Here is a 230686-nt window from a genome sequence, read left to right as displayed (position 1 = left end):
CCCGCGCCGAAGAAGGAGACCGCCGCCCCGCCGAAGGCGACAGCCGCGGCAGACACGAAGAAGGCGCCCGTCGCACCGTCCGGACACGCCCTGGTCAGCGCCCAGTCGGGCAAGTGTCTGAGTGCGGGCACCGGCAAGGACGGCACCCAGCTGCGGCTGTGGACCTGCGACGGATCGTCCGCCCAGCGCTGGGACTTCAGGGCGGACAGCACCGTGCGGGCGATGGGCATGTGCATGGACGTGGCGTGGGCGTCGACGGACGATCTCACCGCGATCCAGGTCGCCCACTGCAGTGGCAACGCGGCCCAGCAGTTCTACCTCAACTCCACGCAGGACCTGGTGGCACGGATCGCGACGAAGTGCGTGGACATCCACGGCGCGGCCACCGCGAACGGCACTCCGGCCGTGCTCTTCCCCTGCTCCGGCGGCCCCAACCAGACCTGGTCCAAGGCCTGACCCGGGCGCGGTCTCAGCGGCCCGCGTGCTCCGCCGGCTCGGACTCGTCCTCGCTCACGAACCTGCCGCACGCGGGGTTCCGGCATGGGCCGGGCCCCCACACCGGGACGAAGATGCCGAGGGTCTTGTGCCGCGCCAACACGGTCGCGACGGTGTGCTTGCAGGCCGGACACGCGTACTCCGCCTGCCGTTGGGTCTGACGCTCGGTACTGGCCATGTATTTACGGTAGCCCAAAAGGGTGCAGAACGAGACTTTTATCATTCTTTACCCGGACCCCAGGAAAGGCGCCCGCCGCCGGAACCTGGTGCCATGGAACGGGGGACACCCGACGAAGGACGAAGGGACCACCCGCTCATGGCAGCCGTACTGTCTCCTGCCGCGTGCCTGCGCTCCGTGCGCGCCGTGGTCTTCGACACGGACGGGGTGATCACCGACTCCGCGCCGGTGCACGCCGCTGCCTGGAAGAAGGCGTTCGACGCCTGCCTGTCGTCGCACGAGGGGCAGCGCCCCTTCGACGAGGAGGACGACTACCGGCGTCATGTCGACGGCCGGTCGAGGAAGGACGGCGCGGCGGCCTTCCTCGCGTCACGCGGGCTGGACCTCCCCGAAGGAAGCCCCGACGACCCGCCGGGCACGGCGACGGTGTGCGCGGTCGCCGCACGCAAGGACGAGGCGTTCACGGAGAGCCTGCGCGCCGCCCCGGTCGCCGTCTGGCCGGGCACGGTCCGCCTCCTGCACGTGCTGAAGGAGCGGCGGGTGCCCTGCGCCGCGGCCTCCGCCTCCCGGCACGCGAAGGAACTGCTGTCCGGGGCCGGTCTCCTGGACCTGTTCGAGACCGTGGTCGACGGAAACGAGGCGCACCGGCTCGGACTGCCCGGCAAGCCGGAGCCCGCCCTGTTCGTGGAGGCGGCCCGGCGGCTGCGCACTCCTGTCGAGGACACCGCCGTCGTGGAGGACGCCCTCGCGGGAGTGGAGGCGGGCCGCCGAGGCGGCTTCGGGCTGGTCGTCGGCGTCGACCGTACGCACACCCCCGCCGGAGCCGCCGACCTGCGCCACCACGGCGCCGACGTCGTGGTCCCCGATCCCGGGGACCTGCTGATCGGCGGGGACGACTGATGGCGCGGGCCTGGACATGGTCGTACGAGGGGTACGACCCGGCCAAAGAACGCCTGCGCGAGGCGCTGTGCACCCTGGGCAACGGCTACTTCGCCACCCGGGGAGCCGCACCGGAGGTCCCCGCGGGCGGGCCGCACTACCCGGGCACCTATGTGGCGGGCTGCTACAACCGCCTGACCTCCTCCGTCCAGGACCGGCAGGTCGAGAACGAGGACATGGTCAACCTCCCCGACTGGCTGCCGCTGCGCTACCGCATCCACCCGGCGGGAGCGCCCCCCGGGCCCTGGCTGTCCCCCGACCATCCGCACCTGGTGAACCACCGTCAGTCGCTCGACCTGCGCGGCGGGACCCTGACCCGCCGGTCCGTGTACGAGGACGGGGCCGGCCGCAGGCTGACCGTGGAGCAGAGCCGCCTGGTGCACATGGGCGAGCCCCATCTCGCCGTGCTGCACACGGAGTTCACCGCCGAAGGCTGGGCGGGCGAGGTGGAGGTGGAGTCCGCGATCGACGGCGACGTACACAACACCGGGGTCGCGCGCTACCGGGACCTCGCGAACCGCCATCTGACCGGCTGGGAGACCGGCACGGAACGGGGCTCCACGGTCTGGCTGCGCTGCCGCACGGTGGAATCCGGCATCACCGTCGCCCTCGCCGCCCGCACCGTGGCCGCGAGCGGACCCGGGGCGAACGGTTCCGCGAAGGGTGGCCCACCTGCGAACGGTCCGGTTGTCAACGGCGGTCCGGCGGGGAACGGTCCGGCTGCCAACGGCGGTCCGGCGGCCGGGAGGAACCACCGGGCACGGCCCCGGCAGATGCCGCGCTCCGTCCTCCAGACCCTCGTGCTGCCGCTGGGACCGGACGCCGGTGCCGCCGTCGACAAGACGATCGCGCTGTACACCTCCCGCGACCCGGCGATCGGCAGCCCCCGGCAGGCCGCCGTGTCCGCGGTCCGCCGCGCCCCGGCCTACCCGGGACTGCTCGCCTCGCACCGCCGGGCCTGGGCCAACCTGTGGCAGCAGGCCAGGCTGGAGGTACCGGGGGAGCCGGGCCGCACCCTGCGGCTGCACCTCTTCCACGTACTGCAGACCCTCTCCCCGCACACCGCCGAGCTCGATGTCGGGGTACCGGCCAGAGGGCTGCACGGTGAGGCGTACCGGGGCCACGTCTTCTGGGACGAGCTCTTCGTCCTGCCGTTCCTGAACCTCCATCTCCCCGAGATCTCCCGGGGGTTGCTCGACTACCGCTACCGGCGGCTGCCCGCGGCCTGTCGTGCGGCGCGCGAGGCGGGCAGGGCCGGGGCGATGTACCCGTGGCAGAGCGCCTCGGAGGGCCGTGAGGAGACCCAGGAGATCCACCTCAACCCGCGCTCGGGCCGCTGGCTGGCCGACCGTTCGCGGCTGCAGCACCACGTCGGCTCGGCGGTCGCGTACAACGTGTGGCAGTACTGCCAGGCCACCGGCGACACGGAGTACCTGTACTCCAAGGGTGCCGAGATGATGCTGCAGATCGCCCGCTTCTGGGCCGACAGCGCCACCTGGGACGACGGCCTGGGCCGGTACCGCATCCGGGGGGTCGTCGGACCCGACGAATACCACGACGCCTACCCGGACGCCATGGTCGCGGGGCTCGACGACAACACCTACACCAACGTGACGGCGGCCTGGGTCCTGGCACGGGCGGGCGAAGTCTGCCGTGACCTGCCCGACAGCAGGTTCCGTCAGCTCCTGGACCGGATCGGGCTCGACCCCGCCGAGCTGCCCCGCTGGGACGAGATCTCCCACCGGCTGCACGTGCCGTACCACCGGGGCATCATCAGCCAGTTCACCGGCTACGGCGACCTGGCCGAACTCGACTGGGAGGGCTACCGGAAGAAGTACGGGGACATCCGGCGGCTCGACCGGATCATGGAGGCGGAGGACGACACCGTCAACCGCTACCAAGCGTCCAAGCAGGCCGACGTCCTGATGCTCGGCTACCTCTTCTCCCCCCAGGAACTCGCCGCGCTGTTCCGGCGGCTCGGCCACGAACTCGACGACGACACCTGGCGTGCCACGGTCGACTACTACGTGGCCCGTACGAGCCACGGCTCCACCCTCAGCTCCCTCGTCCACGCCTGGGTGCTCGCCAGGGTGCACCGCGACGACGCGTGGACGTACTGCGAGGAGGCGCTCACCGGTGACGTGGCCGACATCCAGGACGGTACGACGGAGGAGGGCATCCACCTGGGGGCGATGGCCGGCACCCTCGACTTCGTCCAGCGCGGCATGACGGGCCTGGAGACCCGGGAGGACGCGCTGTGGCTGAGCCCGGCCACGCTTCCCCAGCTCTCGAAGTTCGGGGTGCGCCTCCGCTTCCGCCGGCACTGGGACGTGGACCTGCGCATCCGCGCCGAGCGCCTCAGGATCGCCGTGCCCGACGACGGCAGGCCGGGCGTGCGGGTCGTGCTGGGCGGCCACACCTATGTGATCGCTCCCGGCACGGCCCGGTGGCTCGACCTGCCCGAGGAGTGACCGGCAGGTCCGGGTCAGGAGGAGCGACCCGGCAGGTCCGGGTCAGGAGGGCCGCGAGGACACCAGCACGCCGATCTTGTCGATGCGGTGCTCCGGATTGTTGTTGCTGTCCCGCCAGTAGTTCCCGGCGGCGTTGTCCTCCGGCGTCGCACACGTGGAGAGGGTGATCATCGCCCGGGTCGGCTTCTCGCCCGGCTCGCCAGGGACCTCCGCCCGCTGCTCGGCCAGGGACTGCTCGGACCGGAACGAGGTCTCCCGCGTCCCGGTGATCTCGTACTCGTACACCGTGCCGCCCGCCGTGACGAGGACGCTGTCGCCCTCGTCCAGGGACGGGAGGTCGCGCAGCGGCCCACCCGCGGAGAGCCGGTGGGCCGTCACCAGGTAGTTCCCGATCTCGCCGGGACCCACGCCGCCCTCCTCGCCGTACGGACTCGCGGCGACACCGCGGTCCTGGACAAGGGTCCCCGCCCGGTCGTCCGTCGTCCCCTCGTACGGGACGACGCGCAGGTCCGTGAGGCCGATCGACGGGATCGTCAGCCGCGCCGTCTCGGTGCGCGGGTCGGTCCGGTCGGCCGGGGGCCGCACGGGCGGGGCGGCGGGTGCCGGGCCGGCGGCACCGCCTGCGGGGGCCGGTGCGGCGACTGCGGCCGAGGCTGCGGCGACGGGGGTTTCGGCCGGGGGTGTCTCGGCCGCCACCGCCGCACAGCCGGCCGCGAGGACGACGGCTGCCGCGCCCGCGACCGCCCGGGGAGCTCTGCGGAGTCCGTGGAGAGAATGCATGAGGGACCCGGATTCGGTAGCCGGTATGTGCCGGGGGAGACGGGCCGGGAGGTGCTGCGGGCCCGCTTCCTTCCAGTACAACACCGACGGCCCTCACACGCCCGGGTCCGGGGCGTCGAGCAGCTCGCGCACCTCCTCGGCGGTGGTCTCCCGCAGCTCCTCCCCGACGAGCAGCCAGCGGGTGATGCCGACCGACTCCAGGAACGCCAGATCGTGGCCGGCGATCATGAGCGCGCCCTCGTAGGCGTCGAGCGCACCCGCCAGCTGCCGGACACCGGCCAGGTCCAGGCTGTTGGTCGGCTCGTCCATCATCAGGAGCTGCGGGGCCGGTGAGGCGAGCATCGTCGCCGCGAGGGCCGCCCGGAAACGCTCACCGCCCGAGAGGGTGCCCGCGAGCTGTTCGGCACGCGCCCCCTTGAACAGGAACCGGGCGAGCTGGGAGCGGATGTGGTTGTCGGTGACCCCCGGTGCCGTGCGGGCCACGTTCGCCGCGACACTCAGCCCCTCGTCCAGCACATCCAGCCGCTGCGGCAGGAAGCGCAGCGGTACGAAGGTCCTGGCCTCGCCGGACAGCGGCGCGAGCTCCCCCGTGAGGGTGCGCAGCAGCGTCGTCTTGCCGGCGCCGTTGCGCCCGACCAGCGCGATGCGTTCCGGCCCCCGGACGTCGAGCTCCCCGTCGCGGAGCGTTCCGAAGCGGGGCCGCAGCCCGCGCACACTCAGGACGGTGCGGCCCGCGGGTACGGCGCTGTGCGGGAGGTCCACCCGGATCTCGGCGTCGTCACGGATCGTGTCCGAGGCCTCGTCGAGCCGCTCCCGTGCCTCCTGGAGCCGGTCCTCGTGCAGCCTGCGGAGCTTGCCCGCCGCCTCCTGGGACGACCTCTTGTGCGCGCCCGCCACGATCCTCGGAGCACGCCGCTGGGTGTCCATCTTCTTGTTGTGCCGCTGCCGCCGGTCCACCTTGACCCGGGTCTCCTCCAGCTCGCGCTTCTGACGCCGTACGTCGGACTCGGCGGCCCGCAGCATGCGCCCCGCCGCCTCCTGCTGGGTGGCCAGCGCCTCCTCGTACGCCGACCAGCCGCCGCCGTACCAGCTCACCGACCCGGAGCGCAGCTCGGCGATACGGTCGACCCGTTCCAGCAGGTCACGGTCGTGGCTGACCACGACGAGCACACCGGAGCGCCAGGACTCGACGGCCTCGTACAGCCGGCGGCGCGCGAACACGTCGAGGTTGTTCGTCGGCTCGTCGAGCAGCAGTACGTCCGGGCGTTCCAGCAGCAGTGCGGCCAGTCGCAGCAGGACGGTCTCACCGCCGGACAGCTGTCCGACGGTGCGGTCCAGGCCGACGCCGCCGAGGCCGAGCGACCCCAGGGTCGCCAGGGCCCGCTCCTCGACGTCCCAGTCGTCACCGATCGTCTCGAAGTGCTCATCGGCGACGTCCCCGGACTCGACGGCGCGCAGCGCCGCACGCCGCCCGGCGATGCCGAGAGCCGCCTCGACGCGGAGTTCCGTGTCGAGGGTGAGGTTCTGCGGGAGGTAGGCGAGGCTGCCGCCGACGGTCACCGACCCGTGGGAGGGCCGCAGCCGGCCCGCGAGCAGGCGCATCAGCGTGGACTTGCCGGACCCGTTGGTGCCGACGAGGCCCGTGCGGCCCCGGCCGACGGCGAGCGAGAGCCCGTCGAAGACCTCGGTGCCGTCCGGCCACCGGAAGGTCAGGGCGGAGCAGGTGAGGGAGGCCGTGGGCGTGAGGGGGTGGGACATGGTGATCCTCGCAGTCGCAAGCGTGTGAACAGGGGCTTCGTATGCGAGCACCACGCGGCGACCCGGGCCGGGAAGGAAAAGGGGTGCGGTCCTCCGGAGGGCGGGGGACGGCTCATGCACCGAGGTCGCATGTACGCGGGGTCACGGGCGGCAGGAAGGCCGACAGGGCGTGACGGGTTACGGCAGGGCCGTACCGCGCGATGATCGCGGACCTCAGATGCGCAACGTCCACCTCTGTCGGAGACAACAGGACTCGAAAACTCTACCCCGGACGGTCGCCGGACGTCCGGGGATTTACGCCGGGCCGGCGGTGCGGGCGGGCCCGGCATCCCCGGTCCGGGCCCGCTGTGGTCAAGGCCTCCCGAGGTGTCCTCGCCCCCCGAGCGGGACCGTCATTCCAGGGCGGCCGTGATCCGTTCGGGGACGTCCGTGTAGCGGGACCGTCTGCCGGGGCGGGCGCGGCCGGCCGCGTGCCGCAGGGAGGGGACGGCCGGTGCGCCCACCCCGACGAGTCCTTCGGTCGCGGCCGCCCCGCGCCCGGCAGCTGAACGGCAGCTGAACGGCAGCTGAAGGGCGGCTGACCGCCCCGCCCCCGCCTCCGACCTGCCCGGTCAGGCGTTCCCCGTGCGGAGAGAACGGGGAGAGAACGCGCCCTCAGGGTCCACCCGAGAGTCCGTCTGGTTCCGATCGCGGTCGACGCCGCAGGTCAGACGCACTGTTCCCCCTCAGCTGCATCTCAGCCGCACGCGCACGAGAGGAAGTCCGGGCATGGCCGGCGACAAGGTTCTGGAGGCCCAGAAGTGGGTCAACTCCACCTACGGAGCAGTGAGCGGATATGTCCGCTGCCCAGAGAACGGCCAGACGGGCTGGTCCACCATGTACGCCCTGGTGATCGCGTCACGCGCCCGCTGGCTGTACGACAACAGCTACCGCCTCGTCGGCCGGTACCTGTACGACCCGCCGGGCTCGACCCTCGACAAGGAGATCAAGCCGGGCGAGCTGCAGACCATCTTCGACCAGCTCCGCGACGGCGACGTCCGCGGGCACCGTACCTCCCGGGGCGTCGGGCAGGCCTACGAGTCGAACTACCTCTCCGGCACGGCGATCGAGATCAGGGCACGGGCCTACCCCCTGGGCGCCCGGGACGGTCTCTACGCGCCGGAGCTCGTCGTGGTCCGCGACATCCTGGCCGAGCTGGACGGTGCGGTGGAGTGGGGAGGCGACTTCTCCGTACCCAAGGAGTCCCACTTCGAGATCGCACTCAAGCCGGGCCACCCCAAGGTGAAGGGCGTCGCCCGGAAGATCGCCTCCTGGAACGCCGGCCCCGGCGCCCAGGGTGCCGGCACGGTCGACGCGTACGAGGCCGGGCGCCGCGCGCACGCCCGCACCTTCGCCCGCCGCACCGCGCCCGCGGGGGCGCCCGGCCGCTGACGGACGGCAGTCGAGCGGAGCCGACCGGCGGGAGCTGCGGGCCTCTTGACCGGCCGGGTCCCCGAACCGTCCGGGGCCGGTTCGGCCAGGCACCGTGTGGCCGAGCCGCGTCAGCTCCGCCCGGCCCGGGTAGTCGGGGGACGGGGAACGGCGGTCAGAGGATCGGCGGGCGGCCCAGCCGGGTCATGCGCCAGACCGTGAGCCACCTCATCGGCCTGCGAGGCCCGCACGGGGTCCGCACGCCTTCGGCGAAGCCGCCCCACCACGCCCTCAGACCGGTCAGGGACCGCATCCGCATCATGGTGAGAAGGATCCACACGCCGAGGTAGACGGGGACCAGGGGCACCGGCAGCCGGCGGCGGGCGAGCCAGACACGGTTCCGGGCGGTGTACCGGTAGTGGCCGGCGTGCCGGGCGGGGGACGTCTTCGGGTGCTGGAGGACGAGCTCGGGCTCGTAGAGGATCTTCCAGCCCGCGTCGAGCGCCCGCCAGCCCAGATCGGACTCCTCATGTCCGAAGAAGAACTCCGCGGGCCACAGGCCGATCTGCCGGAGCATCGGCATCGAGAAGGCGTGGCCGCCGCCGAGGAAGGCGGTCACCGGGCCGCGGCGCATCGGATCGTCCGCGCGCAGCCGGGGTACCCAGCGCCGCTCCGTGTGCCCGTGTTCGTCGGCGACCCTGAAACCGATGATCCCGAGTGCCGGGTCCTCCGTGAACAGCCGCTGGACCGTGCGGAACACGTCGTCGGCGATGAGCAGGCCGTCGTCGTCCAGCTCGACGACGACATCGACCTCGCCCGAGTCGAGCAGAGTCCGCAGACCGACGTTGCGCCCGCCCGGACATCCCAGATTCTCCTGAAGCGGGATCTTGACCGCATCCGTCGCGACCCCGGTGAGTGGTGTCGCGTTGCCCACCAGCACCACACGCGCGGCGGGAACGTCCTGCTTCTCCACCGAAGCGAGCAGAGCCCCCAGCTCCCGCGGGCGCGTGCCCATGGTCACGATGACGACTCCGATGCGCGGCAAGGACATGGTGGTGAGCTCCGGTGGTCGGCGGACTGCCGATGCTAGCGCCGCGCGACATCCCCACCTCGCCGCCTCACGCGCATGTCCGCGACGTGCCGTCCATGTCGATCGGCGCACCCAGGGATCCGAGAGGGCTCCGGGGCACGCGGACCAGGGAGGACCGACGCGCCGTGCACGGGGGTGCGCATGCGCGGCCGACTCACGTGACACCACTTGATGCCGCGCGGAGACAAATTGGCGCGACATGGCACCACGTCGTCTGACCTGCGGTAATGAAGAATTGGTGACGATAGCGCCCTGTCGTGTGCCATGAATGACACCTTCGGGGTTGCGTGTGGCGCCATAGTGATGCCACTATTGCGTCATGGACCTCACGCCGTACGTCGAAACACTCCGCAGGGAACTGGCCGCGGCCGTCGAAGCCGGCGGTGACGAAGCCCGTGATCTCGCCGAGCGGCTGACCGTGCCGCTGGAGTCGGCCACCCGGCTGGCACTGCTGGACGTGCTGTCCGCGGCCATGGACGAGATCACCCGTGAAATCGCCCCCGGCTCGGTCGACGTACGACTGCGCGGCCTCGAACCCGACTTCGTGGTGGTGCTGCCGCGGTACGAGGACCGGATCGAACCGCTCGGCGCACCTGCGTCCGCACCGGCCCCGCTTCCCGCCGGTGCGGACGAGGGGGGCGCCGCCCGCGTGAACCTGCGCCTGCCCGCCCGCCTCAAGGCCCGTGCCGAGGAAGCGGCGGGCGGTGACGGCCTGTCGGTCAACGCCTGGCTCGTAGGCGTTGTCTCGGCCGCGGTCGACACGGACGGGGCCGCCACCCGCCGCACGCCCGAGAGGGCCGTGAGCGCCGGCGGGAGCTTCACGGGCTGGGTGCGCTAGCCGGCCCTGCGGAACCACCTCACACGCACCACGTCCCGCCGGTCGGGACGCCACTGACATCGCAGGACGACCCAAGAGGACGGGACAGCCATGCCTTCTTTCGACACCCCCAACCCGATTTCGGTCAACGCACACGTGGACGCGGGAGCCATCCGGTTCGCCGCGGCCGACCGCGCCGACACCGTCGTGGACGTAGCCCCCCGCGACCCGAAGAAGGACCAGGACGTGCGGGCCGCCGGGCAGGCCGAAGTCACCTACTCGGGAGGCAGGTTGCGGATCAGGACGCCGAAGCCAGGCGTCTTCGGACGTGTCGGCACCGTCGACATCACCGTCGGACTGCCGGCCGGCTCCCAGGTGGAGGCGACCGGGGGGTGGGCCGAGGTCCGCGGAGAAGGGCGCCTCGGCGAGGTCCGCGTGAAGACCTCGTCGGGTGATGTCCGCTTCGGCACGACCGGCCCGCTGCACCTGACCGCGTCCCACGGGGCCATCACCGTGGACCGTGTCGAGGGCCCGGCCGAGATCACCACCAGCTCCGGCAGCATCCGCGTCGGTACGGTCGCGGGCTTCGCCGTACTCAAGAACTCACACGGCACCACCAGTGTCGGCGACGTCACCGGCGACCTGCGGGTCAGCGGCGCCAATGGTGACGTCATCATCGACCGCGCCCACGCCTCCGTCGAGGCCAGAACCGCGAACGGCACGCTACGGGTCGCCGAAGTCGCCTGCGGAACCGTCCAGTTGGAGACCTCCTACGGGGCCATCGACGTGGGCGTACGCGAGGGCACCGCGGCCTGGCTCGACGTCAGCTCCGGCTTCGGGGCCGTGCACAACTCGCTGAGCGGGTCCGGCGGTCCGGAGAAGTCCGAGGACACCGTCGAGGTCCGCGCCCGTACGCGCCACGGAAACATCGACGTCCGCCGCGCCCGCGCCTGAGAAACCACCTTCCACCCCACTCCAGCCTTCGATCGGTAGGGCCCCATGCCTTCATCTGTCATGCCCACATCCAAGAGCGGTATCGCCCAGGAACCGCCCGCCGCAGTCTCCGCCGTCGGCCTCCGCAAGTCGTACGGGGACAAGCTCGTCCTCGACGGGATCGATCTGCGCATCCCGGCCGGGTCCGTGTTCGCCCTGCTCGGCCCGAACGGTGCCGGCAAGACCACCGCCGTGAAGATCCTGTCCACACTCATCGGCGCCGACGGCGGACAGGCCCAGGTCGCCGGCCACGACATCGCCACCGACCCGCAGGCCGTACGGGCCGCGATCGGGGTCACCGGGCAGTTCTCCGCCGTCGACGGGCTGATCACCGGCGAGGAGAACATGCTCCTCATGGCGGACCTGCACCACCTGTCCCGTAGCGAGGGCCGGCGGGCCGCCGCCGACCTGCTGGAGCGCTTCGACCTGGTGGACGCCGCGAAGAAGCCCGCCTCCACCTACTCCGGCGGCATGAAACGCCGCCTGGACATCGCCATGACCCTGGTCGGCAGCCCGCGGATCATCTTCCTCGACGAGCCGACCACCGGCCTCGACCCCCGCTCCCGTCACACCATGTGGGGCATCATCCGCGAACTCGTCACCGGTGGCGTCACCGTCCTCCTCACCACCCAGTACCTGGAGGAGGCCGACGAACTCGCCGACCGCATCGCCGTCCTCAACGACGGAAAGATCGCCGCGGAGGGCACCGCGGACGAGCTGAAGCGGATCGTCCCCGGCGGACACGTCCGGCTCCGCTTCGCCGACCCCGCCGCCTACCGGTCCGCCGCCGCCACCCTGGGCGAGATCACCCTGAACGACGAGGCCCTGTCCCTGCAGATCCCCAGCGACGGCAGCCAGCGCGAGCTCCGCACCATCCTCGACCGGCTCGACTCCGCCGGCATCGAGGCGGACGAACTCACCGTGCACACCCCCGACCTCGACGACGTGTTCTTCGCCCTGACCGGCGGCACCGGCGTCCCCCACCAGACCAAGGAGAACGCCCGATGAGTTCCCTCCCGCTCGCCGTACGCGACTCGTCCACGATGCTGCGCCGCAACCTCCTGCACGTGCGCCGCTACCCGTCCCTCACCCTGAACCTGCTGCTCACCCCGGTCATGCTGCTGCTGCTCTTCGTCTACGTCTTCGGCGACGTGATGAGCGCGGGCATCGGCGGCGGCGGCGCGGACCGCTCCGCGTACATCGCCTACATCGTCCCGGGCATCCTGCTCATGACCATCGGCGGCACCACGATCGGGACCGCCGTCTCCGTCTCCAACGACATGACCGAGGGCATCATCGCCCGCTTCCGCACCATGGCGATCCACCGCGGCTCGGTGATCGTCGGCCACGTCGTCGGCAGCGTGCTGCAGTGCGTCGCCAGCGTCGTGCTCGTCGGAGCCGTCGGCGTGGCCATCGGCTTCAGGTCCACGGATGCCACCGCTCCGGAGTGGCTGGCGGCGTTCGGGCTGCTCGTGCTCTTCTCCATGGCGCTCACCTGGATCGCGGTCGGTATGGGGCTGGTCAGCCCCAACGTCGAGGCCGCCAGCAACAACGCGACGCCGTTGATCCTGCTGCCGCTCCTGTCCAGCGCCTTCATCCCGGTCGACACGATGCCCGGCTGGTTCCAGCCGATCGCCGAGTACCAGCCCTTCACCCCGGCCATCGAGACGCTGCGCGGCCTGCTGCTCGGCACCGAGATCGGCCACAACGGCTGGCTCGCCGTCGCCTGGTGCGTGGGACTCACGGTGCTCGGCTACTTCTGGTCGACCTCGAAGTTCAACAGCGACCCGGCATAGTCGCCGTCAGCAAATCGGCCCCCGGCCGCGCAAGCACCTCAAGTCCCGAACCGACGGAGCCCCGGGCCAGTGGCCTGGGGCTCCGCTGCTGCCTCGTAGTGGGCCTGGACGCCCACCGGGGCCCGCTACGAATCGGCGCTGTCCGGCCGCCGCGTGTCCCACCCCGGCGAAGGGTTCGGTGAAGGTGTCGTTCTCCTCCTTCCCGACCGAGGTGGACGTGTCCGCGCTGTACGCCCCGGTCCACGTCCAGGGCGATGGCGATGGGGATGCCGCCGTTGTACGGCTTGCCGTTGTCGCTGGTCGGATACCCCTGGGAGGGGTCGGTCACGTCCGTGACGTTGGTGAACTGCCACATCAGGTAGAGGTTCTCGTCGTCCCACGCGGCGGACAGCGAGTACAGGTCGTGGACCGGTCCCTCGGCCACGGCCGGCACATCGGATGACGTCACGTCACATCCGGCGGCCGGATTCGTGGCGGCATGGTGCGGCTCCTTCGGCATCGGCCACAGCTGTGCCCAGGGAGGCAGTGACTGCCGGCCTGTCAGGCCGGCAGCGCAGATCCCCTCGTACGGGCGCCTTGACGGCTGCCCGGTGTCGCTGCGGACTCGCGCCCTCAGGGATGCCGGACAGAGCCTCCGCCACGGCATCGACACCGCGAACGACCGGGCGCGCACCGGAGTTCGCCGGGGGCCGGAGCGAATCCGCGGGCGGGCGTGTCCGCGGCCATGTGGTGTTCCTCACAGCGAAAACACAGGTAGTGAAAGCAACTGCACCCTTTCGTCTTTTCTGTCTGTCATCACGTCGCGGTGCGGGCCGGAACAGGTGAAGAAATGGTGTGGGCCGATCGTTGCCCCGGCCATACGATCACCCGAAGTCGCATCTGCGTGTCCCATTCCGCTGCGACTTCTCCTATTCGGACCCGAAGGGCTCTTGTGAAGATTCGCCGGATTCTTGCCACGGCTGTTGCCGCCGCAGTGACCACGCCCGTACTCCTGCTGTCGGTTACCCCCGCGTTCGCCGATGACAAGCCGGCAGCGCAGGCGCAGGAGAAGAAGCAGTCCATCGCGGAACTGGAGAAGGCCGCCGCCGCGGCCCAGGCGGTGTACGACGACGCCGTAGCCGCCGAGAGTGCCGCCATGGCGGCCCTGATAGCGACCGGCTCGGACACCTTCCCCCTGACCGTTGCTGCCAAGGCGGCCGAGGTCGTGGCGGCCGAGGCCGCCACCGCCAAGACCGCTGCCGACCAGGCGGTCGTCGATGCCAAGGCGGTCGTCGACGGCCTTCCGGACACGGCCACCGAGGAGGAGAAGACCGCCGCGGCGACGGCTCTCACCGAGGCTGAAGCCGCCGCCGTGACCGCCGACGAGGCCAAGACCGCCGCCGATGCCGCGGTCGTGACGGCCTGGGACGCGCGGGACGACGCGCGGGTCGACGCAGCCCGGTCACTGGGCCAGGCGAAGGAGGCCACGAAGGCCGCGCTCGCCGACAAGACCGCCGCCGACGAGGCGCTGGCCGAGGCGAAGGAGGAGGCCGAGGAAGGGGGTGAGGACTGCGTCCCCGAGGCCAAGCTCACCACGGTCGTCACGGGCCTGCCGTCCACCGTCGTCGCCGGCACGAAGGTCAACTTCAAGCTCCGGGTGACCAACGGCACCGACAGGACGATGGACGAGGTGCTTCCCTTCGCCTACGTCCACGCGACCGACAGGAGCGGGCTCGACGACCTCGACGACCTGGTGAAGCTGCAGTGGCTGTCCGGCTCTTCCTCCAAGTGGAAGAACGTCGACAACGAGCACTACATGGACGCCATCAGCCCGCTGAAGGCCGGCGCCCACGCCGACATCAAGATGCGCCTCGCGATCGACGCCTCGGCCCCCGCGGGCAACGGCATCACCTTCGTCGCCGGTGACTACTTCAACGACAACGGCACCTGCGGCGGCAGCCCCGACCTCGAGGGCTACGAGTTCCTGATCGCCGCCGCGGGCAGCAAGCCCGGCAAGGTCGACGACGCCAAGCCCGGTGCGACCAAGCCGAGCACCTCGGACCTCAAGCCGCAGAGCGGCACGTCGGCCGGTCCCGTGAACGGCAGCCTCGCCGCCACGGGCTCGTCCCCCGCGACGTCCCAGCTCGCCCTCGCGAGCGGTGCGGCCCTGGCGATCGGCGCGGGCGCGGTGTTCGTCGTACGCCGCCGCAAGGCCGGTTCCCACGCCTGACGCAGGACACGGGGCGCCGCCACGCACCCCGTACGAGGCCGGGCGCCGCCCAGGCACCCGGACTCACGCGCTGAATGCCCGACGGGCCCGACACCGACCGGTGCCGGGCCCGTCGCGGTTGCACAGCCGCCCCGGTGCCAGCCTGAACCCGGCGGCTACTCGGGCGGGTTGAGCTTGCGGAAGTACGTCCAGCCGGTCTCGTTCGGCTCGCTCCACCGGGCGAACTCCGGGTGGTGGTCGGCGATGCGGGCCCGGGTGCGCTCGGGTACGTCGTCGTACGAGCCGGGCTTGCGGCCCCGGCAGTGGAAGGTGAGGCCGCCGGGCGCCTGGCCCCGGGCCATCCACGGGAGTCACGGGGACATCCGGGTCCACGACATGGTGGCCGGGACACCAGGAGCGGGGCCGGCCGGATCGGCGCGGCCGGCGAAGAACTGGAACAGATCCAGGGCCTTGTACGTGTCGCCGGCCGAGTGGACGGGACAGTCGGCCACCGGCAGTGGCGAGGGGCAGGCCAGCGGGATCTCCAGGCTGAAGCAGACCTGGCCGCCGAGCTCGGTCGTCGGGACCGGGAAGGGGCGCCACTTCTGGTTCGCCGGATCGTTCCAGACATGCACCACCGGCAGGTCCTGCCACGTCTCCAGGATCTCGCGGGTGCCGGGGTCCAGGGAGCAGGCGGCCTCGCGGGTGAGCAGCCGGTAGGCGTCCGGGCCGGCTCCGGCGTCCTGGACCAGCCGGGCGACGTTGAGCCCCTCGAAGCCGAAGACGCGCTGATAGGGCTCGTCAGGCGCCCGGGAATACACCTCGCCTGACCACCAGTACGTGACCTGCTCGCCGTCCAGCGAGGCGCGGGTGCGGGCGAAGGACCGGAGCGGCTCTGCGGGTGTCGTCATACGGACCACTCTGCGCGGCCGCTGTCCCGGCCGGACGGGAAAGACCGCACCCGGGACGGAACAGGCGGGAAGAATCCGCTGCCGCGTCCTGACCGCTTCGCGGCCTCTTCGGTGGCCGCTGTCCACAGCCCGGACGGAGTCGTGCGGAAACAATCCACCCGCTTTTGATTCGGTGGGAGCTTTCGCTCGGTACGGAGCACTATGAATGCGCATTTTGCTCGCGTTCCTCCCGTCTCGCGCCGATCCGCAATCGTATTCTCTGCGCATGCTGCGTTTCGCGGATGATGCGGAGTGGATCGCCCTCCGCTCTCCCGGTTGTAATTGCTTGGAGGTTGATCGTTGTCACCGCGAACATGAGGCCATGTGTAATGGAAAGTGGGTGATCATTTTCGTGGTAGAGTATTAATGAATTCACAGGACGCCGCGATCAAAAGGGGAATGGCGTGAATACCGAGAAGGTTACGGCTCGACGTCTTACGGCCGATGAGGTTTCAGGCTTGGGTCTTCAGGACGGCATCTTCGTCTCGGCGGGAGTGGATGACCTCTCTCTCGACTGCTATGCGCCGGCTTTCCTTACGGAACCGGGCAAGAATTTCGAGGGAGGGGCCTTCGTCGCGAGGACCGTCTTCGGCGAGGAGGTTCACGTACTCCCGGACAACGCCGAAGAGGGCGGGATCTGGATCGCCGACAAGGACGGGCAGGAAATCGAGGTCCTCCAGAGCGCCGGCGTCCTCCTGAACCTCGCCCTCTTCGTACCCGCAGGGAACAGGGATTCCCTGGATTCGCTCTACTCCGCCGCGCGGGACGCATTCGGTGCGGGGGTTGTTCAGCGCTGGAGCGAGGAAGTCGTCGCGGTGCCGGACGTCAAGGTCGACCTGTACGAGGAGCCGGCCCGGGGCCGGAAGAACACGAACAGCCAGAACCGCGACCGCCGCGCCCTGGACATCTACCCGACCCGCGTGCGGTTCCTGGAGCCCAGCGAAGGCTGGAAGTTCATTGTCGAGCCGCACAAGGAAATCGTCGACGACACACCGACGATCTGACCTGACGGCATTCTGGAAGCCCCGCCGGAGGCCTGAGCCCCTTTCCGGTGACGAATTCAGGAGGGCACGGCGACCAACCGCTCCGGCGGCTGTTGTCAGCAGTTCGACCAGACGCCCGGCCGGAGTCCCCCGGCCGGGCGTCTGCGTGTGCGAACAGAACCCGCGCTCCGCGGAGATCGGCCACCGCACCCCCCGGCGGGCCAGGTCCTCGCGTCCCCGGCGGTCGCAAAACCCCGGTGTGTGTCGCCGACCTACTGCGGATTCGTCCGTGATCGGTAACAGAGGGAGCCTGGGGGGATGTTCGTACGTCTCCATGGGCGCACGGCATCGGCGGAGACGACAAAGGGGCGGGCTGACATGGCGAAGCACAAGGGAAGGGGATGGAACAGCCGGCTTCTCGCGGCAGCCCTCGGGGTGACGACGCTGGCCGCTGCCGCCTCGGTGTGGACCGCGCAGGCCGACCCCCTCGGCGGACGGCAGCCGCAGGCGCGTGTCCCGGCGCCGGAAGTGACCAAGGTGGCGGCGGACATCGCGCACGCGTCGGACCGTGGCGCACGGGGTGTCAACATCACCATCGACGACGGCCCGGACCCGGTCTGGACTCCGCAGGTGCTCCAACTGCTGAAGGACAGCGGTGTGAAGGCCACGTTCTGCATGGTGGGCACGCAGGCCCAGATGTATCCCGACCTGGTCAAGGCGGTCGTGGCGCACGGGCACCGGCTGTGCAACCACACGGTCTCCCACGACACCACCATGGACACCAAGTCCGAGGAGTACCAGGCCCAGCAGATCCTGGATGCCGAACGCATGATCATCAAGGCGTCCGGAGGCGTACGGTCGCAGTACTACCGGGCCCCGGGCGGCGCCTTCACCCCGTACAGCCGAAAGCTCGCCGCGTCCCATGGCATGCGGCCGCTGGGCTGGAACGTCGACTCCAGGGACTTCGAGCGTCCCGGCGCGGACGCCATGGTCGCCACCGTCAAGAACGAGATCTCCGGCGGGCCGACCGTCCTCTTCCACGACGCGGGAGGTGACCGCTCCCAGACCGTGGCAGCCCTGCGCGAGGTGCTGCCCTGGCTGAAGGAGGAAGAGTACGTCTTCGGCTTCCCCGTGCGATGAACGAGGCACCTGAGGGGCTCCGCGGTGCGGAACTCCCGGCCACGGAACGCCTGTACGCGGCCGTCATGCACGCAGGGTCCAGCAGCATGACGTCATAGAGGTCCGGGCCCTACCACGGGCGCGCCTCGCCGATCTTGCGACAGCAGCCCGCGCACGTCCGTCCTCCCCGGCAGGCCAAGCATCATGAACGTCGAACCGAGGACGATCCCCGCAGGGCTCGTGGTACTTGTCGGACCGCCGGCCTCGGGCAGGACCGCCTTCGTCCGTGAGCCGGTCGCGCAGGGGAGTCCCGACCCGGAAGCCGGCGTCTCCAGTGACGAGATCCGTACGGGGTTCTTCGGAGGTGAGGGGGCGGATGCCGTCCCTGACACGGCTGATGCGCGTATCTTCGACGAGCGCGACCGCCGGATCACCGACCGGCTGGCTACGGGCCGGATCGCCGTCGCCGAATCGACGAACGTCACACCGCAGGCGCGCCGCACGCCTCATGACCCTCGCCGGACGATTCGCTGCGCCAGTGACGGTGCTGCGCTTCCCCCAGAGCGAAGCGGACCTGCTCGGACAGAACGAGGAGCGGACGAGGAACGACGTCTCTGCCGCGGACGTCAGCGCTTACGCCGCCGTCACGAGGCGCGAGGTGAACGGTGCCCGGCTGCGTGACGAAGGCGCCGCCTTCGTCTACGACGTCCCCGGACGGGGGCAAGGAGTCACACCCGCGGAAGCCGCCCGTCGATTCACCTTCCACCGGGCCTGAGCTGCTCATCCCTCCTCAGGTGCAGCAGGCGCATCCGGGGCGGCACCCGCACGCGTCTTCCGCCGTTGCCGGGACGGCTGTGGCGGGTGCGCAGCAGCCCTTGCCCTGCCAGGCGTCGCGGCCTTCCTTCACCGCGACGACGGCGATCACCAGCGCGGTGGTCGGCTCTGCCCACGACCAACCCCAGGGTGGCGTTCAGGAACAGGCCGACCAGGAGCACGGCGGACAGGCAGGTGCACAACAGGGTCTGCTTGGTCCAGTGTTCAGCGGCCACTAGAGTGCGATGCTTGTTCGATTCGCCGTCAGGCGGAGGGGGAGGGGCAGAGGTGGGCGCACAACTGCGTGGCACCGCCGAGGAGTTGGCGGGCATATTGTGGCGGGAACACACCGTGTACCGGGAGCGGTCCGGCGGTGTGGTCATCCGGGGTGAGCATGTACGACGGTGGATCAGCCTCGCTCCCGCGGGCGGCCGGGACGAAGTCCTTGTACGCGTGGGGCGCATTCTGGACGGCGGGACCACCGCTCCGGCGCGTTCGGAGGCAGTGGTGCCCCTCTCCGCCGGTACCGGCGTGCTCGCCGCGACCTGTAGGCGCCTGCTCTCCGAAGCGGCGGCCGATGTGGCGCCGGTCGCTCCGGGACGGGCAGCGCCCAAGCGTTCCAAGCAGTCCAAGCGTTCCAAGCAGTCCAAGCGGTCCAAGCGTTCCCAGCGGTCCGGGAAGGCCACGCGGCCCAGAGGCAGGGGGAAGCACACCGGCTTCGGCTCATGGGCGGTCCTCGTCTGCGTCGCTGGTGTGATCGCCCTGTACGTCTACAGCACAGCGATGCGCGGCTGACTTCGGGGAACCGGCAAGGGACGTGAAGATTGCGCTCGGCGGCGCGCGAGGTGCCGGTGACCTCCCAGTGACACATGTCCACCGCTCAGCGCTCCTCTACCGGGAGGTCGAATCGGCCGCCCGATTAGAGGAGGCTTTGTTCACTTGCGCATCCACAAACGCACCGCCGTCGCGTTGACAACAGCACTCATCGGCTCGCTGTCCCTGATCGGGGCGGGAGCGGGGACGGCCACGGCCGAGGAGACGAGTGTGGCGCTGCCCAGCGCCTCGTTCCGTGACATCGTCGTCGACGGAGTGCACGATCGGGTGTTCGTCAGCGATCCGGCCGGGGGCAGCATCGTCGTCACCGACTACACGGGCGCGGTTGTCCAGCAGATCACCGCCGAGGACGGGGCCGCGGGCCTCGTGCTCTCGGCGGACTCCACCAAGCTGTACGTGGCCCTGTCGACGGCCGGAGCGATCGCCGAGATCGACACCGTCACCCTCACCGAGACCGGCCGCTACCCGACCGGTGCGGACACCGCGCCCCAGAGCCTGGCGATGGCGGGCGGCAAGCTGTGGTTCGGCTACACGGTCGCCAGCACCGGCGGCATCGGCTCGCTCGACGTGGCCTCCCCGGCACCGGCGGCGACGCTCGTCCCGAGCGGCCGGTACTGGTACTACGCCCCGGCCCTGGCATCGTCCCCCGCCGACCCGGACGTCCTGGTGGCAGGCGAGGAGGGCGTCAGCCCCGCCTCGCTTGCGGTCTACGACACGGCGGACGGCACCCTGCAGAAGCGCACCGAGCGCTCCTTCATCTCGGCACCGTCGATCTCGTACCTCAACGACTTCGCGGTGACGGCGGACGGCCAGAACATCGTCGTCGCGGCGAACAACCCGTCCGAGCACCAGGTCGTCCGCCTGTCGGACCTGTCGTCGAACGGCTTCCATTCGAGCTGGCAGTTCCCGAACGCCGTGGCCGTGGCGACCGACGGAACGGTGGCGACGGGCGCGGTCGGCGACTTCGTGAAGACCTACCGCCCGGGCACCACCTGGCCGGCGTTCCGTGAGTACGTCGTGAACGACCTCCAGCGTGACGGCTTGGCCTGGGCACCGGACGAGAACCGCCTCTTCGCGATCACCGGCTTCTCCTACGGCAGCGCCCCCACGCTCCACGTCCTCCCGGACGCCGGCAAGCTGGACACCACCCTCAGCCTCCAGGCCCCCGCAACTGCCCGCAAGGGCAGGGACCTGACCGTCACCGGACAACTGTCGGCGGCGGAGCCCTTCGCCACCGGCACCACGGTGGAAGTGACGCGCACGGACGCGGAACACCCGACCGGCACACCGGTCGGTACCTTCCCCGTCTCCACGACGACGGGCGAGTTCACGATCACGGAGCGCCCGCGCGAGGCGGGCGACATCACCTACACCGCCACCTACAAGGGCGACGGCCTGCACACACCCGCGACGACGCAGACGACGGTGACGATCACCAGGTAGCCACCCCGAGCACCCCGCCAAAGGCCCCCGGACCAGCCAGGTCCGAGGGCCTTTGACCTCAGGGGCCGTGCCCCGTGACGCCCGGGGCCGAGGCGCGTGGGGTGCGGGACCCCCAGCCGGCCGCGAGGCAGCGCTCTCGGTCTTCTCGCCGTGCCGCCGCCTCCTGCGGGTACGCGGAGATCATGGCGAGGTCATCGGCAATGTCCAGCACACCGTTGACATCGGTTGTCGGGCTGGAGACGCCGTTCACGCCGGCGAAGAAGACGCCGAAGCGGCCGTCGCCCTTGTCCAGGCAGCCGGCGGTCGTGATGGCACCGACGGACAGGCGGTTGTTGGGTGCGTCCAGCCCGACGGCGGCGCCGGCCTTCGCGAACAACAGCTTGGCGTTGGTGTCGGTGTCGGTGTCGGGGATCCCGCCGGTGAACCGCAGCGGGCCGATCCTGGTCTCGACGAGGCGGGCGTCGATACCGACGAAGGGGGTCCGTCGAGATCGGTCATGTTTCTCATGCTGCGGGCAGGACCGGGTCTTCGCATCCGGTCGCCAGACATCCGGCGCGGGCGCGGGCTGTACTTCTATGAGCCTTCGGCTTCGATCTCCGCCTCCGCGACGGCGATGGCGACGCCGAGGGCCACGGCTATGTTCCCGGCCGCCGTCATGACGCGGGCCGTGCCCACGATCGGGGCGATGGCGACCAGGACGTCCTGGAGCCGTTCGGCGGTCAGGTCCGCCTGCATGGCCGGTGCGATGTGGGCGGCGTAGGAGATGGGCGGTGCGTCAGAGGCGGCGAGCGCGGCGATGCGGGTGAGGATGAGCATGTCCGCCGGCAGCCCGCACCGTTCGATCGAGTCGACGGTCATGGCGGCGAGGGTGTCCAGGACGGGGGTTTCAGAGGCAGTGGCCATGGCGATGTGCCTTTCCGATGTCGCGGGGTAGCTGACGCGGGGCAGGGGCGGACCGCAATGGATCCGCAGGTGCCGAGCGCCCTACCGCTCCACCGTAGGAGATCTCCGCGTGAACCGCGCTGCGAGCCGGCCGGGGCCCTCCGCGCGATCGGCGTGCCGGCGGTGTCCTGGGTGGTCGTGCCACCGCTGTCGGGGTGCCGGTTGCGGTGTTGCCGACCCGTCCGGTCGCCGCCAGCAGTGCGAGGACAGCCACTACCACGAGGAGGATGAGCACCAGCAGGAGGACGGTCAGCACCGCCGGGTGGTTCCAGATCGCGAATGCGAGGGCCGGCACCAGCAGTACGCCCGGGATCAGCCGGCGTCGATGGGCGTCCGTCCACGTGCCGACCCGTCCGCTGCGCACCTCGTGCGTGTCGCCCCGCTGTGCGGCTGAGTCGGCTGTGCGGTCGGCCCACCCTCGGAGGGCACGCGGCATCCGGCCGGCGCCGGACAGGTAGGCGCCGGTCGCCACGACCACACCCAGGGCGATGGCCGTGCGCAGGCTGACGCGCAGGAAGCGCAGCAGCGTGTCGAAGATCGTGGCGGCAGCGTCCTCGGACTGCACCCCCGCGGGCAGACGGTCGGGGTAGTACCGGCGGGCGATCACGAGGCCCATGGCCACGAACGGACAGGCGAAGGCCGCGCAGAGCATCGTGGTCACCAGGGCCCGGCGGCGGCGCCGGGCAGCGACGTCCGAGGTGATCTCCGCGCCGTCGACCCGGGTGTCCAGCACGATGTCGTGCACCCAGACGGTCAGCAGGGAGCGGCACCATGACACGGAAGGTGACGGCGATGGCGCGTTGGGTTGCTCCGACTGGGCTGTCGGAGCCTCTCCCGGTGTCCGGAAAGCCGCAGCCAGGCGCCGTTCAGTACCGCAACGCGTTGCGGACCTCGGCGGTCACCGTGCCGGTCAGGTCCCGGTGACTTCGCGCGGTGGCACTGGCCTTGCCGGCGGCGGCCACCTCGGGGATCTCGAGGGTGACCACGTCGAGCGCGTTGCCCGACTGATCCTTGAAGTCGACCACGATGGTGTAGCGCCGGGGCTTCGCGTCATTGTTGGTGACATTCACCGGGACCTCTGCCGGACCGTTGGAGGCGGTCGCGACGCTGCCGAGGGCGACGTCTGCCGTGGCGTCCAGCCCGCCCTTCACCTTCGCCAGAGCGGCGTCTGCTTCTGCCTCCGCCGAAGCGACTGCGGACGCCGCTACGGACGCGGCCGCGCTGCTGGCTGCGGACGCACGTTCGGACACCCCCGACTTCACTGCGGAGGCCGCCGAGGAGGCTGCGGGGCTGGAGGGCTCGTCCGAGGAGCAACCCGCCAGTGCGGCCAGGCCGAGCGTGACGGTCACCGAAGCGGTGGAGCATCGGCTGAGGTGGCGTTTCATGGCTCTCTCCGGCTCAATGGCGATTTTGGTCCAGCTTCGATTGCGCCGACCCGCCCCGCCAGCTGTGGATGGCGCCCGGGTGATGCTGACGGATGAGCTCCACCTCCGGCTACTTCTTCCACCTCTGCCTGCGCGTCGGCGGCACCCTCCTGCTGCCGATGCTCGTCCACGGCCTGTGGGACTTCAGCCTCGTCTCCAACGCCGTCGGCCTGGACCCGAAGGCATCCCCGGGCATCGTCCTGCCGATCGTCCGCCAGGCCGTCCAGGCCGTCCAGGCCGTCCAGGCCGTCCTGGTCGTCCTGGTCGTCCTCGTGATCGTCAAGCACCGCTCGACCGAACCCGCGAACCGCGCCGAGAGCGCCGACCTCCGGCCCCGGCCACGCGGCCAACGCCGACTGCTGATGGGCCGTATGGCTCGCGAATGGCTTGTGGGCCCCGAGAGGTGCGAGGACGTCGCCGTAGCGCTTGGTCAGTCCGTCGACTTCGATCACGTGGCCACGGGTGCCGCGCGTCAGGCGCGGCCCTCGCGCTGCTGCTGCCCGGCATGCCGCTCTGCGGGATGTGCCCTGTCCCCACGCGCCGACGGTGGCACCGCTGCGGAGGGCGGAGAGCCACGGCTCAGGCGTGAAGGTTCGCGTACTCGCGCAGGAACAGTGCCTCGACGAGGGCCATACGCTCGATCTCTGTCGGGTCCACGCTCTCGTTCGGCGCGTGGATCAGGCACCGTGGCTCCTCGACCCCCATGAGGATGATCTCGGCGCGGGGGAACGTTTCGGCCAGTACGTTGCAGAGTGGGATGGAGCCGCCCTGCCCCAAGAACTCCATGGGGCGGTCGTACGCCCTGTCCATCGCCACGCCGAGCGCCGCATAGGCGGGGCCGTCGGTGGCAGCGTGGAACGGCGAGCCGGTGGCCTCCGCCTCAACCGAGACCTGCGCACCCCATGGGGCCGCGGTCTCCAGATGCGCGGTGAGCGCCGCGCGTGCGGCCTCGGGGTCCGTTCCGGGCGGCACCCGCAGGCTGACCCGGGCGCGCGCCTCGGCCGGCACGGCGGCGGCCGACCCGACGACGGGTGCGCAGTCGACCCCGAGCACGGTGACCGCCGGCCGGGCCCACACCCGGTCGGCGACAGACCCTGAACCCGTGAGTCGTACGCCGTCCAGAACACCGGCGTCAGCCCTGAATTGCGCCGCGTCGTACGGGACTCCGGTCCAGGTCCCTTCACAGTCCAGGCCCTTGATCCGGGTACCGCCATCGGGGTCCCGCAGCGAGGCGAGCATCACGATGAGCGCCGCGAGGGCGTCGGGGGCGGGTCCGCCGAACATCCCGGAGTGGACATCGCCGCGCAGTGTGGAGACGGTGACGACGACATTGGCGAGCCCTCTCAGCGAGGACGTGGCCGTCGGCCGGCCCACGGCGGCGTTGCCCGTGTCGCAGATCAGCAGCGCTTGCGCGTCGAACTCCTCGGGATGCTGGACCACATAGCGCTCCAGGCCGCCCGTTCCCTGCTCCTCGGAGCCCTCCGCGACGAACTTCAGCCCGACGGGAAGGTCGGCGCCGAGCGCACGCAGCGCCGTGAGATGCATGACGATATTGCCCTTGCAGTCCGCCGTGCCTCGCCCGTACCAACGACCGTCGCGCTCGGTGAGGGCGAACGGCGGCGAGGTCCATGCGTCGTCGTCGAGAGGGGGCTGCACGTCGTAGTGGCAGTAGAGCAGGACCGTAGGCGCACCCGGCGGCGGCGGCCGGTGCCCGAGCACGGCGTGGCTGCCGTCCGGGGTCTCGGCGAGACGGACATCCGAGAGTCCGGCCTCGCTGAAGGCGTCGGCGACCCACTGGGCCGCCCTGCGGCACTCCTCCGGCGGCTGCTGCCGAGGATCGGCGACGGAGGGAATGGCGACCAGTTCGGCGAGATCGGCCTTGGCGCGAGGCATCAGCGCCGCGATCGCGTCCGCGAGTCCGTCGGAGTGCCGGCCTCGGGAGTCATGCGCAGCGTCAGCCATTGCTCTCACCCTCAACCGTGTCGTCGGTCTTCAGCTCGTCGAGTCTGTCCCGGATCTTCTCCAGCTTGTCCGGGCAGTAGACCCCAAGGATGATCGCGCCCGCTTCCACGGCTCTGCGGTCCACGATGACCGGGCGCTGCCCAGGTCCGGTCGCGCCGTTGGAGAGGTTGATCTTCCACAGGGCGGTCTTGAGGGCGGACGCCGGGTCTTCGCAGACGTGGCCGCCGTCGGTGCCGAGCGTGCGGGCCGCCTGGTCGATGTCGGGCCGTGGGTAGCCCGCCTGTGCCAGTTCGTCAGCGAGCTGATTGGCTTTTCTCGTGGACTGGTTGGTGGCGCGCAGGTTTCCGTAGGTGATGAGCCCGATCACCACCAGCGCCACGAGGACCACAATCGCCCCGATGTAGATCCATCGGTTTTCCGAGGCCTTCCATCCGGCACTCATGACAGGTCTCCCGTCGTGCTCTCGGCGGTCGCGTGCGAACGCCAGCTGGGCTTGCGGAAGTGAAGGAACAGCCAGGGGATGACGAAGCCGAGGAGCAGCAGTCCGGCTGCGATGAAGCCGACGTACGCCCAGACACTCCCGCCGCCGAACTGGGAGGAGGGGATGAACCCGATGACGAGGGCAGCTGCCGAGGCCGTGAAGCCTACGACGCAGACCAGGGTGAGAGCCGGGGCGCGGTAGCCGCGGGGGTGGTCCGGCTGGGTCTTACGGAGGCGGACGGCGGCTGCGAACATCAGCAGGTACATGATCAGGTACACCTGCGTGGTGATCACAGAGAAGATCCAGTACACACTTGAGACGTTCGGGATCAGGGCGTACATCAGAGCGATCACCGAGGTGACGACGCCCTGCGTGACCAGGATGTTCTGCTGGACGCCACGACCGTTGAGCTTCTGGAGGTACGGCGGCAGGTAGCCCTCCTGCCGGGAGATCAGGAGCAGGCCCTTGGACGGCCCGGCGAGCCAGGTGAGCATGCCGCCCAGCGACGCGGAGACCAGGGCGACGGCCGCGATGGGGGTCAGCCAGCCGATGTCGAAGTACGCGAAGAACGCGTCGAACGCCTGCATGACACCTGCGGTCAGGGAGAGCTGGTCGGCCGGCACGACCCAGCTGATGGCGAGCGCGGGAAGGATGAAGATCAGCAGCACCATCCCCATCGCCAGGAACATCGTCTTCGGGAACTCACGGGGCGGGTCCTTGAGCGACGAGACATGGACGGCGTTCATCTCCATGCCCGAATAGCTGAGGAAGTTGTTGACGATCAGCACCAGGCTGGCAATTCCCACCCAGGGCGGGAGAATGTGGCCCGCGTCCATGGGCGCCGCTGAGGGGTTGCCCTGGCCGAGGAAGACCATGCCGAGGACCACCAGAAGCGTGCCCGGAATGAGGGTGCCGATGACCAGGCCCCAGGATGCGAGGCCGGCGAGTGCCTTGGTGCCGCGGGAGGAGATCCAGACGCCCGTCCAGTACAGAACCATGATGACGATGGCCGTGTAGACGCCGTTGGAAGCCAGGGCCGGGTTGATGACGTAGGCGAGCGTGCTCGCGACGAAGGCCAGCAGGCTCGGGTAGTAGAAGATCGTCATCGCGAACTGGCACCAGACGGCGAGGAAACCGAGCGGCTTCGACAGGCCCTCGCTGACCCAGCGATAGACACCGCCGGACCAGCCGGACGCCAGCTCCGCCGACACCAGCGAGGTGGGCAGCAGGAAGCAGATGGCTGGGATGAGGTACAGGAACACACAGGCGAGTCCGTACACCGCCATGGTCGGCGCGGCCCGCAGGCTGGCCACCGAAGCGGTCGTCATCATCGCCAGAGTCACCCAGCCCAGCAGAGGCGTGCCCGCTCTCGCCGCTGGTGTTGCCGCTGTCTTCGCTCCGGATGGGGCCTCTTCGGGAAAGTCCATCGCGCTCACATGCGCCTCCTGGGTCGGTATGCCCGCTCGGCTCACCTTCCGGCGCTGTGGCGGCTCAGGCGCGGCGAACGGGTCGTTCGAGTGACGGGAGCCTGATGCCGGGTCTGCCCGGATGTCCTGGGTCGATGGCAGACGGGATGGGAGTTCCCCGCCTCGGAACCCCACGGCCTGCACCGCACGTTGTGGCACGGCCGCCCGCACTGCCAGCCTGAGCTGTGCGGCGTGACATCGAGGGGCTGGCCGGAGAGGTGCTCGGCGAGGTAGCCGAGGATGAGGGCGGCCCGGTCGGTGTACCCGACGGTTTCGCCGGGCGGTCGGTTGAGGGTTTCGTGCAGGACTCCGCGGCGGATGCCGGCGGGGTCGGTGCCGTAGAGGTTCTTCAGCTGGGCCCGGAGGTGGAGGCCCGCGGTGTGGGTCAGGAGCTGCCGGGCAGTCACGGTGCCGAGGGGCCGGTGACCTCGTCCCAGAAGGTGCCGAGCGGGGCGTGGTGGCGCGACCGTTCACCCGCTGGTGCCGCGCCCGCCCGGACCCTCCGCCTCACGGGCTGTGCTGCGTTGACCGCGCAGGAGCAGACGCGCTGACCTGCCACCCGCGCTGCTCCAAGCCGATGCGCACGGCAGTCGCAATGTCCTCCATGCGCTCGGGGTTCTCGGTCGCGACGTCGAGGTCCTGGCTGATCCGGTCGACCAGGCCGTGCGCCTGGACCGCGTAGCCACCGGTAAGCGCCAGAGGGTATGCACCGCCTACGGCAAGCACGTCTGCAAGCAGGCGAGGGCATCGAAGAGGGCGTAACGGCGCAGGTCGGAGGGGGTGTCCTCGGCCGGAATGGTCTGCCCGCGCCGCTTCGGCGGTCGAGGTCGACTATCTCTCTGCCCGGCACATGGAAATCTATGGCGGCCGTAGTAGACATTGGATGGTGTGGTGGTTATGGTTTCTCTCGTAGCCGAGATCGAGCAAGGCCCGGCAGAGATGAACTGCCGGGCAGCAGTACACGCAGTTGCAGTGCGCAGGACGGTGCGGTGGTGGAGTTCTGAAGCCAGGGTTGTTGCAGGACGGCGACGGGACTGACGACCGGACCGGGTGGCCCGCAGTGATCAGGGGCTGCCATGAGCAGGACCGCAGTTCACGCTGCGGCAGTTCGGTAAGTGCAGTTCGCAGTACCAGCAGTGCGGTTGTCAGTGGTTCCTCGGTAAAGGCGTCGGCTGCGGGCGCGCGTGCCGGGAGGTTCGGCAGTGGGGTTCCAAGCCGGAGCAGGTGCAGGACGGGCGACGGGGCTGGCTGCCGGAGAGTGGCGCTTTTCGAGGCCACGAGCAGTTCGTAATAAACAGGAGTACGTAGGTCCTGTTCGGTAAGCAGTTGATCAAGAGGAAGAACGGAGGAGCGCGCCATCAGGATCGCCCGGGCGGAATGACTGGGCCCGGGTACCGCAGGACATCGATAGTGAGGTGGTCTCCGGTCAAGCAACCGCGATCCCCGTACCCCCGACAGTCTTCAGGTCGGGTCTGCGGAAACAGAGCGCCGGCGCATTATCAGGGCCGGCAGATGGTGTAGCAGTTCCTTCGGGGCCCTGGTGCCAATGGCACCAGGGCCCCTCCAGGCGTTCCATAGAGAGGTGCAAGTGACAGCAGATGATTCGTTCGGCCGTCTCGATGACGACGACTACCCCGCGTACACCATGGGGCGGGCTGCCGAGATGCTCGGCACCACCCAGGGATTCCTCCGCGCCATCGGCGAAGCCCGCCTGATCACCCCGCTGCGTTCCGCAGGCGGACACCGCCGCTACTCCCGCTACCAGCTGCGCATCGCGGCCCGCGCCCGGGAACTCGTCGACCAGGGGACCCCCATCGAGGCTGCCTGCCGCATCGTCATCCTCGAAGACCAGCTCGAAGAAGCCCAGCGCATCAACGCCGAACACCGCCGCACCGCCGAAGCGGTGGAGTCACCGTCTGCCGAGTGAAGTGGTGTGCGCCTGCCGGGTACTGGCAGATGCGCACACCCGTCCGGGGACGAGTGGCGTATGACTCGTTCCCTCTCGTATCAGGGGTGCGGGCGTGTGGCGTCAGTGTCACCTGCCACGGCTGCAGGTCCGGCCGAGAGCGGCTGAGATGAGGCCACACCGATCGAACCCGGGTTTCTACGGTCCGAGGCTTCGTCTGCCAGCTTCCTTCGTACCGGAGGTTTCCACGACTAGCCTCCGCAGCATGCTGCGTATCGCCGACGCCCGCACGGGCCACCTCGTGGAAATTCCCTCCGCGCACCGCCACCTCATGCGCATCTGTGTCCATCTGCCGGTCATCGACAACGGAATCGGCGCGGTGCACCTGCGCGTGCTGCTGCTCGGCGACGTACTGGCGCGCACCGCTGAGCTGCACAGCCTGCAGACCCTCACGGTGCTCACCGCCCCGGACCTGCCGCAGGAGCAAGTGCGGGCGCTCGACCGGGTCATGGCCGTACTCGGCATCCACCCGCCCGCCACCGTCCGTGCTCACGATCCGAGTCGGACACCGAGCGTTCCTGCAGAGGTGCATGTGCTCGCGCACGGCGCCGACCAGCAAGACAGCTTCGGCGGGGTGCGGATCGACGTGGGCCAGGCCGGCACAGAAACCCCGGACGAGGGCGGCCCAGGTTCCCCGGACGCAGCCGTCCTGGAGGGAACCGATCCGCTGGCTGTCAGGATGCTGTTGCTCGGCCATACCTACCGCACGCCCGTCCTGGTCACCGGCGCCGCGCTCGCCCAGGCCCGGCGGACACTGCGGCACTGGCGGCAACTGGTTGCCGACTGGGCGCAGGAGCCGTCCAGGCCGATCCCTGCCGACCTGTTGCGACAGGCTCATGCCGCACTCGCCGACAATCTCGGCGTCCCGGCCGTCCTGGACATGCTGCGCAGCGTGGAGGGGAACGCCGACGTGCCTGCCGGCGCCAAGTTCGAGACCTTCGCACATCTCGACCGCGTCCTCGGGCTGGACCTCGCGCGCGATGTCGGCCACCAGCACCAGGAGACTCCGTGACCGCGGGCGACTCCCGGCGCCTGGTCGTGCTGCGGCACGCCAAATCGGCCTGGCCCGGGGACGGGGCCGACCATGAGCGGCCTCTCGCCCCGCGCGGCCGCCGCAACGCCCCGGCCGCCGGCCGCTGGCTGCGCGAGGCCGACTGCGTTCCCGACCTCGTCGTGTGCTCCACCGCCCGGCGCACCCGCCAGACATGGGACCTCGTCTCGGACGAGCTCGAAGCCGGCCCGCCGGTGACCCACGACGCACGCCTCTACCGGGCGAGCGCAGGGGAGTTGCTCGGCGTCGTACGGGATATCCCGGCGCGCGTACGGACGCTGATACTGGTCGGACACAATCCCGGCGTGCAGGACCTGGTCCTGATGCTCACCGGTGAGGCGGACGGCTACGCCCTGGAGCAGACGCGCACGAAGTTCCCGACGTCCGCGATCGCCGTGCTGTGCCTGCCAGGGCCCTGGTCGGGTCTGGAACCGGGTGCTGCCCGGCTGACCGACATGGTCGTGCCCCGCGGCGCGAAGCCATGACGGGACGGCGCCCAGAGGTGCGTACGCCGCTCGCCCTGACCGGCTGCACAGGCCGCTGGACCCAGCCCGGGCACACGACCCCTCGTGCCACGCCCGGCATCGGTCAACTGGCAGCGAGGCGACGCCAGATGGTATGACCGGGCGCCGCGAACGTCAGTGGTCCGGGTGACGCCGACCTTCTCCTCCGGCGCGTGGTGCCCTGCGTCCCGGAGCACGTCGAGCCGGGCATTCGGATACCCCTGCATCCAGGTGCTCCGCATGGCCTCGGGGCCGAGCGCGGGGTCGTGCGCACCAGCGTGGCACGTCATGGTGATGTGTGGCGATCCGGGTGGCAGGACAATCCTGGCAGTCGGAGGTCACGTACGTGTAGCGGAACTGGCCGTTGGCGGCCGAGGCGGAGCGTGGGGTGGCGAGGAGCAGCGGGAGGGCGCCGGCCGATGCGGCCATGGCGGAGCAAAGACGCAGGGGGTGTTCACCTTTTCGTGGGCGTACGGGGATCACGGCAAGCGATGCCGGGACTGCGTGAGAGGTAAGCGGCGCCTCGCCCGCCCGAGGTGTGAGGAATCGTTCTTCCCGCGTATTCGGTTCTATCGGGCCCCGGTTCCCCTGTGCGCCCACGCGCGACCTTGCTCCTCCGCGAAGGTGCCGGCCGCCCCGGACGGCACCCTCCTGGCAGCCACACGCACCGTACCTCCGGGAAAAGCGGCCGATCGAGGGCAGCGGGCGGCCGGACACCGGGATACGCCACACACCGCGGTCACTGATGTCCACTCGGAACCGCGTGTGCGGCCGCGTGACACACTGTCGCAACGCGCTTGGCAGTCAGGGGATTCGGGGGCGACGGATGCTGGGGCAACTGCGTGGGACGTCACCGCGCGCCGTCGGACCGTATGTGACGCTCGCCCGGCTGGGCGCGGGAGGCATGGGCGAGGTCTTTCTGGCCCGCCCGGAGCGTCTTGGCGCCGGATACGGCCCGGCGGACCTCGTGGCCATGAAGGTGATCCGCAACGAGGTGGCCCGGGACGAGGAATATCTGCGGCGCTTCGCGCGGGAGGCAGCGGTCGCGGCATCAGTGACCAGCCCCTACGTGGCGCGTCTTACGGACAGCGACCTGACAGAGGAACTGCCGTGGCTGACCACCGAGTTCGTGGTCGGGCCGACCCTGGCCCAGGCAGTGGGGCGGCACGGCCAGCTGCCGTGCGGAGCGCTGGCCCGGCTCGGCGAGGGCATGGCCCGCGCACTGGTGGCAGTGCACGCTGCCGGCGCGACGCACCGCGACCTGAAGCCGGCGAACGTGCTGCTTGCAGCGGACGGGCCGCGGCTGATCGACTTCGGCGTGGCCCGCAGCCGCACCGCCACGACCTTGACGTCGACAGGGCACATGCTCGGCACGCCCGCCTACATGTCGCCGGAGCACATAGCCGGTGGGCGGCACGTGGTGGCGGCCTCCGATGTGTTCTGCCTGGCCTCAGTCCTGGCGTACGCGGCCACGGGCCGGGATCTGTTCGGGAACGGGCCGCTCGCGGCGGTGCTCTACCGCGTGGCGGAAGCCGACGCCCCGCTCGACGGACTTCCCGCCGAGCTGGTGCCACTGGTCACGGCGTCCCTGGCGAAGAACCCGGCGGCGCGGCCGACCGCGGACGAGCTCGTGGAGCGGTTCGCCGCACTGCGCGCGGCGCACGGCGAGGAAGGGAGCGGCTCCGGAGCGGGCTGGCCGGCCCCGGTGGCCCGGGACATCGAGGACGAGCGGCGCGAGGTGGCAGCGCTGTGTGCGACGGGGTCTCCGCTGCTGCCGCTGCCGAATCCCCTCACCGCCCAGGAGCCGTACGCCGGAAGCCCGCTCGGCGCGGGCACCCTGGCGCCGCACCAGTTCCCGACCATGGGCCCCACACCGCCGGCGCCCGCCCCACACCCGGCGCCCCGCCTCCGCGGGCGGTTCCGGGCGCTTGCCGTGGTCGCGGCAGTGGCTGTCGCCGGGGCGGGTGTGGGCGCGTACCTGGCCCTGCGCGGCGCGGACGACGGGAACGGGTCCAAGGCCGGCGGAGCCGTACCCGGCCCGACGACGACCCTGACCCCCGCCCAGCTTGTGGCCCAGGCGGGGGTCGACGAAGCGGGCACCGTCGATCGCAGTGGCTACGTACCGCAGTTCGCCGCACAGCGGGCCCCCGGCTGGAAGCCCTGGCAGGGCCGGCTGAGCAGGGCACGCATGAGCTGCTCCGCGGACACCCGGGCCCTCGTGTGCCTGCTGACCAACGGCACGTACGAGGCGCTGTCCACAGTCGACGGGCATCGGCTGTGGACGGCCAGCGGCCCGTCCGTCGCCGAGGACGGCACCGGCGAGGCCTATTTCGGGCCCGGCAGCGGCACCTTGTTCATGCCGGGCGACTCGCTTGCTCCCCAGGTGAGGGGCGGGCACGCCCTGATCGCATCGGACGGTGAGCTGCAACTGCGCGACTCGCGAACCGGTGACGTGCGTTGGCGGGCCCAGCCTCCCTCAGGGCGAGGGGAGTTCAGTGCACAGCCCCTGCTGGCAGATGACACCGTCATCGCCACCGTGGAAGGGAATTTGTTCAGCGAGGTGCCGAACGGTGCCTCGCTGCGCGCCTACGATGTCACCGATGGCAGCACCCGGTGGGACCTGACGCTCGACGAGGGCGACGGTCCGAGCCAGGCCGAGGAGGGCCGGTACGCGGCCCGGGTTCTGATCGACGGCGTGGTGTACGCGCACACGCCCGACGGAATCGTCGCGGTCGATGCCCGGAAAGGGGTCGTCCTTGGCCGCGCGCCAACCACGACGGACACCGGCTGCCGCAGTGTTTCCTCCGGCGGCGGCACGATCCAATGCGACAGCAGGGTGACCGAGGACCAGCCGAGCCCGGACGGGGGGAAGGCCGAGATCCGGGTGGACCGCTACGGAGCTCGCACCCTCAAGCCTGTGGGCCACTACTCGTACCTGCTCGATGAGAAGACCACGCGTGCCGATGTCACCGTGACGGCGAACGACGGTACGTATTCTCTCGCCCGACGCAGTGACGACGGCAACGACACCGGCCTCATCGTTCTGACGGATCTGCGCACCGGCAAGCAGACACAGACTATGGAGTCCCCCGTGAACGGGCCGAGTGTCTCCGCACCGCTCCTGGCCGACGGACAGGCGGTGTTCGCCGACAACCACTCGCTCTACGTGACGCCCCTGGACAGGAGGAGCGGACGCCTCGGCAAGCCGCGGGTCATCCCGCTGCCCGGTGCACCCGGTGACCGCAGCGAGGTCCCGGACGACGGGAACGGAACCGTCGTCCGGGACCAGATCCGGCCGCCGCAGGTCCTGATGCTGGGGGGTGTGGTCCACGTGGTCTTCGACCGCGGCACGATCTCGTCGGTGAAACTGCCGTGAGCGATGCGCGCACTCCGCACGAGGACTTGGCGTGCTGACCCCTTGGCAGGGGCCGATCCGACGCATCGGCCCGTACCGGCTCATCGGCCGCATCGGCGCGGGCGGAATGGGCGAGGTGTTCCTGGCACGCCGGGAGGTCGCGGGCGGAGTGGTGGCCGGGCCGCTCGTCGCTGTGAAGACCTTGAAGGCGCCGGCCGACGAGACCGACACCGGCATCGACTTCCGGAAACGCTTCCGCCGCGAGATCTACGCGGCACGTGCGGTCACGGGGCCGTACACCGCCGCACTTCTCGACGGCGACGCCGACGCCCAGGTCCCCTGGTTGGCAACGGAGTACGTCGCCGGGCCCGCGCTGGGCGATGCGGTGGCCCGATGCGGCCCACTGCCGGTCCCCGCCGTACGAACCCTGGGCGCGGGGCTCGCCCGGGCGCTCGACGCGGTGCACACCGCACGTCTCCTGCACCGTGACCTCAAACCCGGCAATGTGCTGCTCACCACCGACGGGCCGCGCCTGATCGACTTCGGCATCGCGCAGGCCTTCGATGCGACGGCCCTCACCGCGACCGGCCTGCTGATCGGCACACCGGGCTACATGTCCCCTGAGCTTCTGACCAGTGGCAACGGACAGGTGCCCGCCTCGGATGTGTTCTGCCTGGGCGCGATCCTGTGCTTTGCGTCGACGGGCCGTGGCCCCTTCGACGACGAGGAACCGGCGTCGGTGCTGTACCGCATCGCGTCCGGTGCGGCAGACCTGTCGGCGCTGCCCCCGCTGCTGCGCGATGTGGTCACCCAGTGTCTCCGGCCGGACCCGGCGGCACGCCCCACGGCTGCGGAACTGGCGACGGAACTGTCCCTCACCGCCCGCGGCGAGCTGCTCTGGCCCGCACCCTACCTGTCCCTTTTCGCCGCCCATCGCGAAGCCGTGGAACGCTGCGAACAGGCTGCGGGAACTGTCCCGTTGGAGCGAGCGGCAACCTCCGCCGCAACTCCTGCGCCATCCCTCGTCCCGCCGCCCTCGCCGACAGCGGTCTCCGGGCGTCCGGTACCGCCGCCTCCGGCGCCACCCACCAGGCCCAGCCGCCGGCCGTTGATCGCGGGGGTCGCGGCTCTGGTCACCGCGCTCGCTGTCACGCTGGCCGTGGTGCTGCCCGACGACACACGCCCCCCGGCTTCCGCGGCGGACGACAGGCGGGAGCAGGCCGGCCCGTTCGCCGTTCCGGACGCCGACGCCGCGCACAGTGGCGAGTTCACCGCCGCCGCACTCGACAGAGGGCGACGTCCCGACGCCTGGCGCCCGTGGGCCCGAAGTGTCAAGGGCACGGGAAAGACCGGCGGTTGTGCTGCCGGTGCCGGGCTGCTCGTCTGCGGCGACGGTCACGGCGCAGCCCGCGCCCTCGATCTGGCCACCGGCAAGGAGAAGTGGCGTACGGAGGGTTTCGACGAGAGCAGGACGGACGACGACAACTTCCCGCAGACACCGCCGGGCGATCCTGCCATCGCCCCCGTCACGGACGGAACCCTCTTCTTCGTGCCGGCGCAGGCCGGGGTCAGCGCGGTGGACGCGGCCACGGGCCTGGTCAAGTGGCGGTACCAGCGGATGAGTTATTCGGGCATGCGCGCACTCACCTACGCGGCCGGCCGACTGTATGTGGCGCACATCGACGACCAAGCGACCTCCGATGCCGAACTCATCGAAGTGCAGGCCCTGCGCACAAGGGACGGCGCCCAGGAATGGACGGGCCGTCTCCCGGACGCGAACGGCCCCTTGGTCGTCCACGACGAGCAGGTCTATCTGTCACTGGCCGACGGATCGGTGGCCGCTCTGGACACCACGGAAGCCGTGCCGGAGCCGCGGATCCGCGACGACGTCGACTGCTCCGGCCTGCTCGCGCACGACGACATACTGCTGTGCTGGTCGACCCGGCGCCGTGGCGTCATCCTCCTGTCCCCGGGCACGCTCTCGACCCGGCGGACTCTGGCCCCGTCGGTCACTCCCGCCGCCGCGCCGGTGGCAGGTGACCGCGACATATTGGTCCTACGAGATACGAGCGGACGCCTGAACGGTTTCGACTTGCCTACGGGTAAGCCTCTTTGGAGCCGCCCCGCACCGACGGCGACCGGTGGCCTCGCGCTCGCCGACGACCGCGTTCTCGCTGTGGGACGCCGAGAGGTACGGACCCTGGACATCGCCGACGGCTCCACCTCCGGGACCGTACGCCTTCCCACCCCCGCGGGCCTGCGTCTGGACCTCGGCCCGCTCGCCGAGCCGCTCTGCCTGGGCGGGGTCCTCTACCTCACGACACAGAGCGGATTCACCGGATCGGTCGCTGCACCGGGCGCTCCGGAGTCCAAGGGGTAGCACCCCAGCTCTCCTCACCCTTCACGTGGTGGTAGTTGTGCGTTCGCCATCCAAGGATGATGTCACCCAGCGAGGTAGGGCGGGTTGGCGCCTGACCTGCAGGATGCCGACTTCTGCGGCTACTGGCCGGTGTCCCCACCAGCAGCCGTAGTTTCCCCTGATTTCCCGTCTGATCTGGCGCGGTTGTGGCACGAGCACGCACAACTCACTGCTCAGACTCACCCAGCCAGCCCTTGGGAAAGAGCGGCGCGGGGATCAGCGCGGCGAAAGCGACCTGCGCCATGAACTGGAACACCAGCGGTTCGGCTGCGCTGCTTGCCAGGAGGGGCCATGCGCAGAGGAGCAGTGGGATCGCGAGCAGTACGCGGAACCGGACCACGTCCATACGTTTGTGTACCGAGGCAGCGATAACGGCGATGAGCAGGGTGGGTATGCCGGTGATCAGCAGCAGGAGCATCCCCAGCGTCATGATTTCCAGAAAGGTCTCCTCCCACCAGACCGTCTGCGCGGTGGCTACCCATGCTGCGGTGTGAAGGACCAGGTACGTCAGCACGCATCGCCCGATCCGTCCCAGCACTCGCCCAACTCTGTGAGCTGCTACCTGCTCCGTCGACATCTCAGCCCCGCGACTCTCGTTTCGGAATTTGAACGCGTTCAACATAGCCCACAGGTGTTCACGCGGCGAGAGGGCTGTCATGAGGCGAGCGATCGCGGCCACTCAGTACGCCACTCACCCCAGCTCCCATCCCGTCCGCCTTCGACCCACACGCAGCGTGAGGTGGCGGCCGGCCTCGACCAGCTCGTACAGGCTCGGCGCGAGGCCGCTGATGACCAGGCATCTGGCATGGGACTCTTGAACCGGTCCAGGCAACGAAGAAGCCCCGGGCCAATGGCCTGGGGCTTCTTCGTGGAGCGGGTGACGAGAATCGAACTCGCGCTCTGAGCTTGGGAATCAACGGTTCTTGGGCCACCTAAGAGGTGCTGAGCTGAGCTTTTGCGTAGGCCGGTGTGGATGGTCACGGTCTATGGAAGCCGTACCTGACCGTTGCTGTCCGCTCCGAAGGGCACAGATGGGGCACGTCGACGGCAGTCCATCAGTCTGAGGTTCTGTGCTGGAGCGGGTGACGGGAAACGGAACGGAAGCCGCCCGTGGTACGACGCTGCGGTGGCGCAGACGTCAGGCCCAGAAGGCTTCGGTGACGACGATCTGCGGGTCGGCGTGGCGGCGCATGAAGGTGTAGATGAGCCAGCCGCGTCCGCCGGCCAGGTCCACGATGTGGGGGCCGCCGGGGCTCGTGGAAGCCAGCGGTCGGACGGTCATCCAGTGCGGGAGCGAGGCATCGGCATCGATTCCCCGGAGGTACGGGTCTTCGGCAGTGATCAGTTCCGCACGGGCACTCATGACCAGGTCACTGCCTTCGGCGGGCATGTTCTGGAAGTCGTGCTGCGCCTGCTTCGTCCAGTCCATTTGCCAAGGCGGCCCGAGTGGTTCGTCGATCACTCTCCGGGCTTCCTCTCAGCGGCTTCGTGCCGGAGGCGGCTGTACTCCTCCAGAAGCCGGATGGACTCCTCGGGGTCCTCTGACTTGGCGGCTCTGGCTTCGAGGTCGCGAAGGTGCGAGTCGAGGACGGGATTCCGAGCGATGGCGTACTGCGTCCACCACAGGCGCATGAAGGCCGGCATGGGGGTGATGTTGAAGGCGTCGCCGATGACGCGCTTCCAGTGCGCCTCAAAGTCCGGGAGAAGGTGCGGAGTGTGTTCCTGAATCGCCAACCGAAGTGCCTGAGGCGTGTGTTCGGGCATGGGCGGCAACCGGAGGGGTTTCCCCTCGTACCCATCGAAGTGGAGTGCGTGGGCGGGCATGGTTCGGGCTCCTTGGTGTGGAGGGTGGGTCAGGCTGCCTCGTGTCGGTCCTCGTGCGACTGGTGCCGACGGGCCATCTGCTCGAACCACTCGGCCGGTACCAGGTAGGCGACCGTCTTCCCCTTGCGGGTGATGGCGGCGGCCTCACCGGCGATCCGGGTCCGGTCCAGGATCTCGCCCATCCCCTTGCGCAGGTCGATGGTTGTGTACGTCTTCGTCTCCATGCGCTCAAGCGTATAACAACTATCATAATTGGCATACGTGCTCGTGGGGTGCGAGCGACCGGAGAAGCCGACGGGCACGTTGGGTGCAGAGCGGGCGCGGGGCACTTGATCGGGCTTGTAGCAACAAAGAAGCCCCCGGCCGGCCTGGGGCTTCTTGAAAGAGCGGGTGACGAGAATCGAACTCGCGCTCTGAGCTTGGGAATCACGCGGCACTTGAGAGGTCAACATGCCTCTGAACTGCGGTGACGCCCTCGATGGCAACGGAGTGGTCGCTACCGTCGAGGGCTTGTGTTGGCCGCTGTTTACCATCCTGAATGGCACACAGTGGCACGGAGCCGCCGGATGTCGCGGGGGCGGGTCTGCCGCTGATCTGTTCGTACGCTCCGGTGACGCCCGACCGCTACGTGACGCCCGGAGTGGATGGGCTGCCTCATATCATGATGCAGCCGTTCTGCAGGACGATCATCGTCCCTATTACTACGGCGGTCAAGCTAACGAGGGTGATGGCCGCCAGGATATTGCGCACGTGCGAGGTTCCTTCCGCGTTGATCAACGAGCCGGAAGGGTATCAAAGTATCGAACAAACGACACATTGGCATATGCGAATTCGAAATGCCGCACTATTCGTCGCGTGCCACGGAACGGGCATCCGATCTGCTATCATATATGTGTTCGATTTCGGCCAGGCGGTGGCTGATTCTACGCGCATCAACATTGTCTCGATGTCGGACTAATTCGAATGCCTGGCGCAATGTCATGCGCGCTTCATCGACATCTCCCGCCGCGAGTCGCACCTCCGCCAGCAGTGTCCGCGCGGCGGTCTCCTCATCGACGTCATGCGTGCGGGTGGCGACGGCCGCCGCTGCTCGCAGCCGGTCCGTCGCGACGGCCAGGCGGCCGTCGGCCAAGTCCGCGCGCCCGAGGCGGCGCAGGGCCTGGACCTCCTGGTGGGCCGTTCCTATGTCCTGTGCGATCTCCAGTGCTTCGAGGAGATGCCGGCTGGATTCCTCGGCATTCCCCAGCCGCCAGTATGCCTCGCCGATCCCGACCAGGGCCTCGGCCTGGCTCTTCCGGTCGCCGAGCGACCGGAATTCCGAAAGTACTTCGTCGAACAAGACAAGAGCCGCTGCGGACTCATTCGACTCCGTGAGGGCTTCGGCTAGATTTCTGCTTACGGTTGCACGGTCGTATCGACTTCCGCCGACTTTCAGGAGAGATAGAGATTTCTCGAACGAGCGACGGGCCGACATCAATTCGCCCGCCTGCATTTGCAATTCTCCCATATTGTTGAGGGTCTGGGCGGATGCGATTTTATCACCCGCTTCTCGGAAACCTGCGAGAGCATCGCGAAAATGTGCGAGCGCCCGACCGTGTTCCCCGAGGAATAGCATGGTCACCGCTATATTGTTTCGGCTGCGCGCTTTGTCCCAGATGTCACCCGATAGCGACTTGATGGCGAAAGATTTCTGGAGCAGGACGAGAGCCTTGCGGTTCTCGCCGAGATGCCAGTTCAGCGTGCCAAGGACTCGCAGCGCCTCGGCCTCGACAGGCCCGTCGCCCAGTACACGCGCGAGCTCCAGCGCTCGTTCCCCCGCCGCCGCGGCCTCCGAGTAGTCCCCGATGCTAGCGTCCGCCGCGCAAAGGTCGATCAGGGCTCGGCAGAGCGCCGACTGGTTGTCGTTCGTCAGGTCCCAGTGGACGACGGCATGCCGCAGGAGCTTCTTGGCGTCCTGCCAGTAGCACTCCGACTGCAGAAACCCCGCCAGGGTGCAGGCGAGTCGGGCAGCCGGTTCGGGGGCACCATTGCGCCGGGCGTGGTCTTCGACAGCGAGAAGGTTGCCGCGTTCCGAGGCCAGCCAGGACCGCGCGGCGGCGGAATCCGGCAAAGGCGGCGGAGGCGTCGGGAGGAGCGGCGTCGGTGAGTCCAGCCGTACGCGCCGGGAATATGCCATTCGATCCGCGAGGTCGGCTGTCGTGACGTAGAAGTTCGTCAGGCGGGCGACGGCCTGACGACGTTCCTGCTCACTGTTCTCCGAACTGGCTAGACCGAAGGCATATTCGCGAAGCAGATCGTGGTAGCGATAGCGGTCCGGTGCGGGCTCCCTGAGCAGGTGACACGCCAGCAGACCTTCGAGTAATCGTTCCGTCGTATCCTGCGGCAGGCCCAGCAGGGCGGCTGCCGCGTCAGCGGTGAAATCGGGTCCGGGATGCAGCCCAAGACAGCGAAACGCAGTCCGTTGCTGCGCGGTGAGAGTCCGATAGGAGAGAGCGAACGCCCGCGTCATCTCCTGTTCCTGATCCGCGCTGCGAATCTCCGCCAGCCGCCCGGGGCTTCGGTTGAGACGCTCGGCGAGGACGCCCAGCGTCCAGGACGTACGGGCCCGGAACCTATGTGCCACCAATTCGATCGCCAGGGGGAGATACCCGCACATACTCACGATCCGCGCGGTCTCCGCGATGTCGAGGGTGCGTTCCTCTCCCGCGAAGCTCCGAAAGAGCGTGATGGCGTCCTCCTCCGACAGGACGTCGAGCGGGACTGACAGCGCCTGAGGGATACCCGTCAGATGTCGACGACTGGCGATGATCGTCAGGGACGGTGACCCACTTGACAGCAGAGGGGCGACTTGTTCGGGTCCGGTCGCATCGTCCAGGATGATGACCAATCGGCGCTCGGCCAGCATGGTCCGCCACAGGGCCGTCCGCCCTTCCAGTTCCTCCGGAATGGAGAAGGCCGGCGCACCGAGCAGCCTCAGCAGAGTCGCCAGCGCCGCCCTCGCGGAAAGCGGTTCCTGGGCGGGTGAATGCCCGCGTAAATCAATATACAGCTGACCATCTGGGTACCTCTCGGTGAGCAGGTGGGCGGTGGCGATAGCCAAGGCCGTCTTGCCGACCCCAGCCATGCCGCTCACCGCTTCCACGGTGACGACCGATCCGCCGTGCGCGCCCTTGTCAGCGATCATCGAGGTCAGAGCCTTCAATTCCGACCGGCGCCCCACGAGCGACGGTTGATGGGGCAGATTTCGGTGTGGCGGCACATCGGGCGGGAGGCCGGCAGGCACGGGCGTTGGTGGAGCACCGGCAACAGTCGTGAGTGAACCGGCCGTCTGCCCCGAACCACCCCCGTGCGCTAGTTCACGTGCCGGTACGCGGGCCAGCACACCCTGGTGGATCATGTTCAACTCGACGCCGGGGAGAGCTGCGTACTCCGCCATCAGCGACTGCCGGGCCCGTTGGTAGACCCGGAGCGCGTCTGCGTACCGTCCGCTGCCGTAGTACGCAAGCATCAACTGCCCGAGCAGAGTCTCGTCCCCGGTGTGTTGCTCGACCAAGGCGAAGATTTCGCCGACCTGTTCGGCGAAGCGCCCCAGCCTCAGCCCCGCTGCGATGCGTGATGTGCTGGCGCTCAGTCGCGTCTCCGCGAGCGTCTGCCGTACGGTCGCCGCCCAGAACCCGGGCAGACCCGCCAGTGCCTCGCCTTCCCACAACTCCTCTGCGAAAGAAAGTAGTTCCACCACCCGCGCGTCACTGTCACTGGTGAACGCCGCATCGACGAAGTGCTGGAAGCGCTGCCGGTCCACGGAGTCACGCACGGTCCGCAGGGTGTAGGTGTGCGCGCTCCTGACGATGGTGGGTGCGCCCGACCCCGTACCGGCCGCCCGCAGCCTTCGGCGGATACGCGAGACATAGGTGTGCGCGTTTTCGCGAGCGCGTGCGGGAGGGTCGCCGTCCCAGAGACGTTCCATCAACTCGCTGATCGCGACAGGACGGCCCACATCAAGAGCGAGCGCGGCCAGTAACAGCCGTTCTTTGTCCGATCCGAGCGTCAGCCAGTGCCCGTTCAGCCTCAGCCCCACTGGTCCGAGAATCTGGAATTCCACCAGCGCCCCCGCTGGTCCGTTGGATGGCTCACGAGCATGTCATCACGCGGCGAATACCGCCATACACGGTTGCCATACGTGGCGCGATCCGTCTTATTCCTGACGGTCATCCCACGTCGCGCCAGGGTAGAACGCGAATGGGTTCGTGCGTGTGGCAATCGATCTCCTGGGGTGGATGGATGAGTGATTCGAGTACGGCCTCGCAAGGGCCTCATGGGAATGAGATCAGTGGCGAGGCGAGACTCTACGGTCCCACCGTCCAGGCCCGTGAGGTGCACGGAGGCATTCATCTCCACCCCGCGCCGGCGGCGCCCGCGCGGCCCGCGCCTCCGCGTCAACTGCTGCCCATACCAGCCAACTTCACGGACCGGGAGAGCGATCTCAAGTCGCTGAACGATCTCCGCGGCACGGGATTGCCGCTGATCGTCGTCAGTGGTCCGGCCGGAATCGGCAAGACAACCTTGGTATCCAAATGGCTGCGTTCGCTGAGCACTGAGTTCCCCGACGGGCAGCTGTACGCGGACCTGCGCGGGCACTCGGCGGGTGAGCCGGTGGGGCCTGCGGAGATCCTTGGCCAGTTCCTCCGGGCACTGGGCGCCGGGCCGCCGTCCACGGACGCGGTCGAACTGGCCTCCTTGTGGCGGTCTCTCACCGCCGACCGACGGATCGCGATCATGCTGGACAACTCGTTCACGGCCGCCCAGATCAGGCCGTTGCTGCTCGGTGGGCCGGGCGGCCTCGTGGTCGTCACCAGCCGCCGCAGACTGACCGGCCTGCGCATGCAGGGAGCGGGATTTCATCAGCTCGATGCGCTCGGTCCGGCCGCCGGTGTCGAACTGCTCACCCGCGGGATCGGCGCGGACCGCGTCGCGGGGGAACTCTCGTCGGTCCAACGCCTGGTGGCCCTCTGCGCGGGCCTTCCGCTCGCGGTCTGCCTGGCATCTGCTCGGCTCGCTACACGGCCGAGACAGTCGGTCGGGGCGCTTGCGGACGCCCTCGCACGGAATGCGGGCGGTGGCCGGCTGGCCGCGCTCGAAGTGGAAGGGGAGACTTCGGTGCGCAAGGCCCTGGACGCGTCGTACGCGGTGCTGAGCAGCGGGACCGCGCGTCTGTACAGGACGCTTGGTCTGCTCCCTGTGCGTACCTTCGACGCGATGATCGCCGCGGCCTCCTGCGGTGAGTCGCAGGATTGGGCGGAGCGCCGACTGGACGAGCTGGTCGAGGCGAATCTCGTAGAGGATGTCGGCCCGGAGAGCTGCCGCTTCCATGACCTCTTACGGATCCACGCGCACGACCGTGCCATGGAGGACGACACGAGCGCCGCCCGTGAGGAGGCGCTGCGCCGATTCTGCGACTGGTGCCTGTACACCGCGACGGCAGCTCAGGAGCAGCTGACACCGGTGCAGTTCACGCTCCCCAGGATCTACGTTCACCGGCCAGATCTTCCGCTGCCGTTCGCCGACGACATCGCGGCGCTCGGCTGGCTCGACTCCCATCGGACGCAACTGCTGGGTGCCGTGCGGCTCGCGGCGAGCAGCGGCTGGTATGACACGAGTTGGATGCTCGTGGACGCCCTGTGGCCCCTTTTCTTACGATTGCGCCACTACGCGGAGTGGATCGAGGCCCACGAGATCGGCCTGGAGGCTGCTCGACAGGCCGGGAACAGGGAGGCCGAGCGTCAGATGCTCAACTCCGGGGCCATCGGCCTCGGTGCCGCAGGCCGCACCGACGAGGCCGCCGCCTGGTATCGGGACTCCCTCCAGGCCGCGCACGAAGCCGGTGACCTACGGGACGAGGGCCAGGCGCTGCTTGGCCTCGGCGCGTGCCATCGCGAGGCCGGGCGGCTTGCCGATGCCGTGACATACCTGAACCGGGCGATCTCCGTATGGGAGGGCTGCGGTTACCCGCGAGGCGCGGCTCTCGCCCGTACCACTCTCGGTGAGATCGCACTCGCGACGGGCGCCCCGGAAGAGGCGGTCGACTGCTTCGCCCGGGCCCATGCCGCGATGGTGGCGGTGAACGACCCGCACGACGCCGCCCGGGCCCTCGTCTTCCTGGGGCGTGCCGGTGTCCGTGCCGGGGCGTATGCGGAGGGTATGGCGAGGATGAACGAGGCTCTGGTGGTCTTCACCGGGTCCGGCGCGGCCTTCTGGCAGGCGCGCACCCTGGAGATGCTGGGTGAGAGCGCCGCGGAGCATGGCGACCAGTCGGCCGCGAAGGATTTCCTCGTGCGGGCCCTCGCTCTGTTCGAGACCACGAGCCCCGCCGACGCGCGTCGGCTCGGCGGGGGCGGGTGATTCGGCAAGGGGGACCGGGCCGTGGCCGATGGCTCGGTCCCGGTGTGTGATCGGGACTTGTGCGGCTCAGCCGGACGGTGCGTCGTGGGCGCACGGCCATTCCCGCAGCGAGCGCCCCGCCACCAGCCAGGCGTGCAGGCACGACGGCAGCAACGACTGATCTGCGGAGGCCGTATACGGCCGGTAGGGGCCGTACGGTACGAGGACCACAGACCGGTCGGAGCCGCCGGCCAGGGCCCAGCCGCTCGCGCCTCCGGCACCGGCTAGCGGCACCGCGGCGATGCCGCAAGCCGGGTGGGCCGAAGTGAGCTCCGCCAGCCAGTGCAGTGCGCTGGTGACCGAGTGCGCCCGGCTTCCCTGGAGTACATCCGCGCAGTCCAGCAGGGAGCCGTCCCGGCAGGTATCGACATCTACGACGAGGTGCTCATCGATGACCGATGTGCTGTGGGGGCGGTCCGCAGGGCTCAGCCGCACGCGGAACGACGCGTCGGCGCAACGGGCGTGCAGCACATCCGGAAAGGGGCTCGCCTCGACCACGACGAAGCGTTTCACGCCGACGCCTCCCCGCGCCCCGGCGTCCACGCGTCCAGCGGCAGCGGCTCCGGCAGCGGGATGGTCACCGGCTCGTGCGCGGGCTGGCCCATCCCCAGGAGCTCGTACATCAGACTGCGCATGTTCCGGTTGAACCGGCCGGGCTCCGACGTGATGCGCGACCTGATCGCGGCATACTCCTCGTGCCTGTACTCCCTTGCCACATAGTTGAGTTGCTCCAGCAGCGGGTGGGTGGGAGACAGCGTTGGTGCGTGGGCGGCGAGAGTCGCGGCCGGCGACGAGGGATTGATCTCCCGTTCCGGCGAGGTGGCCAGCAGCATCGGGGCCCCGGTGAGCGTCCCGTAGAGAGTGACCGAGCCGTGATCACCGATGATCCAGTCCGCCGCGATCAGGATGCTGCGCCAGTCCGCTTCAGGCGGCACGATCCCGATTCCCAGTTGACCGCACCGTGCCAGCCACGACCTGACTTGATAGGCGCCGTGTCCGGCCCACACATTGGGGTGGACGAGCAGTGCCGTGCGGTAGCGTGCCGTCGGCAGCTCGCCGATCAGTCGCGGCAGCAGCGCGTCGAACCGGCCGAAGGACGAGTGGGCTCCCCAAGTCGAGACCGCGGCAACGAGTTTCTGTCCTTCGGCGAGCCCGAGCGCGCGGCGGTACGCGGCGCGCAGCGGCAGGCTGGCGGTGATCCGGTCGTGCACGGGATCGCCGATTACGTGGGCCAGCGAGAGCACCTCCGGGCAGTCGCGCGCCAGCTCGCGCAGCTCGGCGTAGTGCGGCACGCCCACGGCGGCCGGCAGCCGCCCACCAGGCAGGAGATCCTGTCTGCGCAGCCCTGCCACGCCCGCGTTCGCACCACCGATCACCCTCTTCAGGTAGTTGGCCCCGTGCGGCAACGTGATCAGCGGCGCGTCTATGTACTGCACGCCGCGCGGCCCGGCGGCGAGGGCGAGATCGAAGGTCATGCGGGTCGCCTGGTCCCACGGCAGCACCGCGCTTCCCAGCCTCGCGAGGAAGGCGGGCACATCGTCGCCGAAGGCGTGCGGCGGTGCCGTGAAGACGACCTGGAGCCGGAAGTCGGCTTCCAGTAGGGAAAGGACGTCGAGCAGTCGTTTCCCGAACGTCACTGTGTGGATCACCGCGAGTACCGTCTTGCGCCCTACCAGGGTCAGCCACTGCCGTGAGTCGGCAACGTTTGCGTCGACGGTGCCCGCTTCGAACCTGCTCGCCTCGGTCGTACTCGATCCGGTCATACTCAACGCCGGCATGGCGTCCCCCTGTTGACTTCTCTCCGAGTGCCACGGACTGCTTCTGTTGACGGGATGCCCGGCAGGGGGAACGGAAGGCTCGACGGACCCTTGCGAGAACCTTGCAGCCTTCTGCTGGGCAGCCGACAGCGCTGTGGTCGCTAGTTGATGAAGCCGGTCCAGTGCGGCTCCTCGGCGAGGATGTCCGTATTCTTGGCCATGCGAGGCACGGTGAATACGATGCCGAGACCGTCGCTCTTGGCCGGCGCGTAGTCGACGGCGAAGTGAGGCGGAACGCTGACTTGGGGCTTTCTGGCGGAACGTCACTCACCTGCGAGAACACTCCACCCCAGAGCCTCCTGGGCGAGCCCGACCCGTAACCCGTTGTGCCGCCACCTCATGCGACACCCTCGGGATGACTTCGCACGGGACGCCGCCTGGATTGCTGACCGGTCCGACCTTGTGGGAGGTGTAGCCACGCTGCTCGTCCTGGTCGGCTTCCTGACCAGGTGGCGCCCTCCTTGCCCAGGTGTTCGCGCTCCTCTACGTGTTCCCTCTGGCTCCTCGCCCGCGAAGCCCCTAGCTAGTGCGCTTGCGCGCTATACGGGCTGCTCCAGTCCGGCGCGTACTGCAGCAGCGATGTCATGGGTACGTTCGAGGTTCTCGGTTGCGGCATTGAGGTCCTGGCTGAGCCGGTCGGCCAGTCCGTGCGCCCCCAACAGTCCTCCCATCGAAGGCATCCGCAACCTCCCAGGGAGCGACTGCCGACAGGCCACTACTTCCACGGGACCTCCGGCCCTACGATCGACCAGCGGAAACACAGGCCTCAAGTCCGGAAGGGCAAGAGCTTCACACGCCTGTCCAGCAGCGGGCACCACACGGCCTTTCTTCCCCTTACGGAAGCCAGCTTCCCTGCGAGACGGATTGAGTCGCTGTTCCGAGCGGCAACTCGGACGTCCCCTTCGGCGCGGAAAAGGAAGGTGCTGAGCCCAAGTAGAGATGTATCTTCTCCAGGTCTCGTGCCCCATCGCGTGCGCCGCATTCACCCAATTCGATTTCAAGGTGGACTAATTGGCAACATTCCGTACGGCTCTGACCGTGGCCGCGGCGGCTGCCCTGTGCTTCGTGGGCATACCATCCGCCCATGCATCGGACCAGCTGACCGTTTCCTACGCGGGCAGTGTCAATGACGACCTCGGCACCCTGCAGGTCAGTGCACGCTCCGGCAGCGACATAACCGAACTCACCGCACACGTCTTTTCTCCAGTCACCCAGCAAGAGGTCGCTGTTCTCGAACCCGACGACTTCGCTCTGGACTCCGGTACTGCACAGGACGGCATCTGGCGAAGCAAGGCGCCCCTACAGCTGGCGGAGCTTGGCAGCTACCGGGTGGACATCGAGGCGACGGACGCAGACGGTGACCACATCTCAGTAACCGACGCCGGCACCCTGGCCTACTACGCGGTGACTCAGTTTCCGGAGTTCACCGCCGACCGCACCGCCATCGGTGTCGGCGAACGGGACGTGGCCGTTGAGGGAGTTCTCAAGGGGAAGCTCCCTGGCGGCAGCGAGCCGGTCGTGCTGCCGGGCCGCAAGGTAGACATCGACGTCGACTACTGGACCGTCACGACCGTCATTACTGATGACGACGGCCACTTCACGGCGACGGTCCACCTGGACAACGCCGCGCCCATCCAAGCGGTCTACCGCCATGATGGCGACCACCCGGGGTACCTCTACGGTGAGTCGACGATGCTCCAGATCGGCATCGACAGGGCACCCACCCGCTACGCCCTCCAAACCAGCACGCAGCGCATCGATAAGGGGCAGTCGGTCACGCTCACGGGGCGGCTGGAGAAGGAGACGGAGAACGGCTGGGAGCCGCTGAGCGGGGTCTCAGGCGGAATCCTGTTCGGGCCGACGACCGACTACAACGACGTGGTCGGAGGGTTCACCACGAACGCCGACGGCACCTTCAGTGCCCAGTACACGCCGTGGGAGACGGGATTCTTCCAGGTCGCCCATCAGTCCGACGACCCATTCGTCTCCGACGGTAACGCGCACAGTTCGAATGTGGTGGTGCTGCAGCCGGCGCAATTCCTCGACTTCGCTGCCCTCCGGACTGACTTCCGTACGGTTCATGCCGAAGGCCACATCCAATTCGAAAACATCTCACCGGCCACCATCAAAGTCGCCGTCCAGTACTCGCCGGACGGCACGTCCTGGACCACGCTAAGGACGGTAGAGGCGACGTGGGACGGCACAGGGGGCTACGGATTTGCCGCCGACCTCGCTACGAAACGCCCGGGCCACTTCCGGGCCTACTTCGACGGTGGTGACGCCTTCCGGACAGTCACATCAGCCAGCGTGAATGTGGGACGCTGAGCGCCGCCGCCCCGTGCCTGAGGACACCACCCTTGCGCTCCACTTCTGCGTGGCGTTCGCCAAGCACTCGAGGCCGAGGCAACGCTGAAAGACACGATGGCTCGAACAGGACGGTCGTCCGAGAAAGCCGCGCTGATCAATCAGCACTCGGATCGCGAGCAGCAGAAAGAGGTGGCGAGTGGGCTGGACAAGATGTCCGGGCCGCTCGGGGGCAGGGCGCTCAACAGCGGAAAGACGGTCAAGGTGGTGCGGAGGTGGTGCGCGACGCTTAGACCGGTCTAGACAACAAGAAAGCCCCCGGCCGTTGGCCTGGGGCTTTTTCATGGAGCGGGTGACGCGAATCGAACTCGCGCTCTGAGCTTGGGAATCAACGGTTCTTGCGCGGCCGAAATGCCTCTGGCCTGCATGTTTTGCCCGGAGCTACGAGGCCGACGTGGCCTCTGGGGGCTGTGCTTGACCGCTATTGTCCGCTCCTAAGGGCACGGATGGGGCACGGTCGCTGAGGGCTGAGGGCTGAGCAGCCTGAGGTGCATCCTGCCGAGCTCGTCCGGTCTGTGTGCGGCGTTCAGTCTTCGTCCGGAACCTCCAGCTCCTGGAGTCGTTCGCCGATGTCGCCGGCCCATGTCTGTGCCCATTGCCGCAGCCTGGTGATTGCTTGCTCGTCGAGTCCGTAGGCGGCGAATTCCGTGTCGTCGATCCAGTCGGCTCCGCCCAGTCGAGCTTGCAGCTCGCTCAGGTCGAAGGAGTCGCGGGCATGGCGTCGTCCGAGCTCTTCGAGTTCGACGTGACTCCAGTGGTTCGCTGCGGCCTGAACGTCGATCAGGTCTCTGGCGAGCCCGCGGTCGGACAGCGCGCGGACCTTGGTTCCGACGACATCTTCGAGTGACAGCACCAAGCCGTGCTCGGTGTGCACAGGCGGTCGCCAGAGGGCTTCCTTGAGGATGTCGACTTCGCACTCTTCACGGCTGGTGGGATCGGTGACGATCAGGCGCGCGGACAGCGGGTCTGTTTCCAGAGCGCTGACCTGCCACCCGCGCTGCTCCAAGCCGATGCGCACGGCAGTCGCAATGTCCTCCATGCGCTCGGGGTTCTCGGTCGCGACGTCGAGGTCCTGGCTGATCCGGTCGACCAGGCCGTGCGCCTGGACCGCGTAGCCACCGGTAAGCGCCAGAGGGTATGCACCGCCTACGGCAAGCACGTCTGCAAGCAAGCGACGGTGCAGGTCGGTGAGGTTCACGCCGCGGCCTGGGCGCTGTGAGCCAACTCGTCGAAGGAGCGTTCCCAGACATCACGGACATCACGGCTGATCAGCGTGCGCAGTGTGGGCCACAGGCTGATGAGAAGGCCGCGATTGAGGTACCGGATCAGATCGTCATGCTGGCCCTCGGCCAGGACGATGCGGTAGTAGCTCATCCGCAACCGGGGCTGATCGAGGTTGAAAGTGGTCAGTCCCGACCACGCCAGGTGGAGTGGCAGGCTCACTGTGCCGTGCTCGGGGCCGGCGAGCTCGGAGAGCGCTGCGGGCGCGCGCCGGGCGAACTTGGCACGGCGGAGATCGGAAAGACTGGGCTGTGATGCCATACCCCGATTATCCAGGGAGAGGCCGCTGGGGGCCGACCGGAAGGTGACAAGGTGCTGCATACAAAGAAGCCCCCGGCCGCTGGTCCGGGCTTTTTCATGGAGCGGGTGACGAGAATCGAACTCGCGCTCTGAGCTTGGGAATCAACGGTTCTTGAGAAGGCGAAGCCGCTCTGGCCTGCATGTTTGGCGGGTGCGGGCAAGGGCGGTGCGGCCTCTGGGAGCCGTACTTGTCCGCTGCTGTCCGCTCCGAAGGGCACGGATGGGGCACGAACGCGGTTACTGCCGGGGAGCGGCCCTTGGTGTGTCACGCCCAAGCGGTGATGAGGTCGTCGGGGGTGAGGTTGAGGATGCCGTTGGCGCTGCTTCCGCTGCGGGCGACGGCGAGCAAGGGGGTGGAGTCCTCGGTGCCGGGCAGTTGTGAGCGGTGGGTGACGAGACGGGCGAGGTCGCGGTTGTCGAAGGGCTTGTTCTCCAGCCACTTGATGGATCCGACGAGGGTGATCTTCTTGGCGATGGGGGAGCGGTCGGCGCCGACGAGGTCGATTTCGGGGTCGTTGGTGCGGGTCCAGTAGCCGCCGATCACGTTTGTGGCCTCAGGCAGCCGGTCGTCGGTCAGACGCCACAGGGCCTCGCGGATCACAGGTTCGACGGCTCGGCCCCGCCAGGACGTCCAACTGGTGCGGATCGACTCGAGTACACGGTCTCCACGCCCGCGCTCGATCATGGGGATGCCGGGCCCGATGAAGGAGAGCCAGAAGCGCAGGTACGGATCGGCGACGCGGTAGCGGCTCTCACGGCTCGGCCTGGTGGACAGGGGAAGGTCGGCCGCCACCATGCGTCGGCTGGTGAGGAGTTCCAGGGATCGTTTCACGGAGCCTGGATTGAGGTCGCCGGCTGCCCGGCCGATGAGGGTGAAGGTGCGTTCCCCGTGTCCGATGGCGCTCAGTACGGTGCGGGCCTGTGCCTCGGTGGGGAATTCGGCGGCCAGAGTGCGTTCGCCACTGACGAGGAGGGCGGATGTCGGACGGACCAGTGCCTGTTCCAAGTAGTCCCAGAGGGTGGCACCTGGAGGCCATTCTTCAAGGATGAGCGGGAGGCCGCCGGAGACGAGAAAGGCGTCGAACGCCTCAGCCGGTGGGAGGTCGAGCATGGCGGCGACCTCGGCCGGATTGAGCGGAGGTACGACCATCTCGGTGCCGCGCTGGTAGAAGGGACGACCGTAGGTGTTCAGCTGCTCCATCATTGCGATGTCCGAGCCGATGAGGACGAGTAGCACGGGGAGCTTGGACAACGTCCGGTCGAATGCCTTCTGTAGCGCGCCCTCGAAAGTGGGGTCCTCGCGTACGAGGTAGGGCATCTCGTCGAGCACGACCACGCTGGGTGTGTCTTGAGGCAGGACGCTGGCGAGCAGGCTCAAAGCCGCGTCCCAGGTCTGCGCGGTGGCGAAGTCCGCGACCCGGCCGGCGTCGGGGAGCGGAGAGGCGGCGAGCTCGGCGGCGAAGCCTGCCAGATCCTCGGCCTTCGAGCCGCCCACTGCGGTGAAGAAGACATGAGGAAGCCCGGAGCGTTCCAGGAACTCCTCCACGAGCCGGGACTTGCCGACGCGCCGCCGCCCTCGGATCAGTACGGCGCGCCCGGGCCGCCCGCTGCGTCCGCCGGTCCGTACAGGGGCCAGGAGGTCATCCAGAAGGCCGAGCTCTGTACGACGCCCAACGAATCCGTTCACAGGTTCCACCTCGCCGATCGTTCATTCCCTGCCGACAGATTACTTACTTGAATGAAAGTTGCGCGAATGCAATGCTTCCTCCGTGGCTGGTGCCGATGTCCGGTGAGACTAGGAGAAGAGGAAGGCTGGCTAGGCGTACCTCCCGGCGCGGGGCCCACCCCGAAAGGCCCGGCTCGGCGGGCAGGCGGATGCCGTCCTGGGCCGGGAGCGGACCCGGCGGGCAGTTAGAGCCCTACGTCGACAGCTCGCGACTGCTGTTGTCGATCAGGAGATGGTCGTTCTCCGTCCCCAGCCACTCCTGGCCTCCGAAGATGCCGGGGAGCAACTGCTCGAACCCCGCCCGGTCGGTGAACTCATCTACGACCCCACCTATGGGATGTCGTGGCGAGGCGGGGCATGGAGGCGAGTGGGGTGTCCGTCACCGCGGCGCGAAGGCAGTTCATCGCTTAGGCCCTCTTCATGCTCATGGAGCCTGTGGCGGGGATGTCGTGGGCTCTGGGACACGCCAGACGATTCGTACCTGTTCGTCGAGGGGGAGCGAGGGGCCACCCACGTAGATGCATTGGATGAGATAGAGGATGGCCAGCCGGTAGGCGTCCGGTTCGATGTCATCCACCGTCTCCACTGTTGCCCGGCTGAGTTTGTGCACCTGTCGGGCGGCGCGTGGCTCGGTTTCGAGGGAGCCGAGTTCGGCCACGATGTTCGGTTCCAGATCGATTTCCTCTCGCATCGCTCGGATCGAGCGCTGCACGAGGTCGGGCTCGGCATCGATGCGGTCGAGTATGCGGTCGAACACGTAGGCATGGATGACGTCCGCCTCGATACTGCCGTGTTCCTCGGGCTCCTCCCCGGTGCAACTTGGGTATCCCTCGCACTCGACGAGTTCGTCCTCCGGACCTTCGTCGGCCTGCCGGGTGGAGGCGAAGCACGCAGCCACCCACATGAGCTCGGTTCGGTTCAGCCCCAGGTCCTCGGCGGTCCACAGATCGACGTTCGGGACCCCGAGGCCGTCCGAGGGTTCCGGCAGCGGAAGCTCGGATCGCATCAGCGACTCCAGAGTGACCCAAGCCGGTTCCCATTCCTGGGTGCTGAGCAACAGCGTCGCCACTGCGTCGCCCGGGCGCTTCCAGAAGATGAGGTCATCGTCGTCACCGTTGACGAAGTGCAGAACGTGATCTGCAGGGTCGAATTCCGCTCCGGACATCTCCTCGAGATGAGTGAGGACGGCCTGCCGGCCCCGATAGCGGCCGACATAGCGGCGTGCCTGGGCGACGAAGGAACCCATGGTGGTGTCGTCCAGCACCGCATTGGGGCTGATCCCGATGAAGTGTGGTGCATGGGAGGAACCGAAGCGGCGCAGTTGTTGGGTGGCGTTGGCCCAGTACAGCTTCTTGCTATCCGGGTCGTACACCACGCAGTAGACCGGGATGTTGCCCTCTGACCAGGTATCACGATGCCGGTCGACGGGCACGACGTAGCCGTTGCCCCGACGCCAGCTGCCCCCTCCCTTGACCTGGACCTTGATCGTGTCGCTGGTGACATCACCTTCGTCGGTGAAGGTGACGTAGAAATCCTCACCGAAGTCGTTCTGCCCGGATATCTCCTGCGCGATGTGGTCGTGCTCTTCAAGCAGCGTGCGCAGCGCGTTCACCGCGGCCTGGCCCACCCGCCGCCCTTTGGGGATCTTCGGCATGTCACTTTCTCCACAGGTTCCTCGTCTACTCAGGCGAACCGTGACAGCCCCGCCCCCGGCCACTTTGCACCAGGCGTCTGACATCGCCTCTGTGGAGTGACCGGATGACCAGGCGCAGACCAGGAGCGCACCGAGCCGCCGGTGCATCTAGGAGCGGCGTCCGCGAGATGGGCGCAGCAGGCGTAAAGGCGGTGCGGGACGTTTCGATCGGTCCGGACAACAAACAAGGCCCGGGTCGCTGACCTGGGCCTTCGTCAAAGAGCGGGTGACGAGAATCGAACTCGCGCTCTGAGCTTGGGAATCAACGGTTCTTGAACGGCTGCGTCGGCTCTGACCTGCATATTTGGTCGAGACGTGCGCGGCCGGAGCGGTCCCCGGGCACCGTACATGACCGCTGCTGTCCGCTCCGCTGGGCATGGATGGGGCACGAGTGGCGGCAGCCGCAACAGAATCTGCCGAGGCCAATGCTCCGGGCGGGCCGGCGGGTCAGAGGGGGATGACGCGGACCTGGTTGCCGCAGAGCTTGGCCATGTCGTCGCTGTCGGACGTCAGCAGGGCGACGGGTTCCGGTTGGCGGAGCGCGACCTCGGCGATCGTGGCGTCGATGGCGTACTTGTGTCCGTGCAGTCCAGCGCCTTTGAGGAGCGCCGCCGCAGCCTTGGCCGCCTGTTCGGTGACCGGTTCCACCTTGACCCGGGACAGGGCCCAGTTCAAGCGAGGGATGTTGATACGGGAGTGGCTGACTTCCACGATGGTGTTCGCCCCGATCACGAGGTCGGCTCCCATGTCGTGGAAGACCTGCAACATCGCGAGGAACTTGCGGTCCTGCGCGACCCAGGCGGACAGTCCTTCCGAGTCCAGGACGACGGTCTCGATGCGCTCGCTCACGCGGCGTCCGCGTCCTTGGAAGAGCCGGCGGAGCCGAAGATCCTCGCGCGGGCCTCGGCGAGCTCCTCGTCACTGAAGCCTCCATGCTCGTCCTCGTGGCGGCGAAGGTCGTCGCCCAGGAGCTGGTGCCGGATCTGGCGGGCCACGGCTTCCGCCACATAGCCGGAGACGTTGTCCGTGAGCTTGCGGAGCTCCGCCACCTGATCGCTGGGGAGCGTGACGGTGATGCGAGTCGTGGAGGACATAAGTCAAAGCATACTGGAGTATGCACATGCTGGCTCGGGTCTCAGGACCCCAGCCTTGACGCCCGCGTCGCATGCTCCGGATGGAGACATGGGGGCGGTCGCTCCGTAGCGAGTGAGGCTCCGGGCCGGTGCCGTTGGACGGCAAGCAAAAGGCCCCAGTCATTGACCAGGGCCTTAATCAAAGAGCGGGTGACGAGAATCGAACTCGCGCTCTGAGCTTGGGAAGCAGGCGGCACCCATCCCCGTGTATCGCACCTGACCTGCGGGAACGTGCACCGGTGGCATCGTCCCGGCTGCTCCGTCAGCCCCCTTGGTGACCGCTGCTTACCGCCCCTTCTGGCACGTGTGGCAGAGGCTCCCGTACGGGCAACTGCTCGGACGGGGCTGCCCGGTCCGGGCAGCGTGGCCGATGGTGATCGCCGGGTGGTGTGCAGCCGGGGCCGGGGCCGGGGTCAGGCGGGTGGGGTGTCGGGGCGGGCGTCGTACGCGGCGCGGGCGGCGTCGATGTGCGTCAGGTGGGTGATGCTCCACTCCAACAGGGGCGCGGTGGCTTCGCGGAGGGTCCTGCCCATCGGAGTGAGTTCGTAACTGACGTGCGGTGGCATGACATTGCGGACGGTCCGTGTGAGGATCCCATCGCGTTCCAGGCCGCGAAGGGTGACGGTGAGCATGCGCTGGCTGATCCCGTCGACGGCCCGCTTGAGTTCGGTGAAGCGGCGTGGCCCCTGGCTGAGGTTGCGCACGATCAGCAGCGACCACTTGTCGCCGACGATGCCGAGCACTTCACGGGCCTGGCACGGGTCCTCCGTCCGTGCCGCCCATGACTCGCCGCCCGCTGTGCCGTTCATGGTTACCTCCAGAGAACCAGGGCACGTAAATGTGCCTTATTGATCGGGGTGTGGCAGGTGCAGCACGATGATTACGGTTCCCGAAGAGTACCGAGGCACAAACAGGAACCATGATGTCCCCGTGCCGTCACGCCCCGAAGAGGAAGAGAAATCCCCTCATGGCAACTTTTCTGCTGGTACACGGCGCCTGGCACAGCGGCCGGTGCTGGGTGCGGGTGGTCCCACTGCTGGAGTCGGCCGGACACCGCGTGTTCGCGCCCTCGCTGACCGGCTACGGCGACAAGGCACACCTGCTCGGCCCCGAGGTGGGGCTCGACACGCACGTCCAGGACGTCGTGGAGCTGATCCACGAGGAGGACCTGAGGGAGGTGGTGCTCGTGGGGCACAGCTACGCGGGGCTGGTCGTCTCGTCCGTGGCCAACGAGGTGCCGGAACGGATCGCGCATCTGGTGTACCTGGACGCGATGGTCCCGGAGCACGGCGAGACCGCCGTCGACGTGCAGCCCATCACCCAGAACCTGATCGACCTGGCCGCCAAGTCCGACAACGACTGGCGCATCCCGCCGCTGCCCGAGATGCCTCCGCCCCTCGGGCTGTTCGGGGTCACCGACCCGGCGGACATCGCATGGCTGCGTGCGACGCTCTCCGACCAGCCAGTGCGGTGCCTGCGGCAACCGGTCCGGCTGGACAACCCCGCCTTGGACTCGGTTCCGCGTACGCACATCCACTGTGTCGGCGCCGAGCCGGAAGGCATCGTGCGGCGGCCTGTCCCCGCGACACAGCCCAACGGCTCCCCGGCACGGATACGGGAACTGCCGACCGGACACGACTGCATGATCACCATGCCGTCGGACCTGAGCGAACTGTTGCTTGAATCCACTCTTCGTCAGCAGCCTTCTGGTGCGGATCTGGTGCGGGCCCCCTGAACGATCCAGACAACAAAGAAGCCCCCGGCCGTTGGCCTGGGGCTCTTTCATGGAGCGGGTGACGAGAATCGAACTCGCGCTCTGAGCTTGGGAAGCTCATGTTCTACCATTAAACTACACCCGCGAGGCACGCCGATGATCGGCTGTGCATCGTCGCACACTCTACCCCATGGCAGGCCCCCGGCGCGTTCGCCGCAGGGTCTGTGCGGCGTTTCGGAGAGTGGACGTGGGTGCGGTGGCGGGGAGTTGGGGGCGTAGCGTGGGTGGGCGGAGTGCCGCGTGGAGTGGCGTCCTCTTCATCCCCTAATGTGGCGGTCTCGTCCAAGGCTTGGTTGGGGAAGGGACTTGATGGAGTCGATGGAGCGCACCGTCGTCCGCTGTGCCGAAGGGCACGTTTTTGCTACCTCGTCGTTCCCGATGCAGCAGCTCGGGTCCGACCGGATCGGTCCCGGGCGGCTTCTTCGCTGTCCGCGCTGTGCCCGGTTGCGGCAGGCCGTTCCGGTAGGGGGCGAGCGGCGGTAGCAGGTGGCAGGGCAGGCGCGCGGGGCGGTCCGGTTGGGGCGGGCTCGCGCGTTCTGCGTATCCTCGGTGCGTGCTTCTCTCAGATAAGGACCTCCGGGCCGAGATCGACGCCGGGCGGGTTCGCATTGACCCCTTCGACGCTTCGATGGTGCAGCCCTCGAGCATCGATGTGCGGCTCGACCGCTACTTCCGGGTGTTCGAGAACCACCGCTATCCGCATATCGATCCCGCGGTCGAGCAGGTGGACCTGACCCGCACGGTCGAACCGGAGGGCGACGAGGCGTTCATCCTCCACCCCGGCGAGTTCGTGCTGGCGTCGACGTACGAGGTCATCTCGCTCCCCGACGACCTCGCCTCGCGGCTGGAGGGGAAGAGCTCGCTGGGCCGGCTCGGGCTGGTGACGCACTCGACGGCCGGGTTCATCGACCCCGGGTTCTCGGGCCACGTGACGCTGGAACTGTCGAATCTTGCGACGCTGCCGATAAAGCTCTGGCCGGGTATGAAGATCGGCCAGCTGTGCATGTTCCGGCTGACCTCGCCGTCGGAGTTCCCGTACGGCTCCGAGCGCTACGGGTCCCGCTACCAGGGGCAGCGGGGCCCGACCGCCTCGCGTTCGTACATGAACTTCCACCGGACCCAGGTGTGATGCGGCATGACCGGTGAGGCGCGGGAGAATCTGACGTACGAGGCCTTCGGGCTCGCCGTGCGGGAGCTTGCCCAGGCGGTCGCCGACGACGGGTACGAGCCCGATGTCGTGCTGAGCATCGCGCGGGGCGGGGTCTTCGTCGCGGGCGGTCTGGCGTACGCGCTCGACTGCAAGAACATCCACCTCGTGAACGTCGAGTTCTACACCGGGGTCGGGACCACGCTGGACATGCCCGTCATGCTGGCGCCGGTGCCGAAGGCGATCGACTTCACGCGGAAGAAGGTCCTCATCGCCGACGACGTGGCGGACACCGGCAAGACGCTGAAGCTGGTGCGGGACTTCTGCGTCGACCACGTCGCCGAGGTGCGCAGCGCGGTCATCTACGAGAAGCCGCAGTCGCTCGTGAAATGCGAGTACGTGTGGAAGAAGACCGATCAGTGGATCAACTTCCCCTGGAGCGTCGAGAAGCCCGTCGTGCGGCGTACGGGGCAGGTCCTCGACTCGTAGGAGGCCCCGGATCGCGACGGGCCAGGGCGGATGAGGACACAGGAAGGGCCCGGCGCCGGGCCCTTCCTGGTGTCCGGTCGGGTCAGATCGTGCCGAGCTTGATGATCGAGAGCAGCGCGATCAGCTGGATCGCGGAGGCGCCCAGCGCCTTCGGCCAGGGCAGGTCGTGCGACTTGCTCACCATGGACGTGAACAGCGCTCCGGCGGCCAGCCAGGTGATCCAGCCGAGGATCTGCACCAGGGAGTTCTCGCCGCCCAGGAACAGGGCGAAGACCAGGCGGGGGGCGTCCGTGATCGACATGATCAGCATGGACAGGCCCACGGTCGGCTGCCAGGAGCCCGTGCCGCCCAGCTGGCGGGCCAGGGTGTGGGTGACAGCGCCGAGGACCAGGCCGCCGAGGACGAAGCCGATGCCCGTGATGATCACGTACGGGGCGGCCGTGGAGACCTCCGCGTGGATCGCCTCGTCACGGGCCTGGTCGAAGCCGAAGAGCGCGAGCAGCCCGTAGACGAACGTGACGACGAGCGCGGGGCCCCAGACGGGGTAGTCGCGCATCTGCCAGAACGTCGGCCCGGGGCGCAGCACGACGCCGCTCAGCAGCTGCTTCCAGTGCAGCCGCGGGCCGGCGGGCTGGGCGGGTGCCTGGCCCGCCTGGTAGGTGTTCCCGTCGCCGTACGGGTCCTCGTTGATGCTGAACGCCTGGGTGTGACCCGGGGCGTTGGCATAGGGGTCCTGTTGCGGGGGCTGGTGGTACGGATCGCCGAAGTACTCCGGCTCACCGTGCCCGCCCCCGTGTCCGTTCCCTCCGTGTCCCTGTCCGTTGCCGCCCTGCCCGCCGCCGTACGGGGCGCCCTGGGGGCCTCCGTACGGTGCGCCGCTGCCGCCCGGGGGCGGCCACGACGGCCCGCCGTACGGCGGCGGTGATGCCTGCGTGCCGTACGGCTGTTGCTGCTGCGGGTGTTGCTGCGGTGTGCGGTTGTCCCGGCCGCGTCCGATCCTGAATCCAGCCACGCATCGAACGTACCTGGTCCGTGTGGGTGCGGTGTGAGCGCCGGGGGAACACGGGCGCCTTTGCGGCCTAGCTGTGACATCCACCAGGGGAACCCCGAGGGGTCTGCCGGGGGTCCGGGCGGGGGCAACCACACCCCGCCGCGCATGCGGGACGGCCGGACGGACGGAAGCGGCCGGTCCTGCCCCCGAGGCAGGTCCGGCCGCTTCCGTCCGTGGGAGCGCGTGTTACTTCACGGGCTCGGGTTCGGGCTGGTCCGCCGTCTCCGCGTCGTCCGCGGGGTCGGCGGGCGTCTTCACGGACTCCAGGAGGAGCTGCGAGACGTCGACCACCTGGATCGACTCCTTGGCCTGGCCGTCGTTCTTCTTGCCGTTGACCGAGTCGGTCAGCATGACGAGGCAGAACGGGCAGGCGGTGGAGACGATGTCGGGGTTGAGGGAGAGGGCTTCGTCGACGCGTTCGTTGTTGATGCGCTTGCCGATCCGCTCCTCCATCCACATCCGGGCACCGCCGGCGCCGCAGCAGAAGCCGCGCTCCTTGTGGCGGTGCATCTCCTCGTTCCGCAGACCCGGGACCTTCGCGATGATCTCGCGCGGGGGCGTGTAGATCTTGTTGTGACGGCCCAGGTAGCAGGGGTCGTGGTAGGTGATCAGACCCTCGACCGGCGTCACCGGGATCAGCTTGCCCTCGTCCACCAGGTGCTGGAGCAGCTGCGTGTGGTGGATGACCTCGTACTCGCCGCCGAGCTGCGGGTACTCGTTCGCGATGGTGTTGAAGCAGTGCGGGCAGGTCGCGACGATCTTCTTCGTCGCCTTGGCCTTCTTCGTCGAGTCGTCGTCGTCATCCTCGCCGAACGCCATGTTCAGCATCGCGACGTTCTCCTGGCCGAGCTGCTGGAACAGCGGCTCGTTGCCGAGGCGGCGGGCGGAGTCACCCGTGCACTTCTCGTCGCCGCCCATGATCGCGAACTTCACGCCCGCGATGTGCAGGAGCTCCGCGAAGGCCTTCGTCGTCTTCTTCGCCCGGTCCTCCAGGGCGCCCGCGCAGCCGACCCAGTACAGGTAGTCGATCTCGCTGAGGTCCTCGACGTCCTTGCCGACGATCGGGACCTCGAAGTCGACCTCCTTGGTCCACTCCACCCGCTGCTTCTTGGCAAGGCCCCAGGGGTTGCCCTTCTTCTCCAGGTTCTTGAGCATCGTGCCCGCCTCGGACGGGAACGCGGACTCGATCATCACCTGGTAGCGGCGCATGTCGACGATGTGGTCGATGTGCTCGATGTCGACCGGGCACTGCTCCACACACGCACCGCAGGTCGTGCAGGACCACAGGACGTCCGGGTCGATGACACCGTTCTCCTCGGCAGTGCCGACGAGAGGCCGCTCGGCCTCCGCGAGAGCGGCCGCGGGAACGTCCTTGAGCTGCTCCTCGGTGGCCTGCTCGTTGCCCTCCATGTCCTTGCCGCCGCCGGCCAGGAGGTAGGGGGCCTTGGCGTGCGCGTGCTCGCGCAGGGACATGATCAGGAGCTTGGGGGAGAGCGGCTTGCCGGTGTTCCAGGCGGGGCACTGCGACTGGCAGCGCCCGCACTCGGTGCAGGTGGAGAAGTCGAGGATGCCCTTCCAGGAGAACTGCTCGACCTGGGACACACCGAACACGGCGTCCTCGGCCGGGTCCTCCCAGTCGATCTCCTGCCCGCCGCTGGTCATCGGCTGGAGCGCGCCGAGCGCGACCTCGCCGTCGGCGTTCCGCTTGAACCAGATGTTCGGGAAGCCGAGGAAGCGGTGCCAGGCGACACCCATGTTGGTGTTGAGCGAGACCGTGATCATCCAGATCAGCGAGGTGCCGATCTTGATCATCGCGGTGAAGTAGATGAGGTTCTGCAGCGAACCGACGCCCAGTCCCTTGAAGGCGAGCACCAGGGGATACGAGACGAAGTACGAGGCCTCGTAACCGTCGACATGGTGGATCGCGCCTTCGAGACCACGCAGGGCCAGGATGGCCAGGCCGATGATCAGGATGATGTATTCGACGAAGTACGCCTGCCAGGCGATCGAGCCGGCGAAGCGCGACTTGCGGCCGGCCCGCGAGGGCAGGTTCAGCAGCCGGATGGCCATCAGCGTGACGATACCGAGCACGGTCATGATGCCGATGAACTCGATGTACATCTCGAACGGCAGCCAGCCGCCGACGATCGGCAGCACCCAGTCGGCCTGGAAGAGCTGTCCGTACGCCTGGAGCAGCGTCGGCGGCAGTGTCAGGAAGCCGATCGCGACGAACCAGTGGGCGAAGCCGACGATTCCCCACCGGTTCATCCGGGTGTGGCCGAGGAACTCCTTGGCCAGGGTGATCGTGCGCTGCTTGGGGTTGTCGGTGCGGCTGCCTGCCGGGACCGGCTGTCCGATACGGACGAACCGGTAGATCTGCGCGACGGCTCGGGCGATGAGCGCAACGCCGACGACGGTCAGCACCAGCGACACGATGATCGCGGCGAGTTGCATTTGGGGGCTCCTCGGGCCTGCGAGGGTGGGATCCAGCACGTACAAGCAATTACTAAGCAGTAACTTAATCAGTCTGTGCTGACACTATCCACTTATTCCGTCACGCTGTAGCCGGGCAAGCGGTGATCTGTGTCGCTCAGGTGAGCCTTTCCCGGGCGGACAAGTCCGAGCACGGCCGTACGCAGTGGGATGTGTACGGATCGCGCAAGGATCGCCAGGTCGAGACCCGTCCCATGATGCTCCGCGTAGTGCGCGTCGAGCAGCGCGGGTTCGTCCCACGGCATTGCGGAGCGGGCGCGCACCTGCGCCAGACCGGTCAGACCGGGGCGCAGCTCCCGCCGCCAGCGGCCGGCGCCGGGCCCGCAGACCTCCGGATCGTCGGGCGCCAGCGGGGCCGGCCCGACCAGTGAGAGCTCCCCCCGTACGACGTGCGGCAGCCGGGACAGCAGGTCGAGCCGCAGCCGCCGGGTGCGCAGCGTGCGCAGCTCGAAGGTGCGACCGCCGAGGCCTGTCCGGAGCTCCCGGCTCAGTACGCCTCCGGGGCGGCGGCCCGCCCGGAGCGCCAGGGCCAGCGCGGCGAGGGCGAGTGCGGGGGCGGCCAGGAGCAGCAGGGCCGAGCCGAGTGCCAGGTCCAGGCTCCGCTTGACCGTCGTGGCGGCCAGTCGCGCCGTGATCACGCGGGCGGCGCGTGACGCCGCCTGTGATGCCGTTCGTGACGCCGCCCGTGCCGCCGTGGCCGTGGCGGGGCGCGTCGTCCTACGTACCGCGGTCCGCTTCGCGTTCTGCATCGCACCTGCCCGGGATCGGTCGGGATCTGTGACGTGCCGTTATGACCGGCTCGCTGCCTTTTGTGACAGAACGATCCCACGGTGCGATGGTGGGTCGGGGGTGCGTGGCGCGACGGGAGTGCGGGGTGTCGCTGGTGTTGCGTCCGCGCGGCGCCGCTCCATTCGCGTAGGAGCCATATAAAGGACCAGGCCAGCCCAGGTGTGAGCACCTTAGTTGAGTCGAGGTGGCTCAGGTCCTTTGACTCCGGGACTGGTGTCATGCATCCTTGAGTCAGATCCACTCAAGTAGTCAGTTGGAGGAATCGAAATGGCACGTGCGGTCGGCATCGACCTGGGCACGACTAACTCCGTCGTCAGCGTTCTCGAAGGCGGCGAGCCCACCGTCATCACCAACGCCGAAGGCGCCAGGACCACGCCGTCCGTCGTCGCCTTCGCCAAGAACGGCGAGGTGCTCGTCGGCGAGGTCGCCAAGCGCCAGGCAGTGACGAACGTCGACAGGACGATCCGTTCGGTCAAGCGCCACATGGGCACCGACTGGAAGATCGAGCTCGACGGCAAGAACTTCAACCCGCAGCAGATGAGCGCCTTCATCCTGCAGAAGCTGAAGCGCGACGCCGAGGCGTACCTGGGCGAGAAGGTCGCCGACGCGGTGATCACCGTTCCGGCGTACTTCAACGACTCCGAGCGTCAGGCGACGAAGGAGGCCGGTGAGATCGCGGGCCTCAACGTCCTGCGCATCGTCAACGAGCCGACGGCCGCCGCGCTGGCGTACGGGCTCGACAAGGACGACCAGACGATCCTCGTCTTCGACCTCGGTGGCGGCACCTTCGACGTGTCCCTCCTGGAGATCGGCGACGGCGTCGTCGAGGTGAAGGCCACCAACGGTGACAACCACCTCGGTGGTGACGACTGGGACCAGCGCGTCGTCGACTACCTGGTGAAGCAGTTCGCCAACGGGCACGGCGTGGACCTGTCCAAGGACAAGATGGCTCTCCAGCGTCTCCGCGAGGCCGCGGAGAAGGCGAAGATCGAGCTCTCGTCCTCGACCGAGACCACGATCAACCTCCCGTACATCACGGCGTCGGCCGAGGGCCCGCTGCACCTGGACGAGAAGCTCACGCGCTCGCAGTTCCAGCAGCTGACCGCCGACCTGCTGGAGCGCTGCAAGACGCCGTTCCACAACGTCGTCAAGGACGCGGGCATCCAGCTCTCCGAGATCGACCACGTCGTTCTCGTCGGTGGCTCGACCCGCATGCCGGCCGTCGCCGAGCTCGTCAAGGAGCTCACGGGCGGCCAGGACGCCAACAAGGGTGTGAACCCGGACGAGGTCGTCGCCATCGGCGCCTCGCTCCAGGCCGGTGTCCTCAAGGGCGAGGTCAAGGACGTCCTGCTCCTCGACGTGACCCCGCTGTCTCTCGGTATCGAGACCAAGGGAGGGATCATGACCAAGCTCATCGAGCGCAACACCACGATCCCGACCAAGCGTTCCGAGATCTTCACGACGGCCGAGGACAACCAGCCGTCCGTGCAGATCCAGGTCTACCAGGGCGAGCGCGAGATCGCGGCGTACAACAAGAAGCTCGGGATGTTCGAGCTCACGGGTCTGCCGCCGGCCCCGCGTGGTGTGCCGCAGATCGAGGTCGCGTTCGACATCGACGCCAACGGCATCATGCACGTCGCCGCCAAGGACCTCGGCACCGGCAAGGAGCAGAAGATGACCGTCACCGGTGGCTCCTCGCTGCCGAAGGACGAGGTCAACCGGATGCGTGAAGAGGCCGAGCAGTACGCGGACGAGGACCACCGCCGCCGCGAGGCCGCCGAGTCGCGCAACCAGGGCGAGCAGCTCGTCTACCAGACGGAGAAGTTCCTCAAGGACAACGAGGACAAGGTCCCCGGCGACGTGAAGGCGGAGGTGGAGACCGCGCTCACCGAGCTGAAGGAGAAGCTCAAGGGCGAGGACACCGCCGAGATCCGTACCGCCACCGAGAAGGTCGCGGCCGTCTCCCAGAAGCTGGGCCAGGCGATGTACGCCAACGCCCAGTCCGACGGTGCGACGCCGGGCGCGGACGCCCCGGGCGACGCCGGCGCGAAGGCCGACGACGATGTCGTCGACGCCGAGATCGTCGACGACGAGAAGGACACCAAGGGCGGTGCGGCGTGACCGAGGAGACTCCGGGCTTCGACGAGAAGCCTGACGTCCCCTCCGGCGCCAACTCCGACGAAGTCGAGCCGAAGGCCGCCACCCCCTCCGAGGAGGAGGCGGCGGCCCCGGCCGGGGACGTACAGCAGACAGTGGCTCTGACGGCTCAGCTGGACCAGGTCCGTACGGCGCTCGGTGAGCGCACGGCAGACCTCCAGCGGCTCCAGGCCGAATACCAGAACTACCGGCGTCGTGTGGAGCGGGACCGGGTCGCCGTCAAGGAGCTCGCTGTCGCGGGCCTCCTGACCGACCTCCTGCCCGTGCTCGACGACATCGGCCGCGCACGGGAGCACGACGAGCTCGTCGGCGGCTTCAAGTCGGTCGGCGAATCGCTGGAGACGGTGGCCGCCAAGCTGGGCCTCCAGCAGTTCGGCAAGGAGGGCGAGCCCTTCGACCCGACGATCCACGAGGCCCTGATGCACTCGTACGCGCCGGACGTCACCGAGACGACCTGCGTGGCGATCCTGCAGCCTGGGTACCGCATCGGGGAGCGCACCATCCGCCCCGCGCGGGTGGCCGTGGCGGAGCCGCAGCCGGGGGCGACGCCCGCGGCCGCGAAGGAAGAGAAGGCTGACGACGAGGAGAGCGGTGGCACCGAAGAGGTCTGACGTCGAGTCCGACCACTGCGGTGAACACCGACGGGGCGTGCGGCCGGCCACAGGGCCGGCCGCACGGCCTATCGTCCGGAAGGAGGGACGTCGATGAGCACGAAGGACTTCGTCGAGAAGGACTACTACAAGGTCCTCGGCGTCCCCAAGGACGCCACCGACGCCGAGGTCAAGAAGGCGTACCGGAAGCTCGCACGCGAGTTCCACCCGGACGCCAACAAGGGTGACGCGAAGGCGGAGGAGCGCTTCAAGGAGATCTCCGAGGCGAACGACATCCTCGGCGACCCCAAGAAGCGCAAGGAGTACGACGAGGCGCGCGCCCTCTTCGGCAACGGAGGCTTCCGGGCGGGTCCCGGCGGCGCGGGCGGCAACTTCAACTTCGACCTGGGCGACCTCTTCGGAGGCGCCCCGGGTGGCGGCCAGGGCGGCGGAGCCGGTGGCTTCGGCGCCGGTGGCGGCGGCCTGGGCGACGTCTTCGGAGGACTGTTCAACCGGGGCGGTGCGGGCACCCGTGTCCAGCCGCGCCGCGGACAGGACATCGAGTCCGAGGTCACGCTCAGCTTCACCGAGGCGGTCGACGGCGCCACCGTCCCGCTGCGGATGTCCAGCCAGGCGCCATGCAAGGCCTGTTCGGGCACCGGCGACAGGAACGGCACCCCGAGGGTCTGCCCGACCTGCGTCGGCACCGGTCAGGTGTCGCGCGGCAGCGGCGGCGGATTCTCGCTCACCGACCCGTGCGTGGACTGCAAGGGCCGGGGCCTGATCGCCCAGGACCCCTGCGAGGTCTGCAAGGGCAGCGGCCGGGCGAAGTCGGCCCGCACGATGCAGGTCCGGATCCCCGCCGGGGTGCTGGACGGCCAGCGGATCCGGCTGCGCGGCAAGGGCAGCCCGGGCGAGCGCGGCGGTCCGGCCGGCGACCTGTACGTCGTCGTCCACGTCGACGCCCACCCGGTGTTCGGCCGCAAGGGCGACAACCTCACGGTCACCGTGCCCGTCACCTTCACGGAGGCGGCGCTCGGCGGCGAGGTGAAGGTCCCCACGCTCGGCGGACCTCCGGTCACCCTGAAACTCCCGGCAGGCACGCCGAACGGGCGTACGATGCGGGCTCGCGGAAAGGGCGCCGTACGCAAGGACGGCACCCGGGGCGACCTCCTCGTGACCGTCGAGGTCGCCGTGCCCAAGGAACTCGGCGCGGACGCCCAGGAAGCGCTGGAGGCCTACCGGAAGGCGACCGCGGGGGAGGACCCGCGGGCGGAGCTGTTCCAGGCTGCGAAGGGAGCTTGAGATGGACGGCCGTCGACGCAATCCGTACCAGCTGACGGATGAATCACCGGTGTACGTGATCTCCATCGCGGCCCAGCTCTCGGGCCTGCACCCGCAGACGCTGCGCCAGTACGACCGCCTCGGTCTGGTCTCGCCCGACCGCACGGCCGGGCGTGGCAGGCGCTATTCGGCCCGCGACATCGAACTGCTCCGCACGGTGCAGCAGTTGTCGCAGGACGAGGGCATCAACCTGGCGGGCATCAAGCGCATCATCGAGCTGGAGAACCAGGTCGCCGCGCTCCAGCAGCGTGTCGCCGAGCTCTCGGCGGCGGTGGACGGCGCGGCCGTGGCCATGCAGCAGCGCGAAGCCCAGGTGCACGCCTCCTACCGGCGGGACCTGGTGCCGTACCAGGACGTGCAGCAGACCAGTGCCCTGGTCGTGTGGCGGCCCAAGAGGCCGACGGACTGAGCGCCCGGCGGGCAGAGCGCTTCCGGAGGGCAGGATCACCGTTCGCGGGGGTCCTGCCTTCTGCCGTGTCCAGGCAGGTGCGCGGGACGTCGGCGCCCCGGTCCCGAGGGCCGTTCGTCAGGCCTCCAGGCCCGGGTGACCGCCCGGCGGCGCGGTGCGCCGTCCGGTTCCGCGATGCCCGACCGGACGATGAGCGCCCCCAGCCGGGTGCGGCTGTGCGCGTCGAGGGTCTGCATCAGCTTGGAGATGTGCGAGCGGCAGGTGCGGACGCCGATCCCGAGTTCACGGGCGACCACGTCGTCGACGTGGCCCTCGGCCAGGAGCCGGGCGATGGTCTGCTGGACGGTCGTGACAAGGGCTCCGGGGGTGGCGGAGGGCAGGTGCTCGCTGTTGGGCGTGGCCTGGGCCCAGCGGACCTCGTGGACCCGGGTGAGGTAGCGGACGAGCGCCGGGTGCCGGACCTCCAGGGCGACCTCGTCACCGGGTGCGGCGGGTACGTACGCCACCGTGCGGTCGAAGATGATGAGGCGGTCGACGGTCTGCTCGATGGTCCTCACCTGGAGCCGGCCGCTGGGCATCTGTCCCCGGTAGTCCCTGAGCCGCGGGCTGTGGCGCGCGGGGTGCTGGTACAGGTGCCGGAGCCGGGCGCCTCCGGCGATCGCGGTACGGCCGTTGTGCAGGGCCTGCTGCATGTGGTGCTCCAGGCGGTTGCCGCCCGGCTGCACGGTCAGCACCTCGTCCCCGGCCCACGCGGACGCCTCCCGGAGGGCCGAGATGATCAGCGGCCGTCCCTCCAGCACGGTGATGGCGAGATCGGGGTCCTCGCCGGCGACCGTCGCCAGGGGCGCCAGGGCTCCGGCGAGCGCGGCGGTCAGCCGTATCCGCTCGTCCATCTCGCGGGTGATGGGCTGCAGCAGATGGGCCGGCGCGGCCGACGGCGGGACGGGGCGCACACAGGTGTCGTCCGCCGGGTCGGACGGACGAGGGCCATGCCGAGCAGGCACGGGGCGGCGGGCAGCCGGGTTCGAGGGATACGTCCCGCACGCAGCGCCTCCTCGTAGAGGCGTACGGCCGGTTCGCAGAGCTCTCGGTTCCCGTGCGAATGAGACCGCTCTGCCTCATCGGTGACGATTTGTGGACCCCCCGCTTTCCGCACCGCAACAAGATGACGGTGGCGGAAAGCCAGCCGCGGGGGGAGGCTGGTCGTACCGGTCGAGCGGCCTCACCCGAGGGGGGTCAGGTGTCCTGGTCCAGGATTCCCGACCGGGCGATCAGATAGCCGAGTTGGGCGCGGCTGTTGCTTCCCAGGGCTGTCGCGATCTTCGCCACATGGGCTCGGCAGGTCCGGACATTCATACCGAGGCGCCGGGCGATGGAGTCGTCGACATGGCCGTCCACGAGGAGTTGTGCAATGGAGCGCTGAACGCCGCTGATACCCAGGGGCGTCGGTGTGTACTTCACTTCTTCCAGAAGCGGCTCGGCACGTGTCCAGAGCTGCTCGAATACCTTGGCGAGATACTCGACCAGGCCCGGATGGCGGAGTTCCAGGGCGACTTGGCGGTCATCCTGGGCGGGTATGAATGCGACCGTGCGGTCGAAGATGATAAGCCGCTCGATGAGTTCTTCGAGCGTCCTGATCTCCACATGATTGCTCGCGATGCGTTCGGCATATGCGAGCGTGCTGGGGCTGTGGCGCACGGTGTGCTGGTACAGGGTGCGGATGCTCACGCCCCGGTGCACCACGGACAGGCCGCGTTCGAGCGATTTGCCCAGACGGTCCTCGCTCCTGCCGCCGCCGGGCTGGACCGTGAGGACTTCGGTGCGGCACTCTGCCGTGGCGAGGTCGAGCGCGGCGTTGATCCGGGTCTCGCCCTCCAGCACCGTGATGGCGTGCGTGGTCGGAGGTCCCTGGGCGCTGATGTCCATGAACGGTTCGAAGCACTCGGTCAGTTCCACCGAGTGCCGCCGTCGCTCCTGGATCTCGCGCTCGATGGGGTGGAGGTGCTGTGCGAGTGCGGCCGAAGGCGGAACGGGACGGAGCCACTCCGCGTCGTCCGGATCGGGATGCAGGAGCGCGAACTCCATCAGGCACGGCGCCGGAGCCACTTCGGCGCGAGCGATACGGCCGAGACGCAGTGCGCTGGCGTAAAGGAGCCCTCCGGCCTCGCACAGTTCGGTGATCCCGTGAGGATGTGTCGGCTTTGTGTTGCTTGTGGTCATATCTCCACCCCCCAGGTTCCTGAACATACAGGAACATGATGCATCGACTCAGTGGTGTTCGAGTGCCCGGGTGAGACATCGTCTTAAGTGCGGGGGAGAAGAATCCACAAGTGAGGACGAAGCCGACTATGTATAAGCGAATGCTTCGCTCGGTGCTTGCCGCCTCGTTCGTCGCGGCCCTGGGGCTGGGGTTGAGCGGAGGCGACATCGGCTGGAGCAGTGAAGCCGCTGCGTCGGGTGACATCGGCTGGAACGCGCCCGCCGGCGTCACGGGTGACATCGGCTGGGCCGCTCCGCTCGACGACATCGGCTGGCGCGCACAGTCGGGTGACATCGGTTGGAACACGCAGGCTGGTGACATCGGCTGGAACACGCAGGCCGGTGACATCGGCTGGTCCGCTCCGACCAGCACGGTCGCATGACCACCCCTCCGGACGACCGAACCTTCCGGCGGGAGATGGCCACGGCCTACAGGTCAGGGTGGCACTTCATCGATCTGCTCACGGCACTGACCCGCCAGGGCGATTCGTTGATGGTCACCCTGTTCGGAGAGCCGATAGTCGTCGTGATGGAGACGGACGACGACGTCCGCGCCTATCGCTGTCTTCGCCGGCCCCGAGGGGCCCCGCAGCCGGTCCGCTGTGCTGTCCGGTACGGCATGATTTTCGTCAATCTCGATCAGCGGGACCACGAGCTGTTCGAGCAAGAAGCCATTTCCGCCACCCCCCGCAGTGCCTGAACGGTTCCCCCGTCGTTCCAGATCGTTCAGGCACTTCCCCCACACAACGGCGTCATCGTGACCTGAACACGATGGCGCCGTTGTGCTGCCCGGACGCGGGTCAGCCCCTGCCGAGCGCCCGGTCCACGGCGATCTCGATGACGACCCTCTCGGGGTTGTGCGCCGGAGTGCGTTCGTACCGCTCCGCGTAGCGGCGTACCGCGTCCGCCACCTGGTCCGCCTCCGTACGCACGGCCGCGCGGCCTTCCAGGGTCGCCCAGCGGCGCCCCTGCATCTGGCAGACCGCGACCCGTGCGCCCTCCGGGCCGGCCGCCAGGACGTGGGCGACCTTCCTGCTCCTGCCGCTGGTGATGACGCGGGCGAGCCGGGTCTCCGGGTCGTACGTCACGCCGACCGGCACCACGTGCGGAGTGCCGTCCGGGCGGAGCGTGGTCAGGGTGCACACATGGCGCTCCCGCCAGAAGGCGAGGTACTCGGGGCCGGGGTCGCGTACGTCAGGCATGGGATCAGCCTAGATGCGGGGCTCGCGCCGCGTGTGCGGAGGTGCCCGTTCAAGCTTGAGTGGAATAGACTCAACTTTGTACCCGTTGTTCGAGTCATAGTTCCGTGAAGCACCAGCACGAGGAGGAGACAGCGCCCGTGGACGCCGAGCTGACCAACAGGAGCCGGGACGCCCTCAACGCGGCCACCAGCAGGGCCGTCAAGGACGGACACCCCGATCTGACCCCGGGGCATCTGCTGCTCGCACTGCTCGAGGGTGAGGACAACGCGAACATCATCGACCTGCTGGCCGCGGTCGACGCCGACCAGGCGGCCGTGCGCGCGGGGACCGAACGGCTCCTCGGCACGCTGCCCAGCGTCACCGGATCGACCGTCGCACCGCCCCAGCCCGACCGTGAGCTGCTCGCCGTCGTCTCCGACGCCGCACAGCGGGCGAAGGAACTCGGCGACGACTACCTCTCCACCGAGCACCTGCTGATCGCCCTCGCGGCGAAGGGCGGCCGTGCCGGTGAGATCCTCGACGGGCAGGGAGCCGGCGCGAAGAAGCTGCTGGACGCATTCGAGAAGAGCAGGGGAGGGCGCCGGGTGACCACTCCCGACCCCGAGGGCCAGTACAAGGCCCTGGAGAAGTTCGGCACCGACTTCACGGCCGCCGCGCGCGAGGGCAAGCTGGACCCGGTGATCGGCCGCGACCAGGAGATCCGCCGCGTCGTCCAGGTGCTGTCACGCCGTACGAAGAACAACCCCGTGCTCATCGGTGAGCCCGGCGTCGGCAAGACGGCCGTCGTCGAAGGGCTCGCCCAGCGCATCGTCAAGGGCGACGTCCCGGAGTCCCTGAGGAACAAGCGGCTCGTCTCCCTGGACCTCGGCGCGATGGTCGCGGGCGCCAAGTACCGCGGTGAGTTCGAGGAGCGCCTCAAGACCGTCCTCTCCGAGATCAAGGAGAGCGGCGGCCAGATCATCACCTTCATCGACGAGCTGCACACGGTCGTCGGCGCGGGCGCCGGCGGCGACTCCGCGATGGACGCGGGCAACATGCTCAAGCCGATGCTCGCCCGCGGTGAGCTGCGCATGGTCGGCGCCACCACCCTGGACGAGTACCGCGAGCGCATCGAGAAGGACCCCGCGCTGGAGCGCCGTTTCCAGCAGGTCCTGGTCGCCGAACCGTCCGTCGAGGACACCATCGCGATCCTGCGCGGACTCAAGGGCCGCTACGAGGCCCACCACAAGGTCCAGATCGCCGACTCCTCGCTGGTGGCCGCCGCGACCCTCTCCGACCGCTACATCACCTCCCGCTTCCTCCCCGACAAGGCCATCGACCTGGTCGACGAGGCGGCCTCCCGGCTCCGCATGGAGATCGACTCCTCCCCCCTGGAGATCGACGAGCTCCAGCGCGCCGTGGACCGGCTGCACATGGAGGAGCTGGCCCTCAGGAACGAGACGGACGAGGGCTCCAAGCAGCGTCTGGAGAAGATCCGCCGCGACCTCGCCGACAAGGAGGAGGAGCTGCGCGGCCTCACCGCCCGCTGGGAGAAGGAGAAGCAGGGCCTCAACCGCGTCGGTGAGCTCAAGGAGCGCCTCGACGAGCTGCGCGGCCAGGCCGAACGCGCCCAGCGCGACGGTGACTTCGACACCGCGTCCAAGCTGCTGTACGGGGAGATCCCCGGCCTGGAACGCGAGCTGGCCGAAGCGGCCGAGGCCGAGCAGGAGGCCGCCGGGGACACCATGGTCAAGGAGGAGGTCGGCCCGGACGACATCGCCGACGTCGTCGGCGCGTGGACCGGCATCCCGGCCGGACGTCTCCTGGAGGGCGAGACCCAGAAGCTCCTGCGCATGGAGTCCGAGCTGGGCAGGCGCCTGATCGGCCAGTCCGAGGCCGTGCGCGCCGTGTCCGACGCGGTGCGCCGCACCCGCGCGGGAATCGCCGACCCCGACCGCCCCACCGGCTCGTTCCTCTTCCTCGGCCCGACCGGTGTCGGCAAGACCGAGCTGGCCAAGGCCCTCGCGGACTTCCTGTTCGACGACGAGCGGGCCATGATCCGCATCGACATGAGCGAGTACGGCGAGAAGCACAGCGTCGCCCGCCTCGTCGGTGCGCCGCCCGGCTACGTCGGCTACGAGGAGGGCGGCCAGCTCACGGAGGCGGTCCGCCGCCGCCCGTACAGCGTCGTCCTGCTGGACGAGGTCGAGAAGGCCCACCCCGAGGTCTTCGACGTCCTGCTCCAGGTGCTCGACGACGGCCGGCTCACCGACGGGCAGGGCCGGACGGTCGACTTCCGCAACACCATCCTGATCCTCACGTCGAACCTGGGCAGCCAGTTCCTGGTCGACCCCCTCATCGAGCCCGAGGCCAAGAAGGAGCAGGTGCTGAACACCGTACGGGCGTCGTTCAAGCCGGAGTTCCTCAACCGGCTCGACGACCTGGTCGTCTTCTCCGCCCTGTCCGGCGGCGAGCTCGCCCACATCGCGGGCCTCCAGGTGGGCCGGCTGGCCGACCGGCTGGCCGACCGGCGGATCAGCCTCGACGTGACCCCGGAGGCCCTGGCCTGGCTGGCCGAGGAGGGCAACGACCCGGCATACGGTGCCCGGCCGCTGCGCCGGCTGATCCAGACCGCGATCGGCGACCGGCTCGCGAAGGAGATCCTCGCGGGCGACGTCAAGGACGGCGACACGGTCCGGGTGGACCGCGCCGGGGACGGTCTCCTCGTCGGGAAGGCGTCCCCCGCCAAGACCCTGTAGACCGTCCGTGTGCCCCCGGCCGTGACCGAGATCGTCCCGGCCGGGGGCACACGCGTGCCGGAAGTCGTCGCATTGATGGATGCATTCGGCATCCATCGACTGCGAGGACATTCGACCCGTCTCCACGAGGCCGCCCACAAAATTGAGCCGAAAATTTACATTCCATGGCTGAATGGCAGATGCCGGGCGGTCTGTGCGTTGTTATTTGTATCTGGACGGTACATATCGTCACCCTCGACCGCAGCGGATCAACTGCGATGTGGATGCCGAAGTTTCCGCGCAATACCGGGACACTACGGACCGTCTTTGCTGACCCGCGAGTGAGGTCTGGGGGAATTCGTCAGCCGGTATGGTACGCGCATGACGGAACGTAAGCCTGGCGAGATAAGCGCGGAGTCGAATGATTGCAAAAGCGACAGTCTAATTCGCCTCAGCGAATTTCGTACTCTGTGGGCCGCTTTCGCGCAGTCGGTCCTGGGGGACCAGCTGGCGCGGGTGGCGCTGTCGCTGCTGGTCTTCGAACGCACCGAGTCGGCCGGCTGGACCGCGGCGACCTATGCCCTGACGAGCCTGCCCGCCCTGCTGTCCGGGGTGCTCCTGACCGGGCTGGCGGACCGTTTCCCCCGTCGCACGGTCATGATCGGCTGCGACCTGGTGCGTGCCGTCCTCGTCGGGCTGATGGCTCTGCCCGGCACACCGTTGCCGCTGCTGGCCGGACTGCTGGTCCTCGCGCAGCTCGCCGAGGCCCCGTTCGGCGCCTCGCAGGGGGCCCTGATGCCGGCCGTACTGGGTGAGCGCCTGTACGAGCGCGGGCAGCGGGTCATCATGATCACGCACCAGGCCGGACAGCTGGTCGGCTTCGCCCTCGGGGGTGTCCTCGTCGTATGGCTCGGCAGTCACGTCTCCCTGGGACTGAACGCCGTGACGTTCCTGATCTCCGCCGTCCTGATCCGCCTGGGCGTGAAGGCGCGTCCCGTGGACACGAGCGCCGACGCGCGGCCGAAGCGGATGCATACCCAGATCAAGAGCGCGGCGGCACTGATCTGGGCGGACCCACGGCTGCGTTCGCTGGTCGCGCTCGGCTGGCTGGCGGGGTTCATCGTGCTGCCCGAAGGTCTTGCCGCCCCCTTCGCGGAGGAGGTCGGCGCGAGCGCCGCCTCGGTGGGGCTCCTGCTCGCCGCGCATCCCGCGGGCATGGTCCTGGGCGCCGCGATCCTGGGGCGGGCGTCCGTCGGCGACGAGCGGCGCCGTCGGCTGCTCGGGCCGCTGGCGGTGGGGGCGAACGTTCCGCTGCTCGTCTACTGGGCGGGCCCCGGGGTGGGGGTCGCCCTGCTGGTGCTCCTGGTGTCGGGCATCTGCTCGGCCTACCAGATCACCGCCGGAGCCACCTTCGTGCTGCTCACCCCGGCCGACCAGCGCGGTCAGGCGCTGGGACTGGCCCGGTCGGGACTGACCGCCATGCAGGGGATCGGTGTCGCGGCGGGCGGTCTCGCCGCCCAGCTGTCCGGGTCCTCGGCCCTGACGATCGGCGGGGCCGGGCTCGTCGGGACACTCTGCGCGATCATGGTCGCGGTTTCCTGGGCGCGGGCCAGGCAGACGGGTGCCGGGACGATTCCCCTGAGGGCGTAGGACTACTGGCCGCCGATCGCGGCTAGGGTCGATGGCAGGAAACCACGAGCGATCCACAGGAGTACCCAGCGATGTCTATCGACCCGTCCTCGATTCCCAACTTCGGGGGCCAGCCCGAGCCGCAGGCGGCAGGACCCGAGGGACCGGTTGTCCCTGACCAGGACCTCGTCAAGCAGCTTCTCGAGCAGATGGAGCTGAAGTACGTCGTCGACGACGAGGGCGACCTCGCCGCGCCGTGGGAAGAGTTCCGCACGTACTTCATGTTCCGCGGCGAGGAGGAGCAGCAGGTCTTCTCGGTGCGTACGTTCTACGACCGCCCGCACGCCGTGGACCAGCGCGCCGTTCTCCTCGACGCGATCGACGACTGGAACCGCCGCACCCTGTGGCCGAAGGTCTACACGCACGCCCACGAGGGCGAGGAGGGCGCTGCCGCCTCCGTCCGGCTGATCGGTGAGGCGCAGATGCTCATCGGCACCGGCGTCAGCCTGGAGCACTTCGTCTCCTCGACGGTCAGCTGGGTGCGCGCCTCCATCGAGTTCGACAAGTGGCTCGTGGAGCGCCTGGGCCTGGAGACCGAGGAGAAGGCCGAGGGCGACGAGCCCACGGAGACCTCCCCCGAGGCCTGATCCGGCCCACGGAACGGCGGCCCGGCCCCGGGACGGCGGTCATCGCGACCACCGTCCGGGCCGGGCTTTCGCGCGTCCCGGACGGCCTCACCGCACCGTGAGGCCCTTCAGCCGGTCGACCGCCTCGGTCAGCACCTCCGTGCGCTTGCAGAACGCGAAGCGCACGAAGGGCGCGCCCTGGTCGCGGTGGTCGTAGAACACCGCGTTCGGGATGGCGACGACCCCGCACCGCTCGGGCAGCGCCCGGCAGAACGCGAAGCCGTCCCGCTCACCGCCCAGCGGGCGGATGTCGGTGGTGACGAAGTACGTCCCGGCGGGCCTGTAGACCTCGAAGCCGGCCTCGGCGAGGCCGCCGCTCAGCAGGTCCCGCTTGGCGCGCAGGTCCGCGCGCAGCTCGTCGAAGTAGCTGTCGGGCAGGCGCAGCGCCTCGGCGACCGCGTACTGGAAAGGCCCTCCGGAGACGTACGTCAGGAACTGCTTGGCGGAGCGGACCGCGGTGACCAGCTCCGGGCTCGCGGTGATCCAGCCGATCTTCCAGCCGGTGAACGAGAAGGTCTTGCCGGCGCTGCTGATGGTGACCGTGCGCTCGCGCATGCCGGGGAAGGAGGCGAGCGGGATGTGCTCGCCCTCGAAGACCAGGTGCTCGTAGACCTCGTCGGTGACGACGAGGAGGCCGCGCTCGCACGCGAGTGCGGCGACGGCGGCCAGTTCCTCGCGGGTCAGCACGGTGCCGGTGGGGTTGTGCGGGGTGTTCAGGAGGATCAGGCGGGTGCGGGGGGTGACGGCGGCGCGGAGCTCGTCCAGGTCGAGCCGGTAGGCGCCGTCGTGCGGGTGGAGCGTGACGGGGACCCTGGTGCCGCCCGCCATGGCGATGCAGGCGGCGTACGAGTCGTAGTACGGCTCCAGGGCGACCACCTCGTCGCCGGGCTCCAGGAGGGCCAGCAGGGCGGCCGCGACGGCCTCCGTGGCCCCCGCGGTGACCAGGACCTCGGTGTCGGGGTCGTACGTCAGCCCGTAGCGCCGCTGCTGGTGCTCCGCGATCGCGGTGCGCAGCTCGGGTACGCCCGGGCCCGGCGGGTACTGGTTGCCGTGGCCGGCGCGAAGGGCCCGGACCGCGGCCTCGCGGACCTCCTCGGGGCCGTCGGTGTCGGGGAAGCCCTGGCCGAGGTTGATCGATCCGGTCCGTACGGCCAGCGCCGACATCTCCGCGAAGATCGTCGTACCGAACTCGGCGAGGCGGCGGTTGAGCAGCGGTCGTCCCTGTGTCATGGGCGCCATCCTGTGCCGAAGCTCTGGAGTTGCTCAAGTCTGCTTTGGCCCCCGCACGGCGCGGGAATCCCCCCGTCAAGAAAGAAGCGGGGACCTCGCTTCGGGGGAAGAGAAGGATGTGAGGTCGGTGGAGCTGTTCATCTTCATCGTGTTCATCGTGCTCGTGTGCACGGGGGCGGCAGCCCTGATGTCGGGATCGGGAGGCAGGAAGAACCCGCTGGCGGGACGCAAGGGACGCAAGGGACGCAAGGGACGCAAGGGGCGCGGCGGGCGACGGGGCTCGGACAGCGGCGGCTCCGGTTCCGACGGCGGCAGCTGGTGGGCCGGTGACAGCGGGTCCGGTCACTCCGGCGGCCACTCGTGCGGCGGGAGCAGCGGCTCGTCCTGCGGTGGCGGCGGTGGCTGTGGCGGCGGTGGCGGCGGCGACTGACGGTACGCACGCCGGTCGCGGCCGGTGGAAGGGGCCTGCGCCCGTGAGGTGTCCGACGGGCCGAACTCCCGCCGGGCACCTTTTTGTTGAGCGGCACAGGGAACAGGTGAACCGTGCTGCCCCCGAGGGGATGGAAACCACGTCAAGTTGGGCAAAAACGCTGTGAGTGCGGCGTAGTTCATGATTCCCTCGCTCTAGAGAACATTCAGTCCTCGGACCCGAGTTGGGACGGATCGGGCGTTTCCCTCCCCCAGGCGCATCGCGCCGGGACGCCCCCTGTCCAGGTGTCCATGTGTGTTTGCGGAGCCGACCCATGCTCACGACCCTCCAGACCGCCTATTCCGATACCCGTGCCGCCGATCTGGCCTGGGCGCTGGGGCGGGAACCCCTGCCCGCCCTCGCCGTACTCGACCTCCAACTGGACGGCGCCAAGCTGCAGATGAGGCTCCTCGGCGCCTCCCACCAGGTCCTTCTGGAAGAGGAGCGCGGTACGTGCTCCGAGACCGTCGCCTGTATCCCCGGCAGCAGTACGCCACTGCCCCTCGGAGTCGCCAAGCGCCTGGGCGACTGGGAGTACGAGTTCGCCGCCCGCGTCGAGACGCTCTCCGAGGGCTCGTTCGCGGGGCGCGCGCAGGAACTCCTCGCACTGGTGACCGACCATCCGCACGGACTCGCGGGGACGTTCCCCGGCAGCCCGTACGCCTTCACCGCGATGCTGGCCCAGCAGACGGAGGGCCAGGTGCGCTGGCGGACCTGGCACGCCTACCCGCAGGAGGGGCAGTTGGTGGTGACCCGGACACGGGTGGGTGTGGCCGCACCGGTTCCGTGAGCGGGGGAGCCCTCCGCTCGCGGCACGGAGCGTGGCCGGAATGCGTCCGGCGTGCGTCCGACAGATGTCCGGGGTACGCCACTTACACCCTTGTGGGTGACAAGCGGCGACCCCTTCGTGACGTAGCGTTCCCATCATGATCGACCAGCAGGTGTCGCTGCGAGGGGGCGCGGCGCGGCTTCCCGTACGGCCGAGGACCGGCCGGTTCCTCGTGCTGGCCGTGGTCTTCATCTGCGCCGCGTGCGGCCTGGTGTACGAGCTCGAACTGGTGGCGCTCGCCTCGTACCTGATCGGCGACTCGGTCACGCAGGCCTCCGTCGTGCTCTCCGTGATGGTGTTCGCGATGGGCCTCGGGTCGCTTCTCGCGAAACGTTTACGCAGCCGTGCCGCTGTCGGGTTCGGGCTCATCGAGGCGGCCCTCGCACTGGTCGGCGGCACCTCGGCGCTCGTCCTGTACGCGTCGTTCGCCTGGCTCGGCGAGTCGCGCTACGCGCTGGTCGGGTTCTCGCTCGCGATCGGGGTCCTGATCGGTGCGGAGATCCCGCTGCTGATGACGCTGATCCAGCGGGTCGACCGGCAGGACGCGGGCGGGGCCGTCGCGGACCTCTTCGCCGCCGACTACGTGGGCGCGCTGGTCGGCGGGCTGGCCTTCCCGTTCCTGCTGCTGCCGATGATGGGCCAGCTCACCGGGGCGCTGTTCACCGGGGCGGTCAACGCGGTGGCGGGCGGCGCGCTGGTGCTGTGGGTGTTCCGGCGGGACCTCGCCCCCCGGTCGCGGATGCTCCTGATCGCCGTCAACGTCACGGTGATCGCGCTGCTGGCCACGGCCACGGTCCTGGTCGACGACTTCGAGCGGGCGGCGCGGCGCGCGGTGTACGGGGACCAGGTGCGGGTGGCCGTGCAGACGGAGGTGCAGGAGGTCGTCCTCACGGGAGAGGGCCGCGGCTCCCTCGACCTCTACCTGGACGGCCGGCTGCGGGTCAGCGCCCGCGACGAGTACCGCTACCACGAGGCGCTGGTGCATCCCGCGATGGAGGGGCGCCGTGCGCGGGTGCTGATCCTGGGCGGAGGTGACGGACTGGCCGCCCGCGAGGTGCTGCGCTATCCGGACGTCGAGTCCGTCGTGGTGGTCGAGCTCGATCCGGCCGTCACCCGGTTGGCCCGTACGGACCCGGCGCTCTCCGCGCTGAACGGGCACGCGTACGACGATCCGCGCATGACGGCGGTCTCCGGGGACGCGTTCAACTGGCTGCGGGTCACCCGCGACCGCTACGACGTGGTGGTCTCGGACCTGCCCGATCCCGGGATCACGGCCAGCACGAAGCTCTACTCGGCGGAGTTCTACGGGCTGGTCACGGAGGTCCTGGGGCCGGGCGGGCGGATCGTGGTGCACGCCGGGCCGCTGGGCAGCAGACCGGAGATGTTCTGGACGGTGGAGGCGTCGATGGGGGCGGGCGGCCTGGACACCCGCCCGTACCGCGTCGAGGGCCGTCTCACGGGCTTCGCCGCAGGTCCGGACCGCGCCACGGACGCGTCGGAGGCGCCGCACGACTGGGGGTTCGTGCTGGGTGCCCCGCACGCTGTGGGTCGGCTCGGTATCGCCCGCCGGGCACCGGCACTGCGGTCGCTGGGGGCGCGCGAACTGCTTGCGGCCGGGCGTTCGGCCGAGCGCGTACGGCTGCGGGGGGTGCCGCCCTCGACGCTGGTGCACCCGCGGTACCGGGAGGAACCGTGAGCACGCCGGGGCGGTGCGGTCCCCACGGTGTGCGGGGTGTGGAAGCGCTGACGGGACGGCCGGGGCTGAGTAGGCTCGGGAGGTATGGAGCATGAGGTGTTCGTTCCGGTTCCGGTCGCGTCCCTTCGTCGGGCGCTGGGTGATCCCGCGCGTGTCGCACGCTGTGTACCGGGACTCCAGCAGGACGCCGACGCGTCGGCGGGACCGCTGGCCGGCCGGCTGAAGATCCGCATCGACGGCCACACGATCACGTACCGCGGGGCGCTGACGCTCGCCGACCGTGGCGGTGACGCGTTCTCCGTCACCGGGGAGGGCGTGGAGGCCAGGGGCGCGGGGGCGGTGGAGCTGGCCCTGACCGTCGGGCTCACGCAGACGGACGGCGGGACGACGATCGCGTACACCGGGTCGGCGAGCGGTGACGGCCGCATCGTGGAACTGGACGAGGAGGCGGCGTTCGCCGCGGCACGCCGGCTGCTGGACCGCTTCACGCAGCAGCTGGTGACGGAGTCGCTGGCGGCGCGGGACGGGGAGGAGCCCGCTTCCGGGCCGGCGCCCGATGCCGCCGCCGAGCCCACCCGTGGTCCTGTGCCGGACGCGGCCGAGCCCACCCCTGGTCCTGTGCCGGACGCCAGCCCCGATCCGGCCTCTGGTCCTGTGCCGGACGCGGCCGCCGAGCCCACCCGTGGTCCTGTGCCGGACGCGGCCCCCGATCCTGCCCCCGATGCCGCCTCGGACGAGGCGCCGGCCGTCGGCAAGGAGTCGGTGTTCGACGCCCCCGTGCCGCCCCCGTCGCTCGACCCGTCCGCGGAGCTGGAGTTCACCGTGCCGGACGTTCCGCCCGCGGAGGCCGCGCATGCCCGACGCACGATGATCGGCCGCAGCACGGAGGAGGTCGACCACGCCCCGCCGCGCGGCCGGTACTCGCCCGTGCCCTCTCCCGAGGCGGGCGCCGCGGGCATCGCGCTGCGCTGGGCGGCCCCGGCCGCGGCCCTGGTGATCGCCTCCGCCGTGGTGGTGGGCCGCGCCCTGCGGCGCCGGAGGTGAGCGGGTCCCCGCGCCAGTAGTGTCGTGGGGTGAGCAGAGTTGCGAAGAACGTCCGGCTGACCGCCGGCGACGCCGAGTTGACCGTCGACCCCGTCCATGGCTGCCGTATCGGCAGTCTGCGCATCGGAGGGACCGAACTGCTGCGCCAGGGAGAGCGGTACGGCTGCTTCCCGATGGTGCCGTGGTGCGGCCGTACCGGGAACGGCCAGTTCCGCAACGGCGGCGAGCTGCACCGGCTGCCGCTGAACTCCCCGCCGCACGCCATCCACGGCACCGGCCGCGACACCGCCTGGCAGCTCGCCCGGCAGGACGGCGCGGAGGCGGCCTTCTTCTACGACCTGGCCGAGCCGTGGCCTTACGAGGGCCGGGTGACGCAGTCCTTCGAGCTGACCGAGGACTCGCTGACGCTCCGTCTCGGCGTCGAGACGTACGGGAACTCGTTCCCGGCGCAGGCCGGGTGGCACCCCTGGTTCCTGCGCAACACCGGGGGCCAGGACGTACGGCTCGACTTCGAAGCCGCCTGGCAGGAGGAGCGCGGTGACGACCACCTGCCGACCGGCCGCCGGATCGACCCCCTCCCCGGTCCCTGGGACGACTGCTTCGGGATGCCCGAGGGTGTCGACGTGAAGCTCACCTGGCCGGAGCAGCTGGAACTGACGGTGAAGAGCCGGGACGAGTGGGTCGTGATCTACGACGAGCAGGCGGAGGCGGTCTGTGTGGAGCCCCAGTCGGGCCCGCCGAACGGTCTGAACACCGCGCCCCGGCTGGTCACCCCGATCGAGCCGCTGGAGATCACGACGACGTGGAACTGGGTGCGCCTCTGACCGGCGGCACCGGCGCGGTGGTGGCAGCGCTTACCCTCGTGGACATGACTGACGTACGTGCTGAGCTGCTCCAGCAGATCAAGGACAAGGCCGTGGTGCACGGCAAGGTGACCCTCTCCTCGGGTCTGGAAGCCGACTGGTACATCGACCTGCGCCGGATCACGCTGGACGGCACCGCCGCGCCGCTGGTCGGCCAGGTGATGCTCGACGCCACCGCCGAGCTGGACTACGACTGCGTCGGCGGTCTGACGCTGGGCGCCGACCCGGTCGCCACGTCGATGCTGCACGCCTCCGCGGCGCGTGGGAAGAGCCTGGACGCGTTCGTCGTCCGCAAGGCGCAGAAGGCCCACGGGATGCAGCGCCGGATCGAGGGGACGGACGTCAAGGGCCGTCGCTGCCTCGTCGTCGAGGACACGTCGACCACGGGCGGCTCCCCGCTGACCGCGGTCGAGGCGGTGCGTGAGGCGGGCGGCGAGGTCGTGGCCGTGGCCGTGATCGTGGAGCGCGGCGCCGCCCCGGCGATCGCCGAGGCCGGACTGCCGTATGTGAACGTGTACGGGGTCGCGGACCTCGACCTGTCCTGACCTGCGACTTTTCCGAGGGGCGGCCGGTTTCACGTGAAACCGGCCGCCCCTCGCGTCTGCCGCCACGCATCTCGACGGATGGGCAGGGTGGAGCCGGAGCGAGAGTCTGGGAAGATGGGGGCGACGATGACGTCGCCCCCAGGTCAGGGACCAGCACTGCACACCCGCACATCCCAAGGAGCGGACAGATGCCCATCGCAACCCCCGAGGTCTACGCCGAGATGCTCGACCGGGCGAAGGCAGGCAAGTTCGCCTACCCGGCCATCAACGTGACGTCGACCCAGACCCTGCACGCTGCACTGCGCGGCTTCGCGGAGGCGGAGAGCGACGGCATCGTCCAGATCTCCACCGGTGGTGCCGAATTCCTGGGCGGCCAGCACAACAAGGACATGGTGACGGGCGCCGTTGCCCTGGCCGAGTTCGCGCACATCGTCGCCGCCAAGTACGACGTCACCGTGGCCCTGCACACGGACCACTGCCCCAAGGACAAGCTGGACGGGTACGTCCGCCCGCTCCTCGACGTCTCCGCCGAGCGCGTCGCCAAGGGTCTGAACCCGCTGTTCCAGTCCCACATGTGGGACGGTTCGGCCGAGACCCTCGCCGACAACCTGGCCATCGGCCAGGAACTGCTCGCCAAGGCCGCCGCCGCCAAGATCATCCTTGAGGTCGAGATCACCCCGACCGGTGGCGAGGAGGACGGCGTCACGCACGAGATCAACGACGAGCTGTACACGACCGTCGACGACGCGCTGCGTACGGCCGAGGCGCTCGGCCTGGGCGAGAAGGGCCGCTACCTGCTGGCCGCGTCCTTCGGCAACGTCCACGGCGTCTACAAGCCGGGCAACGTCGTCCTGCGTCCCGAGCTCCTCAAGGACCTCCAGGAGGGTGTCGCCGCCAAGTACGCCCAGGCGTCCCCGTTCGACTTCGTCTTCCACGGCGGCTCCGGCTCCACGGCCGAGGAGATCGCCACCGCGCTGGAGAACGGCGTCGTGAAGATGAACCTCGACACCGACACCCAGTACGCCTTCACCCGCCCGATCGTGGACCACATGTTCCGCAACTACGACGGTGTGCTGAAGGTCGACGGCGAGGTCGGCAACAAGAAGTTCTACGACCCGCGCAGCTGGGGCAAGTCCGCCGAGGCGGGCATGGCCGCGCGCGTCACGCAGGCCTGTGCCGACCTGCGTTCCACGGGCACCAAGCTGAAGTAGGCACTTCCGCACGGACGTCCTGGGCCCGGTCCCCCTTCAGGGGTGCCGGGCCCGTTCCGTGCCCGACCGATCCCTGAGGAATCCGCTGTGAGTACGCCTGCGCGCTACGACTTCGACACCGTCATCGACCGCCGGGGCACCTGGTGTGTCCAGTGGGACGGGGTCGCCGACCGTTTCGGGGTGGACGGGCTGCTGCCGTTCACCATCTCCGACATGGACTTCGAGACCGCGCCCGAGGTCCTGACCGCGCTCCGGGCCCGGCTCGACCACGGGGTGCTCGGCTACACGACCTGGCAGCAGGACGACTTCCGGTCGGCGGTCGCGCACTGGTTCGCGACCCGGTACGACACCGAGATCGACACCGGGCGGCTGGTCTACGGGCCGTCCGTGCTCAGCCAGCTCTCGCAACTGCTGCAGATGTGGACGGCCGAGGGGGAGGGCGTGGTCGTCCACACCCCCACGTACGACGGCTTCCGGAAGGCGATCACCGGGCTCGGACGTGAGCTGCGGGGCGTACCGGTGGGGGATACCGGGGCGCTGGAGCGGGAGCTGGCGCGGGCCGACGCGAAGGTGCTCGTGCTGTGTTCCCCGCACAACCCGACGGGGCGGGTGTGGACGGAGCCCGAGCTGCGGGAGATGGCCTCGCTCGCCCGGCGTCACGGGGTCGCGGTGATCAGCGACGAGATCCACGCGGACTTCGTGCACGACGGGTTCCGGCACGTGCCGTGGACGCGGGTCGGCGGTGACGGGCGCTGGGCACTGATCAGCTCCGGTTCGAAGTCGTTCAACTTCCCGGCGCTGACCGGTTCGTACGGGATCATCGGCGATCCGGCGGACCGGGCGGAGTTCCTGCGCCGGATGGAGACGGCGGAGGGGCTGGCCTCGCCGGCGGTGCTGTCGCTGACCGCGCACATCGCGGCGTACCGGGAGGGCGCGCCGTGGCTGGACGCGGTCCGGGAGTACGTCGCGGGGAACCTGGCGCTGATCGCGGAGCGGCTGGACGGGGCGTTCCCGGAGCTGGCGTGGGAGCCGCCGCAGGCGGGCTACCTGGCGTGGCTGGACCTGCGTCCGCTGGGTGTGGACGACGAGGCGTTGCAGCGGGTGCTGATGGAGCGGGAGAAGGTCGCGGTGATGCCGGGGGCGGTGTACGGGGCGCCGGGCTTCCTCCGCCTGAACGCGGGGTGCCCGCGGAGCAAGGTGGAGGCGGGGGTGGGGGCGGTGGTGCGGGGGGTGTCGGCGGTGCGGTAGGGGTGGGCGGGGGTGTGGGGGCTTCGCGGGGCGTTGCCCCGGGGCCCTTTTTGCCCTCGATCGCCGGGCGGGCTTGGTTCGGCGCTCGGGTGGGCTTGGTCTGTGCTCGGGTGGGCTGAATCGTGTTCCCGGCTGTTTCCGGGGCGGGGGCGGGCGATGCTGGCTCGTATGAACGACGATGCGGGTGGCGGTGGGATTCGGGTTGCCTCGGCGGCCGGGCGATGGGTCGTTCTGACCACTGTGCTCGGGTCGAGCATGGTCCTGCTCGACTCCACGGTGATCAACGTCGCCCTCCCCCGCATCGGCCAGGACCTCGGTACCGACCTGGCAGCCCTCCAGTGGACCGTCAACGCGTACATGCTCACGCTGGCCGGGCTGATCCTGCTCGGTGGTGCGCTCGGGGACCGGTACGGGCGGCGGCGGGTGTTCGTCGTGGGGGTGGTCTGGTTCGCCGTGGCCTCCCTGCTCTGCGGGCTGGCCCCGAACGCCGGAGTCCTCGTCGTGGCCCGTGCCCTCCAGGGTGTCGGCGGGGCCCTGCTCACGCCCGGTTCCCTCGCGCTGATCCAGGCGAGCTTCCACCCGGACGACCGGGCCCGCGCCGTGGGGCTCTGGTCGGGGCTCGGCGGGGTCGGGGCCGCGATCGGGCCGTTCGTCGGCGGCTGGCTCGTCGACGGGCCCGGCTGGCGCTGGGTGTTCCTGCTCAACCTCCCGCTCGCCGCCGTCTGCCTGCCCGTAGCCCTGCGGCACGTGCCGGAGTCCCGGGACCCGGACGCGCACGGCCGCTTCGACGTGCTCGGGGCGGTGCTCGCCGCGCTCGCGCTCGCGCTGGTCACGTACGCCCTGATCGAGCTGCCGGAGCAGGGCGCGTCCGTGCCGGTCGTCGGGGCGGCGCTCGGCGGTGTGCTGCTCGGCGTGGCCTTCGTGCAGGTGGAGCGGCGCCGGGCCGACCCCATGGTGCCGCCGTCGATCTTCGCGTCCCGGCAGTTCACCGTCGTCAACATCGTCACGTTCTGCGTGTACGCGGCCCTCGGCGGCTTCTTCTTCCTCTCCGCGATCCAGCTCCAGGTCGTCGCCGGTTACTCGGCCCTCGGCGCGGGCACCGCGCTCCTGCCGACCACGGTGCTCATGCTGCTCTTCTCCGCGTCCGCCGGTGACCTCGGCCGGCGCATCGGGCCGCGCATCCCGCTGACCGTGGGCCCGCTGCTGGCCGCCGCCGGGATGCTGCTGATGCTGCGGGTCGGCCCGGACGCCTCGTACGTACGGGACGTGCTGCCCGCCGTCCTGGTGCTGGGCCTGGGCATGGTCACCTTCGTGGCGCCGCTCACCGCGACGGTCCTGGCCGCCGTCGACACCGGGCGGGCCGGGCTCGCCAGCGGCATCAACAACGCGGCGGCGCGGGCCGCCGGTCTGCTCGCGGTGGCCGCGCTGCCGCTGCTGGCCGGGATGGGGCCGGAGGCCTACCGCGACGCCGGGGAATTCGCCTCGACGTTCCGCCGGGCGATGCCGATGTGCGCCGGGCTGCTGGTGGCGGGCGCGGTGATCGCCTGGTGGGCGGTGCGGAAGCCCGCGGAGCCCGGACCCGAGCCGCAGCCCGAGTGCGCGATGCACTGCGGGGTCACGGCCCCGCCCTTGGAGCCGGAGCCCGGACCCAGGCACACTTGAGCCATGTCCATCCACGAGAACCTTCTCGGGGGCCCTGCCCCGACGCACCTGCCCGACGACCCGGAGCCGCGCGAACTGCTCGCCGGCGGTACGCCGCCCGCCGATGTCGCGGCCAAGTACCCCACGTCCTCGCTGGCCTGGGCGCAGCTCGCCGACGAGGCCTACGAGGGCGGTCGCGTCATCGAGTCGTACGCGTACGCGCGCACCGGCTACCACCGCGGCCTCGACGCCCTGCGCCGGGCGGGCTGGAAGGGCCACGGCCCCGTCCCCTTCGAGCACGAGCCGAACCGCGGCTTCCTGCGCGCCCTGCACGCCCTCGCACGCGCCGCGCAGTCGATCGGTGAGGAGGAGGAGTACGAGCGCTGCTCGTCCTTCCTGCGCGACTCCTCGCAGACCGCCGCCGACACCCTGGGCTGAACCGCCCCACCCGCTTTCCCGGGCCCCGCAGGCACGCACCACCGCCTGCGGGGCCCGAGGCGTCCCACGCGGCTCCGGTCTAGGATGCGGGCAGGGGACCGGAGCTCCACCACCTCAGAGGAAGGGGCGGACCGCTACCCGGAAGCTCATGTCGAGGAGACAGCGATGTCGACGATCCACCCCGACCCCGAAGCCACCGGTGCGGACACCCCGCACCTGGACTTCGCGGGAACGACTCCGTACGAGGACTATGTCCAGGCGGATGTCCTGACCCACCTCCAGCACCTGCGCTCGGACGATCCCGGCGAGATGGTCTTCCTGGTCACCACCCAGGTCATGGAGCTGTGGTTCACGGTCATCGTCCATGAGTGGGAGACGGCGGCGCACGCCCTGCGCGAGGACCGCATACCGGTCGCCCGTGACGCCCTGAAGCGCTCGCTGCGGGAGCTGGAGGCACTGAACGCCTCCTGGAAGCCGCTGGCCGGCCTCACCCCCGCCCAGTTCAACTCCTACCGGGGCTCGCTCGGCGAGGGCTCCGGTTTCCAGTCGGCGATGTACCGGCGGATGGAGTTCCTCCTCGGTGACAAGTCCGCCTCCATGCTCGTGCCGCACCGCGGTGCCCCCAGGGTCCACGCCGAGCTGGAGAAGGCGCTCCAGGAGCCCGGCCTGTACGACGAGACGCTCGCCCTGCTCGCCCGGCGCGGTCACGCCGTGCCGCAGTCGGTCCTCGGCCGGGACCTGTCGCAGAAGTACGAGCCGTCCCCGCAGGTCGAGGCCGTGTGGGCGGAGATCTACGCGAACCCGGACCAGAACGACGAACTCGTGCGGCTCGGCGAGGTGCTGACCGATGTCGGCGAGCTCGTGTGGCGCTGGCGCAACGACCACCTCACCGCCACCCGGCGGGCCATGGGCTCGAAGACCGGCACCGGCGGGTCGGCCGGGGTCGCCTGGCTGGAGAAGCGGGCCACCAAGAGCGTGTTCCCCGAGCTGTGGACGGCGCGCAGCCATGTCTGACCTCCAGGAGCGCGCGAAGGCGCTCGACACCGCCGACGGCCTGGCCGGACTCCGCGACCTGTTCGTCCTCGACGGCACCGTCTACCTCGACGGGAACTCGCTGGGTGCGCTGCCCCGCCACGTCCCCGCCCGCATGCAGGAGGTCATCACCCGGGAGTGGGGCGCCCTGCGCATCCGCTCCTGGGACGAGAGCGGCTGGTGGACCGCGCCCGAGCGGATCGGCGACCGGATCGCCCCGCTGGTCGGGGCCGCCGCCGGACAGATCGTGGTGGGCGACTCCACCAGCGTGAACGTCTTCAAGGCCGTGGTCGCCGCGACCCGGCTGGCGGCCGACGGGCGCGACGAGATCCTGGTCGACGCCACGACGTTCCCCACGGACGGCTACCTCGCAGAGTCCGCGGCCCGGATGACCGGCCACCGTCTCGTCCCGGTCGCCCCCGCCGACGTACCGGCAGCCCTCGGGCCCCGTACGGCGGCCGTCCTCCTCAACCACGTCGACTTCCGCACCGGCAGGCTCCACGACCTGCCCGGCCTCACCGCCGCCGTCCACGCGGCGGGCGCCCTCGCGGTCTGGGACCTGTGCCACAGCGCGGGAGCCCTGCCCGTCGGCCTCGACGCGCACGGGGTGGACCTGGCCGTCGGATGCACGTACAAGTACCTCAACGGCGGCCCCGGTTCGCCCGCCTACCTGTACGTCGCCGAGCGCCACCAAGCGGGCTTCGACTCGCCCCTGCCCGGCTGGACGTCACACGCGGACCCGTTCGGGATGACCCCCGGATACGTGCCCGCGGACGGCTCCGTACGCGGCCGGGTCGGCACCCCGGACATCCTGTCCATGCTGGCCCTGGAAGCGTCGCTGGACGTGTGGGAGGGCGTCGCGGTGGAGGCCGTGCGCGCCAAGTCCCTGGCGCTGACGGACTTCTTCCTGGAGTGCGTCGCCGCGTACGTCCCCGAGGGCCGGGTCACCCCGGTCACCCCGGCCGCCCACGCGGAGCGCGGAAGCCAGGTCTCGCTGCGGTGCGAGAACGCGGACGAGACGGAACCGGTGATGCGCGCGCTCATCGGACGCGGAGTGGTCGGCGACCTGCGCCGCCCGGACGTGCTCCGCTTCGGCTTCACCCCGCTGTACGTCGGGTTCGCCGACGCGGAACGGGCCGCAGGCGTCCTCGCCGAGGTGCTGGCGGTGTAACCGCACCCGACGGGCCCGGTTTCCGGACCGGGCCCGTCCGGTGCGGCCCGATCGGTGACGGTCCGTCGGATGACGGTGCGCGGTACTGATACCGTCCCCGCAGGTCAGTCCAGTTGGGCATATGCGTAGGACGGTTGGAGCAGCATGTCGGATTCTGCCGCGCGTGATCGTGACGCCGCCGAGACCGAGTCGGCGTTCGCACATCCGCCGGTCGCCCCCGATCGGTCCGCGGCCTATGGCAGCCATCCCGACCAGGTGATCGACTTCTTCGGTCCGCGTGACGGCCGGGACGGTGCGCCGCTCGTGGTCGTCCTGCACGGCGGGGCCTGGCGGGCACCGTACGACCGGCAGCACGTGTCGCCGTTCGCGGACTTCCTGGCCCGGCGCGGATTCGCCGTGGCCAGCGTCGAGTACCGGCGCGGCGGCGGGATCCCGCAGCAGGGCGGGGCCGGACCCGTGGCGGGACGCTGGCCCGAGACGTTCGACGACGTGGCCGCCGCGATGGACGCCCTGCCGGAGCTGGTCGCGCGTGAGCTGCCGCGGGCCGATGTGCGCAAGACCGTGGTCACCGGGCACTCGGCGGGCGGGCAGCTGGCGCTGTGGGCCGCCGCCCGGCATGTGCTCCCGCTCGGTTCGCCGTGGCGGCTGCCCGCGCCGCCGCCCCTGCGCGGAGTGGTCGCGCTGGCGCCGATCGGTGACTTCACGAGCGCCGTCGACTTGGACGTCTGCTCCGGTGCCGTGCGCCAACTCCTCGGTATGGAAGCGGACTTCGAGGAACGCAGGTTGCACGCCGATCCGGCCGAGCTGCTCCCGACCGGGATCGCGACCGCCGTCGTGCAGGGCGTCGACGACCTCACCGTCCCGCAGGCGGTCACGGAGGCGTTCGTGGACGCCGCGGCGAAGGCGGGGGAGATGGTCGGGCTGACGCTGCTGGACGCGGTCGGGCACTTTCCGCTGATCGACCCGTCGGCCGACGCGTGCGCGGTGGTGGCGGAGGAGATCGCCCAGCTGGCCTGGTAGTACTTGCGACGGACGGCCCGGGATCCGTATCACTGCTGACGACGCCGGCCGCGGTGGCGCCTACCTTGGGGGCGTGACCGAGACGAAGACCAGAAGCCCCGAGCTCCGGCTGGCCGCAGGGGCGATAGACGGCCTGCGGCAGGACCTCTTCCACGACGTTTTCGACTACCGTCCGCTGGACCCGCTGGGCACCGGCGGTCCGGTGATCAAGAGGCTGCCCGGGGCGATCCGGAAGCGGGCGGTCTGGACGCCGCACGCGGTGGTCGGCGTGGTCGCGCTGATCTCGCTGCTGGCCGGAATGCTCCTGTTCGGGGCCAACACCTACTCGGTGTTCGGGATAGCGACGCTCATCGCCGGTGTGGTGCCGTCCGCCGCCCTGCTGATGACGCTGGTCCGCCCCGTTCTCGCGTTCTGGGTGTCGCTCGCGGTCACCCCGCTGGTGGCTGTCGCGGGCAACGGGGACTGGCCGTGGGGGCCGAACGCCTTCATCTGCCACCTGAGTGTGCTGATCGTCGTCGCGGCGAGGACCCGGCCGCGTACGGCCGCATGGATGTGGCTGATCACCCTGGTCGCCGGTTCCTTCCTGGAGAACTTCGGAAGCGGTTACTCCCCCACCACCGGGCCCATGGCCGTCGCCTCCGCCTTCGCCCTGCTGCTGGTCACCGTGGTGCAGGTACGCCGTGACGCCGAGCGCGAGGTGACCGTGCAGCGCACCGTCACCGCCGTCGAGCGCGACCGGCGCACGCTCCTGGAGGAGCGCACCACCATCGCCCGTGAACTGCACGACGTCGTCGCCCACCACATGTCCGTCGTCGCGATCCAGGCCGAGGCCGCCCCCTACCGGGTGGAGAATCCGCCGCCCGAGCTGGAGCAGGCGTTCGTCACCATCCGGGAGAACGCCGTCGCCGCGCTCACCGAGCTGCGCCGCGTCCTCGGCGTCGTACGGGCGGAGGACTACGAGGCGCCGGACGCCCCGCAGCCCACCCTCGCCGAGATCGACCGGCTGCTGGACAACGTCAGGGAGACGGGTCTGGAGACGGAGAAGACGGTCACCGGGGCGGTGCGGGAGCTCCCGCAGGGCGTCGAGCTGTCGGCGTACCGGATCGTCCAGGAGGCGCTCAGCAACACGCTCCGGCACGCGCCCGGCGCGTCCGCGAAGGTGGAGATCGGATACGTGCTCGGCGGACTGGGGCTGCGCGTCGTCAACGGGCCCGCGCGAGGGCTCGTCAAGCCCTCGCCGGGGGCCGGCCACGGGATCACCGGGATGAGGGAGCGGGTCCAGATGCTGAACGGCGAGATGACGGCCGGGACGACGGAGGACGGCGGCTACGAGGTCGCGGTGTTCCTGCCCGTGCCGGCGGCACACGACACGGCGGAGGAGACGGCGTGAGCGAGTCCACCCCGTCGTCCAGCATCCGGGTGCTGATCGTCGACGACCAGATGATGGTCCGCGAAGGGTTCTCCGTACTGCTCAACGCGATGCCGGGCATCGAGGTGGTCGGCGAGGCCGTCGACGGCCGGCAGGCCGTGTCGCAGGTCGCCGTCCTGCGGCCCGACGTGGTGCTGATGGACATCCGGATGCCGGAGCTCAACGGCATCGAGGCCACCCGTGAGATCGTCGCCGCCGACGCGGACGCCAAGGTGCTCGTCCTGACCACCTTCGACCTCGACGAGTACGTGTACCAGGCGCTGCGGGCCGGGGCCTCCGGCTTCCTGCTGAAGGACGCGTCCGCGCGCCAGCTCGCCGACGGGGTACGGGTGGTGGCGTCCGGGGAGGCGCTGCTCGCCCCGACCGTGACCCGAAGGCTGATCACCGAGTTCTCGAAGCTCGCCGAGGCGCCCCGGCCGCCCGCGATGGCCCGGATCGGCGACCTCACCGAGCGTGAGACGGAGGTGCTCGTGCTGATCGCCCAGGGGCTGTCGAACCTGGAGATCGCCTCCCACCTCGTCGTCGCCGAGTCCACCATCAAGACGCACGTGAGCCGCATCCTGGTGAAGCTCGGGCTGCGCGACCGGACCCAGGCGGCCGTGTTCGCGTACGAGGCGAGGCTGGTCACGCCCGGGTAGCGTCGGCCCATGCACGTGTCTTTCGACCCCTGGTCCCCGGCGTTCGTCGCCGACCCGTACCCCGCCTACGCCGCGCTGCGCGCCACCGGCAGGGCGCACTACTTCGAACCGACCCGGCAGTGGCTGATCCCGCACTACGCCGAGGTGTCCGGGCTGCTGCGCGACCGGCGGCTGGGCCGGACGTATCTGCACCGTTTCAGCCACGACGAGTTCGGCGTGACCGCCCCGCCCGCCGCCCACGAGCCGTTCCACACGCTCAACGGGCAGGGGATCCTCGATCTGGAGGCCCCCGACCACACCCGGATCAGGCGGCTGGTAGCCAAGGCCTTCACCCCGCGGACGGTCGAGACGCTCGCGCCCACCGTGGAGCGGCTGGCCGCCGGGCTCGTCGATGACTTCGTAGCGGCGGGCGGCGGCGACCTCCTCGGCGCGGTCGCCGAGCCGCTGCCCGTCGCGGTCATCGCCGAGATGCTCGGCATCCCGGAGTCCGACCGGCCGCTGCTGCGGCCCTGGTCGGCCGCGATCTGCGGGATGTTCGAGCTGAACCCGCCGGAGGAGACGGCGCGGGCCGCCGTCCGGGCGTCGGTCGAATTCTCCGCGTACCTCCACGGGCTGATCGAAGCCCGCCGGGCGGACCCCGGCACGGACCTGATCTCCGCGCTCATCACCGCCCACGACGACGGCGACCGGCTGACCGAGCAGGAAATGGTCTCCACGTGCGTCCTCCTGCTGAACGCCGGCCACGAGGCGACGGTCAACGCCACCGTCAACGGCTGGTGGACGCTCTTCCGGCACCCGGAGCAGCTGGCGTCCCTGCGCGCCGACCACGAACTGCTGCCGACCGCGGTGGAGGAGCTGCTGCGGTACGACACCCCCGTGCCGATGTTCGCGCGCTGGGTCCTGGACGACATCGAGGTCGACGGCACCGTCATCCCGCGCGGCTCGCAGGTCGCCCTGCTCTTCGGGTCGGCCAACCGGGATCCGGAGCGCTTCGCCGACGCCGGGACGCTGGACCTGTCCCGTGAGGACAACCCGCACATCTCGTTCGGAGCGGGCATCCACTACTGCCTGGGAGCGCCGCTGGCCCGCCTCGAACTGGCGGCCTCGTTCGGCGAACTGCTGCGCAGGGCACCCGGGATGCGGCCGGTCGCGGAACCGGAGTGGAATCCCGGGTACGTGATCCGGGGGCTGCGGGGGCTACAGGTGGAGATCTGAACCGACGGTCCCGGGGAGCACCATGAGGTCCGGCCCCGGGGCCGGACCGGCCCAGGAGTGCAGCCCCCACGCGGACAGTACGAGCACCCCGGCCGCGCACACCACCGCGACCAGGACCCGGGTCCGGGCCGGTCCGCGGCCGTTCGGCAGACGCAGCGTCAGGAGCCGGACGGCCGACGGGAGGAGGGCGCCCGCGAGGGGGACGAGGGGCAGCGCAGCTCCGTCCACAGGACGGAGAAGTCCTGGCCCGCACCCTCGAAGGCGCCGCCCAGGTGCCGGTCGGTGCGCCGGGAGGTGCTCCGGACGAACAGTGCCGTGACCGCCCCCGCCGGTGCCGGCCCGCACTCGCCGTACCCCGCCGTGTCCCGTTGATCCAAACGACCAGGACGCCGCCCCGGGCCGGCCCGGTTCCGCTACCTCGTCTCCAGGTCCCGTCGCCGGAACCCCTCCAGCCCGAGCCGCAGGAGGCCGGCCGCGATCAGGGTCAGGACCACCATCGGCGTCCAGTCCATCCCGGCGGCGGGCAGCCGCGGCACCTGCCCGAACGGCGACACGTCGTTCACCCACCCCGGGAATCCCAGGAGTTCGCCGAGGTAGCCGGTGACGAACGCGTACACCGGGACGATCCACACCGCCGGTGCCGCCCGGGGCAGCCACCCGAAGAGCACGGCGGCGACCCCGGCGGTCACCCACAGCGCCGGTGCGTACGCGAGTGCCGCACCCAGCAGCGCGGGCAGCATCGCGGGGTCCCCGGTCGATGCCGCCCCCGCGACACCGATGCCGAGCCCGCCCAGCAGCAGCACGGCCGTACCGCCACCGAGGGCGACGGCCAGATGACTGCCCGCCCAGCGGGTGCGGGACAGACCGGTCGCGAGCAGGGACTCCACACGGCCCGCGGTCTCCTCGCTCCGGGCCCGCAGGGCCGCCGTCACGACGTACACGGAGGCGACGACGGCGAGGACGACCGTGACCATCGACGCGAACGACTCGGCCGTCGTCGCCCCGCCGGCCCTCCGGAGCGCCTCCTGGATCCCGTCGATGTCCTTCAGCATCTCGTCGGCCTGACCGAGGACCGACCCGTACATCACGCCCATCAGGAACAGCCCGGCCCCGAAACCGGCCAGTACGGAACGGTGCAGCCGCAGGGCGAAGCCCAGTGGGTGGGTCAGCGCGGCCGACGCCACCGCCCTGCCCGGCCTCGTGGCGCGGAGTCCCGCGCCGACGTCGCGCCGGGCCGACAGGGCGAATCCGGTACCGGCGCAGAGCACGGTGAGTGCCAGGCAGAGCAGCAGCGGCCACCAGCGGTCGTCCACGTAGACGTAGGTGCGCTGGGCCCAGCCGATGGGGGAGAGCCAGGACAGGGCGGCGGTGCCGCCCGCGTCACCGGCGGCCCGCAGCACGTAGGCGAGGCCGATGACGGCCAGCGCCGCGCCGGTCGCGCCCCGGGTGTGGGCCGTGATCTGCGTGGTGATCGCGGCGACGGAGGCGAAGACGATGCCCACGGCCGCGTACGCGAGGCCGAGGAGCAGCGAGCCGGCGGCGCCGTCGGGGGCGAGGTCCATGCTTCCGAGGCCGGCGGCCAGCAGCAGGGCGAGTACGAGGTTGGCGAGCACCGCGACCGAGAGCGCGGCGGCCAGGTGCGCGTGCCGTCCGACGACCGTGGAGCGGACCAGCTCGGCACGGCCGGTCTCCTCCTCGGCACGGGTGTGGCGGGTGATGACCAGGACGCTCATGAGGCCGGTCAGGACGGTCATGAAGCCGAGCAGCTGGTGGCCCGCCATCGCGCCGAAGGTGTAGTCGGTCAGATAGTGCCGGGGTCCCGTCATGGCGAGTCCGGCCGGGCTGTCCATGGTCGCGGCGACGGAGGCGCGGGCCTCCGGGTCGGCGTACAGCGTCGTGTAGTTGCGCGCGGTGGACACCGAGCCGAGGACCAGCGCCAGGATCCACACGGGGAGCCGGACACGGTCCCGGCGCAGGGCGAACCGGATGAGGGTGCCGGTCCCCGCGAGCGGTCCGGTGCCCGTGCGGGCCTCGGTGGACGGGGCCGCCCGGGTGGCTGTCGCGGCGGTCATCGCGCGTCCTCGTGGCGGTGGGCGGCGAGCTCGTCGCCGTAGTGGCGGAGCATCAGCTCCTCCAGGGTCGGCGGGTGGCTGACCAGACTGCGCACGCCGAACCCGGCGAGCCGGCCGATCGCTTCCTCCAGATGTCCGCCGTCCACGGCGAACCGCACCCGGGCCGCACCCCCGTCCTCCCCGGGGACGAGCTCCACGGCGTGCACGCCGGGCAGTTCGCCGAGCCCGGTGGCAGGGCGGGCCGTCTCGGCCTCCACCGTCGTGCGCGTCAGGTGCCGCATCTCGCTCAGCGACCCGGACTGCACGGTCCTGCCGGACCGGATGATGCTGACCCGGTCGGCCAGCTTCTCGACCTGCGCCAGGATGTGGCTGGACAGCAGCACGGTCCGGCCGGCGGTCTTCGCCTCCAGGATCACGTCCTGGAAGACCACTTCCATGAGCGGATCGAGCCCGGAGGTCGGTTCGTCGAGCAGCAGCAGCTCCGCGTCGGAAGCCAGCGCGGCGATGATCGCGACCTTCTGGCGGTTGCCCTTGGAGTAGGCCCTGCCCTTCTTCGTCGGGTCGAGGCCGAAGCGTTCGACGAGCTCGTCGCGCCGCCGCCCGTCACCCCCGCCGCGCAGCCGTGAGAGCAGACCGATGGCCTCGCCGCCGGTCAGATTGGGCCACAGCTCCACGTCGCCCGGTACGTAGGCCAGGCGCCGGTGCAGGTCGACGGCGTCGTGCCAGGGATCCCGCCCGAGCAGTTGGGCCACGCCCGAGTCGGCGCGCAGCAGCCCCAGCAGGACCCGGACGGTGGTGGACTTCCCGGCGCCGTTGGGCCCCAGGAAGCCGTGGACCTCGCCGGTCTCGACGGTGAGGTCGAGGCCGTCCAGCGCCTGTGCCCGACCGAACGACTTGTGCAGTCCGGCCACGGTGATTGCCTTCGTCATGTTTCTGAACGTACGTTAACTTCACAATCTTGTGAAGTTAAAGAAGCGTATAAAGTCGACTCCATGATCGGAGCGGCGGAGGCGGCGGAGCGATGACCAGCGGGACCGGAGAGGACGCCGGGCGGGACGATGAGGCCGTGGCGCGGTTCGTCGAGCGCTTCGCGGCGGAGATGACGGAGGCGGGGATGCAGCGGACGGCCTCACGCGTCTTCGCGGCGCTCCTCGCGGACGACGACGGCTCCATGACCTCGGCCGAGCTCGGCGAGCAGCTGCGGATCAGCCCGGCGGCGGTCTCCGGCGCGATCAGCTATCTGACCCAGGTCAGCATGGTCGGGCGGGAGCGCGACCCGGGCTCGCGCCGGGACCGCTACCGGCTGCACAAAGACGTCTGGTACGGCACCTTCACCGACCGGGACCGGCTGCTGACGCGCTGGGAGCGCACGCTCCGGGAGGGCGCGCGGTCCCTGGGCGAGGACACGCCGGCCGGGGCGCGGATCGAGGAGAGCGCGGAGTTCCTGGAGTTCCTGCAGAAGGAGCTGGCGGGTGCGATGGAGCGGTGGCGGGAGAGCCGGGGAACGAAGAGCGGGGGCTGAGCCTCGCCGGCTCGGCCCCGGCGGCCCGTCCTCCGGCTACTGCCGGTTCGGCGGCCGCCGGTTCCGCCCGCCTGCCGGGAGGCCCGTCGGTTCGGACGCCCGCCGGTTGGGAGGCCTGCCGGTTCAGCGGCCCGTCGGTTCAGGCGTCCGCCCGTCGGGAGGCTTGCCGGTTCAGACGCCCGCCTGCCGGGAGGCCCGTCGGCTCGGAGGCCCGTCGGCTCGGACGCCCGCCGGTTGGGAGGCCTGCCGGTTCGGACGCCCGTCGGTTCAGCGGCCCGTTGGCTCGGAGGCCCGTCGGCTCGGAGGCCCGCCGGTTGGGAGGCCTGCCGGTTCAGACGCCCGCCGGTTCAGACGCCCGTCGGCTCGGACGCCCGCCGGTTGGGAGGCCTGCCGGTTCAGACGCCCGCCGGTTCAGACGCCCGTCGGTTCAGACGCCGCCGTCGGGAGTATCAGCCCCCACGCCCCCGCACGTACCGTCCAGGTCCGGGTCCTGACCGGCCCCGCTACCTGTATGTCCGCGCGGTAGCGGAAGTCCGGGCCGGACACCGTGATCGCCTTGCTCTCCGCCGTCACCGTCTCGCCGGACGAGGTGTGGATCACCACGTCCGCCAGGCCCCCGTCGCCCTGTGTGGTCACCGAGACGCCCTCGACCGGCCGGTCCAGGTCGTTCAGCAGGACCCCGTCCGCCTCCACCCGCAGCCGGTGCGCGCGCGGCGGGCCGGAGGGCGAGGCCGGGGCCGGCCGGACCAGGGCGGCCATCAGGGTGCGGCAGGTGTCCCAGACCGCAGTGACACCCGAGTGGTGTGTGCCCGCGCCCTGCGCCGAGGTGAGGGCGGGGATGCGCAGGTCGCCCAGCACGACGCCGTCGCTGTCGTCGACCAGCAGGTCCAGCCGGCGCGCGGTCCCGTCGAGCGCCGTGCGCGCCGCCGCCACCGCACCCCGGGGCACACCGAGCGCGTGGGCGAGCTCCAGGGTGTGCGCCGCGCCGACCGGAATCAGCGAGAGCACGCCCTCGGCGAGCTCCCGCTCCCGGTGGAGCTGGGCCACGGCACGCAGCAGCGCACGGTCGTCACCGACGACCACCGGCCGCCGGCCGCCCCGCCGGGAAAGGGCCCGGGCGAACTCCTCCGGGCCGTCCGGAAGACAGATTTTCGTGTGCGCACCCGCGCTCAGCACGTCCTTCGCGATACGGACGGATTCGCCGTCGGTCCTGCGGGCAAGGGGGTCGATGAGCACAAGTAGCTGGTGGTCGCCGTCGCCGGGGGGCTCTGCAGCCGACACCTCGGTCCTTCCTCGGGTAGCATCTTGGTGCAAGAGCCCCTTGCGCTATTGCGCCAGGGGCTTCGTCTATTCCGGGGCACCCGGTTCGACGGCTCAGGCTTTGCCGTACATCGTCGTACGGCAGGTACGACCTTTACGTACGCCCCCTGACCTTGGACATGCCCCGCCCGGAAGGGGTGTACGCCTGTGCCCGCACTTGTGCTGCTCGGTGCTCAGTGGGGTGACGAGGGCAAGGGGAAGGCCACCGACCTCCTCGGTGGATCCGTTGACTATGTGGTGCGTTACCAGGGCGGCAACAATGCCGGCCACACGGTTGTCGTAGGCGACCAGAAGTACGCACTGCATCTCCTCCCCTCCGGAATCCTGTCGCCGGGGTGTACCCCGGTCATCGGTAACGGTGTCGTGGTCGACCCGGCAGTCCTGCTCTCCGAGCTGAGCGGTCTGAACGAGCGGGGCGTCGATACGTCCAAGCTCCTGATCAGCGGCAACGCTCATTTGATCACCCCGTACAACGTCACCGTCGACAAGGTGACGGAACGCTTCCTCGGCAAGCGCAAGATCGGGACGACCGGGCGCGGTATCGGCCCGACGTACGCCGACAAGATCAACCGCGTGGGCATCCGCGTCCAGGACCTCTACGACGAGTCGATCCTGGAGCAGAAGGTCGAAGCGGCGCTGGAGCAGAAGAACCAGCTCCTGGCCAAGGTCTTCAACCGGCGCGCGATCGAGGCCGGGAAGATCGTCGAGGAGATGCTCCAGTACGCGGAGCAGATCAAGCCGTACGTCGCCGACACGACGCTGATCCTGAACAACGCCATCGACGAGGGCAAGGTCGTGCTCTTCGAGGGCGGTCAGGGCACCCTGCTGGACGTCGATCACGGCACGTACCCCTTCGTCACCTCGTCGAACCCGACCGCGGGCGGTGCCTGCACCGGATCCGGAGTGGGCCCGACGAAGATCAGCCGGGTCATCGGCATCCTCAAGGCGTACACCACGCGCGTCGGTGCCGGACCCTTCCCGACCGAACTTCTCGACGCGGACGGCGAGGCGCTGCGCCGGATCGGCGGCGAGCGCGGGGTCACCACCGGCCGTGACCGTCGCTGCGGCTGGTTCGACGCCCCGATCGCGCGGTACGCGACCCGGGTCAACGGCCTCACCGACTTCTTCCTCACCAAGCTGGACGTGCTGACCGGCTGGGAGCAGATCCCGGTGTGTGTGGCGTACGAGATCGACGGCAGGCGCGTCGAGGAGCTCCCGTACAACCAGAGCGACTTCCACCACGCGAAGCCGATCTACGAGAACCTCCCCGGCTGGTCCGAGGACATCACGAAGGCCAAGACCTTCGACGACCTTCCGAAGAACGCGAAGGCGTACGTGAAGGCGCTGGAGGAGATGTCCGGCGCCCCGATCTCCGCGATCGGTGTCGGCCCCGGCCGCACCGAGACCATCGAGATCAACTCCTTCCTGTAGGAGTCACGCGGGAGGCCCCCGGCAGTCGCTGCCGGGGGCCTCACGCGTGTCCGCCGGGCGCGGGGCCCGTGTCCGGCCGCGGGTTCAGTCCCTGGCGCACAGCCGCATCCCCTTCGGGGTGGCGCACGGCAGGTGGCCGTGGTCGAGCATGATGTCCTGCCCGCCGCCGCGGCTCAGGTAGCCCAGGAAGCCCGCGGCGGGCGATCCGGCCGACGGACGCCCGTAGGTGTAGGCGTACTCGGTCTCGCGGAACGGGTACGGGGACGACTCGATGTCCTCGATGGACGGGACCGGTGCGCCGTCGATGGCCAGCTGGTGCAGCCCCTTCGTCTCCGTGCCCTTGCGCAGCTCGCTGTAGCCGATCGCCCCTTCGACCTTCGCGACCGTGGACAGGACCTCGTCCGTGTCGTCGAGCTCGCAGCGGATGTAGGGGACGTCCGGGGCGCTCCTGGTGGTGCAGTCGCGGGAGGAGAAGGTGGGTTCGCTGCTGCCCAGCACCCGGCGTCCGAACACCTCGCGGGTGCCGGAGCCGGCGTCCCTGCTGATCAGCTTGATCGTCAGATCGGGGCCGCCGGCCTCCTTCCAGTTGAGGATCTCGCCGCGGTAGATCTTCCGGATGGTGCCGAGGTCGAGATCCCGCACCCCGACGTGGTCGTTGACGACCAGGTGGAAGAGCGAGATGCCGACGGGGGTCTCGCCCAGCTCCGTGTACGCCCCGGGTTTCACGCCGTCGGAGAGTGCGACGGTGGTGTCGGCGGTCCCCGGCTTCGCTCCCCCGCCGGCGAGGGCGCGCAGGCCTTCGGCGCTGCCGTTGGCCCTGACCTCGATACGGACGCTGTCGCACTTGCGCTCCAGCTCCCGCTTCGCTGCTTCCAGGACCGGGGCGAACGCCGTGGAACCGGTGACCGTCAGGCTGCCCGGTGCGCATTCCATCGGCGGCGGGGGAGCGTTCCGTACGAGGATGATCGAGGCGAGCGCGACGACGCAGACCGTCAGGGCGACGGTGATGATCCTGGCCGAGCGGCTGAACACGGGTGGCTTCTCGTCCGGCCGCAGCGCCTTGTTCGGGGACACCTCGCCGTCCCGGATGCCTCCCGTCACCCTGATCGGACTGCCCACGTTCGCGCCGGTGAGCAGGACCAGGAGCTTGAAGTGCTCGTTGCGGTTGAGCGGGACGCGCGGCAGCCGGATGAGCGCACCCGTGTGCCGCAGTCCGGCCGCCGGGGTGAAGTGGTCCATCAGATGGTCGGCGCCCGGGGAGTGGGTCACGGCGACACCGCGGACGGTACGGCCGGTGAACTCCGCGGTGAGGCCGTGCAGTTGTTCGCCGCGCCCGGTGTAGTCGTCATTGGCGATCGACTGCGATCCGTCGTTCTCCACCCGGAGCAGGACGAGCGTGGCGTCGGCCATGTCGGGGGTCTCGCTGAAGAGTCCGAGCCGTACGTTGGCGCGGCCCTGGCTGACACCGCTGCCTATCGGGGTGTCCATCTGGACGCGGTAGCCGATGCGTTTGCGGCGGGGGACGCGGCGTTCGTACCAGAGCACGCCCGCCGACGTCGCCACGCCGAGGGCCGCGGTGAGGACGGCGATGACGTTCTCGGGCTCGAACCACGCCATGGATGCTCGCGCTCCCTCAGGGGTGCGGGGTACCGGTCGCGTCACCGTACGGCGCTCCGGCCAGGGGTGGGCGGGTCGTCGGATTCCTTACGGTGAAGTTCGCCCGGCGTTCAACAAGCCCGTGTGCGAGGGCAGTTGGAAGCGGAGGACGAGATGCCGGATTCTGGTCTAGACCTTGACAGGTCCAGACCATCGACGCTTGAGTGGCCGTACCCCCATGGCGGCGCACGCTCACGCGGTCGCCGCGTCGAAGGAGTGATCACGTGGTCAAACGTGTCATGAGCCTGATCACCGCGCTGGGCGCGGTCGTCGCGATGCTCGTCTTTCTCCCCGCCACCACCGCCTCGGCCGCCGCGTGCGCCCCGGCCTGGAGCTCCTCCGCCGTCTACTGGGGCGGCGGTGCGGCCTCGTACAACGGGCACAACTGGTCCGCGAAGTGGTGGACGCAGAACGAGGCCCCGGGCTCGGCCGACGTCTGGGCCGACCAGGGCAGCTGCGGTTCCGGCGGCACGGACCCGGGCGAGCCGAACCCCTCGGGCTTCGTCGTCAGCGAGTCCCAGTTCAACCAGATGTTCCCGAACCGGAATTCGTTCTACACCTACAGCGGTCTCACCGCGGCCCTGAGCGCCTACCCGGGCTTCGCCAACACCGGCAGCGACACGGTCAAGAAGCAGGAGGCGGCGGCGTTCCTCGCCAACGTCAACCACGAGACCGGTGGTCTGGTCCACATCGTGGAGCAGAACACCGCCAACTACCCGCACTACTGCGACAGCAGCCAGTCCTACGGCTGCCCGGCCGGCCAGGCCGCCTACTACGGCCGCGGTCCGATCCAGCTCAGCTGGAACTTCAACTACAAGGCCGCCGGTGACGCGCTCGGCATCGACCTGCTGGGCAACCCCTGGCAGGTGGAGCAGAACGCGTCCGTGGCCTGGAAGACCGGGCTCTGGTACTGGAACACCCAGTCCGGCCCCGGCACCATGACGCCCCACAACGCCATGGTCAACGGCGCCGGATTCGGCGAGACGATCCGCTCGATCAACGGCAGCATCGAGTGCAACGGCGGCAACCCCGCCCAGGTCCAGAGCCGCATCGACAAGTACAAGGCCTTCGTCCAGATCCTCGGCACCACGCCCGGCTCGAACCTGAGCTGCTGAACTCGGCCCCACCCCGAGGGACGGGGGGCGTGCCCGGCTCCGGCCCGGTACGCCCCCCGATTCGTCGTCCGGGAAGGGTGGTTGGCAGGATCACCCTCATGACCACCGACAACAGCGGCGCACCGCCCGCCGGCACCGAGGACGGGCTCGCCCGGATCGACGGCCTCCTCGCCCTGCCCTTCCCCGCCGGGGAGGAGAGCGAGGACAACGGCGTACACAGCAGTGGCCCCGGACACCATCTGCTGATCCTGCGGGCGAGCCAGGACTTCTGGGACGACCGGTCCCCGGAGCGTGTCGAACCGGCCGAGCAGGAGATCGAGGACGAATTCAGTGCCCTGGCAACCGCGTTGACCGAGCGCTGGGGCGAGCCCGGGACCGTCGACCTCTGGCCGTACCTGGAGGAGAGCCAGGAGGGCGCACCCGCCCCCGAACCGATGGGCCAGCTCTGCAACCTGGCGGGCAGCATGCAGGTCTGGCGCCCGTCGCCGGGTGGGCCGGACGCGCCTCACGTGCGGGAGTCCCGGACCGGTGGCCGGTGGATCGGGCTGGCCGTGGGGCAGGCGGACCCCGAATTCCCCATCTGGCTGCTCGCCGCCGTCGGGGAGACGGCGATCCTGCCCGGATAAGGCGTGCCGGGGCGGGCGTCCCCCGGGCTCCGTCAGAGCAGCGCCGGCTTCACGGACATCAGCAGGTGCTGGTGCGCGGGGGTGTCCGTATCCTCCCCGCCCGTGATCATGGCGCGTTGGCCCGGCCCCATCAGGCTCATCCGGACCGTCGGATCCTCGAAGGAGGACAGGGCGTCCATGAGGTACGCGGGGTTGAACGCCACCGTCATCTGCTCGGCTCCCTCCCACACGGCCGGCAGCCGCTGGGACGCGATGTCGTCCTCGTAGCCCGCCTGCAGCAGCACCGAGGCGTCCGGGCCGGGGGAGAAGGCCAGCTGCAGCGGACTGCCGCCGTCCGCGACCACGGAGACACGCTTGACGGCTTCCACCAGCCGGGCCCTGTCCAGCACCGCGACCGTGGGACCCGCCAGCGCGAACAGCTTGTCGTGGCGCGGCAGCCGGCCGTCCAGGAGACGCACCGTCGTACGCGTCCCGGCGTGCTCGAAGCCTGCCGAGCCCGCGTCCAGGGCGACACTGACCGCACCCGAGCTACCCAACGAGCGGGCGATCCCGGCCAGTCGGCGGGCCGGCACCACGACATCGGCCGTCGCGTCGGGCACCGCCGCCCGCCAGGGCAGGGAGCGCACCGCGAAGCGGTAGCGGTCGGTGGCCGCCAGCGTCATCGTGGAGCCGTCGAGCGCGATCCGGATCCCGGTGAGCGCCGGCAGGGTGTCGTCCCGCCCCGCGGCCACCGTGACATGGGCGACCGCCGCAGCGAACTCCGCGGCGTCCACCAGCCCGCGGACCTCCGGCAGCGGCGGCAGCGCGGGGTAGTCGTCGAGCGGGAGCACCGAGAGCCCGAACCGGGCGCCGTCCCCGGACACCGTGAACCGGGAGCCCTCCACCGCGCACTCCACGGGCCCGTCGGGCAGCACCTTGCAGATGTCGAGCAGTCGGCGCCCCATGACGAGCACCTTCCCGGACCGCACGGTGTGCGCCTCCACCTCGACCCGGGCCGAGGCCTCGAAGTCCAGCCCGGACACGCGCAGTCGCCCGTCGGCCGCGTCGAGCAGCAACCCGCCCAGTACGGGAACGGGGGACCTGGCGGGCAGCACCCGCGCGGCCCGGGCCACGGCGTCGGTCAGTGCGCCACGCTCCATACGGAATTCCACGGTGGGGCCTCTCTCGTCCGGCGTACGACACGGTCGGGACGAGACGCTATGCGGCACCACTGACAGTCACCGGCGGCCGACGGCAGCGACCACCCCCGTGGGCCGCTGCCGTCGCACCCTCCCGACGTCCCCCGACGCCCTCCGACGTGCCCCGGAACCGGACCTCCCTGACGTCCCCCGACGTCGCCCGGTGTTCCAGGAACACCCTGGGGACTCTAGGGGGACGGGGCGGCGGACGGGGAGATTCAATTCGCACCGCGAGGCGTTCCCGGGGTATCGAACCGCACAGCCGGACCGGTACCCTGCACTCCGGTTTTCGGCCAGGAAGGGGGACGGGTGCGCGCGGGGGAACGGGCGGACGACGTACTGCAGATGTACCGGCTGGCGCGGACCGGCGGTTCGCTCGACGTACTGCGCCGGCTCGCCCGGCGGGCCGAGGGCTGGGCCGGGATCGTCGACGAGGACGGCACGGTGCTCCAGGCGGCGGCCGACACCGGCCACCCGCCGGGGCGGGACGCTGCCGGGATCGCCGCCGAGGGTGCGCGGGAGCTGGTGGCCCGGGGCGTCGGTGCCTTCTCCCTCGACCGGGACGGGTACACCGCGCTGGTCCTCCCCCTCGACAGCGCGTCGGGCCCACGCGGCACGGTGCTCGCCGTCGTCGCGCCCCGGCCGCTGCCCGGCGGACTGGCCACGCTGCTCGCCGACGCGATGATGCCCCTGGCCCTGGCCTGGTCGTCGGAGAACGTCGAACGCAAACGGCGCCGGGTCGACCTCGCGGAGTCGAGGGGCCGTGAGGCGGTGCTGCACCTGCTGATGACAGGTCAGCTCTCCATCGCCCACCAGGTGGCCGGTGCGCTGCGCCCGAAACTTCCCGACCCGGTACGCGTCTGCGTCGTCGAGTGCGCGGGCGGACAGCGCGACGAGGTGGCCCGGATCTGCGCGGACGCCTCCGGCGGCAGGACCTGGATCGTGCGCTGCCCGGTGTACGCCCGCCATCTCATCCTGATCACGCCGGCCGAGGACGGGGCGGAGCCGGAACGCCCGGCGGGCGGCAGCCCGCTCGGTGTGACCGTCGCGGGCCTGGTGGACGACTGCGTCGTGGGCGTCAGCGAGGAGGTGCCGCTGTCCGACACGGTGACCGCCTACCGGCAGGCCTTCCACGCCCTCGCCGTGGCCCGCGGACTTCCCGGCCGTCACGCGGGGTTCGGCTCCTCGCCGGAACCCGCCCTGGTCGTCGGCGCCGCCGGGGCACGGTGGGCCGACGCGCTGCTCGCACCGCTCCTCGCCCACCTCCCGCGCCGCTCGCAGGACCCGGGCAGCCAGGAACTCGCGGCGACTCTCGCGTCCTGGCTGGCGTTCTCCTCCCACGCCACCCAGCACCTGAAGATCCACCGCAACACCCTGGCCGCGCGGCTGAGGACGATCGGCGAACTGCTCGGTCTGGACCTCGACCGGATCGCGGACCAGGCGGCGCTCGACCTGGCCATCTCCATCAGGTCCACGCCCGCCCTGCACCGCCCCGGCGGCCCGGACCACGGCACACCGGCGGACCTCGACACGATCCTGCGCGGCCCCAGCATCCAGGAGTGGGCGGCCCAGCAGCTGCGCCTCCTCGCCCAGGCAGGGCCGACCGCCCAGGAGACCCTGCGCACCTGGCTGCGGTGCGAGACCCAACTGGGCCCGACCGCCGTCGAGCTGGGCATCTCCGTGCCCGGCGTACGCAAACGCCTCGTCCGGCTGGAGTCCGCGCTCCGCCGCTCACTGCTCCGGACGCCGAGCGCGCGCTACGACCTGTGGCTCGCCTTCAGGGCGGCGGACCTCACGACTCCGTGAACACCCCGGGCTGCGGTACGGGCCAAGGGCTGTCGTACGGGTCAGCCCGTCTTCGTGTACGTCAGACTCTCGCCGGTGTCCGCGATCTCGCGGCGCAGCGTGCCGTCGGACAGCAGGGTCAGGACGGTGGGCCTGCCCGGGGTGCACGACGTCATCGGTTCGCCGACGGTGACCTCGGAGGAACCGATGCGGACCGAGGAACCGGGGGACGGCTCGGCCTCCAACGGCGCCTGGAACACGCAGTGGTACGAGTCCCCGGTGTCGAGCGGGCCGTCCGCCGTGAGGGACAGGACCGTGTCGCCCACCTCGCCCTGCTGGATGACGAGCCGTCGGGTGGAGTGTCCGCCGCCGCCCTCGACGGCCCCCGACCAGGTGCCCAGATAGCCGTCGGGGATGACGCCCGTACCGCTCTTCCCGTCGGTGGAGGTCCCGGAGCCCGGACCGGAGGGGGAACGGGACCCGCTCGGGGCCGGCGAGGTCGTGGTGCGTCCGTCGCCGTCCCCCATGAACGTGTAGACCGACCAGCCCGCCCCGATCGCGACGAGCACGGCGACCGCGACCAGCAGCACGGCCGAGCCCGCCGAGCGGCGGCGCCGCGGCGCGGGAGGAGGGACGGGGGCGGCGAACCGGGGCGGGCCGTACGGCGTGGTGAACCCGTTGCCGTACCCCGGGGCGGGCTGCTGCTGCGGGTAGCCGTAGGACGGCGGTGGGGACGGCGGTGGGCCAGCCGCGGTGGGCCGCGCGTGCGGGGTGCCCGGCGGCTGCTGGGGCGGCCTCGGGGCGGGCGGGGCTGCCGGGGTCCGCGGGGCGGCGGGGGTGTGCGCGGGAGCCGGGGACTGTCCGGACGGGGGCCGGTGCCCGCTCTCCTCCGGGTCCTCGGAATCCAGCAGCTCCACCGCGTGCCGGCCGAGCTGGGCGATCAGCGCACCGGGCAGCCAGGGCTCCGCCGACGCCGTCTCGCCCAGCCGTTCCAGGACGGCGTCCGTGGAGGGCCGCGCCTCCGGGTCCTTGGCCAGGCAGTCCCGGATCAGCTCGACCAGGTCCACGGGTACGCCGGTCAGATCCGGGTCCTCCTGCGCGATCCGGTACATCAGCGCGTGCACCCCGGTGTCCGCCACGCCGAACGGAAGCCGGCCGGTGGCCGCGTACGCCAGGACGGAGCCGAGGCAGAACACGTCGCACGCCGTCGTCACCCGCTCCCCGCGCACCTGCTCGGGTGCCATGAAGCCGGGCGAGCCGATGAGCGCCCCGGTACGGGTGAGACCGCCGTCGGCGACCGTCTCCAGCGCCCGGGCTATGCCGAAGTCGATGACCCGCGGCCCGTCGATCGTCATCAGGACGTTGGACGGCTTCAGATCACGGTGGATCAGTCCGGCCCGGTGGATGTCCTGGAGGGCGCCCGCGAGCCCGGCCGCCAGGATGCGCACGGAGCGCTCCGGGAGCGGACCGTACGCCCCCGACTCGGACACCGGGACGCCGGGACGGCCCGAGACGATCCGCTGGAGCGCCGGTCCGGCGACGTATCCCGTGGCCACCCACGGCACCGTGGCCTCCGTGTCGGCGTCGAGCACCGGCGCGGTCCAGACACCCCCGACCCGGCGGGCCGCCCCCACCTCCGCACGGAAGCGGTCGCGGAACTGCTGCTCCGCCGCGAGCTCGGGACGGACCAGCTTGATGGCGACGGTACGGCCGCGGTCGGAGCGGGCCAGGAACACCCTGCCCATCCCGCCCGCGCCGAGACGGCCCAGCAGGCGGTAGCTGCCGATGCGTCGCGGATCGCCGGAACCCAGCTGCTCCATGGTGTGCTTCCTCCCCCGTACGGTCGTGGCAGACCGTGCACGAGAATAGCGGCGGGCTCCCGGGGCGGACCGAGGACCGGACGCGAGCCGAGTCCCCGGGCGCCCCGTCGATGGAGCGGGCGTCCGCCCGGCGGTGGCCGGACAGGCGATTCGTTATTCATTCGTGAGACCGCGAGCGCCCGCGCGCGTATTCCTTGCCGCCCCGAAGTTTTGCGCACGCCGAAGAGCCGCGGTGATTATCCGCGGGAGGTGAGCATTACTCACAAGTAGTAAAGGGATTCGCCGGGCGAATCCTTGTTGTCCGCGTGGGGAACGCGGCATTGCGAACAGGGGGACGTATATCGGAATATCGGGTGGGGATTGTCGGTATTGTTCGAGCGGGTTCAGTGTTGACGAAGGCTGTTCACACCTATGGAGACGCTGTGTGGCAGTGCCACGGTTGCAGTCCAGCCCGTCGGCAACGGCAGATCGCGCACGGCCCAGGCGTCCGGAGTGCCCGGGATGCCCGCCGTGACCCTGGCCGGGTCCGGGTGGTCAGGGTGGGTCTCGATGCCCGTCAGGTCCGCGGCCAGGCCGATGCCGATCGCTTTGAGCACCGCCTCCTTACGCGTCCAGCAGCGCAGGAACGCCCTGCTCCGCTCGATGCCCGGCGGGGCGTTGCGGACGTGCAGGTGCTCGGCGGCGGTGAGCGCGACCCGCGCCATCGAGTCGGTGTCCACGGCGCGTATCCGCTCGACGTCCACGCCGACCGGGACCCGGGCGACCGCCAGAAGGAAGCATCCGGAGGAGTGGGAGATGCTGATCCGGAAAGGGCCCGGCGGGCGGACGACGGCAGGTGGTCCATGCCTTTGGTCCCCGCAGCCGGGACAGGGCAGCCTCCCCAGCCCGATCTCCGCCGGATCGACGTCGAGGAGATCCGAGAGCGCGCGCCGGGTGCCCGCGCGGCTGACGATGAACTCGGTTGCGAGACGGGGGTGTTCGATGCGGCTCAGTCGGTCGCGCTCGCCGGCGTCCAGGAGGGCCAGATCGGCCGGATCGGGATTCTCTCCGGTCGACAGCCACCACCGGACGGCCGCATCGGTCGCCGCGGGGGCGTGGAATTCGGTCATTGACGGAGGGTAGGCGGGGCCGTCGCGTTGCAGAGGCGGATGGCCTCTACCGGACAGCTTCGACTCCGCTGGGTGATCATGCGACCACGTACGGCAGGGTAAGTGGAATGTGAAGGGCTCGAATAGGTGGCCCGGATGCAGCTTGGTGACAAATTCGCTCCGCCGGATGGGGTTGGGACCGGCTTGAGGGGAAATCGCGGACCCGATCCGTCCGCTTGTGCCGGTCGGCCGTTGACTGGTTCACGTCCGAGATCTAATGTCTGGGAAAGTTGGGCGTTGGCGCGTTAGTGCCCAAGGGATACGTAATCGATTTATCTATCAACCTCTTTCGGCTCCGTGGCCCTTTGAGGAATGAACCCAGCGCGGGTGATTGTTTCCCGGGCCGGTCGAATTGGTACATGAGGGAGCGGAATGGGTTCGGGGGTGACGGATGCGCCAGATGGTGTGCGTGGTGCCGATTCCGTGGAGCGCGCGCTCCTGGAGGCGCGGGCACTGATCGAGTCCTCGGTGTCGATGCATCGCAGCCGGCCGGGCGGCGCGTCGCTGCTGGTGCGGGCGGACGACGGCTCGGTGGACAACGCCGTGAAGCGGGTCATGGCGGGTGCGAAGTACTCGGCCCATCTCGCGGTCAGCGGCAACTGGAAGCACTCGGCCGTGGTGATCAAGACGGTGGCCGGTGCTGTGGCGCCGTCGACGACGCCGAGGAGGCGGGGCCAGCTCGCGGTGCGGCTGCTCGCGGCGGGCCGGGCGCTCGAACTGTCCGCAGACTGCCAGCAGGGGTTCGCCGATACCTCGCTCGAAGTGCGTATGGCGAACGGTGAGCTGCGTGAGGCGCTGATCGTCGACGGCCGGACCGCGCTGGTCCAGTCCGGCGACGGATCGGGTGGCCGGCACGCGGCGGTCATCACCGACCCTGCGGCGGTCGGGGCGCTCGATCTGCTCTTCGCCGGTGCCTGGGCCGTCGCCCGCCCGGTCGCCGACGAGCTCCTGCTGGACCGCAGTCTGCGCAACGAACTGGCGTGCCGGATCCTCGAACAGCTTCGTGCGGGGCGTACCGACGACGTGGCCGCGCGGGAGATCGACGTGTCTCTGCGGACCTATCGGCGCCATGTCGCCGCGATCATGCGCGTACTCGGGGCGAACTCCCGTTTTCAGGCAGGGGTTCGCGCGGTGGAGCTGGGGTTGCTGGACCGGTGCTGACCCGTCAGCCCGTGCAGTGACACCCACCGTTGATCAACGGGGGCAACAGGAAGATGACAAGGACGACATCTGCGACGGGCCCGGATGCGGGCGGCGGCGATCCGCGGAGGCCGAAGGGGGCCGGGGAGGAAGCGGCCGGACCGTCGGCCCGCGGTGGCGAAGGGCCGGACGAGGGACAGGACGCCATCGAGCAGGCACTGCTCCAGGTCCGCGCCCTGATCGAATCGACGGTGGAGCGGCATCGCAACAGGGTCTCGTGGGACCACCAGATCATCGCCGTGGACGGCCAGCGGGGGGAGGTGCTGAGCGAGGCCCGCAAGCTGGTGCTGCAGGCCCGGTCGAGCATTGACGTGGTGCTCGCCTCGGGGCCGAGCTGCGGCGCCGAGGCGAAGGGGCCCTTACGCGAACTGACCTACATGGTGCCCGAGAGCGTCCGGCTGCGGCTGTTGTGCTCCCCTGCCATGATCGACGAGGACTTCGTGCGTGAGCAGCTCGCGCTGGGCTCACCCATCGAGATCCGGGTGGCCCGCGTCCCACCCCTGCAGGCCGTGATCGTCGACGGATCGGTGGCGCTGGTCTCGGCCGAGTCGTCGACCGGCCGCCGCGCGTCGCTCATCAAGGTGCCCGACGTCATCAGCACGCTCCGCACCCTCTACGAGGGGGTGTGGCGCAACGCGGTGCCCGCCGCCGCACGCATCACGTTCGGTGACCACTGCCGCACGGATCTCGCCAGGCAGATACTCGGGGCCCTGCGTGCCGGGGTCACGGACGAGGTGGCCGCACGGGAACTCATCGTGTCCGTACGCACCTACCGGCGGTACGTCGCGGAGGTCATGACGCTGCTCGACGCCAACTCGCGCTTCCAGGCGGGCGTACGGGCCGCGGAGCTCGGCCTGCTCGGCGGGATCGAGAGTCCCGGGCAGCCGCCGGCGCCTCCCGCCGCGGAGGCCTGACGGGCAGGCGGCGGAGGTCCGTACTGGCAGCTTCCTGAAGTTGCCGTTGTCGGGCCGGGAAGCGGGCGGCTACAACTGGCTGCGTCGACCGGGTCCGCCTGCGCGCCCCGGCGCAGTACCGCCGAGAAGTACCGCCGACGCGAGGTGCGAACAGAATGAAGGCCGGCACGGGCGGCGGACGGTTCCGCCGCCGCAGGGCTGCGACCCGCCGGGGCGTGGCCCGGAAGGCCCTTCACCGCTTCGCCCCCCGCCCCTCGCGTACGGACGACGAGACGCTGATCGCCGAGGTCGCCGGCACGGACAGGACCACTCCGGAGACCCCGGACGTGACGACTGCTGTGGCGCCCCCGCTCCACGCAGGCCCCGGGAGCGTGGGCGCCCGCCGTCGGCGGAGCGCCCGCCCGGCCCGCTGCCGCACCGGTGAACACGATTCCCGGGTGGCCGGTGCGGGCCCGGCGGTGCGGGCCGACTTCGCTCCCGCCGGACCTGCCCGACGGGCCTTCGCCGGCGGCCACTTCTACCTCATCGCCCGGCGTGCCGAACCGACCGGTGTGCCGGCCGAGTCCCTGGAGGGTGTTCGATGACCACCTTGCCCTACCCCGACCTTGCTCCTCTTCCCCACGACAGCGGGGTCGGCGTGCTCAACAAGGCGTCGCTGCTGCTGAGTGTGCTGGAGGACGGCCCGGCCTCGCTGTCCCGGATCGTCGTGGTCTCGGGGCTGACACGTCCCACCGCCCACAGGCTGGCCCAGGCGCTGGAGCGGCTCCGCCTCGTCACCCGTGACTCCAGGGGACGGTTCCAACTGGGGCCACGGCTGGGGGAGATGGCGGTCGTCGTGCACGGTGACCGCATGCTGGCCCTGGCCGGGACCGTGCTGGCGGACCTGCGCGACCGGACCGGCGGCGGTGCCCGCCTGCACCGCCGCTGCGACGGCGGGCAGCTGTGCGTGGCCGGTGCGGAGGTCTCCACGGCGGAGAAGGACGCGGTGGCGGTGGGAACCGCCTTCACCCTGCGGTCCGGTGCGGTGGCCCAGGTGCTGCTCGCCTGGGAGGACCCCGAAGTGCTGTACGCGGGCGTCGCCCGGGCACGTTTCACCGCCGCCACGCTGACACAGGTGCGCCGCCGCGGCTGGGCGCAGAGCCTCGGCATCTGGGACACCGATGTCGTCACACTGGCCGCTCCCGTGCGGGGGCCCGGCGGCCGGGTGGTCGCGGCGCTCTCCCTGTCGGGTCCGGCCTCGGTGCTGACCAGGGAGCCCGCGCGGGAGTTCGGCGGTGCCGTGATCGACGCGGCGCTGCGACTGGGCGAAGCGTCCGGCGGATGAGCTCCCCCCACCAGGGCGTGGGGCGGCCCGTACTGACGCGGCAGCAGGAATCCGTACCGCAGATGGAGTTCAGGATCCTCGGACCGACGGAGATCTGGGCCCGCGGAGTCCGTATCCCGCTCACCGCCGCCAAGCAGCGCACCGTGCTCGCGGCCCTCCTCATCTCCCCCGGACGGTTCGTCTCCGATCTGTGGCTCGCCGAACTGCTGTGGGGACCCACACCGCCCGCGACGAAGTCCGCGCAGCTCTACACCTACATCTCCCGGCTGCGGCGCAGCTGCGAGCCCGGTCTCAGGCTGGTGCGGAAACACCGTGGCTACGGCCTGGTCCTGGGCTCGTCCCGATTCGACTGGAAGACCTTCCAGCAGCTCGCCGAACAGGGGCGCCAGTACCTCGCGCAGCGCCGCTACGCGGAGGCCGCGGCCAGTCTCGAACCCGCGCTCGGGCTGTGGCGAGGCCCCGCACTGTCGGACGTCACGGACCTCCTGGCCAGGACCGAGCTCCCCCTGCTGGAGGAGGCACGGTTGCGGGCGGTGGACCACCGCATGGAGGCGGTCCTCCACCTGGGCAGACACGACGCCGCACTCCCGGAACTCACCCGGCTGGTGGCGGAGAACCCGGCCAGGGAGTCGCTGCGCGGGCACCTGATGACAGCGCTGTACCGCTGCGACCGGCAGATGGACGCGCTGCGGGTGTACGAACAGGGCCGCCGGGTTCTCCAGGAGGAGCTGGGCGTGGCCCCGGGGGCGTCGTTGCGCGCGCTCCACCGCGCGGTGCTGCTCGAGGAGCTGCCCGGTCCGGCTGCCGCCGAACCCCTGACCCTGACCGTGCGGCGCGCCGGGCCCGTCGCGCAGACACCCCTCGCGCCGGACGGCGTGGGCCGACGTGCCACGCACAGTCCGTGGAACGGGCTGGTCCCCGCGATGCTGCCGACGGACACGGCCGGATTCGTCGGCCGCCACTCCGAACTCGCCTGTGTCGTGGAGGAGCTGCGTGACAGCCGGAGCTCGTACCGGGGGGTCGTCCTGACCGGCGCGGCCGGGGTGGGCACCTCGGCCCTGGCCGTACGCGCGGGGCACGCCTGCCGGGACGACTTCCGGCAGGGCCAGCTCTACATCGATCTGCGCGACGAGGCGGGCCGGCCCAAGGATCCGCTGGACGTGCTCGGCAGCTTCCTGCGCGCGCTGATGTACGTACGGGCCGAGGACCTGCCCGCCACGCTGGACGAGCGCGTACAGCTGTACCGCAGCGCCCTGTCCCGTCGCCGGATCCTCGTGGTGCTCGACAACGCGTCGGACGAACGCCAGGTGCGGCCCCTGCTGGCGAGCGGATCCGGCTGCCGGGTGCTGATCAGCGGTGGCCGGCACCTCGTCTCGACGGAGGGTGTCAGGGCGGTGCGGGTCGGACGGCTCGATGACACGGAGGCGCGGGAGCTGTTGTCCTCCCGTGTCGGCCAGGAGTGTCTCGACGCCGAACCGGCGGCCACCCGGCAGCTGTTGGAGCTCTGCGAGGGACTGCCGCTGGCGCTGCGGTTCTGTGCGGCCCGGCTGGTCGCCCGCCCTCAGTGGCCGGTGAGCAGGCTGGTCGACAGGCTGGAGAACGGAGAGGTGCGGCCGGACGAGTGGGGGGAGGGGGCCCAGGAGCTGTGGACCGTGCTCCGGGCGGGCGTCATGCGGCTCGAACCGCCGCTGCGTCCGGTCCTGCGCACCCTGGCCCGGACGGAGCCGGGTGACTTCTCGCCCGCCGGCGCCGCGCAACGGCTCAACTGGTCGGAGGACCGGACGCGTGGGGCCCTGGACGCGCTGGTGGAGGGCGGGTTGCTGGAGCTCGCCGCCGGAGCGCCCCGGGGGAGCGCGGTGGCCGGCGAGGGCACGGAGGTGACACCGGGCGGGATTCCGCCGCTCCTGGCGGGCGGCGGCCCGTCCGACGTGTTCCCGGAGCAGGAGCGCTACCGGTGCACACCGCTGGTCCGGTTGCTGGTGCGTGAGCGGCGTCCGTCGCAGCGCTCCTGACCCGGCCGGTCCCGGTCAGTCGGCCGAGGGACCGGGCGGAGGGGGCTGCACGTCGTTGATGAACGCCGCCAGCAACGCCGCCCAGCGCAGCCCCTGGTCGTCCATGGCCTGGTCCTCCTCCGAGTACGCGATGTCCTCCTCCGGCCCGCACCCGTCGGGGGTGCCCTTCGGCACACACCCGTGCCACTGCGCCCCGGTCCGTGCCGGGGTGTCCGGTACCTCGGTCGGATCCGGTGCGGCGTCCTCGCCCATGTGTCCCTCCTCCTCGAACCGCCCCTGCCGGGCGTCCGCTCCAGGGTTGGGTACATACCTATGCGTTTTCTATATTCCGCTTCCCGGGACGCACACCTGGGCGCCCGTGCCCCGTCTGCTGGCAGCTTCCTGAAGCGGGTATTGCCCGGCGCGGTGCGCGGGCAGTTCCATGGACGCGTCAGGTGTAGTGCTCGCCCCGATCACGGAGCCTGCCTGTCCGGCGGGCGATCCCCCCCCGTACCGCCGGGACGCCGGGGGTCTGGTCCCTTCATGAGGCCGGACCGTCGGGTCCACTGCGCGTCGTGCCCGCCGTGTACGTCCACGGCGCCGCGGGCCCGCCGAGAAAAAGGACGAGGACATGACTGTCACGGCCCTGCCCGGTTCCGAGCTGCTTGTACACATGGCCGCACACGACCCGTCGTTCCGGGAGCGGACGGCCCAATCCCTGCTCGACGTCGAGAAGCGCCTGCTGGGCTGTGCGTCGGACGCCCCCGATCCACGCGTGGCCGAGCTCACGGGCCACATCGCGACGGCGGGAGGCAAACGGCTGCGCCCGCTGCTGGTACTGCTCGGCGCGGAGTTCGGGGAGTCCTGGCGGGACGGGGTCGTCGAGGCCGCCGTGATCGCCGAACTCGTCCACATCTCCTCCCTCTACCACGACGACGTGATGGACGGGGCGGAGCTGAGACACGGAGTGGTCAGCGCCAACGCTCTCTGGGGCGCGCGCCTCGCCGTGGCCGGCGGCAACTGGCTGCTGGCCCGCGCCGCCCGGCTCGCCGCCGAACTCGGCCCGGAGATGGTGCGGTTCCAGGCCGATGTGGCGAGCGAACTGGTCGTGGGCCAGCTGCGCGAGATGACAGGGCCCGACGAGGGCGAGGATCCCGTCGCCCACTACTTCCAGGTCGCCTCGGGCAAGACGGCGGCCCTGCTCGCCATGGCGCTGGGGGCAGGCGCGCTCCGCGCGGGTGCCCCGGACGCGTACGGAAGCGCACTCACCGAGTACGGGCGTCAGCTGGGCATCGCCTTCCAGATATCCGACGACCTCCTCGACCTCGTCGCGCCCGCCTCGCGCACCGGCAAGGAGCAGGGCGCGGACCTGGCCGCCGGGGCCCCCAGCCTGCCGGTGCTCCTGGCCGTCGCGGACGGGCGCCCGGCCGGCGCCGAGCTGCGGGAACTGCTGTCGGCCGGACCGCTGGAGGACCCGGCCGACCGCCGGCGCGCACTGCGGCTGTTCGCGGTGTCGCCCGCCCCGGCGGGCGCCGAGGCCCACCTGCGCCACCGGCTCGGCCTCGCCCGGGCAGCGCTGGACGTGCTGCCGCCGGGGCCGGCGCACCGGGCGCTGCACGCCCTGTGCGACTACGTCGACTCACGCGTCGCCCGCACGGTGGGCGCGGGGCACTGACCGGACCAGCAGACACGACAAAGGGGTTGGACATGCCACCGGAATCATGGGGCGAACTGGCGGTGATCCGCGCCGAAGCGCTGCGCGGACCGAGCGACCGGGCGACCGAGGCGCAGCATGCCAAGGGCAAGCTGACCGCCCGGGAGCGCATCGATCTGCTGCTGGATCCGGGTTCGTTCAAGGAGGTCGAGCAGCTCCGCCGGCACCGGGCGACCGGTTTCGGCCTGGAGGAGAAGAGACCGTACACGGACGGTGTCATCACCGGCTGGGGGACGGTCGAGGGCCGCACGGTCTTCGTGTACGCGCACGACTTCCGGATCTTCGGCGGGGCGCTGGGTGAGGCCCACGCCACGAAGATCCACAAGATCATGGACATGGCCATCTCGGCCGGTGCTCCGCTGGTCTCGCTGAACGACGGTGCCGGGGCCCGTATCCAGGAGGGCGTGTCCGCGCTCGCCGGGTACGGCGGGATCTTCCAGCGCAACACCCGTGCCTCCGGTGTCATCCCGCAGATCAGCGTGATGCTCGGCCCGTGCGCCGGCGGCGCGGCCTACAGTCCGGCGCTCACCGACTTCGTGTTCATGGTCCGTGAGACCTCGCAGATGTTCATCACCGGACCGGACGTCGTCAAGGCGGTCACCGGCGAGGAGATCACGCAGAACGGCCTCGGCGGCGCGGACGTGCACGCCGGGACCTCCGGCGTCGCGCACTTCGCGTACGACGACGAGGAGACCTGCATCGCCGAGGTCCGCTACCTGATCGGCATGCTCCCCTCCAACAACCGCGAGAACCCTCCCGTCGTACCGGGCGACGACCCGGCCGACCGGCGCGGCGACGTCCTCCTCGACCTCGTCCCGGCCGACGGCAACCGCCCCTACGACATGCACAAGGTCATCGAGGAACTCGTCGACGACGGCGACTTCCTGGAGATCCACGAACGCTGGGCCACCAACATCATCTGCGCACTGGCCCGGCTCGACGGCCACGTCGTCGGCATCGTGGCCAACCAGCCCCTGTCGTACGCCGGAGTGCTGGACATCCGCTCCTCCGAGAAGGGGGCGCGCTTCGTCCAGTTCTGCGACGCGTTCAACATCCCGCTGGTCACCCTCGTCGACGTACCCGGCTTCCTGCCCGGCGTGGACCAGGAGCACGGCGGGATCATCCGGCACGGCGCGAAGCTCCTGTACGCGTACTGCAACGCCACCGTGCCGAGGATCTCGCTGATCCTGCGCAAGGCCTACGGAGGTGCGTACATCGTCATGGACAGCCAGTCCGTCGGGGCCGACCTCACCTACGCGTGGCCCACCAACGAGATCGCCGTCATGGGCGCGGAGGGCGCGGCCAACGTCATCTTCCGCCGCCGCATCGCCGACTCCGACGACCCCGAAGGCCTGCGCGGCCAGTTGGTCAAGGAGTACAGGACGGAGCTGATGCACCCCTACTACGCCGCGGAGCGCGGTCTGGTCGACGACGTCATCGACCCCGCCGAGACGCGCGGGACGCTGATCCGCTCCCTGGCGATGCTGCGGCTCAAGCACGCCGACCTGCCGTCGCGCAAGCACGGAAACCAGCCCGCGTGAGCGCCGGCACCGGGCCGGGCGGATCCCGGCCGATCGTGGTCCACGGATCCCCGACCCCCGATGAGCTGGCGGCGGTGGTCGCGGTGCTGCTCACGGCTCTTCGGCACCCCGGACCTGCCGGTTCCGACGGAGCCGTGCGGGCCCCGTGGCGGCGCGCGGAGTCGCCGCCCTCCTCCCGGGTCTCCTGGCGGGCAGGGCTCTGAACGAGGTCGCTGCAGGTATCTGCACGGCTACTTGAAGGCGGTCGGCACGTTGCGGAACGTGGCGGTCCAGTGTCCGAGTACGGGTACGCGGCGGCGGGACAAGCCGCGGGTCGAAGTTGTGGAGGGTTTTTCATGTTCCGAGGAATCGGGCGGTTCTCGGTGAACCGCCCCTGGCTGGTCGTCGCGTTGTGGCTGGTGGCGACCGCTGCCCTGATCGCGCTGGCCCCACAGTTGAAACCGACCAGCGACCAGGCGGAGTTCCTCCCTTCGCACTTCGAGTCGGTACGCGCCGTGGAGATCCAGAAGGACGCGTTCCCGCAGAGCCGCCAGCCCGCGGCCATCGGCGTCCTCCAGCGCTCCGACGGCAAGGCGCTGACCGCGGACGACAAGAAGGAGGTCGGCGAGATCGCGGCCGGCCTGCAGGGCGAGAAGCTCGCCAAGATCACCGACGTGGTGGCGGACCCGGCTGCGGTGTCGCCGGACGGGAAGATCGCCCTCGTCCATGTGTTCGCCTCCACGAAGACGGCTCATGACGAGGTGCTGGTCGACTCCGTCGGCACCCTGCGCACCGAGGCGGCGGACCTGCTCTCCGGCAGTGACCTGGAGCTGGGCCTCACCGGGCCGACCGCCACGGTGCTGGACTCGCAGGAGGCGTCGGACAGCACCGACGCGATGGTGATGATGTCCACGCTGGTGCTCATCATCGTGCTGCTGCTGGTCATCTTCCGCAGCCCCGTGATCGCCCTGATGCCCGTTCTCATCATCGGCGTCGTCTTCATGGTCACCATGGGTGTCATCGCGACCGCCAGCGAGATCTTCGGTATGGAGGCACCGGCCTCCATCTCCGCGATCCTCATCGTGGTGCTCTTCGGCGTGGGCACCGACTACACGCTCTTCCTGCTCTTCCGGTACCGGGAGCACCTCCGTGAGGGCATGCAGCCCAAGGAGGCGCTGGCCACGGCCGCCGGCCGGGTCGGGGAGACCATCACCTCGGCCGCGAGCGTCGTCATCGTCGCGTTCCTGTCGCTGCTGCTGTCCTCCATGGGCATGCTCAGCAGCATGGGCCTGTCGCTGGCCATCGCCGTCGCCGTCACCCTGGTCGCCGCGCTCACCCTCGTCCCCGCCGTCTTCTCGCTGCTGGGCACGGCGGCGTTCTGGCCGTCGAAGGCCTGGCGCAAGCAGCCCCGCGGCGCCATCGCGGGCCGGGTCGGAAGCTTCGCGGCCCGCAGGCCGGCCGCCATCGCCGGTGTCTCCGGTGTGCTCCTCGCGGCACTGGCCCTGGGCGTGTTCGGCTTCAAGGCGGAGTACGACACCGAGAGCTCGCTCCCGGACAACCTGGAATCCGTCCAGGCGATGAAGGACTTCCAGAGCGGCTTCTCCGCCGGGCAGTCCGACCCGACGTTCGTCTACGTGAAGGCGACCGGCGGGGCGGAGCTCGACAAGGGCGGACTGGACGCGTACGGGAAGGAACTGTCGGGCGTCGACGGCGTGGACCAGGTGGCCCCCGCCCTGGTCAGCCCGGACGGCCGGGTCGCGCAGTACAGCGTCGTGCTCGACTACCGTCCCACCGAGGACCGGGCCATGGACCTGGTCAACGGTGAACTGCGGGACACCGTCCACGAGGCCGCGCCGAAGGGCACGGAGCAGTACGTCGGCGGCAGCACGGCGGTCCTCGCGGATGTCCAGACCGCCGTGAACCGCGACTACAAGCTCGTGTTCCCGATCGCCGCGGTGGCGATCATGCTCATCCTCGGGCTGATGCTGCGCAGCCTCATCGCGCCCTGGTACCTGATGATCGCGGTCGGCCTCGGCTTCGGCGGGACCCTCGGCGCCACCGTCTGGCTGTTCCAGGCAGGCTCGAACGGCCTGTTGTTCATGCTGCCGGTGATCGTCTACCTCTTCGTCGTGGCGATCGGGACGGACTACAACATCCTGATGGTGGCCCGGCTGCGCGAGGAGATCCAGAGCGGCAAGGAACCGCGCGAGGCCGTACAGCAGGCCGTCACACACTCCGCCCCCACCATCGGTGCCGCGGCGGTCATCCTCGCGGGCACCTTCGGTGTGCTGATGCTCGCCGACAACTCCATGCTGAAGCAGATGGGCTTCGCCGTCGCCTTCGGCATCCTGCTGAGCGCGTTCGTGATCGGGATCCTCCTGGTTCCGGCGGTCACCACCCTGGTGGGCCCGAAGGCCTGGTGGCCGGGCAACCGCCACGACGCACCCGAGGGTGACGGCCCGGAGGCGGCGGGCGACCAGGACTCCGACGTCCTCGTCGGTTCCACGGGCAGGTAGCGGGGCAGGTCCGGACACCGCGCGCCCCCTGCCGGAACACGGCCGGGGGCGCGCGGTGTTCCGGTTCCGCGCCGGTGCAGCTTCCTGAAAGGTGAGGGGGGGAGGCGCCCCCGGTATCTGTAGGATTTTGATACGGCGTTCTTGGTCATCGGAATTTCTGCCGTGATATCGGCCGAATGCGAGGTGTGATGCACGAGCGTGAGTTCAAGGCTTTCGTTTCGGTTGCGGATACCGGGCGGATGGATGCCGCGGCACGACAACTCGGTTATTCCCAGCCCGCGATCACCTACCAGATCCAGTGCCTGGAACGGTCCCTCGGTTTCAAACTGTTCACCCGGCACCCCAGCGGTGTCCGGCTGACCAGTGACGGGCGGTCGGTCCTGTCATCGGCGCGGGCCGTCCTGACGCTGATGAACGACATCCGTAACCCGCGTACGGACAGGGAGGACGAGACCGGCGAACCTCCGGTCGAGGCCGCTGTCCCGATGTTCCGGAAGGAATCGGCCTGACACCGGAGCCCTCGCGCTCCGAATTCAGGACGGTCACCGGACTGCATGTCGCGATGAGTTCTTCCCATCCCGGAAACGTTGGAGAGAAAACGATGAGCACCAACCCGTTCGAGGACAACGACGCCAGCTACTACGTCCTGGTCAACGAGGAGGGCCAGCACTCCCTGTGGCCCGCGTTCGCCGAGGTCCCCGCCGGCTGGACGGTGAAGCACGGCCAGGACAGCAGGCAGGCCTGCCTGGACTACGTCGAGGAGAACTGGACCGACATGCGCCCGCTGAGTCTCGTGCGCCAGATGGCCGAAGCCAAGTAGGCGGGACCGGAAGGACGATCATGCAGACGGTATCCTCCACCGCCGCGGTGTACCGGCCCCGGCCTCGTCCGGGTGCCGATCGCGTGCTGGTGTGCCTGAGCTTCTGCGGCGGCGGCACCGCACCCTTCCGCCGGTGGGCGGACGTCGTGCCGGACGACGTGGAGCTGGCGCTGATCTGCTATCCGGGCCGGGAGGCGCGCTTCGGCGTGCCGTTCGCCCGCGACTGGGTCGCCCTGCGGGACGACGTGGTGAGCGCGGTCCGCGGCCTCGGCGCCCGGCCGTACACGCTGTTCGGCCACAGCATGGGCTCCTGGCTGGCCTTCGAGACGGCGGCGGAGCTCGAACGCCTCGGCGCCCCGGCGCCGTCCGCCCTCGTCGTCTCCGGCGGGGTGGCGCCCCACAGGCGCCAGGCGCACGGTGCCCATGTGCCCCGGTCGCACGACAGCGACGACGCCCTGGTCGCGTGGATGCGCGAGTTCGGGCAGATGCCCGCGGTCGTGGCCGCCGAACCGGAGCTTCGCGCCCTCGCGGTGGAACTGCTCCGTGCGGACCTCGCGGTCTCGGAGTCGTACCGCTTCTCCGCGGGGTCCCGGGCCTCGGTTCCACTGCGACTGCTCTACGGCACGGGGGACACCGAGCCCTTCGCCGAGGTGGAGCGGGACTGGAAGTCCCTGGCGGACGCGGGCTTCGAGGCGTTCGAGCTGCCGGGCGGGCACTTCTACGAGGCGGACGTGTGGGCCGGGCTGCCGAGATGGTGCACCGGAGCCGCCCCCCGCGCGTGGCGGCCGTAGTACGCGGGACGCCGCGCCGACCCTGTCGGCGTGGCGTCGCTCGTGCGGGGACCGGGGCGGTTCAGGCGGCCTCGCGCAGGGCCCGCCTGCGGTCGTGGAGGACCAGCAGGATGACCATGCCCATGAGTACGCCCAGGACGGTGCCGGCCTGACCGGCCAGCAGGTGCGCCAACTCGCTCTCGGGCGCGGGCCGTTTCGTGCCGAGGTTCGTGAGCAGGCTGTAGAGGCTGTACGAGAAGAGCATGCCGGAGGAGATCCATGACGCCGCCATGGGGATCAGGAACTTCTTCGGCCCCCGACGGCTCGTCAGCGCCAGGAGCCCCCACGCTCCGGCGAACGCCCAGACCCCCGTGCTCAGCGACAGCAGATGCCACCACATGTCACGGTGGGACAGGCTGCCCGCGTCGAGTCCCGCTTCGCCGCCCGCCGCCCAGAACACCTTGACGACGCCGAGCGCGACACAGCCGGCCGCGAGCAGCCGGGACACGGTGGTCTGCAGCGCCAGGGTGTTCCCCGGGGCCTCCCCCGGATCGGCCGGACCGCTCAGGGCCTCGGGCCACCGTGCCCTCGCGTAGCCGGCCAGTGCGAGGGGCAGGCCGATGCCCACGCCGACCAGCGAGATCATGACGAAGGTCTGTTCGTAGGCCCACAGGTCGGTGGAGGCCTCCGCCTGTTCGTCCCGGGACATGGCGGCCGGGCCGAGCACCGGCGCCAGGAGCAGCATGGGGACGAGCAGACCGGTGCCCACCCAGACGGGTATGACGATCAGCCATGCGGGAAGCCGCTCGCCCCACGGCCGGACGAATGCCGTCGCCAGCAGAATTCCCACTGCCGCGAGTACGGCGGTCGTCGCGTTGATCGCACGCCAGTCGGCTTCGCCCATTTCCTCGGTCGGGAGGAAGAGACCGAATGTCCAGGCGATTTTGATCAGCATGTACGGCATGACCGCAATGACGGTGCCGTAGCCGCAGATTCTGCGCATCCTGATCATTCGCGAGGTCGGTTGCACCGCCATCAGTGTCATGACCGGAATGGTATCCGAGTGGTGATAGGCGGTCAAAAGCCATGTGCCTTTTCGGCGGCGTATTCTTTTCGAAGGAATGGTGAAATCAAGACTGCACGGGGCTGCGTAGTGCCACGGCGGTGAGATGCCCGGAATCGGAGAGGGACACCACGAGTGCGGGCCCTCCTTCCCGGGCCAGCGCGATCAGCTCCAGAATTCCCGACACCGTGCAGTGCCGGGCCTCGGTGAATGTTCCCGCGGGGTCGCACAGCGAACCTCCGGCCCCGGCGACCGCCGTCGCGACGGCGTCCCGGGTCGCGGCTCCCAGCCGTGCGGCGCCGGCCGGTCCGCTGACGACGAGCCGCAGTCCGTGCGCGCCGGCGGCCAGTGCGGCGACGCGTGCGCAGGCCGCGGCGAGGGCGGCCGGTTCCCAGCCGCCGTCGGCACCCCGTACGACGAACCGGGAGAGCCCGCCGGTGATCTCGGCGAGCGCGCCGGCCCCGTCGGCCGGGTCGGCGGGATCCGGGGCCGACAGCACGACGGCGGCGGCTGCGTCGTGCTGCCGCTCCCCGTCGGGTGCCTGGTCGGTGGCCGCGGCCACCACCCGGTCGGCACGGCCGGTACGCAGCGCCGTGAGCGCGAAGTGCACGGCCTCCAGGCCGGCGGTGACCGGATTGGTCAGCGTGACCGAGAACGCCCGGGCACCGGTGCCGATGGCGAGCTGGCTGCCGGGGGTGCTCATCGAGAACGCGGGGACCTCGGCCGGACCGATACCCCGGACGCCCTCGGTACGCAGGGTGTCGTCCATCCTCCGGTGGGCGTGGGCGATCGCGTACTGGGTGCCCGTGACGACGCCCAGGCGCAGGCTCTGGCGGCCGGTGAGGGGCGGGTCGTCATGGCACCTGCCGAGCGCCTGGTGGCCCGCGGCGAGCAGATAGCGGGTGGCCGGGCTGAAGTACTTCCAGCCGCGCCGGCCGAGGTGTTCGGCGGGGTCGAACCAGGAGGCGTCCCGGTCCTCCGACGGAGCCCGGAGCTCCTCCGCCACCGCGCCGGTACCCGTCAGCCATACGTTCATGCGCCGGCCTCCCAGGCGAGCACCGCGTTGTTCGCCCCGAAGCCGGTGCCGCTCACCAGCACGGCCGGACGGGGCAGGGGGACGGGCCCCGCCAGGGGGATGTCCATCGGGCAGGTGGGATCGACGGTGGTGACATGGGCGTTGGGCGGCACCAGGCCCTCGCGCAGCATCCGGGCGGCGATCACACAGCCGAACACGCCCGCGGCGCCCGCGGTATGGCCCATCACCGCCTTCGGCGCGTAGCCGACCGTACCGGCGATGTCGCCGCCGGCGGCCGTCACGGCCTCGCTGACGGCGGTGCTCTCCACGGAGTCGTTGAGTGTCACCCCGGCACGGTGCAGGACGACGGCTCCGGGGGGTCCGGAGGTGGCGAGGGCCTGGGCGACCGCGCGCCGCAGCTGTCCGCCGGACGGCTCCGGAGCCATCGGATGGTGGGCGTCGCAGCTCCAGCCCTGCCCGGCGAGCACCGACTGCACCGCCACACCCCGGCGCCGGGCGGACTCGGCCGACTCCAGCACCAAGGCCGCCGCGCCCTCACCGGTGACCATGCCCGCGCGATCGGTGTCGAAGGGACGGCAGCACTCGGGGTCCAGCAGCCCGAACCGGTGCAGGGTGCCGACGGCCACCCGGGAGAAGGCGTCGCCGCCGCAGGCCACGACGATGTCGGCCTGCCCGGTCTCGATCAGCTCGGCGCCCCAACTCACCGCGTACGCACCGGCGGAGCAGGCGGTGGACAGGGTGTGGCCGCAGCCACCGATGCCGAAACGGTCGGCGACCACCGCGGCCACCCCGTGGGTCGCGAGCCGGCGGCCGGGCCCCTGCCGCTCCGCGAGGTCGATGTCGCCGAGCGAGGTGCCGACGGTCAGGCCGGCGGAGAGCAGGTCGTCGCCGGTCAGCCGGGCCTCGGCGACCGCCTCGGCGACCGCCTCGACCATCAGCGCGCCGGTGCGTCCGGTCGTGGCGTCGCCGGCCGGGGCCGCGTACAGCCGCGGGTGCTCCGGCAGACCGCAGGCGTCCGGTGCGGGCACCGGCCGGCCGTCGGCACGCAGCAGCCCCTCCCACAGTGCGTCGACCCCGCTGCCGAAGCAGGTCACCGCTCCCAGACCTGTGACGACGACCGTCACTGGCGCACCCCACTTCTCCGAACAGTGCAAAAACAATGCGACCGATACCGGACCAGGGTGCACTCGGTAATACCCGGACACTGTTGCGCCTGCAAGTACCTGCAGCAATCACTCGGGCATCTCCACCGCCTTCGGGATGCTGCATTACCATCGGCGGCGATCCGTCGGCTCCGTGAATTCGAATAGTGAACACCGAATGAAGCGGAGACGAGATGAATAGCCGAAAGAAAGGGAATCCGGTGAGTGTCGAAATTGCGCTGGACACGTCGGAGCTCCGGGACATGGTGGCGGACACCCTGGACGTCGAGTCCTCGGCGCTGACCGACGACGTGCTGCTCATCGAGGAGCTGGGCGTCGACTCGGTGGTGGCGCTGGAGCTCGCCGTCACACTGGAGCAGCGATACGAGATCAGGATCCCCGAGGAGGAGCTCATCAAGCTCCGTACGTTCCCCGACATCTGCGCACTGCTCAGCCGGAAGCTGAGCGGTTGATGGACGCGCGGCCGGACCGTACGGACGACGGCGGGAGCGCCGGCTCCTACTTCCTGATCGAGAGCAAGGGCACCTGGGCGGGGCCCAACGCGGGCACCTTCCTCCTGGACGCCGTGGCGCTGGCGGGAGCCGGCCACCGGGTGCGGGTCTACCTCGTCGAGGACGGGGTGCTCAGCGCGGCCGGAACCGATGTGCCCGAGATCGAGCGGCTCGCCGAGGCCGGGGTCGAGATCCTGGTCGACGACTTCTCGGCTGCGCAGCGCGCGCTCGGCGGCACCAGGCTGTCGCCGCACGTGAGGCTCGCCGGCATGGAGACCGTCGCGGCGGCCCTGGCCGAGGACGACTGCAGAGGTGTGTGGCACTGATGGGGACCCCGATGAAGCGCCGGGTGTGGGACCTTCTCCTGATCATGACCGCCGCCCCGCACTCCTGCGACGTGGTGACCTCGGCGCTGCGTCTCTCGCACGCGGTGCTCCACAACGGCGGGTCCGTACGGGTCTGGGCGTGCGGGTACGCCAACATGCTCACGCAGGACACCTTCGGAGACACCAAGCTGCCGAACACCCGGGACCCCGAGGGGCATTACCCCTCCTCCTCGGCGATCGTCCGGCAGCTGACCGCCGACAGCGACGGCCGCTTCGCCTGGATCGCGTGCACCGCGTGCACCGAGGAACGCGGAGCGACCCACCACATCCCGCACGTGCGGCACCGGTCGCCGTCCCGGCTGGCGGGAACCATCGGCGCGGCCAGGCAGACGCTGTACCTCGGAGGAGCCTGATGACGACCCGCCGGGCGGAGCCCCGCCGACGCGTGCTCTGCGTCATCGACCGCGCCTACCGGGGCGCGGTCGAGGTCCAGTTCTTCCACCCCCTGTACGGACTGCTCGACCTGCACGGCCAGTTCGAGCACGTCCATCTGGCGCTGCGCGGCGCGACGGTGACGATGGCCGTCGAGGAGCACGCCTACGTACCCTCGCTGCAGCTCGGTTCGACGACCCTTGACCGGCTCCCGGACTACCGGGGTTCCGTACGGGACCTGGTCGACGCGGGCTTCGAGGTCTTCGTGGACGGGGACGCGCTCGCCGCGCTCGGATTCGGCCCCGAGGACCTGCTGCCGGGCACCACCTGTACGAGCCCGGCGGAACTGGCGCGCCACTGGCCCGCGTACGACCACGTGTGGTTCATATGACCGGCCGGACTCCTGGGGGGCGGCACACCTTCGCGACCCCGCTGCGCGCGTTCGACAGGATCGACGTGTGCCCCGGCGGACCGGGCCTCCGGTTCCGCCTGTTCAAGACGGTGCGTGCCGACGACCCGTACATGGCCGGGCACTTCCCCGGCCTCACCCTGCTGCCCGCCGTCTTCGTCCTCGAAGGGCTCCGGCAGGCGGTGTCGGCACTCACCGGCGGCGACGAGCCGCTGAACCTGGTGGAGGTCACCTCCGGCCGGTGGCTGGCGCCCATGCAGGGCGGTGACGAGATCCGGCTGGACGTCACGGCCACCGAGGCCGGTGACGGGCGGTGGCGGGTCACCGCGGACGGCGTACGCCAGGACGGCGTCCCGGTCGTCGCCGCGAAGGTCGTGCTCGGCGGGCGGGACGCCGTCGTGTCCGACGCGCTCGTGCCCGCGGGCGGGCCGCCCCCGGTGGCCGTCACCGCTTCCGGACCCGACTACACCGCGATCCTGGACCGGCTGCCCGTACGCCACCCCATGCTGCTGGTGGACCGGGTGGAGGCCTTCGAGCCCGGCCGGGAGATCACGACGCTCAAGGCGGTCTCCGGGTCGGAACCGTGCTACGGGTCGATGGAGGACGGCCTGCCGCTGTCCCGGTACATGTACCCCAGGACGCTGATGCTGGAGTCCTTCGGGCAGTCCTCCGTGCTCCTGTGGCTGTCGAGCGGCACCACCGAGGGTGTGCAGGTCGCGGCGGCCTTCCGGCACTGCCGCTTCGCCGGAGAGGTCCGGCCCGGGGCCGTGCTGCGTCATGTGGTGCGCGTCGACCGGCTGATGTCGGACAACGTCTTCGTGTCCGGGGAGACCTGGGACGGCGGACGGTGCGTCATGACGGTCGGCGCGCTCATCGGTTCGAGCCGGCCGCGCGCCCGGGTCGACCGGACGGCGGCGGCTCCCTGACACCGGGGCGGCAGGCGCCGGGGCGGCGGTCCGCCCCGGCGCCTGTCAGGAGGGCGCGTGGGCCGAGAGGATCCCCGTGACGGCGTCGGCCGTCAGGGTGCTGCGCAGGATGTCGGCGTGGTCGACGGGAATCCCGACGGTCCGAGCGGCCAGCAGGGCCCCCTCGGTCGGCTGCCGGGAGTTGACCGCGGTGGCGGTGCGCCAGGCGGCGGTCGGATCGATACCCCGGGCCGCGTCCAGATACGACACGAACGACCGGAACACCGCCGCGAACTCCTCCAGCAGGTCCGTGTCGAGCTCCTCGCGGGCGAAGGCCGCCCCGGCCTGCTCCCGGAAGATCCGCACGAGCTCGTCACCGAAGGCGGCGAAGTCGGGGGCGGTCACCCGCGCCGCCGCCGCTGCCTGCCGTGCGGCGGTCACCTCGTCGGCGGAGAGCACCGAGGCGAACTGGCCCATCATGGCGGCGAAGTCGCGGTCCAGGGCGGCCGGCGTCGGCACCTCCGGGTCGAACATCACGAACGGGGGTGCCTGGCCCTGCCGGGCCGCCACCCGCGCGGCCAGCTCACCCGCGAAGACGCTGCCCGCGCAGTAGCCGAGCACGCCCCGGACGGTGTGGCCGCTGTCCTCGACCTGGCGGTCCCACCGCTCGATGTAGTCCGCCGCGGACATCCCGTCGCCGGTGTCGGGCTGCCTGGTCTCCCACACGGTGAGCTGTGGGTCGAGGTGCGGGACGAGGTCGGAGAAGCTGGAGTCGGGCCGCCCGGTGGTGGCGAAGTCGACGGCCAGGACGAGGCCGGAGCCCTCGCCGGCCCTGAGCACCTTCCAGCGGTTGAGCCTTGTCATGTGTGCGGTCCACTCTGGTCGACGGCCGGCACCGCGGAAGGGTGCGGGCGTATGGAGGTGTCGGGTTCGGGCACAGAGGCGGGCCCGTCGGCGTGTGTACGGCGACGGACCCGCGAGCCGGTGTGCGGGCGGCTCGGTGCCTGTCGGGTGACCTCTGACCGGGTGCCCGGGACCGGAGGCCACCCGACAGGTTCAGCCGCCGGTGATCCCGATGGCCTTCGACGGGCAGATGTGCTCGGCGATCTTGCGCGCGTGGTCGGCGTCGGCGCCCGCGGGGCTGTCGTCGAGCAGAACGACCAGGCCGCTGTCGTCGTCCTGGTCGAAGACCGCCGGCGCGCTCATCACGCAGAGGCCGGCACCGATGCAGCGGTCGGGGTGGACGTGCACCCGCATCCCGCTCACCAGCCGACCACGAGCTTGTGCACCGGCGGCAGCCCGTCGACGAGCTCGATCGGCTCGTCGGACTCGACCACGTGCAGCGCCGGGAAGCGGGCGAAGAGCGAGGTGAAGCACAGCTCCATCATCAGCCGGGCCACGTGCTGGCCGAGGCACTGGTGGACGCCGTACCCGAAGGACAGGTGGTCCCGCGAGTCGCGGTGGATGTCGAAGTCGTCCGGGTCCGTGTACTTGGCGGGGTCCCGGTCGCCGAGGCCCTTGAGCACGAGGATGCCCTCGCCCTCCTTGATGGTCACCCCGTCGATCTCCACGTCGGCGAGCGCCACACGGGCGATGATCTCGTCGACGATGCTGAAGTACCGCAGCACCTCGTTCACGGTCTTGGGCATGAGCCCGGCCGGGTCGGCCTGGAGGGCCTTGAGCTGCTCGGGGTGGTCCAGGAGCGTCTGGGTGCCGAGCGCGATGCGGTTCACGATGAACTCGTAGCCCGCGAGCAGCAGCATCTTCGTCATCAGCGTCAGACCATGGTGGTCGAACTCGTCGGTCCGGCCGGCCCGGGTGATGAAGTTGCCGAGCATGTCGTCGGTGGGGTTCTGCTGCTTCTCGGTGACGAGGGTCGCGAAGTACTTCATCAGCTCGTTGTTGGCGGCCATCTTCTCGTCCATGGTGTACGAGTGGCGCGTGCCGACCATGATCGCGGCGTTGCGGGTGAACACGTCGCGCTCGGCCTCGGGGATGCCGGCCATCTCGCAGATCACCTGGGCCGGCAGCGGCAGGGCCAGGGCCTGGACGAGGTCGGTCGGGCCGCCGGCCTCCTCCATGCGGTCCAGGTAGCGGTCGATGAGCTCCTGGACCCGGGGGCGCAGCTTCTCGGAGGCCTTGATGGTGAAGTCGGGCAGCGCCATCTGCCGGACCCGGGTGTGCCGCGGCGGGTCCATGGTCACCAGCAGGTTCTTCGAGTCCCGGGCGATCATGTCCAGCAGTTCCTGCGGCGCCGGGAACCTGATGGGGAACGTCGGGTGCGGCTCCACGCTGAACCGGTTGTCGGCCAGCAGCCGCTGTATGTGGTCGTGCTGGGAGACGAGCCACGCCTTGCTGCCCGACGGCATGGTCACCTGGGTCAGCGGGCGGCCCGCCGGCACCTGACCGTACTCGGTGAGCAGCGGGTTGGGCCATCCGCGGGGGGCGACGGGGCAGGTCGCCGGCATCTCCATGGCGTCGGTCATAGGGGTTTTCCCTGTCTTTGTCGTGGTCATGAGCCTGCTCGGGGTGATGCTACGGACGGAATTCCGGTCCGCCGGAGGAGCTGCCTCTTGTTGCAGGACAATCCGACCCGAGGAATCCGAATCCTTCGGGCCGAGGGGTGAGAAGAGCCCTTTCCGGAAATTGCATCCACGTGCGACACAGCTTGTCCGGACGTGTATTCGTTTACTGAACGTTGATGGACCGCAGCCGACGGAAAGCGGCTTCACGGGGCGAATGGCACGGCTCTGCCCACGTACTGACGGCCGGTGAGCCGGCCCGCTCCGGTGCCGGCGGGCCTGAGCCCTGTGTCCGCCGACCCCTTTGCTCACCGACCGATTCCCGGATCGGCCAGGCCCGAAGAAACAGAGGACAGATGTCTGACTCGTCAGCCACGGTTCTGCCGCTGACCGCCGGCCAGGCCGGAATCTGGTACGCGCAGAGCCTCAGCGGTCCGAACGCGACGTTCAACGCGGCCCTGTACCTGGAGATAGCGGGCGCGGTCGACCCCCTGCTGTTCACCGCGGCCATGCGGCAGGTCGTCACCGAGACCGAGGCGCTCCGTGCGCGGTTCACCGAGGGAGGCGCGGGCCCCGTCCAGGTGGTCGAGCCCGTCACCGACTGGTCGGCGGAGCCCGTGGAGGTCCTCGACCTGGCCGCGCAGGACCGGCCGGGCGACGCGGCCGACGCGTGGATGTGGGCGGACGCGAGCACCCCGCTGGACGTGCTCGGCGGCCCCCTGTACCGCTTCGCGCTCATCAAGGTCGCCGACGACCGGTTCCTCTTCTACTACCGCTACCACCACCTGGTGATGGACAGCTTCGGTGCGAGCCTCGTCGCCTCCCGGACCGCCGACATCTACACCGGCCTGGTCACGGGCGAGGACACCTCCGACGGCGCCTTCCCCCCGCTGCGCGAGCTGATCGACGACGAGACCGCGTACCAGGAATCCGCCGCCTTCGAGGCCGACCGGGCCTTCTGGACCGCGCAGTTCGAGGACCGGCCGAACGCCGTGAGCCTCGGGGACCGCCCGACGGCTCTGCCCACCGACCTCGTACGCGCGACCCGTCAGGTCCCGCCGGAGACCGGCACCCGGGTCCGCGACGCGGCCCGGGAGGCCCGGGTCGGCTGGCCGGCCGCGGTGCTCGCCGCCCTCGCCGCGTACACGAGCCGGATCACCGGCAGCAGCGACGTGGTCATCGCCCTGTCCGTCGCCGCGCGTACGACCGGTGCGGGCCGGGCCGTGCCCGGCATGGTGTCCAACGTGGTCGGCGTCCGGATGACGGTGCGCCCCGACATGACGGCGCAGGAGCTCGTCCGTCACGCCCACCAGCGCATGCGCGCCGCCTCCCGGCACAAGCGCTACCGCTACGAGGACCTGCGGCGCGACCTCAAGCTGCTCGGCTCCGACGGCCGGCTGCTCGGTCCGAGGCTCAACCTGCACGTCGTCGCGCCCGCCCTGCACTTCGCGGGGCTGCCGGCGAGCCTGCACCCGCTGATGGCCGGGCACGACGACGACTTCTCGCTCATCGTCGTCGGCGGGCAGGACGGCGGCTTCCGCTTCGACCTCTCGGCCAACCCCGACGTGTACGGCGCCGACGCGGTGCGGCAGCACCACCGGCTGATCACCCGGCTGCTCGGCGAACTCACCGAGCACCCCGACCTGCCGATCGGCGCCCTGGACGTCGTCGACCCCGAGATGCTGGCCAGACTGGTCGGCGACTGGGGCGGTGCCGCCCGGGTCCCGGAGCCGACGGAGCGCACCTCCCTGCCCGAGCGGTTCGCCGCCGCGGCTGCGGCCCACCCGGACAACAGGGCGGTCGTGTACCCCGACGGAGCGGGTACCCGTGCCCTCACCTACCGGGAACTCGACGCCCGCTCCAACCAGTTGGCCCGGCTGCTCATCAGCCGGGGCGTCCGGCGCGGACAGCTCGTCGCGCTGGCGATGCCCCGCTCCGTGGAGATGGCCGTGGCCCTGCTGGCCACGCTGAAGGCCGGGGCGGCGTACCTGCCGATCGACCCCGAGTACCCCGCGGACCGGGTGGCCTACATGCTCGGCGACGCCGAGCCCGCCGTGGTGGTCACCGCGCAGCGTGACGCCTTCACGCAACTGGCCGTCCGGACACCGGAGATCGTGCTGGACCACCCGGACACGGTGGCCGAGGCCGACGGGCTGCCGAGCACCCCGGTCCTCGACGCCGAGCGCGGCGGTCCGGTGCTGCCCGACCAGGCGGCGTACGTCATCTACACCTCCGGGTCCACCGGCCGGCCCAAGGGCGTCATGGTCGCCCACCAGAACGTGATCCGGCTCTTCGACGCGACCGAGCGGTGGACCGGCTTCGGGCCCGACGACGTGTGGGCACTGTTCCACTCGTACGCCTTCGACTTCTCCGTATGGGAGATCTGGGGCGCACTGCTGCATGGCGGGACGCTCGTCGTGGTGCCGTTCGCGGTGAGCCGGGCGCCGGAGGAGTTCCTGCGGCTGCTGGTACGGGAGCGGGTCACCGTCCTCAACCAGACACCCTCGGCCTTCTACCAGCTGGTCCAGGCCGACCGGGACAACCCGGACACCGGGCGGGCCCTCGCGCTGCGGTACGTCATATTCGGCGGCGCGGCACTGGAGTTCGGGCGGCTGGCCGAGTGGTACGAGCGGCATCCGGAGGACTCCCCGCGGCTCGTCAACATGTACGGCATCACCGAGACGACGGTGCACACCACCGAGCTGGTGCTCGACGCGGCGCGTGCCTCGTCCGGCAGCGGCAGCATGATCGGCCTCGGCATCAGCGATCTGCGCGTCTACCTGCTCGACACCGCGCTGCGCCCGGTGCCGCCCGGCGCCACCGGTGAGCTGTACGTCGGCGGGCCCGCCGTCGCCGACGGCTACCTGGGACGTCCGGACCTGAGCAGTACCCGGTTCGTCGCGGACCCCTTCGGTCCGGCGGGGGAGCGCATGTACCGCTCCGGCGACCTGGCCCGCTGGGCCCTGGACGGCAGCGCCGACCTCGAGTACCTGGGGCGGGCCGACCAGCAGGTCAAGATCCGGGGCTTCCGGATCGAGCTGGGCGAGATCGAGGCCGCCGTGCTGCTGCACCCCGACGTCCGGCAGACGGCCGTCGTCGTCCGCGAGGACACGCCCGACGACATGCGGCTGGTGGCCTACGTCATCGGCGACCAGGGGCCCGCCGGACGGGTCGAGCTGGAGCCGGCCACGCTGCGCAAGCACGCCGCCGCCACGCTCCCCGAGCACATGGTGCCCACCGCGTTCGTCCAGCTGGACGTGCTGCCGCTGACCGGCAACGGGAAGCTCGACACCCGGGCCCTTCCCGCCCCGGACATGGCGGGCTCCGCCGGCGGCCGGGCACCCCGCACGCCCGAGGAGGAGATCTTCTGCGGGGTCTTCGCCGAGATCCTCGGTGTTCCCTCGGTCTCCATGGACGACAACTTCTTCGACCTGGGCGGCCATTCACTGCTGGCGACCCGGCTGGTCAGCCGTGTCCGCGCGGCGTTCGGCGTCGAACTCGCCATCCGTACCGTCTTCGAGGCGCCCACTCCCGCGGCGCTGATCGCCTGGCTCGCCGGTCACGGCGACGTGCCCCGGGCCCGGCAGCCGCTGACCAGGATGGACAAGCCCCAGGAGATCCCGCTGTCGTTCGCCCAGCTGCGGCTGTGGTTCATCGACAAGATCGACGGCGGCTCCGGCACGTACAACATCCCGCTCGTGGTGCGGCTGAACGGCTCGCTGGACCGCGAGGCGCTGCAGGCGGCGATCGGCGACGTCGTCGCCCGGCACGAGAGCCTGCGCACCGTCTTCCCGGACCACCGGGGCACTCCGCGCCAGCACATCCTGTCCGCGCGGGAGGCCGCTCCCGTCATGGGGGTGACCGAGATCGCCGCCGACGAGCTGGCCGAGGCGATGACCCAACGCGCCGCCGTCGGCTTCGACCTGGCCACCGAGGCGCCCATCCGGGCACACCTGTTCGCCGTGTCCGAGGAGGAGCACGCCCTCCTCATGCCGATGCACCACATCGCCGGTGACGGCTGGTCGCTGGTGCCACTGACCCGCGACCTCCAGACCGCCTACACCGCGCGCTGCACGGGCCGGAGCCCCGAGTGGGAGCCGCTGCCGGTGCAGTACGCCGACTACACCCTGTGGCAGCGGGAGATCCTGGGGGACGAGGACACCCCGGGCTCCGCGATCACCGGCCAGCTGGCCTTCTGGACGAACTACCTGCGCGGACTGCCCCAGGAAGTCACCCTGCCGCCCGACCGGCCCCGGCCGGCCGTCGCGTCCTACCGCGGCGAGACGCTCCGCTTCGACCTGCCGCCCGCGCTGCACCAGCAGCTGACCCGCTGCTCGCGCGAGCACGACGTCAGCCCCTTCATGGTGGTGCAGACCGCGCTGGCGGCGCTGCTCGGCAAGCTCGGTGCCGGTGACGACATCCCGCTCGGCATCTCGATCGCGGGACGCACCGACGAGGCACTGGACGACCTGGTCGGCTTCCTCGTCAACACCCTGGTGATGCGCACCGACCTGTCCGGCGACCCGAGCTTCGCCGACCTGCTGGGCAGGGCCCGCGCGGACGGCCTGGCCGCCTTCGCCAACCAGGACCTGCCCTTCGAGCGGCTGGTGGAGGCCGTCAACCCGGAGCGCTCGGCCGGCCGGCACCCGCTCATCCAGATCGGTCTCGGCTTCCAGAACAACGCGACCCCGGGGCTGGACCTGCCCGGTCTCGACGCCTGGATCGAACCCGCCGTCACCCACACCGCCAAGCTGGACCTGCTGTTCGACTTCCGCGAGGTCCAGGGCGACGGGGACACCCCGGACCACACCACCTGCTCCGTCGAGTACGCCACCGACCTGTACGACCGGGCGACGATCGAGCTGCTCACCGGCAGGCTGACGCGGCTGCTGGACCAGGTCACCGGCCGGCCGGGCAGCCGCCTGAGCGAACTGGACGTGCTGGACGCCGACGAGCGCCGACGGATCCTCGTCGACTGGAACGACACCGCGTGCCCGGTCCTCGAAGGCACGCTGGCCGAGCTCTTCACCGAACGGGTCGCACTCTCCCCCGACTCGCTCGCGGTCGTGGCGGGCACGGAGGAACTGCGCTACGCCGAACTGGGCCCGCGGGTCAACCAACTGGCCCGGCACCTGGTCACCCGGGGGATCGGCGCCGAGGACCGGGTGCTCCTGGTCATGCCGAAGTCGCTGGACCTCCTGGTGGCCCAGCTCGCCGTGGTCACGGCGGGTGCCGCCTTCGTGCCCGTCGATCCCGGCTATCCGCGTGAGCGGGTCGCCTACATGGCCCAGGACTCCGCGCCCGTGCTGATGCTGACCATCTCGGAGGTCGCGGAGACCGCCCGGGAGGTGGTGCCGGACGTGCCCACGGTCGTCGTGGACGCCCCCGCCCCCGCCGCCCGGATCGCGGCCCGGCCCGCCGGACCGCTGTCCGACGTCGACCGGCGGGAGCCCGCCGCCGTCGACCACCCCGCCTACGTCATCTACACCTCCGGTTCGACCGGCCGCCCCAAGGGCGTCGTGGTCACCCACCGGGGCATCGGCAACCTCGCCGCCGCCCAGAGCGAGCGGTTCGACGTACGGCCGGACAGCCGGGTCGTCCAGTACGCGGCACCGAGCTTCGACGCCGCGGTGTCCGAGACCTGCATCGCCCTGCTCAGCGGGGCGACGCTGGTGCTCCCGGTCGGCAGCGGGCTGCTGCTCGGTGACGAGCTGGCCCGATTCCTGACCGAGCGGCGCATCAGCCACGCGACGATCCCGCCCATCGCGCTGACCGGCCTCGACCCGGCCGCCGTACCCGCGGACATGGTGCTGACCGTCGCGGGCGAGGCGTGCTCCGCGGAGCTGGCCGGGATCTGGTCGGCGGGCCGGCGCATGATCAACGCGTACGGTCCCACCGAGACGACCGTCTGCGCGACGATGAGCGCCCCGCTGTCCGGAGCGGTCGCCCCGCCGATCGGCACCCCGATCGCCAACGCCCGTGCCTACGTGCTGGACGCGCGGCTCGGCCCGGTCCCGGTCGGCGTGCTCGGCGAGCTGTACATCGCCGGGGTCAACCTGGCCCGCGGCTACCTCGGCCGTCCCGGGCTGTCCTCGGAACGCTTCGTCGCCGCGCCGTTCGGACCGCCCGGGGAGCGGATGTACCGCACCGGCGACGTGGTGCGCCGGCGCGCGGACGGGCAGCTGGAGTTCCTCGGCCGGACCGACGACCAGGTGAAGGTGCGCGGCTTCCGGGTCGAGCTGGGCGAGATCACCGACGCGCTGACCGATCAGCCGCAGGTCGAGGCCGCCGCCGTGGTGGTGCGGGAGGACCGGCCCGGCGAGCGCAGGCTGGTCGGCTACGTGGTGCCCGCCGCCCAGGACACCGCTGTCCGCGACACCGGCCTGGAGAGCGACCAGGTCGAGAAGTGGCAGACCATCAACGACGAGGTCTACGGCACGTCGGACCGCCACGGGCTCCGGCTCGGCGAGAACTTCAGCGGCTGGCACAGCAGTTACGACGGTTCTGAGCTGCCCGAGTCGGAGATGCGCTCCTGGCGCTCGGCGACCGTCGACCGGATCCTGGAGCTGCGGCCCCGCCGCGTCCTGGAGATCGGTGTCGGCGCCGGACTGATCATGGCGCCGGTCGCCCCCCACGTGGACCTGTACTGGGGCACCGACCTGTCCGGCGAGGTGATCGACACCCTGTGCAGGCAGACCGCGCAAATACCGGGCCTCGCCGAGCGCACGTGCTTCACGGCGACCCCGGCGCACCTGCTGGACGACCTGCCGGCCGGGACGTTCGACACCGTCGTCATCAACTCGGTGGCGCAGTACTTCCCGGGCCTCGACTACCTGACGGACGTCATCAGGAAGGCGTTCGACCTGCTCGGTGAGTCCGGTTCCGTCTTCCTCGGCGACCTCCGTGACCTCCGGCTGCTGCGCCTCATGCGGACGGCCGTGCACCGCACCGGCCACCCCGGGGACAGCGAGGCAGCCACCCGGTACGCCGTGGACCGGGCCGTCGAGCGTGAGACCGAACTGCTGGTGGACCCGGCCCTGTTCGACACCCTGGCCGGATCGCTGGAGGGCTTCGGCGGCGCGGACGTCCGCATCAAGCGCGGTGACTACGCCAACGAGCTCAGCCGCTACCGCTACGACGTGGTCCTGCACAAGCGGCCGGCCGCGCCCGTCCCGCTCGCTACGGTGCCGCCCCTCGCCTGGGAGCGGTCCGGCGGCCTCGACTCGATCGCCGCCCGGCTGCGGGACGAGCGCCCCGAAGGGCTGCGCGTCACCGGCATCCCCAACGGCAGACTCGACGCGGACCTGGCCGGAGCGGACGGACCCGGCGACACCGCGGCGCCGGGCGTCGATGTGACGGCCCTGCACGACGCCGGCACGTCCGCCGGCTACCGGGCGCTGGTCACCTGGACCGCGGGGTCGGACGAAGGCCGCCTGGACGCGGTGTTCGTACCCGAGGAAGCGCACGACGGGACGGGCGCGGTACCCGCCTACCGGGACCTGTACCTCCCGGACGGGGCTCCCGCCCGCTTCGCGAACGACCCGCTCGTCGCCCGCAGGAGCGGCGCGCTGGTGGCCGGGCTGCGGACGGCGCTCGCCGAGCGGCTCCCCGACCACATGGTGCCCGCGGCACTGGTGCTGCTGGACGCCCTGCCGGTCACGCTGAACGGCAAGCTCGACCACAAGGCGCTGCCCGCGCCCGACGTGGCCTCGTCCGCCTCCGACACGATGCCCGTCACACCGCAGGAGCAGACGCTCGCCCGGCTGTTCGCCGAGGTGCTCGGGCTTCCACGGGCCGGTGCGGACGACGACTTCTTCCGCCAGGGCGGCGACAGCATCGTCTCGATCCAGCTGGTCAGCCGGGCTCGCGCCGAGGGCCTGCTGTTCACCCCGCAGGACGTGTTCGCGCACCGCACCGTACGGGCCCTCGCCGCGATGGCCGAACAGGAGCCCTCCGGAGGCGGAACCCCCGGCGCGGTCGAGGCCGACGAGTGGGACATGGCCCTGGTCTCGCAGGACGAACTCGACGAGTTCGAGTCGAAGTGGAGCGTTTCGGAATGAGCACGAACGAGAAGCCGTCCCTGGAAGCCGTACTGCCGCTCACCCCGCTGCAGGAGGGCCTGCTCTTCCACGCGCAGTACGACGAGCAGTCGGGCCCGGACGTCTACGTCATGCAGCTGGGACTGGACATCGACGGCCCGCTGGACGTGCCCGCGCTCCGCGCCTCCGCCCACGCCCTGCTGGGCCGGCACGGCAACCTGCGCGCCGGATTCAGGCACGACGGCCCGCGTCCGCTGCAGTTCCTCCCCAAGGCGACGGATCTTCCGTGGCACGAGGCCGACCTGACCGCCCTCCCGGAACAGGACCGCGAAGCGGCGCTGCGCGACCTCACCGAACGGGACCGTGCGACCCGCTTCGACCTGCGCAACCCTCCGCTGCTGCGGTTCACCGTGGTCCGGGTCGCGGAGGGCAGGCACCGGCTGCTGGTGACCAACCACCACATCCTGCTGGACGGCTGGTCCGCCCCCGTCCTGGTGCGCGAGCTGTTCGAGCTGTACGCGGCCGGCGGGGACGTCACGGCCCTGCCTCCCGTGACCCCGTTCCGCTACCACCTGGCCTGGCTCGCCAAGCAGGACCGTGAAGGCGCCGTCCGGGCCTGGCGGAGCGCACTCGACGGGCTCGACGAGCCGACCCTGCTCGCCGCGATGCCCGACGACCGGTCCACGACGGTGCTGCCCAGCAAGGTCTCCGTACTGCTCGGAGCGGAGACGTCCGCCCGGCTGACCGAGCGGACCCGTGAGCACGGCATCACCCTCAACACCGTGGTGCAGGCGGCCTGGGGTCTTGTGCTGGCCGGGCTCACCGACCGCAGGGACGTCACCTTCGGTATGACCCTCGCGGGCCGGTCGCCGGAGATACCCGGTGTGCACACCATGGTCGGCCTCTTCCTCAACACCGTGCCCGTGCGCGTCCGCATCGGGCGCGAGGAGACGCTGCTCGCGATCTGCGAGCGGTTGCAGGAGGAGCAGCAGGTGCTGATGGCCCATCAGCACCTGGGTCTCGCGGAGATCCAGCGGGCCGCCGGGCACGGCGATCTGTTCGACACCCTCACCGTCCTGGAGAACTTCCCCGTCGACCCGGCGACGCTCACCCTGCCCGGCGGTCTCTCGGTCGCGGACTTCTTCTCCACGGACGGCGCGCACTACCCGCTCGCCCTCATGGTCATTCCCGGCCCCTCGCTCGAACTCCGCTTCACCTACCGCTCCGACGCCTTCGTGGAGGCCGAGATCGAGCGCTTCGGCAAGCGGCTCACCGCCGTGCTGGAGGCGTTCGCCGCCGAGCCGTCCCGGCAGGCCGGAGCGGTCGAGCTGCTGGACGCCGACGAGCGGACGAGGCTGCTCGACACGTGGAACCCGGCCCCCGTCCCCGCGCCCGCGCGCACCCTGCCCGAGCTGCTGGCGCTGCGCACCGCCGAGACGCCGGACGCGGAGGCCCTGGTCTGCGGAGACCGGTCGCTGACGTACGCGGAGACGACCCGCAGGGCGGAGGAGATCGCCGCCTGGCTGCTCGACCGCGGGGTGCGCCCCGAGGAACCGGTCGGCATCGCGATGGACCGCTCCGTCGAGTTCGTGCTCGCCGTCCTCGGTGTGCTGCGGGCCGGTGCGGTCTACGTCCCCATCGACCACCGCTGGCCGGCCTCCCGGCGCGCGGACGTCCTCCAGGACAGCGGCACCTCACTGGTCCTGGAGCAGGGCGACCTGCCCGGGTCCTTCCCGGTCCCCGCCGGCGGCGTGCCGATGCCGCCCGGCCCGGAACGTATCGCCTACGTCATGTACACGTCCGGCTCGACGGGCCGGCCGAAGGGCGTCGCCGTCACCCACCGGGGGATCGCCGACCTGGCCGCCGACAGCCGCTTCGCGGGCGGCGCGCAGGAACGGGTGCTGATGCACTCGGCCCATGCCTTCGACGCGTCGACGTACGAGATGTGGACCCCGCTGCTGAGCGGCGGCACCCTGGTCGTCGGCCCGCCCGGCGAGCTGGACATGGCCACCATCGGGCGGACCGTCGCCGAGGGGCGCGTCACCGCGGCCCTCTTCACCACCGGCCTGTTCCGGCTGATCGCCGCCGAGGCCCCGGAGATCCTCCGGCCGATGCGCGAGGTGTGGGCCGGCGGCGAGGCGGTACCCGCCGCCTCGGTGCGCCAGGTGCTGGAGGCCTGCCCGGACATCACGGTCGTGGACGCGTACGGGCCGACCGAGGTCACCGTCATCGCGGCCGCGCACCCGCTCACCGCGGACCGGCCCGTGCCCGACCCGGTGCCGATCGGACGGCCGTTCGACGGCAAGCAGGTCTACGTGCTCGACAGCGGACTCGGCCTCTGTGCGGTGGGTGTTCCGGGTGAGTTGTACGTGTCGGGTGTGGGGTTGGCTCGTGGGTATCTGGGGCGTGCCGGTCTGACGTCGGAGCGGTTCGTGGCGAATCCGTTCGGGGTGGCGGGGTCCCGGTTGTACCGGACGGGTGATGTGGTGCGGTGGCGTGCCGACGGGGTGCTGGAGTTCGTCGGGCGTCGGGACAACCAGGTGAAGCTGCGTGGTTTCCGCATCGAGCTCGGCGAGATCGAGTCCGTACTCGCCGCCCATGACGCCGTCGGCCAGATCGCCGTCGTGGTCCGCGAGGACCGGCCCGGCGTCCGGCAGCTCGTCGGCTACGCCGTCGCCGCCGCCGGTGCCACGCTCGACACGGACGAACTGCGCGCGTGGGCGGCCGAACGGCTGCCCGAGTACATGGTCCCGCGGCCGGTCGTCGCCCTGGACGCACTGCCGCTGACCACCAACGGCAAGCTCGACACGAAGGCGCTCCCCACCCCCGAGTACGGCACGGAGGAGGCACGCGGACCGCGGACACCGCACGAGGAACTGCTGTGCGGGCTGTTCCAGGAGGTGCTCGGACTGCCCTCCGTCTCCGTCGACGACAACTTCTTCGAGCTCGGCGGGCACTCCCTGCTCGCCACCCGGCTGGTGAGCCGGGTGCGTGCGGTGCTCGGCGTCGAACTGTCCATCAGGCGCGTCTTCGAGGAACCCACCGTCGCCCGGCTCGCGGTCCGCCTCATGGACAGCGCGGCCCCCGCCCGGCCCCCGCTGCGCCCGGCCGGCCGGCCCGAACGGGTGCCGCTGTCGTTCGCCCAGCGGCGGCTGTGGTTCCTCAACCGGATGGAAGGGCCCAGCGCCACCTACAACATCCCCTTCGCCGTCCGTCTCTCCGGCGAACTGCGTGTGCGGGCGCTGACCGAAGCCCTCGGCGACGTGGTCGGCAGGCACGAGTCGCTGCGCACCGTGTTCCCCGACACCGACGGCGAGCCCTGGCAGCAGGTCGTGCCCGCGGGCGTGGCCACGGTGGCCGTCGAGGTCACCGACGTGACGGAGGAGGCACTGCCCGCCGCCCTCGCCGCCGCCGGAGCCGTCGGCTTCGACCTCGCCCGGGAACTGCCGCTGCGCGCACGGCTCTTCAGGACCGCGCCGGACGAGCACGTGCTGTGCGTCGTCGTCCACCACATCGCGGGGGACGGCTGGTCGCAGGCCCCGCTCTCCCGCGACCTCGGCGAGGCCTACCGGGCCCGGCTCGCGGGCGGGGCACCGGACTGGCGGCCCCTGCCGGTGCAGTACGCGGACTACACGTTGTGGCAGCAGCGGCTGCTGGGCGACGAGCACGACGAGGACAGCCTCGCGGCCGGCCAGCGGGCGTACTGGGCCGAACAGCTCGCGGGCGCACCGCAGGAGCTCGAACTCCCCGCCGACCGGCCCCGTCCGCCCGTCGCCACCCACCGGGGCGCCCATGTGCCCGTCACGGTCGGCCCGGAGCTCGCACAACGCCTGCGGGCCCTCGCCGCCAAGACGGACACCACGCCCTTCATGGTCTTCCAGGCCGCCCTCGCGGCTCTCCTGTCCCGCCTCGGCGCCGGAACCGACATCCCGATCGGCACACCGGTCGCCGGCCGGACGGACTCGGCGACCGACGACCTCGTCGGCTTCTTCGTCAACACCCTGGTGCTGCGCACCGACGTGTCCGGCGACCCGAGCTTCATCGACCTGCTGCACCGGGTGCGCAGGACCGCGCTGGACGCCTACGCGCACCAGGACCTGCCCTTCGAACGGCTGGTCGACGCGGTCGGCGCGGACCGCTCCCTGTCGCACAACCCGCTGTTCCAGGTGCTGATCGCGTACCAGAACAACACCTCGGGCGAGCTGGAACTGCCCGGCCTGCGCCTCACCGTCCAGGACATGCTGCTGCCGGTCGCCAAGGTGGACCTGGAACTGAGCCTGGCCGAGGACGCGGAAGGCGCGGTCTCCGGCATGCTCGGCTACAGCACGGACCTGTTCGACCGGGACGGCGCGGAGCGCCTGGCCGGCCACCTGGTCACGCTGCTGCGCGCCGTCACGGCCGACCCGCGGCTGCCCGTACGCCGCGTGGAGATCCTGCCCGAGGCGCAGCGCCGGCAACTGCTCGACGGCTGGAACGAGAGCGACCGGGCGGTGCCGGCCGGCACCGTCCCCGAGCTCTTCGCCCGGCAGGCCGAAGCGGTCCCCGGCCGGCCCGCCGTGATCGCGGACGGCACCGCCCTGGACTACGGGACGCTGGCCGGCCGTGCCAACCGGCTCGCCCGGCTGCTGATCGGGCGCGGTGTCGGACCGGAGGACCGGGTCGCGCTCGTCCTGCCCAGGTCGGCCGGACTGACCACCGCGCTGCTGGCCGTGATGACCGGCGGCGGAGCCTACGTACCGGTCGACCCGAACCATCCGGCCGACCGGATCGCGTACATGCTCCGCGACAGCTCCCCCACGCTCGTCGTCACCGTCGCCGCCCTGGCCGGCCGGCTGCCGGCCGGACACGGCGAGCCGCTGCTCCTCGACAGCCCCGCGACCGCCGAGGCACTGGCCGCCCTCTCCGGGGCCGAGGTCACGGACGCGGACCGCCGTTCACCGCTGTCGGCCGACCATCCCGCGTATGTCATCTACACCTCGGGATCCACCGGGCAGCCCAAGGGCGTCTCGGTCACCCACCGGGGACTGGGCAGCCTCGCCGCCTGGCATGCCGAGCGGCTCGGGGTGAGCCCGGAGAGCCGCATCGGGCAGTTCGCGGCACCCAGCTTCGACGCGTCCGCCTGGGAGACGGTCATGGCCCTCCTCAACGGCGCCGCGCTCGTCCTGACCCCGGCCGGCGTCCCGGTCCTCGGCCAGGCACTCACCGACTTCCTCACCGACGAACGGATCACCCACGCCACCCTCACCCCGACGGCCCTGTCCGGAGCGGATCCCCAGCACGCCCCCGCGGGCCTGACCCTGGTCACCGCGGGCGAGGCCTGCCCCCGGGACCTCGCCGCCCGCTGGTCCCCCGGCCGCCGGGTGATCAACGCCTACGGGCCGACCGAGACCACCGTCTGCGCCACGGCGAGCGGCCCCGTGGACGGCACCGTCACCCCGCCCATCGGCGGCCCGATCGCCAACACCAGGGTGTACGTCCTGGACCCGGCCCTGAACCTCTGTGCGGTGGGTGTTCCGGGTGAGTTGTACGTGTCGGGTGTGGGGTTGGCTCGTGGGTATCTGGGGCGTGCCGGTCTGACGTCGGAGCGGTTCGTGGCGAATCCGTTCGGGGTGGCGGGGTCCCGGTTGTACCGGACGGGTGATGTGGTGCGGTGGCGTGCCGACGGGGTGCTGGAGTTCGTCGGGCGTCGGGACAACCAGGTGAAGCTGCGTGGTTTCCGCATCGAGCTCGGCGAGATCGAGTCCGTGCTGTCGGGCTGCGCCGGTGTGGACGGTGCCGCCGTCGTCGTACGCGAGGACCGGCCGGGCATCCGGCAGCTCGTCGGCTACGTGGTGCCCGACCCGGGCACGGACCCGGACACCGGTGCCGTGCGCGCCTGGGCGGCCGAACGGCTGCCCGAGTACATGGTCCCGCAGGCGCTCGTGGTCATGGACGCCCTGCCCCTGACCGTGAACGGCAAGCTGGACCACGCGGCCCTGCCCGCACCCGACGTCACCACCTCCGGCGAGGGCCGGCACCCGGTCACCGCCGCCGAGCGGATACTCGCCGAGGCGTTCGGCTCGGTGCTCGGACTGTCCGAAGTGGACGCCGACGCCAACTTCTTCGAGCTCGGCGGCGACAGCATCGTCTCCATCAAGCTGGTCGGCCAGGTACGCAGGAGCGGCCTGGTCATCACCCCCCGGGACGTCTTCGAGCACAAGACGGCCGCCGGACTCGCGGCCGTCGCCCGCACCGTCGACGAGGTGGCCCCGCAGGATCCCGACGCGGGGATCGGCGAGGCGCCGCTCACCCCGATGACGCACTGGCTGCGCGACCACGGCGGCCGCATGGAGCGGTTCCACCAGTCGGTGCTGCTCCAGGTACCCGCCCGGGTGACCCTGGAGACCCTGACCACCGCCCTCGGCACGGTGCTCGACCACCACGACGCCCTGCGGCTGCGGCTGACGGTCAGCGGCGACGCGTGGTCCTACGAGGTCCGGGAGCGGGGCGCGGTGGACCCCGCCGACTGCGTGAGCCGGGTCGACATCACCGGCGCGGACGGCACGAAGGCACGGGCCGTCATCGCCGAGGAGGCGGAGCGGGCGGTCTCCCGGCTGTCCCCGACGGACGGTGCCATGGTGCGGGCCGTGTGGTTCGACGCCGGCCCCGAAGAGCCCGGACGCCTCCTCCTCCTCGGCCATCACCTGGCCGTCGACGGGGTGTCGTGGCGGATCCTCGTACCCGATCTCGCCGAGGCCTGGCAGGCGGTGTCCGAGAACAGGGAGCCCGCGCCGCAGCCCGTCGGCACCTCGTGGCGGAGCTGGGCGCAGTGGCTCACCGCACTCGCGGCGGAGCCCGCGCGCGCGGCGCAGGTCACCTGGTGGGCCGAGCAGCTCGGCGACGGCGACGTACCCGTGACCGCGGAGACGCGCGACCCGGGCGTCGACACCATGGGCACCCAGGAAGCGCTCGTGCTGACCCTGCCCGAGTCGGTGACCGAACCGCTCCTCACGAAGGTGCCCGCCGCGGTACGGGGCGGCATCGAGGACGTACTCCTGACCGGGTTCGCCCTGGCCGTCGCCGACTGGCGGCGACGGCGCGGACTCGGCGCCGGTACCGAGGTGCTGGTCGACGTCGAGCGGCACGGCAGGCAGATCCCGCAGGGCGAGGAGCTCGACATCTCCCGTACGGTCGGCTGGTTCACCAGCCTCGCACCGGTGCGGCTGGACCTCGGGCCCGTGCCGTGGGGCAGGGTCCTCACCGATCCGGCCGCCCTGCACAAGGCCCTCAACCGGGTCCGGGAGACGCTGCGGCAGATGCCGGACGAGGGCGTCGGCTACGGCCTGCTGCGCCACCTCAACCCGCACACCCGCGACACGCTGGCCGCCCTCGGCAGCCCGCAGTTCGGCTTCAACTACCTGGGCCGGACCGAGGTCGCAGGGGAGCCCGGCGACGGGACACCACCGCAGAGCGCCGACGACTGGACGATGTCCGCCGACGGCGAGGTGCTCCGGCAGCTCGGCGGCGACCCGGAGATGCCGGCCACCCACTCGCTGTCCCTCAACGTCCTGGTCCAGGACGGCCCGGGCGGGCCGCGGCTGGTGGCCAACTGGACCTGGCCGCGCCGCCTGCTGAGCGAGGACGCCGTACGGACGCTGGCCGAGGGATGGTTCCGCGCGCTCACCGCGCTCGCGGAGCACGCAGGCGAGGGCGAGCCGGCCGGCCTGGCCCCGTCGGACCTGTCACTGATCGACCTCGAACTCGACGATCTCGGGGTACTTGAAACTGAGTGGAGGAAGACCCGGTGACCCGCAAGGATCTTTTTGAGGACATCCTGCCCCTCGCACCGCTGCAGGAGGGCATGCTCTTCCACGCGACGTACGACGAGGACGCCCTGGACGTCTACACCGTGCGGCTGGCCGTCGACTTCGAGGGCCCGTTCGACCTGGATGTCTTCCGCGAAGCGGTCAGGGCCCTCCTGGTCCGCCGGAGCAATCTGCGGGCCGGCTTCCTGTCGGAGAACCTGAGCAAGCCCGTCCAGGTGGTGCCCCGCGAGTTCGCCGTACCCGTCGTCGCCCACGACCTCTCCGCACTGGACGAGGACGGCCGGCGGACGCGCCTGGCCGAACTGTCGGCGGCCGACGAGGCCGTACGCTTCGACCTCGCAGTCCCGCCGCTGCTGCGGTTCACCGTGGTGCGTCTGGGCGAACGCTCCTGGCGGCTCATGTTCAGCTGCCACCACATCCTGCTCGACGGCTGGTCCATGCCGATCGTCCTGGGCGAGCTCTTCGACCTGTACGGGCGGGGCGGCGACACCGCCGGAATGCCGCCCGTCGTGCCGTTCAAGCTGTACCTCGCCTGGCTGCGGAAGCAGGACAAGCAGGAAGGGCTGGCCGCCTGGCAGGCCGCCTTCGAGGGTCTCGCCGGGCCCACCCTGGTGGCCCCGCAGGCCGACGACACCGTCGACGTCCTGCCCCGTCAGCTCACCCTGGACCTGGCCGAGGAGCAGAGCACGGAGCTGACGGCACTGGCCCGCCGACTGGGCATCACCGTCAACACCATGGTGCAGGTGGCGTGGGGGCTCCAGCTCGCCCGGCTCACCGGCACCGACGACATCGCCTTCGGGGCCACCGTCTCCGGCCGCCCTCCGGAGATCGAGGGTGTCGAGGGCATCGTCGGGCTGTTCATCAACACGGTGCCCGTACGCATCCGGCTGGACGCGGCCGAGACCGTCCGGTCGCTGCTCATCCGGGTCCAGGACGAGCAGTCCGCCCTGCTCGACCACCACTACATCGGGCTCACGGAGATCCAGCGCGCCACCGGGCACGGCGAACTCTTCGACAGCCTGGTCGCGTTCGAGAGCTATCCGGTGGACGCCGACAGCCTGCAGGGCTCGCTCGGCGACCTCACGATCACCGGCACCACCGGGTCCGACGCCACGCACTACCCGCTGACGCTCATCGCCGTACCCGGCCGACGGCTGCAACTGCGCCTCGGATTCCGCAACGCGCTGTTCACCGAGACGTCCGTCGCCGCGATCCTCGGCAACCTGGAGACGGTCCTGCGGGCCTTCACCGGCGACGGCGCACAGCCCGTGGGCGACGTCATTCGGTCGGTGACCCTGCCCCTCGGCTGGACGGTCCCCGAGCGTGCCCCTCGCACCGGTGCCGTCCCCTCGCTGTCCGGCCCGGCCGCCGGCCGGCCCGGCCCCGGGGGCCGCGCGCCGCGGACCCCGCAGGAGGAGATGCTGTGCGGCCTGTTCGCCGAGGTCCTCGGCGTCCCGTCCGTGACGATCGACGACAACTTCTTCGACCTGGGCGGGCATTCGCTGCTCGCCACCCGCCTGGTGAGCCGGATCAGGACCGCCTTCGAGATCGAGCTGCCGGTGCGCGCCCTGTTCGATGCGCAGTCGGTGGTGGCGTTGGCGGAGCGGGTGGTGGGTTCGTCGGTGGGTGGGCGTGTGGCGTTGGTGCCGATGGTGCGTCCGGTGCGGGTTCCGTTGTCTTTTGCTCAGCGGCGTCTGTGGTTCCTGAATCGTATGGAGGGGCCGAGCGGGACGTACAACATTCCGTTGGGTGTGCGGTTGTCGGGTGTGTTGGATGTTTCGGCTCTGCGTGCTGCGTTGGTTGATGTGGTGGGGCGGCACGAGTCGTTGCGGACGGTGTTTCCGGATGTGGGTGGTGAGCCGTGGCAGGAGGTTGTCGCGGTGGGGGATGTGGTGGTGCCTTTTGAGGTGGTGGAGGTTGCTGCCGGGGGTGTGGGTGAGGCGTTGGCGGGGGTTTCTTCCGCTGGGTTTGATCTGTCGGTGGATTTGCCGGTTCGGGTGTGGTTGTTCCGGGTGTCGGCGGTTGAGCATGTGTTGTGTGTGGTGGTGCATCACATTGCTGGTGATGGTTGGTCGCAGGCGCCTTTGGCGCGGGATCTTGGTGTGGCTTATCGGGCGCGGGTGGGGGGTGTTGTGCCTGGGTGGGATGCGTTGCCGGTGCAGTATGCGGATTATGCGTTGTGGCAGCGTGAGGTGTTGGGTGATGAGGGTGACGAGGGTTCGGCTATTTCGCGTCAGTTGGGTTATTGGCGTGGGGTGTTGGAGGGGTTGCCGGATGAGTTGAGTTTGCCGGTGGATCGGGTTCGTCCTGTGGTGTCGAGTTATCGGGGCGGGACGGTTTCGGTTGAGTTGGGTGCTCGTTTGCATCGGGATCTGGTGGGGTTGGCGCGTTCGTCGCGGTCGAGTCTGTTCATGGTTCTGCAGGCGGGTGTGTCGGGGTTGTTGTCGCGTTTGGGGGGTGGTGCGGATATTCCTTTGGGTACGGCTGTCGCGGGTCGTACGGATGTGGCGTTGGACGAGTTGGTGGGGTTCTTCGTCAATACGTTGGTGTTGCGGGCGGATGTGTCGGGTGATCCTGGGTTCGGTGAGTTGGTCGAGCGGGTCCGTGTGACGGATCTGGCGGCTTTCGCGCATCAGGATGTGCCGTTCGAGCAGTTGGTGCATGCGTTGCAGCCGGCGCGTTCGTTGGCGCGGCATCCGTTGTTCCAGGTGATGATCGTGTTGCAGAACAATGCGGTGGCGTCGTTGGATCTGCCGGGTCTGGTGGCGCGTCCGGTGGATGGTGAGGGTGGTGCGGCGAAGTTCGATCTGGGGTTCAACTTCGTCGAGCGCACGGACATGGACGGCGCCCCGGCCGGCATCGAAGTCACGGTGGAGTACAGCGCCGACCTCTTCGACGAGCACACGGTCACGGACCTGGGCGGGCGCCTGGTGCGTCTGCTGTCCCTGGGCGCGGCCGACCCGGCGATGCCGATCAGCCAGCTGGACCTCCTCGAATCGCGTGAGTGGCAGCGGCTGCTGACCGGCTGGAACGACACCGGCCGGGTGCTGGAGCTGCCGGCCGCGACGGACACGGGCCCCGAGCCCGGGACGATCGCCGGGCTGTTCGCGGCCCAGGTCGCCCGGACCCCCGACGCGCTCGCGGTGGTCGCCCACGACGCACAGCTCAGCTACGCGGAGCTGGACGAGCGGTCGGCCGCGCTGGCCGCGCTCCTCGCCGCCCGGGGAGTACGCCGCGGTGACACCGTCGCCGTCGCCGTCCCCCGATCCGCCGCACTGACCGTCGGGCACCTCGCGGTGCTGCGGGCCGGTGCGGTGTGCCTGCCCGTCGAGCCGGACCATCCGGCCGAGCGGGTCCGTGCCTTCCTGGACGCCGCCGCACCCGCCGCGGTCATCACCACGGAGGGCTGCCGGCCCCTGGCCGGGACCACCTCGGGCCCGGTCCTCCTGCTCCGGCCCGGCGGGCGCGGCGACGAGGAGCACCCCGTCGCCGGCACCGCCGCCCGGCTGCCGGGGCCGCTGCCGGACTCCCCGGCGTACCTGGTCCACACCGCCGACCCGGAGGGTTCCCCGCGCGGTGTGCTCGTACCGCACCGGGGCATCGTGAACCGGCTCCTGTGGATGCGGGACGCCTGCCGTCTCGGCCCGGACGACCGGATCCTGCACAAGGCGCCCGCGGACCTCGACGTATCGGTCTGGGAGGTGCTCGCACCGCTGGTCCTCGGCGCCGCCCAGGTGGTCGCCCTGCCGGGCGGCCACCGCGACATGGTCGGCCTGGCCCGGCTGATCCGGCGCGAGGCCGTGACCACGGCCCACTTCGCGCCGTCCGTGCTGGAGGCGTTCCTCGCCGAGCCGGAGTCCGCGCACTGCACCGGACTGCGCCGGGTGCTGTGCAGCGGCGAGCCGCTGCCCGCCGGACTGGCAGAACGGCTGAGGTCACACCTTCCCGGAGCGGAGCTCCATGTCCTGCACGGGCCGGCGGAGGCATCGTTCGACGCCCTCGCGCAGGCTGTCGGGACCGGGGACACAGGGGCGTACCCGGTCGCCGGCCGGCCCGTCTGGAACACCCGCGCCTTCGTGCTCGACGCCGGCCTCATGCCCCTGCCCCCGGGCAGCCCCGGTGAGCTGTACCTGGGCGGGGTCCAGCTGGCGCACGGCTACCTCGGCCGTGCCGCGCTGACCGCCGAGCGGTTCGTGGCGGACCCCTACGGCCCGCCCGGCTCCCGGCTCCACCGCACCGGCGACCTGGCCAGGATCACCCGTGACGGTACGGTCGAGCTCCTGGGCCGTACCGACGACCGGCTCACCCTCGACGGCAGGAGTGTCGAACCCGGCGAGGTCGAGCGGGTGCTGACCGGGCACCCCGCGGTCGGTGCCGCGGCCGTGACCGTACGTCCCAGCCCCTCGGGCGAGCCCGCGCTGGTCGCCTACCACGTCCCCCTCGACCCGGCGGCCCCGGCGGACACCGCGGCGCTGCGGGCCCATGCCGCGGCCGTGCTCCCCGGACACGCGGTGCCGGCGCACTGCGTCGTGCTCGACGCGCTGCCGTACACGGCGGACGGCCGGATCGACCGCGCCGCGCTGCCCGAGCCGCGGCACAGCACCGACCGGGCACCCCGCAACGACATCGAGCGCACACTCTGCGACCTGTTCTCCGAACTGCTCGGCGTCCCGTCCGTGTCGATCGACGACAGCTTCTTCGACCTGGGCGGGCATTCGCTGCTCGCCACCCGGCTGGTGAGCCGGGTCCGTGCCACCTTCGGCATCGAGCTCCCGTTCCGGGACATCTTCGATGCGCAGTCGGTGGTGGCGTTGGCGGAGCGGGTGGTGGGTTCGTCGGTGGGTGGGCGTGTGGCGTTGGTGCCGATGGTGCGTCCGGTGCGGGTTCCGTTGTCTTTTGCTCAGCGGCGTCTGTGGTTCCTGAATCGTATGGAGGGGCCGAGCGGGACGTACAACATTCCGTTGGGTGTGCGGTTGTCGGGTGTGTTGGATGTTTCGGCTCTGCGTGCTGCGTTGGTTGATGTGGTGGGGCGGCACGAGTCGTTGCGGACGGTGTTTCCGGATGTGGGTGGTGAGCCGTGGCAGGAGGTTGTCGCGGTGGGGGATGTGGTGGTGCCTTTTGAGGTGGTGGAGGTTGCTGCCGGGGGTGTGGGTGAGGCGTTGGCGGGGGTTTCTTCCGCTGGGTTTGATCTGTCGGTGGATTTGCCGGTTCGGGTGTGGTTGTTCCGGGTGTCGGCGGTTGAGCATGTGTTGTGTGTGGTGGTGCATCACATTGCTGGTGATGGTTGGTCGCAGGCGCCTTTGGCGCGGGATCTTGGTGTGGCTTATCGGGCGCGGGTGGGGGGTGTTGTGCCTGGGTGGGATGCGTTGCCGGTGCAGTATGCGGATTATGCGTTGTGGCAGCGTGAGGTGTTGGGTGATGAGGGTGACGAGGGTTCGGCTATTTCGCGTCAGTTGGGTTATTGGCGTGGGGTGTTGGAGGGGTTGCCGGATGAGTTGAGTTTGCCGGTGGATCGGGTTCGTCCTGTGGTGTCGAGTTATCGGGGCGGGACGGTTTCGGTTGAGTTGGGTGCTCGTTTGCATCGGGATCTGGTGGGGTTGGCGCGTTCGTCGCGGTCGAGTCTGTTCATGGTTCTGCAGGCGGGTGTGTCGGGGTTGTTGTCGCGTTTGGGGGGTGGTGCGGATATTCCTTTGGGTACGGCTGTCGCGGGTCGTACGGATGTGGCGTTGGACGAGTTGGTGGGGTTCTTCGTCAATACGTTGGTGTTGCGGGCGGATGTGTCGGGTGATCCTGGGTTCGGTGAGTTGGTCGAGCGGGTCCGTGTGACGGATCTGGCGGCTTTCGCGCATCAGGATGTGCCGTTCGAGCAGTTGGTGCATGCGTTGCAGCCGGCGCGTTCGTTGGCGCGGCATCCGTTGTTCCAGGTGATGATCGTGTTGCAGAACAATGCGGTGGCGTCGTTGGATCTGCCGGGTCTGGTGGCGCGTCCGGTGGATGGTGAGGGTGGTGCGGCGAAGTTCGATCTGGGGTTCAACTTCGTCGAGCGCACGGACATGGACGGCGCCCCGGCCGGCATCGAAGTCACGGTGGACTTCAGTGCGGACCTCTTCGACGAGAGCACGGTCCAGCACATCGGGGAGCGGCTCGTCCGCCTCCTCGACGCGGGCACCGCAGACCCGTCGAAGCCGCTCAGCCGCATCGACATCCTCGACCGGGCCGAGCGCGCACAGCTGCTGACCGGGTGGAACGACACCGGGCATGTGCTGGAGCTGCCCGAGGTGGCCGGTGCGGAGCCGGAGACCATCGCCGGGCTGTTCGCGGCCCAGGTCGCGAAGACCCCGGACGCGCTCGCGCTGACGGCCGACGACGCGCGCCTCAGTTACGCGGAACTGGACGAGCGGTCGGCCGCGCTGGCCGCGCTCCTCGTCGCCCGGGGAGTACGCCGCGGTGACACCGTCGCCGTCGCCGTCCCCCGATCCGCCGCACTGACCGTCGCCCTCCTGGCCGCGATCAGGGCAGGCGCCGCCTACCTGCCGATCGAGCTGGACTACCCGGCCGAGCGGATCGCCCACATGCTGGCCGACGCGGCCCCGGCCGTCGTGATCACCACGAGCGCGGCGCGGGACGGTCTCCCCGGGAACACGGCCGGGAAGCTCGTCGTGCTCGACGAGCCCGGTACGCGGGAGGAGGCGGCGGCGCTGCGCGGCACCACCGAGCTGCCGGGACCGCTGCCGGACTCCCCGGCCTACGTCATCTACACCTCCGGCTCGACCGGCCTCCCGAAGGGTGTCGTCGTACCGCACCGGGGCATCGTGAACCGGCTGCTGTGGATGCAGGACGCCTACCGGATCGGCCCGGACGACCGGATCCTGCAGAAGACCCCGTCCGGGTTCGACGTATCGGTGTGGGAGTTCTTCTGGCCGCTGGTGACCGGTGCGGTCCAGGTCGTCGCGAAGCCCGGCGGCCATCGCGACCCGGCCTACCTGGCGCGCCTGATACAGGACGCGGACGTGACGACCGCGCACTTCGTCCCGTCCATGCTGGAGGTGTTGCTCGCCGAGCCGGAGGCCGCACACTGCACCGGACTGCGCCGGGTGCTGTGCAGCGGCGAGGCGCTGCCCACCGGACTGCGCAAGCGGTTCCGGGCGCTGCTGCCGGCCGCTCTGCACAACCTCTACGGACCGACCGAGGCGTCCGTGGACGTGACCTCGTGGGACTGCGCCGAGGACTCCGCCACCGCGGTGGTCCCGATCGGCAGGCCCGTCTGGAACACCAGGACCTATGTACTGGACCCGGCGCTCGCACCGGCTCCGGCAGGCAGCGGCGGTGAGCTGTACCTGGGCGGGGTCCAGCTGGCGCACGGCTACCTCGGCCGTGCCGCGCTGACCGCCGAGCGGTTCGTGGCGGACCCCTACGGCCCGCCCGGCTCCCGGCTCTACCGCACCGGCGACCTGGCCAGGATCACCGCGAACGGGGTGCTGGAGTTCCTCGGCCGTACCGACGACCAGGTGAAGATCCGCGGCCGGCGCGTCGAGCTGGGCGAGATCGAGCACGCCCTCGCCCAGCACCCGCTGGTGGGCAGCGCGGTCGTCGCCGTACACACGACACCTTCGGGGGACACCCGCCTCGCCGCGTACGTCACACCCGCCGGGTCGGCACAACTCCCGGAACCGGCCGCACTGCGCGACCACCTGGCCGATGTACTGCCCGACCACATGGTGCCCGCCCACTACACGGCCATCGACGCCGTACCGGTCACGCCCAACGGAAAGGTCGACAAGAAGGCGCTGCCCGAGCCGCAGCTGCTGGAGCGGGAGCCCGGCCGTGCCCCGCGAGACGCGACCGAGAAGGCGCTCTGCGAGATCTTCGCCGAGCTGCTCGACCACGACACCGTGAGCATCGACGACAACTTCTTCGAGCTCGGCGGCCATTCGCTGCTCGCCACCCGGCTCATCGGCATGGTCCGCGACCGGCTGGACGCCGGGATGTCGGTGGTCTCGATCTTCGAGGCGCCGACGGTCGCGGCGCTGGCCGTACGTCTCTCGGAGGCCGAGGGCGAGGGCCCGCTGAGCCGGCTGCTGCCGCTGCGTTCCGGCGGCACCGAGGCACCCGTGTTCTGCGTGCACCCGCTGGGCGGGCTCAGCTGGCCCTACGCGGGGCTGGCCGAGCACCTCCCCGCCGGTGTCGGGCTCTACGGACTGCAGTCGGCGGGCCTCGCCGACGACGAGCCGCTGCCCGCGACCGTCGAGGAGATGGCCGCCGACTACGTGGCCCGTATCCGCACCGTGCAGGCGGAGGGCCCCTACCGGCTGCTCGGCTGGTCGCTCGGCGGCCGGGTCGCGCACGCGATGGCCGGACTCCTCGAGTCGGCGGGCCAGGAGGTCGAACTGCTCGCCCTGCTGGACGCCTATCCGCGTACGGAGCCGGAGCCGGCCGCGTCCTTCTCCGAACAGGACTTCCTCCAGGGGGTCCTGGCCGCGATCGGCATGGAGGCGGCCGATCTCGACGGGCCCGTGGAGTTCGGCCGGGTGATGGCCGCGATGCGCGCGTCCGGCAAGGAACTCGCCGGGCTCACCGAGGTGCAACTGCGCCGCCTGCAACGGGTGATGGCCAACAGCTTCCAGGTCGAGGCCGGCTCCGTCACCGGCCACTGCCGGGCGGGCGCGGTGATGTTCGCCGCGATGGTCGATCCGGCGGGCGAGCCGGGCCACTGGCTGCACCACATCGGCGGCGAGCTGTCGATCCACGCCGTCCCCGCCGCGCACAACGACCTCATGCGGCCGCAGCCGCTCGCCGCGATCGGGGCGGTGTTGGCCAAGAAGCTGGACCGCACCGCCCGCGCAGACCGCACGTGACGCCCGAACGGCGCCCGTCCGAAAGCAGAAAGAGGATTTGAGATGGCAAGAACGACAGTGCTCTGTGTTCCGTTCGCCGGTGCGGGCGCCTCGGTCTTCCGCCCGTGGGTCCCGTTGTGCGAGGACCGCTTCGACCTGGCGGCCGTGCAGCTGCCCGGCCGCGAGCAGCGCTTCGCTGAAGAGCCCTACCAGGATGTGGCGGTGGCCGTCGAAGGGCTGATGCCCGAGGTGCTGGAGCGGGTGTCCGGCGGGGGACCGGTCGTGCTCTTCGGGCACAGTCTCGGCGCGGTCCTCTCCTACGAGATCGCGCACCGGCTGGCCGCGACCGACGGGGTCGACCTGGCCGCGCTCGTGGTCAGCGGATCTCCCGGCCCGTGGACCCGCCGGGAGAACGGCGCGAGCGGTCTCGACGACGACGAGTTCCTCGAAAGGGTGCGGGAGTTCGCCGGTTACCGGCACGAGGCGCTGGAGGACCCGGAGATGCGTGAGCTGCTGCTGCCCTCACTGCGGGCCGACGTCGAGATGCACGAGAGCTATGTCGCCCTCTCGGACACCCCGCTGCCCGTGCCGGTCACATCGGTGCGTGGTGCCACCGACACCCTGGTGAGCTCCGAGCAGGCCATGGAGTGGAGCAAGGCCACCGGCAAGGAGTTCGACCTCGTGGAGGTCGAGGGCGGCCACATGTACCTGGTCGACAACACCGAGGCCCTGATCCGGGTACTCGCGGACGTCAGCTCCCGATGAGCTGCCGTCCGCTCCCGGCGGGCCGTTGTCCGCGTCCGACGGGCTGCCGTCCGCTCCCGGCGGGCCGCTGTCCGCGTCCGACGGGCCGACGTCCGCTCCCGATGAGCTGTCGTCCGCTCCCGACGCGTGCGGCGGGCGAGCCCGCCGACCACCACCGACCGTAAGGAGATCTGGTGCGCCTGCAAGGAAAGACCGTCATCGTGACGGGAGCCGCACGCGGTGTCGGCCGTGCCTGTGCGCTGGCGTTCAGCCGCGAGGGCGCCGACCTGGCGCTGCTCGACGTGTGCGGCGACATCGAGGGCGTTCCCTACGCGCTCGGGACCACGAGCCAGCTCGCGCACACGGCCGAGCAGTGCCGCAAGGAAGGGGCGGCCGTCCTCACGGCGGAGGCCGACATCCGTGACTCCGCCGCGCTGCGGGCCGCCGTCGACCGGACCGTCGAGAGGTTCGGCCGGGTGGACGTGCTCGTCAACAACGCGGGCATCGTCGCGCCGTCGGGCAAGCCCGCCCACGAGATCGGCGAGGAGGAGTGGCAGGTGATGCTCGACATCAACCTGTCCGGCGCCTGGCGGATGACCTCCGTCGTCGGCCCCCTGCTGCTGGCCCAGCGTGCGGGCAGCATCATCAACGTGGCCTCCACCGCCGGCCTCGTCGGCTACCGGAGCTTCGCCGGTTACGCGGCGTCCAAGCACGGCCTGATAGGCCTGACCAAGGCGACCGCGCTCGACTACGCGCCGCTGAAGGTACGCGTCAACGCCCTGTGCCCCGGATCGATCCGGGACGACAGCCGGGCGGAGGGGCGGATGCTCGGCGAGATCGCCAGGGCGCTCGATCTCCCGGTCTCCGAGAGCGAGGAGACCTTCGTCCAGTCGCAGCCCATGAACGCGCTGATCGAGCCGGAGGACGTCGCCGGGGCAGCCCTCTGGCTGGCCTCCGACGAGTCCGCCCAGGTGACCGGCTCCGTACTCACCGTCGACGGTGGCTTCACCGCCCGGTGAAGCACCGCAACCACGTCAAGGGAACCAGTCGTGTCGATCTCTGAACAGGACGCCGTCGCAGGTCTCCGTCCCGCCCGGCGCACCGTCGTCCCCTCCCGGGACCGGATCCGGGAGAGCGGCCGGGAAGCACCCGGCGCGGTGTGCCACGCGCTGGGCGCACGGATCACCGGTCCCGTGCGGGCGGACGCACGGGACGCGCTGGCGGCCCGGTTCTCCGCGCGGGCCGCGGAGCTGGTGCCCGCCGGCCCGGCGGCCGGCGTCTTCCGGGAAGCCACGACGCCGTGGACGCAGGCGGTGCCGTGCCGGTCCGACTCGTCCGACGCGGAGCGGTGGCGTACGCGGGAGCTCACCCGGCCCCTCGTCGCCCACCGGGACCCGGCGGTGCGCGGGGTGCTGCTGACCTACACCGACGGTGTGACCGAACTGGTCGTGGTCGCCCACCGGGCCGCGCTCGGCGCCACCGGACTGCGCCGGTTCACCGCCGAGGTGATCGGCACGGCACCCGGCACCGGGGACGCGGCACCTGGCACCGGGGACGCGGCACCCGTCACCGCGGCCCAGGCACCCGCGGCCCCGGACCCCGCCGCGCAGGCGGCCGTACTCGCCGACTGCGTGTACGACGACCGGCCGGACTGGGGCCTGGGCCGGCCGGACGGGCCCGACACCCCGCAGACCCGTGCGCTGCCGCTGCCCGCCGGCCATCCCGTCGGCGACACCGAGAGCTGGACGGCCGCCCTCGGCATCGTCCTCGCGCGCTACGAAGGAAGCACCCGGCCCCTGGTCCCGGCCCTGGTCACCGACACCGCGGACCCGCGGGCCGTCGAGGGCATCGCGCTGATACCCGTCGAGGCCGGCCCGGCGAGCACGCTCGGCACCGTGGACAAGAGCGTCCGTACGGCCCTGGCCGCCGGACCCGCCTGGCACACCGAGGACCTCCGGCGCGCACGCGCCGCCACCGGCGGCGACGCCGAGGCGGCCGTCCCCGCGGTGGGTGTCGTCGCCGTCGGCCACGGCCCGGCTGCCGTCCCCGGTACGGACCGGTCCGCCTACCTGCCGTTCCAGCGCGCCCCGTTCCCCGTGACGCTCTCCGTGGTCCGTGACGCCGGGGGAGAGCTGCTGCTGCGCTGCGACCACTCGCCCCGGCTGCTGCACGGCGACATCGCGGACCGGCTGCTCGGACACGTGTCACGGGTGCACAGGGCGCTCACCGAGTCGCCCGACACCCCGGTCGCGGACGTCGCCCTGCTGGACGAGGCCGAGCTGGCCGCTACGGCGGAACTCGGCCGGCCCGCCGGCCTCCCGTCGTTCGACCCGGAGCGGATCGACGCGGCCGTCGCCGCGATCGCGGCCTCCCGCCCGGACGCCGTCGCCGTGTCCTACGGGTCCACCCGGCTCACCTACCGCGAGCTGGACAGCCGCGCCGACCGGCTCGCCCACGCGCTGCGCGGGCTCGGAGTCGCCGACGGCGACCGGGTCGGGGTCTGCCTGGACCGGTCCGCCGAGCTCGTCGTCACGCTGCTCGCCGTGCTCAAGGCAGGCGCCACCTACGTACCCATGGACCCGGCCTATCCGCTGGAGCGGCTCTCGTACACGACCGCGGACGCGGAGCTCGCCGTCGTCGTCACGGACCGTGCGGACTTCCCCGGCGGCACCGCCCGCGTCATCGGCACGGCGGAGACCGCCGAGCTGACCCCCGGGACGTGCGACGGTCCGCCGTCCTCGTCGACCGGCCCGCACGATCCCGCGTACGTCATCTACACCTCCGGGTCGACGGGCCGCCCCAAGGGTGTCGTCATCCCGCACGTGAACGTGCTCAGCCTGATGGCCGCCACCCTGGAGGACTTCGCACTCGGCTCCGACGACGTCTGGACGCTGTTCCACTCCAGCGCCTTCGACTTCTCGGTCTGGGAGATCTGGGGCTGCCTGCTCACCGGCGGCCGTCTGGTCGTCGTGCCCTACTGGGTGTCGCGCTCGCCGGAGGACTTCCACCGGCTGCTGGTCCAGGAGCGGGTCTCCGTGCTCAGCCAGACCCCGTCCGCCTTCGCCCACCTGATGGACGTCGAACGGGACGGCGCCGAACCCGCCCCCGTACGGCTGGTCGTCTTCGGCGGCGAAGGTCTCGAACCCCGCATGCTCCTGCCCTGGTTCGACCGGCACCCGGAGTCCGCGTGCCGTGTGGTCAACATGTACGGCATCACCGAGACGACCGTGCACGTGACCGCGCAGACCGTCACCAGGGCCGAGGCGCTCACCGGATCGAAGTCCGTCGGACACGCCCTGCCCGGCTGGTGGGTGCGGGTCGCCGACCCGGAAGGCAGGCCGCTGCCCGTCGGCGTCGCCGGCGAGATCTACGTCGGCGGGGCCGGGGTCGCCGCGCACTACCTCAACAGGCCGGACCTCGACGGGCAGCGCTTCCTCACCGACGCGCGCACCGGGGAACGCATGTACCGCAGCGGGGACAAGGGCCGACTGCTGCCCGACGGCCGGCTGGAACACCTCGGCAGGCTGGACAACCAGGTCAAGCTGCGCGGCTTCCGCATCGAGCTCGACGAGATCCGGGCCGTGCTGCTGGACGACCCGCAGGTCGGCGCCGCCGCGGTCGTACTCAACAGGACCGACCCGGACGACCCGGCGACCGCCCAGCTCGACGCGTACGTGGTGCTGGAGGGCGACGACACCGCCGGGGTACGGCAGCGGGCCGCCAGATACCTCCCCGAGTACATGGTTCCGTCGACCGTCACCTCGCTCGACCGGATGCCGCTCACCCCGAACGGCAAGCTCGACGCCCACAAACTCCCCCGGCCCGCGCCTGCCTCCGCTCCCGCATCCGCGCCGGTGACCACAGGGGCGGCGGCCGCACCCGAGGACGCGTTCACCGCGGACCTCCTGGAGGTGTGGCAGGAGGTGCTCGGCGTTCCGGTCGGCCCCGACGACAACTTCTTCGACCTCGGCGGCAACTCGCTGCTGGCCATGCGCGTCGGTGCGGCGCTGCGCCGGCGCGGCGGCACCACGGTCGTCGCCATGCGTGACCTCTACCTGTCTCCGACGATCCGTCAGCTGGCCGCCGGCCGCGCCGGGTGAACCGCGTACCCGCGATCACGAAGCGTCCCGTTCCGAAAGATGGAAGACACGATGGCTGAACGACTCCTGCCCGACCTTTTCCAGCTGCAGGCGGCGCGCACCCCGCACGCCCCCGCCGTCCGTTCAGACGGGCAGGAGCTGACCTACGCGGAGCTCAACACCCGGGCGAACCGGCTGGCGCACCACCTGACCGCCCGCGGAATCGGCCCCGAGCGCCTCGTCGGTGTGCGGATGCCCAGGTCCGCCGACCTCGTGGTGGCGCTGCTCGGCATCCTCAAGTCCGGTGCGGCCTACGTCCCGATCGACATCGACTCCCCCGCCGAGCGGACCGCGTTCGTCGTCCGGGACACCGGGCTCGACCTGGTGCTCGCGGAGCGGGCCGCATCGCCCGGCGCCGACGGCGGCCCGGAGACCCTGACCGTCGCCGGGGCCCTCGCCGCCGCGGACGCGGCGGGCCTGCCGGCCCACGACCCCACGGGGGCCGACCGCACCGCCCCGCTCCGCGCGGACAACCTTGCCTACGTCATCTACACCTCCGGGTCGACCGGCCGCCCCAAGGGCGTCACCGTGCAGCACGACACCCTGACGCGCTACCTGGACTTCGCGTGCGCGGAGTACCCGGGTCTGGCGGACGGGGCGCTGCTGCACTCCCCGGTGGCCTTCGACCTCACCGTCACCGCGCTGTACGGGCCGCTGCTCCTGGGCGGCTGCGTCCGGGTCGCGGCACTGGACCGCGAGCCGGCGGCCGGCCCGGCCGAGGACCGGCCGGGCTTCGTCAAGGCGACCCCGTCGCACCTGCCGCTGCTGGCCGCACTGCCGGCCTCGCTGTCGCCCACCCGCGAACTGGTCGTGGGCGGCGAGATGCTGCGCGGGGACGTCGTCGACCGGTGGCGCACCGCGCACCCCGGGGCGGCCGTGGTCAACGAGTACGGTCCCACCGAGGCGACCGTCGGATGCTGCGTGTTCCGGATCGAACCGGGGGACGAGGCCGCCCCGGGCGCAGTCCCCATCGGCATGCCGACCCCGGGCACCGAGCTGTACGTGCTGGACGAGCGGCTCGCGGCGGCCGGACGCGGAACGGCCGGTGAGCTGTACATCGCGGGAGGTCAGGTCGCCCGCGGCTATCTCGGCCGCCCCGGCCTCACCGCCGAACGGTTCGTGGCGAACCCCTTCGGCGGCGGCCGGATGTACCGCACCGGCGACATCGCCCGGGTGCGCCCCGACGGGATCCTGGAGTACCTGGGCCGCACCGACGACCAGGTGAAGATCAGCGGCTACCGGATCGAGCTCGGCGAGGTCAGCTCGGTGCTCGGCTCCCTGCCCGGGGTGCGGCTCGCCGCCGTGACCGCACGCGAGGACCGGTCCGGCGACCGGTACCTGGCCGGGTACGCCGTACCGGCGGACGGGGCGGGGCTGGACCCCGCCGCCCTGCGCGCGGCCGTCGCCGAGGTGCTGCCCGCCTACATGGTGCCCGCACGGATCATGGTGGTCGACGACCTGCCGCTGACCGCGAACGGAAAGCTCGACCAGGCCGCACTGCCCGCGCCTCCGGCCGTCGCCGAGGTGCCGGGTGCCGCGCCGGAGAACCCCGCCGAGAAACGGCTGTGCGAGCTGTTCGCCGAGGTGCTCGACCTGACCGCGGTCTACCTCGACGACGACTTCTTCGCCCGCGGCGGCAACAGCCTGCGGGCCGTCCGGCTCGCCGGGCGGGCCCGCAAGGAGGGGTGGACCTTCGGCCTGCGGGACGTACTGGAACTGCGCACCCCCCGTGCCCTCGCCGCCCGTCCCCCCGGCCCGGACCCCCGGACCGGGGACACGGAGCTCGTCCGCGACGGAGCGGCACGATGAACGCCGGCCGAGTGGTGAACGCCGGCCGCGTGGTGGTCGTCGGTGCGTCCGTCGGCGGCACCCGGGTCGTGAGCGGCCTGCGCGAGGCGGGCCACACCGGTCCGGTCGTGCTCGTCGACCCGGACCCGGACGCGCCCTACGACCGGCCCCCGCTGTCGAAGCAGATCCTGTCCGGCGAGTGGACACCCGACCGGGCGTCCCTCGGCGACCCCGCTGAGTGGCAGGCGGAGCGGTACGTCGCGGCCGCCACCGGGCTGGACCCGGTGAACCGGGTGCTGCGACTGGGCACAGGCGTCGAACTCCCCTACGACAGGCTGGTCCTGGCCTGCGGCGCGACTCCCCGGACGCTGCCCGGCATGCCGCGCCGCGGCGTCCACCAGCTGCGGACCCTGGCGGACTCGCTGGCGCTCAAGGACCGGCTGGACAGCATGGCCGCCCGGGGGGCCGGGCACCTGGTGGTCGTCGGCGGCGGCTTCGTCGGCGCGGAGGTGGCCTCCACCGCCCGCTCGCGCGGGATCGACGTCACGATGGTCGAGGCACAGCCCGCCCCGCTGGCCGGACTGCTCGGCGAGGAGGTCGCCGCCGAACTGGCGCGCCTGCACACCGACAACGGCGTACGCCTGCTGTGCGGCACCTCGGTCGCCACACTGACCGGCGAGCCCGACGTCACCGGGGTGGAGCTCAGCGACGGGACGAGGCTGAGCGCGGACGCGGTCGTCGCGGGTGTCGGTGTGCGGCCCGCCACCAACTGGCTGGCCGGCTCCGGCATACCGCTGGACGCCGACGGCGGAGTGCTGTGCGACGAGTACTGCGCGGTCGACACCGGGCGGACGGTGTTCGCGGTCGGGGACGCGGCCCGGTGCCGTGACCCTCTGCTCGGCCGGCACGTGCGGGTCGAGCACTGGACCAACGCGGTGGACCAGGCCGCCGTCGCCGTCCGCACCATCCTCGAACCGGAACCGGTGGCCCACCGCCACGAGTTCTTCGTCTGGTCCGACCAGTACGGCGGCAAGATCACCCTGACCGGACGTCCGGAGCCCGGCACGGAGGTCACGGTGGTACGGGCCGAGGGACCGCGGCGGCGGTTCGCCGTGGCCTACCACCGGGGCCCGCGGCTGTGCGCCGCGCTGACGGTGAACTGGCCCAAAGCCCTGATAGCGGCCCGGCGTTCGATGGGCACACCGGGCGGCGCGGACGACACCGTCGCCGCTTGGAAGTCTTTGTAGTCGCAGCTTGCTGTAAAGACCCTGTCGTCGCGCCCGGCTCCTCCGGCACGATCGGAACACGTCGAACCGACGTCGAACCGACATCGGCCGATGACCTTCCGTGAAGGAACGCGCCTGCCTTCCTCAGACGTGCGCGTACGTCCTTCCGGGGGTTCCGGACCGCCCGTCCGGGATTCCCGGGAGGACGCCGGAAAGGGTCGTCCGCCGTCGTACGAGGCCGGTGCGTCTGCGGGCGACCGCCGGTCCCCTCTGCCGCTCCGGCCCGCTCCTCCCCGTTGTCCCTCTGTATTTCCCCATGCCTTCGGAAGGGCTTTCCGGTGCTCCGAAACAGCGATGTCGAGCCGCTCGTGCTCCGGCGGCGAGGTGTGCCCGCGCAGGCGGACCACCGAGTGCTGCTGCTGCACGGCCTCGGCAGCGGCGAGAGCTGCTGGGACCCCTTCGTCGCGCACCGGCCCCCGGGGCTCGACCTGTGGTCCGCGGGTCTGCCGTGGCGGGCGGGCGGCCCGTACGCGGTGACCGAACGGGACGAGAAGGACTGGGTCGGCGAAGCGGTCGACCGGGTCCCGGGCCGTCCCGACGTGGTGGTCGCGCACTCCTACGCCACGATCCTGCTGCTCGCCCTGCTGTCCGACACGGTCGCCGCCGGGGTGGACCCGCGGGTGCGGTTCGGCATCCGCGGCGTGGTGCTGGTGTCGCCGTTCTTCCGGCAGGACCCCACGGAGTTCACCTGGGCCCAGCTGCCGAAGACCCTCGACGCCATGCGCACCAACGCGGAGGAGTACATCCGGCTGTCGGCCCGCGACCGCCTGGACCCGGCCGTACGGGCCGACATGGCCGAACTCTCGTGCGCGCGGCTCGGACCCTACTGGGCGATCCGCTACCTCGACGCCTACCTGCGCACACCGTTCCTGGCCGCCGAACGGATCGACCTGCCCGTGCACATCGTCACCGGCGCGGGCGACACGGTCGCGCCGCCCGCCGAGGGCGAGGCCCTGGCCCGCGCGCTCGGCAACGCCTCGATCGAACGGATCGAGGACTGCGGGCACTCGCCGATGACCGAGCGGCCGGAGCGCTTCGCGCTCGCTGTCCAGCAATTCCTCACCACCCTGCCGGCCGGGCACACCCCGGCGGCGGTCAACTGAGTACGGGAGCACACGATGACCACCCTGTCCGACGTCGCGCTCAAGAAGCTTCTGAACGAACCGAGTTCGGTCACCATGCGGCCCCCCTACGAGGGTGGCAACATCAACACCGCCATCGGCTTCAAGTGCGTCAACTACCTGCTCGAAGCCGCGGTGCTCGACCACTTCCGGGCCGTCGGCCTCGGCGCGAGCGAGCTGTACCTCGTCCACGGCGTCAACTTCGACGTGGCCGGCCTGGAGACCCGTCTGCACACGGTGCTCACGCTCGACGACGACGTCCTGCTCGAAGTGACGCCGAAGACGAAGGACACCGACACCGCGATGGTCTTCGCGGTCACCGCGACCGTCGAGCGCGACGGTGCGCCGAAGAAGGCCGTCAGCTCCAAGCTGCGCGTCCTGCTGCGCCGTGACAGCAACGTCGACAGCCACGAGCCGCTCCCCGACGAGCTGCAGCGCTTCCTCGTCGACCGGCTCGCCACCGCGGAGCCCACCGCGCTGACCGCGACCCCGTCCGACGACTTCGCCGGAGCCCTCCACCGCGGCGAGAACAGCGACACCGACCCGGTGCTCGCCGAGATCATCGGCGACGACAACGCGGTCGGCTGGAAGTGGCGGGTCCCGTACTACTACTGCCACTTCACCGAGCGCATGCAGATGTCCGGCTACCTGCGGCAGATGGAGGAGGCGAAGCACGTCTTCGTCGCCTCCCGCGGCATCAGCATCAAGCGGATGCTCAACGAGCGCGGCTGGATCCCCGTCGTGACCCAGTGCAAGATCCACTTCACGGACGAGACGATCATGGAGGAGGACCTCTACACCGTCTACACCGTGGAGTCCGTCTTCAAGGACATGCTCTACACCTCCCGCGTGGACTTCTACGTCGTGCGGGACGGCGCGCTCGTCCAGACCGCCACCGGCTCGATCACCCATGGCTACTGCCACAAGGAGTCGCCGGAGGCCGAGTGGCAGATGACCGTCTTCGACGACGAGGTCCTGCGCGCGCTGCGCGGCGAGTGACCCGAGACGCACCCGGTCCCGGACACCCACAGCCCCGGACGACCGAGCCCCGGACGACCGAGCCCCGGAGGAACCCATGGCTTCCAAACGCCCACCGCGCTGGTACTTCTCCCTGCGCAGCCCGTACTCCTGGTTCGCCTACCGCGATCTCATGGCCGACCACCCCGAGGTGCTCGACACCATCGACTGGCTGCCGTTCTGGGAGCCGGACCAGGAGACCGCGAAGCTGCTGGCCGAGGAGGGGGTCACCCTTCCGATCGTCGCCATGAGCCGGGCGAAGAACTTCTACATCCTGCAGGACACCCGCAGGCTCGCCACCGAACGCGGACTGGCGGAGATCACCTGGCCCATCGACCGTGAACCGTGCTGGGAGGTCGCCCACCTCGCCTGGATCGCGGCCGAGGACGAGGGCCGGGGCAAGGACTTCGTGGCGGCGGCGTACAACGCCCGCTGGCAGGAGGGCAAGAACATCTCCGACCCCGCCGTGATCGCGGCCATCGCGGAGGAGCTGGGCCTGGACGCCCAGCGGCTGTCCACCGCCACGCAGGACGCGGAACTGCGCAAGCGGGGCGCCGCCCTGCTGGCCGAGTCGGCCCACGACGGGCTGTTCGGTGTGCCGTTCTTCATCACCGGCAGGGACAAGTACTGGGGACTCGACCGGGTCGCACCCTTCGTCCGGGCCGTCGGGGGCGGGCAGCCCGCCGCCCCGAAGACCGAGGCGCCGGACCCGGCGACCCACGCGGACCTGCTGCCGGCCGGCGGCGACGCGGGCCACGCCGGCGGCTGCGGCTGAGACCGGCCGGTGGCCGCGGCACGGAACGCGGCCACCGGCCTTCGCACGGTGACGAAGAAGCATCTGCGGCAAGCGACAAGGAGAGCACTGTGGACAGCAACCCCGGCGACACCGGCGGCGCCCGGCGCCCGGCCGGCGGCGGCCACTGGGACGCCGTCGTGGTCGGTGCCGGCCTCGGCGGCCTGACCACGGCCGCCTACCTGGCGACCGCGGGCCGCCGCGTCCTGGTGCTGGAGCAGTTCTCGGTGGTGGGCGGCAACAGCCACGTCTTCCGCAGGCGGCGGCGCTACGAGTTCGACGTCGGCGTCCACTACCTCGGCGACTGCGCGCCCGGCGGAGTCATCCCGTCCGTCCTGGGCGGGCTCGGACTCCGCGACCGGGTCGAGTTCCTGGAGATGGACCGGAGCGGCTTCGACCTCATCAGGGTCCCCGGAGCCTCCGTGGACATGCCGGCCGGCTGGCCCGAGTACCGGAAGCGGCTCCTCGCCGCGATGCCGGACGAGGCGGAGGGCCTGCGCACCTTCACCGACATCTGCGAAGCCGTCGGGGAGGAGCAGCGCTCGGCACTGTTCGAGTCGCACACCTGGTCGCCGACGGACATCGCGAACGGCACCGTCGCCGTCCGGGAGTGGGGCAGGCGCACCCTGGACGACCTGTTCAACCACTGCGGCCTGTCGTCGAGGGCGCGTACGGTGCTCGCGGCCCAGGCGCCCAACTACGGTCTGACTCCGCGTCAGGCGACGGTGGCCCGGCACACCAGCGTCACCGACCACTACCTCCGCGGCGCCTACTACCCGGCGGGCGGGGGCCAGACGCTCGCCGCCGGCCTGGTCGAGGTCATCGAGGCACACGGCGGAGAGGTCCGCACCCGCGCCAGGGTGCGACGCATCCTGGTGGAGGACCGCAAGGTCACGGGTGTCGGGCTGGACGGCGGCGAGACGGTCAGCACCGGCCTGGTGGTGTCCAACGCGGACTACCGCCGCACGGTGCTCGACCTGGTCGGTGCCGAGCACTTCTCGAAGTCCGTCGCGAACCGCACCCGGAACGCGAGCATGGGCATGCCGTGGCTGGTGCTCTACCTCGGTCTCGACACCGACCTGCGGGACCGGCCGAACGCCAACCTGTGGTGGTACGACACCGACGACATCGACGGCTACTTCGACCGGGCGCGCGCCGGCGACGTCGACGACGTGCCCTTCCTCTTCTGCTCGTTCGCCTCGCTCAAGGACCCGGAGAACCGCGCGCTGTGCCCACCGGGGCACGCCAACCTCCAGGTCATGACGCTCTGCCCGCCCGACTACGAGTGGTGGGGCGTCCCCGACGGGATCGAGGGCGACAGCTCCTCGTACCGGCGCGACGCGCAGTACCTGCGCCGTAAGCAGGAGCTCACCGAAGCCACCCTGCGCGCGGCGGAGAAGGCCATCGGCCCGCTGCGGGGGCACATCACGCACATGGAGGCGGCGACACCGCTGACCCATGAGCGGTACACCCTGTCCTCCGGCGGCACCCCGTTCGGCATGGCCGAATGGGGCGGCACGGCCCGGCCGGGCACGGCGACCCACATCGCCGGCCTGCACGTGGTCGGGGCCAGCACCCAGGCGGGCAACGGTGTCGCGGGCGTCATGCTCGGCGGCATCTCGTGCGCCTCCCACATTCTCGGCCAGCCGCTGCTCGCGCACGGCCGGCAGGGAGTGGTGTCCGGAGACCCGGACCTGCTCCCCGACCGGCCGGACGGCTGGGACCCGAGGGAGGTCTGCCGGGGCGGTTCCCGGCGGTCCCGTTCGGGCCCCGGCACGGCGGCCCGGGATCTGGCCGGCACCCCCGGCTGAGATCGAGCGGTTCGCGGGCCACCGCCCGCGTACCGCCGAGCAGTACCGATGAACCCCCCACAACCAGTCAAGCAGTCACCACCTATGACGAACTGAGAGTGATTCACATGAGCGCGACCACCGCCGTCGAGCAGCAGGCCCGCATCAAGGAGATCGTCTGCGACATCCTCGAACTCGAGGAGGACGAGGTGACCGGCGAGGGCCTCTTCAAGGAGGAGTACGGCGCGGACTCGCTGCGCGCCATCGAGATCCTCGCGGGCCTCGAGAAGGAGTTCAAGGTCACGATCGACCAGTCCGAGCTGGAGCGGATGGTCAACCTCGACGGCGTCTACGCCGTCGTCCAGGAGTCGATCGACGCCAAGTAGGACCGGCTCCGTCATCCCTGGTGGATCTGCGCACGGCGTCGGGCCCCGCCAGGAACGTACGGGACCGCTCCGGGCGGACCACCGGCAGGAACGGGTGCGGGGGAGCCTTCGGCGCGTCGGCTCCCCCGCACCGGCGGCCCACCCGGCCGTGACCGTCCGGCGGTTCCCCCCGCCCCCCTTTCCGTGGTGACCCGTGGTGATTCCGTGGTGACCAGGCCGTACCGAGGGAGATTGATGTCTGACAGCCTTTCTGACGCGATGCGCGACGACGCGGCGTCCCGGGTCGTGCTGACCGGGTTCGGCGTGTTCTCCAGCATCGGTGTCGGAGCCGATGAGTTCGCCGAGGGCCTGCGTGCGGGCCGTAGCGGCGCCAAGCCGATCACCCTGTTCGACACCGAGGGTTTCGCGCACGCCAACGGGTGCGAGATCACGGGGGCCGAGCCGGAGCGCTGGATCCACAACCTGCCCGTCGAGACCCTGGGCCGGGCCACACAGTTCTCGGTCGCCGCGGCCCGGATGGCCGTCGAGGCCGCCGGGGTCGACCTCGAATCACTGCGCGCCCAGCGCGGGATGATCTCGATCGGGACCACCGACGGAGAGTCCTACGACCTCGACCAGCTGGTCGAGACCGAGGTCAGGTCCGGCCCGGCGGCCATGGACCCGACCGTCGCCCGCCGGGTGTCACCGAACCGTCTGTCCATCGCCGCGGCCCAGGAACTGGGGCTGTCGAACGTCGACGCGGTGACCATCGCCACCGCCTGCTCGGCCGGCAACTACGCGATCGGCCAGGGCTTCGACGCCATCCGCTCCGGCGCGGTGGACTACGCGCTCTGCGGCGGCGCGGACGCCATGTGCCGCAAGACGTTCACCGGCTTCTACCGGCTCGGCACCATCGCCCCCGACGTCTGCCGCCCGTTCGACTCCGAACGCAAGGGCATCCTGACCGGTGAGGGCGCGGGCGTGCTGATGCTGGAGAGCCTCGCCTCCGCACAGGCACGCGGTGCCCGTATCTACGCCGAGGTGCTCGGCTACGGGATGAACTGCGACGCCTACCACCAGGTCGCGCCGAACCAGGCGAGCGTCGCCCGGTGCATGGAGATCGCCCTGAAGAACGCCGGTGTGAAGGAGGAGGAGGTCGACCTGATCTCCGCCCACGGCACCGGGACCAAGGCCAACGACGTGACCGAGTCGCGCGCGATCCACGACGTGTTCGGCGACACCCCGCCGCGCACCGTGTCGCTGAAGTCGATGCTCGGCCACACGATGGGCGCCGCCAGCGCGCTCGCCGCGATCGCCTGCGCCCTGTCCGCGTACCACGGCTTCATACCGCCGACCATCAACCACCGCGAGACCGACCCCGAGTGCGAGATCGACTGCGTGCCCAACGAGTCGGTCGAGGCCGACCTGCGCATCGTGCAGAACAACGGGCTCGCCTTCGGCGGCAACAACGCGATCGTGATCCTCGGCAGGTACCAGGACGGTGAGCGGTGAGGCTGCCCATCACCGGAGTCGGCGCGGTCGCGAGCATCGGCCGGGACGCGACCGAGATCTTCGACAACCTCTGCGCCGGACGCGGCGGTCTCGGACCGATGCGCGGGTTCGACCACGACCTGTACACCGGGACCCAGCTCTTCGAGATCGACGACCGGCCCGAGGCCGGAGTGGACCGTACGCTGCGCGCCACCGGATTCCTGCTGGACGCCGTCGCCCAGGCGGCCGAGTCCGCCGGCCTCGGCGACGACCTGTCGGACTGTCCGGTGCTCGTGGGCACCGGACTGCGCGAGCTGCGCTCCGCCGAGCTGTGGTGGCGCGACGGGGTGTCCTTCGGCCCCGAGCGGCTGCACTTCGGCACCGCCCTGCGGGAACGGTTCGGCACCGCCGACACCCACACCTTCTCCAACGCGTGCTCCGCCTCCCTGTACGCGCTGGCGCTGGGCGCGGACATGCTGGAGCTCGGCGAGGCCGACACCGTGATCGTCGCGGGCGTCGACTCGATCACCGAGAGCATGTTCGGTCTGGCCGACCGCGTCCAGCCGGAGCCGCCCGGCGCGCTGCGCACTCTGGACGTCAACCGCAAGGGCACGATCCTGGGCGACGGAGCGGCCGCCGTCGTGCTGCGCCGCGAGGACCTTCCCCTGTCCGGCGGCCCCCTGTGGGGCCGGCTCCGGGGCGTCGGCATGACCTGCGACGCCAAGCACCCCACGGCCCCCGACCAGAAGTACGTCGCCGAGGCGATCCGCCAGGCGCACCGGTACGCGGGCACGAAGCCGGCCGACATCGACCTGCTGATGCTGCACGGCACCGGGACACCTCTCAACGACCTGGTCGAGGCCTCCGCGTACGCCGAGGTCTTCGGCCCGGACGCGGGCGTCCCGGTGGTGACCGGCATCAAGCCGATGACCGGGCACACCAGCGGTTCCGCCGGCGTGCTGAGCCTGGTCACCGCCCTGCAGGTGATGGCGACGGGCAAGGTCCCGCCGCTGGTCGGGCTGGATCAGCCGATCGAGGAGGCCGCCGGTCTCCGGCTGGTCCGCGACAAGGCGGCCGAGCACGAGGTCTCGCTCGCGCAGGTACATGGATTCGGATTCGGCGGGATCAACGCCGTGGCGATTGTCGAGGCACCATGAGCATCTTTGTCACAGGCGTCGGGGTCGCCCTGCCCGGTGCCGACTCCGCGGCCGCGCTGGCGGCCGCCCGGTACCCCGTGGGGTCCGTGGACCCGGCGGCGGTCCTGGGGAAGAAGGGGCTGCGCTACAAGGACCGGGCGACCCAGCTCGGACTCGTCGTCGGACAGCGTGTGCTGACCGACGCGGGGCTCCTGCCCGACGGTGTGCCGGCCTTCGACGGCACCCGGGTGGCGGTGCTCGTGAGCTCCAACCTGGGCAACGTGGACACCGCCTGCCGCGTGGCCAGGACCATCGCGGACGAGGGCACCCGAGGGCTCAGCCCGATGGACACCCCGAACGCCTCCAGCAACATCATCGCCTCCGAGATCGCGATCAGGTTCGGGCTGCACGGCCCCAACCTGATGGTGTGCAACGGACCGGGCTCCGGCCTCGACGCGATGCGCTGGGGCACGGCCCTGCTGCGCTCCGGCCGTGCCGACCAGGCGGTCGTGGTCGGCGTGGAGCCCGACAACGAGATCGTGCGCGAACTCGTCGGCGGCCCGGTCGCCGACGGCGGTGCGGCACTCGTGCTGGAGCGCGCCGAGGCCGCCCTGGCCCGCGGGGCCAGGGTCCACGCGGTGATCGGCGGCCATACCCGCGGAGCGGACGTGGCCGCCGGCTTCGAGCAGCTCGCCGCCGACGAACCCGCGCCGCTCACCGCATGGTTCGCCTCGGGCGCGGCGGCCAAGGTGCTGCCCGCCGAGCTGCCCGGCCACGACCTCGCGGCGGTCTGGGGCGAGCTGTCCGGGGCGCTGGGCGTGGTGCAGGCCGCCGCTGCGATCGGCGGCTTCGCGGCCGGTGCGCACGGCCCGGTGTTCCTGGTCGCGGGAAGCGACGAGGACGACGGCAGCTCCGCGCTGGTGCTGCGACCGCCCGCCCCGGCGGCTCCCGAGCCGGGCGCGGTCTGAACGAGATGTCGGCCCCATGGAACCTGAGCAGGACGGAATGACCATGACCTTTTCGGCGAGCGCGCCCGACACCCTCAACCGGCCGGTGATCACCGCGTGGTCCGCGGTGTCGCCGTACGGCATCGGCAAGGACGAGTTCACGGCCGGCGTGCTGGCCGGGAAGAGCGCCACGACCGCACTGGACTCCGACCGGTGGGCGGCGCCGGACGACCGGGCCTGCCTGGTTCCCGGCTTCGAACTCCGCGAGGTCCTGGGCAAGAAGGGCACCCGGTCGATGGACCGGGTGACCGGGCTGGCCGTGACCGCGGTACGGGACCTGCTGCGGGACTGCGAGGGCGAGCGCAGGGGCGGCGACGAGGAGACCGCCCTGGTGCTCGGCACGACCACGGGCAGCGCCCAGAGCATGATGGACTTCACCCGCGCCTCCCTGGTCGGTGACCGACCCTTCTACGTCGACCCCTCGCTCATGCCGAACGCGGTGATGAACTGCGCGGCCGGCCAGTGCGCCATCTGGCACCGGCTGAAGGGCCCGAACACCACGATCGCCGGCGGCCGGGTCGCCGGACTCTCCGCGCTGAGCTACGCGGCGGGACTCCTGCGCACGGGCCGTGCCGAGACCGTGCTGTGCGGCGCCGTCGAGGAGTTCTCGAACGCCCGGGCATGGCTGGACCACCACCGGCGGAACGAGGACGCGGCGGGCGCGCTGCTCGGTGAGGGATGCGCCATGTTCATGCTCGAATCCGCGTCCGAGGTCGGGCAGGACGCCCACGCGCTCGCCGAGGTACTGGCCGTGGAGTCACGCGTGTACGTCGACGGAGGGCTGCGCCCCGTGCTCGAGGCCTGCCTCGACGGAGCGCTGACGCGGGCGGGCATCGACGCCCAGGACGTGTGGGCGGTCTCCGCCTCCGGTCTCGCCGGCCACGCCGGTGACGAGGAGCGCGAGGCGCTCACCGCCCGCTTCGGTGCCCCGGCCCTGGACCGGGCACCGTCCCTGGACGGCGTCGGAGACACCTCGGGTGCCTCCGCGGCGTTCCAGATCGGATCCCTGCTGAGCCTCGCCGGACGGGGAGACGGGCCGGCGGGCAGTGTCGCCGTCGTCTCCTCGGTGGACGACGACGGCATCGTCGCCTGCGCCGTGCTCCGCCTCCTCGCCGGCTGACCGGACAGACCGCACCCCAACCGGAAGGAAGAGCATGACAACCGACGCGGTGGCCCGCCTCGATCGAGAAGAGCTGCGGACGTTGCTGGCCGACACCATCGACGCCGACGTGTCCGACGTCGGGGACGACACGGACTTCGTGGACAGGCTCGGGGTCGATTCGCTGATGGCCCTGGAGGTCGTCGTCGTACTTGAGCGGAAGTACGGCATCAGGTTCGCCGAGCAGGAGATGCGCACGGTACGGACGCTGAACAGCGCCTACGACGAAGTACTGCGCAAGCTGGCGGGGCGTCCGTGAGCACAGCGGTGCTGGCCCGCCCGGAGACGGCGCGGGAGCCGGGCACCGACGCGGACACGGGGAAGTGGTCCGCCCGGTACACGGTGGCCATCGGCGCGGACGAACCCGTCTTCGCCGGGCACTACCCGGACTTCCCGATCTTCCCCGGCGTGTGCGTGCTGGAGTGCGTGCGCACCGCCGCGGAGGCCTCCGTGCCGCCCGCTGCCGGTGAACTCCGGTTCTTCGCGGTCGAGTCCGGTCGCTTCCTGTCCGCCGTCCACCCGGGCGACGTACTGGAGATCGAGCTGGCCTGGGAGCCGCGCGGGGCCGACTGGCGCTGCACCGCGAAGGTGGCGACCGGCCGGGGCCCGGCGGCCTCGGTCCGCTGCCGCTACCGGCAGGGGGCGGCGGCGTGACCGGATCCGCGGGGATACGCGCCGCGCTGCCCCACCGCTACCCGATGCTCCTGGTCGACCGGATCCTCGCGGCAGGCACCGACGAGATCCGGTCGGTCAAGGCCGTCACGCTCAACGAACCGTGGTACGCCCGACTCGGCGAGGATCCCCCGGAGACGGACTTCGCCTACCCGGACTTCCTGCTGCTCGAGTCCTGGACCCAGACCGCCGGCCTGCTGGCCACCCGGTCGGACGAAGGCCCCGCCGAGGGCCGGACCATGCTGTTCGGCTCCATGCGGGACGTGGAGTTCCACCGGCAGGTGTTCCCCGGCGACGTGATCGAGCACCACGTCCGGCTGCAGCGCGCGGTCAACGACACGCTCGTCTTCGAAGGCGGCAGCCGGATCGGCGACGAACCGGTGCTGACCATCGGCACCGTCACCGTGGCCTTCCGCCCGCGCGAACAACTCGACCCCGAACACGCCGGCCGGAACAGCGCCCCGCTGACCGGCAGCCGGTGAGGAGAGAAGTCATGACAGACGACAACGGAGCGCGCGTCGCCCTGGTGAGCGGGGGATCGCGCGGCATCGGGCGGGCCGTCGTACTGCGGCTCGCGGCCGAGGGCCACGACGTCAGTTTCTGCTACCAGTCCAACGAGCAGGCCGCGCTGGCGCTGGAGAAGGAGGCGGGCGAGCTCGGCGTACGCACCCTGGCGGTACGGGTCGACGTGACCGACGCCGCGTCCGTCAAGGAATGGGTGGCCAGGACGGAGTCCGAACTCGGCCCGGTCGAGGTGGTGGTCTGCTCCGCGGGCATCACCCGTGACAACCCGCTGCTGCTCATGTCCGACGAGGACTGGCACAGCGTCCTGGACACCAATCTCGACGGCGTCTACAACGTCTGCCGCTCGGTCATCTTCGAGATGATGAAGCGGAAGTCCGGCACGATCATCAACGTCTCCTCGGTCGCGGGCGTCCACGGCAACGCGACGCAGTCCAACTACTCCGCGTCCAAGGCGGGCATCATCGGCTTCTCCAAGGCACTCGCCAAGGAGGTGGGCCGGTACGGCATCCGCGCGAACGCGGTGGCACCCGGCTTCATCGAGACCGACATGACCGCCGAACTGGCCGACAAGGTCAAGAAGGACGCGGCCAAGCAGATCCCGCTGCGCCGCTTCGGCCGGGCCGAGGAGGTCGCCGACCTCGTCGCCTTCCTGGCGAGCGACCGCGCCGGTTACATCACCGGATCGGTCCTCCAGATCGACGGCGGCATCACCATATGAGTGCCGGCCGGGTGTGAGATGACGTCATCGCACCCTCCTGGACACACGGCACCGCCCGCAGGCCGGGACGACGCGGCACCGGACGGTCCGGACGGTGCCGTACCGGGCGACGGGACCGCGTACCTGCGGCTGCGCCGGCTTGCGGACCTGCACGGCGCCGCCTACCGGCTGATCGCACACGCGCCGGAGGGACGTACCGAGGCCGCCAGCGCGCTGCGTGGGCACGCCCTCGCGCAGAGCGCCAAGTCGCTGGTCGTGGCGGCCCGTCCGAGCAAGCGGACCTGCCGGTACGTCCTGGCCGTCGTGCCCGGTGACCGGCGCGTCGACCTCGGCCGGATCGCGGAGCTCGCGGGCGGCCGCAAGGCGGGCTTCGCGCCCCGCGACACCGCGGAGCGGCTGGCGGGCTCGGTCAGCGGTTCCATCATCCCGTTCTCCTTCCACCCCGAACTCGAACTGATCGTCGACGAGGACCTGCTCCGTCACGACGTGCTGTACTTCAACGCCGCCCGGCTCGACCTCTCGATGGCGCTGCCCACCGACGACTACCTGCGCATGGCACGGCCGCGCACGGCCCGGATCAGCGAAGCACCGGAGGCCTGACCGACCGCGTCGCGCACGGCGCCCTCCGGCTTTCCGCAACCTGCAGCGCCCCGATTCCCACCGCTTCCCGGTTCTACGATCGCCACCCGGCGGCGGTGGCTTTTCCGAGCACACATCCGAACCGGGGCCAGCCATCGGGCCACCGGAAACAGCAACGGAGGCCGAGCACGTGGCCAAACCCATGATTCAGGCAGTCGACGTAGTCAAGTCGTTCGGTGACGTGAAGGCACTGAACGGTGTCAACGTCTCGGTTCCAGAAGGTTCGATCCACGGTCTGCTCGGCCACAACGGTGCCGGTAAGACGACCCTGGTGCACATCCTGTCCACCCTGCTGCCGCCGACCGGCGGCTCCGCGCGCATCTGCGGGCACGACGTGGCCACCGAGGCCGAGGCCGTCCGCCGCTGCATCGGCCTGACCGGGCAGTTCGCCTCGGTCGACGAGCAGCTCAACGGGCGGGAGAACCTCGTGCTGGTCGCGCGCCTGCTGGGTGCGAGCCGACGCCAGGCGGTCACCCGCGCGAACGAGCTCCTGGAAGTGTTCGAGCTGACCGACGCGGCGACGCGCCCGGTGCTCCAGTACTCCGGAGGCATGCGCAGGCGCCTGGACATCGCGGCCAGCCTCGTCGGCGGGCCCCGGGTCATCTTCCTCGACGAACCGACGACCGGGCTCGACCCGAACGCCCGGATCGGCGTGTGGGAGACCATCGAGCGGCTGGCCAAGGACGGCACCGCCGTACTCCTCACCACGCAGTACCTGGAGGAGGCCGACCGCCTCTGCGAGCAGATCACCGTGCTCTCCGCGGGAAGCGTGGTCGCCGGCGGCAATCCGGCCGAGCTCAAGGCCGAGGTCGGCCAGCGCCTGGTGACGGTGACGACGGTGTCGCCGTCCGACGTGCAGGTCGCGGTGCGAGCCCTGGAGGCGGCCGGCATCCGGGCGACGCCACAGGCCTCGGGGACGGCGCTGATCGCCCCCGTGGCGGCCGCCGCGGACCTCGCCGTCGTCGTACGCATCCTGAGTGACGCGCACACCGAGATCGCCGAACTCGCGTTCTCCGAGCCGACCCTGGACGACGTCTACCTGAAGCTGACCCACGAGCCCGCCAGGAAGCCGGTGCCCGCATGACCGTCCCGATCCCCCTCACCGAAGAAGGAGCGTCCCGATGACGGTCATCGACGCCGAGACCGAACCCCGCCCGAGCACCCGGACGGGCGTGAGCGTGTCCGAGGAGTGGGGCGGCAGCAGCCTGCTGACCCAGACCCTCGCGCTCACCGGCCGTTCCGTACGGCCGTACCTGCAGCCCGGCGTGCTCATCGTCACGTTCATCGAGCCGCTGGTCATGCTCCTGATGTTCGGCGGCGTGCTGCGCGCGCTCGGCGACACCGTCGCCCCGCAGGGGGGCGACCTGTCGTACATCGCCGGGCTGGCCCCCGCGATCATGATCATCACCTCGGTCGCAGCCGGGGCCCAGGCCGGGAACGGTCTCATCAACGACCTGCGCAACGATGTGATCACCCGGTTCCACACGATGCCGATCTCCCGGTTCAGCGTGCTGCTCGCCCGGAGCCTCGCGGACGCCGCACGGTCGCTGTACCAGCTGATCGCCGTGGCCGTCCTGGCCGCGCTGATCTTCGGCTTCAACCCGCCCGGCGGGATACTCGGGGTCGTCGGCTCGATCCTCCTGAGCCTGTTCGTCGGCTGGTCCATGAGCTGGATCTTCATCGCGCTGGCCGCGGTGCTGCGCAACGGTGACGTACTGCGCATGATCACCACGCTGTGCACCTTCCCCCTGCTCTTCGCCTCCAACGCGTTCGTCGACCCTGAGTCGATGCCGTCCTGGCTGCGGGTCGTCGCCGAGGCGAACCCCATCTCGTACGCCAACGACGCGATGCGCAGCATGGTCGCAGGGCAGGCCTCGCTCACGGAACTGCTCACCACCGTGGGCGTCTCCTGTGTCCTGTTCGCCGTCTGCGCACCGATCGCGAACCGCTCCTTCCGGGTGTTGTGACCCACGGCCGCATCACCTCGTGACCGGTACCGGACAGCCCGCGGCCGGGAGGCGCACACAGCGCCTCCCGGCCGTCGTGCGTGATCAGCCCCGGCCCCGGGAGATGGAGAAGACCACCCGCAGCACCAGGATGAAGCTGACCACCAGCAGGTTGTAGCCGATCAGCTGGCTCAGCGAGACGGACCCGATGATCGTGGGCTTGCCGTCGACGCTCAGCAGTACGGAGCCGACCAGCGCGATGACCCCACCCAGGAACGTCAGCAGTACGTCGTGGACCAGACCGCGCACGAAGCGCCGGTCCCGTTCGTCCGCCAGCAGCCGTATCCGGATCCCCAGCCGGCCGCCCTCCAGCGCACTGCTGACCCTGTCCACCCGCCGCGGCAGCCGGCGCAGGACCGAGGTGAGCGAGACCGCCTCCTCGATCAGCGAGTCCTTCACCCGCTCGTAGCTCAGCTGCTCCTGGACCCGTGCGGCGGCGAAGGTACGGGCCTGCGCGACGATGTCGAAGTCCGGCACGAGCCGTTCGACGGTGCCCTCCACGGTGGCCAGCGCCCGGAAGGTCGCCGCCACCTCCGGCGGGACGGTCAGACCGTGCTGGGCGACGAGCTGGAAGAGCTCGGAGAACATGTCGGGCTGGGGTTTGCTCCCGGGGCTCAGGCACCGCGCCATGAACCGTCCCAGCGAACGCTCCAGCTTCCGTTCGTCGATCTGCTCCGGGCGCTCGACGACCTCCAGCAGCGCGTCACTGAGCGCCGCGGGGTCGTTGCGGTGGAGGGCGAGCAGCAGGTCCTGCAGCGCGGAGCGCATCCTCCGGTCGAGCCGGCCGACCGAACCGAAGTCGATCAGACCGAGCTCTCCGCTGCTCAGCAGCAGCACGTTCCCCGGGTGCGGATCGGCGTGGAACACCCCTCCGAGCATGATCTGTTCGAGGACGCAGTCGAGCAGCTGCTCGGCGAGCTTCGCACCGTCCAGGCCGCGTTCGGCGATCAGCTCCTTCGCGGAGCTGAGGGGAACGCCGTGCAGCCGCTCCAGGGTCAGGACCCGCCTGCTGCTGTACCCCTCGTACACGCGGGGCGTGCGGATGGTGCGGACGGCTCCCGACTCCGCGGCCCCGGCGATGATGGCGGCCATGTTGCGGGCCTCGGTCCGGAAGTCCAGCTCCTCGTGGAGCGAGACGGCGAAACCGTTCATCAGCTCACCGAGACCCAGGCTCCGCGCCCAGCGCGTGTGTTCCTCCAGCTTGCGGCTGATCCGGAACAGGATGTCCAGGTCGCGCTCCACGACCTGCCCGGCACCCGGGCGCTGGATCTTCACCGCGACCTCCTGGCCGTCCATCAGCCGGGCCAGGTGCACCTGGGCCATCGATCCGGCGGCCAGCGGCCGCGGGTCGAACTCGGCGAAGACGGTCTCCGGTTCGCAGCCCAGCTCCTCGGCGAGGAGCTCCCGTACCCGCTCCCAGGGCTCCGCCGCGGCCTGGTGGTGCAGCCTGGAGAACTCCTCGACGTATTCGGCGGGAAGCAGGTCGTAGCGGGTGGAGAGCATCTGCCCGAGCTTGACGAACGTCGCACCCGCCTCCTCCAGCGCCCGCCGCAGCCGCTGCGCGGAGTGGCGCCGTCCCGCGGCGGTCTCCTTCGGCGAGCCGGCCTTCGAGAGCCCGCGCAGCGAGGGCGAAAGGCCGTTCCGCATGGCTATGGCACTGAGTTCCGCGTAGCGCCGGGTACGCACCACGCGCCGGCGCAGCACGCCGGGCAGCCGCACGATGTCGGTCAGGGTGCTGCTGGGCAGCATGACCTCCGAGACCGCCAGGAAGATCATCGTGACCAGGATGCCGCAGCCCACCTGCACGGAGGTCATGGCCGGCCGGTGACTGCTCGGGCCCATGGCCGAGATGATCTGCATCGTCGCCAGGACACCGACCGTCCCGCCGAGAGCGGCCCGGATCTTGCCGATTCTGATGCCGAGCAGCCGCCGGGCGCCCATGGAGAGGCCGACCAAGGTGAAGACGAAAAGAACGGGGATCAGAATCAGGAACGCTGTGTGCTGCATGGGCGGAGCCTTTCCCGGACCGGAGTCCAAGTGCGGTGCGGGTACGGGGGTTTCGCCGTCGGCGCGCCGGGCGCCGAATTCCCTTCGGCGAATGTGTGCGGCTCTTCCGGGCGCCCGCGGCCATTCTGTGCGGCTGCGGCGGGACCACTCCACCGGACTCCCGTACAGGAAACTGCAGATGTGGACGGGACGACGTCCCTGGCAAGAATGTGCAACGGTGACGGTGCGGGGCATGAGCGGAAGGCATATTCGTCCGTGCCGGATTCCCGTCGGTCGTCCGGACCGGTGGTTCGGGGGGCGCGACGGGACGCAGCGGAACGGGACGGGGTTGCTTTCCCTCAGCATCCGAAACAGGTGCTCGCACGACGTTTCTGTCCCCTTGCCCGGAAATCTCGCTTTCTTTTTCCGGGGGACGGGTGAGTGCCCGTGGTGAATGGCCGGTTGTGCCGTTTACCCGAGTGTGACCGCGGGAAACCCGGGTGGCCGTGGCACCAAGCTGTCGAAACCGGCTCCCGAACACACGGACTGTGCTGGAGGCGGCCTAAGTTGACCACGTCAGAGGGGCGCGGTTCTGCCCGGAGGAAGCAACTTCCGAGAGGTCGACGTGGCGGATACGGGGATCGGTCTGGATGTGTGGTCGGAGCTGCTCTACCGCACGATGCTCAAGCGTGCGGTATGGCGGACGCGGGAACTGGCGAAGACTCTCGCATGGCCGGTGGACCAGGTGCTGCGGGTGCTGGACGCGCTGCGTTCCGAGAGTCTCGCCAGTGCCTCCGGAGAGGACGGGACGGCATTCCGGGCCGTCGAGCCGTGCATAGCCCTGCCGGCCCTGCTGGCCAGTCGCATGCGGGAGGGCCGCTCGCCGCAGCCCTGCCCGGTCGGGATCGGCAGGTTCATCGCGCTGCACGAGCAGGCGGAACGTTTCGGGGATTCCGGTGAGGGCGGCGAGAGCCGTCACGACGTGTCCGTCGTGATCGAGCGGCTGGTCGCCAAGGTCGAGCGCGAGGTCGTGTTCCTCGTCCCGCACTTCGGTGAGGGCGGCTTCGAGTTCTCCCGCCCCGTCGTGGACATGGTGCTCAGACGTGGTGCCAAGTTCCGCGCGGTGTGGGCCTCCTCGGTGATCAAGGCGCCGGCCGCCATGGCCCACGCCCAGTGGCTGACGCAGGAGGGTGCCGCGCTGCGCTCGGTCGGCACCCTGCCGCCCCGCGCGATGATCATGGACCAGGCGGTCGCCGTGGTCGTCGACGAGACCGAGGGGATCCGGGTCGTACGGTCCTCGGTCGAACTGGAGCGGCTGAGCGCCCTCGCCGAGCGGTTCTGGGAGCGCGGGGCGACCGTACGGCAGACGGGGCGGCATCCCGTCGCCCCGACCCGTCGCCCCCGTTCGGAGATCGTCCTGCGGCTCCTGTCGGAAGGCCTCACGGACGACGCGATCGCCCGCCGGCTGGGGTGCAGCGTGCGCACCGTGCGCAACGATGTGGCCTCCGCCATGGAGGCACTTGACGCGCGTAGCCGCTTCCAGGCCGGGGCCCGCGCCATGCAGGTGGGCCTGATCTGACGGGCCCCGCCCGCTGCGGACGGTGATCCGGCCTGTGCCGGACAGTACGTCAGCCGGCTGACGGGACAGCCCGATCCAGACCTGATCCGGACCTGATCCGGACCCGATCCAGGTCCGATTCCCGTCCGGACCCGATCCAGGTCCGATTCCCGTCCGAACCCGTCCGTGGCCCCGAGGCGACCGCCGTCCGAGGCCATGAGGGTTCCGCCATGGCAGCCGTCACGGGGGGCTGCTGCCCTGGCATCACGTGTATCGCCGTCACCGGCCTGCGGCCCGGCGTCATCGTGTACAGCGGGGCTCCGGCCTCACCGTGTATCCGCCGTCACCGTGTCCATCGCCGCGGACAGCCGCTCCAGCACCCGTACGGTCTCCGCGAACCTCTCCTCGCCCAGCTCCTCGGCCAGCCGCGCCGCGAACTCGGCGTGGCCCGGGCCGATCCGGTCCACCGACACCCGCCCCTCCTCGGTGGGCCGGAGCAGCTTGGCCCGGCGGTGGGCCGGGTTCGGCAGGTACTCCGCGAGGCCCTTGTCCACCAGCAGATCCGCGATCCGCTGCACACTCTGCCGGGTGATCCCCATCGCGCGGGCGATCCCCGACACGGGGAGCGGCTCGGCCAGGACCGCGCCGAGCACCTGCCACCACGCCGCCGTGAGCCCGGCAGGCCTCGCCAGCTCCTCCGCCACGGACAGGAACTGCCCGTTGAGGTGGAACACCCCGAGGGCCGTGCGGCTGAACCGGTCCTGATTCTCACCGCTCATCCCTGGAGCACCTCGTAGGCGCTCGCGTCCGAGTCGTGGAAGAGCCGGAACCACGCGTCCAGCTTCCTGGGCCCGTACACCCCGAGCAGGCCGAGGATCTCGCGGGCGAAGGCGACGGGTTCGGTCGGCCCGGCCGTGATCAGCGCACCTGTCCCGGGCCTGCCGGCATCGGTCACGGCGTCGGCCCCGGTGTAGTGCGAGCCGCCGGCGTACCCCGTGGCGGCGAGGTAGAAGGGCACCGCGCTCGTGTGCGTCCGGTCGTCGAGCAGGCCCTCACGGGCGAGGCCCGCAGTCGCCCCGCAGACGGCCGCCACGGGAACCCCCGCGTCCAGGAAGGCGCGTGCGGTGCGGGCGAAGGGGGCGAGGGTGTCGCCGGTGTCCCAGAGGGAGGCGCCGGTGAGGACGAGCAGCGCGCTGTCCTCGGGGCGCAGGCCGTCGAGCGCGAGGTCGGGCAGCACCCGCACCCCGCCCATGGTGGTGACCGGGTCGGTGGTCGGCCCGACGGTCCGCACGGTGTGGCCGTGCTGGGTGAGATGGGCGGTCGCGAAGCCCGGCTCCCAGTCGGCGAAGGTGTCGTAGACGGCCAGATGGACGGTCGTGCCGGTCATGGTGACCTCCTGAGGGAGTACGGAACCCCGATACCTCTATGACAGAAGACTGTCACAAAGGCAGCGTGCTGTCAATGTGGAGGGGTGTGGACCCGCGTGGACCCGACACCCTGCCGAGCGCCACGCCCCAGGCCGTACACAGTGGCCATGGAGCGCCGCCGGGCGGACGCCTACGCTCGCCGCATGACCCCTCATGCCTCTCGCGCTCCGTACGTCGACTCCGCCGCAGGCGCGGCCGTGAAGGCCGCCGACCGTGCGCATGTGTTCCACTCCTGGTCCGCCCAGGGACTGATCGACCCGCTCGCCGTCGCCGGCGCCGAGGGGGCGTACTTCTGGGACTACGACGGCAACCGCTACCTCGACTTCACCAGCGGCCTCGTCTTCACCAACATCGGCTACCAGCACCCCACGGTCGTCGCCGCGATCCAGGAACAGGCCGGAAAGCTCGCCACCTTCGCCCCCGCGTTCGCCATCGAGGCGCGCTCCGAGGCCGCACGCCTCATCGCGGAGCGCACCCCCGGCGACCTCGACAAGATCTTCTTCACCAACGGGGGCGCGGAGGCCGTCGAGAACGCGGTCCGGCTGGCCCGGCTGCACACCGGCCGCACGAAGGTGCTCTCCGCCTACCGCTCGTACCACGGGGCGACCTCCACCGCGATCAACCTCACCGGGGATCCGCGCCGTTGGGCGTCCGACAACGGCTCCGCGGGTGTCGTCCGCTTCTGGGCGCCGTTCCTCTACCGCTCGCCCTTCCACGCGCGGACCGAGGCCGAGGAGTGCGCCCGCGCGCTCCAGCACCTGGAGGACACCCTCGTCTTCGAGGGCCCCTCGACCGTCGCCGCCGTCATCCTGGAGACCATCCCCGGCACCGCGGGCATCATGACGCCCCCGCCGGGCTACCTCGCGGGCGTCCGCGAGATCTGCGACCGGTACGGGATCGTCTTCGTCCTGGACGAGGTGATGGCCGGATTCGGGCGCACCGGCAAGTGGTTCGCGGCCGACCACCACGACGTCGTGCCGGACCTGCTGACGTTCGCGAAGGGCGTCAACTCCGGTTACGTACCGCTCGGCGGCGTCGCCATCAGCGCCGAGATCGCCGCCACCTTCGAGACCCGTCCCTACCCCGGCGGGCTCACCTACTCCGGCCACCCGCTGGCCTGCGCCGCCGCCGTCGCGACGATCAACGTGATGGAGGACGAGAAGATCGTCGAGAGCGCCGCACAGCTCGGCGAGCACATCCTCGGCCCCGGTCTGCGCGAGCTCGCCGAACGGCACCCCTCGGTCGGCGAGGTCCGCGGCCTCGGCGCGTTCTGGGCACTGGAACTGGTCAGGAACAGGGAGACCCGCGAGCCGCTCGTCCCGTACAACGCGACGGGCGAGGCCAACGCCCCGATGGCGGCCTTCGGGGCGGCGTGCAGGAAGAACGGCCTCTGGCCCTTCATCAACATGAACCGCACCCACGTGGTCCCCGCCTGCAACGTCACCGAGGCCGAGGCCCAGGAGGGCCTCGCGGCCCTGGACGCGGCCCTCTCGGTGGCCGACGGGCACACGGTCCGGTAGGCGCGGGACCCGGACGCCCCTGCCGGTCGGTCTAAGGTGACCGGAGCCGAGAACCGGAAGGGGCAACATGGGTGCGAGCGGAGGTGTGACCCGCAGTACGCTGCGGCAGCAGATCACCGACGCGCTGCGTGACGAGGTGCTCGCGGGGCGTCTCCGGCCGCGGGTCGAATTCACCGTCAAGCAGATCGCCGAGCAGTACGGGGTGTCCGCGACGCCCGTACGCGAAGCGCTGTTCGACCTCTCCGCGCAGGGCCTCCTCGAATCCGACCAGCACCGGGGCTTCCGGGTCCGCGAATTCACCGTCGCCGACTACCGGTCCATGGTGGAGGCACGCACCCTGGTCATAGACGGGGTGTTCCGGGGCATCGTCGACGGGGCGGGCTCCGCCTCCGAGCTGCTCGCCACCCACCGTGCCGCGATGGTCTCCGTACGCCGCCGGGGCGAGGAGGCCGCCCGCGCCGCGCGCGGCGGCGACCTCGACATCCTGATCGGCTACGACCTGCGCTTCTGGCGGGAGCTCGGCGTGATCGCCGGCAACACCTACGTCACCGACTTCCTGCACCGGCTGCGCGTCCAGGCGTGGGTCTTCGCCGTCCCGTACCTGCGGGGGGACGCCGACGTACGGGAATGGCTGTGGAACCGCCACCAGGACCTCGTCGAAGCCATCACGGCCGCCGACGGCACCGCGGTGCGCGCGGTACTGGACGACTACCACCGGCACGGGCTGAACTGGGCGGACCGACTGGCCGCGGGCAACCCTCCGCACCCGGGCCACGGCGACGGCTGACCCGCCCACGCGCCCGGCGGGCGGGCCCCGGACCGGGAGCGCCGGGCCCCGGACCGGGCGGTGTCCGACCCGCACTCTGTGCGCCGGGTCCGGGCCGCATTACGCTGTCCCGACCATCGCACGAACCCGTTGGAGAGCGAGACTTCGTGGCCTGTGACCTGTGGCTGGTCCCCCTCGTCGATGTGCTGTGCCACAGCCCCGACAACCCCTTCGCCGAAGAGATCGCCGTCTACGACAAGGCGCTGGGCGAGGCGGGCCTGCCGCCCGTCCCCGTCTACGCCTACATGCCCGGCCTCACCGGGGACGTGGCCCCCGTCGCCGGCTTCGACTACGACGCCCTGCACTTCCTGCGCCGCGCCTACCTGCTCCACCTGAGCGGGCTCGCCGTCACACCCGTCGACGCACTGGGCGGGGACTACGAGCAGCTGCTGGAGATGTTCGAGCAGAGCGCCCAGCAGTCGCACCTGGTCTGGCACTACGACCACGCCGGGGCTTACGTACCGCTGGACTTCCCCGCACCGCTCTCCAACGACCAACTGCTGGAGGGCGGCGGCCCGCTGGGCTCCTCGCACGGCCTGCTGCGGGAACTGGAGTTCGTCGGTCCGGCCATCGGCATCGATCCGGCCAACCCTCCGGCCGCCCCGCTCCCGCCCATCGGACCGACCACGCTGGAGGAGCCGGCCGGGCCGATCCTGCACGACGAGAGCCCGTTCGCCCGCGAACGGCACGTCTGGCTCGGCCTGCACGCGGCGGCCACCCGCAGCCTCGCCCAGGGCTCGATGGTCATCTTCAGCTGACACCGGTCACCGGGAGCCGCCCCGGGCGTCGTCGCCCGGAGCGGCTCCCGACCGCGTTGGTGCCACGCGATGTGGCCGGGGAGACCGTGGAGGCGTTCAGCGGGGCGGCTCCGGCGGCCGTTGGCGCGGCATGTTGGGCCGGGTCACCGAGGGCATGGTGAGCCGGGCCGGATTGGCCTGTTCCGGCCTGCCGCCCACTCCGCCCGACACCAGCGACTGCATCCCCATGGGGGCGGGCCCGGCCCGGAACTCCACCATCCAGTCCGCCGTCTCCATGCGGACGAGCTCGGTGACGTCCTCCGAGAAGCGGCGCAGCACCCCCAGGCACCGCTCCGCGGCCTCGCTGGCCGTGCCCTCGGTGGGCCCGAGCATCTCCCGCACGCACTCCGACGCCCAGTCGAACTGCAGCACCTGGAGGCGCCGCTGCACGGCCTGTGCCGTCGCGAGGTTCCTTATCCAGCCCGAGGTGAGACCGAAGTACCGGTCGCAGGCCATGCAGGCCGCGCCCAGCAGCAACGACAGATAGCCCCAGCCGGCCGACCCGTGCAGTTCCCCGGTCAGGTCGAGCAGCGGCAGGGCCGCGCCCGCGACCACCCCGGCCGCCGTGCCGAGTCGCAGCAGCCTGGCCACGCGCCGCTTGCGGATCCGGTCGTGCAGATACCAGTCGGTGGTCTGCAGGGCGCCCGCCTCGACCCAGCGGTAGAGCTCGTCGAGCCGTTCGGCGGGTTCACCCCAGTCGCCGAGGGGGAAGGGGCGACCGGTCAGGTCCCGCGGGCCCGAACCGTGGCGCGAACCGGACCGATCGGTTCCGGTACCGGCACCGGATCCCGCGCCGGACTCCTTGCGGTGCGGCCCCTCGGGCTGCATCTCCGGCTGACTCACCGGGGCACTCCTCTGCACTCTGGGTTCGGCGCGTATCGGCGCACGACTACGCGGATCGGCACGGCTCTCCGACATGAGTGGGGCGGATTCCGGCATATGACCGGGGCCCCACCCGTGTAACTCTGCGTTACCTGGGATGTGCGTATGTGTACGGCTACGCCTGCTCTTCCTACCGCCGAATGGTGGGCCGTGGGGTCGAAATCGCGGGATTCCCGGGTGTGCACGGCCTCTGGTCAGGTATAGGAGCACGACAGGCCCTTTCTGAAACTCACCCGAAAGAGTTGGTCCCCGGTGGGTGGGGCACGGTGTCCGGCGAACACGTAGGCTCGGCGTACCGAAACAATCCGTTGTCGAAATGCCAGGAGTGACCGTGATTCCGGGTGGCCAGCCCAACATGCAGCAGCTGCTCCAGCAGGCCCAGAAGATGCAGCAGGATCTTGCCGAGGCCCAGGAGGAGCTGGCCAGGACCGAGGTCGAGGGACAGGCGGGCGGCGGGCTCGTGAAGGCCACCGTGACCGGGTCCGGCGAGCTCCGCGCCCTGGTGATCGATCCCAAGGCGGTGGACCCGGAGGACACCGAGACGCTCGCCGACCTCGTGGTCGCCGCGGTGCAGGCGGCGAACGAGAACGCGCAGCAGCTCCAGCAGCAGAAGCTGGGCCCGCTGGCCCAGGGCCTGGGCGGCATGCCCGGCCTCCCCTTCTGACGTACCGACTTCAGAGACCTATGGCTACCCGGGCGTACCGGCTACGGTACGAGCAGGAATAAGGAAAGGCGTTCCGTTGTACGAAGGCGTGGTTCAGGAGCTCATCGACGAACTGGGCAGGCTGCCCGGCGTCGGCCCCAAGAGCGCGCAGCGGATCGCCTTCCACATCCTGCAGGCCGAGCCCACCGACGTACGCCGTCTCGCCCATGCCCTCCTGGAGGTCAAGGACAAGGTCCGCTTCTGCGAGATCTGCGGCAACGTCGCCCAGCAGGAGCAGTGCGGGATCTGCCGGGACGCGCGGCGCGACCGGACGGTCATCTGCGTGGTCGAGGAGCCCAAGGACGTCGTCGCGATCGAGCGGACCCGTGAGTTCCGGGGCCGCTACCACGTGCTCGGCGGCGCGATCAGCCCGATCGAGGGCGTCGGCCCCGACGACCTGCGGATCAGGGAGCTGCTGGCGCGGCTCGCGGACGGTTCCATCACCGAGCTGATCCTGGCGACGGACCCCAACCTGGAGGGCGAGGCCACGGCGACGTACCTCGCCCGGATGGTCAAGCCGATGGGCCTGCGGGTGACCCGGCTGGCCAGCGGCCTGCCGGTGGGCGGCGACCTGGAGTACGCGGACGAGGTCACGCTCGGCCGCGCGTTCGAGGGGAGGCGGCTGCTCGATGTGTGACCTGGCATCTGATGTCGGCTTTACGTTCGGCGACGTTATGTTCTACCCACCGTTCGCGACCGTGCCCACGGGAGGTCTCCTCGATGTCTGACGCCACGCTGAACTCCGTCACGCAGGATCCGGACGATTTCGCCGTCCAGATCGCGGACCAGATCAAGACCTTCATCGTCGCGGTCACCGAGGTCTCCAAGGCCGAGGAGCCCGAGGAGGCCGTCCCGGTCCTGCTCCTGCAGGTCTCCCAGCTGCTGCTGGCCGGCGGACGCCTCGGCGCGTACGAGGACATCCTCCCGGACGAGCGCTACGAGCCCGACCTGGGCCCCGAGCCGGACGCCGACGGCCTGCGCGAGCGCTTCGCGGCGCTCCTGGAGCCGATCGACGTCTTTTCCGAGGTCTTCGACCCGTACGAGCCCCGCAAGCCCCCCGTGCCGCACCGCATCTCGGACGACCTGGCCGACCTGGTGACGGACCTCGGCCACGGCCTGGCCCACTACGAGGCGGACCGCACGGCGGAGGCCATGTGGTGGTGGCAGTTCTCGTACTTCTCCAACTGGGGCTCCACCGCGTCGGCGGCCCTGCGCGCCCTCCAGTCCCTGATCGCCCACATCCGGCTGAACCAGCCGCTCCAGGAGCTCGACGGCCTGGACACGGACCAGGACCCGGGCGACGGCGACCTGGCCGAGGAGGCGGGCCGCGTGATGGTCGAGGAGATCGCGGGACCGCTGGGGCTGCGACCGGTCAACTAGGGGCTTCCGGTTGGATCAGGCCCCGCGAGCCCGGCCTGATCCAACCGGGAGGCCCTGAGGCCTTTCGCCCGGAACGGGCCGTGCCGCCGGGCTGTGTCGTGGGACACAGACAGGCGTGCGGGGCGGGTGAGTGGGCAGCAGCCCGGTACGAGCAGTTCGGAGCGACACGCCGGACCGGGTGGTGGGCGGGACATCTCACCATCTGGTAAGGACGGGTCTATTCCGGACTGCTCGTTAAACTGAGCCGACCGCACCATTATTGAGCGAGGAGCGCACGTGGGCCTTGTCGTGCAGAAGTACGGAGGCTCCTCCGTAGCCGATGCCGAGGGCATCAAGCGCGTCGCCAAGCGAGTCGTCGATGCCAAGAAGAACGGCAACCAGGTGGTTGTCGTGGTGTCAGCGATGGGCGACACGACGGACGAGTTGATCGATCTCGCCGAGCAGGTATCCCCGATGCCTGCCGGGCGTGAGTTCGACATGCTGCTGACCGCCGGAGAGCGGATCTCCATGGCCCTGCTGGCGATGGCGATCAAAAACCTGGGCCACGAGGCCCAGTCGTTCACGGGCAGCCAGGCCGGTGTCATCACCGACTCGGTCCACAACAAAGCGCGCATCATCGATGTCACGCCGGGCCGCATCCGGACCTCGATCGACGAGGGCAACATCGCCATCGTCGCCGGGTTCCAGGGTGTGAGCCAGGAGGGCAAGAACATCACCACCCTCGGCCGCGGCGGGTCCGACACCACCGCGGTCGCACTGGCCGCGGCGCTGGACGCCGAGGTCTGTGAGATCTACACCGATGTGGACGGTGTCTTCACCGCCGACCCCCGGGTCGTGAAGAAGGCCCAGAAGATCGACTGGATCTCCTTCGAGGACATGCTGGAGCTGGCCGCGTCCGGCTCCAAGGTGCTCCTGCACCGCTGCGTCGAGTACGCACGCCGTTACAACATCCCGATCCATGTCCGCTCGTCCTTCTCCGGACTGCGCGGCACCTGGGTCAGCAACGAGCCGCAAGGGGACCAGCAGGTGGAGCACGCCATCATCTCCGGAGTCGCCCACGACGTCTCCGAGGCCAAGGTCACGGTCGTCGGCGTGCCGGACAAGCCCGGCGAGGCCGCGGCGATCTTCCGCGCGATCGCGGACGCCGAGATCAACATGGACATGGTGGTCCAGAACGTCTCCGCCGCGTCGACGGGGCTGACCGACATCACGTTCACGCTGCCCAAGGCGGAGGGCCGCAAGGCCATCGACGCCCTGGAGCGCAACCGGGCGGGCATCGGCTTCGAGTCGCTGCGCTACGACGACCAGATCGCGAAGATCTCCCTGGTCGGCGCGGGGATGAAGACCAACCCCGGCGTCACCGCGGGCTTCTTCGAGGCACTGTCCGACGTCGGCGTGAACATCGAGCTGATCTCGACGTCCGAGATCCGTATCTCCGTGGTCACCCGGGTCGACGACGTCAACGAGGCCGTGCGCGCCGTGCACACCGCCTTCGGTCTCGACAGCGACTCGGACGAGGCCGTCGTCTACGGGGGCACCGGCCGATGACGCAGCGCCGCCCTTCGCTCGCGGTCGTGGGAGCGACCGGCGCGATCGGTGGCGTCATGCTCCAGATCCTTTCGCAGCACGCGGATGTCTGGGGCGAGGTGAAGCTGATCGCCTCCCCGCGTGCGGCCGGCCGCAAGCTGGTCGTACGCGGTGAGGAGACCGAGGTCCTCGGGCTCACCGAGGACGTGTTCGACGACGTGGACGTGGCCCTGTTCCTGGTGCCGGACGAGGTGTCCGCGCGGTGGGTGCCGGTCGCCGCGTCGAAGGGCGTCGTGGTCGTCGACGACTCCGCGGCGTTCCGGCTGGACGCCGACGTGCCCCTGGTCGTCCCTGAGATCAACCCCCATGCCGTGCGGCTCAGACCCCGCGGCATCGTCGCGTCCCCGAACTGCACCACCCTGTCGCTGATCGTCGCGGTCGGCGCGCTCCACGCCGAGTTCGGGCTGCGTGAGCTGATCGTCTCTTCCTACCAGGCGGTCAGCGGCGCGGGCCGCGACGGCGTAGCCGCCCTGCGCGAGCAGCTGTCGCTGGTGGCCGGTACGGAGCTGGGCACGCGCCCGGGAGACGTACGAAGGGCGCTGGGCGACCAGGAGAGCGGCCCTTTCGCCGCACCCGTCGCGCTGAACGTCGTGCCGTGGGCCGGCACCGACGCCGGGGACGGCTGGTCCTCCGAGGAACTGGCCATCCGCGAGGAGTGCCGGAAGGTCCTGGGCCTGCCGGAGCTGAAGGTCACGGCGACCTGTGTGTACGTACCCGTCGTCGCCACGCACTCCATGTCCGTCCACGCCCGCTTCGAGAGCGAGGTGACCGTGGAGCGCGCGCACGAGATCCTGGCTACCGCGCCCGGGGTGGTGCTCTTCGACAGTCCGGCGGCCGGTGACTTCCCCACGCCGTCCGATGTCGTGGGCACGGATCCGGCCTGGGTGGGGCGGGTACGCCGGTCGATGGACGATCCGCACGCCATCGAGATGTTCATCTGCGGAGATAATCTCCGAAAAGGTGCAGCTCTGAATGTCGCCGAGATTGCCGAATCCGTGGCCGGAGAATTCCCGCGGGTTTGATCGAACTTGTTTTGTAGGATCTGTGTGCGCCCTGTGGGGAACTCTCTGGTCTGAGCCTCTTGAGCTGGGGCGTTGTCATATCCGACGATGATCTCCTGACCCCCTGCAACCGCTAGTCGGCTGCGGCGCGTCTATGCCGTCACTTCTTGCGTGCTGGATGCGTTTACGGGGCATTTGGGGAAGAGCAGGTACGAATGAGGGCATGTCGCACAGCATCGAACGCGGTGCCGTTCGCGTACAACCCTGACGGGGGGAAGCGTGTCCAACTGGCGTGGCAGAGGTTCTCGACATCACAGTGGTGGGCCCGTTGCGAGGCGCTTCGGTGCGTCCGCTCCGGAGGCCCCGCGCAGCCGGCGGTATGCCGGTGATTGCCCCCATGCCCGCTGCGCGATCCACCCGGCTGCCGTCGCAGCGCGAGGGCGCTGAGGAGACGGTGGCGGCAGGAACCACGGTCGACCATCTCACCGAGACGTATCGCGCCCACTACCGGTCGCTGCTGGGCCTCGCGGCCCTCCTGCTGGACGACACGGCGTCCTGCGAGGACGTGGTGCAGGAGGCGTTCATCCGCGTGCACTCGGCGCGCAACCGGGTGCGCGATCCGGCGAAGACCCTGGCGTATCTGCGCCAGACGGTGGTCAACCTGTCCCGCTCCGCGCTGCGCCGCCGCATCCTCGGGCTGAAGCTCCTCTCCAAGCCGATGCCGGACATGGCGAGTGCCGAGGAGGGGGCCTACGACCAGCTGGAGCGGGACGCGCTGATCAAGGCGATGAAAGGGCTGCAGCGCCGCCAGCGCGAGGTGCTGGTGCTGCGCTACTTCTCGGACATGACGGAGGCCCAGGTCGCGGACGCGCTGGGCATATCGCTGGGTTCGGTGAAGGCGTACGGCTCCCGGGGGATAGCGGCACTGCGCGTCGTGATGGAGGCGCAGGCATGAGCGGCCCCGAACACAGGTACGACGATGACCGGACTGGAAACGGAATTGTGAACGACGGGCCGGACAACACCCCGCACACCGATCCCGAGCAGGACGGTGGACGGGAGCAGAGCACGGACGCCGCCACGAGGCCCGCCGCTCCGACGGCCGTCTCCGGGCTGTGTGAGGCCGGTGCGTCCGGCGGGGGCACGCTGACCGAGCTCTTCAGGGGCGGCGCCCCCGGCGGGACGGACATGGACGAGATCGCGCTGCGCCGCATGCTGCAGGGTGCGGTCCAGGGCCTCGAACCCTGCGACGGCACCCTCGACCACCTGCACCGCGCGGTGCCCGCCCGGCGTGCCAGGCGGCGCCAGGCCGTGGTGGGCGCGGCGGCCGCGGCGCTGCTGATCGGCACGGCTGTGCCCGCGTTCGTCCACGTGGCGAATTCCGACGGCTCGGCGACCGCCAACCCGGCCATCGCGGGCCACGGCCAGCAGGCCCAGGGCGGCAACGGCCAGGACGCGGGTGCCGAGGCCGGCAGCGAGCAGAGTGCCGGGCCCGCGGCCCAGCAGAACGAGGGCGTGAACGGCGAGGCCGACAGCTCGACGGCTCCGTCCGAGGACACCGGCGAGGAGGACGAGGGCAGCGGGACCGCCGGCCTGGAGGACTCACCGGGCGCCGAGACGGCCTCCCTGCCGGTCTGCGGTGCCGACCAGCTCGGTGTCGCCTCCGCGCAGTCGGGCTCGGCGGGCGCGGACGGCACGGTGTACGGCAGTTTCCGGATCGCCAACGTGTCCGACAAGGGCTGTTCGGTGACCAGCAACGGCTCGGTGGGCTTCCAGGCGGGCGGTGCCGCCGATCCGCTGAAGATCACCGTCGTCCGGCACACCGCGGGCGACCCGGCGGACGGACTGCCCGATCCCTCGCTGGAGCCGGGCACGGTGCTGCTGAAGCCGGCCATGGCCTACGAGGTGCGGTTCGCCTGGGTTCCCTCGGACACCTGCCCGACCGGCGGAGGTTCGCCGAGCCCGACGCCCACGGACGGCGGCGGTGGCATCGGCGGTTCCACCGGGAGCGACTCGGGCTCGACGGACACGGCGGCGCAGTTCGGCAGTGCGGACGGCGGCCCGGCGGACGGCACCGTCGCGGTCACCCACACACCGGAGTCGGGTGCGCCGACCGCGCAGACCACGATCTCCCGTGCCTGCGCCGGAACGATCTACCGCACCGGCGTCCTGGACGCCCCGTAGCAGGACCACCGCCGGGCGAACGCGCCCGGGCGTACGCGAAGAGGCCCGCCGGATCCGTCCCGGCGGGCCTCTTCGCGTCGGCGTCCGTGTCGGCCGACGTCTCGTGTCAGTCGGCGTCGGCCGCGAGTCCCAGCTCCACGTCGCGTGCCGCCTCCGCCTCACGGCGCATCAGCCGGAACCACATGAAGAGCACGAAGCCGCCGAAGACGAACCACTCGCCCGTGTAGCCGAGGTTCTGGAAGGCCTTCAGGTCCAGTCCGCTGCCCTGCGCCGCCGTGGCGGGCACGGGCTTCATCGCCCCGCCCGTGCCGCCCGCCTCGGGCTCGGTCAGGGTCACCCAGGCGTCGTACATGTCGTACGGGACGAGGTTCACCAGCGATGCCGCGCTGATCATGCCGAGCTGGCCCTCGGGCAGCCCGCCCCGGGGGTCGGCGCCGTCGCTGCCGGTGTTCTCGGATGCCTGCAGATCACCGGTCACCGTGACCTCGCCGGCCGGTGCCGCGGGCGCCTCGGCGGTGTCCGGCGTGCCGGGCAGCCAGCCACGTACGACCGGCAGCGTCTTGCCGCCGTCGGTACGCAGCAGGTTCAGTACGTAGAAGCCGTCACGGTCGTCCAACGTGCGCCCGGGGACCAGGAACTGGTCGGCGTACGTGCCCGTCGCCACGGCAGGACGGCCCGAGGTCTCCGTGCTCACCGGCAGCAGCTCGTCGAGCGGCTTCGCGGTCCGGGTGCCCGGATCGGGCCTCTCCTCCGCCTCCTCGTGCGACTGCACACGGTCCTCGAAACGGCCGAGCTGCCAGGTGCCCATGAACACGCAGAACGGGATGGCCAGCACGGCGAAGAGGTTGATCCCCCACCATCGCGGGGTCAGCAGGAACCTGTACACCCCTCCACGGTACGGTTCCCCGCTGCGGGCGGACGGAGCGGGGTGCACCGTTTATCCGGCCCTTACGCCTCCCCCAGGTGCCGCAGGGCGAAGTCCAGCTCCAGCCGGACCTGCTTGATCCGCTCCTCCACGACGAGCGAACCGTGGCCCGCGTCGTACCGGTACACCTCGTGGACGGCGCCGCGCGCGGCGAGGCGGTCCACGTAGTTGTCCACCTGACGGATCGGGCAGCGCGGATCGTTGACGCCCGCGGAGATGTAGACCGGGGCGCGCACCGCGTCCACGTACGTCAGCGGGGACGAGGCCTCGAACCGCTCCGGCACCTCCTCCGGCGTCCCGCCCAGCAGGGTCCGGTCCATCGCCTTCAGGGCCTCCATCTCGTCGTGGTACGCCGTCACGTAGTCGGCGACCGGGACGGCCGCGAGCCCCAGGGCCCAGGAGTCCGGCTGCGTACCGAGGCCGAGGAGGGTCAGATAGCCGCCCCACGAGCCACCGGCCAGGACCAGCCGTGCCGGATCCGCGAGACCCGACTTCACCGCCCAGTCCCGGACCGCCGCGATGTCCTCCAGCTCGATCAGCCCGACCCGGTGCTTGAGCGCGTCCGTCCACGCGCGGCCGTAACCCGTCGACCCGCGGTAGTTGACCCGCACGACGGCGAACCCGTGGTCCACCCAGGCGGCCGGACCGGACGCGAAGGCGTCGCTGTCGTGCCAGGTGGGCCCGCCGTGTATCTCGAAGACGGTGGGGAACGGGCCGTCACCCGTCACCGGCGTCTGCACCAGGGCGTGGATACGGCCCCCGGGCCCGTCCACCCACGCGTCCCGCACCGGCACGGAGGCGGGAGCCTTCGCCCCCGGCGGATCGAGGACGACGGCACCCGTGGTGGACCGCACGGCGGGCGGCCGGGCGGCCGACGACCACAGATACTCCACCGTGCCGTCGGGGCGGGCCGTGGCGCCCGACACCGTCCCGGCGGGGGTGTCGACCCGCACCGGCCCCTCGGCACCCGGCTCGTACCGCCACAGCTCGCTGCGGGCCTCGAAGCTGTGCTCGATCAGCAGCGCCGACCCGTCCGGATACCACTCGGCACCCGCGTCGCCGGGCAGATCGACCGGCAGGTCCGTCTGCGTCCCCGCGACCGGATCCCAGATCATCGGCTCCCAGCGCCCACGGCGCTGATGCCCGACGAGCAGCCTGGTGTCACCGGCCACCGGCGCGAAGCCCAGCACCGACAGCCCCAGCTCCTTCGTACCGCCCTCGGTGTCGTCCAGCTCGGCGACCGTCGAACCGTCCGGACGCACCACCCGCAGCGCGGAGTGCATCGCGTCTCCGTGCTCGGTGTGCTCCAGGGCGATCAGCGTGCCGTCGTGGGACAGGTCGCCGACCCCGGCGGACTCCCGGTGCCGGTAGATCTCGCGCACCGCGCCCTCGCGGACGACGTGCACCGTCGTGCCGTCCTCGTCCGTCGACCGGCCGACCACCGCGGTCCCGTCGCGTCCGATCGCCAGCCCGGCGGGATAGGAGGGCTCCAGACCGGGCACGGCCGGCTCGTCCGGGCCACCGCCGAAGGGCTGCCGCATCCACACCCCGAACTCGTCGCCGTCGGTGTCCGCGAACCACCACACGGCCTCGCCGTCCGGAGTCAGCACCCCGTCGGTCGTCCCGTTGGGCCGGTCCGTGACCTGGCGCTGCCCACCGGTCGACCGGTCCCAGGCGTACAGCTCGTACGTACCTGTGGCGTTGGAGACGAACAGCGAACGGTCGGGAGCGTCCTCCGCCCAGTCGGGCAGGGACACACGGGCGGCGCGGAAACGCTGCTCCCACTCGGGCAACCGCTCCCGCTCCGGTACGGACGCTTCGTTCTGTGTGTCGCTCATGACTCCCATCAAACCCGATGCGGCGACCACGCCGGGCGGCCTGTGGATAACTGTTCGCACGCACCCACGGCCTGTGGGTAACTTTCCCGGCATGTACGCACCGACGCCCGACGACTGGCACGCCACCAACCGCGCACGCTGGGACGAACGCGTGGCCATCCACGCGGCCAGTGACTACTACGACCTCGACGCCTTCCGCGCCGGCAAGGACGCGCTGCGCGACTTCGAGCTCGCCGAGGTCGGTGACGTGACCGGCCGGACCCTGCTGCACCTGCAGTGCCACATCGGCCTCGACACCCTCTCCTGGGCCCGGCACGGCGCCGCGCAGGTCGTCGGCCTGGACTTCTCCGAGCCGGCCGTCGAGACGGCCCGCGGCCTGGCCCGCTCGCTGGGCCTGCCACCCGGACGCGCGGCGTTCGTCGCCGCCGACGTGTACGACGCGGCCCAGGCCGTGCCGGACTCCTCGTACGACATCGTCTACACCGGGCTCGGCGCGCTGAACTGGCTGCCCGACCTCGACCGTTGGGCCGAGACCGTGGCCTCGCTGGTCGCACCCGGCGGCTTCCTCCACCTCACCGAGTTCCATCCGCTGACCGACTGTCTGGACGACACGACCGGCTCGACGGTCACCTACGACTACTTCAGCCGTGACCCCTGGGTGGACGAGTCGCCCGGGACGTACGCCGACTTCGACGCCGTGACCGTGCACAACCGCAGCGTGGAATGGCAGCACCCGGTGGGCGAGGTGGTCTCGGCACTGGCGGCGGCCGGTCTGCGGATCGAGTTCCTGCACGAGCACGACGCTTCCCTCGTCGCGCGCTACCCGGCGCTGGAGCGGCACGCGGACGGCTACTACCGCTTCCCGGCGGACCGTCCACGCATCCCGATGATGTATTCGGTCAAGGCATCACGGCCGGCCGGCGGCTGACGGGGCCCGGCCCACGGCCGATTGTCAGTGGCGGGGGCCACACTCGGTCCCATGACTGACAGGGCCGACACGGCTGACAGGGCCGGCAGGACAGAGAAGGGCGGCAGGGCCGCCACCCCGTACGGAACGGCCCAGGTGCGGGCCGCCGTGGAGGCCTACTGGGCCGCGGCGGACACCCGCGACTGGGACGCGTTCGCCGCCACCCTCGCCGACGACGTGGTCTACGACCTCCCGCAGAGCCGGGAGCGGATCCTCGGCAAGGAGCGGTACGTGCGCTTCAACCGCGAGTACCCCGGCGACTGGCACGTCCGGATCGAACAGCTCGTGGCGGACGGGGAGGGGCGGCAGGCCGCCGCCCGGACGCTGGTCACGGTCGGTCCCGACCGGATGGACGCGATCCATTTCTTCACCTTCGACGCCGAGGGGCGGATCGCCACGGTCACGGACTTCTGGCCCGATCCGTACGAACCCCCGGCGGGCCGGGACCACTTGGTCGAGCGGTACTGACCGCTCCCGGCAGGGGTACGGCGGCACCACCGGAACCCTCCCGGTGGCACCGCCGTGGTGCGCCTGAGTGATCTACGCGCGTTACGCCACAGAGCGGAAGGCGGGCAGGTAGCCGGCCGACTGCCCGACAGTCTTGGGGTGGTACGAGTTGGTGATCGGGATCGTCACGCTGTGGATCCAGGCGTCACCCGAGCAGAGCTCGTGCCCGGTGAACTCGTCCACCACGCTGGAGAAGGTGAACCCGGCATCCGCCGCCCGCTTGGCGAGCACGTCGTTCAGGATGATCGAGGCGTTGTTGATCGCACCGCGCTCGGTCTCGGTGAGCCCGGCGATGCAGCTGCCCGAGAGCCTGTAGAAGCGCGGGTACCCCAGCACCACCACCCGGGCCTGCGGTGCCCGTGAGGTGATGCCGTTGTAGAGCGAGTCGAGCTTGCCCGGCAACGTGGTCTGCACCTGCGAGATCGCCGTGTTCACCCGGTTCACACAGGTGGCCTCGCTCTGCAGCACGCAGGTCTGCATGACGTCGGCGAACCCGACGTCGTTGCCGCCGGCCGTGACGCTGACGAGCGTGGTCGACGAACTCAGCGCGCTCAGCTGACCGCTGGACACGCTGGTGGTGGTGGCACCGGAGCAGGCGACGAACTTGAACGACGACGGCGCGTTCGCGTTGGCCCAGAGGTAGGGGTAGGCATTGGTGCTCCGCTTGCAGTCACCGCTCTCGGAGGTGTAGCTGCCCGCGCCGACCCCGGAGGAGTAGGAGTCACCGAGAGCGACGTAGTTGGCGCCCGCGGCCGAGGCGGGCTGTGCGACGCCGAGCGCGGCCACGGCGGCGATGGCGAGAGTGGAGAGTGATGCCCAGAAGGTACGTACTGACATGGGGCTGCCAGCCCTTCGAAGTGTGGGGGACAGGTGGGGAGTTCATGGGGCGAGCACGTTTTTAGCAGCCCGCGGTACCCGCCGGTAATAGCCGCGGAAGAAGTCGTCTGATATGCCCGAATGATCGTTCGATGATTGATGCTCCGCGCGTAGATAAACCTCCGGCGGGCCCACGGAAGGGTGAAGTTACGGATTTTCCGCACCGCCCCCGTAACTCCTCGGAGTCACCGTCAGGGGGTGTGTCACGTCCGGCTCGCGGCCCTGTCCGGGAGCGGAGGAGCGCTTCCGCATCCGCCCCTCCGGGCACGCGGAAGCGGCCGCCGGGAATCCCTGGCGGCCGCTTCGGTGGTGCGGGTCGGCTACAGCGTGCGTTCCAGGCGGTCCGCCATCAGCCTGCTGAAGCGGGCGGGGTCGGTCAGCTCGCCGCCGTCGGAGAGGACGGCCAGCCCGTGGACGAGCTCGGCCGCCTCGGCCAGGCCGTCGTCGGTGCCCTGCTCCGTACCCCGTTCGGTGTAGGCCTTCTTCAGGCCGCCGATCAGGGCGTGCGAGGGGTTGAGTTCGAGGATGCGCTTGATCTGCGGCACTTCCTGGCCCATTGCGCGGTACATGTTCTCCAGCGCAGGGGTGACGTCGTGCGTGTCCGAGACGATGCAGGCCGGCGAGACGGTGAGGCGCGAGGAGAGCCGCACCTCCTTCACGCTCTCACCCAGCTGCCCGGTCATCCAGGTCAGCAGACCGGCGTAGTCCTGCTGCTGCTTCTCGCGCTCGGCCTCGACCTCCTTCTTCTCCTCGTCGGTGTCCAGGTCGACTTCGCCCTTGGCGATGGACTGCAGCTGCTTGCCGTCGAACTCCGGCACGGACTGCACCCAGACCTCGTCGACCGGGTCGGTCAGGAGAAGGACCTCGAAGCCCTTGGCACGGAAGGCCTCCATGTGGGGCGAGCTCTCCATGGCGGCGCGCGACTCGCCGGTCATGAAGTAGATCTGCTCCTGCCCCTCCTTCATCCGCTCCACGTACGAGCGCAGGGTGGTCAGTCCTTCCTCGTCCTGGGTCGATGCGAACGAGGAGATCTCCAGGAGGGTGTCGCGGTTCTCGAAGTCGTCGAGGAGGCCCTCCTTGAGGACGCGGCCGAATTCCTTCCAGAGCGTGCCGTACTTCTCCGGGGCGGCGGACATCATGTCCTTCACCGTCGACAGCACCTTCTTGACCAGACGGCGCCGCATCAGCTCGATCTGGCGGTCCTGCTGAAGGATCTCCCGCGACACGTTGAGCGAAAGGTCCTGGGCGTCGACCACACCCTTCACGAAGCGCAGGTACGTCGGCATGAGCGCTTCGCAGTCGTCCATGATGAACACGCGCTTGACGTAGAGCTGGACCCCGCGCTTGTGCCCCTGCATGAACAGGTCCTGCGGCGCGTGGGACGGCAGGAAGAGCAGCGCCTGGTATTCGAAGGTGCCCTCCGCCTGCATGCGGATCGTTTCGAGCGGATCGGTCCAGTCGTGGCTGATGTGCTTGTAGAGCTCGCTGTACTCCTCGTCGGTCACGGAGCTCCTGGACCGGGCCCACAGCGCCTTCATCGAGTTGACCGTCTCGGTGCCGGGCTCGGTGCCGTCCTCGTCCGCCGTCGTGGCGGCCATGCGGATGGGCCAGGTGATGAAGTCCGAGTACCGCTTGACGATCTCCCTGAGCTTCCACGGCGACGTGTAGTCGAAGAGCTTGTCCTCGGCGTCCTCCGGCTTGAGCCGCAAGGTGACCGTGGTGCCCTGCGGGGCGTCATCGACGGATTCGACGGTGTACGTCCCCTCGCCGCTGGAATTCCAGCGCGTGCCCCGGCTCTCGCCCGCGCGACGGGTCAGCAGCGTGACCTCGTCGGCCACCATGAAGCTCGCGTAGAAGCCGACACCGAACTGCCCGATGAGTTCCTCGGACGTCGCGGAGTCCTGGGCCTCCTTCAATTCCTTCAGGAACTTGGCCGTGCCGGAGTTCGCGATCGTTCCGATCAGCTGCACGACCTCGTCGTGCGACATCCCGATCCCGTTGTCGCGAACGGTCAGCGTGCGCGTCTCCTTATCGGCCTCGACGGCGATGTGGAGGTCGGACGTGTCCGCCTGGAGCGTGTCGTCGCGGAGAGTTTCCAGTCGCAGCTTGTCCAGCGCGTCCGAGGAATTGGAAATGAGCTCGCGCAGGAACACATCCTTGTTCGAGTAAATCGAATGGATCATCATCTGCAGGAGCTGGCGCGCTTCTACCTGGAACTCGAATGTCTCGGCCGGCATGGGTGCGGGTTCCCTTTCTGGGGGTCGGTCGTCTGGGCCGGGACAATCGTAGCCAGCCCGCGTCATTCCCCGTGCGGGTTCGGGGTGCCTGTGAAGTCGCCCTGCGAGGACGGTTGTCAGTGGCCGGGGCCGGACGGGAGCGCCACCCCGAGGCGGGTGACCAGGTCGTGCCAGCCCTGGTCCAGTTCCTCGATCGGCATGCCCCGTTGCCTGGTCAGGTGGTGGACCAGGGCGGCGTCGACCGATCCCAGCAGGGTGTGTGCGAGCAGCTCCGTGTTGCCCTCCACACGGGCCCCGCGCAGCAGCATGGCGACATGACTGAGGCGCAGGCGGTGCGCCGGGACGGCGTAGGTACGCAGCGGGTCGGTCCGGGAGGCCAGGATCAGCTCGTGGTGATCGCGCTCGTGGCGCATGACGGCGGGACCGAAGGCGTGCAGCCGCTCCGCGGCGGGGGCGTCCGGGCCCATGGGCGGTGGCCCCGACAGGAAGGCGGCCTGGAGCAGCCCCTCGCGATGGTCGAGCAGGGCGATGAGCAGGCCGGTGCGGTCGCCGAAGCGCCGGAAGACGGTGCCCTTGCCGACTCCGGCCGCGGCGGCCACCGATTCCATGGTCAGGTTGGCGGCCCCGCAGTCGGCCATGAGACGTGAGGCGGCTTCCAGCAGACGGGTGCGGTTGCGGGCGGCGTCCGACCGCAGCTGCTCGGGTTCGCCGGTGGTGGAGAGCGTGAGATACGGCCGCGCCTCGCCTGGGTCGGGCGGCCTGGGCAGCGGTGGAACGGAACCGGTCATGGCCTCAGGGTAGCGCTCGGGGAACATAAGTGGACCGCGGTCCGTTTAGGTGGTAGAAATTTCAACGGACTTCGGTCCGTTTGCTTCCGCAGTCTCCGTCTCCCCAGGAGTTCCCCCATGTCTGTACGCATCCTCGCCCTCGTCGGCAGCCTCCGCGCCGGCTCCCACAACCGTCAGCTCGCCGAGGCCGCTGTGAAGCACGCCCCCGCGGACGCCGCTGTCGAGCTGTTCGAGGGCCTGGCCGACGTGCCCTTCTACAACGAGGACATCGACGTCGAGGGCAGCGTTCCGGCCGCTGCCGCCCGCCTGCGTGAGGCGGCCGGCGGCGCCGACGCCTTCCTGCTCTTCTCGCCCGAGTACAACGGCACCATGCCGGCCGTTCTGAAGAACGCGATCGACTGGCTGTCCCGCCCCTACGGCGCCGGCGCCCTCACCGGCAAGCAGGTCGCCGTCGTCGGCACCGCCTTCGGCCAGTTCGGTGGCGTGTGGGCCCAGGACGAGGCCCGCAAGGCTGCCGGTATCGCGGGCGGAGCGGTCCTGGAGGACGTCAAGCTCTCCATCCCCGGCTCCGTGGTCCGCTTCGCCGAGACCCACCCGGCCGACGACGCCGAGGTCGTCGCCTCGCTCACCGAGGTCATCCGCAAGGTCGCCGAGCGTCCCGTCGCCGCTGCCTGACGCACCCCGCCCCCCGCCGGCGGCGCGCCGAGGATGCCGCGCCGCCGCCGCAGGGCACGGGCAGGACACCCCTGCCACCCCACCGGTGACGCACCCCGGTGCTCCACGTGTGCGCGCCCCTCCCGGTCCGGGGGCGGCGCCCCGCGCGGAGCCGGAGATCATTCCGCCGGCGCGCGTTCGAGTACGCGCGCTCTCCCGTGACATCCCCGGCGACCCAGCCGGGCAGGTCCGGACACGCGTCCTCGGCCTCGGCCCACTCGATCTCCAGGACGATCAGGCCCCGATGGGTGCCCGTGTGCTCGTCCACGACCCACTCGCCCGCACCCGGTGCCGCCAGACGCTGCCGGTGCTTCTCCACGAGCCGCCCCGTACGGTGCGCCAGCAGTTCGAGCGTGTCACCCACCGGGATCGGATACTCGAACTCGGCCCGGACGGGACCCTGCAGCTCGGCCTTCACGGTGAGGAAGGCCCCGGCGTCGTCCACGACCAGGGCCCGCGCTCCCGCGGTCGGCGGGTCGAGGACGGTCCGGACGTCACATGAAGGGACTCTCTTCCGGAGGGACGGTGTGTTGCGCCGGTGGCGGTCGGCGCGGCAGGGAACCGCCTACGGCCGGGCGTTGAGCTCGGGGAGAGCGGTGCCCGCGTCGGCGGTGGGGGGCGTGCCGTGCGGCCGCCCGGAGATCAAGGCCGCGAGCGCGGGTACGGAGCTGCGGATCACGGTGGCCCCGTCGCCGTCGGTCCGCCACTCCTGGCCGGTGTCCTCGGCGACGAGGAGGGTGCTCTGCGGCAGACGCGGCCGGAGGAACGACACGACGTGCGAGGAGAGCGCGAGGCTCCACTCTTCGGACCGGTGACCGGCCCCGAGGTCCACGTCGTGCAGCGCGCTCTCCCGCCACCAGGCGAGCTGGGTCGCGAACAGCGGCGAGTCGCGGTACGCGCACGGCAGGTCCCAGCCGTCCGGGCCTCGTCCAGGGCAGCGAGGCCCTCGTCGGGTGCTCGCGCAGCCACTCGACGGGCCGGCCGTGCAACTCCTCGATCCGGCTGTCACGGGTCGGCCGGCCGCCGTCGTACACCTCGATCGTCCGGCCCTCGACGGCGTAACGCGCCTGCCGGGCAAAGGCCCTGGAGAGGTCCGCGAGTTGGATCAGTACATGTCCCCGGTCCAGCCCGGGAGTTCGATCGCCTCGCGGGCTCCCTCCTCGGTGAGGGTGGCGGCCTCGGCGCGCAGCAGGTCGTGGGCGGCCGAGATCTCCTTCAGCCGGTCGGGATCTCGATGCCGCCGAACTCCGCACCGCTGTACCGGGTCGTGGTCATGCCAGGGTCCTTTCGTCTTCCGTCGTCTTCGCAACGGCCGGGGAGTCCTGCGGCATGAACGCGTTGATCCGGCAGCGGATGTCCCGGATGACGCGGTGCTCCCTGTCCGGGCGGAGAGCGCCGATCTGGTGGTACATCACCTACCTGGGCGGGCCCAGGAAGGTGATCCGCGTCTCGACACTGCCATCGGCGTGCACCGGATGGAATCCGGGCGTGAGGCCCGGGCCACCGGGGACGACGCCGGGTTCCCCGATACCGGGGGAGCTGACCCTCTGGATACGGCTGCGCCTGGCCGCCGCGTCCGTGTCGCTCCAGTCCGTACCGCCCGCTCGGGACCGACGCGAAGCCTGGCATCGGGGCCTCCCGCCCCGCCGGGCTTCCGCTTCGCCGGCCTTCCGCTCCGCCGGGCTTCGTCAGGTCAGCGCGTCAGGCTCTTCCGGCGTACGCGCAGCGAGTACGCCGTCCCTCCGGGCCCACTGCTGCTGCCCCAGCCGCCGCTCGTCGCGACCACCCACCCCCGCTGCTCCTTCATCTGGGCGGCGAAGGTGCTCAGGTCATGGATCGCGCAGCCGCAGACCAGGGTTACGTCGATGCCGACGTAAGGGCTCCGGGGGTTCTGCTCATGACCCGACTCGACCCACCGCACCTCGTGGACGTGCTCCTTGAGGCCCGTCCGCTCCTCGTCGTGCTTGATCCCATGGGCCTTGGCGTACTCGTCCAGGTCATCGACGGCGAACAGCCGGCTCGACCACTCACCGGGCCAGACCGCGAACAGCCGCGACACCCCGGCCACCGCCCGCTCGTACGCCGCGTGATCGCTCCCGTGCGTCACCGCACCGTCCGCGTGCACCTCGATGTAGCAGGTGGTCCGGGCGGTGTACGGGAAGTCCTTCCCCACCGCCGCCGCGCTGCTCGGCTCCAACTTGGCCCTCCACGGTGTCGCCGGCTCCTCCGGTCAGTCAACATCACCGGGAAGCCGCCCGGACCGCTTTCGGCCCGCCACCTACGGCGGACCCGGCGCCGCGTCGAAGAGGGCGGCCTCCTCCGGCCCCGGCTCGTCGAAGAACGGCACGTACCCTTCGAGCGTCTCGCGGGTGATCGGCACGACGCCGAACGCGCCCTGCCCGTTCCGGGCCTCGACACGCCGCCAGAGCTCCTCGAAGGGCACCGCGAGGTACCGCAGCTCCACCGGAACCCCGAGCGCCCGAGCCCCGAGCCGCTTCTCGTCCCGCTCGGCGCGCGCCCAGAACCCGAACTCCAGGTGACGCCTTGCCCACGGTCGTCAGCGGTCGGTGTCCCGTGTCATGTTGAAGGTGAGACTGGAGAAGTCCCTGCCCTGGAGTACAGGGCCGTTCTGGGTTCCTCCGCTGATGCTGTTGTGTACGGCACCGCCCGATCCGGCCCCGGCCTGCTGCCACCATTCTTCGAGCAGCCCGCGGAACTCCCCGTCCAGGGCGGCTCGCACCCCCAGCGCGGTCGCCAGCGCCTGGGCGCGTACGGGGTCGGCAGGGTTGTTCTCCAGATCCGCGGCTTCCAGCTCGCCCGAGCTGATTCCAGATGATCCGTCCGGCTCCGCGTCCTGAGCCGTGCCACGTCGGAAGGGGCGCGTCACCAGCGCGGTGAGCCCTTGCCACGACTGACGGCCGACTTCGCCGCCGACGCTTCCGGCCAGTGCCGCCAGGGCCGCTGCGGTGATCGGGTCCATGTCGGGCTCCCTCGGTCGGTGTCTGCACGTCACACCCTAGGTCGGACGTGCGGAGTGACACGGGTTGATGCGGAAATCAGGTGCGCGCATGTCCCGCGCACTGTTCTCGCGGACCTCCCGGCCGAGGCGCGCTCTGCCTCATCCAGCAGCTGAGGCAATACTGTTGACGCATGGTCGACGAGACACGTAACAGCCTGGACGGACGTGCGGACGTGGTCGTTCAGGCCGGTCGGATCGGTGAGTTGCATCAGCACCTGCACGGCATCGAAGGCCCGGCCGCGCCGGTTCCCTTCCAACTTCCGCCGACGCGCGTGCGGTTCGAGAACCGGCTGGCTGAGCAGGAGCGCATCACTCGCGCGGTCGACGCGCACGTGGCACATGCGGGGCCGCTCGTCGTCGCACTCACGGGAATGGGCGGGATCGGCAAGACCGCTCTGGGGTTTCATGTGGCCCGCCGTTTCACGGACCGGTATCCCGACGGGGTCCTCTACGTCGACCTGGACGACTTGCGGCGGGACGGTGCCGTGGAGATCTCGGACGCCGTCGGGGAGCTCCTGACCGGTCTGGGCGTAGCGCCGGAGTTGCTGGAGAGATCCCTCGCCGGCCGTACGAAGCAGCTCTGGACGCGGACCCGGGACAAGCGGCTGATCGTGGTGATCGACAACGCGCGGTACGGAAGTGAGGCGACCCCGCTTCTCCCCGCGTCGGACGACAGTCTGACGATCGTGACCAGTCAGGGAGCCCTGTACGACCTCGACGGCGCGGCTGTGGCCGAGGTCCCGGTGGGCCCGCTGGCGGTGGAGGACGCGGTGCGGCTGCTGGGGCACCTCGTGGACGATCCGCGCTTGTCGGCGGAACCGGACGCACTGGTCGAGTTGGCACGTGGGTGTGGTGGTCTGCCGGCCGCTCTTCAGGTGGCCGGTCAGTGGGTACGCAAGTACCGGAGGCGGAACCTTGCCCGGCTCGTCGCCGAGCTGACGGCGGAATTGCACGGAAGGGGCATTCCCGTGGTCGAAGCCGTGTGGGACGCCGCCTGCTCGGGGCTGGACCCTGAGGCCGCGCGACTCTACCGGCTGCTTCCAGAGCTTCCGGGACCCGTGGTGGAGGAGCCGGCCGCCGCCGCCCTCCTCGGCTGCGATCCCTGCCGTGCGGGGGACGCCCTGGAGGAGCTGGAGTCCGCGGGACTGCTGGAGGGCAGGGCCGACGACTGGCGTATGCACGCCCTCCTGCGGGGTCACGCCGAGCGGCGTGCGCGACTGGAGGACCCGGACGGGCAGGAGCGGGCCCGTGCTCGCCGCTCGCTGTGTTCCTGGTACAGGCGGCAAGCCGCGCGCGCGGATCTCCTGGCCGCGGGCCCGCGGATGACGTTCGCGGAGCTGCCGGAACCCGTGGGCACCGGCCCGTGCGATATCGAGTTCCCGGGCAAAGCGGAAGCGCTGCGATGGCTGGAGTCGCACCGGCTCGCTCTGTACGGATGCGTCCGGCTCGCCTTCGATGCGGGGCTCTACGAGGATGCCTGGGCGCTGTGCGAGCCGTTGTGGACGCACTTCCTCGACCACCCGCACTACGCCGACGTCATGGACACCTTCCGTACGGGGGTGGCTGCCGCGGACCGGACAGAGTTCCTTCCGGCCATGGTCAGGATGAGGTGTCAGCTGGCCCGTCCGCTGTGGGAGCAGGGGCTGTACGACGAAGCGGCCGAGCAATTGAGGCATGCGCTCAACGCCTCCGAAGCACTGGGAGCGTCACCTCCGGAGCGGAAGCTGAGGGCCTCGGCGGTCGAGTTCCGAGGCTTGCTCAAGTCCGAACTCGGGGACTGGTCAGGCGCCGCCGAGGACTTCGAAGCGGCGAGGGCGATCCACGCGGAGATCGAGAACGTGTACGGCGTACTGCTTCAGACCTACCTGCTGGGCAAAACCGCGGTGCGACAGGGAGAGTTCCAGGTGGCGGCCAGGCTCCTGGAAGAGGCTCACGCGATGGCGCGGCAGCAGGAGCGCCCGCGCATGGTGTCGCGCACCGGGTTCGAACTGGGCCGCGCACTCAGGCTGGTGGGCAGGGCGGAAGAGGCGTACGCGTTGGTGAGCGCGGCGCTGGACGGCGCACGCGCTCGGGGTTCCGTCACGGACGAGGTACGTGTTCTGGAGGAACTGGCGGCTCTGGCGGAAGCCCGCGGTGACGCCGAGACCGCCGAGCGGCACCGTGTGACTGCGAGGCACATCACGCGACAGGCGGGAGGCATCCCTTCCGACGCTCAGAGCTCGTAATCGAGGTCGTCCTCATGGGCGGCACTGAGGTGTACGCGGACGGCCGCCGGCCCGGTGTCGCACAGGAGCGACACGGGTAGTGACGCGTTCGTGCCGGCCCCGAGCCAGGCGTGTACCGCGGACACCACGGCCGTCGGATCCACGTGCGACACCATGCCCCTGTCGCGCTGAGGTTCTACGCGGAGGCTGAGCAGTCCGGCCGTGCGGTGTCTGAGCAGGCAGCGCCGGGGTGACAGGATCGCGGCTGCTGTTCTGCAGCCCGGCGCCTCCTCCAGGACATGGGCCGTCCAGCCCTCCGCGGTCCACGCCGTGTGTTGCCCGGCATGGCCGGCGGCCTGGGCGCGGCGCCAGAGCAGGGCGGCACTCTGTACCTGGCGCGGCCCGGCCGCGGGGTATTCGGCGGCGAGATGGTGTACGGCCTCCGGCGTGTGCGCGGGGAAGCGTTCGACGGCGATCCGATGACCCGACACCTCGGCCCGTACCGCGAGAGCAAAGGGCTGACGCGGTGTCGTGGACGGCCGGGCGAACGCCGACGCGTCCACCGGGCTTGACGGAGGGCGCAGCCCGAGCATCCGGTAGAGCCGCTCTCGCAGCAGTTGGAGCGCCCGGCCCTGCTGGGCGAAGGCGCCGGCGGCCGGACCACGGGTGTCCGTGGTCCGGGATTCCCGGAGAGCGTCCTCCAGGCCGGAGGCGGCCGACAACCTGGGCGCCGCATCCAGCAGCCGCGCCATCGGGCTGCCCGGGATGAGCTCACGGCCGCCGTCGTAGGCACTGACGACCGGGCGGCCGAGGGCCGCCGCGTAGAGAGCCGTGGAGCCGTGGTCGGTGACGACGGCATCGGCAGCGACGAGAAGTGCGGCCCACTCCTCGTAAGGACGGGCAAGGATTAGCCCCGCCCTGAGCGCAGGGGCGAGCCACCGGGAAAGATCGAAGAGCCCGGTCCTGCTGTACTCGTTGGGATGCACGATCAGAGCGACCTGAAACGCGTCGTGCGCCAGGATCCCGGTGAGTTCGGCGGGCAGCCCGGGCCGACGGGCAAGGAGCGAGTCCGGCCCCCACGTGGAGGCGAGAACGACGAGCTGCCGCGGCCCCGTCCCCAGGGCGGCGCGGTAGTCCTGACGGTGAGGGACCGAGGCGAGGAAACGGTCCAGGGTGGGATCCCCGACCACAGCGGCCCGGCCGACGGCCGACGGACAGTGACGGGCCAGACGAGCCAGCTGCTCCTCATGGGCCAAGGCATGGAGATCGGCCCAGGGTTCGCCGTCGGCCAACAGGTAGTGGGGATCCAGGCCGGAAGGCACTTCGGGTGAACCGTCGTTGCTGATGGCCTTGTTGAAGCCGGCTCCGTGCGGCAACAGCGCGCGAGGCCCGGACAGCTCGTGGAATTCACCCTTCGGGCTCGCAGTCAGGACCAGATCGTGTCTGCTCCGGCGAGCCTCGTCCCAGGGCACGATGCGGCCCCCTGAGCTGTCCAGAGCCGCGAGCGCGTCGACGTCGAAGTGCGATCCGGGGAGCAGAGTGAACCGGACGGTGATGCGAGTGTCGCCATCGAAAACGGGCAACACGTCGAGGAGCCTGTGCAACGCCCCCGCGGAACGCAGAGCGACGAGCACTTCGCTGCCCTGCTGCCCTGCTGCCCTGCTGCCCTGCTGCCCTGCTGCCCTGCTGCCCTGCTGCCCTGCTGCCCTGCTGCCCTGCTGCCCTGCTGCCCTGCTGCCCTGCTGCCCTGCAAAAAATTGTCAAGTCTAGCTGACGGCAGCAGTCGTTGGGGGTGAATTGACCCGAAAGGTCACGATCATCGGCGGGAGCCTGGCATGGCATGACCCTGATGCTACCGGCGGCGGAACATCCCGACTCCTCGTCCTGTGCTCAGCGCGTGACCTGAAAGTCGACGCTGGCGCGGATGTTCGCGTGCGTCGTCTCCGAATCCACACCCAGGCATGGGAGGCGAACCGGGGCCTCTGAGTGTGGCGTAGGTGATGCACACGAAATGACGCTTCACGACTTTACGCCTGAGCGGGGTGGAAGCGTGCCAAAACTGGGTGACGCGGATCAAACGACGGAAGGAACCACTGTGCAAGAGCGAGAACTTCAACTCGTACCCCAGGGCAACCGCGGCGACGACCAGACACGCGGCAGGATTCGAGCGCATGACGCCTGGGCATTGGAGTTGCCCGTCCTGATGGAGACGATGAACGTACGGGCTGTAGAGATGGACCTGGGAGAGCGGGGCATGCGGGCTGCGCTGACCGTCATTTCGGGGAAGCTCTGCCTGCTTGTGCGTTCCGGTCTGAACGAACAGCAAGTGGCAGCCAGCATCCGGTCGCTTCTCGCCCGCTACATTCACCACCCTGCGCCTCGCTTGGTTCTCTGGCCGGACGCGGACAAGCAAGGCGTAGTGGTGAGGGAGCCGGACGACGTGTCGGTTGGAGCGTTGGAGGATCCGCCAGACGTGACGGCAGATGTCCTGCACCTCTATGGGGAGGGGCATTGGGCACCGAAGGATGGGTGGCGGAGTGACGACGACGTTCTCCAGGAGCTGACGGAGATTGTTGCTGTCGACCTGAAGGGTGTCGTGGAGGATCTCCCGGAGGAGACCTACCCACTGCCCGAGGGGCTCGGTGCTGTCGTCTCCACGGGCTACGACAGCGAGGGGCTGGCCCACCCAATGGTCTTCCTTCGCGGCGATCTCCCCACCGGACTGCGCGCAGATCTCCTTGGCTTCTGCCTTGCGCTGGGCGCCGGCTCCGAATACGAGGACAGGGACCCGGACGAGAGCGGCCTGTTCTATGTCGGTACGGACGCAGGGCCAGTGTCTGGACCTGGGGCCGCGCTTCTCGGTGCCCTAATGGTCCAGCGCTTGGGGCGACGCCCGGGGGACTGCGACTTCAAACTCCTCGACCCACCGGAGGAGACCGCCCCGGAGCTGGAGTCAGCTGCTTGATCACGTGCGCTCTGCTGGGCGTCCGGCCGCCTCAGTAAGGGGCTCGGCGCGGTGCCAACCGGCAGGCTCATCGGCGGCTCCCTGGGAGCCGGGTCCGAGGTCGGCCCCCAAGATGGCCCCAGGAACGAGTCAGGGGCCTGATCCACTAAGTGGATCAGGCCCCTGACCTGGTGTTTCAGCTGTCGGGGTGGCGGGATTTGAACCCACGACCTCTTCGTCCCGAACGAAGCGCGCTGCCAAGCTGCGCTACACCCCGATGTCCACCGATTGTCCCGGCGACATCGATTACTTTAGCCCACCGGCGCCCGGAGGCGAAATCCGGTTTTTGTCGCGGACGGCGGGCGCGGGCCTCGGGCCCGGGACCGTCAGTCGCGCGGCGTCAGCGTCAGCAGGGTCGCCTCCGGCGGGCAGGCGAAGCGGACCGGGGTGTAGCGGTTCGTGCCGCAGCCGGCCGAGACGTGGAGGTAGGCGCGCTTGTCGCCCGCCGTGTGGCGGGAGAGGCCCTTCACCCGGTCCGTGTCCAGGTCGCAGTTGGTGACGAGGGCCCCGTAGAAGGGGATGCAGAGCTGGCCGCCGTGCGTGTGGCCCGCCAGGATCAGCGGGTAGCCGTCCGCGGTGAAGGCGTCCAGCGAGCGCAGGTACGGGGCGTGGACCACGCCGATCGAGAGGTCGGCACCCGTTTCCGGGCCGCCCGACACCTCAGCGTAGCGGTCCCGCCTGATGTGCGGGTCGTCCAGGCCGGTGAACGCGATCTCCAGCCCGTCCTGCTTGAGGCGGCCCCGGGTGTTGGTCAGGTTCAGCCAGCCCGCCGCGTCGAAGGCGTCGCGCATCGGCTCCCAGGGGTTGTGGACGACACCGACCGCCGGAGCGTTCCCGTTGAGCCCGTGCTTGCCCCGCATCTTCTCCAGGAGGTACAGGGCGGGGTTTCGGAGCTTGGGACCGTAGTAGTCGTTGGAGCCGAAGACGTACACCCCGGGGAACTCCATCAGCGGGCCGAGCGCGTCGAGCAGCTCCGGTACGCCCTCGGGGTCGGAGAGGTTGTCCCCGGTGTTCACGACGAAGTCCGGGCGCAGGCCGGCCAGCGACTGCAGCCAGGCACGCTTCTTGCGCTGGCCGCTCACCATGTGGATGTCGGAGACCTGGAGTACGCGCAACGGGCGCGCTCCGTGCGGGAGTACGGGAACGGTGATCCGTCGCAGGCGGAACGAGCGGGCCTCGAACCCGGCGGCGTACACGAGGCCGGCGGTGCCCACCGCTGCGCCGACTGCCGTGACTTTCAGGGGTACTCCGTAGCGTGCGCGCATGTGCCCATCGTCGCAGACACGGTGGCGCGAGCGGAAAACAGGAGGGCGGCAGGTGCTCCGTACCTGTCACAATCGGCGCATGACCACGCTCAAGTCCAAGCTCAAGGAAGACCTCACCACGGCCATGAAGGCGCGTGACGAGCTCACCTCGTCCACCCTCCGGCTCACCCTCACCGCGATCACCAAGGAAGAGGTCAGCGGCAAGTCCGCGCGCGAGCTCTCCGACGACGAGGTGCAGAAGGTGATCGCCAAGGAGGCGAAGAAGCGCCGTGAGGCCGCCGAGGCCTTCGCGCAGGGCGGCCGGACCGAGCAGGCCGAGCGGGAGAAGGCGGAGGGCGTGCTGCTCGACGCGTACCTGCCCAAGCAGCTCTCCGACGACGAGCTGAACGCGATCGTCTCGCAGGCCGTCGAGGAGGCGAAGGCCGCCGGCGCCGAGGGACCGCGGGCGATGGGTGCCGTCATGAAGATCGTCAACCCGAAGGTGACAGGGCTCGCCGAGGGCGGCCGGGTGGCCGCCACCGTGAAGAAGCTCCTCGCCGGCTGAGCAGCGGGCTGATCAGGCCGAGCAGGCCGGCACACCGCAGGAACGTCGCGCCGGCCGGGTGTACGAGGCATGGCATGAAAGGAGGGGCGCTCCCGAACCGGGAGCGCCCCTCCTTTCATGCCTGGACCGCGTGGACCTTCAAGCCCGGACCCGGTGATCAGGGACCGTTGCCACCGCCGCGCGGGCCGCCGTCACTGCCGCCGATGAAGCCGGGCGGGAGGGTGATGCCACCGTTGTCGCCGTCGCCGTCGCCGGACTCGTCGTCGTTGTCGCCGCCGTTGTCCTCGTCGCGGCCCTTGTCCTTCTCCTTGTCCTCCTTCACCTTGGCGCGGGGCACCGAGATCGGGTTGAAGGAGGGGGTCTCGGAGGCGGTCAGCGCGCCGGTCATCGCGGTCTTCCAGATGGGACCGGGAAGACAGCCGCCGCAGACCTTGTCGTAGTACTGGCCACCGATGTTGATGTTGTACATCGGCACCTTCTTGCCGACGTCGGCACCCACCCACACGGCCGTCGACAGGTTCGGCGTGTAACCGACGAACCAGGCGTCCACGCGCTCGTTCGTCGTGCCGGTCTTACCCGCGTTGTCGCGGTCGGTCAGGCCGGCCAGCGTGCCGGTGCCGTCCTCGACGACGCCCTTCAGCATCTGGTTGATGGTGTCGGCGGTGGGCTCGCTCATTGCCCGGGAGCAAGCGCTCCTGGGCACCTTGAGCTCTTTGTCGTTCGCGTCGGTGATGGACTCGATGGCGACCGGCGTGCAGTACGTGCCGCGGTTCGCGAACGTCGCATACGCGGCGGCCATGGCGAGCGGCGTGCTCTCCGTGCCGCCGAGGGTGATCGACGGGTGCTTGTCCGAGACGGGATCGCCGTCTCCGCGCTCGTAACCCACCTTCTTCGCCATGGTCACCGTCTCGCAGAGCCCGGCTTTCTGCTCCAGCTTCGCGAAGTAGGTGTTGATGGACTTACCGAGCGCGCCGGTCATGTCATAGGCGCCCTTCTCGGATTCCATCTCGTTCTGGAGGTCCCAGGTGCCGCCGCCGGTGGGGGCACCCGAACAGTCCCGGTAGGAACTCATCGGCACCGAGATCTTCCAGTCGCTGGAGAAGCTCTGCGCCGGGCTGATGCCCTTCTCCAGGGCCGCGGCAGCGGTGATCGGCTTGAAGGTCGACCCGACCTGGAAACCGTAGGTGCTGCCGCCCATCTTGCTGCTGACGGCGAGGTTCAGCACCGTCTCGTGCTGCTTCTGGTCCAGGCCGTACGGGCGGGACTGGCCCATCGAGAGGATCTTGCCGGTGCCGGGCTGGACCTGCACCACCGAGGCCGCGACCTTGTCGTCCTTGTAGACCCTCGACGTCGCCGCCTCGTTGGCCGCCTTCTGCGCACGCGGCGAGAGGGTGGTCTTGATGGTCAGACCGCCGAGGTTCCAGAGCTTCGAGCGCTCCTCCTCGGTCTTCCCGAAGGCCGGGTCGGTGAGGATCGTCTTACGGACGTAGTCACAGAAGAACCCGGAGCCGCTGACGGCGGTGATGCAGCCGTTCTGCGGCTTCTTGACCTTCAGCGCGATCGGGGCGGCGATGGCCTTGTCGGCCTCGGCCCGCGAGATGTCACCGACGGCCGCCATGCGCTGCAGCACGGTGTTGCGACGCTTGGTCGCCTCCTCCGTGTCGTTGACCGGGTCGTAGCGGCTCGGCGACTGCACGAGACCGGCCAGCAGCGCGGCCTCCTCCAGCTTCAGGTCCTTGGCGTGCTTGGAGAAGTAGCGCTGCGAGGCGGCCTCGACGCCGTAGGCCTGCTGCCCGAAGAACGTGATGTTGAGGTAGTTCTCCAGGATCTTCTTCTTGCCGAGCTCTTCCTCGACCTGGATCGCGTACTTGAGCTCACGGACCTTGCGGCCCAGGGTCTGCTGCGTGGCCTCGGCGACCTTGTCCGGGTCGTCGCCCGCCTCCTCGACGAAGACGTTCTTCACGTACTGCTGGGTGAGCGTCGACGCGCCCTGCGCGGCACCGCCGGCCTGCACGTTGCGGTTCATCGCGCGCAGGATGCCCTTGAGGTCCACCGCACCGTGCTCGTAGAAGCGCGAGTCCTCGATCGCGATGATCGCGTCCTGCATGTACGGCGAGATGTCCTTGAGCGGGACGACGGTGCGGTCGCGCGAGTAGACCGTGGCGATCGCGCCGCCCTCGCTGTCCAGGATCGTGGTCCGCTGGCTCAGCGGCGGAGTCTTGAGGTTGGAGGGGATCTCGTCGAATCCCTCGACGGTTCCCTTCGCCGCCAGCCCCAGTGCTCCGGCGGCCGGCAGCGCGATGCCCGCCAGCACAACTCCGGAAAGTGCGGCGACACCGAGGAACTTGGCGGCCTGCTGGGTCGTCGTGAGACCCCCGCCTGAGCGCTTCTTTGGCATGGGGGCAGCCTACGTTCTCATTCGCCGGACACGCGTATAGGCCTTGGCCTAAGCTGCTCTCAACTGTCACAGCTGACCGATTTCGTATCAACCCCTGTGCACGGCCCCTGCGCAAATTCAGCCACTCGCCGAGGCGCTCCCGAATTCGCCTCACGTGTCACTGAATGTCCGTTGCGACTTGGGCATCCTGTCCCGATTCCATCGGGATAGTCACGTATGTCCTTGCCTCACTCCCCTGGGTGATCTGCCGCCTACGCATAGTCCGTTCGGGCCATTCAAGATTGGGCCCGAAGGGGGTGTTGCGCTGTGCCTGCCTTCCGTAACGTCCTCAACTGGCAGCGGTGAATATGCCGCTGTCGCCGTGGGGGAGCCTCGATTCGGGAGAGGACGGCGCCGGCATGGGCTGGGTAACCGACTGGAGTGCGCAGGCAGCCTGCCGCACTACCGATCCGGATGAATTGTTCGTACAAGGGGCAGCGCAGAACAGGGCCAAGGCGGTGTGCACCGGTTGCCCGGTGCGGACCGAGTGCCTGGCCGATGCGCTGGACAATCGCGTCGAGTTCGGCGTGTGGGGCGGAATGACGGAGCGGGAGCGCCGCGCACTGTTGCGCCGACGGCCCACCGTCACGTCCTGGCGCCGCCTGCTGGAGACCGCGCGCAGTGAGTACGAGCGGTCCACGGGCATGCTGCCCGCAGCGGTGGGCCTGGACGACGACGAGCTGCACGGGACGTACGCCGCCGTGGGGTAGACCCGCGTGGGGCGACCCCGCGAGGAGGAGCCCGGCGTCGGTCCTACGCGGCTCCGGCCGGAGCGGAACCGGTCGCGAGTCGTTCCCCGATGGCCCGAAGGCCCGAGAGGTCGTGCACATCACCGGGGAGCGCGGCCACCTCGGTCACCAGGACCTCGGGGTGGAGCGCGGTGAAGCGGTCGCGTGTGTGCTGCTCGCGCGCGACGACCTGCATCCGCTCGGCGTGCAGCCGCAGCAGACCGGCGGTCAGCTGATCGACGGACACGTCGGGAACGGTGACGGGTACGGCTGTGGTGCCCTCGTCCTCTTCGGTGTGGGTGGGGGGCCCGGACGGGTCAGGCGACTTTCGGTCATGCGGCTCGGGGTCGTGCTGTTCGGGGACAGGCGATTTCCGGTCGTGCGGCTCGTCGACGAGCGGCTTCGGGGGGTGCGGCTCGTGCGAAGCGGAATCGTGCGAATGCGAAGTGGGATCGTGCGGTGTCGGCTCGTCGCTGTGCTCGGGGGAGAGCGGTGACTCGGGGGCTTCGGGAGAGGTGACGGCCGCCGGGTCCGCCGGGTCACAAAGGCCAGCCTTCCCGGCCGTCTGATCCACAATGCCGACGCCTTCAAGATTTTCTGCGGCGGCCAGTGCCCGCTCCGCGGAGAGCCGTGCGGCCTCGCTGCCGTGCACCCGGTTGAGGACCAGCCCGGCCAGCGGCATCTCCTCCGCGGCCAGCCGTTCCACGAAGTACGCGGCCTCACGCAGCGCGTCCCGCTCAGGCGTAGCGACCACGAGGAACGCCGTGCCGGGGGCCTGGAGCAGCTTGTACGTGGCATCGGCCCGGGTGCGGAATCCGCCGAACATGGAGTCCATCGCCGCGACGAAGGTCTGTACGTCACGGAGGAACTGCCCGCCGAGCAGCTTGCCGAGCGTTCCCGTCATCATCGACATGCCGACATTCAGGAACTTCATGCCGGCCCGTCCGCCGATCTTCGCCGGTGCGATCAGCAGCCGGATGAATTTCCCGTCGAGGAACGAGCCGAGACGTTTCGGCGCGTCCAGGAAGTCCAGTGCGGACCGGGACGGCGGGGTGTCGACGATGATCAGGTCCCACTCGTCGCGCGCCCTCAGCTGCCCCAGCTTCTCCATCGCCATGTACTCCTGCGTGCCCGCGAAACCGGCCGACAGGGACTGGTAGAAGGGGTTCTCCAGGATCGCGCGGGCCCGCTCGGCGTCGGTGTGCGCCTCGACGGTCTCGTCGAAGGTGCGCTTCATGTCGAGCATCATGGCGTGGAGTTCGCCGTCGCCACCGATGCCCTCGACCCGGCGCGGGATGTTGTCGAGCCGGTCGATGCCCATGGACTGGGCGAGCCGGCGGGCCGGGTCGATGGTGAGGACGACGACCTTGCGGCCGCGCTCGGCCGCCCGTACACCGAGCGCCGCGGCGGTCGTGGTCTTGCCGACTCCACCCGATCCGCAGCACACGACGATCCGGATACCCGGGTCGTCGAGGAGCGCGTCGGTGTCCAGCCCCGGTGCGATGTCCGTGCCCAGTGTCATGACCCCACCCCTTGTCCGGAACGCGGCGCGCCCCCCGCGGATCCCTGCCCCGCCGCGTCCGCCGTGTCGTCGCCCACACCCTGTTTACGGAACTCCGTCGCCAGGTCGTACAGCGCGGACAGGCTCACGCCCTCGCCCATGAGCGGCAGCTCGACGGTCGGCAGCCCGAGCCCGGCCAGCACCGCACGCTGCTCGCGTTCCAGGCCCACCCGCTGGGCGTGCTCGGCGGCCTGCTCGACCAGCGGCCGTACGAGGCCGGCCGAGCCCGTCACGCCCGACCTGGTCAGCGCCTTCGCGATCTCCCTGCGACGGCCCCCGGACGCCGTGCGCAGCGCGTCCTCGTCCAGCAGGTGCGGTCGCACCATGTTCACGACGACGCGTCCCACGGGCAGGTCCGCGGCCCGCAGTTCCGCGATGCCGTCGGCCGTCTCCTGGACCGGCATCTCCTCCAGGAGCGTCACCAGGTGGACCGCCGTCTCGGGGGACTTCAGGACCCGCATCACGGCCTGCGCCTGATTGTGTATCGGGCCGATCCGGGCCAGCCCCGCCACCTCGTCGTTCACGTTGAGGAAGCGGGTGATGCGGCCGGTGGGCGGGGCGTCCATGATCACGTGGTCGTAGACGAACCTGCCCTGCTTGTCCTTGCGGCGCACGGCCTCGCAGGCCTTGCCGGTCAGCAGGACGTCCCGGACACCGGGCGCGATGGTGGTGGCGAAGTCGATCGCGCCGAGCTTCTTCAGTGCCCGGCCGGCGCTGCCCAGCTTGTAGAACATCTGGAGGTAGTCCAGGAGCGCGCGCTCGGCGTCGATCGCCAGCGCGTGGACCTCCCCGCCGCCCGGCGCCACGGCGATCCTGCGCTCCTCGTACGGGAGGGCCTCGGACTCGAAGAGCTGGGCGATGCCCTGTCTGCCCTCGACCTCGACGAGGAGAGTGCGCCTGCCCTCGGTCGCGAGGGCGAGCGCGAGTGCGGCGGCGACCGTGGTCTTACCGGTACCGCCCTTGCCGCTGACGACCTGGAACCTGCTCACGTCTTCGAGCCTAACCAGTCGGCAGGCAGGCTACGCACGAGGCCGCATGTGCCAGGCATTACAGTCGGCTCATGACCAAGTGGGAATACGCGACCGTGCCCCTTCTCGTGCACGCGACCAAGCAGATTCTGGACACCTGGGGCGAGGACGGCTGGGAGCTGGTCCAGGTCGTTCCCGGCCCGAACAACCCCGAGCAGCTCGTGGCCTACCTGAAGCGGGAGAAGCCGTAGTGGCGGGCGCCGTCGAGGCGAAGCTCGCCGAGCTCGGCCTGACGCTCCCGGGCGTCGTCCCGCCGCTGGCCTCGTACCAGCCGGCCGTGCGGTCCGGGGTGTACGTGTACACCTCCGGCCAGCTGCCGATGGTGGACGGCAAGCTCGCGGTGACGGGCAAGGTCGGCGCCGAGGTGACGGCGGACGAGGCCAAGGAACTGGCGAAGACCTGCGCGCTGAACGCGCTGGCGGCCGTGAAGTCGGTCGCCGGTGACCTGGACCGGATCGCCCGGGTCGTGAAGGTCGTGGGCTTCGTCGCCTCGGCCTCCGACTTCACCGGGCAGCCGGGCGTGGTCAACGGCGCGAGCGAGCTGCTGGGCGCGGTCCTGGGCGACAAGGGCGTGCACGCGCGGAGCGCCGTGGGCGTCGCAGTACTGCCGCTGGACGCACCGGTGGAGATCGAGGTCCAGGTCGAGCTCGTCGAGGCCTGAGTCCGTACCTTCCGTCGAATCGCTGATCCCGCCCGGTCCTCCGTGACCGGGCGGGATCATGCGTGCCGGGATCATGCGTGCCGGGATCATGCGTGTACGGGGCACCAACAAGGCCGTGCGTCCCTCGAACATCGCCGCGGTTCCGGATAGCCTCCGGCCATGTCCAACGGTCAGTGGTACCCACCGGAATGGCCCGCCCGGATCAGGGCCCTCGCCAGCGGCGAGCTGACAGCCGTGACGCCCAGGCGGGCGGCCACGGTGATGCTGCTGCGGGACGACCCGTCCGGGGCGGGAACCCCGGGTCCCGCCGTCCACATGCTGCGCCGGCGCACCTCCATGGCCTTTGCCGGGGGCGCGTACGCCTATCCGGGTGGCGGGGTCGACCCACGCGACGACGACCACCTCGTCGAGTGGGCGGGACCGTCCCTGGAGACCTGGGCGGAGCGGCTGGGCGTCGACACCGTCGCCGAGGCGCAGGCCGTCGTCTGCGCCGCGGTCCGCGAGACGTACGAGGAGGCGGGCGTCCTGCTGGCCGGGCCCACCGCGGACACCGTCGTGACCGACACCACGGGCGCCGACTGGGAGGCCGACCGCGAGGCACTCGTCGCCCGCGAGCTGTCCTTCGCCGGTTTCCTCGACCGCCGGGGCCTGGTGCTGCGCTCCGACCTGCTGGGCGCGTGGGCCCGCTGGATCACCCCGGCGTTCGAACCGCGCCGCTACGACACCTGGTTCTTCGTCGCCGCGCTCCCGGAGGGCCAGCGCACCCGGAACGCCTCCACGGAGGCAGACCGTACGGTCTGGATCCGGCCCGCCGAGGCCGCGGAACGCTACGACCTGGGTGAACTGCTGATGATGCCGCCCACCGTGGCCACGCTGCGGGCGCTGAGCCCGTACGGGACGGCCGCCGAGGCGCTGAAGGCAGCGGATTCCCAGAACCTCACCCCCGTGCTGGCAGAGGCCCGTATGGAGGGCGACGAGCTGGTGCTGAGCTGGCCGGGGCACGACGAGTTCACCAAACACATCCCCTCCGCCCCGGGCGGCACCCCCGCCGACGTGGAAGACGGCACCGCATGAGCGACGCGGCGGCACTGCCCGGACAGCCCCGCGGCGGGGTGCTCTCCGGCCCCGCCACCACCCGTACGGTCAACGTTCTGGCGCCCAACGCCTCGGCGATGACACTGGACGGCACCAACACGTGGATCGTCGCGGAGCCGGACTCCGGCCTCGCGGTCGTGATCGACCCGGGGCCGCTCGACGACACCCATCTGCGGGCCGTCATCGACACCGCGGAGCGGGCCGGGCGGCGCGTCGGCCTCACCCTGCTCACCCACGGCCACCCCGACCACGCGGAGGGCGCGGCGCGTTTCGCCGAGCTCACGCGCACGAAGGTGCGCGCCCTGGACGCGGCACTGCGCCTCGGGGACGAGGGCCTGACGGCGGGGGACGTCATCACCACCGGAGGGCTCGAACTCCGGGTGGTCCCCACCCCGGGGCACACCGCGGACTCGCTCTCCTTCCACCTGCCCGCCGACCGGGCCGTACTGACGGGCGACACGATCCTCGGGCGCGGCACAACCCTCGTCGCGCACCCGGACGGCCGGCTCGGCGACTACCTGGACACGCTGCGGCGGCTGCGCTCGCTGACCGTCGACGACGGGGTGCAAACGGTGCTTCCCGGGCACGGGCCGGTCCTGGAGGACGCCCAGGGCGCCGTCGAGTACTACCTCGCCCACCGTGCGCACCGTCTCGCCCAGATCGAGACGGCGGTGGAGGCCGGACACCGGACGGCCGCCGAGGTCGTGGCGGCGGTGTACGCGGACGTGGACCGTTCGCTGTGGCCGGCGGCGGAACTGTCCGTACGGGCCCAGCTGGAGTACCTGACCGAGCACGGCCTGATCTGAGGCACGGCTCGCACGGCCGCCGCCCCCGGACACGCGAAGGGCCCCACCGCACGGTGGGGCCCTTTCGCCGAGCTACGGGACAGGGCGTCAGCGGGACCGCTTCGCCAGCCGTTCCACGTCCAGCAGGATCACGGCCCGGGCCTCGAGCCGCAGCCAGCCACGGCCCGCGAAGTCCGCGAGGGCCTTGTTGACCGTCTCGCGGGAGGCACCGACCAGCTGGGCCAGCTCTTCCTGGGTCAGGTCGTGCACCACGTGGATGCCCTCCTCCGACTGGACGCCGAAGCGGCGCGACAGGTCGAGGAGCGCGCGGGCGACACGGCCCGGCACGTCGGAGAAGACCAGGTCGGACATCTGGTCGTTGGTCTTGCGCAGCCTGCGGGCGACGGCCCGCAGCAGCGCGGTGGCCACCTCGGGACGGGCGTTCAGCCAGGGCTGGAGGTCGCCGTGACCGAGGCCGAGGAGCTTGACCTCGGTGAGCGCCGTCGCGGTCGCGGTGCGCGGGCCCGGGTCGAAGAGCGACAGCTCACCGATGAGCTCGCCGGGGCCGAGGACGGCCAGCATGTTCTCCCGGCCGTCGGGGGAGGTGCGGTGGAGCTTCACCTTGCCCTCGGTGACCACGTACAGGCGGTCGCCCGGGTCACCCTCGTGGAACAGCGCGTCACCGCGTGCGAGGGTCACCTCACTCATCGAGGCGCGGAGCTCCGCGGCCTGCTCATCATCGAGCGCCGCGAAAAGCGGGGCGCGCCGCAGAACGTCGTCCACGAGTTCTCTCCTTGTCGGCCTGTTCAGGGAAGCGTGGTCCCCATGATGCCGGACGGTAAAACAGTGCGATCGATCACAAACCAGTTTGACGCACGAGCGTGCCGGACCCTACGGCAGGGGCCGATCAGGCGTGGATACGCGGTGACCGGGGCGGATGTCAGCCGCTGGCTCTAGGCTGGCCAGATGTCCGGAACGCCGGTGAGAGCGCAGGCAGAGGGGGCTGATGGGGTGTCGGAAGACGGGAATTCCGCTGTGGGCGAACAGCCTGGGCGGGGCCGGAGAAATGCGACAGAACGACCTGCGGGAGGGTCGGCCGGGTCCGCCGAGCCGAATGCGCGGGAAACCGGTGCGACTCGGGCCCGGACGGTTGGGAAGTCCGCGAAGAAGTCCGTGAAGAAGTCCGTGAAGAAGTACGTGACGGAGACCGCGAAGAAGACGGCGACGGAGCCCGGGACCGGGGCCGGCACGGCGAGGAAGGCCGCGAAGAAGACGACGGCCAAGCCCGCGACCGGGGCCGCGAAGAAGCCCGGGAAGCCGGAATCGCATCTGGCCATGGTCCGTCGTGCCCGCCGGATCAACCGCGAGCTCGCCGAGATCTATCCGTACGCCCACCCCGAGCTGGACTTCCGTAATCCGTTCGAGCTCCTGGTCGCCACGGTGCTCTCCGCGCAGACCACCGACCTGAGGGTCAACCAGACCACCCCCGCGCTCTTCGCCGCCTACCCGACCCCCGAGGACATGGCCGCCGCCGCCCCTGAGGAACTGGAGGCGATCATCAGGCCGACCGGGTTCTTCCGCGCCAAGGCGCGGTCCCTGATGGGGCTGTCGGCGTCCCTCCGGGACAATTTCGGGGGCGAGGTCCCGGGCCGACTCGCGGATCTCGTGACCCTGCCCGGCGTCGGCCGCAAGACGGCCAACGTCGTGCTCGGCAACGCGTTCGGCGTGCCCGGCATCACCGTGGACACCCACTTCGGCCGACTGGTCCGCCGCTGGAAGTGGACCGAGCAGGAGGACCCGGAGAAAGTCGAGGCGGAGGTCGCCGAGATCTTCCCGAAGAGCGAGTGGACGATGCTCTCGCACCGCGTCGTCTTCCACGGCCGCCGCATCTGCCACTCCCGCAAGCCGGCCTGCGGGGCCTGTCCGATCGCCCCGCTCTGCCCGGCGTACGGCGAGGGCGAGACGGACCCCGAGAAGGCCAGGAAGCTCCTGAAGTACGAGATGGGCGGCTATCCGGGCCAGCGGCTCAGCCCGCCCCCGGACTACCCCGGCAGTCCGGCCCCGCCACTGGGAGCCGGATGAACGACACCACTCCCACGGGTGGTGTACGGGCCGCGCGGAACGAAATCGCCGACGACAGGCGTTGGAACGACGGGGGTGCCCATGACGCATGCACAGAGCACACGGGCCGCGAGGGACGCGGCCACCACAGGGACGAGCGCGCCCCACGACACCGCGATCACCGTCACCACCGACGGACTGCCCGGCTGGCTCGACCCCGTCGCCCGTGCGGCGCGGAGTGTCCGGGCCCAGCAGCTCAGCAGGTTCCTGCCGCCCGAGAGCGGCGCCGGACGCCAGTCCGCGGTGCTGATCCTCTTCGGTGAGGGTGAGCGCGGCCCCGAGCTGCTGCTGATGGAGCGCTCCAGTTCCCTGCGCTCCCACGCGGGCCAGCCCTCCTTCCCCGGAGGCTCCCTCGATCCCGAGGACGGCGACCGCGCCACCACCGGACCGCTCAGGGCCGCGCTGCGGGAGGCCGAGGAGGAGACCGGGCTCGATCCGGGCGGCGTCCAGATCTTCGGCGTGCTGCCCCGGCTCTACATCCCGGTCAGCAGCTTCGTCGTCACGCCCGTCCTCGGCTGGTGGCGGGAGCCGAGCCCGGTGGGAGTGGTCGATCCGGCCGAGACCGCCAGGGTCTTCACCGTCCCCGTGGCGGATCTCACGGATCCGGCCAACCGCACGACGGCCGTCCATCCGAGCGGGCACCGAGGCCCGGCATTTCTGGTCGAATCCGCACTCGTATGGGGCTTCACGGCTGGTGTGATCGACCGGATCATCCACTACGCGGGGTGGGAACGCTCCTGGGACCGGACCAAGCAGGTGCCGCTCGACTGGCGCGCATGACAGGCTGACTCCCGTGCTGCGCTGTTCCGGGTCTGGCCCGGACCCCGTCGAACCGGACGGGCCAGGTGACGAATCTGCGAGGCTATAGACGGTGAACGTGCTGGACATCCTGCTGCTGGTCGGTGCCGTGTGGTTCGCGGTCATCGGCTACCGCCAGGGTTTCGTCGTCGGGATCCTGTCCGTGATCGGCTTCCTCGGGGGCGGCCTCGTCGCCGTCTACCTGCTGCCGGTGATCTGGGACCAGCTGACCGACGGATCGGAAGTCTCCTCCACCGCAGCGATCGTCGCGGTCGTGATCGTGATCGTCTGCGCCTCCGTGGGCCAGGCCTTCACCACCCACCTGGGCAACAAACTCCGCAGATACATCACGTGGTCGCCGGCGCGCGCCCTGGACGCCACCGGCGGTTCCCTGGTGAACGTGGTGGCCATGCTGCTCGTTGCCTGGCTGATCGGTTCCGCGCTCGCGGGCACGACCCTGCCGACGCTCGGCAAGGAGGTCCGCAGCTCCTCGGTCCTGCTAGGGGTCTCCCGGGTGATGCCCGATCAGGCCTCCAACTGGTTCACGGACTTCTCCTCGGTCCTCGCGCAGAACGGCTTCCCGCAGGTCTTCAGCCCGTTCGCCAACGAGCCCATCACCGAGGTCAAGGCCCCTGACCCGGCCCTGGCCGGCAGCCCCGTCGCCGCCCGCGCCAAGAAGTCCATCGTCAAGGTCGTCGGCATGGCACCGGGCTGCGGGAAGGTCCTCGAAGGCACCGGTTTCGTCTTCTCGGACCGCCGCGTGATGACCAACGCCCATGTGGTGGGCGGCGTCGACGAGCCGACCGTCCAGATCGGCGGCGAGGGCCGGCTGTACGACGCGAAGGTCGTCCTCTACGACTGGGCGCGGGACATCGCGGTCCTCGACGTCCCGGACCTCGACGCGGAGCCGCTGCGCTTCACGGACACCGACAACGACGCGGAGAGCGGTGACGGCGCGATCGTCGCCGGCTTCCCGGAGAACGGCGCCTACGACGTACGCTCCGCGCGCATCCGCGGCCGCATCGACGCCGACGGTCCGGACATCTACCACCGGGGCACCGTGCAGCGCGATGTGTACTCGCTGTTCGCGACCGTCCGCCAGGGCAACTCCGGCGGCCCGCTGCTCACTCCGGACGGCAAGGTGTACGGAGTGGTGTTCGCGAAGTCGCTCGACGACCCGGACACGGGATACGCGTTGACGGCCGACGAGATCCGTGAGGACATCGAGCTCGGCGGGTCCGCAGCGCAGCAGGTCGACAGCCAGGGCTGCGCGCTCTAGGGGCGTCCACAGGGTCCCGACGGCCGCGACGCCCGGCAGCACACATCCGAGCCGCGCTGTCCGGTCCGTACCTGAGCCGCGCTGCCCGGCGCGCATTCGATCAGCGACGCCCGGAGTTCCTGTAGGCCCGCCACACCTTGGCGGCTTCCGCGCCGGGATGCGGGGGACGGGCCACGTACGGCCCCGCTTCCTCAGAGGCCGCGAGGTCCGTGCGTGGCGTTCCGGACGAGGGTCGCCGCGTCAGCCGCGGGGATGGCGCAGCCGCGCCGAGACCCAGCGGGCCCGGCGGTGGAGGATGCGCGGAATGCCCAGCCGGAGACCATGAGAATCACTCACATCATGCACCCGGCTCACGGAGCCGTCCCCCTCATGAGAGCTCTGACCAGCAGAATCGGTCGAGCGGTGGTTGTGTGCTGCGTCATTGAAGTCGCGCGTCCAGCCCATACCCCGACGTTTGCCCGTGACCCAAGGTCGGTAATCGCGCGCGAGTCAGCCAATTGGCTTATGCGGCAGGCAATTGGCTGTTCGTCGGACACCTGTGCCCCCGGTTACCGGTCGGGCTCGGGATCCTTGAGCCAGCTGATGAGTTCGGTCGAGAAACCGGCCGGATCCTCCTCGTGGGGGAAGTGCCCCAGACCGTCGAAAAGTCGCCACCGATACGGTGCCTCGACGTACTCGCCCGACCCCGCGGAGCTACGGGTCCGGACAGCCGGGTCGAGCGAACCGTGCAGGTGCAGCGTAGGGACGCGCACCGGGCGTTTCATCCGGCGGTTGAACTGGATGCCGTCCGGACGCGCCAGGGAGCGCACCATCCAGCGGTACGGCTCGATCGCGCAGTGCGCCGTCGACGGGATGCACATCGCACGCCGGTAGACGTCCACCGTCCCGTCGTCGGGGAAGTCCGCGGTGCGCGGCCCCGACCAGTCCCGGATGAGTCTGCCGACCAACGCCGCGTCGTCCGCGACGAGCTGACGCTCCGGAACCCACGGCCGCTGAAATCCCCAGATGTGCGAACCGGCCCGGGACTGCGCGAGGTCGGAGAGCATCGAGGACCGCCAGCGACGCGGATGCGGCATCGAGGACACCACGAGCCGCCGCACCAGCTTCGGCCGCATGACGGCGGCCGTCCACGCGAGATAGCCGCCCATGTCGTGACCGACCAGTGCCGCGTCCGGCTCGCCGAGCGAGCGGATCACACCGGTGACGTCGAGGGCCAGGTTGGCGGGGTCGTACCCCCGGGGCGTGCGGTCGCTGCCGCCGACGCCGCGAAGGTCCATCGCGACCGCGCGGAACCCGGCGTCGGCCAGCGCGGTGAGCTGGTGGCGCCAGGTCCACCAGAACTGCGGGAAACCGTGCAGCAGCAGCACCAGCGGCCCGTCGCCGAGCTCGGCGATGTGGAAGCGCGCACCGTTGGCGGCCACGTCGCGGTGGGTCCAGGGGCCGTCGAGACGTACGGGACCGCCGGAACCGGCAGCCGGTCCTACCGGTCCGGCCCGGTTGGGCGCGTTGACATCGGGGTCGGTCATGTGGACGAGCGTGCCACAGAGGCCGCCCTGTCCTGGACCGGACGGTTCTCGATGGCCTTGTCCACGAGCGTGCCGCCCTGTGTCCGGCCGATCGCACCCGCAGTGACGGCGGGCCGGGGATGCGGCTTGACGCCCTGCAGGACCGCGGCGGTCTGCTTGGCCGAAGCGATGGACTTCTCCGGCGGCTTGACCTTCTTGAACTTGGCGATGGCGATCAGGGCGAGCAGGCCCGCCAGCAGGATGAACGCCAGGCCGACGATGCCGAAGCACCAGGCGAGCCCGAGCCCCGACGTGTGGATCCAGTAGGCGGCCGCGAAGCTCAGCACGGGCAGCGAGAACAGGATCAGCACACCCGCGACGATGAACACCACGCTGCCGATCACGCCGCGCTTGACGTCCTGGCGCACCTCGGCCTTGGCCAGGGCGATCTCGTCGTGCACCAGCGCGGACATCTCTGCCGTCGCCGAGGCGAACAGCTGGCCGATACTACGGTCGGTGCCGCCCGCGTAGTTGCCGGGGTCGCTCATCCCTGACTCCCTCTCCTCTTCCGTACATCCGATGTCAGATCATGCCGGACTGTCCGGCTTGCTGCTCGCTGCCCCCGTCAGTTCGGCAAGGCGGCGATGCTCGGCGGCCTTCCGCTCGTAGATGGCGGCCATGCGCAGGTGGTACTGCGGGTCGTCCTGCTCGTAGACGTCCGGCACACCCGATTCGTCCTCGTCCCGCTCCTCCGCCTCGTACAGGGCTCTGTATCTGCGTACCCGGAGTCTGAGCAGTACACCGGAGAGTACGGCGGCGATCAGGGATCCGAGGAGGACCGCGGCCTTGACCTCGTTGATCATGTCCTCGTCGCCGGCGAAGGCGAGCTCTCCGATGAGCAGCGAAACGGTGAATCCGATACCGGCGAGGGTGGCGACCGCGAAGACATCGGCCCAGGCCAGATCCTTGTTGAGCTCTGCCTTGGTGAAGCGGGTGACGAGCCAGGTACCGCCGAAGATCCCGATGGTCTTGCCGACCACCAGGCCGAGAACCACACCGAGCGTTTCGGGCCGGGTGAATACGCCCGCCAGGGCGTCGCCATTGAGAGTGACACCGGCCGAGAAGAGCGCGAACAGCGGCACCGCGAGGCCGGCCGACAGCGGACGCACCAGGTGCTCGATGTGCTCACCGGGGGAGTGCGCCTCGCCCTCGCGCCGGGTGCACCGGAGCATGAGGCCCATGGCGACGCCGGCGATCGTGGCGTGGACACCGCTGTTGTACATCAGGCCCCAGATGACCAGGGCGAGCGGAACGTAGACGTACCAGCCCCGGACCCCCGTGCGCAGCAGCACGTAGAAGACGACCAGGCCGGCGACGGCCCCGCCGAGCGCCAGGAAGTCGATGTCCTCGGTGAAGAAGACCGCGATGATCAGGATCGCGAACAGGTCGTCGACGACCGCGAGCGTGAGGAGGAAAGCGCGCAGTGCCGCCGGCAGCGAGGTGCCGATCACCGCCAGGACGGCGAGGGCGAACGCGATGTCCGTCGCGGTGGGAACGGCCCAGCCGGCCGTGGAACCGCCGCCGAGCACCGCGGTCAGCGCGTAGACGACGGCGGGTACGGCCATTCCGCACAGTGCGGCGGCGACGGGCAGGGCCGCCGCCCTGGGGTCACGCAGTTCGCCCGCGACCAGCTCGCGCTTCAGCTCGACGCCCGCGACGAAGAAGAAGACCGCGAGCAGGCCGTCGGCCGCCCAGTGGGCCACGGAGAGGTTGAGCCCCAGGCTCTCGGGACCGAAGTGGAAATGGCTGACGGACGCGTAACCGGAGTCGAAGGTGTTCGCCCAGATCAGTGCCGTGACGGCCGCGACCAGCAGGAGGATGCCGCCGACCGTCTCGGTGCGCAGGGCATCGGCGACGTAGTTCCGCTCGGGCAGTGGCAGACGGCCGAGCAGGGTGCGGCGGGAGGGAGGGGGGACGGGCGCGGCCACGTGGTGGACCTCCGGGTCGGGTACGGCTGCGACGGCATGACAGTTACACGTGCCGACCAGACTTCCCGGCGCCCCTGTGGAGTTCTCTTTGTGGAGTTGTCACTGACGCACTCATGTGCCAGATGACGAAGCCACCACTCTACCCGGGGCGCCGGGGAACAGATCCGGACATCTACCCGGATCAGGGTCCGTCGCTCGTCGACGCCGGCCGCAGAACAAGCATCGTCGCCGCCCGCCCGGGCGGCACCCGGAGCGTTGCCGGGCGCCCCTCGGAGCCGTACGAGGAGCAGGCCGTCAGCCGGGCCCCGTCAGCCGGGCAGGCACACGTTGTCCCACTTGGTGTTGCGCTCCGGCCGGACACCGGTCTGGACGAGCGGCCCGATGCGCTGACCGGAACAGCCGTCGCTCTCCGTCCGGCCGCAGGCCAGCCGGTACTGCGGCCCCCAGACCCCGTCCCCGTTCCACTTGGCCATTTCCGGGCCGCACACCGGGCACGGGTCGTACGGCCCGTCCGGGACCTTCCGCACCGGGTGCAGGAATGTCCTCGGCTCGAAGAAGACCACCTGCAGGGACCGGCTTTCCACCGCCTGCCGGGGCAGGGAAAGGCCGTAGTGCTCCCCCAGGACCCGGTGGATGTCCGCATCGTCGGGGATGAACAGCTCCCCGTCGTCGGGGTCGCCGGGGTCGTCCTCGTTCTCACTCGCGACGACCCGGCCCAGGCCCACCTCGTCGGCCGGGCGACGGGTGAGGGGATGGTTCTCCTGGCCTTCGCCGACCTCGCCCCCGTGGTACGACCAGTCGTGCTCGCCGTCGACGGTCAACCCGATGATGCCCGGGCCCATCATCGTGTCCTCGATCGAGACGGCCGTGCAGCTGGACCACATGCGGCGCAGAGCCGCGTGCCGGTACCACTCGTGCGCGGCACCCGGCGGTTCGATGGCGAACGCCCAGCCGGTGCCGGTCTCGCCGAGCATCGCACTGGCCGGCAGCGTCCCGAACGGAGCGGCCGCGTCGAGGCGTCCGAACGTGTCCGCGTCCATGACGGTGTCGGGGTCCCCGCCGATCATCCACGCCAGCTCCTGGTGGGTGACGCCGCGCACGAACGTCACGGCGTAGTCCTCGCCGAGCACGCCGCTCATCCATCCGATGCCGTGATCGCTCATGCCGGGCACCGTATCCGGGCCCGAACCGACAATCGGCGCCCGGCCACGGCAGGCGTGGGGTCCACCCGTCCGCCCGCACCTCGACCGCGGGCACGGGATAGGACCGAAGCCCCCGCAAGGGCGGGGGCTTCGGTCCTACGGTCGGCTAGGCCGGGTCGGCGGGCTTCAGACTGTCTGCGATGCGCCGCACGCTGTCCGAATCCGTGAGCGTGGTGACATCGCCCAGCTCGCGGTTCTCGGCGACATCGCGCAGCAGGCGCCGCATGATCTTGCCCGAGCGGGTCTTCGGCAGCTCGGCCACCGGCAGCACCCTCTTGGGCTTGGCGATCGGGCCGAGTGTGGCACCGACGTGGTTGCGCAGTTCGGCGACCAGCTCTTCCGAGGCGGTAGCCGTGCCCCGCAGTATCACGAACGCGACGATGGCCTGACCGGTCGTCTCGTCGTTCGCGCCGACCACGGCCGCCTCGGCGACCGCCGGGTGCGACACGAGGGCCGACTCGACCTCGGTGGTCGAGATGTTGTGCCCGGAGACGAGCATGACGTCGTCGACCCGGCCGAGGAGCCAGATGTCGCCGTCCTCGTCCTTCTTGGCGCCGTCGCCCGCGAAGTACTTGCCTTCGAAGCGCGACCAGTAGGTGTCGATGAAACGCTGGTCGTCGCCCCAGATGGTGCGGAGCATCGACGGCCAGGGCTCGGTGAGGACGAGATAGCCGCCCCCGCCGTCCGGTACCTCCCGGGCCTCGTCGTCCACGACGGTGGCGGAGATACCGGGCAGGGCCCGCTGCGCCGAACCGGGCTTGGCCGCCGTGACCCCGGGGAGCGGCGAGATCATCATCGCGCCGGTCTCGGTCTGCCACCAGGTGTCCACGACCGGGCAGTTGTCGGCACCGATGTGCTTCCGATACCACATCCATGCCTCGGGGTTGATCGGCTCGCCGACCGAACCGAGGACCCGGAGGGACGACAGGTCGAACTTGGCGGGGATGTCGTCCCCCCACTTCATGAACGTACGGATCGCGGTCGGCGCGGTGTAGAGGATCGTGACGCCGTACTTCTGGACGATCTCCCAGAAGCGCCCCTGATGCGGGGTGTCGGGCGTCCCCTCGTACATGACCTGGGTCGCGCCGTTGGCCAGCGGCCCGTAGACGATGTACGAGTGTCCCGTCACCCAGCCGATGTCGGCGGTGCACCAGTAGACGTCGGACTCGGGCTTGAGGTCGAAGACCGCGTGGTGCGTGTACGCCGTCTGCGTGAGGTACCCGCCGGAGGTGTGCAGGA

Annotated in this window: 194 protein-coding genes, 2 tRNA genes and 8 pseudogenes (2 of these 204 cut by a window edge); 122 read left to right on the top strand and 82 right to left on the bottom strand. The window is 70.6% G+C overall.

All coding sequences use genetic code 11. The features are described from left to right. Positions 1-456: the 3' end of a ricin-type beta-trefoil lectin domain protein gene (locus tag OG524_RS17520; protein ID WP_405810981.1), read on the top strand. The gene continues 717 nt to the left of window position 1, outside the view; the window shows 456 of its 1173 coding nt (coding positions 718-1173); the start codon falls outside the window, past its left edge; it ends in the stop codon at positions 454-456. Between the two features lie 13 nt (positions 457-469). Here the strand turns inward: OG524_RS17520 and OG524_RS17515 are convergent, their stop codons facing one another. After that, a complete protein-coding gene (locus OG524_RS17515) occupies positions 470-673 on the bottom strand; it encodes a hypothetical protein (protein ID WP_405389903.1) in 204 nt (67 codons plus the stop codon). Between the two features lie 138 nt (positions 674-811). Here OG524_RS17515 and OG524_RS17510 point away from each other — a divergent pair, with 138 nt between their 5' ends. Beyond that, positions 812-1573, top strand: coding sequence for an HAD family hydrolase (locus OG524_RS17510; RefSeq protein WP_405389904.1), 762 nt, complete (start codon positions 812-814; stop codon positions 1571-1573). Next, the gene (locus OG524_RS17505; RefSeq protein WP_405810979.1) at positions 1573-4083 is read left to right on the top strand and encodes a glycoside hydrolase family 65 protein; all 2511 of its coding nucleotides are present in this window, start codon (positions 1573-1575) and stop codon (positions 4081-4083) included. Before OG524_RS17510 ends, OG524_RS17505 begins: the two co-directional genes overlap by 1 nt. 42 nt (positions 4084-4125) lie before the next feature. On the opposite strand, the gene OG524_RS17500 is transcribed toward OG524_RS17505, so the two are convergent. The 3 genes and pseudogenes from OG524_RS17500 to OG524_RS17490 all read right to left on the bottom strand — a co-directional run. Further along, complete coding sequence (locus OG524_RS17500; protein ID WP_405810977.1) at positions 4126-4863, bottom strand: class E sortase; 738 nt, start codon at positions 4861-4863, stop codon at positions 4126-4128. A 281-nt stretch (positions 4864-5144) separates the two neighbouring features. Further along, a pseudogene (locus OG524_RS17495) lies at positions 5145-5790 on the bottom strand (ATP-binding cassette domain-containing protein); the annotation flags it as partial. A gap of 231 nt (positions 5791-6021) precedes the next feature. Then, positions 6022-6621, bottom strand: a pseudogene (locus OG524_RS17490) (ATP-binding cassette domain-containing protein); the annotation flags it as partial. A gap of 768 nt (positions 6622-7389) precedes the next feature. On the opposite strand from OG524_RS17490, the gene OG524_RS17485 reads away from it, so the two are divergent. Beyond that, a complete protein-coding gene (locus OG524_RS17485) occupies positions 7390-8052 on the top strand; it encodes a hypothetical protein (RefSeq protein ID WP_405810975.1) in 663 nt (220 codons plus the stop codon). 154 nt (positions 8053-8206) lie between these two features. Here OG524_RS17485 and OG524_RS17480 read toward each other — a convergent pair whose 3' ends face one another. Continuing rightward, entirely contained in the window at positions 8207-9082 is an 876-nt protein-coding gene (locus tag OG524_RS17480; protein WP_405389908.1) for a glycosyltransferase family 2 protein, read from the bottom strand. 358 nt (positions 9083-9440) lie between these two features. On the opposite strand from OG524_RS17480, the gene OG524_RS17475 reads away from it, so the two are divergent. From OG524_RS17475 to OG524_RS17455, 5 genes are all read left to right on the top strand, one after another. Then, complete coding sequence (locus OG524_RS17475) at positions 9441-9959, top strand: hypothetical protein (protein WP_405389909.1); 519 nt, start codon at positions 9441-9443, stop codon at positions 9957-9959. 90 nt (positions 9960-10049) lie between these two features. Continuing rightward, complete coding sequence (locus tag OG524_RS17470) at positions 10050-10892, top strand: DUF4097 family beta strand repeat-containing protein (RefSeq protein WP_405810972.1); 843 nt, start codon at positions 10050-10052, stop codon at positions 10890-10892. A 45-nt stretch (positions 10893-10937) separates the two neighbouring features. Continuing rightward, entirely contained in the window at positions 10938-11939 is a 1002-nt protein-coding gene (locus tag OG524_RS17465; protein WP_405389911.1) for an ATP-binding cassette domain-containing protein, read from the top strand. Then, complete coding sequence (locus OG524_RS17460) at positions 11936-12727, top strand: ABC transporter permease (protein WP_405389912.1); 792 nt, start codon at positions 11936-11938, stop codon at positions 12725-12727. The genes OG524_RS17465 and OG524_RS17460 overlap by 4 nt, the downstream gene beginning before the upstream one ends. A 931-nt stretch (positions 12728-13658) precedes the next feature. Further along, entirely contained in the window at positions 13659-14936 is a 1278-nt protein-coding gene (locus OG524_RS17455; protein ID WP_405389914.1) for an LAETG motif-containing sortase-dependent surface protein, read from the top strand. A 155-nt stretch (positions 14937-15091) separates the two neighbouring features. Here the strand turns inward: OG524_RS17455 and OG524_RS17450 are convergent. Further along, a pseudogene (locus OG524_RS17450) lies at positions 15092-15826 on the bottom strand (DUF1838 family protein). 443 nt (positions 15827-16269) lie between these two features. Here OG524_RS17450 and OG524_RS17445 point away from each other — a divergent pair. The 4 genes and pseudogenes from OG524_RS17445 to OG524_RS17430 all read left to right on the top strand — a co-directional run bounded on the left by OG524_RS17445 (position 16270) and on the right by OG524_RS17430 (position 18742). After that, positions 16270-16869 (top strand): hypothetical protein, encoded by a 600-nt coding sequence (locus tag OG524_RS17445; RefSeq protein WP_405389915.1) that lies wholly within the window; start codon positions 16270-16272, stop codon positions 16867-16869. 357 nt (positions 16870-17226) lie between these two features. Further along, positions 17227-17988 carry a polysaccharide deacetylase family protein gene (locus OG524_RS17440; RefSeq protein ID WP_405810969.1) on the top strand — a complete coding sequence of 254 codons (762 nt, stop codon included), beginning with the start codon at positions 17227-17229 and terminating at the stop codon, positions 17986-17988. Positions 17989-18171: 183 nt separating this feature from the next. Then, positions 18172-18408 (top strand): annotated as a pseudogene (locus OG524_RS17435) (ATP-binding protein); the annotation flags it as partial. 97 nt (positions 18409-18505) lie between these two features. Then, positions 18506-18742 (top strand): hypothetical protein, encoded by a 237-nt coding sequence (locus OG524_RS17430; RefSeq protein WP_405812549.1) that lies wholly within the window; start codon positions 18506-18508, stop codon positions 18740-18742. A 15-nt stretch (positions 18743-18757) separates the two neighbouring features. On the opposite strand, the pseudogene OG524_RS17425 reads toward OG524_RS17430, so the two are convergent. Then, a pseudogene (locus tag OG524_RS17425) lies at positions 18758-18998 on the bottom strand (cation transporter); the annotation flags it as partial. 70 nt (positions 18999-19068) lie between these two features. On the opposite strand from OG524_RS17425, the gene OG524_RS17420 reads away from it, so the two are divergent. After that, on the top strand, positions 19069-19575 hold the full coding sequence (locus OG524_RS17420) for a hypothetical protein (RefSeq protein ID WP_405810967.1): 507 nt from the start codon (positions 19069-19071) through the stop codon (positions 19573-19575). Positions 19576-19719: 144 nt separating this feature from the next. Then, entirely contained in the window at positions 19720-21057 is a 1338-nt protein-coding gene (locus tag OG524_RS17415; protein ID WP_405389918.1) for a YncE family protein, read from the top strand. A 58-nt stretch (positions 21058-21115) separates the two neighbouring features. Here OG524_RS17415 and OG524_RS17410 read toward each other — a convergent pair whose 3' ends face one another. The 10 genes and pseudogenes from OG524_RS17410 to OG524_RS17365 form a co-directional block, all read right to left on the bottom strand. Next, a complete protein-coding gene (locus OG524_RS17410; protein WP_405389919.1) occupies positions 21116-21433 on the bottom strand; it encodes a hypothetical protein in 318 nt (105 codons plus the stop codon). Between the two features lie 197 nt (positions 21434-21630). Next, positions 21631-21960 (bottom strand): carboxymuconolactone decarboxylase family protein, encoded by a 330-nt coding sequence (locus tag OG524_RS17405; protein ID WP_405389920.1) that lies wholly within the window; start codon positions 21958-21960, stop codon positions 21631-21633. Continuing rightward, positions 21944-22777, bottom strand: a complete 834-nt coding sequence (locus OG524_RS17400) for a hypothetical protein (RefSeq protein ID WP_405810964.1) — start codon at positions 22775-22777, stop codon at positions 21944-21946. The genes OG524_RS17405 and OG524_RS17400 overlap by 17 nt, the downstream gene beginning before the upstream one ends. 88 nt (positions 22778-22865) lie before the next feature. Next, a complete protein-coding gene (locus OG524_RS17395; RefSeq protein WP_405389922.1) occupies positions 22866-23384 on the bottom strand; it encodes a hypothetical protein in 519 nt (172 codons plus the stop codon). Then, the gene (locus OG524_RS17390; RefSeq protein WP_405810962.1) at positions 23381-23875 is read right to left on the bottom strand and encodes a hypothetical protein; all 495 of its coding nucleotides are present in this window, start codon (positions 23873-23875) and stop codon (positions 23381-23383) included. Before OG524_RS17390 ends, OG524_RS17395 begins: the two co-directional genes overlap by 4 nt. A 127-nt stretch (positions 23876-24002) precedes the next feature. Beyond that, the gene (locus OG524_RS17385; RefSeq protein ID WP_405810960.1) at positions 24003-25385 is read right to left on the bottom strand and encodes a dipeptidase; all 1383 of its coding nucleotides are present in this window, start codon (positions 25383-25385) and stop codon (positions 24003-24005) included. After that, the gene (locus OG524_RS17380; RefSeq protein ID WP_405389924.1) at positions 25378-25827 is read right to left on the bottom strand and encodes a hypothetical protein; all 450 of its coding nucleotides are present in this window, start codon (positions 25825-25827) and stop codon (positions 25378-25380) included. Before OG524_RS17380 ends, OG524_RS17385 begins: the two co-directional genes overlap by 8 nt. After that, a complete protein-coding gene (locus tag OG524_RS17375) occupies positions 25824-27302 on the bottom strand; it encodes an APC family permease (RefSeq protein WP_405389925.1) in 1479 nt (492 codons plus the stop codon). The genes OG524_RS17380 and OG524_RS17375 overlap by 4 nt, the downstream gene beginning before the upstream one ends. A gap of 200 nt (positions 27303-27502) precedes the next feature. After that, positions 27503-27786, bottom strand: a pseudogene (locus OG524_RS17370) (serine hydrolase); the annotation flags it as partial. A gap of 89 nt (positions 27787-27875) precedes the next feature. Further along, positions 27876-28070 (bottom strand): annotated as a pseudogene (locus tag OG524_RS17365) (nucleotidyl transferase AbiEii/AbiGii toxin family protein); the annotation flags it as partial. Between the two features lie 850 nt (positions 28071-28920). Here OG524_RS17365 and OG524_RS17360 point away from each other — a divergent pair. The 5 genes from OG524_RS17360 (at position 28921) to OG524_RS17340 (ending at position 36587) form a co-directional block, all read left to right on the top strand. Continuing rightward, positions 28921-29259: a MerR family transcriptional regulator gene (locus OG524_RS17360; protein ID WP_326737211.1), complete on the top strand. Its 339-nt coding sequence runs from the start codon at positions 28921-28923 to the stop codon at positions 29257-29259. A gap of 244 nt (positions 29260-29503) precedes the next feature. Continuing rightward, positions 29504-30310, top strand: a complete 807-nt coding sequence (locus OG524_RS17355) for a hypothetical protein (protein WP_405810957.1) — start codon at positions 29504-29506, stop codon at positions 30308-30310. Beyond that, positions 30307-30834, top strand: coding sequence for a SixA phosphatase family protein (locus OG524_RS17350; protein WP_405389927.1), 528 nt, complete (start codon positions 30307-30309; stop codon positions 30832-30834). Before OG524_RS17355 ends, OG524_RS17350 begins: the two co-directional genes overlap by 4 nt. An 844-nt stretch (positions 30835-31678) precedes the next feature. Beyond that, positions 31679-34228, top strand: coding sequence for a protein kinase domain-containing protein (locus tag OG524_RS17345; protein WP_405389928.1), 2550 nt, complete (start codon positions 31679-31681; stop codon positions 34226-34228). Between the two features lie 31 nt (positions 34229-34259). Next, positions 34260-36587, top strand: a complete 2328-nt coding sequence (locus OG524_RS17340; protein ID WP_405810954.1) for a protein kinase domain-containing protein — start codon at positions 34260-34262, stop codon at positions 36585-36587. Between the two features lie 205 nt (positions 36588-36792). Here OG524_RS17340 and OG524_RS17335 read toward each other — a convergent pair whose 3' ends face one another. The 5 genes from OG524_RS17335 to OG524_RS17315 form a co-directional block, all read right to left on the bottom strand. After that, on the bottom strand, positions 36793-37140 hold the full coding sequence (locus OG524_RS17335) for a hypothetical protein (RefSeq protein ID WP_405810952.1): 348 nt from the start codon (positions 37138-37140) through the stop codon (positions 36793-36795). 624 nt (positions 37141-37764) lie between these two features. Continuing rightward, a complete protein-coding gene (locus OG524_RS17330; RefSeq protein ID WP_307514377.1) occupies positions 37765-38055 on the bottom strand; it encodes a hypothetical protein in 291 nt (96 codons plus the stop codon). 29 nt (positions 38056-38084) lie between these two features. Continuing rightward, positions 38085-38450 (bottom strand): hypothetical protein, encoded by a 366-nt coding sequence (locus OG524_RS17325; protein WP_405810950.1) that lies wholly within the window; start codon positions 38448-38450, stop codon positions 38085-38087. A 29-nt stretch (positions 38451-38479) separates the two neighbouring features. Beyond that, on the bottom strand, positions 38480-38674 hold the full coding sequence (locus tag OG524_RS17320) for a type II toxin-antitoxin system Phd/YefM family antitoxin (RefSeq protein ID WP_103492353.1): 195 nt from the start codon (positions 38672-38674) through the stop codon (positions 38480-38482). Between the two features lie 620 nt (positions 38675-39294). Beyond that, positions 39295-42552, bottom strand: a complete 3258-nt coding sequence (locus OG524_RS17315; RefSeq protein WP_405810948.1) for an AfsR/SARP family transcriptional regulator — start codon at positions 42550-42552, stop codon at positions 39295-39297. Between the two features lie 272 nt (positions 42553-42824). Between OG524_RS17315 and OG524_RS17310 the strand changes: the two genes are divergently transcribed. After that, complete coding sequence (locus tag OG524_RS17310; RefSeq protein ID WP_405810946.1) at positions 42825-44849, top strand: tetratricopeptide repeat protein; 2025 nt, start codon at positions 42825-42827, stop codon at positions 44847-44849. 66 nt (positions 44850-44915) lie between these two features. Here the strand turns inward: OG524_RS17310 and OG524_RS17305 are convergent, their stop codons facing one another. The 3 genes from OG524_RS17305 to OG524_RS17295 form a co-directional block, all read right to left on the bottom strand. After that, positions 44916-45401, bottom strand: a complete 486-nt coding sequence (locus tag OG524_RS17305; RefSeq protein ID WP_405810944.1) for a hypothetical protein — start codon at positions 45399-45401, stop codon at positions 44916-44918. Then, on the bottom strand, positions 45398-46666 hold the full coding sequence (locus OG524_RS17300) for a hypothetical protein (RefSeq protein WP_405810942.1): 1269 nt from the start codon (positions 46664-46666) through the stop codon (positions 45398-45400). Before OG524_RS17300 ends, OG524_RS17305 begins: the two co-directional genes overlap by 4 nt. A 578-nt stretch (positions 46667-47244) precedes the next feature. Beyond that, positions 47245-47385 carry a hypothetical protein gene (locus OG524_RS17295; protein ID WP_405810940.1) on the bottom strand — a complete coding sequence of 47 codons (141 nt, stop codon included), beginning with the start codon at positions 47383-47385 and terminating at the stop codon, positions 47245-47247. A 385-nt stretch (positions 47386-47770) separates the two neighbouring features. On the opposite strand from OG524_RS17295, the gene OG524_RS17290 reads away from it, so the two are divergent. After that, entirely contained in the window at positions 47771-49030 is a 1260-nt protein-coding gene (locus tag OG524_RS17290; RefSeq protein WP_405810938.1) for a hypothetical protein, read from the top strand. Between the two features lie 565 nt (positions 49031-49595). Here OG524_RS17290 and OG524_RS17285 read toward each other — a convergent pair. From OG524_RS17285 to OG524_RS17255, 7 genes are all read right to left on the bottom strand, one after another. Next, complete coding sequence (locus tag OG524_RS17285) at positions 49596-50267, bottom strand: nucleotidyl transferase AbiEii/AbiGii toxin family protein (RefSeq protein ID WP_405810936.1); 672 nt, start codon at positions 50265-50267, stop codon at positions 49596-49598. Beyond that, complete coding sequence (locus tag OG524_RS17280) at positions 50264-50611, bottom strand: transcriptional regulator (protein WP_405810934.1); 348 nt, start codon at positions 50609-50611, stop codon at positions 50264-50266. The genes OG524_RS17285 and OG524_RS17280 overlap by 4 nt, the downstream gene beginning before the upstream one ends. 304 nt (positions 50612-50915) lie before the next feature. Next, positions 50916-52337, bottom strand: a complete 1422-nt coding sequence (locus OG524_RS17275) for an ATP-binding protein (RefSeq protein WP_405810932.1) — start codon at positions 52335-52337, stop codon at positions 50916-50918. A gap of 463 nt (positions 52338-52800) precedes the next feature. Next, complete coding sequence (locus OG524_RS17270) at positions 52801-54030, bottom strand: DUF4365 domain-containing protein (RefSeq protein ID WP_405810930.1); 1230 nt, start codon at positions 54028-54030, stop codon at positions 52801-52803. A gap of 486 nt (positions 54031-54516) precedes the next feature. Beyond that, positions 54517-54918 carry a PIN domain-containing protein gene (locus tag OG524_RS17265; RefSeq protein ID WP_405810928.1) on the bottom strand — a complete coding sequence of 134 codons (402 nt, stop codon included), beginning with the start codon at positions 54916-54918 and terminating at the stop codon, positions 54517-54519. Next, positions 54915-55163, bottom strand: a complete 249-nt coding sequence (locus OG524_RS17260) for a hypothetical protein (protein WP_405389931.1) — start codon at positions 55161-55163, stop codon at positions 54915-54917. Before OG524_RS17260 ends, OG524_RS17265 begins: the two co-directional genes overlap by 4 nt. A 452-nt stretch (positions 55164-55615) precedes the next feature. Beyond that, a complete protein-coding gene (locus OG524_RS17255; protein ID WP_389984757.1) occupies positions 55616-56011 on the bottom strand; it encodes a winged helix-turn-helix transcriptional regulator in 396 nt (131 codons plus the stop codon). Positions 56012-56169: 158 nt separating this feature from the next. On the opposite strand from OG524_RS17255, the gene OG524_RS17250 reads away from it, so the two are divergent. Continuing rightward, on the top strand, positions 56170-56937 hold the full coding sequence (locus tag OG524_RS17250) for an alpha/beta fold hydrolase (protein WP_405389932.1): 768 nt from the start codon (positions 56170-56172) through the stop codon (positions 56935-56937). Between the two features lie 50 nt (positions 56938-56987). Here OG524_RS17250 and OG524_RS17245 read toward each other — a convergent pair. Further along, a tRNA-Gly gene (locus tag OG524_RS17245) sits at positions 56988-57061 on the bottom strand. A 468-nt stretch (positions 57062-57529) separates the two neighbouring features. Here OG524_RS17245 and dcd point away from each other — a divergent pair. After that, positions 57530-58105, top strand: a complete 576-nt coding sequence (gene dcd, locus OG524_RS17240; protein ID WP_329209486.1) for a dCTP deaminase — start codon at positions 57530-57532, stop codon at positions 58103-58105. A gap of 6 nt (positions 58106-58111) precedes the next feature. Next, positions 58112-58612 carry a phosphoribosyltransferase gene (locus OG524_RS17235; protein ID WP_405389933.1) on the top strand — a complete coding sequence of 167 codons (501 nt, stop codon included), beginning with the start codon at positions 58112-58114 and terminating at the stop codon, positions 58610-58612. A gap of 82 nt (positions 58613-58694) precedes the next feature. Here the strand turns inward: OG524_RS17235 and OG524_RS17230 are convergent, their stop codons facing one another. From OG524_RS17230 to OG524_RS17220, 3 genes are all read right to left on the bottom strand, one after another. Further along, on the bottom strand, positions 58695-59624 hold the full coding sequence (locus OG524_RS17230; protein ID WP_405389934.1) for a Yip1 family protein: 930 nt from the start codon (positions 59622-59624) through the stop codon (positions 58695-58697). A gap of 225 nt (positions 59625-59849) precedes the next feature. Next, a complete protein-coding gene (locus tag OG524_RS17225; protein ID WP_405389935.1) occupies positions 59850-62117 on the bottom strand; it encodes a heterodisulfide reductase-related iron-sulfur binding cluster in 2268 nt (755 codons plus the stop codon). A gap of 92 nt (positions 62118-62209) precedes the next feature. Next, on the bottom strand, positions 62210-62905 hold the full coding sequence (locus OG524_RS17220) for a sugar transferase (RefSeq protein WP_405389936.1): 696 nt from the start codon (positions 62903-62905) through the stop codon (positions 62210-62212). Between the two features lie 307 nt (positions 62906-63212). Between OG524_RS17220 and dnaK the strand changes: the two genes are divergently transcribed. From dnaK to OG524_RS17200, 4 genes are all read left to right on the top strand, one after another. Beyond that, positions 63213-65066, top strand: a complete 1854-nt coding sequence (gene dnaK / locus OG524_RS17215; RefSeq protein WP_405389937.1) for a molecular chaperone DnaK — start codon at positions 63213-63215, stop codon at positions 65064-65066. After that, positions 65063-65713 carry a nucleotide exchange factor GrpE gene (gene grpE, locus OG524_RS17210; RefSeq protein ID WP_405389938.1) on the top strand — a complete coding sequence of 217 codons (651 nt, stop codon included), beginning with the start codon at positions 65063-65065 and terminating at the stop codon, positions 65711-65713. The genes dnaK and grpE overlap by 4 nt, the downstream gene beginning before the upstream one ends. A gap of 93 nt (positions 65714-65806) precedes the next feature. After that, positions 65807-66997 carry a molecular chaperone DnaJ gene (dnaJ, locus tag OG524_RS17205; RefSeq protein WP_405389939.1) on the top strand — a complete coding sequence of 397 codons (1191 nt, stop codon included), beginning with the start codon at positions 65807-65809 and terminating at the stop codon, positions 66995-66997. A gap of 1 nt (position 66998) precedes the next feature. After that, positions 66999-67445 (top strand): heat shock protein transcriptional repressor HspR, encoded by a 447-nt coding sequence (locus tag OG524_RS17200; RefSeq protein ID WP_056793306.1) that lies wholly within the window; start codon positions 66999-67001, stop codon positions 67443-67445. Between the two features lie 35 nt (positions 67446-67480). Here OG524_RS17200 and OG524_RS17195 read toward each other — a convergent pair. Both OG524_RS17195 and OG524_RS17190 read right to left on the bottom strand, forming a co-directional pair. Beyond that, positions 67481-68577, bottom strand: a pseudogene (locus OG524_RS17195) (LuxR C-terminal-related transcriptional regulator). Between the two features lie 104 nt (positions 68578-68681). Beyond that, positions 68682-69692: a helix-turn-helix transcriptional regulator gene (locus OG524_RS17190; RefSeq protein WP_405810922.1), complete on the bottom strand. Its 1011-nt coding sequence runs from the start codon at positions 69690-69692 to the stop codon at positions 68682-68684. A 101-nt stretch (positions 69693-69793) separates the two neighbouring features. Between OG524_RS17190 and OG524_RS17185 the strand changes: the two genes are divergently transcribed. Together OG524_RS17185 and OG524_RS17180 are read left to right on the top strand one after the other, a co-directional pair. Beyond that, positions 69794-70087: a 5'-nucleotidase gene (locus OG524_RS17185; RefSeq protein ID WP_405810920.1), complete on the top strand. Its 294-nt coding sequence runs from the start codon at positions 69794-69796 to the stop codon at positions 70085-70087. After that, positions 70084-70404, top strand: coding sequence for a (2Fe-2S)-binding protein (locus OG524_RS17180; protein WP_361899603.1), 321 nt, complete (start codon positions 70084-70086; stop codon positions 70402-70404). The genes OG524_RS17185 and OG524_RS17180 overlap by 4 nt, the downstream gene beginning before the upstream one ends. A 100-nt stretch (positions 70405-70504) precedes the next feature. On the opposite strand, the gene OG524_RS17175 is transcribed toward OG524_RS17180, so the two are convergent. After that, positions 70505-70906: a pyridoxamine 5'-phosphate oxidase family protein gene (locus OG524_RS17175; protein WP_405389943.1), complete on the bottom strand. Its 402-nt coding sequence runs from the start codon at positions 70904-70906 to the stop codon at positions 70505-70507. Positions 70907-71043: 137 nt separating this feature from the next. On the opposite strand from OG524_RS17175, the gene clpB reads away from it, so the two are divergent. From clpB to OG524_RS17160, 3 genes are all read left to right on the top strand, one after another. After that, the gene (clpB, locus tag OG524_RS17170; RefSeq protein ID WP_405812473.1) at positions 71044-73644 is read left to right on the top strand and encodes an ATP-dependent chaperone ClpB; all 2601 of its coding nucleotides are present in this window, start codon (positions 71044-71046) and stop codon (positions 73642-73644) included. A gap of 360 nt (positions 73645-74004) precedes the next feature. Further along, the gene (locus tag OG524_RS17165) at positions 74005-75273 is read left to right on the top strand and encodes an MFS transporter (protein WP_405389944.1); all 1269 of its coding nucleotides are present in this window, start codon (positions 74005-74007) and stop codon (positions 75271-75273) included. 71 nt (positions 75274-75344) lie between these two features. Beyond that, the gene (locus OG524_RS17160; protein WP_405389945.1) at positions 75345-75899 is read left to right on the top strand and encodes a YbjN domain-containing protein; all 555 of its coding nucleotides are present in this window, start codon (positions 75345-75347) and stop codon (positions 75897-75899) included. Between the two features lie 87 nt (positions 75900-75986). On the opposite strand, the gene OG524_RS17155 is transcribed toward OG524_RS17160, so the two are convergent. After that, complete coding sequence (locus OG524_RS17155; RefSeq protein ID WP_405810917.1) at positions 75987-77168, bottom strand: pyridoxal phosphate-dependent aminotransferase; 1182 nt, start codon at positions 77166-77168, stop codon at positions 75987-75989. A 127-nt stretch (positions 77169-77295) separates the two neighbouring features. Between OG524_RS17155 and OG524_RS17150 the strand changes: the two genes are divergently transcribed. From OG524_RS17150 to OG524_RS17075, 16 genes are all read left to right on the top strand, one after another. Further along, positions 77296-77598, top strand: a complete 303-nt coding sequence (locus OG524_RS17150) for a hypothetical protein (protein ID WP_405810915.1) — start codon at positions 77296-77298, stop codon at positions 77596-77598. Positions 77599-77911: 313 nt separating this feature from the next. Further along, entirely contained in the window at positions 77912-78427 is a 516-nt protein-coding gene (locus OG524_RS17145) for a DUF2617 family protein (RefSeq protein WP_405810913.1), read from the top strand. Between the two features lie 136 nt (positions 78428-78563). After that, positions 78564-80162, top strand: coding sequence for a polyamine aminopropyltransferase (locus OG524_RS17140; protein ID WP_405810911.1), 1599 nt, complete (start codon positions 78564-78566; stop codon positions 80160-80162). An 84-nt stretch (positions 80163-80246) separates the two neighbouring features. Next, positions 80247-81206, top strand: a complete 960-nt coding sequence (locus tag OG524_RS17135; protein WP_405810909.1) for an SRPBCC domain-containing protein — start codon at positions 80247-80249, stop codon at positions 81204-81206. Between the two features lie 29 nt (positions 81207-81235). After that, on the top strand, positions 81236-82030 hold the full coding sequence (locus OG524_RS17130) for an aldose 1-epimerase (RefSeq protein ID WP_405389951.1): 795 nt from the start codon (positions 81236-81238) through the stop codon (positions 82028-82030). Positions 82031-82074: 44 nt separating this feature from the next. Further along, positions 82075-82614: an orotate phosphoribosyltransferase gene (pyrE, locus tag OG524_RS17125; RefSeq protein ID WP_384501539.1), complete on the top strand. Its 540-nt coding sequence runs from the start codon at positions 82075-82077 to the stop codon at positions 82612-82614. A gap of 188 nt (positions 82615-82802) precedes the next feature. Next, on the top strand, positions 82803-83825 hold the full coding sequence (gene fbaA, locus OG524_RS17120) for a class II fructose-bisphosphate aldolase (protein WP_405389952.1): 1023 nt from the start codon (positions 82803-82805) through the stop codon (positions 83823-83825). Positions 83826-83912: 87 nt separating this feature from the next. Next, the gene (locus OG524_RS17115; protein ID WP_405389953.1) at positions 83913-85073 is read left to right on the top strand and encodes a MalY/PatB family protein; all 1161 of its coding nucleotides are present in this window, start codon (positions 83913-83915) and stop codon (positions 85071-85073) included. A gap of 168 nt (positions 85074-85241) precedes the next feature. Beyond that, positions 85242-86735 (top strand): MFS transporter, encoded by a 1494-nt coding sequence (locus tag OG524_RS17110; protein ID WP_405810906.1) that lies wholly within the window; start codon positions 85242-85244, stop codon positions 86733-86735. A 3-nt stretch (positions 86736-86738) separates the two neighbouring features. After that, positions 86739-87152: a DUF3151 domain-containing protein gene (locus OG524_RS17105; RefSeq protein WP_405389955.1), complete on the top strand. Its 414-nt coding sequence runs from the start codon at positions 86739-86741 to the stop codon at positions 87150-87152. A gap of 165 nt (positions 87153-87317) precedes the next feature. Then, a complete protein-coding gene (locus OG524_RS17100) occupies positions 87318-88166 on the top strand; it encodes a tryptophan 2,3-dioxygenase family protein (protein ID WP_405389956.1) in 849 nt (282 codons plus the stop codon). Then, positions 88159-89355 (top strand): kynureninase, encoded by a 1197-nt coding sequence (gene kynU, locus OG524_RS17095; protein ID WP_405389957.1) that lies wholly within the window; start codon positions 88159-88161, stop codon positions 89353-89355. The genes OG524_RS17100 and kynU overlap by 8 nt, the downstream gene beginning before the upstream one ends. A gap of 144 nt (positions 89356-89499) precedes the next feature. Further along, positions 89500-90375: an alpha/beta hydrolase family protein gene (locus OG524_RS17090; protein WP_405389958.1), complete on the top strand. Its 876-nt coding sequence runs from the start codon at positions 89500-89502 to the stop codon at positions 90373-90375. 73 nt (positions 90376-90448) lie between these two features. After that, on the top strand, positions 90449-91765 hold the full coding sequence (locus OG524_RS17085) for a sensor histidine kinase (protein WP_405389959.1): 1317 nt from the start codon (positions 90449-90451) through the stop codon (positions 91763-91765). Beyond that, entirely contained in the window at positions 91762-92442 is a 681-nt protein-coding gene (locus OG524_RS17080) for a response regulator (RefSeq protein WP_405389961.1), read from the top strand. The genes OG524_RS17085 and OG524_RS17080 overlap by 4 nt, the downstream gene beginning before the upstream one ends. A gap of 9 nt (positions 92443-92451) precedes the next feature. Next, a complete protein-coding gene (locus OG524_RS17075) occupies positions 92452-93657 on the top strand; it encodes a cytochrome P450 (protein ID WP_405810901.1) in 1206 nt (401 codons plus the stop codon). Here OG524_RS17075 and OG524_RS17070 read toward each other — a convergent pair. The 3 genes from OG524_RS17070 to OG524_RS17060 all read right to left on the bottom strand — a co-directional run bounded on the left by OG524_RS17070 (position 93640) and on the right by OG524_RS17060 (position 96658). Then, positions 93640-93885, bottom strand: a complete 246-nt coding sequence (locus OG524_RS17070) for a hypothetical protein (protein WP_405389963.1) — start codon at positions 93883-93885, stop codon at positions 93640-93642. The two genes, OG524_RS17075 and OG524_RS17070, sit on opposite strands and share 18 nt — an antisense overlap. A gap of 185 nt (positions 93886-94070) precedes the next feature. Continuing rightward, entirely contained in the window at positions 94071-95729 is a 1659-nt protein-coding gene (locus OG524_RS17065; RefSeq protein WP_405810899.1) for an ABC transporter permease, read from the bottom strand. Next, positions 95726-96658, bottom strand: coding sequence for an ABC transporter ATP-binding protein (locus tag OG524_RS17060; RefSeq protein ID WP_405389965.1), 933 nt, complete (start codon positions 96656-96658; stop codon positions 95726-95728). Before OG524_RS17060 ends, OG524_RS17065 begins: the two co-directional genes overlap by 4 nt. Before the next feature lie 92 nt (positions 96659-96750). On the opposite strand from OG524_RS17060, the gene OG524_RS17055 reads away from it, so the two are divergent. Continuing rightward, on the top strand, positions 96751-97251 hold the full coding sequence (locus tag OG524_RS17055) for a GbsR/MarR family transcriptional regulator (RefSeq protein WP_405389966.1): 501 nt from the start codon (positions 96751-96753) through the stop codon (positions 97249-97251). A 411-nt stretch (positions 97252-97662) separates the two neighbouring features. Here the strand turns inward: OG524_RS17055 and OG524_RS17050 are convergent, their stop codons facing one another. Next, entirely contained in the window at positions 97663-98532 is an 870-nt protein-coding gene (locus OG524_RS17050) for a diacylglycerol kinase (RefSeq protein ID WP_405810896.1), read from the bottom strand. 186 nt (positions 98533-98718) lie between these two features. Between OG524_RS17050 and OG524_RS17045 the strand changes: the two genes are divergently transcribed. Beyond that, positions 98719-100002 (top strand): adenylosuccinate synthase, encoded by a 1284-nt coding sequence (locus OG524_RS17045; RefSeq protein WP_405389968.1) that lies wholly within the window; start codon positions 98719-98721, stop codon positions 100000-100002. A gap of 84 nt (positions 100003-100086) precedes the next feature. Here the strand turns inward: OG524_RS17045 and OG524_RS17040 are convergent, their stop codons facing one another. Further along, positions 100087-101619, bottom strand: coding sequence for a PstS family phosphate ABC transporter substrate-binding protein (locus tag OG524_RS17040; protein WP_405810894.1), 1533 nt, complete (start codon positions 101617-101619; stop codon positions 100087-100089). Between the two features lie 263 nt (positions 101620-101882). Here OG524_RS17040 and OG524_RS17035 point away from each other — a divergent pair, with 263 nt between their 5' ends. Further along, positions 101883-102773 carry a glycoside hydrolase family 19 protein gene (locus OG524_RS17035; RefSeq protein WP_405389970.1) on the top strand — a complete coding sequence of 297 codons (891 nt, stop codon included), beginning with the start codon at positions 101883-101885 and terminating at the stop codon, positions 102771-102773. A gap of 98 nt (positions 102774-102871) precedes the next feature. Next, complete coding sequence (locus OG524_RS17030) at positions 102872-103399, top strand: hypothetical protein (RefSeq protein WP_405810892.1); 528 nt, start codon at positions 102872-102874, stop codon at positions 103397-103399. A 32-nt stretch (positions 103400-103431) separates the two neighbouring features. Here OG524_RS17030 and dnaN read toward each other — a convergent pair whose 3' ends face one another. Next, a complete protein-coding gene (gene dnaN / locus OG524_RS17025) occupies positions 103432-104550 on the bottom strand; it encodes a DNA polymerase III subunit beta (RefSeq protein WP_405389972.1) in 1119 nt (372 codons plus the stop codon). A 372-nt stretch (positions 104551-104922) separates the two neighbouring features. Here dnaN and OG524_RS17020 point away from each other — a divergent pair, with 372 nt between their 5' ends. Continuing rightward, positions 104923-106383 (top strand): helix-turn-helix domain-containing protein, encoded by a 1461-nt coding sequence (locus tag OG524_RS17020; protein WP_405812472.1) that lies wholly within the window; start codon positions 104923-104925, stop codon positions 106381-106383. Positions 106384-106424: 41 nt separating this feature from the next. Here the strand turns inward: OG524_RS17020 and OG524_RS17015 are convergent, their stop codons facing one another. Next, the gene (locus OG524_RS17015) at positions 106425-108182 is read right to left on the bottom strand and encodes a serine/threonine-protein kinase (protein ID WP_405810889.1); all 1758 of its coding nucleotides are present in this window, start codon (positions 108180-108182) and stop codon (positions 106425-106427) included. Positions 108183-108565: 383 nt separating this feature from the next. Next, the gene (locus OG524_RS17010; RefSeq protein ID WP_405389974.1) at positions 108566-109291 is read right to left on the bottom strand and encodes a 4'-phosphopantetheinyl transferase family protein; all 726 of its coding nucleotides are present in this window, start codon (positions 109289-109291) and stop codon (positions 108566-108568) included. A 462-nt stretch (positions 109292-109753) separates the two neighbouring features. Between OG524_RS17010 and OG524_RS17005 the strand changes: the two genes are divergently transcribed. The 5 genes from OG524_RS17005 to OG524_RS16985 all read left to right on the top strand — a co-directional run bounded on the left by OG524_RS17005 (position 109754) and on the right by OG524_RS16985 (position 114780). Continuing rightward, complete coding sequence (locus tag OG524_RS17005; protein ID WP_405389975.1) at positions 109754-110491, top strand: hypothetical protein; 738 nt, start codon at positions 109754-109756, stop codon at positions 110489-110491. 53 nt (positions 110492-110544) lie between these two features. Next, the gene (locus OG524_RS17000) at positions 110545-111444 is read left to right on the top strand and encodes a LuxR family transcriptional regulator (protein ID WP_405389976.1); all 900 of its coding nucleotides are present in this window, start codon (positions 110545-110547) and stop codon (positions 111442-111444) included. Positions 111445-111599: 155 nt separating this feature from the next. Further along, positions 111600-112028, top strand: a complete 429-nt coding sequence (locus OG524_RS16995; RefSeq protein WP_405389977.1) for a hypothetical protein — start codon at positions 111600-111602, stop codon at positions 112026-112028. Continuing rightward, positions 112025-112768, top strand: a complete 744-nt coding sequence (locus OG524_RS16990) for an IclR family transcriptional regulator (protein ID WP_405810886.1) — start codon at positions 112025-112027, stop codon at positions 112766-112768. The genes OG524_RS16995 and OG524_RS16990 overlap by 4 nt, the downstream gene beginning before the upstream one ends. After that, entirely contained in the window at positions 112765-114780 is a 2016-nt protein-coding gene (locus tag OG524_RS16985) for a BTAD domain-containing putative transcriptional regulator (RefSeq protein WP_405389979.1), read from the top strand. The genes OG524_RS16990 and OG524_RS16985 overlap by 4 nt, the downstream gene beginning before the upstream one ends. A 15-nt stretch (positions 114781-114795) precedes the next feature. On the opposite strand, the gene OG524_RS16980 is transcribed toward OG524_RS16985, so the two are convergent. Beyond that, positions 114796-115032, bottom strand: a complete 237-nt coding sequence (locus OG524_RS16980; RefSeq protein ID WP_405389980.1) for a hypothetical protein — start codon at positions 115030-115032, stop codon at positions 114796-114798. 358 nt (positions 115033-115390) lie between these two features. On the opposite strand from OG524_RS16980, the gene OG524_RS16975 reads away from it, so the two are divergent. From OG524_RS16975 to OG524_RS16945, 7 genes are all read left to right on the top strand, one after another. Further along, a complete protein-coding gene (locus tag OG524_RS16975) occupies positions 115391-116434 on the top strand; it encodes a polyprenyl synthetase family protein (RefSeq protein ID WP_405389981.1) in 1044 nt (347 codons plus the stop codon). A gap of 32 nt (positions 116435-116466) precedes the next feature. Continuing rightward, the gene (locus OG524_RS16970; RefSeq protein ID WP_405389982.1) at positions 116467-118014 is read left to right on the top strand and encodes an acyl-CoA carboxylase subunit beta; all 1548 of its coding nucleotides are present in this window, start codon (positions 116467-116469) and stop codon (positions 118012-118014) included. Continuing rightward, on the top strand, positions 118011-118217 hold the full coding sequence (locus OG524_RS16965; protein WP_405389983.1) for an acyl-CoA carboxylase subunit epsilon: 207 nt from the start codon (positions 118011-118013) through the stop codon (positions 118215-118217). The genes OG524_RS16970 and OG524_RS16965 overlap by 4 nt, the downstream gene beginning before the upstream one ends. A gap of 132 nt (positions 118218-118349) precedes the next feature. After that, positions 118350-120509, top strand: a complete 2160-nt coding sequence (locus OG524_RS16960; RefSeq protein ID WP_405389984.1) for an MMPL family transporter — start codon at positions 118350-118352, stop codon at positions 120507-120509. 176 nt (positions 120510-120685) lie between these two features. Beyond that, entirely contained in the window at positions 120686-121018 is a 333-nt protein-coding gene (locus tag OG524_RS16955) for a LysR family transcriptional regulator (protein ID WP_405810882.1), read from the top strand. A gap of 92 nt (positions 121019-121110) precedes the next feature. Then, positions 121111-121329, top strand: a complete 219-nt coding sequence (locus tag OG524_RS16950) for an MbtH family protein (protein WP_384501852.1) — start codon at positions 121111-121113, stop codon at positions 121327-121329. A 20-nt stretch (positions 121330-121349) separates the two neighbouring features. After that, positions 121350-122120, top strand: coding sequence for a thioesterase II family protein (locus OG524_RS16945; RefSeq protein WP_405389986.1), 771 nt, complete (start codon positions 121350-121352; stop codon positions 122118-122120). Positions 122121-122181: 61 nt separating this feature from the next. On the opposite strand, the gene OG524_RS16940 is transcribed toward OG524_RS16945, so the two are convergent. The 3 genes from OG524_RS16940 to OG524_RS16930 all read right to left on the bottom strand — a co-directional run bounded on the left by OG524_RS16940 (position 122182) and on the right by OG524_RS16930 (position 125322). Beyond that, positions 122182-123144, bottom strand: coding sequence for a hypothetical protein (locus OG524_RS16940; protein ID WP_405389987.1), 963 nt, complete (start codon positions 123142-123144; stop codon positions 122182-122184). Positions 123145-123229: 85 nt separating this feature from the next. After that, entirely contained in the window at positions 123230-124198 is a 969-nt protein-coding gene (locus OG524_RS16935) for a beta-ketoacyl synthase N-terminal-like domain-containing protein (RefSeq protein WP_405389988.1), read from the bottom strand. Continuing rightward, positions 124195-125322 (bottom strand): beta-ketoacyl-[acyl-carrier-protein] synthase family protein, encoded by a 1128-nt coding sequence (locus tag OG524_RS16930; RefSeq protein ID WP_405389989.1) that lies wholly within the window; start codon positions 125320-125322, stop codon positions 124195-124197. Before OG524_RS16930 ends, OG524_RS16935 begins: the two co-directional genes overlap by 4 nt. Before the next feature lie 239 nt (positions 125323-125561). Between OG524_RS16930 and OG524_RS16925 the strand changes: the two genes are divergently transcribed. Genes OG524_RS16925 through OG524_RS16905 form a run of 5 tightly spaced genes read left to right on the top strand, consistent with a single transcriptional unit; the run spans position 125562 to position 127945 of the window. Further along, positions 125562-125813: an acyl carrier protein gene (locus tag OG524_RS16925; RefSeq protein WP_405389990.1), complete on the top strand. Its 252-nt coding sequence runs from the start codon at positions 125562-125564 to the stop codon at positions 125811-125813. Beyond that, a complete protein-coding gene (locus OG524_RS16920) occupies positions 125813-126178 on the top strand; it encodes a hypothetical protein (protein ID WP_405389991.1) in 366 nt (121 codons plus the stop codon). The genes OG524_RS16925 and OG524_RS16920 overlap by 1 nt, the downstream gene beginning before the upstream one ends. After that, the gene (locus OG524_RS16915; protein WP_405389992.1) at positions 126178-126591 is read left to right on the top strand and encodes a hypothetical protein; all 414 of its coding nucleotides are present in this window, start codon (positions 126178-126180) and stop codon (positions 126589-126591) included. The genes OG524_RS16920 and OG524_RS16915 overlap by 1 nt, the downstream gene beginning before the upstream one ends. After that, a complete protein-coding gene (locus tag OG524_RS16910) occupies positions 126591-127001 on the top strand; it encodes a hypothetical protein (protein ID WP_405389993.1) in 411 nt (136 codons plus the stop codon). The genes OG524_RS16915 and OG524_RS16910 overlap by 1 nt, the downstream gene beginning before the upstream one ends. Further along, positions 126998-127945 (top strand): hypothetical protein, encoded by a 948-nt coding sequence (locus tag OG524_RS16905; protein WP_405389994.1) that lies wholly within the window; start codon positions 126998-127000, stop codon positions 127943-127945. The genes OG524_RS16910 and OG524_RS16905 overlap by 4 nt, the downstream gene beginning before the upstream one ends. Before the next feature lie 45 nt (positions 127946-127990). On the opposite strand, the gene OG524_RS16900 is transcribed toward OG524_RS16905, so the two are convergent. From OG524_RS16900 to OG524_RS16890, 3 genes are all read right to left on the bottom strand, one after another. Continuing rightward, positions 127991-128788, bottom strand: a complete 798-nt coding sequence (locus OG524_RS16900) for a hypothetical protein (protein WP_405389995.1) — start codon at positions 128786-128788, stop codon at positions 127991-127993. Between the two features lie 192 nt (positions 128789-128980). Continuing rightward, positions 128981-129181, bottom strand: a complete 201-nt coding sequence (locus tag OG524_RS16895) for a ferredoxin (RefSeq protein ID WP_405393161.1) — start codon at positions 129179-129181, stop codon at positions 128981-128983. Positions 129182-129186: 5 nt separating this feature from the next. Beyond that, positions 129187-130410, bottom strand: a complete 1224-nt coding sequence (locus tag OG524_RS16890; RefSeq protein WP_405389996.1) for a cytochrome P450 — start codon at positions 130408-130410, stop codon at positions 129187-129189. Between the two features lie 392 nt (positions 130411-130802). Between OG524_RS16890 and OG524_RS16885 the strand changes: the two genes are divergently transcribed. From OG524_RS16885 to OG524_RS16770, 24 genes are all read left to right on the top strand, one after another. Then, positions 130803-138506: an amino acid adenylation domain-containing protein gene (locus OG524_RS16885; protein WP_405810876.1), complete on the top strand. Its 7704-nt coding sequence runs from the start codon at positions 130803-130805 to the stop codon at positions 138504-138506. Continuing rightward, the gene (locus tag OG524_RS16880) at positions 138503-146272 is read left to right on the top strand and encodes an amino acid adenylation domain-containing protein (protein WP_405389998.1); all 7770 of its coding nucleotides are present in this window, start codon (positions 138503-138505) and stop codon (positions 146270-146272) included. Before OG524_RS16885 ends, OG524_RS16880 begins: the two co-directional genes overlap by 4 nt. Beyond that, on the top strand, positions 146269-155145 hold the full coding sequence (locus OG524_RS16875; protein ID WP_405810874.1) for an amino acid adenylation domain-containing protein: 8877 nt from the start codon (positions 146269-146271) through the stop codon (positions 155143-155145). The genes OG524_RS16880 and OG524_RS16875 overlap by 4 nt, the downstream gene beginning before the upstream one ends. Positions 155146-155187: 42 nt before the next feature. Beyond that, positions 155188-155889, top strand: a complete 702-nt coding sequence (locus tag OG524_RS16870; protein WP_405390000.1) for a thioesterase II family protein — start codon at positions 155188-155190, stop codon at positions 155887-155889. 173 nt (positions 155890-156062) lie between these two features. Next, on the top strand, positions 156063-156887 hold the full coding sequence (locus OG524_RS16865; protein ID WP_405390001.1) for an SDR family oxidoreductase: 825 nt from the start codon (positions 156063-156065) through the stop codon (positions 156885-156887). Positions 156888-156917: 30 nt separating this feature from the next. After that, complete coding sequence (locus OG524_RS16860) at positions 156918-159968, top strand: amino acid adenylation domain-containing protein (RefSeq protein ID WP_405810871.1); 3051 nt, start codon at positions 156918-156920, stop codon at positions 159966-159968. 51 nt (positions 159969-160019) lie between these two features. Then, positions 160020-161816 carry a non-ribosomal peptide synthetase gene (locus tag OG524_RS16855; RefSeq protein WP_405810869.1) on the top strand — a complete coding sequence of 599 codons (1797 nt, stop codon included), beginning with the start codon at positions 160020-160022 and terminating at the stop codon, positions 161814-161816. Next, on the top strand, positions 161813-163042 hold the full coding sequence (locus tag OG524_RS16850) for an NAD(P)/FAD-dependent oxidoreductase (RefSeq protein WP_405810867.1): 1230 nt from the start codon (positions 161813-161815) through the stop codon (positions 163040-163042). The genes OG524_RS16855 and OG524_RS16850 overlap by 4 nt, the downstream gene beginning before the upstream one ends. Positions 163043-163359: 317 nt before the next feature. After that, positions 163360-164184: an alpha/beta fold hydrolase gene (locus tag OG524_RS16845; protein WP_405390005.1), complete on the top strand. Its 825-nt coding sequence runs from the start codon at positions 163360-163362 to the stop codon at positions 164182-164184. 15 nt (positions 164185-164199) lie between these two features. Continuing rightward, the gene (locus OG524_RS16840) at positions 164200-165201 is read left to right on the top strand and encodes a hypothetical protein (protein WP_405390006.1); all 1002 of its coding nucleotides are present in this window, start codon (positions 164200-164202) and stop codon (positions 165199-165201) included. A 76-nt stretch (positions 165202-165277) separates the two neighbouring features. Beyond that, a complete protein-coding gene (locus OG524_RS16835) occupies positions 165278-165994 on the top strand; it encodes a 2-hydroxychromene-2-carboxylate isomerase (protein ID WP_405390007.1) in 717 nt (238 codons plus the stop codon). 89 nt (positions 165995-166083) lie between these two features. Continuing rightward, positions 166084-167823, top strand: a complete 1740-nt coding sequence (locus OG524_RS16830) for a phytoene desaturase family protein (RefSeq protein ID WP_405390008.1) — start codon at positions 166084-166086, stop codon at positions 167821-167823. A gap of 107 nt (positions 167824-167930) precedes the next feature. Then, on the top strand, positions 167931-168188 hold the full coding sequence (locus tag OG524_RS16825; protein WP_384501756.1) for an acyl carrier protein: 258 nt from the start codon (positions 167931-167933) through the stop codon (positions 168186-168188). A 234-nt stretch (positions 168189-168422) separates the two neighbouring features. Next, a complete protein-coding gene (locus OG524_RS16820) occupies positions 168423-169679 on the top strand; it encodes a beta-ketoacyl-[acyl-carrier-protein] synthase family protein (protein WP_384501757.1) in 1257 nt (418 codons plus the stop codon). Continuing rightward, positions 169676-170815 (top strand): beta-ketoacyl synthase N-terminal-like domain-containing protein, encoded by a 1140-nt coding sequence (locus tag OG524_RS16815; RefSeq protein ID WP_405390009.1) that lies wholly within the window; start codon positions 169676-169678, stop codon positions 170813-170815. Before OG524_RS16820 ends, OG524_RS16815 begins: the two co-directional genes overlap by 4 nt. Next, the gene (locus OG524_RS16810; protein WP_405390010.1) at positions 170812-171762 is read left to right on the top strand and encodes a beta-ketoacyl synthase N-terminal-like domain-containing protein; all 951 of its coding nucleotides are present in this window, start codon (positions 170812-170814) and stop codon (positions 171760-171762) included. Before OG524_RS16815 ends, OG524_RS16810 begins: the two co-directional genes overlap by 4 nt. 43 nt (positions 171763-171805) lie before the next feature. Next, on the top strand, positions 171806-172921 hold the full coding sequence (locus OG524_RS16805; protein WP_405810862.1) for a beta-ketoacyl synthase N-terminal-like domain-containing protein: 1116 nt from the start codon (positions 171806-171808) through the stop codon (positions 172919-172921). 34 nt (positions 172922-172955) lie between these two features. Further along, the gene (locus OG524_RS16800; RefSeq protein ID WP_405390012.1) at positions 172956-173219 is read left to right on the top strand and encodes an acyl carrier protein; all 264 of its coding nucleotides are present in this window, start codon (positions 172956-172958) and stop codon (positions 173217-173219) included. Then, positions 173216-173614, top strand: coding sequence for a 3-hydroxyacyl-ACP dehydratase FabZ family protein (locus OG524_RS16795; RefSeq protein WP_405390013.1), 399 nt, complete (start codon positions 173216-173218; stop codon positions 173612-173614). Before OG524_RS16800 ends, OG524_RS16795 begins: the two co-directional genes overlap by 4 nt. Then, entirely contained in the window at positions 173611-174114 is a 504-nt protein-coding gene (locus OG524_RS16790; protein WP_405390014.1) for a 3-hydroxyacyl-ACP dehydratase FabZ family protein, read from the top strand. Before OG524_RS16795 ends, OG524_RS16790 begins: the two co-directional genes overlap by 4 nt. Before the next feature lie 11 nt (positions 174115-174125). Further along, complete coding sequence (gene fabG, locus OG524_RS16785; RefSeq protein ID WP_405390015.1) at positions 174126-174875, top strand: 3-oxoacyl-[acyl-carrier-protein] reductase; 750 nt, start codon at positions 174126-174128, stop codon at positions 174873-174875. A gap of 18 nt (positions 174876-174893) precedes the next feature. Continuing rightward, entirely contained in the window at positions 174894-175475 is a 582-nt protein-coding gene (locus tag OG524_RS16780) for a YbaK/EbsC family protein (RefSeq protein WP_405390016.1), read from the top strand. 181 nt (positions 175476-175656) lie between these two features. Beyond that, positions 175657-176598, top strand: coding sequence for an ATP-binding cassette domain-containing protein (locus OG524_RS16775; protein ID WP_405393162.1), 942 nt, complete (start codon positions 175657-175659; stop codon positions 176596-176598). Positions 176599-176635: 37 nt separating this feature from the next. Beyond that, positions 176636-177481 carry an ABC transporter permease gene (locus OG524_RS16770; protein ID WP_405390017.1) on the top strand — a complete coding sequence of 282 codons (846 nt, stop codon included), beginning with the start codon at positions 176636-176638 and terminating at the stop codon, positions 177479-177481. A gap of 84 nt (positions 177482-177565) precedes the next feature. Here the strand turns inward: OG524_RS16770 and OG524_RS16765 are convergent, their stop codons facing one another. Then, the gene (locus OG524_RS16765; RefSeq protein WP_405810858.1) at positions 177566-179527 is read right to left on the bottom strand and encodes an ABC1 kinase family protein; all 1962 of its coding nucleotides are present in this window, start codon (positions 179525-179527) and stop codon (positions 177566-177568) included. Positions 179528-180131: 604 nt separating this feature from the next. Between OG524_RS16765 and OG524_RS16760 the strand changes: the two genes are divergently transcribed. After that, the gene (locus OG524_RS16760) at positions 180132-181085 is read left to right on the top strand and encodes a helix-turn-helix domain-containing protein (RefSeq protein WP_405390019.1); all 954 of its coding nucleotides are present in this window, start codon (positions 180132-180134) and stop codon (positions 181083-181085) included. 305 nt (positions 181086-181390) lie between these two features. On the opposite strand, the gene OG524_RS16755 is transcribed toward OG524_RS16760, so the two are convergent. Beyond that, positions 181391-181843, bottom strand: a complete 453-nt coding sequence (locus tag OG524_RS16755) for a MarR family winged helix-turn-helix transcriptional regulator (RefSeq protein ID WP_405390020.1) — start codon at positions 181841-181843, stop codon at positions 181391-181393. Next, positions 181840-182451, bottom strand: a complete 612-nt coding sequence (locus tag OG524_RS16750) for a DJ-1/PfpI family protein (protein ID WP_405390021.1) — start codon at positions 182449-182451, stop codon at positions 181840-181842. The genes OG524_RS16755 and OG524_RS16750 overlap by 4 nt, the downstream gene beginning before the upstream one ends. A gap of 183 nt (positions 182452-182634) precedes the next feature. Between OG524_RS16750 and OG524_RS16745 the strand changes: the two genes are divergently transcribed. The 3 genes from OG524_RS16745 to OG524_RS16735 all read left to right on the top strand — a co-directional run bounded on the left by OG524_RS16745 (position 182635) and on the right by OG524_RS16735 (position 185595). Next, entirely contained in the window at positions 182635-184011 is a 1377-nt protein-coding gene (locus tag OG524_RS16745; RefSeq protein WP_405390022.1) for an aspartate aminotransferase family protein, read from the top strand. A 67-nt stretch (positions 184012-184078) separates the two neighbouring features. Continuing rightward, entirely contained in the window at positions 184079-184798 is a 720-nt protein-coding gene (locus tag OG524_RS16740; protein ID WP_405390023.1) for a GntR family transcriptional regulator, read from the top strand. A 146-nt stretch (positions 184799-184944) separates the two neighbouring features. Then, positions 184945-185595: a hypothetical protein gene (locus OG524_RS16735; protein WP_405390024.1), complete on the top strand. Its 651-nt coding sequence runs from the start codon at positions 184945-184947 to the stop codon at positions 185593-185595. Positions 185596-185691: 96 nt separating this feature from the next. Here the strand turns inward: OG524_RS16735 and OG524_RS16730 are convergent, their stop codons facing one another. Then, positions 185692-186477, bottom strand: a complete 786-nt coding sequence (locus tag OG524_RS16730) for an SLATT domain-containing protein (protein ID WP_405390025.1) — start codon at positions 186475-186477, stop codon at positions 185692-185694. A 370-nt stretch (positions 186478-186847) separates the two neighbouring features. Between OG524_RS16730 and OG524_RS16725 the strand changes: the two genes are divergently transcribed. The 7 genes from OG524_RS16725 (at position 186848) to OG524_RS16695 (ending at position 193371) form a co-directional block, all read left to right on the top strand. Then, positions 186848-187180, top strand: a complete 333-nt coding sequence (locus tag OG524_RS16725; protein ID WP_405393163.1) for a YbaB/EbfC family nucleoid-associated protein — start codon at positions 186848-186850, stop codon at positions 187178-187180. A 76-nt stretch (positions 187181-187256) separates the two neighbouring features. Continuing rightward, on the top strand, positions 187257-187856 hold the full coding sequence (gene recR, locus OG524_RS16720; RefSeq protein WP_031090791.1) for a recombination mediator RecR: 600 nt from the start codon (positions 187257-187259) through the stop codon (positions 187854-187856). An 83-nt stretch (positions 187857-187939) separates the two neighbouring features. Then, a complete protein-coding gene (locus OG524_RS16715; RefSeq protein WP_405810854.1) occupies positions 187940-188599 on the top strand; it encodes a DUF5063 domain-containing protein in 660 nt (219 codons plus the stop codon). A 276-nt stretch (positions 188600-188875) separates the two neighbouring features. Beyond that, entirely contained in the window at positions 188876-190147 is a 1272-nt protein-coding gene (locus tag OG524_RS16710; protein WP_356744295.1) for an aspartate kinase, read from the top strand. Beyond that, positions 190144-191208: an aspartate-semialdehyde dehydrogenase gene (locus OG524_RS16705; RefSeq protein ID WP_405390028.1), complete on the top strand. Its 1065-nt coding sequence runs from the start codon at positions 190144-190146 to the stop codon at positions 191206-191208. The genes OG524_RS16710 and OG524_RS16705 overlap by 4 nt, the downstream gene beginning before the upstream one ends. A 358-nt stretch (positions 191209-191566) precedes the next feature. Then, a complete protein-coding gene (locus OG524_RS16700) occupies positions 191567-192142 on the top strand; it encodes a SigE family RNA polymerase sigma factor (protein WP_384502144.1) in 576 nt (191 codons plus the stop codon). Continuing rightward, positions 192139-193371 (top strand): hypothetical protein, encoded by a 1233-nt coding sequence (locus tag OG524_RS16695; RefSeq protein ID WP_405390029.1) that lies wholly within the window; start codon positions 192139-192141, stop codon positions 193369-193371. Before OG524_RS16700 ends, OG524_RS16695 begins: the two co-directional genes overlap by 4 nt. Before the next feature lie 106 nt (positions 193372-193477). Here OG524_RS16695 and OG524_RS16690 read toward each other — a convergent pair whose 3' ends face one another. After that, positions 193478-194257, bottom strand: a complete 780-nt coding sequence (locus OG524_RS16690) for an SURF1 family protein (RefSeq protein ID WP_405810851.1) — start codon at positions 194255-194257, stop codon at positions 193478-193480. Between the two features lie 62 nt (positions 194258-194319). Next, positions 194320-196134 (bottom strand): S9 family peptidase, encoded by a 1815-nt coding sequence (locus tag OG524_RS16685; protein WP_405390031.1) that lies wholly within the window; start codon positions 196132-196134, stop codon positions 194320-194322. A 91-nt stretch (positions 196135-196225) separates the two neighbouring features. On the opposite strand from OG524_RS16685, the gene OG524_RS16680 reads away from it, so the two are divergent. Both OG524_RS16680 and OG524_RS16675 read left to right on the top strand, forming a co-directional pair. Next, a complete protein-coding gene (locus OG524_RS16680; protein ID WP_405390032.1) occupies positions 196226-197062 on the top strand; it encodes a class I SAM-dependent methyltransferase in 837 nt (278 codons plus the stop codon). A gap of 51 nt (positions 197063-197113) precedes the next feature. Beyond that, a complete protein-coding gene (locus tag OG524_RS16675; protein ID WP_405810848.1) occupies positions 197114-197569 on the top strand; it encodes a nuclear transport factor 2 family protein in 456 nt (151 codons plus the stop codon). 81 nt (positions 197570-197650) lie between these two features. Here OG524_RS16675 and OG524_RS16670 read toward each other — a convergent pair whose 3' ends face one another. The 3 genes from OG524_RS16670 to OG524_RS16660 all read right to left on the bottom strand — a co-directional run bounded on the left by OG524_RS16670 (position 197651) and on the right by OG524_RS16660 (position 201509). After that, on the bottom strand, positions 197651-198445 hold the full coding sequence (locus OG524_RS16670; protein ID WP_405390034.1) for an SGNH/GDSL hydrolase family protein: 795 nt from the start codon (positions 198443-198445) through the stop codon (positions 197651-197653). Positions 198446-198804: 359 nt separating this feature from the next. Then, entirely contained in the window at positions 198805-200721 is a 1917-nt protein-coding gene (gene htpG, locus OG524_RS16665; RefSeq protein ID WP_405390035.1) for a molecular chaperone HtpG, read from the bottom strand. A gap of 116 nt (positions 200722-200837) precedes the next feature. Continuing rightward, positions 200838-201509, bottom strand: a complete 672-nt coding sequence (locus tag OG524_RS16660) for a TetR/AcrR family transcriptional regulator (RefSeq protein ID WP_405390036.1) — start codon at positions 201507-201509, stop codon at positions 200838-200840. A 117-nt stretch (positions 201510-201626) separates the two neighbouring features. Between OG524_RS16660 and OG524_RS16655 the strand changes: the two genes are divergently transcribed. Next, on the top strand, positions 201627-202184 hold the full coding sequence (locus OG524_RS16655) for an NAD(P)H-dependent oxidoreductase (protein ID WP_405390037.1): 558 nt from the start codon (positions 201627-201629) through the stop codon (positions 202182-202184). A 283-nt stretch (positions 202185-202467) separates the two neighbouring features. After that, the gene (locus OG524_RS16650) at positions 202468-202725 is read left to right on the top strand and encodes a hypothetical protein (protein ID WP_405810845.1); all 258 of its coding nucleotides are present in this window, start codon (positions 202468-202470) and stop codon (positions 202723-202725) included. A 63-nt stretch (positions 202726-202788) separates the two neighbouring features. Here OG524_RS16650 and OG524_RS16645 read toward each other — a convergent pair whose 3' ends face one another. The 5 genes from OG524_RS16645 to OG524_RS16625 form a co-directional block, all read right to left on the bottom strand. Then, complete coding sequence (locus OG524_RS16645; RefSeq protein ID WP_405810843.1) at positions 202789-203055, bottom strand: hypothetical protein; 267 nt, start codon at positions 203053-203055, stop codon at positions 202789-202791. 273 nt (positions 203056-203328) lie between these two features. Further along, positions 203329-203532 (bottom strand): hypothetical protein, encoded by a 204-nt coding sequence (locus OG524_RS16640; RefSeq protein WP_405390039.1) that lies wholly within the window; start codon positions 203530-203532, stop codon positions 203329-203331. Between the two features lie 384 nt (positions 203533-203916). Next, complete coding sequence (locus OG524_RS16635) at positions 203917-204420, bottom strand: hypothetical protein (protein ID WP_405810841.1); 504 nt, start codon at positions 204418-204420, stop codon at positions 203917-203919. Between the two features lie 81 nt (positions 204421-204501). Continuing rightward, positions 204502-204687, bottom strand: coding sequence for a hypothetical protein (locus OG524_RS16630; protein WP_405390041.1), 186 nt, complete (start codon positions 204685-204687; stop codon positions 204502-204504). A 93-nt stretch (positions 204688-204780) separates the two neighbouring features. Then, the gene (locus OG524_RS16625; protein WP_405810839.1) at positions 204781-205203 is read right to left on the bottom strand and encodes a hypothetical protein; all 423 of its coding nucleotides are present in this window, start codon (positions 205201-205203) and stop codon (positions 204781-204783) included. A gap of 170 nt (positions 205204-205373) precedes the next feature. Here OG524_RS16625 and OG524_RS16620 point away from each other — a divergent pair, with 170 nt between their 5' ends. Then, positions 205374-207467: an NB-ARC domain-containing protein gene (locus tag OG524_RS16620; RefSeq protein WP_405390043.1), complete on the top strand. Its 2094-nt coding sequence runs from the start codon at positions 205374-205376 to the stop codon at positions 207465-207467. On the opposite strand, the gene OG524_RS16615 is transcribed toward OG524_RS16620, so the two are convergent. Continuing rightward, a complete protein-coding gene (locus tag OG524_RS16615; protein ID WP_405812471.1) occupies positions 207455-209068 on the bottom strand; it encodes a translation initiation factor 2 in 1614 nt (537 codons plus the stop codon). The genes OG524_RS16620 and OG524_RS16615 overlap by 13 nt on opposite strands. Positions 209069-209649: 581 nt before the next feature. Between OG524_RS16615 and OG524_RS16610 the strand changes: the two genes are divergently transcribed. Beyond that, positions 209650-210411 carry a hypothetical protein gene (locus OG524_RS16610; protein ID WP_405810837.1) on the top strand — a complete coding sequence of 254 codons (762 nt, stop codon included), beginning with the start codon at positions 209650-209652 and terminating at the stop codon, positions 210409-210411. Between the two features lie 182 nt (positions 210412-210593). Here the strand turns inward: OG524_RS16610 and OG524_RS16605 are convergent. After that, positions 210594-210667, bottom strand: a tRNA-Pro gene (locus OG524_RS16605). A 109-nt stretch (positions 210668-210776) separates the two neighbouring features. Then, entirely contained in the window at positions 210777-211715 is a 939-nt protein-coding gene (locus tag OG524_RS16600; RefSeq protein ID WP_405390045.1) for a metallophosphoesterase, read from the bottom strand. 79 nt (positions 211716-211794) lie between these two features. On the opposite strand from OG524_RS16600, the gene OG524_RS16595 reads away from it, so the two are divergent. Then, positions 211795-212259 carry a GatB/YqeY domain-containing protein gene (locus tag OG524_RS16595; protein ID WP_405390046.1) on the top strand — a complete coding sequence of 155 codons (465 nt, stop codon included), beginning with the start codon at positions 211795-211797 and terminating at the stop codon, positions 212257-212259. 157 nt (positions 212260-212416) lie between these two features. Here OG524_RS16595 and OG524_RS16590 read toward each other — a convergent pair whose 3' ends face one another. Beyond that, entirely contained in the window at positions 212417-214657 is a 2241-nt protein-coding gene (locus OG524_RS16590) for a transglycosylase domain-containing protein (protein WP_405810835.1), read from the bottom strand. A gap of 398 nt (positions 214658-215055) precedes the next feature. Here OG524_RS16590 and OG524_RS16585 point away from each other — a divergent pair, with 398 nt between their 5' ends. Then, the gene (locus OG524_RS16585; RefSeq protein WP_405390048.1) at positions 215056-215406 is read left to right on the top strand and encodes a WhiB family transcriptional regulator; all 351 of its coding nucleotides are present in this window, start codon (positions 215056-215058) and stop codon (positions 215404-215406) included. A 43-nt stretch (positions 215407-215449) separates the two neighbouring features. Here OG524_RS16585 and OG524_RS16580 read toward each other — a convergent pair whose 3' ends face one another. Together OG524_RS16580 and OG524_RS16575 are read right to left on the bottom strand one after the other, a co-directional pair. Next, on the bottom strand, positions 215450-216946 hold the full coding sequence (locus tag OG524_RS16580; RefSeq protein WP_405810832.1) for an ArsA-related P-loop ATPase: 1497 nt from the start codon (positions 216944-216946) through the stop codon (positions 215450-215452). Continuing rightward, entirely contained in the window at positions 216943-217974 is a 1032-nt protein-coding gene (locus OG524_RS16575) for an ArsA family ATPase (RefSeq protein ID WP_405810830.1), read from the bottom strand. Before OG524_RS16575 ends, OG524_RS16580 begins: the two co-directional genes overlap by 4 nt. A 71-nt stretch (positions 217975-218045) precedes the next feature. Between OG524_RS16575 and OG524_RS16570 the strand changes: the two genes are divergently transcribed. From OG524_RS16570 to OG524_RS16555, 4 genes are all read left to right on the top strand, one after another. Continuing rightward, positions 218046-218204, top strand: coding sequence for a DUF4177 domain-containing protein (locus OG524_RS16570; RefSeq protein WP_019992579.1), 159 nt, complete (start codon positions 218046-218048; stop codon positions 218202-218204). Continuing rightward, positions 218204-218674 carry a RidA family protein gene (locus tag OG524_RS16565; RefSeq protein WP_056793365.1) on the top strand — a complete coding sequence of 157 codons (471 nt, stop codon included), beginning with the start codon at positions 218204-218206 and terminating at the stop codon, positions 218672-218674. Before OG524_RS16570 ends, OG524_RS16565 begins: the two co-directional genes overlap by 1 nt. Positions 218675-218833: 159 nt before the next feature. Next, positions 218834-219748 (top strand): NUDIX hydrolase, encoded by a 915-nt coding sequence (locus tag OG524_RS16560; protein ID WP_405390051.1) that lies wholly within the window; start codon positions 218834-218836, stop codon positions 219746-219748. Beyond that, positions 219745-220575, top strand: a complete 831-nt coding sequence (locus OG524_RS16555) for an MBL fold metallo-hydrolase (protein WP_405390052.1) — start codon at positions 219745-219747, stop codon at positions 220573-220575. Before OG524_RS16560 ends, OG524_RS16555 begins: the two co-directional genes overlap by 4 nt. An 87-nt stretch (positions 220576-220662) precedes the next feature. On the opposite strand, the gene OG524_RS16550 is transcribed toward OG524_RS16555, so the two are convergent. Further along, on the bottom strand, positions 220663-221337 hold the full coding sequence (locus tag OG524_RS16550; RefSeq protein WP_014046869.1) for a Crp/Fnr family transcriptional regulator: 675 nt from the start codon (positions 221335-221337) through the stop codon (positions 220663-220665). Between the two features lie 414 nt (positions 221338-221751). Between OG524_RS16550 and nth the strand changes: the two genes are divergently transcribed. The 3 genes from nth (at position 221752) to OG524_RS16535 (ending at position 224752) form a co-directional block, all read left to right on the top strand. Further along, positions 221752-222636, top strand: coding sequence for an endonuclease III (gene nth, locus OG524_RS16545; protein ID WP_405812470.1), 885 nt, complete (start codon positions 221752-221754; stop codon positions 222634-222636). 81 nt (positions 222637-222717) lie between these two features. Continuing rightward, entirely contained in the window at positions 222718-223455 is a 738-nt protein-coding gene (locus OG524_RS16540; protein ID WP_405810827.1) for an NUDIX hydrolase, read from the top strand. Between the two features lie 91 nt (positions 223456-223546). Continuing rightward, positions 223547-224752: a MarP family serine protease gene (locus OG524_RS16535; protein ID WP_405390054.1), complete on the top strand. Its 1206-nt coding sequence runs from the start codon at positions 223547-223549 to the stop codon at positions 224750-224752. Between the two features lie 240 nt (positions 224753-224992). Here OG524_RS16535 and OG524_RS16530 read toward each other — a convergent pair whose 3' ends face one another. From OG524_RS16530 to acs, 6 genes are all read right to left on the bottom strand, one after another. Beyond that, positions 224993-225196, bottom strand: coding sequence for a hypothetical protein (locus OG524_RS16530; protein WP_405390055.1), 204 nt, complete (start codon positions 225194-225196; stop codon positions 224993-224995). Between the two features lie 104 nt (positions 225197-225300). Beyond that, complete coding sequence (locus tag OG524_RS16525; RefSeq protein WP_405390056.1) at positions 225301-226278, bottom strand: alpha/beta fold hydrolase; 978 nt, start codon at positions 226276-226278, stop codon at positions 225301-225303. Then, a complete protein-coding gene (locus tag OG524_RS16520) occupies positions 226275-226805 on the bottom strand; it encodes a phage holin family protein (RefSeq protein ID WP_405810824.1) in 531 nt (176 codons plus the stop codon). The genes OG524_RS16525 and OG524_RS16520 overlap by 4 nt, the downstream gene beginning before the upstream one ends. A gap of 39 nt (positions 226806-226844) precedes the next feature. Beyond that, positions 226845-228245 (bottom strand): Na+/H+ antiporter NhaA, encoded by a 1401-nt coding sequence (nhaA, locus tag OG524_RS16515; protein WP_405390058.1) that lies wholly within the window; start codon positions 228243-228245, stop codon positions 226845-226847. Between the two features lie 308 nt (positions 228246-228553). Next, positions 228554-229408: a hypothetical protein gene (locus tag OG524_RS16510; RefSeq protein WP_405810822.1), complete on the bottom strand. Its 855-nt coding sequence runs from the start codon at positions 229406-229408 to the stop codon at positions 228554-228556. 145 nt (positions 229409-229553) lie between these two features. Then, positions 229554-230686, bottom strand: the 3' portion of a protein-coding gene (gene acs, locus OG524_RS16505) for an acetate--CoA ligase (RefSeq protein ID WP_405810820.1). Its footprint extends 862 nt past the window's final position; 1133 of the gene's 1995 nt are visible here — the last part of the coding sequence; its start codon lies beyond the right edge, outside the window — the gene reads right to left on this strand; it ends in the stop codon at positions 229554-229556.

The organism is Streptomyces sp. NBC_01520 (assembly GCF_045040375.1).
Taxonomy (GTDB): domain Bacteria; phylum Actinomycetota; class Actinomycetes; order Streptomycetales; family Streptomycetaceae; genus Streptomyces.
Note: the sequence above shows the minus strand (reverse complement) of the source record. Positions and strands in the feature narration are given on the sequence as shown.

Coding starts and splice junctions, on each gene's coding strand:
- pyrE (WP_384501539.1), top strand. CDS start 82,075: ATGACTGACGTACGTGCTGAGCTGCTCCAGCAGATCAAGGACAAGGCC.
- OG524_RS16800 (WP_405390012.1), top strand. CDS start 172,956: ATGACAACCGACGCGGTGGCCCGCCTCGATCGAGAAGAGCTGCGGACG.
- OG524_RS17110 (WP_405810906.1), top strand. CDS start 85,242: ATGAACGACGATGCGGGTGGCGGTGGGATTCGGGTTGCCTCGGCGGCC.
- OG524_RS17255 (WP_389984757.1), bottom strand. CDS start 56,011: ATGAACGGCACAGCGGGCGGCGAGTCATGGGCGGCACGGACGGAGGAC.
- OG524_RS16775 (WP_405393162.1), top strand. CDS start 175,657: ATGATTCAGGCAGTCGACGTAGTCAAGTCGTTCGGTGACGTGAAGGCA.
- OG524_RS16595 (WP_405390046.1), top strand. CDS start 211,795: ATGACCACGCTCAAGTCCAAGCTCAAGGAAGACCTCACCACGGCCATG.
- OG524_RS17200 (WP_056793306.1), top strand. CDS start 66,999: ATGGACGGCCGTCGACGCAATCCGTACCAGCTGACGGATGAATCACCG.
- OG524_RS16580 (WP_405810832.1), bottom strand. CDS start 216,946: ATGACACTGGGCACGGACATCGCACCGGGGCTGGACACCGACGCGCTC.
- OG524_RS17345 (WP_405389928.1), top strand. CDS start 31,679: ATGCTGGGGCAACTGCGTGGGACGTCACCGCGCGCCGTCGGACCGTAT.
- OG524_RS17100 (WP_405389956.1), top strand. CDS start 87,318: ATGTCGACGATCCACCCCGACCCCGAAGCCACCGGTGCGGACACCCCG.
- OG524_RS16685 (WP_405390031.1), bottom strand. CDS start 196,134: ATGAGCGACACACAGAACGAAGCGTCCGTACCGGAGCGGGAGCGGTTG.
- OG524_RS16995 (WP_405389977.1), top strand. CDS start 111,600: ATGAAGGCCGGCACGGGCGGCGGACGGTTCCGCCGCCGCAGGGCTGCG.
- OG524_RS16525 (WP_405390056.1), bottom strand. CDS start 226,278: ATGACCGACCCCGATGTCAACGCGCCCAACCGGGCCGGACCGGTAGGA.
- OG524_RS16850 (WP_405810867.1), top strand. CDS start 161,813: ATGAACGCCGGCCGAGTGGTGAACGCCGGCCGCGTGGTGGTCGTCGGT.
- OG524_RS17105 (WP_405389955.1), top strand. CDS start 86,739: ATGTCCATCCACGAGAACCTTCTCGGGGGCCCTGCCCCGACGCACCTG.
- OG524_RS17020 (WP_405812472.1), top strand. CDS start 104,923: ATGTACCGGCTGGCGCGGACCGGCGGTTCGCTCGACGTACTGCGCCGG.
- OG524_RS16570 (WP_019992579.1), top strand. CDS start 218,046: ATGACCAAGTGGGAATACGCGACCGTGCCCCTTCTCGTGCACGCGACC.
- OG524_RS16510 (WP_405810822.1), bottom strand. CDS start 229,408: ATGAGCGATCACGGCATCGGATGGATGAGCGGCGTGCTCGGCGAGGAC.
- OG524_RS17160 (WP_405389945.1), top strand. CDS start 75,345: ATGTCTATCGACCCGTCCTCGATTCCCAACTTCGGGGGCCAGCCCGAG.
- OG524_RS16740 (WP_405390023.1), top strand. CDS start 184,079: ATGGGTGCGAGCGGAGGTGTGACCCGCAGTACGCTGCGGCAGCAGATC.
- OG524_RS16705 (WP_405390028.1), top strand. CDS start 190,144: ATGACGCAGCGCCGCCCTTCGCTCGCGGTCGTGGGAGCGACCGGCGCG.
- OG524_RS17385 (WP_405810960.1), bottom strand. CDS start 25,385: ATGGCTGACGCTGCGCATGACTCCCGAGGCCGGCACTCCGACGGACTC.
- fbaA (WP_405389952.1), top strand. CDS start 82,803: ATGCCCATCGCAACCCCCGAGGTCTACGCCGAGATGCTCGACCGGGCG.
- OG524_RS16950 (WP_384501852.1), top strand. CDS start 121,111: ATGAGCACCAACCCGTTCGAGGACAACGACGCCAGCTACTACGTCCTG.
- OG524_RS16855 (WP_405810869.1), top strand. CDS start 160,020: ATGGCTGAACGACTCCTGCCCGACCTTTTCCAGCTGCAGGCGGCGCGC.
- OG524_RS16680 (WP_405390032.1), top strand. CDS start 196,226: ATGTACGCACCGACGCCCGACGACTGGCACGCCACCAACCGCGCACGC.
- OG524_RS16520 (WP_405810824.1), bottom strand. CDS start 226,805: ATGAGCGACCCCGGCAACTACGCGGGCGGCACCGACCGTAGTATCGGC.
- OG524_RS16900 (WP_405389995.1), bottom strand. CDS start 128,788: ATGACAAGGCTCAACCGCTGGAAGGTGCTCAGGGCCGGCGAGGGCTCC.
- OG524_RS17055 (WP_405389966.1), top strand. CDS start 96,751: ATGACCAGCGGGACCGGAGAGGACGCCGGGCGGGACGATGAGGCCGTG.
- OG524_RS17355 (WP_405810957.1), top strand. CDS start 29,504: ATGCTGCGTATCGCCGACGCCCGCACGGGCCACCTCGTGGAAATTCCC.
- OG524_RS17135 (WP_405810909.1), top strand. CDS start 80,247: ATGGAGCATGAGGTGTTCGTTCCGGTTCCGGTCGCGTCCCTTCGTCGG.
- OG524_RS16805 (WP_405810862.1), top strand. CDS start 171,806: ATGACCTTTTCGGCGAGCGCGCCCGACACCCTCAACCGGCCGGTGATC.
- OG524_RS16915 (WP_405389992.1), top strand. CDS start 126,178: ATGGGGACCCCGATGAAGCGCCGGGTGTGGGACCTTCTCCTGATCATG.
- OG524_RS17180 (WP_361899603.1), top strand. CDS start 70,084: ATGACCACCCCTCCGGACGACCGAACCTTCCGGCGGGAGATGGCCACG.
- OG524_RS16975 (WP_405389981.1), top strand. CDS start 115,391: ATGACTGTCACGGCCCTGCCCGGTTCCGAGCTGCTTGTACACATGGCC.
- OG524_RS17270 (WP_405810930.1), bottom strand. CDS start 54,030: ATGCCGAAGATCCCCAAAGGGCGGCGGGTGGGCCAGGCCGCGGTGAAC.
- OG524_RS17060 (WP_405389965.1), bottom strand. CDS start 96,658: ATGACGAAGGCAATCACCGTGGCCGGACTGCACAAGTCGTTCGGTCGG.
- OG524_RS16970 (WP_405389982.1), top strand. CDS start 116,467: ATGCCACCGGAATCATGGGGCGAACTGGCGGTGATCCGCGCCGAAGCG.
- OG524_RS17320 (WP_103492353.1), bottom strand. CDS start 38,674: ATGGAGACGAAGACGTACACAACCATCGACCTGCGCAAGGGGATGGGC.
- OG524_RS16835 (WP_405390007.1), top strand. CDS start 165,278: ATGGCTTCCAAACGCCCACCGCGCTGGTACTTCTCCCTGCGCAGCCCG.
- dnaK (WP_405389937.1), top strand. CDS start 63,213: ATGGCACGTGCGGTCGGCATCGACCTGGGCACGACTAACTCCGTCGTC.
- OG524_RS16695 (WP_405390029.1), top strand. CDS start 192,139: ATGAGCGGCCCCGAACACAGGTACGACGATGACCGGACTGGAAACGGA.
- OG524_RS17325 (WP_405810950.1), bottom strand. CDS start 38,450: ATGCCCGCCCACGCACTCCACTTCGATGGGTACGAGGGGAAACCCCTC.
- OG524_RS16610 (WP_405810837.1), top strand. CDS start 209,650: ATGGAGACGATGAACGTACGGGCTGTAGAGATGGACCTGGGAGAGCGG.
- OG524_RS17175 (WP_405389943.1), bottom strand. CDS start 70,906: ATGCCTGACGTACGCGACCCCGGCCCCGAGTACCTCGCCTTCTGGCGG.
- OG524_RS16675 (WP_405810848.1), top strand. CDS start 197,114: ATGACTGACAGGGCCGACACGGCTGACAGGGCCGGCAGGACAGAGAAG.
- OG524_RS16650 (WP_405810845.1), top strand. CDS start 202,468: ATGGGTGCCCGTGTGCTCGTCCACGACCCACTCGCCCGCACCCGGTGC.
- OG524_RS17330 (WP_307514377.1), bottom strand. CDS start 38,055: ATGGACTGGACGAAGCAGGCGCAGCACGACTTCCAGAACATGCCCGCC.
- OG524_RS16655 (WP_405390037.1), top strand. CDS start 201,627: ATGTCTGTACGCATCCTCGCCCTCGTCGGCAGCCTCCGCGCCGGCTCC.
- OG524_RS16660 (WP_405390036.1), bottom strand. CDS start 201,509: ATGACCGGTTCCGTTCCACCGCTGCCCAGGCCGCCCGACCCAGGCGAG.
- OG524_RS17090 (WP_405389958.1), top strand. CDS start 89,500: ATGTCGGATTCTGCCGCGCGTGATCGTGACGCCGCCGAGACCGAGTCG.
- OG524_RS17475 (WP_405389909.1), top strand. CDS start 9,441: ATGGACCTCACGCCGTACGTCGAAACACTCCGCAGGGAACTGGCCGCG.
- kynU (WP_405389957.1), top strand. CDS start 88,159: ATGTCTGACCTCCAGGAGCGCGCGAAGGCGCTCGACACCGCCGACGGC.
- OG524_RS17260 (WP_405389931.1), bottom strand. CDS start 55,163: ATGTCCTCCACGACTCGCATCACCGTCACGCTCCCCAGCGATCAGGTG.
- OG524_RS17500 (WP_405810977.1), bottom strand. CDS start 4,863: ATGCATTCTCTCCACGGACTCCGCAGAGCTCCCCGGGCGGTCGCGGGC.
- OG524_RS16530 (WP_405390055.1), bottom strand. CDS start 225,196: ATGGGCTGGACGCGCGACTTCAATGACGCAGCACACAACCACCGCTCG.
- OG524_RS16985 (WP_405389979.1), top strand. CDS start 112,765: ATGAGCTCCCCCCACCAGGGCGTGGGGCGGCCCGTACTGACGCGGCAG.
- OG524_RS17075 (WP_405810901.1), top strand. CDS start 92,452: ATGCACGTGTCTTTCGACCCCTGGTCCCCGGCGTTCGTCGCCGACCCG.
- OG524_RS17515 (WP_405389903.1), bottom strand. CDS start 673: ATGGCCAGTACCGAGCGTCAGACCCAACGGCAGGCGGAGTACGCGTGT.
- OG524_RS16980 (WP_405389980.1), bottom strand. CDS start 115,032: ATGGGCGAGGACGCCGCACCGGATCCGACCGAGGTACCGGACACCCCG.
- OG524_RS17280 (WP_405810934.1), bottom strand. CDS start 50,611: ATGGCATCACAGCCCAGTCTTTCCGATCTCCGCCGTGCCAAGTTCGCC.
- OG524_RS17065 (WP_405810899.1), bottom strand. CDS start 95,729: ATGACCGCCGCGACAGCCACCCGGGCGGCCCCGTCCACCGAGGCCCGC.
- OG524_RS17395 (WP_405389922.1), bottom strand. CDS start 23,384: ATGAAACGCCACCTCAGCCGATGCTCCACCGCTTCGGTGACCGTCACG.
- fabG (WP_405390015.1), top strand. CDS start 174,126: ATGACAGACGACAACGGAGCGCGCGTCGCCCTGGTGAGCGGGGGATCG.
- OG524_RS17190 (WP_405810922.1), bottom strand. CDS start 69,692: ATGTTCAGGAACCTGGGGGGTGGAGATATGACCACAAGCAACACAAAG.
- OG524_RS17235 (WP_405389933.1), top strand. CDS start 58,112: ATGACCGGTGAGGCGCGGGAGAATCTGACGTACGAGGCCTTCGGGCTC.
- OG524_RS16590 (WP_405810835.1), bottom strand. CDS start 214,657: ATGCCAAAGAAGCGCTCAGGCGGGGGTCTCACGACGACCCAGCAGGCC.
- OG524_RS16880 (WP_405389998.1), top strand. CDS start 138,503: ATGAGCACGAACGAGAAGCCGTCCCTGGAAGCCGTACTGCCGCTCACC.
- OG524_RS16920 (WP_405389991.1), top strand. CDS start 125,813: ATGGACGCGCGGCCGGACCGTACGGACGACGGCGGGAGCGCCGGCTCC.
- OG524_RS17145 (WP_405810913.1), top strand. CDS start 77,912: ATGCTCACGACCCTCCAGACCGCCTATTCCGATACCCGTGCCGCCGAT.
- OG524_RS17300 (WP_405810942.1), bottom strand. CDS start 46,666: ATGCCGGCGTTGAGTATGACCGGATCGAGTACGACCGAGGCGAGCAGG.
- OG524_RS16555 (WP_405390052.1), top strand. CDS start 219,745: ATGAGCGACGCGGCGGCACTGCCCGGACAGCCCCGCGGCGGGGTGCTC.
- OG524_RS17250 (WP_405389932.1), top strand. CDS start 56,170: ATGGCAACTTTTCTGCTGGTACACGGCGCCTGGCACAGCGGCCGGTGC.
- OG524_RS17155 (WP_405810917.1), bottom strand. CDS start 77,168: ATGACACAGGGACGACCGCTGCTCAACCGCCGCCTCGCCGAGTTCGGT.
- OG524_RS17405 (WP_405389920.1), bottom strand. CDS start 21,960: ATGGCCACTGCCTCTGAAACCCCCGTCCTGGACACCCTCGCCGCCATG.
- OG524_RS16890 (WP_405389996.1), bottom strand. CDS start 130,410: ATGACCGACGCCATGGAGATGCCGGCGACCTGCCCCGTCGCCCCCCGC.
- htpG (WP_405390035.1), bottom strand. CDS start 200,721: ATGCCGGCCGAGACATTCGAGTTCCAGGTAGAAGCGCGCCAGCTCCTG.
- OG524_RS17220 (WP_405389936.1), bottom strand. CDS start 62,905: ATGCAGAACGCGAAGCGGACCGCGGTACGTAGGACGACGCGCCCCGCC.
- dnaJ (WP_405389939.1), top strand. CDS start 65,807: ATGAGCACGAAGGACTTCGTCGAGAAGGACTACTACAAGGTCCTCGGC.
- OG524_RS17000 (WP_405389976.1), top strand. CDS start 110,545: ATGACAAGGACGACATCTGCGACGGGCCCGGATGCGGGCGGCGGCGAT.
- OG524_RS16910 (WP_405389993.1), top strand. CDS start 126,591: ATGACGACCCGCCGGGCGGAGCCCCGCCGACGCGTGCTCTGCGTCATC.
- OG524_RS16935 (WP_405389988.1), bottom strand. CDS start 124,198: ATGAACGTATGGCTGACGGGTACCGGCGCGGTGGCGGAGGAGCTCCGG.
- OG524_RS16895 (WP_405393161.1), bottom strand. CDS start 129,181: ATGCGGGTGCACGTCCACCCCGACCGCTGCATCGGTGCCGGCCTCTGC.
- OG524_RS17510 (WP_405389904.1), top strand. CDS start 812: ATGGCAGCCGTACTGTCTCCTGCCGCGTGCCTGCGCTCCGTGCGCGCC.
- OG524_RS16560 (WP_405390051.1), top strand. CDS start 218,834: ATGTCCAACGGTCAGTGGTACCCACCGGAATGGCCCGCCCGGATCAGG.
- OG524_RS17140 (WP_405810911.1), top strand. CDS start 78,564: ATGATCGACCAGCAGGTGTCGCTGCGAGGGGGCGCGGCGCGGCTTCCC.
- OG524_RS16825 (WP_384501756.1), top strand. CDS start 167,931: ATGAGCGCGACCACCGCCGTCGAGCAGCAGGCCCGCATCAAGGAGATC.
- OG524_RS16810 (WP_405390010.1), top strand. CDS start 170,812: ATGAGCATCTTTGTCACAGGCGTCGGGGTCGCCCTGCCCGGTGCCGAC.
- OG524_RS17225 (WP_405389935.1), bottom strand. CDS start 62,117: ATGCAACTCGCCGCGATCATCGTGTCGCTGGTGCTGACCGTCGTCGGC.
- OG524_RS16620 (WP_405390043.1), top strand. CDS start 205,374: ATGGTCGACGAGACACGTAACAGCCTGGACGGACGTGCGGACGTGGTC.
- OG524_RS16540 (WP_405810827.1), top strand. CDS start 222,718: ATGACGCATGCACAGAGCACACGGGCCGCGAGGGACGCGGCCACCACA.
- OG524_RS16905 (WP_405389994.1), top strand. CDS start 126,998: ATGACCGGCCGGACTCCTGGGGGGCGGCACACCTTCGCGACCCCGCTG.
- OG524_RS16585 (WP_405390048.1), top strand. CDS start 215,056: ATGGGCTGGGTAACCGACTGGAGTGCGCAGGCAGCCTGCCGCACTACC.
- OG524_RS16840 (WP_405390006.1), top strand. CDS start 164,200: ATGACCACCCTGTCCGACGTCGCGCTCAAGAAGCTTCTGAACGAACCG.
- OG524_RS16770 (WP_405390017.1), top strand. CDS start 176,636: ATGACGGTCATCGACGCCGAGACCGAACCCCGCCCGAGCACCCGGACG.
- OG524_RS16715 (WP_405810854.1), top strand. CDS start 187,940: ATGTCTGACGCCACGCTGAACTCCGTCACGCAGGATCCGGACGATTTC.
- OG524_RS17040 (WP_405810894.1), bottom strand. CDS start 101,619: ATGGCGTGGTTCGAGCCCGAGAACGTCATCGCCGTCCTCACCGCGGCC.
- OG524_RS17440 (WP_405810969.1), top strand. CDS start 17,227: ATGGCGAAGCACAAGGGAAGGGGATGGAACAGCCGGCTTCTCGCGGCA.
- OG524_RS16780 (WP_405390016.1), top strand. CDS start 174,894: ATGACGTCATCGCACCCTCCTGGACACACGGCACCGCCCGCAGGCCGG.
- OG524_RS17165 (WP_405389944.1), top strand. CDS start 74,005: ATGACGGAACGTAAGCCTGGCGAGATAAGCGCGGAGTCGAATGATTGC.
- OG524_RS16765 (WP_405810858.1), bottom strand. CDS start 179,527: ATGCAGCACACAGCGTTCCTGATTCTGATCCCCGTTCTTTTCGTCTTC.
- OG524_RS16700 (WP_384502144.1), top strand. CDS start 191,567: ATGCCGGTGATTGCCCCCATGCCCGCTGCGCGATCCACCCGGCTGCCG.
- OG524_RS17010 (WP_405389974.1), bottom strand. CDS start 109,291: ATGACCGAATTCCACGCCCCCGCGGCGACCGATGCGGCCGTCCGGTGG.
- OG524_RS16745 (WP_405390022.1), top strand. CDS start 182,635: ATGACCCCTCATGCCTCTCGCGCTCCGTACGTCGACTCCGCCGCAGGC.
- OG524_RS16960 (WP_405389984.1), top strand. CDS start 118,350: ATGTTCCGAGGAATCGGGCGGTTCTCGGTGAACCGCCCCTGGCTGGTC.
- OG524_RS16625 (WP_405810839.1), bottom strand. CDS start 205,203: ATGGACCCGATCACCGCAGCGGCCCTGGCGGCACTGGCCGGAAGCGTC.
- OG524_RS17380 (WP_405389924.1), bottom strand. CDS start 25,827: ATGAGTGCCGGATGGAAGGCCTCGGAAAACCGATGGATCTACATCGGG.
- OG524_RS16600 (WP_405390045.1), bottom strand. CDS start 211,715: ATGCGCGCACGCTACGGAGTACCCCTGAAAGTCACGGCAGTCGGCGCA.
- OG524_RS16670 (WP_405390034.1), bottom strand. CDS start 198,445: ATGTCAGTACGTACCTTCTGGGCATCACTCTCCACTCTCGCCATCGCC.
- OG524_RS16820 (WP_384501757.1), top strand. CDS start 168,423: ATGTCTGACAGCCTTTCTGACGCGATGCGCGACGACGCGGCGTCCCGG.
- OG524_RS16755 (WP_405390020.1), bottom strand. CDS start 181,843: ATGAGCGGTGAGAATCAGGACCGGTTCAGCCGCACGGCCCTCGGGGTG.
- OG524_RS17480 (WP_405389908.1), bottom strand. CDS start 9,082: ATGTCCTTGCCGCGCATCGGAGTCGTCATCGTGACCATGGGCACGCGC.
- OG524_RS17295 (WP_405810940.1), bottom strand. CDS start 47,385: ATGCCTTCGATGGGAGGACTGTTGGGGGCGCACGGACTGGCCGACCGG.
- OG524_RS16885 (WP_405810876.1), top strand. CDS start 130,803: ATGTCTGACTCGTCAGCCACGGTTCTGCCGCTGACCGCCGGCCAGGCC.
- OG524_RS17470 (WP_405810972.1), top strand. CDS start 10,050: ATGCCTTCTTTCGACACCCCCAACCCGATTTCGGTCAACGCACACGTG.
- OG524_RS16990 (WP_405810886.1), top strand. CDS start 112,025: ATGACCACCTTGCCCTACCCCGACCTTGCTCCTCTTCCCCACGACAGC.
- OG524_RS17015 (WP_405810889.1), bottom strand. CDS start 108,182: ATGGAGCAGCTGGGTTCCGGCGATCCGCGACGCATCGGCAGCTACCGC.
- OG524_RS17505 (WP_405810979.1), top strand. CDS start 1,573: ATGGCGCGGGCCTGGACATGGTCGTACGAGGGGTACGACCCGGCCAAA.
- OG524_RS17485 (WP_405810975.1), top strand. CDS start 7,390: ATGGCCGGCGACAAGGTTCTGGAGGCCCAGAAGTGGGTCAACTCCACC.
- OG524_RS17185 (WP_405810920.1), top strand. CDS start 69,794: ATGTATAAGCGAATGCTTCGCTCGGTGCTTGCCGCCTCGTTCGTCGCG.
- OG524_RS16750 (WP_405390021.1), bottom strand. CDS start 182,451: ATGACCGGCACGACCGTCCATCTGGCCGTCTACGACACCTTCGCCGAC.
- OG524_RS17030 (WP_405810892.1), top strand. CDS start 102,872: ATGACCACCGACAACAGCGGCGCACCGCCCGCCGGCACCGAGGACGGG.
- OG524_RS16870 (WP_405390000.1), top strand. CDS start 155,188: ATGGCAAGAACGACAGTGCTCTGTGTTCCGTTCGCCGGTGCGGGCGCC.
- OG524_RS16955 (WP_405810882.1), top strand. CDS start 120,686: ATGCGAGGTGTGATGCACGAGCGTGAGTTCAAGGCTTTCGTTTCGGTT.
- OG524_RS16940 (WP_405389987.1), bottom strand. CDS start 123,144: ATGACACTGATGGCGGTGCAACCGACCTCGCGAATGATCAGGATGCGC.
- OG524_RS16945 (WP_405389986.1), top strand. CDS start 121,350: ATGCAGACGGTATCCTCCACCGCCGCGGTGTACCGGCCCCGGCCTCGT.
- OG524_RS17465 (WP_405389911.1), top strand. CDS start 10,938: ATGCCTTCATCTGTCATGCCCACATCCAAGAGCGGTATCGCCCAGGAA.
- OG524_RS17460 (WP_405389912.1), top strand. CDS start 11,936: ATGAGTTCCCTCCCGCTCGCCGTACGCGACTCGTCCACGATGCTGCGC.